Source organism: Paenibacillus glycinis, from assembly GCF_009909185.1.
Classification (GTDB): Bacteria; Bacillota; Bacilli; order Paenibacillales; family Paenibacillaceae; genus Paenibacillus_Z; species Paenibacillus_Z glycinis.
Genome location: NZ_JAAAMV010000010.1, coordinates 1 through 181,557, shown reverse-complemented (window position 1 = coordinate 181,557; position 181,557 = coordinate 1). Strand labels below are relative to the sequence as shown.

The 181,557-nt window shown below is 58.4% G+C and carries 154 protein-coding genes and 1 tRNA gene; 38 read left to right on the top strand and 117 right to left on the bottom strand.

Annotated features, from left to right (window positions below):
* Positions 1-132: 132 nt before the first annotated feature.
* From GT019_RS15015 to GT019_RS14960, 12 genes are all read right to left on the bottom strand, one after another.
* Positions 133-558: an organic hydroperoxide resistance protein gene (locus GT019_RS15015; protein ID WP_161743988.1), complete on the bottom strand. Its 426-nt coding sequence runs from the start codon at positions 556-558 to the stop codon at positions 133-135.
* A 217-nt stretch (positions 559-775) separates the two neighbouring features.
* Entirely contained in the window at positions 776-2,641 is a 1,866-nt protein-coding gene (locus tag GT019_RS15010) for a sensor histidine kinase (protein WP_161743987.1), read from the bottom strand.
* Positions 2,634-4,271, bottom strand: coding sequence for a response regulator transcription factor (locus GT019_RS15005; protein ID WP_161743986.1), 1,638 nt, complete (start codon positions 4,269-4,271; stop codon positions 2,634-2,636). The genes GT019_RS15010 and GT019_RS15005 overlap by 8 nt, the downstream gene beginning before the upstream one ends.
* A gap of 101 nt (positions 4,272-4,372) precedes the next feature.
* A complete protein-coding gene (locus GT019_RS15000; RefSeq protein WP_161743985.1) occupies positions 4,373-5,632 on the bottom strand; it encodes an FAD-dependent oxidoreductase in 1,260 nt (419 codons plus the stop codon).
* Positions 5,633-5,699: 67 nt separating this feature from the next.
* A complete protein-coding gene (locus GT019_RS14995) occupies positions 5,700-7,286 on the bottom strand; it encodes an extracellular solute-binding protein (RefSeq protein WP_161743984.1) in 1,587 nt (528 codons plus the stop codon).
* 80 nt (positions 7,287-7,366) lie between these two features.
* A complete protein-coding gene (locus GT019_RS14990; protein ID WP_161743983.1) occupies positions 7,367-8,236 on the bottom strand; it encodes a carbohydrate ABC transporter permease in 870 nt (289 codons plus the stop codon).
* A gap of 12 nt (positions 8,237-8,248) precedes the next feature.
* The gene (locus GT019_RS14985; RefSeq protein WP_161744007.1) at positions 8,249-9,193 is read right to left on the bottom strand and encodes an ABC transporter permease; all 945 of its coding nucleotides are present in this window, start codon (positions 9,191-9,193) and stop codon (positions 8,249-8,251) included.
* A gap of 444 nt (positions 9,194-9,637) precedes the next feature.
* Positions 9,638-10,408: an ATP-binding cassette domain-containing protein gene (locus tag GT019_RS14980; protein ID WP_407945083.1), complete on the bottom strand. Its 771-nt coding sequence runs from the start codon at positions 10,406-10,408 to the stop codon at positions 9,638-9,640.
* A gap of 35 nt (positions 10,409-10,443) precedes the next feature.
* Positions 10,444-11,241: an ABC transporter permease subunit gene (locus GT019_RS14975; RefSeq protein WP_161743981.1), complete on the bottom strand. Its 798-nt coding sequence runs from the start codon at positions 11,239-11,241 to the stop codon at positions 10,444-10,446.
* A 15-nt stretch (positions 11,242-11,256) separates the two neighbouring features.
* Complete coding sequence (ssuD, locus tag GT019_RS14970; protein WP_161743980.1) at positions 11,257-12,402, bottom strand: FMNH2-dependent alkanesulfonate monooxygenase; 1,146 nt, start codon at positions 12,400-12,402, stop codon at positions 11,257-11,259.
* Positions 12,403-12,429: 27 nt separating this feature from the next.
* On the bottom strand, positions 12,430-13,461 hold the full coding sequence (locus GT019_RS14965; protein WP_161743979.1) for a sulfonate ABC transporter substrate-binding protein: 1,032 nt from the start codon (positions 13,459-13,461) through the stop codon (positions 12,430-12,432).
* A 371-nt stretch (positions 13,462-13,832) separates the two neighbouring features.
* On the bottom strand, positions 13,833-14,861 hold the full coding sequence (locus GT019_RS14960) for a zinc-binding alcohol dehydrogenase family protein (RefSeq protein WP_161743978.1): 1,029 nt from the start codon (positions 14,859-14,861) through the stop codon (positions 13,833-13,835).
* 124 nt (positions 14,862-14,985) lie between these two features.
* On the opposite strand from GT019_RS14960, the gene GT019_RS14955 reads away from it, so the two are divergent.
* Complete coding sequence (locus tag GT019_RS14955) at positions 14,986-15,351, top strand: winged helix-turn-helix transcriptional regulator (RefSeq protein WP_161743977.1); 366 nt, start codon at positions 14,986-14,988, stop codon at positions 15,349-15,351.
* Between the two features lie 173 nt (positions 15,352-15,524).
* On the opposite strand, the gene GT019_RS14950 is transcribed toward GT019_RS14955, so the two are convergent.
* The 4 genes from GT019_RS14950 to GT019_RS14935 all read right to left on the bottom strand — a co-directional run bounded on the left by GT019_RS14950 (position 15,525) and on the right by GT019_RS14935 (position 18,694).
* Positions 15,525-15,998 (bottom strand): RNA 2'-phosphotransferase, encoded by a 474-nt coding sequence (locus tag GT019_RS14950; protein WP_201755389.1) that lies wholly within the window; start codon positions 15,996-15,998, stop codon positions 15,525-15,527.
* 146 nt (positions 15,999-16,144) lie between these two features.
* A complete protein-coding gene (locus GT019_RS14945) occupies positions 16,145-16,711 on the bottom strand; it encodes a GNAT family N-acetyltransferase (protein ID WP_161743976.1) in 567 nt (188 codons plus the stop codon).
* Between the two features lie 120 nt (positions 16,712-16,831).
* Positions 16,832-17,848 carry an SDR family oxidoreductase gene (locus tag GT019_RS14940; protein WP_161743975.1) on the bottom strand — a complete coding sequence of 339 codons (1,017 nt, stop codon included), beginning with the start codon at positions 17,846-17,848 and terminating at the stop codon, positions 16,832-16,834.
* Between the two features lie 138 nt (positions 17,849-17,986).
* A complete protein-coding gene (locus GT019_RS14935; protein ID WP_235948132.1) occupies positions 17,987-18,694 on the bottom strand; it encodes a DUF421 domain-containing protein in 708 nt (235 codons plus the stop codon).
* A gap of 209 nt (positions 18,695-18,903) precedes the next feature.
* Between GT019_RS14935 and GT019_RS14930 the strand changes: the two genes are divergently transcribed.
* The 4 genes from GT019_RS14930 to GT019_RS14915 are packed head-to-tail and all read left to right on the top strand — an operon-like array spanning position 18,904 to position 23,050.
* The gene (locus tag GT019_RS14930; protein WP_235948128.1) at positions 18,904-20,463 is read left to right on the top strand and encodes a spore germination protein; all 1,560 of its coding nucleotides are present in this window, start codon (positions 18,904-18,906) and stop codon (positions 20,461-20,463) included.
* Between the two features lie 37 nt (positions 20,464-20,500).
* Positions 20,501-21,703, top strand: a complete 1,203-nt coding sequence (locus GT019_RS14925) for a Ger(x)C family spore germination protein (RefSeq protein WP_161743974.1) — start codon at positions 20,501-20,503, stop codon at positions 21,701-21,703.
* Positions 21,704-21,705: 2 nt separating this feature from the next.
* Complete coding sequence (locus GT019_RS14920) at positions 21,706-21,933, top strand: hypothetical protein (RefSeq protein ID WP_161743973.1); 228 nt, start codon at positions 21,706-21,708, stop codon at positions 21,931-21,933.
* Positions 21,934-21,958: 25 nt separating this feature from the next.
* The gene (locus tag GT019_RS14915; RefSeq protein ID WP_161743972.1) at positions 21,959-23,050 is read left to right on the top strand and encodes a GerAB/ArcD/ProY family transporter; all 1,092 of its coding nucleotides are present in this window, start codon (positions 21,959-21,961) and stop codon (positions 23,048-23,050) included.
* A 24-nt stretch (positions 23,051-23,074) separates the two neighbouring features.
* Here the strand turns inward: GT019_RS14915 and GT019_RS14910 are convergent, their stop codons facing one another.
* A complete protein-coding gene (locus GT019_RS14910) occupies positions 23,075-24,619 on the bottom strand; it encodes a GGDEF domain-containing protein (RefSeq protein WP_161743971.1) in 1,545 nt (514 codons plus the stop codon).
* A 179-nt stretch (positions 24,620-24,798) separates the two neighbouring features.
* Here GT019_RS14910 and GT019_RS14905 point away from each other — a divergent pair, with 179 nt between their 5' ends.
* From GT019_RS14905 to GT019_RS14895, 3 genes are all read left to right on the top strand, one after another.
* Positions 24,799-25,242 (top strand): MarR family winged helix-turn-helix transcriptional regulator, encoded by a 444-nt coding sequence (locus GT019_RS14905; RefSeq protein WP_161744004.1) that lies wholly within the window; start codon positions 24,799-24,801, stop codon positions 25,240-25,242.
* Between the two features lie 100 nt (positions 25,243-25,342).
* The gene (locus GT019_RS14900) at positions 25,343-26,422 is read left to right on the top strand and encodes an LLM class flavin-dependent oxidoreductase (RefSeq protein ID WP_161744003.1); all 1,080 of its coding nucleotides are present in this window, start codon (positions 25,343-25,345) and stop codon (positions 26,420-26,422) included.
* Positions 26,419-26,985: an NADPH-dependent FMN reductase gene (locus GT019_RS14895; RefSeq protein ID WP_161743970.1), complete on the top strand. Its 567-nt coding sequence runs from the start codon at positions 26,419-26,421 to the stop codon at positions 26,983-26,985. Before GT019_RS14900 ends, GT019_RS14895 begins: the two co-directional genes overlap by 4 nt.
* Positions 26,986-27,256: 271 nt before the next feature.
* Here GT019_RS14895 and fsa read toward each other — a convergent pair whose 3' ends face one another.
* The 20 genes from fsa to GT019_RS14795 form a co-directional block, all read right to left on the bottom strand.
* A complete protein-coding gene (gene fsa / locus GT019_RS14890; protein WP_161743969.1) occupies positions 27,257-27,922 on the bottom strand; it encodes a fructose-6-phosphate aldolase in 666 nt (221 codons plus the stop codon).
* Positions 27,923-28,016: 94 nt separating this feature from the next.
* Entirely contained in the window at positions 28,017-28,910 is an 894-nt protein-coding gene (gene gnd, locus GT019_RS14885; RefSeq protein ID WP_161743968.1) for a phosphogluconate dehydrogenase (NAD(+)-dependent, decarboxylating), read from the bottom strand.
* A gap of 216 nt (positions 28,911-29,126) precedes the next feature.
* A complete protein-coding gene (locus GT019_RS14880) occupies positions 29,127-30,077 on the bottom strand; it encodes an ABC transporter substrate-binding protein (protein ID WP_161743967.1) in 951 nt (316 codons plus the stop codon).
* Positions 30,074-30,466 (bottom strand): holo-ACP synthase, encoded by a 393-nt coding sequence (gene acpS / locus GT019_RS14875; protein WP_161743966.1) that lies wholly within the window; start codon positions 30,464-30,466, stop codon positions 30,074-30,076. Before acpS ends, GT019_RS14880 begins: the two co-directional genes overlap by 4 nt.
* A gap of 52 nt (positions 30,467-30,518) precedes the next feature.
* Positions 30,519-31,259, bottom strand: coding sequence for an SDR family oxidoreductase (locus GT019_RS14870; protein WP_161743965.1), 741 nt, complete (start codon positions 31,257-31,259; stop codon positions 30,519-30,521).
* The gene (locus GT019_RS14865; protein WP_235948124.1) at positions 31,256-32,008 is read right to left on the bottom strand and encodes an SDR family oxidoreductase; all 753 of its coding nucleotides are present in this window, start codon (positions 32,006-32,008) and stop codon (positions 31,256-31,258) included. Before GT019_RS14865 ends, GT019_RS14870 begins: the two co-directional genes overlap by 4 nt.
* Positions 32,005-32,322, bottom strand: coding sequence for a phosphopantetheine-binding protein (locus GT019_RS14860; RefSeq protein ID WP_161743964.1), 318 nt, complete (start codon positions 32,320-32,322; stop codon positions 32,005-32,007). Before GT019_RS14860 ends, GT019_RS14865 begins: the two co-directional genes overlap by 4 nt.
* Positions 32,323-32,333: 11 nt before the next feature.
* Complete coding sequence (locus GT019_RS14855) at positions 32,334-34,658, bottom strand: beta-ketoacyl-[acyl-carrier-protein] synthase family protein (protein ID WP_161743963.1); 2,325 nt, start codon at positions 34,656-34,658, stop codon at positions 32,334-32,336.
* Positions 34,659-34,662: 4 nt separating this feature from the next.
* Positions 34,663-35,553, bottom strand: a complete 891-nt coding sequence (locus tag GT019_RS14850) for a GNAT family N-acetyltransferase (RefSeq protein WP_161743962.1) — start codon at positions 35,551-35,553, stop codon at positions 34,663-34,665.
* A gap of 16 nt (positions 35,554-35,569) precedes the next feature.
* Positions 35,570-36,886 (bottom strand): dicarboxylate/amino acid:cation symporter, encoded by a 1,317-nt coding sequence (locus GT019_RS14845; protein ID WP_161743961.1) that lies wholly within the window; start codon positions 36,884-36,886, stop codon positions 35,570-35,572.
* Positions 36,887-37,162: 276 nt separating this feature from the next.
* Positions 37,163-37,576, bottom strand: coding sequence for a hypothetical protein (locus tag GT019_RS14840; protein ID WP_161743960.1), 414 nt, complete (start codon positions 37,574-37,576; stop codon positions 37,163-37,165).
* Positions 37,577-37,688: 112 nt separating this feature from the next.
* Positions 37,689-38,069, bottom strand: coding sequence for a hypothetical protein (locus GT019_RS14835; RefSeq protein ID WP_161743959.1), 381 nt, complete (start codon positions 38,067-38,069; stop codon positions 37,689-37,691).
* Between the two features lie 148 nt (positions 38,070-38,217).
* Entirely contained in the window at positions 38,218-38,601 is a 384-nt protein-coding gene (locus tag GT019_RS14830; protein ID WP_161743958.1) for a hypothetical protein, read from the bottom strand.
* A gap of 236 nt (positions 38,602-38,837) precedes the next feature.
* Entirely contained in the window at positions 38,838-41,759 is a 2,922-nt protein-coding gene (locus GT019_RS14825; RefSeq protein WP_161743957.1) for an NHLP bacteriocin export ABC transporter permease/ATPase subunit, read from the bottom strand.
* Between the two features lie 25 nt (positions 41,760-41,784).
* The gene (locus tag GT019_RS14820; RefSeq protein WP_161743956.1) at positions 41,785-44,031 is read right to left on the bottom strand and encodes an NHLP family bacteriocin export ABC transporter peptidase/permease/ATPase subunit; all 2,247 of its coding nucleotides are present in this window, start codon (positions 44,029-44,031) and stop codon (positions 41,785-41,787) included.
* 18 nt (positions 44,032-44,049) lie between these two features.
* Positions 44,050-45,015 carry an NHLP bacteriocin system secretion protein gene (locus GT019_RS14815; RefSeq protein WP_161743955.1) on the bottom strand — a complete coding sequence of 322 codons (966 nt, stop codon included), beginning with the start codon at positions 45,013-45,015 and terminating at the stop codon, positions 44,050-44,052.
* A 14-nt stretch (positions 45,016-45,029) separates the two neighbouring features.
* Entirely contained in the window at positions 45,030-46,181 is a 1,152-nt protein-coding gene (locus GT019_RS14810; RefSeq protein WP_161743954.1) for an ABC transporter substrate-binding protein, read from the bottom strand.
* 319 nt (positions 46,182-46,500) lie between these two features.
* The gene (locus GT019_RS14805; RefSeq protein WP_161743953.1) at positions 46,501-50,394 is read right to left on the bottom strand and encodes an AAA family ATPase; all 3,894 of its coding nucleotides are present in this window, start codon (positions 50,392-50,394) and stop codon (positions 46,501-46,503) included.
* A gap of 139 nt (positions 50,395-50,533) precedes the next feature.
* Entirely contained in the window at positions 50,534-51,532 is a 999-nt protein-coding gene (locus tag GT019_RS14800; RefSeq protein ID WP_161743952.1) for an iron-hydroxamate ABC transporter substrate-binding protein, read from the bottom strand.
* Positions 51,533-51,761: 229 nt separating this feature from the next.
* Positions 51,762-52,052, bottom strand: a complete 291-nt coding sequence (locus GT019_RS14795) for a DUF5658 family protein (protein ID WP_161743951.1) — start codon at positions 52,050-52,052, stop codon at positions 51,762-51,764.
* A 284-nt stretch (positions 52,053-52,336) separates the two neighbouring features.
* Here GT019_RS14795 and GT019_RS14790 point away from each other — a divergent pair, with 284 nt between their 5' ends.
* Positions 52,337-53,539 carry an MFS transporter gene (locus GT019_RS14790; RefSeq protein ID WP_161743950.1) on the top strand — a complete coding sequence of 401 codons (1,203 nt, stop codon included), beginning with the start codon at positions 52,337-52,339 and terminating at the stop codon, positions 53,537-53,539.
* Positions 53,540-53,680: 141 nt separating this feature from the next.
* Here GT019_RS14790 and GT019_RS14785 read toward each other — a convergent pair whose 3' ends face one another.
* The 7 genes from GT019_RS14785 to GT019_RS14755 form a co-directional block, all read right to left on the bottom strand.
* Positions 53,681-55,534 carry a GDSL-type esterase/lipase family protein gene (locus GT019_RS14785; RefSeq protein WP_161743949.1) on the bottom strand — a complete coding sequence of 618 codons (1,854 nt, stop codon included), beginning with the start codon at positions 55,532-55,534 and terminating at the stop codon, positions 53,681-53,683.
* Between the two features lie 208 nt (positions 55,535-55,742).
* Entirely contained in the window at positions 55,743-57,704 is a 1,962-nt protein-coding gene (locus tag GT019_RS14780; RefSeq protein ID WP_161743948.1) for a GTP-binding protein, read from the bottom strand.
* Between the two features lie 335 nt (positions 57,705-58,039).
* The gene (locus GT019_RS14775) at positions 58,040-58,447 is read right to left on the bottom strand and encodes a hypothetical protein (protein ID WP_161743947.1); all 408 of its coding nucleotides are present in this window, start codon (positions 58,445-58,447) and stop codon (positions 58,040-58,042) included.
* Positions 58,448-58,494: 47 nt separating this feature from the next.
* On the bottom strand, positions 58,495-59,691 hold the full coding sequence (locus GT019_RS14770; RefSeq protein WP_161743946.1) for a ParM/StbA family protein: 1,197 nt from the start codon (positions 59,689-59,691) through the stop codon (positions 58,495-58,497).
* Between the two features lie 201 nt (positions 59,692-59,892).
* On the bottom strand, positions 59,893-60,363 hold the full coding sequence (locus tag GT019_RS14765; protein WP_161743945.1) for a hypothetical protein: 471 nt from the start codon (positions 60,361-60,363) through the stop codon (positions 59,893-59,895).
* Between the two features lie 279 nt (positions 60,364-60,642).
* Entirely contained in the window at positions 60,643-62,364 is a 1,722-nt protein-coding gene (cysI, locus tag GT019_RS14760) for an assimilatory sulfite reductase (NADPH) hemoprotein subunit (RefSeq protein ID WP_161743944.1), read from the bottom strand.
* A 35-nt stretch (positions 62,365-62,399) separates the two neighbouring features.
* The gene (locus tag GT019_RS14755) at positions 62,400-64,223 is read right to left on the bottom strand and encodes an assimilatory sulfite reductase (NADPH) flavoprotein subunit (protein WP_161744001.1); all 1,824 of its coding nucleotides are present in this window, start codon (positions 64,221-64,223) and stop codon (positions 62,400-62,402) included.
* Positions 64,224-64,557: 334 nt separating this feature from the next.
* On the opposite strand from GT019_RS14755, the gene GT019_RS14750 reads away from it, so the two are divergent.
* Both GT019_RS14750 and GT019_RS14745 read left to right on the top strand, forming a co-directional pair.
* On the top strand, positions 64,558-65,577 hold the full coding sequence (locus GT019_RS14750) for a glycosyltransferase family 4 protein (protein ID WP_161743943.1): 1,020 nt from the start codon (positions 64,558-64,560) through the stop codon (positions 65,575-65,577).
* 27 nt (positions 65,578-65,604) lie between these two features.
* Positions 65,605-66,618: a lysylphosphatidylglycerol synthase transmembrane domain-containing protein gene (locus GT019_RS14745; RefSeq protein WP_161743942.1), complete on the top strand. Its 1,014-nt coding sequence runs from the start codon at positions 65,605-65,607 to the stop codon at positions 66,616-66,618.
* A 163-nt stretch (positions 66,619-66,781) separates the two neighbouring features.
* On the opposite strand, the gene GT019_RS14740 is transcribed toward GT019_RS14745, so the two are convergent.
* The 4 genes from GT019_RS14740 to GT019_RS14725 form a co-directional block, all read right to left on the bottom strand.
* Entirely contained in the window at positions 66,782-68,008 is a 1,227-nt protein-coding gene (locus GT019_RS14740; protein WP_161743941.1) for a glycosyltransferase family 4 protein, read from the bottom strand.
* 340 nt (positions 68,009-68,348) lie between these two features.
* Positions 68,349-69,602 carry an MFS transporter gene (locus GT019_RS14735; RefSeq protein WP_328803970.1) on the bottom strand — a complete coding sequence of 418 codons (1,254 nt, stop codon included), beginning with the start codon at positions 69,600-69,602 and terminating at the stop codon, positions 68,349-68,351.
* Between the two features lie 25 nt (positions 69,603-69,627).
* Positions 69,628-71,652 carry an ABC transporter ATP-binding protein gene (locus tag GT019_RS14730; protein WP_161743999.1) on the bottom strand — a complete coding sequence of 675 codons (2,025 nt, stop codon included), beginning with the start codon at positions 71,650-71,652 and terminating at the stop codon, positions 69,628-69,630.
* Between the two features lie 69 nt (positions 71,653-71,721).
* Entirely contained in the window at positions 71,722-73,473 is a 1,752-nt protein-coding gene (locus tag GT019_RS14725; RefSeq protein WP_161743940.1) for an ABC transporter ATP-binding protein, read from the bottom strand.
* A 577-nt stretch (positions 73,474-74,050) separates the two neighbouring features.
* Between GT019_RS14725 and GT019_RS14720 the strand changes: the two genes are divergently transcribed.
* A complete protein-coding gene (locus GT019_RS14720) occupies positions 74,051-75,385 on the top strand; it encodes a catalase (protein WP_161743998.1) in 1,335 nt (444 codons plus the stop codon).
* A 130-nt stretch (positions 75,386-75,515) separates the two neighbouring features.
* On the opposite strand, the gene GT019_RS14715 is transcribed toward GT019_RS14720, so the two are convergent.
* Positions 75,516-75,968 (bottom strand): helix-turn-helix domain-containing protein, encoded by a 453-nt coding sequence (locus tag GT019_RS14715; protein WP_161743997.1) that lies wholly within the window; start codon positions 75,966-75,968, stop codon positions 75,516-75,518.
* Between the two features lie 259 nt (positions 75,969-76,227).
* The gene (locus tag GT019_RS14710; RefSeq protein WP_161743939.1) at positions 76,228-77,721 is read right to left on the bottom strand and encodes a DHA2 family efflux MFS transporter permease subunit; all 1,494 of its coding nucleotides are present in this window, start codon (positions 77,719-77,721) and stop codon (positions 76,228-76,230) included.
* A gap of 239 nt (positions 77,722-77,960) precedes the next feature.
* Here GT019_RS14710 and GT019_RS14705 point away from each other — a divergent pair, with 239 nt between their 5' ends.
* Entirely contained in the window at positions 77,961-78,560 is a 600-nt protein-coding gene (locus tag GT019_RS14705) for a TetR/AcrR family transcriptional regulator (protein WP_161743938.1), read from the top strand.
* 309 nt (positions 78,561-78,869) lie between these two features.
* On the opposite strand, the gene GT019_RS14700 is transcribed toward GT019_RS14705, so the two are convergent.
* On the bottom strand, positions 78,870-79,832 hold the full coding sequence (locus tag GT019_RS14700) for an L-lactate dehydrogenase (protein WP_161743937.1): 963 nt from the start codon (positions 79,830-79,832) through the stop codon (positions 78,870-78,872).
* Positions 79,833-80,365: 533 nt separating this feature from the next.
* Between GT019_RS14700 and GT019_RS14695 the strand changes: the two genes are divergently transcribed.
* From GT019_RS14695 to eutC, 4 genes are all read left to right on the top strand, one after another.
* Entirely contained in the window at positions 80,366-84,346 is a 3,981-nt protein-coding gene (locus GT019_RS14695; RefSeq protein WP_235948119.1) for a carbohydrate-binding protein, read from the top strand.
* Between the two features lie 251 nt (positions 84,347-84,597).
* The gene (locus tag GT019_RS14690) at positions 84,598-86,079 is read left to right on the top strand and encodes an ethanolamine ammonia-lyase reactivating factor EutA (protein WP_328803969.1); all 1,482 of its coding nucleotides are present in this window, start codon (positions 84,598-84,600) and stop codon (positions 86,077-86,079) included.
* Positions 86,080-86,201: 122 nt separating this feature from the next.
* A complete protein-coding gene (locus GT019_RS14685; protein WP_161743935.1) occupies positions 86,202-87,566 on the top strand; it encodes an ethanolamine ammonia-lyase subunit EutB in 1,365 nt (454 codons plus the stop codon).
* Between the two features lie 30 nt (positions 87,567-87,596).
* Positions 87,597-88,319 carry an ethanolamine ammonia-lyase subunit EutC gene (gene eutC, locus GT019_RS14680; protein ID WP_161743934.1) on the top strand — a complete coding sequence of 241 codons (723 nt, stop codon included), beginning with the start codon at positions 87,597-87,599 and terminating at the stop codon, positions 88,317-88,319.
* Positions 88,320-88,342: 23 nt separating this feature from the next.
* Here eutC and GT019_RS14675 read toward each other — a convergent pair whose 3' ends face one another.
* From GT019_RS14675 to GT019_RS14605, 15 genes are all read right to left on the bottom strand, one after another.
* Entirely contained in the window at positions 88,343-89,863 is a 1,521-nt protein-coding gene (locus GT019_RS14675) for an ABC transporter substrate-binding protein (protein WP_161743933.1), read from the bottom strand.
* A 7-nt stretch (positions 89,864-89,870) separates the two neighbouring features.
* Positions 89,871-90,632, bottom strand: coding sequence for a response regulator transcription factor (locus tag GT019_RS14670; protein ID WP_161743932.1), 762 nt, complete (start codon positions 90,630-90,632; stop codon positions 89,871-89,873).
* The gene (locus GT019_RS14665) at positions 90,607-92,367 is read right to left on the bottom strand and encodes a sensor histidine kinase (protein ID WP_161743931.1); all 1,761 of its coding nucleotides are present in this window, start codon (positions 92,365-92,367) and stop codon (positions 90,607-90,609) included. The genes GT019_RS14670 and GT019_RS14665 overlap by 26 nt, the downstream gene beginning before the upstream one ends.
* Before the next feature lie 306 nt (positions 92,368-92,673).
* Positions 92,674-94,206, bottom strand: coding sequence for an ABC transporter substrate-binding protein (locus tag GT019_RS14660; protein WP_235948102.1), 1,533 nt, complete (start codon positions 94,204-94,206; stop codon positions 92,674-92,676).
* A 132-nt stretch (positions 94,207-94,338) separates the two neighbouring features.
* A complete protein-coding gene (locus tag GT019_RS14655) occupies positions 94,339-95,268 on the bottom strand; it encodes a carbohydrate ABC transporter permease (protein ID WP_161743930.1) in 930 nt (309 codons plus the stop codon).
* Between the two features lie 15 nt (positions 95,269-95,283).
* A complete protein-coding gene (locus GT019_RS14650) occupies positions 95,284-96,228 on the bottom strand; it encodes an ABC transporter permease (RefSeq protein ID WP_161743929.1) in 945 nt (314 codons plus the stop codon).
* A 468-nt stretch (positions 96,229-96,696) separates the two neighbouring features.
* Positions 96,697-97,374, bottom strand: coding sequence for a FadR/GntR family transcriptional regulator (locus tag GT019_RS14645; RefSeq protein ID WP_161743928.1), 678 nt, complete (start codon positions 97,372-97,374; stop codon positions 96,697-96,699).
* Between the two features lie 35 nt (positions 97,375-97,409).
* Entirely contained in the window at positions 97,410-98,603 is a 1,194-nt protein-coding gene (locus GT019_RS14640) for a trans-sulfuration enzyme family protein (RefSeq protein ID WP_161743927.1), read from the bottom strand.
* 50 nt (positions 98,604-98,653) lie between these two features.
* Entirely contained in the window at positions 98,654-99,481 is an 828-nt protein-coding gene (locus GT019_RS14635) for a carbohydrate ABC transporter permease (protein WP_161743926.1), read from the bottom strand.
* 2 nt (positions 99,482-99,483) lie between these two features.
* On the bottom strand, positions 99,484-100,413 hold the full coding sequence (locus GT019_RS14630; protein WP_161743925.1) for a carbohydrate ABC transporter permease: 930 nt from the start codon (positions 100,411-100,413) through the stop codon (positions 99,484-99,486).
* An 80-nt stretch (positions 100,414-100,493) separates the two neighbouring features.
* The gene (locus GT019_RS14625; protein ID WP_161743924.1) at positions 100,494-101,813 is read right to left on the bottom strand and encodes an ABC transporter substrate-binding protein; all 1,320 of its coding nucleotides are present in this window, start codon (positions 101,811-101,813) and stop codon (positions 100,494-100,496) included.
* Positions 101,814-102,167: 354 nt separating this feature from the next.
* Complete coding sequence (locus GT019_RS14620; RefSeq protein ID WP_161743923.1) at positions 102,168-102,842, bottom strand: response regulator transcription factor; 675 nt, start codon at positions 102,840-102,842, stop codon at positions 102,168-102,170.
* A complete protein-coding gene (locus GT019_RS14615) occupies positions 102,832-104,100 on the bottom strand; it encodes a sensor histidine kinase (protein WP_161743922.1) in 1,269 nt (422 codons plus the stop codon). Before GT019_RS14615 ends, GT019_RS14620 begins: the two co-directional genes overlap by 11 nt.
* Before the next feature lie 61 nt (positions 104,101-104,161).
* Positions 104,162-104,566, bottom strand: coding sequence for a hypothetical protein (locus tag GT019_RS14610; RefSeq protein WP_161743921.1), 405 nt, complete (start codon positions 104,564-104,566; stop codon positions 104,162-104,164).
* A 285-nt stretch (positions 104,567-104,851) separates the two neighbouring features.
* Entirely contained in the window at positions 104,852-105,430 is a 579-nt protein-coding gene (locus GT019_RS14605) for a TMEM175 family protein (RefSeq protein ID WP_161743994.1), read from the bottom strand.
* Between the two features lie 218 nt (positions 105,431-105,648).
* Between GT019_RS14605 and GT019_RS14600 the strand changes: the two genes are divergently transcribed.
* Positions 105,649-106,722, top strand: coding sequence for an SMI1/KNR4 family protein (locus GT019_RS14600; RefSeq protein WP_161743920.1), 1,074 nt, complete (start codon positions 105,649-105,651; stop codon positions 106,720-106,722).
* Between the two features lie 241 nt (positions 106,723-106,963).
* Here GT019_RS14600 and GT019_RS14595 read toward each other — a convergent pair whose 3' ends face one another.
* The 6 genes from GT019_RS14595 to GT019_RS14570 all read right to left on the bottom strand — a co-directional run bounded on the left by GT019_RS14595 (position 106,964) and on the right by GT019_RS14570 (position 114,338).
* A complete protein-coding gene (locus GT019_RS14595; protein ID WP_161743919.1) occupies positions 106,964-108,286 on the bottom strand; it encodes an extracellular solute-binding protein in 1,323 nt (440 codons plus the stop codon).
* A 55-nt stretch (positions 108,287-108,341) separates the two neighbouring features.
* On the bottom strand, positions 108,342-109,196 hold the full coding sequence (locus GT019_RS14590; protein WP_161743918.1) for a carbohydrate ABC transporter permease: 855 nt from the start codon (positions 109,194-109,196) through the stop codon (positions 108,342-108,344).
* 3 nt (positions 109,197-109,199) lie between these two features.
* Complete coding sequence (locus tag GT019_RS14585; RefSeq protein WP_161743917.1) at positions 109,200-110,168, bottom strand: carbohydrate ABC transporter permease; 969 nt, start codon at positions 110,166-110,168, stop codon at positions 109,200-109,202.
* A 60-nt stretch (positions 110,169-110,228) separates the two neighbouring features.
* Complete coding sequence (locus GT019_RS14580) at positions 110,229-111,695, bottom strand: ABC transporter substrate-binding protein (RefSeq protein ID WP_161743916.1); 1,467 nt, start codon at positions 111,693-111,695, stop codon at positions 110,229-110,231.
* Positions 111,696-111,801: 106 nt separating this feature from the next.
* Positions 111,802-112,590 carry a response regulator transcription factor gene (locus GT019_RS14575; RefSeq protein ID WP_161743915.1) on the bottom strand — a complete coding sequence of 263 codons (789 nt, stop codon included), beginning with the start codon at positions 112,588-112,590 and terminating at the stop codon, positions 111,802-111,804.
* Entirely contained in the window at positions 112,587-114,338 is a 1,752-nt protein-coding gene (locus GT019_RS14570; protein WP_235948099.1) for a cache domain-containing sensor histidine kinase, read from the bottom strand. The genes GT019_RS14575 and GT019_RS14570 overlap by 4 nt, the downstream gene beginning before the upstream one ends.
* A gap of 237 nt (positions 114,339-114,575) precedes the next feature.
* Here GT019_RS14570 and GT019_RS14565 point away from each other — a divergent pair, with 237 nt between their 5' ends.
* Positions 114,576-115,550: a glycoside hydrolase family 43 protein gene (locus tag GT019_RS14565; RefSeq protein ID WP_235948096.1), complete on the top strand. Its 975-nt coding sequence runs from the start codon at positions 114,576-114,578 to the stop codon at positions 115,548-115,550.
* 580 nt (positions 115,551-116,130) lie between these two features.
* Here the strand turns inward: GT019_RS14565 and GT019_RS14560 are convergent.
* Entirely contained in the window at positions 116,131-117,681 is a 1,551-nt protein-coding gene (locus tag GT019_RS14560; RefSeq protein ID WP_161743913.1) for an SAM-dependent methyltransferase, read from the bottom strand.
* Between the two features lie 199 nt (positions 117,682-117,880).
* Complete coding sequence (locus GT019_RS14555; RefSeq protein ID WP_161743912.1) at positions 117,881-119,335, bottom strand: DHA2 family efflux MFS transporter permease subunit; 1,455 nt, start codon at positions 119,333-119,335, stop codon at positions 117,881-117,883.
* A 159-nt stretch (positions 119,336-119,494) separates the two neighbouring features.
* Between GT019_RS14555 and GT019_RS14550 the strand changes: the two genes are divergently transcribed.
* Complete coding sequence (locus tag GT019_RS14550; protein WP_161743911.1) at positions 119,495-120,199, top strand: TetR/AcrR family transcriptional regulator; 705 nt, start codon at positions 119,495-119,497, stop codon at positions 120,197-120,199.
* A gap of 69 nt (positions 120,200-120,268) precedes the next feature.
* On the opposite strand, the gene GT019_RS14545 is transcribed toward GT019_RS14550, so the two are convergent.
* Together GT019_RS14545 and GT019_RS14540 are read right to left on the bottom strand one after the other, a co-directional pair.
* Positions 120,269-122,008, bottom strand: coding sequence for an ABC-F family ATP-binding cassette domain-containing protein (locus GT019_RS14545; protein WP_161743910.1), 1,740 nt, complete (start codon positions 122,006-122,008; stop codon positions 120,269-120,271).
* 172 nt (positions 122,009-122,180) lie between these two features.
* Complete coding sequence (locus GT019_RS14540; RefSeq protein ID WP_161743909.1) at positions 122,181-122,537, bottom strand: MerR family transcriptional regulator; 357 nt, start codon at positions 122,535-122,537, stop codon at positions 122,181-122,183.
* A 127-nt stretch (positions 122,538-122,664) separates the two neighbouring features.
* Here GT019_RS14540 and GT019_RS14535 point away from each other — a divergent pair, with 127 nt between their 5' ends.
* Complete coding sequence (locus GT019_RS14535; protein ID WP_161743908.1) at positions 122,665-123,303, top strand: nitroreductase family protein; 639 nt, start codon at positions 122,665-122,667, stop codon at positions 123,301-123,303.
* 123 nt (positions 123,304-123,426) lie between these two features.
* On the opposite strand, the gene GT019_RS14530 is transcribed toward GT019_RS14535, so the two are convergent.
* From GT019_RS14530 to GT019_RS14520, 3 genes are all read right to left on the bottom strand, one after another.
* On the bottom strand, positions 123,427-125,019 hold the full coding sequence (locus GT019_RS14530) for an ATP-binding protein (RefSeq protein WP_235948094.1): 1,593 nt from the start codon (positions 125,017-125,019) through the stop codon (positions 123,427-123,429).
* 411 nt (positions 125,020-125,430) lie between these two features.
* On the bottom strand, positions 125,431-125,898 hold the full coding sequence (locus tag GT019_RS14525; RefSeq protein ID WP_161743907.1) for a phage tail protein: 468 nt from the start codon (positions 125,896-125,898) through the stop codon (positions 125,431-125,433).
* Positions 125,899-126,061: 163 nt separating this feature from the next.
* Positions 126,062-126,931, bottom strand: a complete 870-nt coding sequence (locus tag GT019_RS14520; protein WP_161743906.1) for an SDR family oxidoreductase — start codon at positions 126,929-126,931, stop codon at positions 126,062-126,064.
* 240 nt (positions 126,932-127,171) lie between these two features.
* Between GT019_RS14520 and GT019_RS14515 the strand changes: the two genes are divergently transcribed.
* Together GT019_RS14515 and GT019_RS14510 are read left to right on the top strand one after the other, a co-directional pair.
* Complete coding sequence (locus tag GT019_RS14515) at positions 127,172-127,714, top strand: TetR/AcrR family transcriptional regulator (protein ID WP_235948135.1); 543 nt, start codon at positions 127,172-127,174, stop codon at positions 127,712-127,714.
* Positions 127,715-127,961: 247 nt separating this feature from the next.
* Positions 127,962-128,201 (top strand): hypothetical protein, encoded by a 240-nt coding sequence (locus tag GT019_RS14510; RefSeq protein ID WP_161743904.1) that lies wholly within the window; start codon positions 127,962-127,964, stop codon positions 128,199-128,201.
* Positions 128,202-128,517: 316 nt separating this feature from the next.
* Here the strand turns inward: GT019_RS14510 and GT019_RS14505 are convergent, their stop codons facing one another.
* Both GT019_RS14505 and GT019_RS14500 read right to left on the bottom strand, forming a co-directional pair.
* Positions 128,518-129,801, bottom strand: a complete 1,284-nt coding sequence (locus GT019_RS14505) for a nucleotide disphospho-sugar-binding domain-containing protein (protein ID WP_161743903.1) — start codon at positions 129,799-129,801, stop codon at positions 128,518-128,520.
* A gap of 81 nt (positions 129,802-129,882) precedes the next feature.
* Entirely contained in the window at positions 129,883-130,998 is a 1,116-nt protein-coding gene (locus GT019_RS14500; protein WP_235948090.1) for an MFS transporter, read from the bottom strand.
* A gap of 261 nt (positions 130,999-131,259) precedes the next feature.
* Between GT019_RS14500 and GT019_RS14495 the strand changes: the two genes are divergently transcribed.
* From GT019_RS14495 to GT019_RS14485, 3 genes are all read left to right on the top strand, one after another.
* Positions 131,260-132,993: an ABC transporter substrate-binding protein gene (locus GT019_RS14495; protein ID WP_161743902.1), complete on the top strand. Its 1,734-nt coding sequence runs from the start codon at positions 131,260-131,262 to the stop codon at positions 132,991-132,993.
* A 69-nt stretch (positions 132,994-133,062) separates the two neighbouring features.
* Positions 133,063-133,629: a TetR/AcrR family transcriptional regulator gene (locus GT019_RS14490; protein WP_161743901.1), complete on the top strand. Its 567-nt coding sequence runs from the start codon at positions 133,063-133,065 to the stop codon at positions 133,627-133,629.
* Between the two features lie 106 nt (positions 133,630-133,735).
* The gene (locus tag GT019_RS14485; RefSeq protein ID WP_161743900.1) at positions 133,736-134,659 is read left to right on the top strand and encodes an SDR family NAD(P)-dependent oxidoreductase; all 924 of its coding nucleotides are present in this window, start codon (positions 133,736-133,738) and stop codon (positions 134,657-134,659) included.
* A 131-nt stretch (positions 134,660-134,790) separates the two neighbouring features.
* Here the strand turns inward: GT019_RS14485 and rlmH are convergent, their stop codons facing one another.
* The 3 genes from rlmH to GT019_RS14470 form a co-directional block, all read right to left on the bottom strand.
* Entirely contained in the window at positions 134,791-135,270 is a 480-nt protein-coding gene (gene rlmH, locus GT019_RS14480) for a 23S rRNA (pseudouridine(1915)-N(3))-methyltransferase RlmH (protein WP_161743899.1), read from the bottom strand.
* Positions 135,271-135,273: 3 nt separating this feature from the next.
* Positions 135,274-135,447: a CxxH/CxxC protein gene (locus GT019_RS14475; RefSeq protein WP_161743898.1), complete on the bottom strand. Its 174-nt coding sequence runs from the start codon at positions 135,445-135,447 to the stop codon at positions 135,274-135,276.
* Positions 135,448-135,581: 134 nt separating this feature from the next.
* Positions 135,582-137,042: a S1C family serine protease gene (locus tag GT019_RS14470; RefSeq protein WP_161743897.1), complete on the bottom strand. Its 1,461-nt coding sequence runs from the start codon at positions 137,040-137,042 to the stop codon at positions 135,582-135,584.
* 219 nt (positions 137,043-137,261) lie between these two features.
* On the opposite strand from GT019_RS14470, the gene GT019_RS14465 reads away from it, so the two are divergent.
* Complete coding sequence (locus GT019_RS14465) at positions 137,262-137,483, top strand: hypothetical protein (protein ID WP_161743896.1); 222 nt, start codon at positions 137,262-137,264, stop codon at positions 137,481-137,483.
* Here the strand turns inward: GT019_RS14465 and GT019_RS14460 are convergent.
* The 14 genes from GT019_RS14460 to GT019_RS14395 all read right to left on the bottom strand — a co-directional run bounded on the left by GT019_RS14460 (position 137,452) and on the right by GT019_RS14395 (position 154,248).
* A complete protein-coding gene (locus GT019_RS14460; RefSeq protein ID WP_161743895.1) occupies positions 137,452-138,258 on the bottom strand; it encodes an MBL fold metallo-hydrolase in 807 nt (268 codons plus the stop codon). The two genes, GT019_RS14465 and GT019_RS14460, sit on opposite strands and share 32 nt — an antisense overlap.
* A gap of 80 nt (positions 138,259-138,338) precedes the next feature.
* Entirely contained in the window at positions 138,339-139,055 is a 717-nt protein-coding gene (gene yycI, locus GT019_RS14455) for a two-component system regulatory protein YycI (protein WP_161743894.1), read from the bottom strand.
* Positions 139,056-139,299: 244 nt separating this feature from the next.
* Positions 139,300-140,751 carry a YycH family regulatory protein gene (locus GT019_RS14450; protein WP_161743893.1) on the bottom strand — a complete coding sequence of 484 codons (1,452 nt, stop codon included), beginning with the start codon at positions 140,749-140,751 and terminating at the stop codon, positions 139,300-139,302.
* Positions 140,748-142,583 (bottom strand): cell wall metabolism sensor histidine kinase WalK, encoded by a 1,836-nt coding sequence (walK, locus tag GT019_RS14445; RefSeq protein ID WP_161743892.1) that lies wholly within the window; start codon positions 142,581-142,583, stop codon positions 140,748-140,750. Before walK ends, GT019_RS14450 begins: the two co-directional genes overlap by 4 nt.
* Entirely contained in the window at positions 142,580-143,332 is a 753-nt protein-coding gene (gene yycF / locus GT019_RS14440) for a response regulator YycF (protein WP_161743891.1), read from the bottom strand. Before yycF ends, walK begins: the two co-directional genes overlap by 4 nt.
* 204 nt (positions 143,333-143,536) lie before the next feature.
* The gene (locus tag GT019_RS14435; RefSeq protein WP_161743890.1) at positions 143,537-145,063 is read right to left on the bottom strand and encodes a peptidoglycan DD-metalloendopeptidase family protein; all 1,527 of its coding nucleotides are present in this window, start codon (positions 145,061-145,063) and stop codon (positions 143,537-143,539) included.
* Between the two features lie 133 nt (positions 145,064-145,196).
* Positions 145,197-146,033 (bottom strand): hypothetical protein, encoded by an 837-nt coding sequence (locus tag GT019_RS14430; RefSeq protein ID WP_161743889.1) that lies wholly within the window; start codon positions 146,031-146,033, stop codon positions 145,197-145,199.
* Between the two features lie 197 nt (positions 146,034-146,230).
* Positions 146,231-147,517 carry an adenylosuccinate synthase gene (locus tag GT019_RS14425; RefSeq protein WP_161743888.1) on the bottom strand — a complete coding sequence of 429 codons (1,287 nt, stop codon included), beginning with the start codon at positions 147,515-147,517 and terminating at the stop codon, positions 146,231-146,233.
* A gap of 198 nt (positions 147,518-147,715) precedes the next feature.
* Complete coding sequence (gene dnaB, locus GT019_RS14420; protein WP_161743887.1) at positions 147,716-149,074, bottom strand: replicative DNA helicase; 1,359 nt, start codon at positions 149,072-149,074, stop codon at positions 147,716-147,718.
* A gap of 28 nt (positions 149,075-149,102) precedes the next feature.
* On the bottom strand, positions 149,103-149,546 hold the full coding sequence (gene rplI, locus GT019_RS14415) for a 50S ribosomal protein L9 (RefSeq protein WP_161743886.1): 444 nt from the start codon (positions 149,544-149,546) through the stop codon (positions 149,103-149,105).
* Positions 149,543-151,504, bottom strand: a complete 1,962-nt coding sequence (locus GT019_RS14410; RefSeq protein ID WP_161743885.1) for a DHH family phosphoesterase — start codon at positions 151,502-151,504, stop codon at positions 149,543-149,545. Before GT019_RS14410 ends, rplI begins: the two co-directional genes overlap by 4 nt.
* Before the next feature lie 19 nt (positions 151,505-151,523).
* Positions 151,524-152,435: a DUF2232 domain-containing protein gene (locus GT019_RS14405; RefSeq protein WP_328803966.1), complete on the bottom strand. Its 912-nt coding sequence runs from the start codon at positions 152,433-152,435 to the stop codon at positions 151,524-151,526.
* 208 nt (positions 152,436-152,643) lie between these two features.
* Entirely contained in the window at positions 152,644-153,081 is a 438-nt protein-coding gene (locus GT019_RS14400) for a CBS domain-containing protein (RefSeq protein WP_161743883.1), read from the bottom strand.
* A 66-nt stretch (positions 153,082-153,147) separates the two neighbouring features.
* Complete coding sequence (locus GT019_RS14395; protein WP_161743882.1) at positions 153,148-154,248, bottom strand: LCP family protein; 1,101 nt, start codon at positions 154,246-154,248, stop codon at positions 153,148-153,150.
* A gap of 203 nt (positions 154,249-154,451) precedes the next feature.
* Here GT019_RS14395 and GT019_RS14390 point away from each other — a divergent pair, with 203 nt between their 5' ends.
* On the top strand, positions 154,452-154,805 hold the full coding sequence (locus GT019_RS14390; protein ID WP_161743881.1) for a DUF4870 domain-containing protein: 354 nt from the start codon (positions 154,452-154,454) through the stop codon (positions 154,803-154,805).
* Between the two features lie 58 nt (positions 154,806-154,863).
* Here GT019_RS14390 and rpsR read toward each other — a convergent pair whose 3' ends face one another.
* From rpsR to rpsF, 3 genes are read right to left on the bottom strand one after another with little or no spacing between them, the layout of a single operon-like run.
* Positions 154,864-155,142, bottom strand: coding sequence for a 30S ribosomal protein S18 (rpsR, locus tag GT019_RS14385; protein ID WP_090649321.1), 279 nt, complete (start codon positions 155,140-155,142; stop codon positions 154,864-154,866).
* Positions 155,143-155,160: 18 nt separating this feature from the next.
* Positions 155,161-155,715, bottom strand: coding sequence for a single-stranded DNA-binding protein (ssb, locus tag GT019_RS14380; protein WP_161743880.1), 555 nt, complete (start codon positions 155,713-155,715; stop codon positions 155,161-155,163).
* 46 nt (positions 155,716-155,761) lie between these two features.
* Positions 155,762-156,046 (bottom strand): 30S ribosomal protein S6, encoded by a 285-nt coding sequence (gene rpsF / locus GT019_RS14375; RefSeq protein WP_161743879.1) that lies wholly within the window; start codon positions 156,044-156,046, stop codon positions 155,762-155,764.
* 228 nt (positions 156,047-156,274) lie between these two features.
* Here rpsF and GT019_RS14370 point away from each other — a divergent pair, with 228 nt between their 5' ends.
* Complete coding sequence (locus GT019_RS14370; protein WP_161743878.1) at positions 156,275-156,454, top strand: YjzC family protein; 180 nt, start codon at positions 156,275-156,277, stop codon at positions 156,452-156,454.
* Positions 156,455-157,130: 676 nt separating this feature from the next.
* Here the strand turns inward: GT019_RS14370 and GT019_RS14365 are convergent.
* The 3 genes from GT019_RS14365 to GT019_RS14355 form a co-directional block, all read right to left on the bottom strand.
* Positions 157,131-157,221, bottom strand: a tRNA-Ser gene (locus GT019_RS14365).
* Positions 157,222-157,281: 60 nt separating this feature from the next.
* Entirely contained in the window at positions 157,282-157,521 is a 240-nt protein-coding gene (locus tag GT019_RS14360) for a DUF951 domain-containing protein (RefSeq protein ID WP_161743877.1), read from the bottom strand.
* 82 nt (positions 157,522-157,603) lie between these two features.
* Positions 157,604-157,843, bottom strand: coding sequence for a DUF3343 domain-containing protein (locus GT019_RS14355; RefSeq protein ID WP_161743876.1), 240 nt, complete (start codon positions 157,841-157,843; stop codon positions 157,604-157,606).
* A gap of 175 nt (positions 157,844-158,018) precedes the next feature.
* Between GT019_RS14355 and yyaC the strand changes: the two genes are divergently transcribed.
* Positions 158,019-158,612 (top strand): spore protease YyaC, encoded by a 594-nt coding sequence (gene yyaC, locus GT019_RS14350; RefSeq protein WP_161743875.1) that lies wholly within the window; start codon positions 158,019-158,021, stop codon positions 158,610-158,612.
* Here the strand turns inward: yyaC and GT019_RS14345 are convergent.
* The 12 genes from GT019_RS14345 to rpmH form a co-directional block, all read right to left on the bottom strand.
* Positions 158,584-159,090, bottom strand: coding sequence for a DUF4446 family protein (locus GT019_RS14345; protein WP_235948085.1), 507 nt, complete (start codon positions 159,088-159,090; stop codon positions 158,584-158,586). The genes yyaC and GT019_RS14345 overlap by 29 nt on opposite strands.
* 29 nt (positions 159,091-159,119) lie before the next feature.
* Positions 159,120-160,295, bottom strand: a complete 1,176-nt coding sequence (locus GT019_RS14340) for an aminotransferase class V-fold PLP-dependent enzyme (protein WP_201755385.1) — start codon at positions 160,293-160,295, stop codon at positions 159,120-159,122.
* Positions 160,296-160,396: 101 nt separating this feature from the next.
* Complete coding sequence (locus tag GT019_RS14335) at positions 160,397-161,251, bottom strand: ParB/RepB/Spo0J family partition protein (protein ID WP_161743874.1); 855 nt, start codon at positions 161,249-161,251, stop codon at positions 160,397-160,399.
* Complete coding sequence (locus tag GT019_RS14330) at positions 161,232-162,005, bottom strand: ParA family protein (protein ID WP_161743873.1); 774 nt, start codon at positions 162,003-162,005, stop codon at positions 161,232-161,234. Before GT019_RS14330 ends, GT019_RS14335 begins: the two co-directional genes overlap by 20 nt.
* Positions 162,006-162,142: 137 nt before the next feature.
* The gene (noc, locus tag GT019_RS14325) at positions 162,143-162,970 is read right to left on the bottom strand and encodes a nucleoid occlusion protein (RefSeq protein WP_161743872.1); all 828 of its coding nucleotides are present in this window, start codon (positions 162,968-162,970) and stop codon (positions 162,143-162,145) included.
* Positions 162,971-163,128: 158 nt separating this feature from the next.
* Positions 163,129-163,851: a 16S rRNA (guanine(527)-N(7))-methyltransferase RsmG gene (gene rsmG, locus GT019_RS14320; protein WP_161743871.1), complete on the bottom strand. Its 723-nt coding sequence runs from the start codon at positions 163,849-163,851 to the stop codon at positions 163,129-163,131.
* A gap of 3 nt (positions 163,852-163,854) precedes the next feature.
* Positions 163,855-165,744, bottom strand: coding sequence for a tRNA uridine-5-carboxymethylaminomethyl(34) synthesis enzyme MnmG (gene mnmG, locus GT019_RS14315; RefSeq protein ID WP_161743870.1), 1,890 nt, complete (start codon positions 165,742-165,744; stop codon positions 163,855-163,857).
* Positions 165,745-165,773: 29 nt separating this feature from the next.
* Positions 165,774-167,153 (bottom strand): tRNA uridine-5-carboxymethylaminomethyl(34) synthesis GTPase MnmE, encoded by a 1,380-nt coding sequence (gene mnmE, locus GT019_RS14310; protein WP_161743989.1) that lies wholly within the window; start codon positions 167,151-167,153, stop codon positions 165,774-165,776.
* 88 nt (positions 167,154-167,241) lie between these two features.
* On the bottom strand, positions 167,242-167,946 hold the full coding sequence (gene jag / locus GT019_RS14305) for an RNA-binding cell elongation regulator Jag/EloR (RefSeq protein WP_161743869.1): 705 nt from the start codon (positions 167,944-167,946) through the stop codon (positions 167,242-167,244).
* Positions 167,943-168,719 carry a YidC/Oxa1 family membrane protein insertase gene (locus GT019_RS14300; protein ID WP_161743868.1) on the bottom strand — a complete coding sequence of 259 codons (777 nt, stop codon included), beginning with the start codon at positions 168,717-168,719 and terminating at the stop codon, positions 167,943-167,945. Before GT019_RS14300 ends, jag begins: the two co-directional genes overlap by 4 nt.
* A gap of 140 nt (positions 168,720-168,859) precedes the next feature.
* Positions 168,860-169,204 carry a ribonuclease P protein component gene (gene rnpA / locus GT019_RS14295; RefSeq protein WP_161743867.1) on the bottom strand — a complete coding sequence of 115 codons (345 nt, stop codon included), beginning with the start codon at positions 169,202-169,204 and terminating at the stop codon, positions 168,860-168,862.
* Between the two features lie 73 nt (positions 169,205-169,277).
* Entirely contained in the window at positions 169,278-169,412 is a 135-nt protein-coding gene (gene rpmH / locus GT019_RS14290; protein WP_161743866.1) for a 50S ribosomal protein L34, read from the bottom strand.
* A gap of 654 nt (positions 169,413-170,066) precedes the next feature.
* Between rpmH and dnaA the strand changes: the two genes are divergently transcribed.
* The 6 genes from dnaA to gyrB all read left to right on the top strand — a co-directional run bounded on the left by dnaA (position 170,067) and on the right by gyrB (position 176,495).
* Positions 170,067-171,419, top strand: a complete 1,353-nt coding sequence (gene dnaA, locus GT019_RS14285; protein ID WP_161743865.1) for a chromosomal replication initiator protein DnaA — start codon at positions 170,067-170,069, stop codon at positions 171,417-171,419.
* Positions 171,420-171,669: 250 nt separating this feature from the next.
* Positions 171,670-172,812: a DNA polymerase III subunit beta gene (gene dnaN, locus GT019_RS14280; protein WP_161743864.1), complete on the top strand. Its 1,143-nt coding sequence runs from the start codon at positions 171,670-171,672 to the stop codon at positions 172,810-172,812.
* A gap of 17 nt (positions 172,813-172,829) precedes the next feature.
* The gene (gene yaaA / locus GT019_RS14275) at positions 172,830-173,045 is read left to right on the top strand and encodes a S4 domain-containing protein YaaA (RefSeq protein WP_161743863.1); all 216 of its coding nucleotides are present in this window, start codon (positions 172,830-172,832) and stop codon (positions 173,043-173,045) included.
* A 46-nt stretch (positions 173,046-173,091) separates the two neighbouring features.
* Positions 173,092-174,201 (top strand): DNA replication/repair protein RecF, encoded by a 1,110-nt coding sequence (gene recF, locus GT019_RS14270; RefSeq protein WP_161743862.1) that lies wholly within the window; start codon positions 173,092-173,094, stop codon positions 174,199-174,201.
* A 31-nt stretch (positions 174,202-174,232) separates the two neighbouring features.
* Positions 174,233-174,481, top strand: a complete 249-nt coding sequence (gene remB / locus GT019_RS14265; protein ID WP_090649306.1) for an extracellular matrix regulator RemB — start codon at positions 174,233-174,235, stop codon at positions 174,479-174,481.
* A 103-nt stretch (positions 174,482-174,584) separates the two neighbouring features.
* Positions 174,585-176,495 carry a DNA topoisomerase (ATP-hydrolyzing) subunit B gene (gene gyrB / locus GT019_RS14260; RefSeq protein ID WP_161743861.1) on the top strand — a complete coding sequence of 637 codons (1,911 nt, stop codon included), beginning with the start codon at positions 174,585-174,587 and terminating at the stop codon, positions 176,493-176,495.
* A gap of 44 nt (positions 176,496-176,539) precedes the next feature.
* On the opposite strand, the gene GT019_RS14255 is transcribed toward gyrB, so the two are convergent.
* The gene (locus GT019_RS14255) at positions 176,540-177,292 is read right to left on the bottom strand and encodes a YheC/YheD family protein (protein WP_161743860.1); all 753 of its coding nucleotides are present in this window, start codon (positions 177,290-177,292) and stop codon (positions 176,540-176,542) included.
* Positions 177,293-177,682: 390 nt separating this feature from the next.
* Here GT019_RS14255 and gyrA point away from each other — a divergent pair, with 390 nt between their 5' ends.
* Entirely contained in the window at positions 177,683-180,172 is a 2,490-nt protein-coding gene (gene gyrA, locus GT019_RS14250) for a DNA gyrase subunit A (protein WP_161743859.1), read from the top strand.
* A gap of 44 nt (positions 180,173-180,216) precedes the next feature.
* Complete coding sequence (locus GT019_RS14245; protein WP_161743858.1) at positions 180,217-181,305, top strand: HD-GYP domain-containing protein; 1,089 nt, start codon at positions 180,217-180,219, stop codon at positions 181,303-181,305.
* The last annotated feature ends 252 nt before the right edge of the window (positions 181,306-181,557 follow it).

The following is a 181,557-nucleotide window of genomic DNA, read 5'->3' as shown; positions in this document are numbered from 1 at the left end:
CGCCGCGCTACGCGAAAGCGCCGCGCTACGCGAAAGCGCCGCGCTACGCGAAAGCGCCGCGCTACGCGAAAGCGCCGGCCGTCATCCTCTGCGGGATGCCGGCCGGCGCTTGTTCGTGCGGGAGAACCGCTATTATTGCTGGCCGTTTACGACCAGTTTCACTTCAATGTTGCCGCGGGTCGCTTTCGAATACGGGCAGACGCCGTGCGCCGCCTTCACCAGCTCTTCCGCCGTCTGTTGATCGACGCCGTCCACGTTCACGTGAAGCTGAGCCGCCAATTGGAAGCCGCCGTCGGCTCCTTTGCCGATGCTGATATGCGCCGTCACGTCCGTGCCTTCATGCTGCACCTTCTGCGTCCGCGCGACCAATTGAAGCGCGCTGTGGAAGCATGCGGCATAGCCGGCTGCGAACAGCTGCTCCGGATTCGTGCCTTCCGCGCCGTTGCCGCCCATCGATTTGGGCATCGTCAAGTTCAAGTCCAGGACGCCGTCCGAGGAGGTCACCCGTCCGTTTCTTCCGCCTTCAGCCGTTGCGATTGCCGTATACAATGTTTCCATGTCGATCTCTCCTTTTGGTTTGTTCATTTTATTTGTGCACAAATCAATTTTATATAATTTAATTTAGCACAGAAAATCCTGGGACGCAACCCTTTTTAACCAAAAACTTTTCCGGTTGACGCAGCGCCTCTTCTCCCGGGGCCGACGGACCGGCATGGCCGCGCATGGAAAAGCCGCCCCGTGAACCGAAGCGGCTGCTCTGGCGCGTACCGCGCCCCTATTCCCGCGCTCCCGCGCGCTCGGCCTTCAGCCGAACGAGCACGGTCGTGCCCGCGCCGAGCTCCGACACGACGCTAAGCCCGTAGTGGTCGCCGGCGTACAGCTTGATCCGCTCGTTGACGTTGTACAGCCCGTACGAGCTCCCGTTGCCGGCGCCGTCGTCCCGGGCCTCGCTCGGCGCTTCCGTCAGCAGCTGGCGCACCAGTCCCTCGTCCATGCCGATGCCGTTATCGGAGACGGCGAAGAGCAGATCTCCCTGCTCCTCCCGGGCGGAGATGCGAATGACGCCGGGCTTTCCTTTCGCCTTGCGGATGCCGTGCAGCAGCGCGTTCTCGACGATCGGCTGCAGGATCAGCTTCGGCATCGCGTACGCCTCGACGCCCGGCTCGCAGTCCAGCTCGAAGGCGAACGTATTCGGAAAGCGGCTCTGCTGAATCTCCAGGTACACCTGCGCCAGGCGCAGCTCGTCTTCCACGCTGACGATCGTCTTGCCTTTGTTCAAGCTGAGGCGGAAGTATTTGGCCAAGCTGTCGATCATCTGGCTGATGTCCGACGCCCCCTTGCCGATCGCGATCCAATTGATCGTATCGAGCGTGTTGTACAGAAAGTGCGGATTGATCTGCGCCTGCAGCGCTTGCAGCTGCGCCTCGCGCTCGTGGAGCTGGGCCTTGTACTTCTCCTCGACGAGCGTCCGCACCCGGAGGATCAGGTGGTCGACGCTCCGCTCCAGCAGGTGGAAATCCCCGTTGACGGGCGGCAGCTCGCTGAGGCTGCTTTCCGTTCCCTCCTTGCGGATCACGGTGATGACCTGCTTGACCCGCCGGTTCATGCCGCGCACGATGATGGCCAGCAGCACGAAGGGCAGGAGCAGGAAGAGCGCGATGTATTCCAGCAGCGAGGTCCATTCCGACTTCTGCGTCAGCTGCACCGCGCGGCGCGACAGCTGGGACTCGGTGCCCTGCGCCACCAGCTTCCAGCCGGTCGGATCGAGCGTCGCGAACATCACGTCGTTGACCTCGCCGTTCAGCTTCAACGAGCCGGCGCCCTCGCTGCCCCGGTTCAACACCGCCTGGACGGCGGGATCGATGCCGGCGCCGATCCGCGCCCGGTCGGGGTGATAGACGATCGTGCCGTTCGGATCGACGAGGTACACCTGCGTCCCCGGCGAGAACTGCAGCGCCGACAGGATATCGCCCACCATGCTTTCCTTCACGTCGATCATCAGCACGCCCGAGACTTTGTCGTAATGATTGGGGTCGCGCAGCATCCGGGCCAACGAGAAGATCCGCTGGTCTCCCGCATCCAGGAAGGTTTCGTTGTAATCGCCCGTCCAGACGATGCCGCCGTTGGCCGCGATGACCGAGGCGTATAACGGGTCGTCCTTCAAGCTGTCGAGCGAGAAGAAATTGATGCGTTCGGCCGCGTACAGCTTCGACTTGTCGACGAACAAGCGCACGTGGAAGACGTCGGAGTTCAGCTGCACGGTATCGACCAGATAACGCAGGTCCTTGACGACCTCCAATTGAATCGCGATCGACTGATCGTCCGCGCCGACGGACAGGTACGCGTGCAGGTTCGAATTCATGAACGCCGCGTTGCTGATGTCCTGCAAATGCTCCAGCCGGTACGACAGGTTGCTGCCCGCCTGCTTCAGCGTTTGCTGCATCGTGCGGACGACCTCGTCCTTCAGGATCTTGGCCGAGCGCTCGTAGTAGCCGTACAGGAATAGGCCCGCCGGCACGACGATGAGCAGCAGGTACGCGAGCAGCCACTGGCGCGGGATCGTAAAACGGCGCAGGAAGCGCACGCCTGCCCCCGCTCCCGAGACGAGCCTCCGCACGGCCGCGACGGCCCCGCTACGCATGGTTTTCCCGGTACACGCTCGGCGTGACGCCCGTCGCTTTCTTGAACAGCTTGGTGAAGTAGCTCGGGTCTGTGTACCCGATCGCGTAGCAGATGTCGTAGAACTTGTACTGCGGATCGCGCAGCAGCTCCTTCGCCCTCTCCACCCGGACCTGCGTCAAGTACTCGTTCACCGTCTGGCCGGTCTCCTGCTTGAACAGCAGGCTGACGTACGTCGGCGTCAGATAGACCTCCTTGCCGATCTCGGCCACGGTCAGGCCGCCATTGGCGTAATTCCGATCGATGATGGCGCGTACCCGTTCGACCAGGTTGGCCGTCTTGCCCGTCCGTTTCTCGCGGATGCGTTCGCACGCGTCCAGCAGATGCGATTCAATCAGCTGCCGCATCTCGCCGAGCGTCTCCTGCTCGAACAGCGCCTCCCACAGGCTCGTTTCCGAGGATTCCGGGTCGGCGGCCTGCGCGTTCAGCTCCAGCAGCAGCTGGTCGACCGCCAGGACGATCTGCAGGCAGGCATTGCGCCCGTACTTCAACCCGTCCCGCCGCTTGCGGTTCAAGTCCGCGAAGATCAGGTCGAGCACTTCCCGCAGCTTGTCCGAATCCGCCGCCTTGAGCGCCGAGACGAGCTCCTCGTTGTCCACGGGACCGCTCCGTCCGTAATCGCCGGCATGCGTCTCGGGGCTTCGCAGGCTGTCCATCGTGATGATCCGGTTCTTGCCGAGAAACCACTTGTGGTCGGCCGCCTCGCGCGCCTGCTTGTAAGCGAGGGCGAGGTCGGACAACGCGGATACCCGCTCGCTGATGCCGATCGTGACGCCGAGCTTAAGCCAGCGTTCCAGGTTCTCGCGCAGGTCGCCCGCGAGCGCGAACAGCGCTTCGACGGCATCCGGCGCGGCATCGCCCGCCGGGTCGGCCCGCAGGATGCCGACGAACTCCCCGGTGCGCCGCTCGAACGCCAGTCCGCCGAGATGGCGGTCGATCAGCTCCTGGGCGATGTTGAGCACGGAGTACCAGAGCAGTTGGCGGTCCGGCTCGGTCCGGCTGGCCGTCACGTCCGCCATATCGTCGACGGAGACGACCATGATCCAGTACGAGGCGTCGACGGGCAGGTCCAAGCCGAGGAAGTCCAGCCGCTCGCGCAGATTCTGCCTTGGCGCGGCGCGCTCGACCAGCGACAGCAGGAATTTCTCCCGCAGCAGGGGCATGCCTTCCTTCAGCTTGATCGCCAGCTCTTCCTTCAGCCGCTGCTCCGCCCGTTCCGCGTCGAGATCGGCCACGACGCGCCTAACGACCGCGCTCAGCTCCTCCAGGTTGACCGGCTTGAAGATGTAGTCGACCGCGCTGACCTTCAGCGCCGACTTCAAATAGTCCGCGTCGTCGTGCCCGCTGATGAAAACGATCTTCGTCTCGGGATGCCGCGCAGAGATATGCCGGGACAGCGTAATGCCGTCCATATTCGGCATGCGGACGTCCGTCAGAACCAAATCGGGCCGTTCCCGCCCGATGATCGCAAGCGCGACGTCCCCGTCGTCCGCCTCGTCCATCACCTCGATGCCGAACGACGACCAGTTGAAATACGCGCGCAAGCCCGCGCGCACCGTCGGCTCGTCGTCCACGATCAACAATTTGTACATTACGCCGTCTCCTTCCCTTATGGTTATCGGACGCTACGCTTCGCGCGGCGATACGCCAAAGCGGCGGCGCCCATCGAGGGACGCCGCCGCGGCCGGACCGATCAGCCCGTCACGACGCGGAACCGGACGCCTTGGCGCTCCAGGATCGCGTGCAGCTTCGGCATGGAGACGTCCTTCGCCGCGCTGCCGTCGTCCAGCGCGATCGCCGCGGCCGCGCCCGCCGCCTGGCCGAGCGCGTAGCAGGTCGCCTGCACGCGCATCGACGACATCGCGACATGCGTCGCGGAGATCGACCTGCCGGCCACGAGCAGGTTGTCGAACGCGGCCGGCACCATGCAGCGGTACGGAATATCGTAGCCGTCGACCTCGCGTTCGTCCGTCGTTTTCTGCGCGTCGGGGCTATGAATGTCGATCTCGTAGTTGGTCTGCGCCACGACGTCCGCGAACCGCCGCCCGCTCACCACGTCCTGCTCGGTCAGCGTATAGAGCCCCTCGATTTGATTGGATTCCCGAACGCCGGTCTGCGGGGCGATGTGCGCGATCGCGTACGTCTCGAACCCGGTGCGCTGCAAGTAGTTGGCGATGGAAAACACCTGCCGAAGCGCCTCCGTCTCCGCGTAGTTGACGTCCTCGATCTTCGCGCCGTTCGCCTTGACGCGCGACATGTTGACGAGCAGCGTGCCGTCGCCGTTTTGCTCCCAATACAATCTCCGGCCCTGCGGCAGATCCGCCACGTCGTTGTATTCGTAGCAGCCCTCCGGCAGGATCGGAACGACCGGCTTGCCGGTGTCCTGCATCGTGAACATGAGCGTCATCGGCTGCGTCAAGCCGTCCCCTTCCCGGCCGGCATGATACGGAACGCCCGCGTCGATCGCCACCCGGGCGTCGCCGGTACAGTCGATGAACGCGTCGCCCTCGAACGCCCGCAGCCCCTCGCGCGTCGAGACGACGACCGCCTTGATCCGGCGGTCCTCCCGCACCGCGCCGACGAATTCGCTGTGGAAGAACACCTGCACGTTCTCCTTCTTCATCTTCTCGTTGAAGTATTGGCGAAACAGGAACGGCGAATATTGCGGCGCGATGGACTGGTCGTGGTCGGCCGGCAGGTACTCCGCCAGCATCTCGGCGACGATCTCGCGGTAGATGCCCGTCACGTTGCCGACCGGCATGAAGATGCTGACGTTCGCGAGCGTGCCCATGCCGCCCAGCTGCGCGGATTTCTCCAGCAGCACCACCTGCTTCCCGCTTCTCGCCGCGGCGATCGCCGCCGCCGTGCCCGCCGGTCCGCCTCCGATCACGATGACGTCCGCATGCGCATGCGTTTCGACTTGCCGGGTAAACGAATACTGCTTGCTCTGCATGGTAGGTCTCCTCTCAAGTAAAGCAAGCGGCAAGCTCCCGTGGAACGAGCCGCCGCCGCTTTTGCGTTTATTTGGTCGTCGTCGCGTACCAGGCGTTGATTTCCTTCGCGCTTGCTTCTTCGCCCGCCGCCTTGTACTTCGCTTGGAACGCTTCCAGTCCGGACAGCGACTCCGCGCCCGCGATCAGCTTGATCGTATAATCGCCGACCATCGTCTCCAGCTGCTGGTTGTTCTTCGCGTATTCCGGCATGTACGGCGCAAGGCCGAGCTTGTTCTGGATCTTCACTTCGGCCGGCTGCTTGTTGTTCAGGAAGTCGAACGCTTCGAACATGACCGGGCTCTTATGCACGCGAGCCTGCCAGTAGATCGGATAATTGGTTTCGTCCGTGCCCGCCATGTAGTTGTTCGCCAGGTTGCGCTCGTCGTTGAAGATCGGCAGGATCGGCATGTAAGCGCCGTTCTCTTCCGTGTAATGCTTGCCTTCTTCGCCGATGGCCAGATCCTTGAACGTCTCGGGATCCAAGCTCGCGTTGATCCATTTGATGGCGTCCTCCGGGTGCTTGGAAGCTTTCGGAATGAACGTCAGGCGGTCGAAGCCCGCGTTGGCCGCGAAGCCCGCTTTGCCCGCAGGTCCTTTCAAAGCCGGCACGAACGCGAATTTCGCATCCGGCACGCTCTTCGTGATCGCGTCGGAGATCGTCGGGATATCCGCCCAGTGCACGATAATCGCGCCGGCTTTGCCGCTCGAGAATTTCTCTTTGGCCGTCGCGTCTTTGTTCACGACGAACTCCTTGTCGAGCAAGCCTTGCTTATACAAATCGGACATGTAGGTGATGTAATCCTTGTACGCCGGATCCAGCACGCGCGGCACCAACTGGCCGTCCACGTCGTTCCACGTATTCGGCATGCCGAACGCGCCGACGATATTGTCGAGCATCGGCAGGTCGCCGCGAATCGTGAGCGGTACGTCCTGGTCGCCGTTGCCGCCCGGATCCTTGTCTTTAAACGCTTTCAATACGGCGGTCAGTTCATCCGTCGTGGTCGGCATCTGCAGGCCCAGCTTATCCAGCCAATCCGTGCGGATCAGGATGCTGTTGTTGACTTCATACGTAACCGCTGTCGGGATCGCGTACAGCTTGCCGTCGACCTTAAGCGCATCCATGGATTGCTGCGAGATTGCCGTCTTGATGTTCGGGCCGTACTTGTCGATCAGCGGCAGCAGGTCGACCAGCGCGCCTTTCTGCGCGTAATCCGAGTAGATCGCCATGTCGCTGAACGTGGTCACGAGATCGTACGGTTCGCCGGACGACATGATCAGGTTCTGTTTCTCCGCGTATTTGTCTTGCGGCAGCATGTCGTATTTCACCTTGTAGCCCGTCTTCTCTTCCAGCATTTTGGCGACCGGGTACGTGTTGTAGTCCTCGTTCTGCCAAATGCCCAGCCGTTTCAGCTCCGGCTTGGGCTCGTCGGACGGCGCATTCGCCGCGTCTCCCGCATCGGCTTCGCCCCCCGCGTTCGCCGTATCCGCGGTGTCCGCGGAATTCGTTGCATTCGCGGCATTGTCGCTGCCGCCGTTGTTCGACGAGCAGGCCGTCAACGCCACGAGCATGACTGCCATTGCGGTAACCAAGAATAATTTAACATAGTTCTTCATTGCATGACCCTCCTGAATTTAGTATATATCATTAATCTCCCGGGCACCCCCGAAAGCGTTAATGCGGGACGGACGGCTTGTCAGCCTTTGACCGAGCCGATCAACACGCCTTTGATGAAATATTTCTGCAGGAACGGATAGACGAGCAGGATCGGAATCGTCGACGCGATGACCGTCGCCGACCGTACCCCCTCCGCCGGAACGTTCATCAGATCGTCGGCGCTCAAGGCCGAGGACGTGTCGGCGTTCATGACGATGTCCTGCAGGTACAGCTGCAGCGGCTTCAAGGACGAGCTGTTGATGTAGAGCATCGGGTTGAAATAATCGTTCCAGTAATACACGGCGTAGAACAGCCCGATCGTCGCGAGCACGGGACCGCTGAGCGGCAGGATGATCCGGAAAAGGATCGTGTAATTCCGCGCGCCCTCCAGCTTGGCGGATTCCTCCAGGCTCGGCGGCAGGCTCTCGAAGTAGCTCTTGACGACGAGCATATTGAACACGCTGACCAAGGCCGGCAGGATGAGCGAGCCCAGGTTATTGATCAGGTCCAGCTGGCGGATGAGCAGGTAATTCGGAATGATGCCGCCGTTGAACATCATCGTGAAGATGAAGAGCACGATCAGCGCGCCCGTGCCGGGCAGCTCCCGCTTCGAGAGCGGGTATGCCGTCATCGCCGTCACCAGCAGCGAAGCCAGCGTCCCGATCACGGCGACGAGCGCCGAGATGAACAAGGCGTGCAGGAACTGGCTCGACGTTACGACAAAGCGCATCGTATCGAGCTGGAACCCGACCGGGATAATCCCCACCTTGCCCGCCACGATCGCCCATTCCTCGCTGATCGACTTGGACAGCACGTTCGCGAAGGGCAGCAGGGTCGCCAGTCCCATGAGCGTCAAACAGATATAAATCACGCTATCCAGCGCGTAATCGCCGATTTTTTTTCCGCGCATTCCGATCCCCTCCTACCAAATGCTGCGCTGCAGAAATTTTCGGCTGAGCATGTTGCCGATGACGATGAGCAGGAAGCCGACCGCGGAATTGAACAGTCCGACGGCCGTGCTGAAGCTGTAATCCTGCTGTCCGAGCCCCATGCGGTAAACGAACGTGCCGATGACGTCCCCGCTGTCGTAGACGAGCGGATTGTACATCGTCAGGATCTGCTCCGTGCCCGCTTCCAGCAGACTGCCGATTCGCAGGATGAACATGAGCATGATCGTCGGCAGCATGCCCGGCAGCGAGATGGAGATCATCTGCCGGATCCGGCCCGCGCCGTCGATGGCGGCCGCCTCGTACTGCTCCTGGTCGATGCCCGCGATCGCGGCGATGAAGACGATGGCGTTCCAGCCGATCTCCTTCCAGCCTGCCGTGAACACGACCACGCTGCGGAACCAATCGTTCTCCGTCAGGAACGAGACCGGCTGCCCGCCGAGCGAGCGGATGACCTCGTTCACCAGCCCGCCGGACGGCGAGAGGATGTTGATGAACAAGCCCGAGATGATGACCCACGACAGGAAATGGGGCAAATAAATGATCGTCTGGATCGTGCGCTTGAAGAACATGCGCCGCACTTCGTTCAGGAACAGCGCGAGCACGATCGGGATCGGAAACAGGATGACGATCTTGTACAGGCTGATCAGCAGCGTGTTGAAGAGCACCTGCAGGAACTCGTCCGAATGGATCAGCTTGCGGAACTGCTCCAGACCGACCCACTCGCTGCCCTTGATCCCGGCGAAAATGTTGAAGTCCTGAAACGCGATCAAAATGCCGTACATCGGCGTGTATTTGAACAAGAGAAGAAAAACAAGCCCCGGCAGCAGCAGCGCGTACATGTCGAGATTGCCGCGGACCAGCTTCCACCGCCGTCCGCCCGTCTTCGCGGCCGCCGCGGGTCTCGCTTGGATCGTCATTTCGGCCTTGCTCACGTCGTTCACCTTCTTTGCGTCTGTTGTTATCTTCATTCTAGTGAACGGGCCGCGGACGCTGTAGCAGGCAATCCTTTGATTTCTGGTTGTTTTGTATAGAGTTTCGGATACGCCGAACAAGGGAGCCCGGGTCGGGGCACCCCTTTTCGCGCGTATTAGAGGAAGCGATTGGAGGCAACCATTTCTCCAACGATGCCATTTTCCTTTTTTGCATAATCTCAATCAATGAGGGGCTGTGTTAATATTGTCTAGAACAGGCCCGTGCCGGAAAAGCCTGATCAACCGTCGGACGGCATCGTATCAGATCCTGCAAACGAAAAACACAAACAGCCTCGGTCCGACGGGATTCGGGACCAAGGCTGTTTTATCGATCATTTTTGCAGGATTTAAACGAATCTCGCGGCTCGCGTCGGGACAATCGCGATCCGATTAGATCGAGAAACCGTTCCGGTCCTCGGCCGGCGGACGGCGAGCCAGCACGCGGTTCAGAATCGTGCTCTCGTAATGGGCGAAGCCGGTGTCTTTCTCGCGCGGCCTTGCCAGAGCGACCGCGACATCCTGCGCGATCGAACCGTTCTCCACCAATACGACCCGGTCGGCGAGGGCGACGGCTTCGCCGACGTCATGCGTGACGAGCACCGCCGTGAAACGCCGCTCCCGCCACAGCCGCTCGATCAGCTGCTGCATCTCGATGCGGGTAAGCGCGTCGAGCGCGCCGAGCGGCTCGTCGAGCAGCAGCAGTCTCGGATCGCCGGCGAGCGCCCGCGCGAGCGAGACCCGCTGGCGTTGGCCGCCGGACAGCACGGCCGGCCATTCCTTCGCGCGATCCGCAAGCCCTACCAGCTCGAGCGCATCGAGCGCTTGGGCCCTGTCTCCGCCGGGTACGCCGATCCGGACGTTGTCGAGGACCGATTTCCATGGCAGCAGCCGCGCATCCTGGAACATCACCCGCACATCCGTCCGCAAGCCCGGCGAACCGCCGGCGGCGCCGAAGGAAACCGTTCCCGCCGAAGCCGCTTCGAGGCCCGCGAGGAGCCGGAGCAGCGTGCTTTTTCCGCAGCCGCTTCGGCCTACCACCGCCAGAAACTGGCCGGACGGAATGGAAAGCGAGAGCTCCCGAAGAACCGCGAGCTCGCCGAATCGAACGACGGCGTCCTGGACGTCGACCTGCAGTCCGCGGGCAGCCGCCTCCGCTTGCAAGGATGGGCGGCTCTTCTCCTCTTCGTGCGGAGCGGTTAGTTGGGCGGACCGAAGTGTGGATGCCACTGAAGCCATCTCCTCTCCATGAGCTTTGCGACCCAATCCGACAATTTGCCGAGCAAGGCGTAGATGATGATGCTGAGCACGACGACGTCCATCTGGAAAAACTCCCTGGCGTTCATCGCCATATAGCCGATGCCGCTGTCCGAGGAGATGGTCTCGGATACGATGAGCGTAATCCACATGATCCCGAGCGCGAAGCGCAGGCCGACCAGAATGGAAGGCAGCGCCCCCGGAAAGACGATCGTCCGAAAGAGCGCGAAGCCGCGCAGGCCGTAGGTTCGCCCCATCTCGATCAAACCGCGGTCGACGGACCGGATGCCGTGCAGCGTATTCAAGTAAATCGGGAACGCGACGCCGAGCGCGACCAGAAAAATTTTGCCCTGCTCGCCGATGCCGAACCACGCGATAATGAGCGGGATGAGCGACAGATGCGGGATCGTGCGGATCATTTGAATGCTGGAGTCCGTCAGCTTCTCCGACAACGGCAGCAGGCCGTTCAAGATCGCCAGGACGAACCCGATGCCGCCGCCGATCGCGAAGCCGACGAGCGCCCGCCGCGTGCTGTCCCCGATGTAGACGAACAAGCTGCCGTCCTTCACGAGCTTCGCGCCCGCCTCGAGAACGGATGCCGGCGTCGGCAAAATACGCGCGGATATCCACCCCAAGCTGCCGAACCATTGCCACAGCGCGATCACCAAAATCGGAATCGCCCACTCGAGTCCCGCGGATTGCAATCGCTTCTTCCACTTGCCGGATGCGGAATGCTTCATGGCCGTCGCCCTCCCCTAACTGACCGGCGCGCGCTCGGACGGTTTAATCGAATTGGCGATCAGCTCTCCGAACGGACTGGTCGAGGTCGGCCCTTCGGCCTGCAGCGTCTGCCGAATGGGCAGCAGCGGGAACACGAGCTCGGCAAATTGGTAGGCTTCCTCCAGATGCGGATAGCCGGATAAAATAAACGTCTCGATGCCGAGGTTCGCGTACTCCCGCATCAGCGCGGACACTTCGGCAGGGTTGCCCACCAACGCCGTTCCCGCGCCGCCGCGGACAAGGCCGACGCCGGCCCACAGATTCGGATATATCTCCAGCTGGCTCCGGTCGCCGCCGTGGAGATTGGTCATCCGCTGTTGGCCCACGGAGTCGTACCGGGCGAACACCTTTTTGGCCGCGGCGATCGCCGAATCGTCCACCTTGCTGATCAAGCGATCCGCCTCGCGCCACGCTTCCTCGGACGTCTCGCGGACGATGACGTGCAGCCGGATGCCGAACCGCACCGTCCTTCCCCGCTCGGCCGCCAAACGGCGGACTTGGTCCAGCTTCTCGGCCACCTCTTGCGGAGGCTCTCCCCAAGTCAGATACACGTCGATGTGGTCAGCCGCCACTTCCTGCGCCGCCGGCGAAGAGCCGCCGAAATAGAGGGGCGGGTACGGCTTCTGCACCGGAGGGTACAGCACTTTGCCGCCTTCCACTTTCAAGTGCTTTCCATCGAAATCGACGGTCTCGCCCGCCAGCTCCCTGCGCCATATATCCAAAAACTCCGAGGTCAGATCATAACGCTCGTCATGCCCCAGGAACAACCCGTCCGACGCCAGCTCCACCGGATCTCCTCCCGTCACGACGTTGACGAGCAGCCTGCCGCCCGAGATGCGGTCGAACGTGGCGGCCATTCTGGCGGATAACGTCGGCGACATGAGGCCCGGCCGGAGCGCGACGAGGAACTTGAGCTTCTCCGTTACCGGGATGAGCGAGGATGCCGCCACCCACGCATCCTCGCACGAGCTTCCCGTCGGCAGCAGCACGCCGCTATAACCCAAGCGGTCCACAGCCTGCGCGATTTGTCTCATATACGCGGCATCGACGGCGCGCGCGCCCTCGGACGACCCCAAATAACGTCCGTCGCCGTGTGTCGGAATAAACCAGAATACTTCCATTCCCATCACCTCTGCTTGTAGTTTGGCTTACTTCAGCCTCGCGTCTTCGACGTTGATCTTCGCCGGAATGAGCTGCAGGTTCAGAAACGCGTCGGCGATCTGCTGCTGCGCCTCGATGATGGCATCGTCGATCGGCAGCACGCCGTAATCTCTTCGTGCCGACGCTATCTCCAGCGACGGGACATCGATGCCGAGCTGCGGCGAGAGCAGCGCCGCCACTTCCTTCTGATTGGCTTTGGACCATTCGTCTACTTTCCCCAGCTCGTCGAGGAACGCATCGATGACCGGTTGATTGGCTTCGGCATACGGGCGCGCCGCGAGATAGAATTCAATGTTCGACACGAGGCCTTGGCCGTCCGCGAGCAGCTTCGCGCCGGTCGCGGTTTGCGCCGCCGCCAGAAACGGATCCCAGATTACCCAGGCGTCGACGCTGCCGTTCTCGAAGGCGACCCTCGCATCGCCGGGCTTCAAGAAGACCGGCGTCACGTCCTTGTAATCCACGCCGGCCTTTTCCAGCGCCTTGACGAGCAGATAGTGAACGTTCGAGCCTTTGTTCAGCGCGATCTTCTTCCCTTTCAGGTCCCCCAGCGAAGCGATCTTGGAATCCTTCGGCACGAGGATGCCTTCGCTTTCCGGACTTACGGGCTCGTGGGACAGGTAGACCAGCGGAGCGCCCGCGGCCTGCGCGAAGATCGGCGGCGCTTCGCCGGTATGCCCGATGTCGATGCTGCCGACGTTAAGCGCCTCGAGCAGCTGCGGCCCGCCCGGGAACTCGGTCCAGGTTACCTTGTAGCCCTCGGATTCCAAGCGTTTTTCCAGGGTCCCCTTGGCTTTGAGAATATTGACCGTGCCGTATTTTTGGAATCCGATGCGGACCTCTTTGGCTCCTTTTGCCGGCTCGCTCGCAGCGTATGCGTTCGGCGCGGATGCGTTATCGTTAGCTGTATTCGCGGACTCTCCGGCGCTGTTCGCGCCGCACGCCGTCAGGATGAGAACCAGACTGAGCAGCGAGATGACGATGAACGGGAATGACCTTAAGGATTGCGTCGTTTTTGTCATTTACAAAACCCCTTTAGGTTTGAATGGCACGCGAAAAACCAGAGGTCTCCGAAAGTCCGATCTCCAGGCAAGGAGTATCGGCCTCGGAAACCTCCGGCTGTCCGGTAGGCTTCGTGATTCTGATTTCTCTATAGTATATAGATTATTCCGATAAGTCAACTATGAATTAAACAAAAATGGGCGGCCCGTCTCCTGTTCAAGCCCGTGCACGCATGGCTAAATTCTGCCTGAGACGCCGATTCTTCACCTTTGCGAACGGAAGAAACAGGAAGAAAAGCGAAAATCCCGCCGGGGGATTTTCGCTTTCAGGCTGTCTGGAGCTATGTCTATGGGCGGATGCCCATGATTCCGCACTATCGTCCGCGACCGCGTTACTCGAAGCGCTCCAGGACGATCTTGCCGATGGTGCTGCCGGACTCCACCTTCGCGTGCGCCTTGCGCAGGTTGGCCGCGTTGATCGGCGCCATGCGTTCGGTCAGCGTCGTCCGCAGCTCGCCGGACTCCAGCTTGTCCGCCACCTGATTCAGCAGCCGGTGCTGCTCGATCATGTCCGGCGTTTGGTACAACGCGCGGGTGAACATCAATTCCCATGCGAACGTGACGCTCTTATTCTTCAGCAGGGTAAGATCGAGCAGCTCGGCCGTCTCGACGATCGAGCAGATCTTCCCTTGGGGCGCGATCGCTTCGGCCATGTTCGCCCAGTGCTGCTCCGTCAGATTCAAGCAGAAGATATAATCGACATGCGCGAATCCCAACGCCTGCAGCTGCGCCGCGAACGGCTGGCGATGATCGATGATGTGGTCGGCCCCGTGGTCGCGGGCCCACTGCGCCGATTCCGGCCTGGACGCCGTCCCGATCACGGTCAGTCCCGCGTCCTTGGCGATCTGCGTCGCGATCGAGCCGACGCCGCCCGCCGCGCCGATGATCAGAATCGTCTTGCCCGCGTTCCGTTCCCGGTCCCGGGAGACGGCCAATCTGTCGAACAGGCCTTCCCATGCGGTGATCGCCGTCAACGGAAGCGCAGCGGCCTCCGCGAAGTCGAGGTTAAGCGGCTTCCGGCCGACGATCCGTTCGTCGACGAGCTGGAACTCGCTGTTGCTGCCTGCGCGCGCGATGCTGCCCGCGTAATACACTGCATCCCCCGGCTTGAACAGCGTGCAGTCGTCCCCAACCGCCTCGACTACGCCCGCGGCATCCCATCCGAGCACGCGCGGAGAGGCTTCCGTCCGATCCTTGGGCGCGCGCACCTTGGCGTCCACGGGGTTCACGGAGACGGCCTTGACGTTCACGAGCAGATCCCGGCCTTGCGGGACCGGCTTTTCCACGACGACATCTTGCAGGCTTTCGGGATCGTCGATCGGCAAATACCGGTAGATTCCGATGCCTTTCATTTGCGTCATATCCTCAGTCCTTTCGAATGACTATCCATGACATGATTATATGTGATAAGATCGCATTGCGTAAGTACGCACATTCTTGTTGTATAGTATCGATTTATATACTGTAAAGGCGGTGGACAGGCCCATGGATGCCCATACAAGGCGATTCGGGGAAGACGCCTGCGGGGAAGGCTGTCCCGTGGAGTTTACGCTCGAGATCATCGGCGGAAAATGGAAGGGCGTCTTGCTCTATCATCTCATCGATGGCCGCAAGCGTTTCAACGAGCTGCGCAAGATCTGCCCGGCCATAACGCAGCGCATGCTCACCCTGCAGCTCCGGGAGCTCGAGGAGGACGGGATCGTTCACCGGGAAGTGTACCAGCAGGTGCCGCCCAAAGTGGAGTATTCGCTGACCGCGTTCGGCATGACGCTGAAGCCGATCATTCTCGCGATGAAGCAATGGGGCGAGACGTATCGGCAGCAAAGCACGGCTGACCGCGCAAACCAGTAAAAGGACCTCGGGCGAGGTCCTTTTTGCTGCTTCGCCGAGGGTGCACGAAGGCTGGGCTGGTCCGGGCATTCCCGGTCTTATTCCGCTGGAAGCTGCCGCGATTCCCGCAGTTCTCGCGAAACGCTCCAGCAGGACTCGCCGAATCGCATGCAACCACGCATGAAATGGTCCGTCTACCGCCGCTCGCCTTGCTCCTGCCTGTCTTCATCCAGAACGGCGACATACTGCCACGGCACGACATCGCACAGCCATACGCCGTTCTCCGAGAGGTGGAACCGATGGCCGTCGCGATGCATCGCCGAAGCGTCTATCCTCAGCACGATCGCCTCGCCGCGGCGATCCCCGACGTTGACCGCGGTGCGGATATCCGCCGACAGATGCACGTGCTGGCGCGATCGCTTCCGAATGCCCTCCGCTTGAATGTTCTCGAGAAACCGCTGCACCGTGCCGTGATACAACGCTTCGGGCGGGACGGCTTCCTTCAGCTCCACGTCGACGGACAAGGAATGCCCTTGGTTCGCGCGGATCTTGCTTCGGTCCGCATTGAATCGATAACGCTGCTTGTCGTTCTCCCGAACGATCCGCTCCAGCGTCTCCAGGTCGAGTGCCTTGCCCGCCTGCTTGCACCCGGCAAGCAGTTCCCCCACGTCAGCCTAGCCGTTCGCGTCCAGCCGAATGCCGGCCGCGGCGGGGTTATGGCGCAGCACCAGGCTGAGGAACCGGCCCAAGGCTTCGTCCCGGTCATTTGATGTCGTCATGGTTCAACTCCTGTCCGCCCGTTCATGCGCTACCCCTAGCGGCGCTTGTACGTCGTCTTGATAAATCCCCCGAACACGTCATGGCTGAACGCAAACCCGCGGCCGAGGTAGAAGTCCAGCGCCGCCTCGTTGCCGTTCGACACGAATATAAAGATAACGTCCACGTCGGAGAAGCTATCCAGCCATTCCATCGCCATCCCGAACAGTTTGGAGCCGAGCCCCAGATGGCGGTAGCCGTCGCGGAGGTACAAATTGTTCAAGCAGCCGACCTTGTCCGGCAGATCGTCCCAATCCGGATAGAAGCCTTGGCTGCCTTCGGCGCGGGGCGCCCAGTCCGGATATGCATGCTTGCTGCGCGCGATGTTGTCGATCGTCGAGAAGGCGTATCCCACGGGAACGCCGTCGTCCTTCACGAGGATCACTTGGCTCTCCAGCGCGCTCGCGTAGCTTCGCTTCATTCGCGTGTCGAAGTTCATCGCGTCGAACAGCTCCGGCGCCAGCGTCGCCCGCGATTTCTGAAAAGCCATCAGCTCGTTGCACAGCTCCCGGCACGGTTCGATGTTCCCGTCCTGCACGATCTCGACGGTGATGGTATTCCGCATGTCTTCACCGCTCCTTTCGATTTTAGGATAGGGCTCCATTATAGGGCGGAGCGGCCGTCAAGGAAATCGGCAAAAAAGCCGTCTTCGGCCGAAGACGGCTTCTCCCGCAACCAACCCGGATTATCCCTTGACCGACGCGATCGCCCCGTTCAAGGCATCGATGACGCGATCGCACCACTGGTCGAACGCCGGATCTTCCTTCTGGTGCTCGGGATGCGCCAGAATGTAGTCCACCGTCTGCTTGATCCCCTGATCGAAGCGCGTCGTCGCGACGAAGCCGGGCACCAGCCGCTTCAGCTTGGCGTTGTCGAACACGACGGAATTCGCCTTGTCGCCGATCAACCCGCCGGTGTAGTCCTCCGTGCTGCATGCCGCCAGGAACGAAGAGGCGACGTGGACCGCCTGCAGCTTGACGCCGAGCGCGTCCGCGATCGCTTCGTAGATCTGGTTCCAGGTCAGCGTCTCGTCGGACGTGATCTGGACGGATTCCCCGATCGCGTGAAGGTTGCCCATGAGCCCGATGAAGCCTTTGGCAAAATCGGCGTTGTGCGTCATCGTCCAGAGGGACGTGCCGTCGCCGTGAATGATGACGGGCTTGTTCGCCAGCATCCGCTTGGCGACCTGCCAGGAGCCGTTCCGGCCATGCACGCCGAGCGGGATGGACCGTTCGTCATAGGTGTGGCTCGGCCGCACGATCGTAATCGGGAAGCGGTGCTCCCGGTACTGCTTCATCAGATAATCCTCGCATGCGATCTTGTTGCGGGAATACTCCCAGTACGGATTGGCCAGCGGCGTGCTTTCGGATACGCGGTAATCGGACAGCGGCTTCTGGTAGGCGGAAGCGGAGCTGATGAAGACGAACTGCTTCGTTTTGCCGTTGAACAGCCGGAAGTCCCGTTCCAGCTGCTCCGGACGGAAGGCGATAAAGTCCGCGACGACATCGAAGTCCAGCTCGCGAATCAGCTCCGCGACGCGCGCTTCGTCGTTGATATCCGCTTGCAGCAGCTTCACGTTGTCCGGCAGGTTTCCGTTTCGCGTGCCGCGATTGAGCAGATACAGCTCGCATCCGGCTTCCGCCAACTGCGTGGTGATGGCGGAACTGATGATGCCGGTTCCCCCGATAAATAGCGCTTTCATAAGACAAGACACCTCCGAAAAAGTTTTGGCTCGACAAGCTATATATTCGATCCGCGGCCGCAAAGTCCTCTATCTCGGCGGCGTCCGACTGCTTGCAAGGCTCTTCCGAAAGCGTCCGAAGCGCGGGGCGCCCGGCTCTTATTCCTTGTCGATCGGCTGTTGGATGCGATCCTCGTAATAGTCGAAGAACAGCTGCCGATGCGTGCCCCTTACCGCATAGAACACGTCGGACAGCCGTTTCCCCCTGCGGGCGAGCTCGCGCTCCAGCCATTCCTTCGTCAAGCCGTTCATCGCCAGGTTGCGCTCCAGCAGCAGACCGTCCATGACCAGCTCGACGGGAAACGACAGCTCTTTGACCTGCAGCTTCAGGTCTTTCTTGGTGGCGACCTGATAATCGTCCTTCTTCAGCACGGATAACATGCCGTTATCCTCGAACACGACGTATTCCGCCTCGTCGATGTTGAAGATTCCTTGCTCCCGCAGCGCCTGATCCAAGGAATCCAGCGTATATCTGACCTTCTTCATGTTGCCCTCGAGAATTTTCCCGCCCTCGACGAGCACGGTCGGAGAGCCGGAGATCCAGCTGCGCAGCTTGCGGTTCTTCAAGGCAACGACGGCCAGCAAGAGCGACGTCACGCCCGTTACGATGAGTGCCAGCACCATGTAAATCGCTTTGATCTTCAGATTAAACGCCAGGTTGCCCGCGATGGACCCCAGCGTGATGCCCGTGACAAAGTCCAGGAACGTCATGTTCGACACCGTTTGTTTGCCGAGCATTTTGGCGATCAGCAGGAGCAGCAAAATGGCTGCGACCGACCTGAGAAACACATCCGCGTAAGCGTTCAACCGCCGCGCCTCCCTTCAACTACACTATTGCCAATCCGCATCCGAGCCAACCGCTTCCCGCCCACCGCAGACCGGCGAGGCCGGCCCGGCCGAAATCGCGGTCCCCGCCCGCTCGACGGGGTTTTAAATACCCCGTATATGGAGATAGTGGTAAAAAGTACAACATCCGGGTGGTCAGCATGGTTTCCTTTTACGAGGCGATGAAAAAAATGCATAAAAGAGGTACCGGCCGCCACAAATCGCTGGAAAGCGACACGAACAAAACCGCGAATGCGTTAAAAGATACGCTGGAAGACAATTTGCGCTTCATCGATGCCGGCCTCGGCAACAGCACGGATCTGGTCATTCGGCAGTTTACGATCACCGCGAACCGCCGGCTCTGCCGGACCGCGATCGTGTATATCGACGGGCTGGCCAATCCGCAGGCGCTGCTGGATTCGCTGCTGAAGGACGACAACGAGACGCGGAAAGCCATCGAGCACCCCGAAGAGACCAATCCCCTGCAGCTCCTTCGGGACTACGTATTGACCATCGGCGACATGCACGGCGCGTCCGACTTCGATACGCTGCTGCATGCGGTTTTATCGGGCGATACCGCCATTCTGGTAGACGGATTCGCCGAAGGAATCGTCGCCGATACCCGCGATTTTACCGACCGGGGCGTGACCGAGCCTTCGTCGCAAACCGTCGTGCGGGGCCCTCGCGAGGGGTTCTCCGAGACCTTGCGCACGAATACCGCCCTCGTTCGCAGGAAGATCAAGGATCGCAACCTATGGATGGAAACGAGGCAGATCGGCGATGTAACCAAAACGGACGTTTCCCTCATGTTCATCAAAGGGACCGTGAACGACAAAGTCGTGGACGAGGTCCGCGCGCGGATGGACCGCATCGACATCGACGCCATCTTGGAAAGCGGCTATATCGAGGAGCTCATCCAAGACGATTCGTATTCGCCGTTTCCGACGATCTACCATTCGGAACGCCCGGATGCGATAGCGGGCGGCCTGCTGGAAGGGCGCGTCGCCATCTTCGTGGACGGGACGCCGTTTGTTCTCCTGGTGCCCGCCCTCTTCACGCATTTCATGCAAACGCCGGAGGACTACTATCAGCGCGCGGATATCGGATCGCTGCTCCGCATCCTGCGCTACGTGTGCCTGTTCATTGCCCTGTTCGGGCCTTCCGCGTACATCGCCATCACGACGTTCCATCAGGAGATGATTCCGACCCCGCTGCTCATCAGCATCATGGCGCAGCGGGAAGGCATTCCGTTCCCCGCCTTCATCGAAGCGATCATCATGGAAGTGACCTTCGAGATTCTGCGGGAAGCCGGGGTCCGCATGCCGCGGACGATCGGCCAGGCCGTGTCGATCGTCGGCGCGCTCGTCATCGGGCAGGCCGCGGTGGACGCCGGACTGGTCGGGCCGGCCATGGTCATCGTCGTATCGATCACGGCCATTTCCAACTTCGTCATTCCGTCGTACAACATGGGCATCTCCGTGCGGATGATCCGGTTCATCTATATGATGCTGGCCGCGTCGTTCGGCCTGTACGGCATACTCGTCGGCACGATCGTCATGGTGCTGCACCTCTGCAGCCTGCGTTCGTTCGGCGTCCCCTACTTGGCGCCGTTCGCGCCGTTTATCATCGAGGACCAGAAGGACAATATCTTCCGTCTTCCCCAATGGGCGCTGCTGACCCGTCCCCGTCTGGTCAGTCCCAATAACCGGAAACGGCAAAAAAACCACCCCCCGCATAAACCCGCGCCTTAGCGGCGGTTGATAGGCTTGAGAAGGGGATGATCCTGACATGAGCGTACACGGAGCAATTCGATTCGTCCTGCTTTGCATGGCCTTCCTGACGGTAACGGGCTGTTGGAACCGCAACGAGCTCAACGAGATTTCCATTGCCACCGCCTTCGGCTTCGACAAGAATGCCGGGCGGTACAACGTGTCCGCGCAGATCATCAACGCCACCGAGATCGCGACGAACAAAGGCAGCAGCGGACGGGCTCCGGTCATCACGGTGCAGATGCCCGGGCGTACCATCTTCGAAGCGGTGCGCGCGTTGACCACGACGACGCCGAGGAAGATCTATTCGTCGCATCTGCGCATTCTCGTCATCGGCGAGGATTTGGCGCGCGAGGGGATCGCCAAGGTCCTGGACGGGTTATCGCGGGATCATGAGCTGCGCACGGACTTCTACATCATCGTCGCCAGGAACACCACCGCGAATCAGGTGCTGCGGATTCTGACGCCGCTCGAGCGCATCCCGACGGACAAGATGTACTCCTCGCTGGAAGCGTCCCAGCGCAATTGGGGCGTAACGGCGAAGGTCGATCTGCATCAGCTGATTTACGATCTGGTCGATAAGGGAAAGGACCCCGTGCTCGCCGGCATCCGCATCGAGGGCAATGCGCGCCGCGGCGGGACCCGAATGAACCTGAGCAACGCAAGCCCGCAGGCCATTCTGACTTACGAGGGTCTGGCCGTTTTCCATAAGGACAAGCTCGTGGGGTGGCTGAACGACAAGCAGAGCAAGGGATATAACTACATCCGCGGCAATATCAAGAGCACGATCGTCCCGCTTCCTTGTCCGACGGGCGACGATCTCGATATCGAGCTGATCCACGCCAGCCACAAAATCAAAGGCAGGATCGTGGACGGCAAGCCCGAGATCAACGTCAGCATCCGGGCGGAGGGAAACATCGGGGAAGTCGAATGCGACATGAAAATCGCCACCAACGAGGCGATCGCGCTGCTCGAGCAAGAGCTGAACGAACAGATCAAGGACGCTATCGAAGCGGCGATCACGCGGGCCAAGTACTACAAATCCGATATCTTCGGCTTCGGATCGGCCATTCACCGGGCCAACTTCAAGGCATGGAACCGCATGGAGTCGGATTGGGAAGACGAGTTCGCCCGCGTGCCCGTCCATGTCACCGTCAACGCCAAGCTGCGCCGTACCGGCTCGGTGGTCGAATCCTTCCTGGAACGAATGGGGGGTTCCTAAAGGTGCTCTGGATCTCGCTGATCGCGGCAGCCTGCGTCGTACGCTATCAATATCCTAAGCTCAAGCGCCGCAAGCAGCTGAAAGAGCTGTGGCTGTCCGCGAGCATTCTCGTCTTCGCCTTAGGGCTGAGCGTCGCCCAGAGCTTTCATGCGCCCATTCCCAATCCGCTGGACTGGATCACCGCCATATACAAGCCCATGAGCAAGGTCGTCTTGTCCGCGCTCAGTTAGCAGGCAGAAAGGAAGCATGCAGCCGATGATCGAGAAAGGAAAAATAAACCGGCGGCAGTTCGCGATTCTGACGATGCTGTTCAGCCTGGGAAGCACGATTCTCATCGTGCCGTCGGCGCTGACCGCCGTCTCCAAGCAGGACGGCTGGATCTCGGCGATCGTCGGCGTCCTCCTGGGCATGCTGCTGATCGGGCTCTATACCGTGCTCGGATCCCGTTATCCCAAACAGTCCCTCGTGCAGTATTCGGAAACCATTCTCGGCGCATGGCTCGGCAAAATCGTCGCGCTGCTGTTCTTCTCGTTCTTCTTCTTGCTCTCTTCGCTCGTGCTGCGCAACGTGGGCGACTTCATTACCACGATCGTCATGCCCGAGACGCCGATCCAAATCGTCCACTGGATCTTCGTGTTCGCGGTCCTCATGGCCGTCAGCCTGGGCCTCGAGGTCATCGCGCGCTCGTCGGAGATCTTTCTGCCGTGGGTGGTCTTCCTGCTGCTCATCCTGATCGTGTTCCTGGTGCCGCAGATTCAATTCGACCGCATCCAGCCCGTCTTCGAATCCGGCACGAAAGCGATCCTGCACAGCAGCCTATCCATCATCAGCATTCCGTACCTGGAGCTCACCGTCTTCCTCATGCTCTATCCATACGTCAACCATCCGGAGAAGATCGGCTCGGCCTACTTGAAGGGCGGCGTGCTGGGCGGCCTCGTCATCATCATCGTGACGATGCTCTGCGTGTTCGTCCTCGGCTGGGACTTCACCTCCAGGCATACGTTCCCCAGCTATACCCTGGCGAAAAAGATCCAGGTCGGCGAATTCCTGCAGCGCATCGAGGTGCTGGTAGCCGTCATCTGGTTCTTGACCATCTTCTTCAAGCTGGCGCTGTGTTTCTACGCCGCGATGCTCGGACTCGCCCAGCTGTTCCGCCTGAGCTCCTACCGCCCGCTGATCGTGCCCTGCGGCATCCTGCTGGCCGTGCTGTCGATCATCGTCTATCCCAACATCGTCTACTTCCGCGTATTCGCGTCGGAGATCTGGCCCTTCTACTCGTTAACCTTCGGCTTCTTCTTCCCCGTGCTTCTGCTGGTCGTCTCGTTGTTCAGGGGAACCGCCAAATAGCGATTCATCCCTTGCCCGGCCGGATCAACGCAGCTGAAAATGGTTCCGTCCTGCGCGCTTCACCTGGTACATCGCGTCGTCCGCGCTGTTCAGCAGCGCATCGACGCCGTCGCCGTCTCTCGGGAACATGCTGACCCCCATGCTCATCCCGATCGGAATGACGAGCTGCCCGTAGTACAGCACATCGTCGACGAGCGATTGCTGCAGCCGGATCAAGAGATCGTGGACGAAATCGGCGGCGCTCTCGGCCGGGATTCCGCTCAGGTAGAAGACGAACTCGTCTCCGCCGAACCTGGCCGCCATCCCTTGGCCCGCGACGGCCTCGCCGATGAGCCGGGCCGCGTGCTTGAGCACTTCGTCGCCGGCTTTGTGGCCGTACGTATCGTTCGTTTCCTTGAACAGGTCCAGATCGACGAGCACGAGCGCCAGCTGCCGTCCCTCTGCCCCGGCCCGCCCGATCTCCGCCTCGAGCTTCTCGTAGAAGAACCGGCGGTTCGGCAGCTGCGTGAGCGGATCATGATAGGCCAGGAAGGTAATCACGTTCTGGTTCTCCTTCTGCGCCGTGATGTCGCGGATGATCAGGATGATATGCGGCTCGTTGTCCGCGAGCACGTAGTCGCCGTCCATCAGCACGTCGATCCGCCGTTCCCCCGCGATGATCGTCGTCTCGAATTCCTTGAGGTCCTGCCTGCCCTGGATGCGCGCCTTCACCTGCTCGCCCGCCAGCTCGTAGAACCCCGCCTTATCGAGCGCGATCGGACGAAACAGCAGCTGGGCGCTCGGATTGGCCTCCTTCACCCGCCCTTGCAGGTCGAGCAGCAGGATCGCCGCCGGGTTCAGGTTGAACAGCTTCTCGTACTTCTTGTCGCTGAAGTTCAAGAAGTCGAAGCGGATCATGGCCAGCCGCAGCGCGAAGCACCAGATCAAGCCCGCGTAGATGTAGGGATAAGGCGGGAGCCGGTCGCCGAACTGGAAATAACCCGTGATCACGGTCCAGACGAGGACGAGAATGGCGCCGAGGTTCAGCACGCCGTAGACCGCCTTATGCTCCGCGGTCGCCGCGTTCGACTTGCCTTTGGCGACCATGAACAGGAAGAAGGCGCTGACGATGAGGCTGGCGGTGATGGTAATGTAGTACGCCGCGTTATAGATCGGCATCTTCCAGACGCCCTGCTGCACGAACAGATCCGTGGAAATGATGCGCTTGGCGCTGACGAGATTGATTGCGACCGCGATCAGCGGCAGGTAGAACACGTACGGATAGAGATAACGGGGCATCCGCCGGTCGAAGCGGGCGAATTTCGTGAGGACGTGGGAGCCGATGCCGGGGATGAGGATCCCGACGTTGCCGAACCATTTGGCCGACAGCGCGCCGCTGTAAGCCATGGGGAGCTCGTAGCGGATGAATTCCTCCAGGAACAGCAGGAAGTAACAAGCGATCATGATGCTGACGAGCCGGTGCTCCGGGCTCTTCGTATCCCGCAAAAACACGTCGAGCCCCATGTACATGAAGAACAGAATCGGCAGCAAATAAAAAAACAAAGGCGCCAGCGCTTCGGATAAGCTCATTCGACCACATCGCTTCTAAAGAGTCTTCGTACCTATAATTTCGACGTTTTTCGCCAATAAATCAAGCCCTTCATGCAAATAATCCGGTTCGCGCCGCGCGTGGACCGTTCGATAAAGCTTGCAAGTTTATCAATTGAGTAGTAAAGTGATAATCAAGCAAACGGAAGGAGGGATGGCGCATTCGCGACACGACGCTGAGTTCCTTGATCTGGGTCCGCATCTCTCGTTTCACGAGCCACAGCAACCAGCTGTCGAACGAATTCCTGAACCGGTTCGAGCTGACGATCGCGCAGTTCGACGTGCTGATGCAGGTTCGGATCCATCAGCCGCTGAACCAGACGGAGCTGGCCGAGAAGGTGACCGTCACGCAGGGCGGCATCTCGCGCATGCTGGCGCGCCTGGAGAAAGAAGGCTATATCGTCCGCAAGCAGGATTGGAAGACGAAGTCGATCCGTCTCACGCCCAAGGCCGAAGCGATCCTGGAACGGGCATTCCCGGAGCAGTCCGCCTTTCAATCGTCGTTCTTCGACGAGGTGCTGAGCGAAGAAGAACAAAAGACCCTGTACGCGCTGATGACGCGCGTCCACAAACACAGCCTGCGGAAAGAACTGCCGCCCGAGTAGGTCCCCTGCTTGAGCAGCAATTTTTTTACCCTATCAATTGACTAATCAAGTGAAATAGAAAACATAATCAAAAGGAGCGATTCACGTGGCAAACCATCCAATGGAGCAGTACCGCATGCAACCGAATACCGGCATCGAGTTCGGCTTGTATTCGATCGGGGATCATTTCCCGGATCCGCATACGGGCACCCTCGTCAGCGCCGAACGGCGCATTCGCGAGATTATCGAGGCCGGCAAGCTGGCCGACGAAGCGGGTCTCGACGTCTTCGCGCTCGGCGAGAGCCATCAGGATCACTTCGCGACGCAGGCGCATTCGGTCATCCTCGCGGCCGTGGCGCAGGCGACGAAGCGCATCAAGATATCCAGCTCCGTCACGGTGCTGAGCACGGCTGATCCGGTCCGGGTGTACGAGGACTTCGCCACGCTCGACCTGATCTCGGGCGGGCGGGCGGAGATCGTCGCCGGCCGCGGCTCGCGCGTCGGCGTCTATCACCTGCTCGGTTATGACGTGCGGGATTACGAAGAATTATTCGAAGAGAAAATGGATCTGCTGCTGCAGCTGAACCGGGAGTCCGCGGTGACCTGGGAGGGTAAATTCCGCGCGCCGCTGACGGGCGCGAAGATCCTGCCGCAGCCGCTGAACGGGTCGCTGCCCATCTGGCGGGCGGTTGGCGGCACGCCGGCCAGCGCGATCAAGGCCGGCTACGCCGGCGTGCCGATCATGCTGGCGCAGCTGGGCGGTCCGGCCGTCAGCTCCAAGCGGACGATCGACGCCTATCGCGAGACCGCCAAGGAGCGCGGCTTCGATCCCGCGGCGCTGCCGGTCGCGGTCACGAGCCTTTTCTACGCGGCGCCTGACTCGCAGGACGCGATGCGCGAATATTACCCGCATCTGAATGCCGGCTTGCAGGCGCTTCACGGCACCGGCTATCCCAAGCAGCAATTCGCGCAGGCGGCGAGCGTCCGCGACGTCATGATGATGGGCAGCCCGCAGCAGATCGTCGAGAAGCTGCTTCACCAATACGAGCTGTTCGGCCATCAGCGCATCATGGCCCAGATCGATTTCGGCGGCATCCCGTTCGATAAAGTCGCCCGCAACATCGAGCTGATCGCGACCGAGATCATGCCCGCCGTCAAGAAATACACCGCGAAGCCTGCCGCGAAGGAGGAAGTACGATGAAGCTCGTTGTCCTCTCCGGCTCCAACGTCGGAACCAAGACCAGAACCGCCATGGATTACACGCTCGGAATCGTGCGGGAGAAGTATCCGGATGCGGACGTCGCCCTGCTCGATCTGGCGGAATACGAGATCGTCTTCAGCGACGGGCGCGACTATCGGGAATATGAAGGCGATACGAAGTTCGTGACCGAAACGATCATGAACGCCGATGCCGTCCTCATCGGCACGCCGACGTTCCAGGCTTCGATCCCGGCGACGCTCAAAAACATGTTCGATCTGCTGCCGGTGAACGCGTTCCGGGATAAAGTCGTCGGCATGCTCGTCACCGCCGGCACGGCCAAGCATTACCTCATGGCCGAGCAGCAGCTGAAGCCGATTCTCGCCTACATGAAGGCGCATGTCGTGCCGGCGTACGTCTTCGTCGAAGAGAAGGATTTCAACCGCAAGGCGATCGTCAACGACGACGTGCTGTTTCGCATGGAGCGGCTCGTCGAGGATACCTTCGCGTATGCGGAAGCCTTTGCCGCGATTCGGAAAGCGAAGGACGCGGCGTACGATTTCTGACCGGATGCGCGGGATAAGCCGCCTCGTGCGGAATAATTGTCGTGAGGGATGCCCGCATCGTGCTGAACGAACGCCGCGCGGGATGAGAATCGTTCGGAACGAACAAACGGGTTGAGGACCTCGTCCCCAACCCGCTTCTTCGTTTGCGATCCGCCGCGGTGCTTGCGCGAAGCAAGCGCTGCGGCTTTCGGCGCGACTGCGGCATGTCGCGTCTCATGCGTACGCAAGAGCGCGCACGCACGTATAATGGCCCGACGCCTGCCAGCCAGGCCTATTTCGCCGCCTTCGTCCAGTCCGCCGCGAATTTGGCCAAGCCCTGGTCGGTCAACGGATGCTTGGAGAGCTGCTCGATCACGCCGTAGGGCACGGTCGCGATGTGAGCGCCTGCCATCGCCACGCGGGTCACGTGATCCGGGTGGCGGACGGACGCCGCGATGATCTGCGCCGGCAGCCCGTGCACGCGGAACAGCTCGGCGATCTTGGCGACCAGCAGCACGCCGTCCTCCGAGATATCGTCCAGCCGGCCCAGGAACGGCGAGACGTAGGTAGCGCCCGCGCGGGCGGCGAGCAGCGCCTGGTTCACCGTGAAGATCAGCGTGACGTTCGTCTTGACGCCTTTCTTGGTCAGATAGCGGCAGGCTTCCAGCCCCTCCAGCGTCATCGGGAGCTTGATGGTGATGTTCTTGTCGCCGTTGTTGATCTTGATCAGCTCGTTCGCTTGGGCGATCATGTCCTCGGCCGTCAGCGCTTCGGGCGTCACCTCGGCGGACACCGATTCCACCTCGGGCACGAGCTGCAGAATCTCCGCGATGCGGTCCTCGAACTTCACGCCTTCCTTGGCGACCAGGGAAGGGTTCGTCGTCACGCCGGACAGGACGCCGACTTTGTAGGCTTTCTTAATATCCGCGATATTGGCGGTATCGATGAAAAATTTCATGGGAAACGGCCTCCGATTCGTATGGTTTGATCAGCTTGTCGCTTGTCGTTCGCTTGCCTTGCCGCATTCAGAGCTGCCGGCTGCACTTGGATCGTCAGGTCTTCTCCACGGCATGGCCGCCGAATTCGTTGCGCAGCGCGGCGACCACTTTGCCGGTAAACGTATCGCTGTCGAGGGAACGGTAGCGCATGAGCAGCGACATCGCGATGACCGGCGTGGCGGCCTGCAGGTCGAACGCCGTCTCGACCGTCCATCTGCCTTCGCCCGAGGAGTGCATGATGCCCCGGATATCCTCCAGCTTGCCGTCCTTGGAAAACGCCCGCTCCACCAGCTCGATCAGCCACGAACGGATGACCGAGCCGTTGTTCCAGACGCGCGCCACCCGCTCGTAGTCGAACTCGAAGCCGCTCTTCTCGAGCACCTCGAAGCCTTCGCCGATGGATGCCATCATGCCGTATTCGATCCCGTTATGGACCATTTTCAGAAAATGACCGCTGCCCGCCTTGCCCGCGTAGAGATACCCGTTCTCCACGGCCGTGTCGCGAAACAGCGGCTCCACGACGGCCCATGCCTCGGGATCTCCGCCCGCCATATAGCATGCGCCGTTCCGGGCGCCTTCCATACCGCCCGAAGTTCCGACGTCGATGAACTTGATTCCGTGGCCTTGCAATTGTTCGTACCGGCGGATGGACTCCTTGTAATGGGAATTCCCGCCTTCGATGACGATGTCTCCCGCGGACAGCAGCGGCGCGAGCTCCTTCAGGACAACGTCCACGACCTTATGCGGCACCATGATCCAGAGCACTCTGGGCGCGGCGAGCGCGGCGGCCAGCTCCTGCAACGTGCCGGCGCCCTTGGCGCCGTACGATTCCATTTCCCGAACGGCCTCGGCATTCAGGTCGAAGGCGACCACCTCGTGCCGGTGATCGATTAAATTTTGCCCAAGATTCAAGCCCATCTTCCCTAAGCCGATTAATCCCACTTTCATCTGATTGCCTCCCTGAGGTTCTTGTTCCGGCGCTGCCGCGCATTCCAATAAAACGAAACGGCAGCCAACCGATCGTTCAACTTCGCGCTCGATGTCCTTATTCTTCTCGATTGGCCGTGCCGTTATGAATCCCCGGGCAAATCATCCGAAAAAACGCAAAAAGCCGACATCAATGACCATTGACGTCGACTTGTTCGGCTGCCTATCCGCGCGGCATCACGGCGCGATCTTCGCCGGCAGGATGCCGTAGTTGATTAACAAGCTCTGGATCCGGGCCTGGTTGCTTCGCAAATACAGGTTCGTCCAGGCCAGCAACGGCGCGTTCTTGGGCGGGATCGCCATCGCGATCAGATCCACTTGCTCGGTCATGATATGCAGCTGCAGGTCGATGGAACGATCCGGATTGTCGGCAAGCAGCCCCTTGAGCTGCAGCTCGTCGTAATATATCGCCGCCACTTCGCCGTCGATCGCCGCGTCCATCGATTCCTGCGGCGTGGCGAACCGGACGATCTCGGCTTTGGCGAACATCAGGCTCGCATAGCCGACGTACGAGGTACCGGCGATCACGCCGATCTTCACCTTGGCCTGGCGCAGGAGCGCCAGCGGATCCTCGCTCGCGGAGCCGAGGCGCGCCATGGCCAACCGATTCAGCAGGATGCCCTGATGCAGCGTCAGGTACGGGTCGGAGAACAGCACCTTCTCCGCTCTGGGCAACGTCGCGCTGAGTTTGGAGACGGCGATGTCCGCCTGCCCCGACGCGACCTGATTCACGACCTCGTCGAAGGACTTGGCCGTGCGGACGAACTTCACGTCCACGCCCAACTGGGCCGCCATGTCCGCGGCCAGTTCCACGTCGCTGCCGGCCAGAACTCCGTCGGCATCGCGATAGAAGAACGGCTTGCGGTCCGCGGCAGGCATGGCCACCGTCAATGCGCCGCGCTCATAGATCGCGCGCATCTCCGGCGCGTAATACGCGAGGTCCCCTTCCGCGACGGCCCGCTTCGCCGGCGTCACGACGAAGCCGTTCGTCTCGTCCTTCGCTGGCTGCCCGCCGTCCGCCGATCCGCCCGCGCCGCAGGCGGTCAAGCAGAGCGCGCATAACAGGGATAACGCCGCTAGCCGGATTCCTCCCCACAAAGCCAGCCAAGGTCTGTTTCCGTCCGTCATGCGCCAACCTCCTGCTCGATCACGACGACCGCCCCCGCGGTCGCCGCCGTGTGCGTAATGCTGAGCTGGCAGCGATAGGAGAAGCCGAGCTGTCTTCGGACGGCATCCGATAACGAGATGCCCGGTTTCCCCCGATGGTCGGGCAGCACCTCGATATCGTGCATGCCGATGCCTTGTGGCAAATCGAGGCCGAGCGCCTTCATCAGCGCCTCCTTGGCCGCGAATCGCCCGGCGAGCCACTCGGCGCGGCGGCGGTCGCCGGTTAACGCCAGGAAAGCCGCCATCTCGCCATCCGAGAGCAGTCGCTTGACAAGCAGCTCGTTGTCCTTCTCCAGCATTTTATCGAAGCGCGCAATGTCGACCAGATCCATGCCTACGCCGATGATCAATGAATTCCCTCCGCTCGTCGTACATTCAATTCCTTCGCAAGTCGGGCCGCAATCAGATCCCCGTATCCATCCCCGCGCCGATATGGATATTCTGTCCGCTTACCAAGCGCTCGGGGGCTTGAAGCAGCCAGGAAAGCGACGCCTCGGCCAGCTCCCGGGGCTCCGGCAGGTAAGGCTTCAGCGTATGGATCTCCAGCTGCTGCTTGAGCTCCTTCCGGTCCCCTTGCTCCCCGGCATCGGCATAATAACCGTAGGTCACGGCGTTCACGGCGATGCGGAACGGCGAGAGCTCCTTCGCGAGCGATCGCATCATCGCGAGCGAGCCATGGTTCATGACCGGCGAAGCTGGATAGCCGGCATAGTACAGGCTGTCCGCGAGCAGCAGGAACAGAATATGCCCGGCCTTCTCTCGGGCCATATGGGCCGCGGCCGCGCGGCTGTACAGGAACCGCGACCGAAGCTCGGCCGCCGTCGCGATGCCGAATTCGGCGGGCGCGGCGACGAACGCGGCTTCCTCGTCCCGCGCCTGCAGGCCGTGGATCAGGACATGCAAGCCGCCCATGCGCAGCGCCGCCCGGTCCACCGCGTCCCGGATGCCGGCTTCGTCGGCCGAGACGCCCTCGATCGGAAAGAACCGTTCCCGGCAAGGCTCGGGCAGCTCCTGCCCGTATGCCTCGGCTTCGCCCGGCTCGTCCGCGACCATCGCGACCGAGCAGCCCTGCGCGAGCAGCGCGCCCAGCAGGTCCCGATTGAAGAGCCGGCCGGATTTGGTCATCAATACCGCTTTGTTCATCGCAGGAATCCCCCGTCCACTTTCAGCACTTGCCCGGATAGGTAGCCCATCTCGCCGGTTGCGAGCGGCAGAACGACCGACGCGACTTCGCCGGCCGTGCCCAGGCGCTTCAGATTCGTGTGCCGCAGGAAGTTCGCCATCTTGCCGGCGGGAACCGGCTCCGTCATCTCGGTCGCGATCATGCCCGGCGCCACCGCGTTGATTCGGATGCCATCCTGCGCGTAACGCCGGGCGAGCAGCTTGGTCAAGCCGATGATCGCGCCCTTGGCCGTGCCGTAATTCGACTGCGCCTCGCGCCCGTGCATCCCCGATACCGACACGACGTTGACGACGGAACCCCCGCCCTGTTCGCTCATGTACGGAATCGCTTCGGCGGTGCACAGCAGCGTGCCTAGGTAGTTCGTATGCAGCACGGCGTCCCATTCCTCGACCGTCATCCGCATGGCCAAGTTGTCCCGCGTAATGCCCGCGTTGTTTACCAGCATATCGATGCGCCCGAACTTCCGCTTCACCTGCCGCATGACGTCGTTCACGAAAGCCGGATCGTCCACCGAGCCCTGATAGAAGCCGCCGGGAATCGACCGGGACGCCATCTCCGCCTGCAGCTGCTCGGCGATATCCCCGCTCTTGGCATAGAGGCCGATAACGGTCGCGCCGGCTTCCGCGAAGCGCTCCCACACCGCTCTTCCGATGCCGCGCGTGGCCCCCGTGACGATCGCCACCCGGTTCTGGAGCGTCATGACATTCATGCCGTCTCCGAATGGCCGTCCGGCCGCGCCTTCACGCTCGACGCGATGAAGCGGGCGATCGACTCCACGTCCTGCAAATGCGCTTTCAGCTCGTCCGCGGGAATCCCTTCCACCATGACGCCGAACACGACTTCCAAGCCTACCATGATCTCGAACGCCTCGACCGAATCGAGTCCCAATCCTTCGCCGAAGAGGGGCAGGTTGTCGCCGATCTCCCCGGCCGTCACGTCCTCGAGCTCGAGCCGCTCGACGAGCAGCTTTTCTTTCACCGTTGCCTTCAATTCCGCGAGCGATGCCGATTGCCAGTCTTTCATCTGAACTCCTCCTATTCGCATGTTGTCTCGACGGCGCCGACGATGGCGGCGGCCGCATGACCGTTGACGGACACGCCGACGGCCAGCACGTGCTGCATGACGCCCGGCTCCACCCATTCGGCGGCGGCGGCGAGCAGGAGCATCGAGCTGATCGATTCCCCATATCCGTATTGCTCGTTCAAGCAGACCGCAAGCACGTTCCGGTCCGCGAATTGATCGAAAATCGCCTTCAAATACGCCGCCTCTTCGCCCGGACGACCCGCGGTCCCGAGCAGCACGCCGTCGATCTGATCCAGCCGCAGCCCCGCCTGCGACGCCGCTTCGCGGATGGACCGGCCCAATGCTTCGGCCGACCGCGCGGTGAACGGAAACTCGCCGCCGGCCATTCCGAAGCCCTTCAATTCCGCTTTTACCGGCGTTCCGTCGCGCAAGGCGGCCTCCATATCGGCCAAGGCCAGGCAAATGCCGCCCTCCAGCGGATGATGCGCGCTTGCCTTCAAGCCCTTCGCGCGGTCGATTCCCGCCGAGAGGCCGGACCACTCGTCGCCCGCCGCGATCAGAAACCGCTCGTGCACGCCGCTCCGGATGCTGCCGCATGCGTAGGCCGCGGCAACGATGCCTTCCGTGCCGCCGCTGCTCAGCGAGCTGCTGAACCCGCCGAGGCCGAGCTTCTCCGCGGTCTTCCCCGCAACGGAATTGATCACCGTATGCGGAAAATGAATGCTGCTGGCGAATTCCGGCCCGTTCTCGAACACGCTGTGCAGAAACTTGCCGATGCTGTCCGTGCTGCCGCGGGACGTGCCGTAGACGAACCCGGTCTCGCGCCCGGCTTCCCGGCCCTCCGGCCAGCCCGCATCCGCGATCGCCGTCTTCGCGGCCCCGATGCTGAATTGGCACAGCCGGTTCATCCGTCGCTCGTACAGCTCGGGAGCGAACGCCTTGAGCGAGAAGGCGCAGGCGCCCGGTTTCTCCTTCGCGCTAGCGGGAGCGGCGGCCTGCCTGTCGGAGATGGCCCCTTTGCCGACGCCGCCTCCCAGCACGGAACCGATGCCGACGATGCCGATCCTCCGCCGCGGCGCGTAGCGCGGCGCGGCGGGATTGGGATCCTGCGAGGCTTTCGCCGGATGCGTTCGCGCCACGATGGACGCGTTATGGCCGCCGAAGGCGGAATTGTTGTTGAGGATGTACTCCGGCCTCTTCTCCATCATCCGGTTCGCAATGATGCTTAACCCCTCGCAGCCGTCTCGCGGTTCGTCGAAATGCAGCGTGGCCGGCAGCAGTCCGTGACGGATCGCGTACAAGGAAGTCGTGAACTCGATCGCCGCCGCGGCCCCGAGCGTATGGCCGAAGTAGCCCTTGCTGGAGCTGAGCGGGAGCTCGTTCAGCCGTTCCCCGAACGCCAGCCGGAGTCCCTTGATCTCGGCCTGGTCGTTGGCCTGCGTGCCGGTGCCGTGCGCATTGACGTAGCCGATCCGATCCGCGGACGTGCCGGCGTGGCGCAAGGCCATGTTCACCGCCGTGCCGATGCCCCGCCCTTCCGGGTCGGGCGCCGTCTCGTGGTATGCGTCGTTGCTCAGGCCGTAGCCGCAAATCTCCGCGTAGATCGTCGCGCCGCGGCGCAGCGCCCGCTCGAGCGGCTCCAGGACGACGAACGCGGCGCCTTCGCCCAGGCTGAGCCCGAAACGGCTGGCGAACGGAGAGGCCGGCACGGCATTCAAAGCGCGCAGCACGTTAAAGCCGGCATACACGGAATGCGACAGCGGGTCGGATCCGCCCGCCAGCATGACGTCCGCATGGCCCCAGCGGATCATGTCGTACGCGTAGCCGATGGCATTGCCGCTTGCCGCGCAGGCCGTGTGGATCGTCGTCACGGGACCGTTCAGGCCGAGATGCGCCGCCAGGTCGTCGCCCTGCTGATAGAATGGATAGCGGGCCGTCCGGGTCTCGTCGAGCGCCGTCACCGTCCACTGCGCTTCAAGCGACAAGATGCCGCCGTTGCACGTGCCAAGCGCCGCGCCGATGCGCCGATCGTCGCCGATGTTCCCCTTCAAGCCGCTGTCGTGCAGCGCCTGATCCGCGGCGACGATCGCGTACTGCGCGCACAGATCGTACTTCTCCCGCTCCTCCGGCGTGAAATAAGCGCCGTCCGCGATGGCCCGGTTCAACTCCGCGCCGATCTCGCTGTGAAACCGAGCCGTCGGGAAGCGTCTCACCGGCCCGATTCCCGTCCGGCCCTTCCGCATATTGGCGAGCACTTCGTCGAACGTGTCGCCGAGCGCGCTGAGGATGCCCATCCCCGTAACGGCTACGCGCGCTCTGTCCTTGCTTGTTGCCATGCGATTACCCCCCGCTTGCGCTTAAATCCTTGTAAGCTATGTTTCGCTCCGATATGCCCGTCGCGTACGGCGCGAGCCAGCGGTCCAGCATCTTGCGCATGAACGGCGACTCGCGGTTGACGGCGAAGATCGCGTTCGGAATATTCCGCTCCAACTGAATGAGCACGGATTGCGCGACCAGCATGAACGCGACGCCGGACAAGCGGTATTCCGGCGCGATATAGACGCTGTCGTAGAGCAGCGTATCGCCCGCGATCCGGTACGTCATGCACCAGCCCACCGTTTTCCCGCGTATGCGCAGGCCGAGGCTGTTGCTCTCCTCGAGCGTCAGCCTGGTCTTGAACGGGGACAGGAACGCGGGATACAGGCTGCCCTCGAGCTTGGCCAGCCTGTCCTTCTCTTCGCCGCTGAGCTCATGCCAGTAGAAGGACCGCATGCCGGCCGGCATGGCCGTCTTGCGAATCCAGGACGCCTCGGCGATCCGGGCGTCCGTCTTGTAGACCTTCCCGTCCATGATCGGCTCCGACCAGCCGCCGCGATTCAGGAACGCCTCCAACGCGGGCGTAATGGCTTTGCCGGAATAATACACGAAGGACAGCTTCGCGATGCCCATGCCGCGCAATATCGCTTCAGCGCGATGAAACAGGGCGGAGCCAATACCGCGCCGGCGGAACTTGGCCGCGACGAAGACGGAGACCACCTCCGCCGCCGCTTCGCGGACGTTGATCACGAGCAGCCCGGCCGCCTCCTTCATGTTCCCTTCGGTCCATTCCGCGCCGACGGCGATCGTGCCGCCCGCCTGATCCAGCCCGCGGAGCAGGGGACGCGCGTATTGAAAGGTCAACGATTCGTACGGCGCGCTTCCCGCCGCATCCAGCCGATTTACGATGAACATGACAATCCCCCTCGGTTTAATCCGTCTGCAGCTTGCCGCCCCGCCGCGCTCCCGGCTCCGATCCCGGCGACGCTTCCTCGTCTGCCGTTCCGCCGGCGATCATGACGGTCGACGCGCAATTGAGCATCACGTTGGCCGCCGTCACGCCGGGATCGATGATGGGATTCACCGCCATCAGCAGAATGACTCCCGTCGCGTACGGCAGCTGCAGGGGACCGGCGATCAAAGCGATCATCGCGATGGACACGATGCCCGGCGAACCCGCGCCGGCAACGGCCGTCAAGATCGCGCCGGCCAAGGCGACGAGCAGGCCTTCCGGCCCGAGCGGCACCCCGTACAGCTGGGCGATGAACACGATGCCCGTCGTATACGTCAGCACCATGCTGTACCGGCATAAAACGATGCCGAGCGGCACGACCAGATTGACCGTGTTCGCGTTCAGCCTGAACCGGTCCCGCAGCGCCTCCAGCACGTAGGGCATCGTGGCGATGCTGTTCTGCGTGCCGAACGCGATCCAGAGCGGCTCCTTCAACCCGGACAGCGTCCGGAGGAAGCCCTGCCCGAGCTTGACCGAGACGACCATGACGCCCAGCAGGAGCAGCAGTAGGCTGACCGCATAGATGCAGGCGATGTACTTGACCATGGCCAGCAGCAGGTCCGCGCCGGCGCCGGCGATCTGTCCGGCCATCATGCAGAACATGCCGACGGGCAGCATGTACATCGCCCAGGCGATGATGCGCTGGAATGCCTTGAACAGCAGGTCCGTCATCAGCAGGAACTGGTCGCCCGCATGCACCGAGAGCAATCCGACGGCGATGCCCACCACGACGGAGAAGAACAAGATCTGCAGGCTGTCTCCCTGCCCGAGCGCGATGAATATATTCGACGGGATGAGATCGAACACGAATTGGAGCAGCCCGTTGCCGGACGCGGCGGGATCCGCGGATTCGGCGGCAGGCTCGCGATCCAGCACTTCCCGGCCGAGCACCGTTCGCTGATCGGCCGAGAAGCCCTCGCCGGGCTTGCCGAGCCAGCCCGCGCCGAGCCCGAGGATGCCGGCCAAGAGCAGTCCCGCCAGGAACACGAGGATCATCCGCCGCAGCACTTTCCCCGAATTCCTCGACATGAAGAGCCGACCCACGCTCGATACGATCGCCGTGACCATGATCGGGATGACGCACATCTTGAGAAAGGATAAATACAAGTTCCCGTAAGGAACGAGTTCCGTGGCGAAGCGCGGCTGATACAGGCCGACGACGACCCCGGCGCCGATCGCCCCGATGATCGCCCAGATCGACTTCAGCCACCGGGGAGAGAAGGGAATGCGTTTCATGGGATGCACCGCCTATTGTAAGAGGAATCGTGTATGATCGACTTGACGTTCCGCCTGTCGAGCGCACGGACCGCCAGATTTTTTTCGATGGCCGGTTGTTGCCTTGGAAGAACGGACGAAAGGTGAAAAAGGCGGCCTGCGGAGCCGATCGCCGCGGTCGGGATTCGCTCCGCCAGGCCATTGCGGATACAGGTAATCATTCGCATGGCCGATTCCGGGCGAGGTTATCGCCGGAACCGCATGCTTGCTCTAACGAATCGGATGATGACGAATGAATTATTGGCCCAATGCCGCAGGCAGCATCAGGATTGCTCCGATCGCCGCGCCCGCGTTCGCTTCCGAGCTATTGCCGCGGAAGCCGGTGTCTTCGCCGAACATGGCCAGCGCGCCGGATCCCACGCCGCTGAAGAAGTCGCTCGCGCCTTGCTTGCTGCCGCCCGCGACGCTTTCCAGCTCGCTTTCCATCAGTTCGTCCGCTTCCGCCGCGAAGGCCGGCAGGATCAGGTTCAGATGGTTCGCGGATTGATCCAGCACGCCGATCTTGAAGCTTGCCGGCACCTCCAGGCCGCTCTCTTGTTGGATGGCGGCATGGATGTCGCTCACGCACAGGTTTCTGAATTCCAGGTCCGTCGCCGCGCGCGCGCCTACTTTTCTTACCGCTTCTTCCACTGCCTCTTGCGTCCAATTCATGATTATTGCCTCCTTGGGTCATGGTTTGGTATCGTAACCCGGCGAATCGCCAGGATGAAGATCAAGCTAGCCGGCACCCCTGAAAGGGGCCTTGGTCTGAAAGGAGGTAGTACTACTCGGCCGTCGGCGGTTTCTCGGGTATAACAAAGCCGCCTCCGACGGGTTTAACGGGCATGATGCCGATGCCGCCGAAGATCGGGACGATCCCGATGCTGTTCTCCCAGCCTCCGCTGCTGCCGCCCGCGACGCCCTCGAGCTCGTTTTCCAGGAGCTCGCCATCTTCCTTGGCGATCGGGGGCAGGATCAGGTTCAGATGGTTCGCCGATGCATCCAGCACGCCGATCTTGAAGCTTGCCGGCACCTCGAGCCCGTCCTCCAGCCGAATCGCGGCGCGGATGTCGCTCGCGCACAGGCTTCTGAACTCCGCGTCCGTCGCCGCTCTTGCGCTTACCTTTTGAATCGCTGCTTCCAGTGCTTCTTTCGTCCAGCTCATGAATCGCGCCTCCTGCATAATCGCTTTGTCCTGCATGTTCTGCTGCTTCGAGCGCTGCCATCCCCGGCATTCAAGCAGCCGGGCTTTCCCGAAGAAACCCCGCGCCTGCGGGATGCCTCCGGGAACGCTCATGACCGGCGGCCGGGAATCAACCTTTGCCGAGCGAAATGACGGTGCCGATGACGTTTCCTGCGATGGCTTCCGCGCTTCCGTCGGTCGGAATGCCCACGCCTTCCGCGATGCCGTTGAAGAAATCGGTCGCGCCGGACTTGCTGCCGCCCGCCACGCTCTCCAGCTCGCTTTCGAGCAGCTCGTCTTCTTCCTTGGCAAACGGAGGAAGAATCAGGTTCAGATGGTTCGCGGATTGGTCCAGCACGCCGATCTTGAAGCTTGCCGGTACCTCCAGGCCGCTTTCCTGTTGAATCGCCGCATGGATGTCGCTCACGCACAGGCTTCTGAACTCCGCGTCGATCGCCGCTTTCGCGCCTACTTTCTTGACTGCTTCTTCTACTGCTTCTTTGGTCCAGCTCACAGATGGTTCCTCCTCGAAATGGTTAAATTTATCATCGACCCGGCCAGGTAGCCGGGAGAATGAACGAATGAAATGTCCGGGATTCGGGAGCCTGGCCGATTCGCCAGTTTCGTACGACCTCGAATCCCGGGCGGGCCTCAATTTCCGCACCGCGTACCCCCGGCTCTCGGCGCCATCGCGGCACGCGGCGTTCGAATACAACTCGGCGGTCAAACCTCGGGCGGCTCGCATGCCCGCTAGGCCAGCTGCCGTTTGGCCAGCTCCATGAACAAGCCGTCCTGCTCCATCAGTTCCGCGTAGGTTCCCGCCTGGACCAGCCGGCCTCTGTCCAGCACGAAGATGCGGTCCGCGTTCATGATCGTGCTGAGCCGGTGCGCGATGACGACGCGCGTCGCGCGAAGCTTCTCGAGGCTTTCGCTGACGATCGCCTGCGTGCGGTTGTCGAGCGCGCTGGTCGCCTCGTCGAAGAAGAGGATTTTCGGCCTCCTGGCGAGCGCCCGGGCAATGAGCAGCCGCTGGCGCTGACCGCCCGAGAGCGTGCCGCCCCCCTCGGAGATGACCGTGTGCATGCCCATCGGCATCTGCTGGATGTCCTGATCGAGCCCCGCCATGCGCGCCGCTTCCCATGCGTCCTCATGCGTCAGATTCGTGGAGCCGACGATGTTGGAATAGATATCGCCCGCCATGACTTTGCCGTGCTGCAGCACGACGCCGAGCTGGCTGCGGACGGAACGGATGTCCAGCGATTTCATGTCCTGTCCGTCGTAGAAGACGGAACCCGACTCCGCCTTCTCGAAGCCGAGCAGCAGCCGGAGCAGCGACGATTTGCCGCACCCGGAGGCGCCGACCAAGGCGACGAATTCCCCCGGGCGGATGGTCAAGGACAGGTCGTTCAGGATCAGCGGCTGCTCCGCGGCGTAACGGAAATTCACGTGCCGGACCTCGATGCCGCCGGCGAGCTCGCCCGGATCTTCGGCGGCCTCATGCGCCTCGGGCACCGTTTGCAGGATCGGCTTGGTGCGTTCGAACAGCGGCACGATGTTGATCATGGACACTACGGCGCCCGACATGTTGATCATCGCCTTCAGGAAGGCCGTGAACGCCGAGAAGAAGGCGATGAACTGGCCCGCGCTGAGCCCCTGCGCATTGGTCGCGACCAGGTAGAACAGCGCGATCGAGGTCACGATGGGGTAGAACGCATTGAACACGGCATGGATGTCGCTGACCCGCCTTGCCCGGAACGAGGTCTCCTTCATCTCTCCGAACAGCTTGGCCCACAGGAAGAACGCCCGCTTCTCCGCCCCCGCCATCCGGAATTTCGAGATGCCGTCGATGATCTGCAGCACGGTTCCCGTCAGCTTGCCCTGCGCCTGCAGCAGCACGCGCTGCTTGCGAACCTGCACGATGCCGATGACGACGGTCACGAGCATCGGGACGATGACCAGCACCGCCGCCGCGAGCGCCAGCTTCACGTCGTAATGGAACAAGAGGAAGAAGTTGAAGACGGAGAAGATCCCCGTGAACACCGCGGTGACCGCTACGCCGGACAGCATCTTGCGGATCGCGTTGATGCTGTTCGCCCGGCTGGCCAAGTCGCCCGCCGTGAACTGGCGGAAGAACGACGCCGGCATGTTCAGCAGCCGGTCCCAGACCGCCGCCTGGATGGAGCCGTCCATCTTCCCCTCGATGCGCAGCATCGCCAGCGAACGCGTTACTTCGAACAGCGCCGTCGCCAGCGCGATCGAGAGCAGGATCAGCCCCATCTGCAGCAGCGGGCCTTGATCCGATGCCGGAATGACGGAATCGAACAGAATGCCGTTCGCGATCGGAATGAACATCGCGAGCAGGCCGCTCGCGATGCCGAGCGCCAGCACCTTCGCGAAGTCCCGCCGGATCGACCGGTGCGACCCGAACTTCAAAATGTCCAGCACGGACAGCGCATGGGCGGGGAACGGGCGATAGAACATATGGGCGACCGTCTCCAGCTGCCCGGCGAGCTGCTCGGTGACGACGGTTCCCTCGCCGCCGCCGGCATCGATCAGCCGGTAGCCGGCCGCCCCCGAGGGAACGAGCGCGACCGGATGTCCGCCCTCTTCCAGAAAAGCCAGCAGCGGCCCGTTGTCCGTCCGCCACCAGTCGTCCTTCAGCATGACCTGGCGCGAGCGGAACCCGGACGCCTTGGCGATCTCGCTGACGGGGTCGCGCGACTTCCGCAGCCGCGCGGCCTTGGCCGGCAGGACGTTCAAGCCGGCCGCTTCGCCCACGCGCCGGGCCGCGACGTACAAATCGTCGCCGGTGCGCGCGTCCGCGGCCGTGCCCGCAGTCGGGCCGCCGGTAATGGAAGCGAGCCGGCGAAGCGCGCGTTCCATGACGGCGTGGTCCTGCTCCGTCTTCAGCTTCAGCCGCTCCCGCTCGAAGCGCTCCTCGAAGCGATACATGCGGCGCAAGCAATCCGCGATGCCGCGATGATAATCGGACAAGCCCTGCAGCTCCGGATCCAGCTCCAACCACTCGAGCGTCCCGTGGACGGACAGGTTCGACGGAACCGCAGCCGTCATCCAGTCGGCCGCCGTTAGCGGAAACAGCGCGCCCGGGCGATCGACCGCGAGCTCGGCGTCGCCCATCCAGTGCAGCTCGCCTTCGTTCAGGCGAACCCAAGCCGGCTGCGACGCGCGCAGAATCGCCTGCGCCGGCGCCTCGGCCGATTCGCCCGGCGTCAGCGCGACGAACGCTTCCGCGGGGTCCGCGCCCGCGAGGGCCGTCGACCACGCTTCGATCCAGGCGTCGATCGACCGGGCCGCGGCTTCGCGCAGCTGCCGCGATTCGGACAGCGCCGCGACGAACGCGGCCCGGTCCATGCGAAGCAGCCGGGTGCCCGTCAAGCCGGCGATCAGCATGCCGGCCGAGCCGTTCTTGCCGTCGCCGCCGGCATGGTAGCCGTATAAGAGCCGGCCCGGCTCCAGGCTGAACAGGAACCGCCGCTGGCGGACGACTTCTTCCTCGTGCAGCGATACGGCAAACACGTCCGCATGGCCGGCCTGCACCAGCCAGACCTCCGCTTCGTCGCGGATGATCAAGGGCCGGTTGCCTTCGGCGCCCGCCGCGGAGCCGCGTTCCTCGAACAGCCGCCGAAGCTCGGATATTTCCGTTTGTATCACCGTCTTCCGCTCCTTCCGATCTATATTAATGCTCCTGAATCAGCTTGGCGTACGCGCCGTTCTTCGCGAGCAGCTCATGATGGGTGCCCCGCTCCGACACCTTGCCCCGGTGCATGACGATGATCTCGTCCGCGTCGCGGATCGTGCTGAGCCGATGCGCCACGATCAGGCAGGTGCAGCCTCTTCGGCGGATGCTGGCATCCACGAGCTGTTCCGTCTTCGGATCGAGCGCGCTCGTCGCTTCGTCGAGCACCAGCACGGACGGATTGCCCGCCAATGCCCTGGCGATCTCCAGCCGCTGGCGCTGGCCGCCGCTGAAATTGCCGCCGCTCTCCTCGATCGCGTGATCGTAGCCGCCGCCGCGGGAGCTGATCTCGTCGTGAATGCAGGCGTCCTTGGCCGCCCGGACGATATCCGTCTCCGGGATGGTCGCGTCCCACAGCGACAAATTTTCCTTGATCGTGCCTTCGAAGAGATGGATATCCTGGTCCACGACCGCCACGGAGTTGCCGATCAGCTCCCGCGGGAGCTGTCCCCGCGCCGCGCCGTCGAAACGGATCTCGCCCGACCACGGCTCGTAGATGCCCGCGACCAGCTTCGCGACCGTCGATTTCCCGCTGCCGGATCCCCCGACGAGCGCGACGCGCGTGCCCGGCTTCAGCTTGAGGCTGAAGTTCTCGATCAGCGGACCTTCCAGCCGGTTGTAGCCGAAGGTGACCTCGCGAAGCTCCACGAAGCCCGACAGCTTGGCGCCGATCTCCGCATCATGCCCCGCTTCCGTCTCCTCGGCGCCGGCGGCCGACTCTTGACGGCCCGGCCCTTCGAGCGCCTCCCCCGGCGAAGCCGCCAGCTGCGCGTCGAGCTTGTAATTGAGCACGTCGTCCAGCCGCTTCAGGCCGCCCTGCGCTTCCTGCATCGAGCTGCCCAGCTGCACCATCTGATTGACCGGTTCGATGAAGCTGGCCATCAAGCTTTGGAACGCGACCAGCATCCCGACCGTCATGACGCCGTCCATGACCTGGAATCCGCCGACGGACACGATCACCGCCGTGCTGATGCCGGACAACAGGCCGGGCACGGCCGACAACAACGCCGACGAGACGCCCAGCTGCTGCTGCGATTGCAGCAGCTTGCTCTGGTAGCCGGACCATTTGGCGAAGAAGTCGGATTCCGAGCCGCTCGATTTCAAGGTCTCGATGAGCTGCAGGCCTCCCATGGATACGCCCTGCATCTTGCCCGTCTCTTGCAGCAGCCGCATGTTCTGGTCGACCCGTTTCTTGGAGACGAAGCGCAGGAAGAGCACGTTCACCAGCGCCACGGCTACGGCGATCGCCGTGAGCAGAAGGCTGTACTGCGTCATCAGCAGCAGATAGAAGACGATCATGATCGAATTCAGCACCGCCACGGCCAAGTCGCCCGACAGCAGCTGGGCCACGCGGTCGTTGATCATGACCCGCGAGCCGATCTCGCCGCTGTAGCGCTGCGAGAAAAATTCGATCGGCAGCCGCAGCACATGCCAGAAGAACCGCCCGGACGTGCTGAGCGAGAATTTCATCTCCAGCCGCAGCAGATAGCTGCGCTGGAGCCAAGTGAGCGCGGCGCGCATGAACGCCGTCGCGACCATCCCGAGCAGGAGCGGAATCAGCCAATTGCGCAGTCCGCCGAGCAGGATGTTGTCGATCAGCACTTTCGTGAAGACCGGTATGACCAAGCCCGGCACGACCAGGAACAGCCCCGCCAGGATAACGTACGCCAAGGCGGATTCGGAGCCTTTGAGCCGGCTGCCCAGCGCCTTCAGCATGCCGGTCTCCTGGCCGACGCGCCGATACTGCTCCGACGCCGCGAAGGTGAGCGCCACGCCCGTGAACGACATGTCGAACTCTTCCGCTGAGACGACCCGCGGACCGGCCGCCGGATCGTTCAAGTACACCCGGTCGCCTTTGAAGCCCTCCAGCACGAGGAAATGGTTGAAATTCCAATGAATGATCATCGGGAACGCCATGCTCCGCAGATCCTCGGGATTCTTCTTGTAACCCTTGGCGGTCAGGCCGTATTTGCGCGCCGCCTTCAGGATGTTGTTCGCTTTGCTCCCGTCGCGGGAGACGCCGCATTCCACGCGTAGCTCCTCCAGCGGGATATGGCTCCCGTGGTAGCCCATGATGATGGCCAGCGCGGCGGCGCCGCATTCCACGGCTTCCATTTGCAAAACGGTGGGCGTCTTGACCCGCTTCGGCGCGTGGGGCTTGTTCCCCGTGCTACCCTTCGTTTCCATCGGATGTCAGCTCCATTTTCACTTGATCTGCGGAATAACGGACGTGATCGGCTTCTGCTGCTTCACGATGATGGAAGCGGACATCAGCGTGCCGCTGTCGATCTCGACCGGCGGCCCTTCTCCGGTGGACCATTTGTACCCGCTGACCGTCCGGGGATCCAGGATCGGCTCGATGCGCACTTCCAGCAACGCCGCGGCCCTGCCCGACAATTCGCCCACCAAGGCCTCGTTGCCGAGCGTCACGAGCATCGCCTGCGCGGTCACCGGAAACTCGGACACGGAGGTCACGCGGCCCCGGATGAAGCCGAACTCCTCCCGGTTGACGGAGCTCGGCGCGATCTCCGCCTGCATGCCCGGCAAAATCGTCTTCCCTTCCTGCAGCGACAGATACAGCACCGCCTGCAGCGCCTTCGCCTGCTTGTCGCCCGACTCGATCGTCAGCAGGGGCATGCCCGCGCCGATCGTCGCGCCTAATTTGGAACGCACCTCGAGCACGCGCCCCGTATAGGGGCTGACGATCCGGGTCGCGTTCGCATAATCGGATCGGGCACTGTCGATGGCCGACCGTAGTCCTTCGATCTGGGCGGACAGCACGGCGGTCGGCTCCTGTTTATAGCCCGCCTCCGCCGCTTGCAGCGATTGCTCCAGCTGGCCGAGCTGACCCAGCAGCGCCGGCTGCTCGATTCGGGCCACGACGTCGCCCTTGTTCACGTAGTCGTTCTCGACCACCCGAATGTCGGTCAGCGTCCCGTTCGCCTCGGAGAAAATATTTTGCAGGCCGCCCGGACGGATCAATACGCCCTGCGAGCCGATCTTCGTGCTCATCGTGCCGCCGAACCCCCATGCGATCGCCGAGGCGAGCAGCACGCCGAGCGCGACGAGCGCCAGCCAGCCTTTCGGGGAAGTCACCTTCATCAGCGTGTCGAGTTGTTCCGGCGAAGACAATCGTTCCACGGAGACCTTGCGAAAAACGTCGGTTTTCATCCGATTGCGCTCCTTTAATTGAGATAGTCGAACTTGCCGCCCGCGACCTGCTTCAAAATGATCGGCATGTCGCGGACGTCCCCGTTGCCGTCGAAGGAATGGAGCCCCGAAGCGCCCTGCCAGGAGCTCGTCTCCTTCAGCGCCTGCGTCAGCTTCGACGGCTCGCGCGAGCCCGCCTTGTCCAGCGCGTACGCCAGCAATTTCAGCGCGTCGTAGCCCTGCGCCGCCAGCTTGCCCGGTTCTTCGCCGTACTTGGCCTTATAATGCTGCACGAATTGCCGAACCGTATCGTTGGCGGCCGACGGATTGAAGATCGAGGCGACGACCGTGCCCTCCGCCGCCGCGCCGGCCGTGCCCGCGAGCGCCGCCGAATCCAGCCCGTCCCCGCCGATCACGGGCACGTCGAGTCCCGCTTTCCGCAGATCCGCGATGAACGAGGCGCCGTCCGGCATGACCTCCGCCACGAAGATCGCATCGCAGCCGAGCAGCTTCCATTTGTCCGCGATCCGCCGCAGGTCGTTGAGATCCTTGTAGTCGGACAGCCGGTCGATCGTCTGCATCCCCAGCGATTTGGCCCCGTCCTCGAACGAGTTGGCCAATCCGCGCCCGTATTCGTCGTTCGTATAGAAAATCGCCACGTTGCGGTAGTTCTTGGAATGGGCGTATTCCGCCATGGTCGTGCCGATCTGCGTATCGTTCGGAATCGTCCGGAACACGCGGTCCAGCCCGGCGGACGTAAGGCCCGGCGCCGTGGAGGACGGCGCGATCAATGGCAAGCCTGCATGGTCGTACACCTGGGCGGCCGGCACGGTCACGACCGAGCTGCGATGGCCGATCACCGCCGTCAGCTTCGGATCGTTCGCGAAAGCTTGCGCGATCGTCAAGCCGTCGGTGACGGAAGAATGGTCGTCCTTCTCCAGCAGCCGGATCTTGCTGCCCAGCACGCCTGTCTCATTGATCTCGTCCAAGGCGAGCTCGAGCCCCTCGCGAAATCCTTCGTTGCGGTCCGCGAACGGCCATGCAACGCCCACGAGGATATCGCCGGACTGTTTGCCCAGCGTGCGTTCCCGTTCCTGCGGCATGCCGCCCGCGCTCGAGCAGGCGGTAAGGAATACGGTAAGGAATAGGATCATGGCGGCCGCGATCATCGTCGCTTTTGTTCTCATCGGTCGGTGTCTCCTTTAACTCGTTACATGTCTTGGTGCCACAAAGCTTACCGCGCATTCCCGCCTTTTGTCGTATAACTTAAGGTATATTTTTAAAGATTCGGCTCGAAAATGCTCAAAAAACCGCGAATAATGTCCTAGATGGACACTACTCGCGGCTATATCGGCTTCCTCTGGCAAGCGGAAGTTATAGATGCGAAAGTTACAGATCGTGCAGGTATGGAAGTTACTATGGATGTTGCTATGGAAGTTACGGAAGTTACGGAAGTTATCGATCACGCGGTTATAGAAGCTGCGGACGTTATACTTGCAACTTGCCTTACTCGGAATCGCCCAGCAGCTTCATGCGCTTGGCTTCGAGCACGGCCTTGGCGCGCCGGTTGACGTTCATCTTGCTGAAGATCCGATTGGTATGCTGCTTCACGGTGCCGATGGCGATATGCAGCCGCAGCGCGATCTCTTGGTTGGACAATCCGAGCGACATGAGCTGGAGGATCTCCAGCTCCCGGTTCGTCAGCGGATCCATCGGCAGGCCCGGCTCGCGGTCCGCCTGCGCGGCTTGCTCCTCGGCTGGCCCGCCACCCTGCCGCGCGGACTTCGCGGCCGCCTGCGCTTCCTCCGGCGGAAACAGCTTGAGCAGGAACACCGTCTGCGTGGCCAGCATGCGCAGCATGTCCAGCCGATCGGCCGCAAACGCGCCGGCTTGCTGATTGTGCTCCAGATACAGCACCGCCGTCAGCTGATTCTGGAACCGCAGCGGCAGGCACAGCATCGAGCGGACCCGGCAGCTCATCACGTACGGATCGCGCGCGAAGCGGCCGGCGGCCGCCGCGTTGTCCAGCAGCACCATCTCGCCCGTGTTCGCCGTGTACCGAACCGCCGGCAGGCAGACCTCGTCGTACCGCTCCAGCGGGATTCGGCCGCGCTGCATGCCGCCGCGGCCGTCGACCGACACTTCGACGAGCAGGCGCTTTCCCTGCTCCATGACGAAGCAGCCGCGCTGCGCGCCGGCCTCGCCCATGACCGCGCGCACCAGATGCTCGATCAGCCTCCGCTGGTCGGATTCCACGGCGATCGATTGAAACGCCTGCTGCACGACCGACAGGTCCGGCGCGGCCGGCGAAGCGCCCCTGTCCGCCGCGGCGGCCGCGACGGACAGCATGCCCGCCTCCCCTTCCGCGGCTTGCTGCCCGTCCAACCCCTTGTAATGATCCGCGTACAGCGCTTTGACCTGCTCGGCCTTGCGGGTCGCGCCCCAGTCCCGGTAAAGCGCGTACGCCTCGATCAGATAGCCCCGCGCCGTCATTTCCCTTGCTTGCGCGACATAGAACCGCCCCGCGCATTCGCAAGCCATCGCGGCATGGGCAGCATAACCGCCGCGCTTCGCCTCGCGGACGGCCGCGTCGTACAGATGACCCGCCCGGTCATGCTTGCCGCTAACGCGGGCGATTTCGGCTTCCAGCAGCAGCGCCTTGTGGCGGATATGCGCGGAGCACTTGCCGGCCGATCGCTTGAGGCCGGTTAAACAGTCCTCGGCCGCGCGCAAGTCCCCGGACTGGACGGGCGTCGAGCGGGACAGCAGCTCCAAGCCGTGATACAGCTCGTATTCGGACCGGTGCAGGTAATGCGTGGCATCCCGCGCATGCTCGCGGGCGATGGCCGCCCCGCGCAGCGCCAGCTCGCGGTCGCCGAAGTGGAAGCCCTCCTGCAGCAGGCAGAGGCCGTACTGGTACAGGAGGTTCGATTCCATGCCGGAGGCGGCGATTTGCCGGAGCAGCTCGCGATCGTCGGGACCCGGATCCGTGTCCGGAATTCTGCCGTTCATCGCCCGCACCCAGCGGCTCAAGATCGCGACGAACGGCAGCAGGTAATGATTTTGCGTATCGGACAGCAGCTTCCTGTATTCCGGTAGCGTGGCCTCCAGCCGCGCCAGCTTGCCCGTCAGATGCAAATTGACGAGCAGCATGACGATCGAATGGCCCGTAAAGAACAGATCGCCGGCCTCCAAGCCGAAGTCGATCGATTTCCGGAAGCTCGCCTCCAGGTCCCGATCCTCGTCCTCCATGATGAAGAACATGACGCCCATCGTCAGATGCGCCCGGCACAGAATGGAGGGCTGGTTGTAAGCGGCGGCGATCTTCATGCCTTCCTTCAGCGAAGTCCGCGCCAGCCGCAGATCGCCGAAGGCCTGGTTGATCACCCCGCCGAAGCTGCCGAAGGCCGCCGCGGCATGCGGGAAATTCCCGTAGCGCAGGGCAAGCCGGACGCATTTGTACGTCAGCGCGCGGAACAACGGCCTGTCGCAGATGAACGCCGCGCCGGAGAGCTGCGTCAACACCTGCAGGGCGAGGGTCACGACGGGATCCGCCGCCGCCGCCGGCCTTCCCAGCCTGCCGACTTTGCGGCGCAGCTGCTCCTTCGTGACGTACAGCTCGGCGAGCCGCTTGGCCTTGCCGGATTCGGCGGACACCCGGATGCCCAGATCCCGCAGGCATCCGAGGCCGAGCGCGATGCCTTCGGCCATTCGTTCCGTGTGCAGCAGGCGGTTGATCTCGATCTGCTGCACCCGCATGCGCTCGTAGGCGTTGCGGGCGCGGTCCAGCAGCGCGCGGTACGCCTCTTCGGCCGCGGGCTGCCAGCCGATCATGTACTCGCATTCCAGCAGGTCGACGAACATGTCGAAGCAGCCTTCGAAGCTGCGCGTCCAATGCTCCTCCCCGATGTAGGCGGCCGCCGCGCGGAAGTAAACCGCCGCGGCTTCGTAGGCGGTCGCGGACTTCGCTTTCCTCCCCGCCCCGGCGTTCGCTTGAACCAGGTATTCCCGGTCGGCGGGCAGCAGCGCCAGGCGGCTCCCTTTGTTCAGATGCCCCGCGGCGTCGAACAGATGCCGTTCGCGGGCGAGCGGATCGGGATGCGCCAGCCAGTACTTGCCGGCATGCCAGTGCACGCGCTCGCTCTCGGACGGATCGAGCAGCGCGTTCGCCGCCTCTTGCAGCCGGTCGTGCACGAACCGGATTCGGCCCGCTTCGGATTTGTCCTCGGCCGCCGCTTCCGCTCCGAATCCCGCATGCAGGATGAGCTGCCGTTCGATCGCCGGCCGCAGCACCTCCAGCGTCTGCCGCGGCGTCTCCCGGCGCCAAGAGGAAAGCTGCTTCAACGGGCTTTCTCCGCCCAGGCAGGACGCCTCGAGCAGCGCTTGGCGCGTATCCTGCGGCAGACGGTTGATGCTGTCGGTCATGTAATGCAGCAGCAGATCGGCCTGCCCGGGGCCGCCGGACGGATTGGCATCCTGCCAATTCCATACCCACCGGTCCTGGCGCTCGTCGTAGCGAAGCGTCCGCTCCTCCAGGCTCCGCTGCAGCCAGCGGCGGAACAGGAACGGATTCCCGTCCGACTTCAGGAACAGCGCATGCGCGATCTCGTCGGCGATGTCGTCGTTCGCCCGCAGCGTGTCCCCGACGATCCGCCGCAAGTCCGCGGGCGTGAGCGGCTGCAGCGCCAGCGACTGCACCGCGACCCCGGAGGAGGCGATCGCCTCCAGCTCTTCTTCGATCCGGCCGGTCGGCGCGTGGACCCGGTCGCGGAACGCGCCGATGAGCAGCAGGCTCTGGCTCTGCGGATCCGTCATGAACGAGCGGATCATGCGCCACGATGCCCCGTCCGCCCACTGCAGGTCGTCCATGAACAGCACGAGCGGATGCTTTTGATGGCAAAATACTTGAATGAACCGGCGGAACACGAATTGGAACCGTTCCATGGATTCCTCCAAGGACAGCTGCTCGACCGCCGCCTGCTTGCCGATGATCCGCTCCATCTCGGGGATGACGTCCGTAATGACGCCCGCATTGGAGCCGAGCGCCTGCGCGATGGCCTCCCGCCACTGATCCAGGCTTTGCTTGTCTTCGTTCAACAATTGCTCCGTCAGCTCGCGGAAAGCGGCGATGAGCGGAGACATCGGAGTATCCTGCTGCAAGGGCTCGAATTTGCCGGCGATCAGATACGCTTGTCCCAGGGCGATCCTGCGGGTCGCTTCTTGGATTAGCATCGTCTTCCCGATGCCCGAAGGGCCCGACACGCAGATCATCTGGGTCGATCCGAGCGTGGTCCAATGAAAGGCCTCTCCGATGCGCGCGACCTCGCGATCCCTCCCGTACAGCCCGTCCGGCAACCCGTATTCCTGCGCCACTTCCGTCGTTCGAACTCCCGTTTCCACCTGAACACCCGCCTGATTTTCATATCTTCTTTGCGTCTAGCATATCATTGTTCGTTCCGCCCCGGTTACAATATTCGACATTTTCCCGCGAAAAAGAGCCTCCGCATCTCGCGCAGGCTCTTCCGCTCGTTCTTCGATTCTATTTGCCCAGAAATCCTTCTTCGAAAATCTTCAGCAGGTACTCCAGCGTCGTCGGATCGCTGTAGGTGGCCGCTTCGGTATCGATCTCGATCACGTGCTTGTTCTTGACGGCGGGGATGTCGTTCCACGTCGCGGTCTTCATCATCGCGTTGTCGCCGGCCGAGCTTCTGCTGAGGACGATATAATCGCCGGCATACTGGGGGAGGACCTCCGGCGACAGCGTATAGTAGCCCGGACCGAGCGCATCCTGCTTCACTTTCTCCGGCATGGCGAGGCCCATCGCCTGGTACAGCAGCTCCGTGCCGCGCGCCCAATTGTTGCCGAAGACGTAAAAGTCCTTCGAATCCGTCTCGAATACGGATACCGTGGCGTTCTCGCCGATCTTCGCCTTGATTTCCTTGCCGGCCGCTTCCGCGCGCTGCTTGAAATCGTCGACCCACGCCTGCGCTTCCCGCTCCTTGTTCAGGAGCTTGCCGATCTCCAGCTGCTGCGCCAAATAATCCAGCTTGCCCCACGTGTACACGACGGTCGGCGCGATTTCATTGAGCTTATCGAGATTCTTCACACCGGTTCCGGCAATGATCAAGTCCGGCTCCAGCTCGATGATCTTCTCCAGATCTTCTTCCGATACGACCTCGACGCCCTTCAGCTTCTCGGTGAACAGCGGGTTCTTGTTCGTCCACTCGTCCACGCCGACGAGCTTGCCGCCAAGCGAGATCACGTTCGGCGCGTTCGTCAGGCCGACGATCCGCCGCGGGTTCGCCGGCACTTCGACGGGTCCGGTCTCCGATTGGTACGTGATCGTGCCGGCTGCCGCGTCTCCGGCGGAGGCATTCGCGGCGGCGTCGGCCGCCGGCTCGTTGGCGGCAGGCGCGCCGTCGTTGGCCGCGTTTCCGGATGAATCCGCCGCGCCGCTGCCCGTATTGGCGGCATTATTTCCGCATGCGCTGACGACAAGCGCCAGCATCAGAACGATGGGGATGAGAAACTTCTTCATGTTCGACTCTCCTTGTATGTAGGGCTTGATTCGAATTGATAATAGACGAGAATGATTATCAATATCAATACGTATTAACTATAATTGGCGTCCCCCCGCTTGTCAATCGCTTTTGCGTTCGTTCGCCGCATCCTGTTTGCAGACGCGAAAAGGAGCCTTCAGAAACATCCTGAAAGCCCCCGGCTTCGGCGCCCGTCCAAGAAACCCGCCATCCGGCTGCCTTTCTCCGTTACCCGGCCGACAGCACGTACGCGATCCAACAGACGTGATAAATCGCGATCAAGCCATAAAGCGCGGTCGCGAACGCAACCCCTTTACGCACCAGCACCCCGCTTCGCTGCCGCCGCAGCAGCGCTAACAGGACCACGGGCAGCAGGATCTTGAAGCCGTAGAAGAGAAAGCCGCTCGTCTCGTACAAGCTTCCCGCGACCGGATTCGCTTCCTGGATGGCCTGCATGCGAATTCCGATATCCGTTGCCAGCGCATCGAAGGCCGACAGCCCCAGCAGCAAGTATTCCAACCGCATCCGACTCCTCTGTACCGCCAAAATCCGCACGCCATCCACCTCCATTAATGATACAAATTGTATCACAAAATCGATGCCATGTCTTTCTTCCTGCTGCCCTTCCCTGCGCTTCAAGCTGCGCGCCCAACGCCAATCTATTAAGATTCCAAGAACTTTTGTCGAATAATCTTGCTTCGGCGCACGGAAACCAACACAATAGAGAGATGGCTGCACGCGACCGGTTCGTAACAGATCGCTTCAAGCTTCATGACATATCGTTGAAAGGTGAACCGAACCTCATGGATTTATCACACGCCGCCGGTACGAAGGCGGCCGTCAAGAAACCGTCCTCTCTCCCGCTGCTCTCGCTGACCGTCGGGGCGTTCGCGATCGGCATGACCGAATTCGTCATCATGGGCATTCTTCCGAACGTCGCCGAGGATCTGAACGTCAGCATCTCGGCCGCGGGCCAGCTCATTACGATGTATGCGCTCGGCGTCGCGGTAGGCGCGCCGATCTTGACGATGCTGACCCACCGCATCCCGCAAAAGCAGCTGCTCGGCTTCCTTATGGGGCTCTTCATTCTCGGCAATGCCATCTCCGTCATCGCGCCGAACTATGCCGTCCTGATGGGCGCCCGCATGCTGACCGCGCTGACGCACGGCACGTTCTTCGGCGTCGGGGCCGTCATCGCCTCCAGCCTCGTCCCGCCCGACAAGCGCGCCGGGGCCGTGTCCATGATGATGGCCGGCCTGACGATCGCGAATATCATCGGCGTGCCGCTCGGCACCTTCATCGGCCAGCATATGGGCTGGCGGGCTTCGTTCGCCACGATCGCCCTGATGGGCGTCGTCACGCTGGTCGGCATCCTGCTCTTCATTCCGAAGCTGAAGCAGGAGAAATCCGCCGGCATCCTGCAGCAGGTCGCCGCGCTCGCCAATCCGCGGCTGCAGCTGTTCCTGGTCATCGCCGTGCTGGGCAATGCCGGCCTGTTCGCCATCTTCACGTATATTACCCCGCTGCTGGTGGAAGTGACCGGATTCGCCGAGCATAGCGTCACTTGGATTCTCGTCCTGTTCGGCTGCGGCGTGACCCTTGGCAACATCCTCGGCGGCAAGCTCGCGGATTGGAAGCTCATGCCCACGATTCTCGGCCTTTATCTGCTCATCTGCGTCATTCTCGCGTTGTTTGCCTTTACCGTTCACAATCAAGTCGCCGCCGTCGCGACCATCTTCCTGTGGGGCGCCGCTTCCTTCGCCGTGTTCCCCGGGATGCAGGTACGGATCATGAGCCTGGCCAAATCGGCCCCCGCGCTCGCCTCGACCACGAGCCACTCGGCCGGGAACCTGGGCAATGCGACGGGCGCCTTCATCGGGGGCTCGGTGATCACGCATCTATCCTTGACGTCGCTCCCATGGGTGGGCGCCGTGCTGGTAGGCCTCGCGCTTACCGTAGGCGCGATCTGTCTCCTGCTGGACCGAAAGCCCTCCGCGGCCAAGTGATCGTAAAGCAAGCCGTGCGACAATCAATAATCGAAAATCTCCCTCATCACGCGCTTGAACGCCCATTCGGGGCTGAAGCGCTGCTGAGGGAGATTTTCTTATTCTTCGCTATTCCGATTGACCGAACACGCGGGAGGGCGACTAACGGTGCGCTTCCATGAACGCGACGATCGGCGCCGGATCGGCCAAGCTGTGCGGATGATGCCCGACGCCGGGCTTGACGATCAGCTCCAGCTGCCCGCCGAGCGCGCGGTAACGCTCCGCCAGAATGGCGGCGTTCTCCGCGAACGGGACGGCGGCATCCGCATCGCCGACGACGACGAGGATCGGCACGCCCGCTTCGGCCACGGGCGCGATCCGATCGAGCGGCGACGCCTTCGCCCAAGCCGCGTCGTCTTCCGGCAGGCCGTATACCGCCTTGCAATCTTCCCGTTCGCGAGGCGAGCGGGCGCCCGCCCCTTTGCCGCCCGGCCAGCTGCGGATGTCGAGGACCGGCGCATCCAGATACAGCGCCGACACCTCGCCCGGATAAGTCGCGGCATAATGGAAGGCATACAGCCCGCCCCGGCTGAAACCGAATAGCGCCGGCTTCGCCGAGAGCCCGAACCTCGCGGTCACGAAACGGCGAAACGCGTGCATGCGCGCCACCGCCCCGGGACAGCCGTACATATCGCTTAACCGGACATACGCAATGGCCCAGCCCCGTTCCAGCAGCGCGTCGTCCGCTTGGGCGAACGCGCCGAAAAATTCCGTCCGCCAGATCCACGGCCGGCCTTCCGCCGGCTTCCTCGGCAGGATGACGAAGCCCTCTCTTCCTTCCAGCATGAAGTCCGTCCGCTCGCCGCCCGGCCAGTCCGAGACGCGCCAAGCCAGCCGGAGCGCCGGATCCGAGGCGTGCTCGCGAATGCGCGCTTCCAGCGCGGCCGCCCGCTCCGAAGCTTCGGCCAGCGGAAGCGCGCCTGCCGTGCCGTTCGGGTTCGTATGGCCGACGTGCTCCTTCCAGGCCGCGCTCATCAGGCGATGCCGCTGCCAGATCAGCGAGAAATAGCGGGAACCCGCAGATGCTTCCTCCGTCCCATCCACGGATTCCGCCGATCTTTTCGGCAAATAATCGGGCGTCCGCTCCAGCGTCACGTTGAACAGTTCGCGCAGCAGCGCCTTGGCGATGATCCAATGCCCCGGCGCGAACGGATGGATGCCGTCTCCCGACGCATAAGCCGGATTAGCCTTCCGCGCCTCCGCGATTTGGGCCAGCATCGGCTCATGGATCGAGACGACCGCATCGGCCGCCGGTGTCTCGGAGGTCGCCGAAGTTGCCGGGATTGCGGAGGTCGCCGAAGTTGCCGAATGCGCGGCGGTCACCGAAGGCGCGGCATTTGCCGGAATCGCCGGGGTTGCCGGCGCGTGACCGGCAATCTCTTCGCCGTCCGCGTTGTCGACAGGGGGATCGCCTAGCGTCAGCACCCACTCCGCATAGCGGGCCAACACCTCGTCGTACCCCTCGTAAGGCCGCAGGTAGCTGTAATCCGGCTCGCCCGCCGGCAGCAAGCGATCCGCCGCCCCATCCAGCGACTGCGGATCGAACGGCGGCGGCGTCATGACGATCGCCTTGGCTCCGGCCGAGCGAATCTGCTCCAGCAGCCGCAGCATGCCGCCGCGATAAGCCGCGAACCGCGCCTCCGACAGCGGATGATAGATGCCGTCGTTCATGCCGTAGCAGACGACGACCCAATCCGGCTTCGTCTCCGCGAGCGCCCGTTCCAGCCGATCGTGCACGCAGGGACGGTGGAATCCATGCTCCGCCTCGCTGAGTCCGGAGGCAGTCTCGCTGCTGACGCCGAGATTGATCAGCGTCAGGTCGGTCTCCGGGGCGTGCAGCCGAAAATACGCGTCGATCAGCGCGATATAAGTGCCGTCCTCGGTGATGCTGTCGCCCAGAAACACGATCGTTTTCCGGGCGGGTAGTGCGGCGTCCTTGCCGAATAATGGTTTCATGGCAGCCCTCGATTAGAATGAAATTTTGTCGTCGTCGATTGATTATACGCGCGAACCCTGTCCGCATACAGACATGCTCGCGCCTCGCACGCAATGCGTTGTTGCGCGACATACGCCCTGCGACGATCGGCAGGATAATGGCGATCATATCACGCGCACGCAGTTTTTTAGCGGCATGTTCGAGCTCCGCCCCCCCTGCCTTGCGCCGCTATAACAAATGCATCTTCGCTTCCGCTTCGTCCCAGGCCACCGTATAGCCGTGCCCCTTGGCGCAGAAGATCGAGGAAGAGCTGTACAGCGGATCCGCGTCCTTGCGGTAGCCTTTGCGCTCGATGACCTCTTGCGCGTTATGGCAGGCGTCGTACCCGCCGAAGACCAGTTGAATGCTGCCCCGGCCATGCGTGAACGAAGCCAGCTCCGTGCTGTACGCCATGAAGGTCGCGACCGGGACCCTGCCCGTCACGACGGCATGGGCGGCCGCGGTGTGCGGCGGATCGAACTGCCCGGAGGCGCGCTGGATATCGGAGAGCACCTTGCCCAGGTGATCCGCTTCCACCTTGATCTTGAACGCGTAATACGGCTCGAGCAGCACGTTCGCCGCTTTCTCCAAGCCCTGCCTGAGCGCCCGGAAAGCGGCCTCGCGAAAATCGCCGCCGTGCGTGTGTTCGTTGTGCGCGGCGCCCGTGAGCAGGGTGATCCGGATATCGGTCACTGGCATGCCCGTCAACAAGCCGTGGTGATCCCGCTCGAAGAGATGGGTCTGGATCAGGTTCTGATTGCCCACGCTCAGATCGTTCGCATGGCATTCGTTCTCGAATGCGAGGCCGCTTCCCCGCTCGCCGGGCTCCAGCCGCAGATGCACCTCCGCATAATGCTTGAGCGGTTCGAAATGGCCGTATCCGTTCACGGCGGAGGCGATCGTTTCCCGATACAAAATTTCCGGGCTGCCGAACGAGACGTCCAGCTGGAAGCGTTCCTTCGCGAGGTGCTGCAGCACCTCGAGCTGAATGAGACCCATGACGTGGATGTGGATTTCCTGCAGGCTTTCCTCCCAGATCACGTTCAAGGAGGGGTCCTCCGCGTTCAGGATCCGGAAGGCCTTCAGCACGTCCTTCGCATGCAGGTCCTCATCGAAGATCACCTTCGACGTCAGCGTCGGCACCAAGTCGTAGGACCGTTTATCGGCGAAGCCGCCCAAGCCTTGTCCGGCCTCGGCGCCGGAAAGCCCGGTCGCGGCGAACAGATCGCCCGCCGACACCTGGTCGACCGCGTGCGATTTGCTCCCGTTGAAGACGAGCAGCCGCGTCACTTTCTCGTGCAGCGGCCCGTCCCCGCCGCCATAGGACAATTCGTCGCGAACCTTCAGCGTGCCGCGCAGCGCCTTGATGAACGTGAGCCGCACGCCGTTGGAGTCGTGTCGGATCTTGTACGCGCGTCCCCCGAACGGCGCCTCTTCGTCGTAGTCCGCCGTCGTTAACCGGTGCAGCTGGTCCAGAAATTCGATCACGCCGATATCCTGCAAGGCGGAGCCGTACGCGCAGGGGAACAGCTCGTGTCCGCGAACCTTTGCCTGCAGCTCCCGCAGCCAGAACGCCCCGTCCTCCGCGCCGGCAAGAAACGCGTCCAACAAGCGTTCGTCCCGCTCCGCCATGCTTTCGAGCAGCGCTTCTCCGACCTCGCCGTTCGCGAAGTTCCCGGTCAGCATGCATGCATCCGCCGTCAGATGCAGGCGAATTTCGCCGACGACCCTGTCCACCTCGGCGCCGACCCGATCGGTTTTGTTGATGAAGAATAATGTCGGAACGCGGTGTTTGCGAAGCAGCTGCCAGACCGTCTCCGTATGGCCCTGCACGCCTTCCACCGCGCTGACGACAACAATCGCGTAATCCATGACCTGAATGGCCCGCTCCATCTCCGGCGAGAAATCGACATGCCCGGGCGTGTCGATCAAATAATAGGTCGCGCCTTCGTACGACATGACCGCTTGGTCCGCGAACACGGTGATGCCTCTGGCCTTCTCGATGTCATGGCTGTCGAGATAGGCGTCCTTATGATCGACCCTGCCCCGCTCCCGAATGCTGCGCGTATGGTACAGCAGCTGCTCGGCGAACGTGGTTTTGCCCGCGTCCACGTGAGCGAACAAGCCGATGGTAGTGGTTTTCCGTTTCATCGTCGTCACCTTATCCTGCCTGTTTATACAACAGAAGCCACTCCGATAAGAGCGGCTTCCAGCTTATTATCGTTCCTAACTTGTCGACACGCCTACTGGCGTTTCTCCCAACGGCTATCCGCAGAACGCGGACTCGGCACCGTCAAGCGCCATAAAGCATGACCGAGTACTAGTATACCTCACTTCGCCGCACCTGGTAATACCTAGCGATTCGCAATGCCCGGCATGACTTCGGAGTACTCGGTATTACTTTGCATGACCCGGCATTGCATTATCGTTACTGCAGCCTCCATAGGCTTCCGATTTCATGCTCGGCCACTGAGCGTGCATACCGGTCAAAGCCAAGAATCGATGTCGTCCTCGTCGATCTCTTCATCCTCGGGCGGCTGGGCTTCGGATTCGGCGCGTTCGCCCGCCTCGGGCAGCAGCGCGTCCGCCTGCGGCACTTCCTCCGGAACCGACAAGCCCGCGGATACTTCTTCCCTTACCCGCAGCAGCTCCCGCGTTCCGGAGGCCGCGGCCTCCGCGTTCGCCTGCGATTCAAGACCCGTCAACGCTCGCCGCTCCGCCGGTATGCAGGTCTGCAAATTGCGCACCCCGTTGCGCTGCACCTCGTTCTCGATCAAGTACCGCAGCGAATCCATCAGATTCGACTGCGCGTTGATCCAGTCCATCACCGCGGGATCCTCGTTCTTCTTGGTTTTCAGGCTGATGTTCTCGCCGGGCTGCTTCGTCTTCTTCACGCGCGTCACCTTCCGCTATCCCTTCATTCGTCCCCGGGCGCCGCCATTCAGGCGGGCTGCACCGCTTTGTTCTTCAACGCCTCGTAGATCTTCCCGCGGACGAAGGCGTCCAATCCCATGGCGTTCATCTCGACCGCATAGTCGCTCGGAATGTACAGCAGCTTCATTTCCCGCTCGACGCAAAGCTCCTCCAGCTGCTTGTACAGGATCGGACGCATGAGAATGCTGCCTCCCCCGTAAACGCAGATGAGGTCGATCTCGTTGCGGGTTTTGGTGAGCTGCCGTTTGACGTTCTGCACGATTTGCCTGACCTGGCTTTCCAGCGGCCGCTTCAGCGTCTTGATGGCGCGGGCGTAGTACTTGTGCTTGGGATTCTTCACGACGTCGCTGAAGAACTGCCGCGGGCTGTCCGGCAGATGGATGAGCCGGTTGAACTCGTCCAGCGCTTCCTCGATGGCATAGCCGATGCCATGGTGGCTGCCGTACACGAATTGGCGCAGGAACTTATTCCCTTCCGTGACCGGATACTCGGTCGAGCCGTCGCCGATATCCACGTGGAGAATGCGCTTGTCCTTGAAGTAGCTGCCGTTGAATTTCTTGTCGATGTCGTAGGTTTCCGCGAACTCCTTGAAGATCTCCCCTTCGCGCCAATTGCCGTCGGCATCCTTCTGCAGCGTGAAGATGACGGGCGTCGCCTCCGGCACCACCTTCGCGAACGGAAACGCGATCTTCACCGCGACGCGGTGGATGCCGAGGTGCACGGTCACATGGTGGGTACCGGACGTGAAGCGCTTCTCGAACTTGGCCGACGTCTCGTCGGTATGCTGGGTCACCGGCAGCGCGGTGGCCATGTCTACTTCCACGTCGATGTGAACGGGGATCGTCTTCTCTTCCTCGTACGCCTTCTGCACGGCGACCGCCGCGATCTGGGCCAGCGTGTTCACGATGGGCAGGTCCATGTCGCTCTTCAAATCGATGCCGATCTGCAGATTATCCAGGATCTCGCCGCTTTCGAGCGCGAACGCGCCCACGTAATACATGCCCGGGCGGGCGGCCGGCGAATCGACGGTCACGACCAGCTGTTCCTGCAGGCTCTTGATAAAGCTCTCGGGCGCTTGCTCCTCGCTCCACGGCAGCTCGTCCACCGTGCAATTGACGTTGGGCTGCCGAATCAATTTACCGTCGATGATCAGATCGTGCTCGCTGTTTCCGTTATCGTTGCCTACGAAGAAATGGTAGTTCATGAGGGACTCCTCCTTTTATATACCACTTAAACTAAGACTTGGTAATACCTTGCCATACGGGGTGCCATTAAACAACCCGCTGATGGTACCAAATCGCGCTTGCTCTCCGCGGTCGCCGCCGTCGGAATTTGTTGCTTCGTGACGCGCGGCTTCGGGCGGTATGCGAAAAGGCACCCGGCGGTGCGGATGCCTCTCGCGAATTCAAGACTCGCCGCGGTTCGCCAGCTCCAGCCATTCCGGGTATTCGTCGAGGTACCCGTATTGGCTCAGCTCTTGCAGCGACGCGCGTATATTTTGTTCGTTCTCGCCCGATTGGCCCGCCAGCTCCAGCAGGTTCGGCAATTCGGTCCGCGGGTTCTCCTTGCAGAACATGAGCAGTCCTTTCGCCGACCAGGAGAGGCGGTCGTCCTGAAACACGCCGACCATCCGCCGGAACAGCTTCAGCGGCAGGATCTTCAGCTCGACCAGGGTCTGCAGGGCTTTCACCGTCTGCTTGTCATCCATGCGGCCCAGCTTGGCGATATCCGAGACCTTCGGAAAATTCGATTCCGTGGCAAAGCATTTCAAAATAATGTAGACCATCTGCGAGCAAATATCTAATCCCGGCTGATGAAACACTTCGTCCGACAGGGTAAAACTGCGCGTTCCCTCGTTTGCTTGTCCGCTGGACATCCGTTCGTCTCCCTTCTCGCCACGGCGCGTACCCCGACGGCTGCATAGCGTGCCGCGATCGGCCATCATGACGCTGCCATAAGCCTAGCTTGAGATAGTACATAGATTCGCAGCGCGAACCGGATTTGGGAGGAAGATGAGGAGTTTTTAACCTGCGGATTGTTTGGCGAGCCCTTGCGGGCCGCGCGCGGACGGCCAAGAAAACGCCAAAAAGAGGGGCTGCGGTCAGCCCCTCTTCTTCAGCGGCATCCCTGCGGATGCCCATGCTATGCACGACGATCAGTCGTGGAAATCCAGCCCCGAGCGCACTTCCTTCACGTAACCCGCGCGGATGCAGAAGTCGCCGAAATGCTCGCCGTCCTCACGCTCCCTCGCGTAACGGTTCAGGATCGGCCCCAGCTCGGCGAGAATCTCGGTCTCGCCGATGTTCTCGCGGTACAGCTTGTTCAGCCGCTGACCGGCGAAGCCGCCGCCGAGGTACAGGTTGTACTTGCCGGGCGCCTTGCCGATGAACGAGATTTCCGCCAGCGCCGGACGGGCGCATCCGTTCGGGCAGCCGGTCATGCGGATGACGATCTCGTCGTCGCGCAGGCCCGCTTCGTCCAGAACCGCTTCCAGCTTGTCGATCAGCGTCGGCAGATAGCGCTCGGACTCCGCCATCGCGAGGCCGCAGGTCGGGAAGGCGACGCAGGCCATGGAATTACGCCGCAGCGCGGAGTACGCGGCGCCGTCGGTCAGTCCGTACGTCTCGATCAGCTGCGCGATTTTCTTCTTCTTCTGGGCGGTGACGCCGCCGATAATCAGGTTCTGATTCGGCGTGAGGCGGAAATCGCCGGTGTGCGCCTTGGCGATCTCGCGCAGCCCGGACATGAGCAGGTAGCCCTCCTCGTCCTTCACGCGTCCGTTCTGGATAAACAGCGTGTAGTGCCATTTGTTGTTGCTTCCCTTCACCCAGCCGTAACGGTCGCCGTTATGCTCGAAATGATAGGAACGGGTCTCCTGCAGCTTCCAGCCCAGACGCTGCTGCAGTTCTTCGATGAACCATTCGATGCCGCGGTCGTCGATCGTGTACTTGAACCGGGCATGCTTCCGTACCGCGCGGTCGCCGTAATCCCGTTGGATCGTGACCGTCTTCTCGGCCACGTCGACGATCTGCTCGGGCGTGACGAAGCCGATCGTCCGCGCGACTTGCGGGTACGTCTTCGAATCGCCGTGCGTCATCCCCATGCCGCCGCCGACCGCGACGTTGAAGCCCAGCAGACGGCCTTCCTCGTGGATCGCGATAAAGCCCAGATCCTGCGAGAAAACATCGACTTCATTGGCGGGCGGCACCGCGATGCCGATCTTGAATTTGCGGGGCAAATAGACGGCGCCGTAGATCGGCTCCTGCTCTTCCCCGTCCCGGCTGTCCGCCACTTTCTCTTCGTCCAGCCAGATCTCGTGGTAGGCCCGGGTATGCGGCTCGAGGTGACGGCTCACCTTCTGCGCCCATTCGTTGACCTGCTCGTGCACTTCCGACTGGTACGGATTCGGATTGCACATGACGTTGCGGTTCACGTCGCCGCAGGCGGCGAGCGTGCTCAGCAGTTCCTCGTTGACTTCCTGGATCACGGTCTTCATGTTCCACTTGATGACCCCGTGCAGCTGAAAAGACTGCCGCGTCGTCAAGCGGATCGTGCCGTTGGCGTGGCGCTGCGCGATCCGGTCCATCATGAGCCATTGCTCCGGCGACACGACGCCTCCGGCCGCCCGTACCCGCACCATGAATTGATACGCCGGCTCGAGCTTCTGCTTGCTCCGTTCGTTGCGCACGTCGCGGTCGTCCTGCATGTAGCTGCCGTGGAACTTCATCAGCCGGTTGTCGTCTTCGGAGATCGAGCCGGTAATCCGGTCCTTCAGCGATTCCTCCAGCGTTCCCCGCAAGTAATCGCTTCGTTTCTTAATATCCTCCACGTCGCTGTGCGGCGCGCTATTGGGCGATAATAGGTTATTGTCGGACATGCTTCTGCCTCCTTGCTCTCATTTTGCCTCCGGAATCAATAGACGTCCCGCTGATACCGCTTCTCCTGCTGCATCTTCGCCAGGTACGCCGTCGCATCCGCTTCGCTCAGGCCGCCTTCCCGCTGCAGAATCGTCAGCAGCGCGGCCTGCACGTCATGCGCCATCTTCTTCTCGTCTCCGCAGACGTAGACGGCGGCGCCTTGCTCCAGCCACTGGTACAGCTCCTTGCTCTTCTCCAGCATCCGGTGCTGCACGTAGACCTTCTCGGCCGTGTCGCGCGAGAACGCGACGTCCATCTGCGTCAATACGCCGTCTTTCAGCCAGCGCTGCCACTCGACCTGATAAAGGAAATCCGTCGAGAAATGCTGGTCGCCGTAGAACAGCCAGGACTTGCCTTCCGCGCCAAGCTCTTCCCGTTCGCCGAGGAACGCGCGGAAAGGCGCGACGCCCGTGCCCGGCCCGATCATGATGATCGGCGTGCCCGGATCGGACGGCAGCTTGAAGTTCGGATTCTCTTGGACGAAGACCGGCAGGGTCTGTCCGGGCTCGAGACGCTCCGCCACGTAGGTCGAGCAGACGCCGTAGCGGACTCTGCCCAGCGCTTCGTAATCCACCTTGCGGATCGTGAGATGCACTTCGTCCGGATAAGCCGACGGGCTGCTCGCGATCGAATACAGTCTTGCCGGTATTTTCCGCAGCAAGGCTACGAACGCATTCGCCGAGACGCCCTGCCATTCGTAATCCCGCGCCAGATCAAGCAGATCCCGGTCCTTGACGTACGCGCGCAGCTCCTGCTCGCGGCCGGCGGCCAGCAGCTCGCCCAGCCCGTTGCCCGGGACCAGCGCCGCCAATTGCTCGATCAGCGGCTTCGTCAGCACCGTGATCTCGTAATGGCTCGTCAGCGCTTCGCGCAGCGGACATTGCTCCGCGCTCTTGGGCAGCGCGACAAGCTCATCCGCCTGCCAGCCCATCGCCTCGATCAGCTCGTCGACGAGCCGCGGGTGATTCTGCGGATAGACGCCCAGGCTGTCGCCCGGCTCGTAGCGAAGACCGGAATCCTCCAATGAGAGCTCCAGGTGGCGCGTCTCCCGATCCGAACCGCGTCCGTTCAAATTCAAATTTTCCAGCACGGCGGCTTGGAAAGGGCGGGATCTGGAGTAGTCCGAGGACGGTCCCGCCGGAGCGGCGGCCGTGACGGCTACCGGCGCCAGGGCCGCGGCCGAAGCCTGGCCGAGGGAAGCGAGCACGCTCGCCATCCAGCTCTCCGCCGCTTCCTCGTAATCCACGTCGCAGTCGACGCGCGGCGCGAGCCGCTTGCCGCCGAGCTCCGCCAGACGCTCGTCGAAGTCCTTGCCCGTCTTGCAGAAAAACTCGTAGGACGTGTCGCCTAACGCCAGCACCGAGAACGGCATGCCCTCCAATTGGGGCGCCCGCTTGCTATATAGGAATTCATAGAATGAAATCGCGTTGTCCGGCGGATCCCCTTCTCCGTGCGTGCTCACGAGAATGAGCAAATTTTGAACCTTCTTCAGCGTATTCGGCTTAAAATCGATCATCGACGAGAGCGTGACCTGGACGCCTTGATCCGTCAGCCTGCCGGCCAATTTCTTCGCCAGCTTCTGGCCGTTGCCGGTCTGCGATCCGAACAGCACGGTCGCTTCCCGGGCGGCCGCCGGCGCGATTGCGTCCGGCACGCTTGCGGCCGGAACGGCCGCGCCAGCCGGGGCACCCGCGGCCATATGAGCCGCCAGGTAACCGCTCAGCCAAATTTTCTGCCCTTCCGTCAGCGTGGGCAACAAGCGGTTCAGCAGATCCGCTTGATCCTGTTGAAACGGACTATTCGTTACTTGCAGCATGATTCCTACGCACCTCGCTCGCTTGACATGAGAGTTATCCCGATCATTCGGATATCATTTATTGACAATGCTCCATTAAAGGTAACATGCCACGATAAGAGTAACAAGACAGAGGAACTTATAGCATTCATAAGCGAATGCTATAAAAGCGCAAAAATCGGCCGAAAACAGCTCCGGAGCGTGCTTTTTTCCGCTTGCGTTTGGGGAAATCCGGGTTTTGGTGTAACATGGCTGTGGGACTGCCGCCCCGCTGCGCAATCTGCCTCCTGCCTTGACTCGACCCCAGACGCGGATGAACATAGCAAAAATCGGCAATTCTACATTCGGGGAGGACCGTATGCGCAGGATCAATATGCTTTCATCGGCCCACAAGGTAAAGGCGCAAGGCGTATTATCGGCTTATATCGAACAAGTCCAATTGGTAGAGCAAGGCCTGCGCGACACGTATAAAGTGAGCCTCAACCGGATGATTCCGGGCGACATCAACCACTATCACACGATCGATCTGAAATTCTTCCTGAGCCTCCCCTTCGCCAAGCTCAAGGGCACTACGGTCGCGTACGTGCATTTCGTGCCCGAGACGATCGAGGAAAGCTTGAAATTGCCCCTCTTCGTCAAAAAGGCATTTTACGCCTACATGCTTCGGTTCTACCGGTCCGTCGATCGCATCGTCGTCGTGAACCCCTACTTTATCGGCGTGCTCCGAACCTACGGCATCGACGACAAGAAAATCGCCTACATCCCGAACGTGGTGTCCGAGAAACGTTTCTATCGCCATTCCGAGGAGAAGATCCTGGCGATCAAGCAAAAATACGCGATTCCATCGGACAAGTTCGTCGTCCTCGGCGTCGGCCAGGTTCAAACCCGGAAGGGCATATCGGACTTCGTCGAGGTGGCCAGGCGACTTCCGGGCGTGCAGTTCGTCTGGGCCGGCGGATTCTCGTTCGGCTCCATCACGGAGGGCTATAAAGAGCTCAAGAAGATCGTCGACCACCCGCCCGAGAACGTAACGTTCATCGGCATCATACCGAGAGACGAGATGAACGACGTCTATAACGCCTGCGACCTCATGTTTCTGCCTTCCTATAACGAGCTGTTCCCGATGTCCATTGTCGAAGCGATCGCCCTGCCGGTCCCCGTGCTCTTGCGAGACCTGGAGCTGTACCGCGATATCCTGTTCGATCATTACCTGAAAGGCGACAGCGTCGGGGATTTCGTCCGAATCATCGCCGCGATGCAGCCTAAGGGAGAAGATTACGGCAAGTGGAGCGATCATGCCCGGCAATGCCATGCCTTCTATTCCGAACGCCATGTATTGGCTTTATGGAAGCAATTTTACGAGGGCATTTCCCCTTAAAACGCGCAACCGACGGGAGCACCGCCAATGAGAAACAAACTTTTCAACTTCGTCGTCGTTGTCGCGACCTTCGTGATCTTCTTGTCGTTCTTCCTCTTCACGAAGGGCCTGAAAGCCTTGATCGCGGAGCTCGAAACCTTGCATTTGGCATGGATCTTGGCGGCCGCGGCGCTCGTCCTCCTGTTTTGGTTCTTCGAGATGCTCGTCCTGTATACGATCGCCCGAAAGCTGCACGCGATCAAGAACTTGCTCGCGAAAGCCGTCAAATTCGAAATGATCGGCTTGTTCTTCGGCGCCGTATCGCCTTTCTCCGCCGGCAGCAATCCCGCGCAGCTCTATGCCATGACGGAAAACGGCATTCCCGCCGGCATCGCCGGTTCCATCCTGATGATCAAATTCATCCTCCATCAGTCGATCAATATCGCGATCCTGGTCGCGGCGGTTCTGTTTCGATTCGGCTATTTCAATGCCAGGGTCGACTACTTTCCGTACCTCTGCTTGCTGGGCCTTGCCATCCACGTGCTGATCATGGCGTTCGCGATCTTGTTCGCCATCAACGGCAAGCTGACGAAACGGCTGCTGACGTCGATCCTGCATGCCCTGCACCGGGTGAGGCTCGTCAAAAACACGGACGCCGCCTTAGGCAAGATCGAGATCGAACTGGCGCATTTCCACGAGAACGCGTCTTTCATCACGAAGCATGTCAAGATGTGCGCGTACGCCTCGCTATTCACCTTGCTGCAATACGCCGCTTTCTTCAGCATTCCCTACTGCATCTATAGAAGCTTCGGCTATCATGCCGCCGATCTCTGGACGCTGATGTGCGCGCAAATCTTCCTCGTCAACTTCATGGCCATTATCCCGCTTCCCGGCGCCGCGGGCGGAGCCGAAGGGGGGTTTTACTTGATCTACGGCATGTTTTTCGACGCCGGCACGATCATCACGGCCATCTTCGTCTGGCGGGTATTGACGTATTACGCCACGATTGCGGCAGGCAGCATCTTCACGCTGATCCTGCCGAACGCAAGGAAGCACCATTAAAGGCTCGCCGCGGCTTCCCGGGATTCGCCGAACAACGGCCGGAAGCCGCTCCGTTTCCATGCACTCGTCTCCATGAAAGCGCCTCCGATTTTCCCCATGGCAAATTCCCCTCCGGCAGCAACGCATGGCGTTGCCCGCCGCGAGAGGAGTGGCGAGACCGTCGCTAGGATCGGATCTTGTTTCGCTTGGACCTCAGGATCTTGGGAATCATGAACCGCGCGAGCGGAATCGCGACTTCCTTGCTGGCATGGATCGTGCTGCGGTATTTGTCCAGCACGCGACTCGCGAAGACGCCGCTGGAATATTCGTTCGCCTTCCTGAGCGCTTCTTTGCTCATGCTGTCCCGCAGATCGGCATCGCCGAGAATCTCGGCGATGAACGCCGCGCATTCTCCTCGATCCATGTAGGAGTACCCGTTCTTCCCTTGTTCGACGACGCCGTCTATGCAGGGGTCATAGCGGCATACGACGGGGCATCCGCTGCTCAAGGCTTCGATATACGTCAATCCCTGCGTCTCGGTCGTCGAAGCGTTCACGAACATCTCGGCCATTTTGTAATACTTGTATACCTCGTCCGAATGCACCATGCCGGAGAAGATCACGTGGCGTTCCAGCTTTTTATTTTCCACCTGTTCCTTCAAGCTGTTCAGGTACGGCCCGCCGCCTACGATCAGCATTTTCACGTTAGGGGCGATCTTGATCACGTCCGGCAGCGCCGTCAGAATCTCGCCGATGTTTTTCTCTTCCGCGATTCGTCCGACGTAAACGATGATGCGATCCTCCGGAGCGATCTGCAGGTCCCGCATGATTTGCCGCTTATCCTCCACGGATAGCGCTTGTTGGAATTTGCGCAGCTCGATGCCCGTCGGGATGACGAATATCGGCTTGCTGACGCCGTAGCTGAGCAGCTTGTTTTTGGTTTTGTCCGTTGCCGCGATCACGCCGTCCAGGCTGTTCAGCATGCGCTGCGTGATTTTGGCCGACAGGTTCTTGTTGATGATCCTGCCGCCCAGGAAATAGTCCAAATAATTCTCGTACATGGTGTGATAGGTATGCATATGCGGAATGTTCAATTTGTTGGCGATGTATTTGGATGCCAGCATCATCGAGAACTCGGTCTGGGAATGGATGATTTCGGGGCGCCAGTCCACGATGGCCTGGATGAGCTTGTTATAGAAGGGGAGCTTGACTCTGGCATCCGGATACACGCCGATCGGGATCGATTTGACGTAGTACACGTCGCCTTCCACCGTCTCGCGGCCGCAATGCGACAAGGTTAATATCCGAACGTCGTGTCCCCCGTTTTTCAATTCGTGGTACAAATTTTTCACCGACGTCACGACGCCGTTGATCATAGGGGAATAAGTATCCGTCGTTATTAAGATCTTCACTCGCTATTCCTCCTAATACATCTCTCTCAACCAGTCCCTGCGTTTTCTTGCGCGCGAATACGCCCTGCTCGTGGGATGTAAGGATTGCCGTCCGTATTAGTATTCCCCTTGATTAGTAACATGAAGTCATCGTACCACGCAACTATTAAATAATTGTGAATTATGGATGAAGCTCGAGCGATTTAATTGGGTTATCGACGTATCGACGAGCTTGACCGAATACGAGAGCCCGATGCCGAGCCGGTATAGCCGTTTCTATCGCCGACGCCGGACGAGACACGGCCGAACGTAAAAAGGGGCTCCCCGCATGACGGGAAACCCCCTTTCTCCAACAGCGCGTTTAAGCATCCGCATGGTGCGCGCGCACCTGTTCGTCCTTGGGCAGGAACACGGCCAGCATGCCGAGCAGCGGCAAGAAGGCGCAGAGCTTCATGATAAACGCGATGCTGGTCGCGTCGGCTACCCAGCCGAGAACGGCCGAGCCCAGGCCGCCGATGCCGAACGCCAGGCCGAAGAACAGCCCGGAGACGAGTCCGACCTTGCCGGGGAGCAGCTCCTGCGCGAACACGACGATGATCGAGAACGCCGAGGACAGGATGAATCCGGCGCAAATGCACATGACGCACGTCCATGCCAAGTTGCAATACGGCAGCAGAATGGAGAACGGCGCCGTGCCGAGGATCGAGAACCAAATGATGTTCCGCCGTCCGTAGCGGTCGGCCAGCGGGCCGCCGAAGAACGTTCCCGCCGCCGAAGCCGCAAGGAACGCGAACAGGAACAGCTGCGCGTGCGACACCGAAACCCCGTAATAATCGATCAAATAAAAGCTGTAGAAGCTGGAAATGCTGGACATGTAAATATGCTTCGTAAAGACCAGGAACACGAGCACCACGATCGCCCAGATCACTTGATTGCGCGTGAGTCCCCGTCCCGCGGCGCGTTCCTTCTTCTCGCCGGAAACCGCCCTGGCCTTCGCTTTGGGCGCCGCCGGACGCGGCTGAAGCGCGTTCTGGCCGTACCAGTGCGCAACGAAGCTCTGGATGACGATCGCGGCGATCGCGGCGATCGAGAACCAGAGCACGCTGATCTGGCCGAGCGGGACGAAGATCGCCGCGCTCATGATCGGTCCGAGCGCGCCTCCGATATTGCCGCCGACCTGGAATATCGACTGCGCCAGCCCCCTCTTTCCCCCTGCCGCCATGTAGGCGACCCGCGAGGATTCGGGATGGAAGATCGCCGACCCGATGCCGATCATCATCACCGCGAGCACCAAGTACGCGTACTCGGGCGCGAGCGCGAGCGCGACGACGCCCACGAGCGTGAAGCATACCCCGATCGGCAAAATTAACGGACGCGGACGGCGGTCCGCCACCATTCCGACGAGCGGCTGGATCACCGCCGCCGTCACGTTCATGGCGAAGGCGATAAACCCGATCTGTTTGTAGCTGAGATGCATCGAGTCGCGCAGGATCGGAAACAGCGCGGTTACGGTGGACTGCATCGTATCGTTCAACAGATGGACGATGCTGATCGCGAATAAGATCGGAAAGACGGTCGCGCTTATCGGAAGCGCCTTGGTTAATGCTTTGCTCACCTGGAAGTCCCCTTCGGTATCGGAATTATGCGCCGAGCTCGACCGCAGCGCCTTGCTGCAGCTGGTACATCGCGTAGTATTTGCCGCCGAACGCCATCAGCTTGTCGTGATCGCCCCGCTCCACGATCCGGCCGCGGTCGAGCACGAGAATTTGGTCCGCCGCGCGGATCGTCGACAGCCGGTGGGCGATGACGAACGTCGTGCGCCCCCGCTTCAGCACGTCCAGCGCCTGCTGGATGATGGCTTCGGTCTCGGTATCGATGCTGGCCGTCGCCTCGTCGAGGATCAGAATCGCCGGGTCGAACGCCAGCGCGCGCGCGAACGAGATGAGCTGGCGCTGCCCGGCGGACAGCGTGCTGCCCTTCTCGATCACGGGCTCATCCAGGCCGCCCGGCAGCTGCATGAACATCTCGTACGCGCCGACGTCGCGCAGCGCCTGCTCGACCTTCTCCCGCGTAATCGACGGATCGTCGAGGCTGACGTTCGAGGCGATCGTCCCCGTGAACAGGAACGGATCCTGCAGCACGATGCCCATATGCTCGCGCAGCTGCTGCTTCGTCAAATCGCGCGCATCGGTGCCGTCCACCGTGATCGAGCCGCGGTCGACGTCGTAGAACCGGAAGAGCAGGTTCAGGATCGAGCTTTTGCCCGAGCCGGTGTGGCCGACGAGCGCGACCGTCTCGCCTTGCTTGGCGTGGAAGCTGATATCCTTGAGCACGTCCTCGCCCGCCTTGTACCCGAAGGACACGTCCTTGAACTCGACGTTGCCCCGATACCGCGCCATCCGCTGCTCCGAGACCGCGATGCCCGGCTCGTCGAGCAGCGCGAACACGCGCTCCGCCGAGACCCGCGCGACCTCGAGATTGGACAGCTGGTTCACGATGCCGACGATCGGCTGCATCATCCGGTTCATGTAATCGATGAACGCGTACAGGATGCCGACCGATACCGCCGCTCCGAGCGTACCGCCGGCGAACATCCAGACGACGAGCAGGAAGATCACGTTGCGAAACACGTTCACCAGGTTGTGGCTCGTCACGGAATTCAGCGTCAACAGCTTGTTCTGGTACCGGAAGTATTCGTCGTTCATCTCGTGGAACTCCGCCATCGTCTCCTTCTCCCGGCGGAACGCCTGAATGATCGGCATCCCTTGGATCGACTCGTTGATCATGCCGTTGATGTCGCTCAGGCGCGAACGGATGACATGATTAAAGCGCGACGCGAACTTACGGTAGATGACGATCCACAGGTACAGGATCGGCAGCAGGGGCAGCGCGATGAGCGCCAGCGTCTCGTCCAGGATGAACAGCGCGCCGATGATGGCGACCATGTAAATGATGCCGGAGAAGAAATTCGCCAGCACGGATACGTACAGCTCGCGGATCGCCTCCGTGTCGTTCGTCACCCGCGCGACGACCTTGCCCGCCGGGAGATTATCGAAATACTGCACCGGCAGCTCCTGAATATGCCGGAAGACGTCGTTGCGCATCCTGCGCACGATCCGGTTCGCCGACACCTGCAGCAAGTATCGCTGCCCGTACGCCAGCCCTGCGCCTACCAGCAGCAGGCCGACGTAGATCGCCGCCAGCGTGAAGATGCTCCGGAATTCCGGCTTGAAGAACGCGTACGTCTCGCCTCGGCTCAAGCGGTCGGCGGGAAACTGCCGCGTGCCGCCGTCCGCCCCGGTAATCGTCACCTGCCCGTTCCCGAACGCCTGCGCCCCTTGATCCGGCACGTTCGCCGCGTCGACGAAATAATACGCGCGTCCGGACTGCAGCACGCGCACCTCGCGGCCCCGCTCCTCGCCTTTCTTCCAATGGTCGGTTCTCTTGTACCAGGCACCGTCGTAAGGAACGGCGTAGGCCTCTCCCGGTTTGGCTTCGTACCAGGGCTGCTGGATGCCCATGATATTCGTATCGATCATCCGCTTGGCGAGGAACGGCCCCACCAGCTCCGCGGCGATGGCCAGCGCGAGCAGCAGAAGCGCCAGGAGGATCGGCCGTTTGTACTGCCATGCGTATTGAAATAATCGTTTGCCGTTGTTGCCCACTTGGGTAGTCACCTTCTTTTCATCCAGATCTGCTTTTATCGAAAGCCCGTCAGCCGCGCAAGGCTTAGCTTACGCTTCCACGACGGAAGCGAGCTGCTGACGGTCATACTGTTCCTTGTACCAGCCGTTGTTCCTGACCAGCTGTTCGTGCACGCCTTCCTCCACGATCCGTCCCTCGTCCAGGACGATGATCCAATCCGCATGCTGCACCGCCGACAGCCGGTGCGTCGCGATGAGCGTCGTCTTGCCCGCGCGCTCCCTGCGAATGCCCTGCAGAATCTCCGTCTCCGTCTTGGCGTCCACGGCGGACAAAGCGTCGTCCAGCATCAAAATTTCCGGATTGGCGATGACCGCCCTGGCGATGCTGACCCGCTGCTTCTGTCCCCCGGAGAGCGCCACGCCTTTCTCGCCGACCAGCGTCTCGAGCCCTTCCGGCAGGAAGGTGACATCCTTGCGGAAAGCGGCCAGCTCCAGGGCCTTGGCCAGCAGCTCTTCGTCCATCCGGCCATCGGCCGTGCCGTACCCGATATTCTCGCGAATCGTCTTGCTGAACAGAATCGGCTGCTGCGGCACGTAGCCGATCCAGCTGCGGATCTGATTCAACTCGATGCTCGTGAGCGGCACGTCCCCGGCCGTCAAGCTGCCTTGGCCCATCGGGTATTCGCGAAGCAGCTGCTTCAGCAGCGTCGTCTTGCCGCTTCCCGTTCGTCCGACGATCCCGAGCGTCTGGCCCCTGACCAGCTTGAAGGAGATGTCGACCAAATTGTCGACCGACGAGGACGGGTAGCGGAACGTCAGGGCGTTGAATTCGATGGATTCCGGCACGGGCATCGGCACCGGAGCCGCCGCATCCTTGACGTCCGGCTTGATGCCGAGCGTCTCGTTGATGCGGTCGAGCGAGGCGTTCCCCCGCTGCATGATATTGATCAGTTCCCCGATGGCGAACATCGGCCAGATAAGCATCCCGAGGAACATGTTAAACGACACCATCTCGCCGAGCGAGATCTCGCTCCGGAAGACGAGCACGCCCCCGTAGCACAGGCCGATCAGATAACTGATCCCGACCAGGATCTTGACCGTCGGCTCGAAGACCGCGTCGATCTTGGCGACGGCGATGTTCTTGCCGAACACTTCGTCCGTCATCGCGCTGAACCGTTTGCGGTCCGCGTCCTCCTGCACGAACGCGCGGATGACCCGCACGCCGGACACGGACTCGAGCACCTGATCGTTCAGGTTGCCGAAGGCGTCCTGCTGCTCCGTGAAGCGCTCGTGGATCTTCTTGCCGAAATGCTGCATGATCAGCGCCATGACCGGCAGCGGCAGCATCGCCGCGAGCGTCAGCTTCCAGCTGATCACGCCGGCCATCATGACGAGAATCGTCAGCATGAAGAGCGTGGAGTCGATCAGCGTCAGAATCCCGAAGCCGGCCGTCTGCGACACCGCGCCGAGGTCGTTCGTGGCACGCGCCATCAGATCGCCGGTGCGGTTGCGCTCGTAGAAGGTGGGCGTCATTTTCAGAAAATGCCGCATCAGCCGCGAGCGCAGGGTGCGCTCGAGCATGAAGGACGATCCGAAAAGCAGCGACCACCAGACGCAGGTGATGAGATAGCCGGCGACCGTGAGCCCGCCCCAGAACAGCAGCAGCTCCATCAACCCGCGCGTCGTCATCGTGCCCTGCTGGATGCCGTCGATCGCCGAGCCGATGAGCTTGGGCGGAAGGACGTCCATGATCCCCACGATCGTCAGCAGCACGACCGCGAGCGTATAGCGTTTCCAGTGCAATTTGAAAAACCAGCTTAATTTCTTCAGTACGACGAACATGCGATATCAACAACCTTTCTAACTTTTGCCGAACAAAAAAAGACGTACCGCCGTAAGCGATACGCCCGGACCCGGTCGCAGCGCCGAGGCAGGTTCGAACCTGCCGCAGCCAACCGGGTGCGATAAAAAAGGCGCACGATTACGTCACCGTAACCATGCGCCTCACGACGATGCCAAGCGGGAATCCACGATTCTCCGCAGGCGCTTCGTCAGTCTTCGCGAGGGTTACGTCCATTGCGAGCATATGCTCCGCCGATTGGCAGAAATGCCGTTACCAGTTGTCGATTGCGCATGTACGTAACCCTCCTTTCCGTTCATCAAAGTATATGTGTCACTTTACCATCGGCTCTTGAACGCTGTCAACGGGGAATTTGAAAATTTGTTGAACTTTTACATTCGGCGCTTGCGGACGCGTCATATTGGCAGGCAAGCCAGGCATAACAGTAGTAGATCAGGGAGAATCGACTTGATCGACACGGGAGGTAGAAGGATGGAAGAAAACAACGGGGCGTTCCGGGAGCCCGCGGCGCCGCCGCAACAAGCCGGACAAGACGAACGCGCCGAGCGTCATGACCCCATGCCGCCGAAAGGGGATATCCCGGCCGTCTATCATTCGCAGACCGTCGGTGCGCGGGGACCCGTGCTGGAGCAGGACAGCGTGCTGCACGAGACGCTGGAGACGTTCGTGCATGCCAAGATCCTCGAACGTCCCGTGCACGTCAAAGGCTGCGGCGCGTTCGGCTACTTCCAAACCGCGCATTCCATGGCGGCGCATACGAAGCTGTGTTTCCTGCAGCAGCCCGGCCAGCAGGTTCCCGTCACGGTGAGGTTCTCCCTCGCCGTCAGCAACAAAGGCACGCCGGACACGGCGCGCAACATCCGCGGCTTCGCCTCCAAGTTCTATACGGACCAAGGCGTATTCGACTTGGTCTGCAACCACATCCCCGTGTTTCTCGTGCGGGACGCCATTCGCTTCCCGGAGTCCGTTCAAGCCTTGTCGCCTTCGCCAGTCAACAGCCTCATGGATCCCGAACGGTTCTGGCGCTTCATCGCCCGGGCGCCCGAAGCGACGCATTTACTGCTCTGGCTCTTCTCGGACGCGGGCACGGTCAAGAGCTTTCGCCACATCCCGGGTCACAGCGTGAACACGTATGTCTGGCGGAACGCGCAGGGCGTCCGCACGTACGTGAAATACCACTGGGTTCCGTTTGCCGGCTTGCAGTACATCGACAGCCGCGAATCGGCCACGCTGAGCGGCGAGAATCCGGATTATGCCGCTCAAGATCTATACGATACCTTGGCTGCGGGGAAAACCGCCGAGTACGGGCTATACGTCCAGCTGATGAACCCCGAAGACGCGGCCGTCCTTCCCTACGATCCTCTGGACGACACCAAGGTATGGGACGAACGGCAGTATCCGCTGGTGCCGGTCGGCCGGCTCGTATTGAACCGCAATCCGGACAATTACATGGAGCAGGTGGAGAAACTCGCGTTCTCGCCGTCCAATCTCCTCGAAGGCGCCGAATTGTCGGACGACAAGATGCTGCAGGGACGCGCCAACATTTACGCGGATTCGCAGCGCCGCCGCATCGGCCCCGATTTCCGCAAGCTGCCCGTCAACCATCAGGCGAACTGGTCGCCCGCTTCCCAAGTCACCAGCGGCGAAGGGCGCTACGTCGAAGGCACGCTCGTCCGGTCCGACCTGCCGAAGCCCGACGATTTCACGCAGGCCGGCCAGTATTATCGCGCGCTCGATCGCGTGCAGCAGGCACATCTGGTGGATAATCTCGCCGCCGGCCTTGCCGGGATTTCCCCCGAGACGCAGCGCGTCGTCACCGGCTATCTATGCGAAGCATCGGCCGAGCTGGCCGCACGCGTCGAGAAGCAAATTCAACCGCACGCGAAGGGATAGGGCGGTCCCGCGGCCGCAACTCATCTATCGCGCTGTCTCGTCATCAAAGGGCATCCGACGCGGGTGCCCTTCGTTCGGGAACGGCGTCCCTGAATGCCCGGCCGCAGCGCCGCATCAAGCGAACGAACCCTTACCCGTCCCGATATTTTTCCTTCACGACGCCGGAACCGATGCCGGCCACGACCATGAACAGCAGCGGAGCGAAATTCCAAAAGAACCCGCCCCCGACCAGCCCGATCTCCAAGGAAGTCAGTCTGTTCAGCATGAGCACGGCCAGCTTGATGACGAGCAGCGCCGAACCGAGCAGAAACAACACGTCGAACGCGAATTTCAGCTTCGGGTAGGCCAATCGTTTGCCGTCCTTGATCACCTTCTTCGTCAGCTCCTCGTCGCTCCTTAATAATTCGTCGATGGTGACGCCGAATAGATCGCTCACGTTAATAATGATTTCGATGCTGGGGTAATTCTGATTGTTCTCCCACTTGGACACGGACTGCCGGCTGACATGCAGCTTCTCGGCCAATTCTTCTTGAGACCAGCCTTTGCGCTTGCGCTCGCCCTTCAACTTCTCTCCGAAAATCACGGCGGCAATCACCTCTCCTCGATCTGTTCCCATTATGGTTAGACCCCGCGCGAAAAGTAAAGCGAACGTTGGTTGCACGCTCCGCAATCCCGGCGCAACCTCGGGTTGCCCCCGCGCATCCCGGGTTTTATCGGCGATTGCGCCATTGCACGCAAAAAGAGCCTCTCCGTCCGAACGACCGGAGAAGCTCTGGCAGATGCCGTGCCTGCGCGCAGGCATACTTACGCTCCGGCCTGCGGAAGCGCCGGGCGCTTCCGGCTCAGCCGGTCATTTGCTTGCGATCCATGGCGACGCGCGGAGCTTCGGTTTCTTCGGCAGGCGTTGCCCGCTTGATGAAGAAGGAGAGCAGCAGGCCGACGAGCCCGATGCCGATGATGACCAGGTACGCGTCGTTGATGCCCAGGATCGATGCCTCCATGGCCATATGCTCCTGCGTGTCCCCCGCGCCGCCGGAACCCATCATATCCGTCAGATGCGTCTTGGTGCGGCTCGTCATGACCGTGACGAGCAAGGAGGTGCCGATCGCGCCGGCCACCTGCTTGATCGTGTTGGAGATGGCCGTGCCGTGCGCGTTCAGCCTGGCGGGCAATTGGTTCAAGCCTGCCGTCGTGATCGGCATCAGGAACATCGCCATCCCGAAGCGCCGCCCCGTGGACATGAGCACCAGATACGTATAACTGGTGGAATCCGTCAGGTTCACGAAGCCGATCGTCGTCACGATCGTGATCGCCATGCCGATGACCGACAACCATTTCGCGCCGAACCGGTCGAACAGCCTTCCGGTCACCGGCATCATGACGCCCATCAAGAGCGCGCCCGGCAGCATGAGCAGGCCGGATTCAAGGGCGGTGTAGCCGCGCGCGTTTTGCAAATACAGCGGAAGCAGCATCATGTCCGCATACATGACCATCGTGACCGCAATATTAATAATGGTCGTCAGGGAGAACATGCCGTATTTGAAGGCCCGAAGATCCAGCAGCGGGCTCTTCGAGGCCAGCTGTCTTACGGTGAACAAGATCAGGGCGAGCAAGCCCGCGGCGAGCGATACGATCACTTCGGCGCTCGACCAGCCCTTGCTGCCGGCGCTGCTGAAGCCGTAGAGCAGCACCCCGAATCCGATCGTCGAGAGGACGACGCCCAGGATATCGATCTTGGGATACGTCCGTTCCGCGACGTTCTTCAGGTAAATAAAGGCGCAGGCGATAACGATGACCGCGAACGGAATCATGCCGTAGAACATCGTGCGCCAGGAGAAATGCTCCATGACGTAACCGGCGACCGTCGGCCCGATCGCGGGCGCGAAAATGATCGCGAACCCGACCATGCCCATGGCCGCTCCCCGCTTGTTCGGAGGAAACACCGTCAGGATGACGTTCATGAGCAGCGGCATGATAATGCCCGCTCCGGCGGCTTGAATCAGACGGCCGGCCAGCAGCATGTCGAAGTTCGGCGCCACGGCCGATACGACGGTCCCCCCGAGAAAGATCGACATGGCCGTCTGGAACAGCTCCCGCGTCGTAAATCGCTGCATGAGGAACGCGGTGATCGGAATCAGCACGCCGTTCACCAGCATGTAGCCGGTCGTCAGCCATTGCGCGGTGGACGCCGCAATCTCGAAGTCGACCATGAGCTCGGGCAGGGCGACGCTCATGATCGTCTGATTCAGCACGGCGATGAACGCCCCCAGAATCATGACGAATAGCAGCGGACCTTTCTTGATCGCGCCGCTGTCAAACGCTAATCGTTCACTCATTTTGCTCAATCCTTTCTAATCTATTGCTCGACTATTCCGCCCAACTAATTAACACAGTGTTGTATAATGAACTTAATGTTGAAAATTATAAGCAAGGCCCTGCCAATCCACAAGCAACAGCTTTTCGGAAAATGTTGATTAATTGACGTTTGCCGCGCTTCCGTCGCCTAAGGGAAACATCCTTTACACGGCGGCCGGAATTGTCGTGCAGCGCCTATCGGGGAAAGGAATGGAGAAACATGTCCACATCATCGCCGCGGACGGACCCGCGCGTCATCCGCACGCGCCAATTGATTCGCGATGCGTTTATCGATCTGCTCGAGGAGACGGAGCTCGAGAAAATCACCGTCAACCGGATTGCCGAGCGCGCGACCATCAATCGCGTCACCTTCTATCTGCATTACCGGGATATCCCGGATATGATGGAACGGATCGCGGACGACATGATCCAGGAAATTCGGGCGATCTTGCGGGATATCCCGAAGCAGTCCCGGTCCGGCGACGCCGATTGGTCCACCTTGATCAAAATCCTGGAGCATATCGCGGCCAACGCGAAATTTTACACGGTGCTGCTCGCTTCGAAAAGCATCCCGGTCTTCACCGATCGCCTGATGAAGCTGATGGTCGAGCTCATCACCAGCAGGGCCGAGAAACGCGATGCTGCTTTGGCCAATTCGGCAATCGCCGTGCCGACCGATATCGCCATCTGGTACGGCTCCTCCGCCTTCATCGGCACGATCGTCTGCTGGCTGCGCAGCGGCATGCCGTACACGCCGCATTATCTCGCCAAGCAGCTTTCGCTGCTGTTTCGTTTGCACCAAACGGGCGGTTCGGAATAAACCGTTCTCCGAACAAAGCGCGCGTCATGACGAACTTCCGCAAGTCCGGGGAAGACGCAGAGGACGCATGCGCGGCCGTTCCCCGAGGACCGGAGATTCATGCCGGAAAATAGGCGCTTGGAGCCTCGCATTCCGTTTCGGCTTAATGCAAAAAAGGCGCCATCGAGGAGCAATTGCTCCTCGATGGCGCCTGTCAAGGCCAGGTTAGTGCGGATAGAACGACCCTGTTATAGCTAACCGGTTAGTTATTGCAATTAGCAACCGCATGATGCCGCAAGTCGCGCGAAAATGCCGGGGCCGCTGCCGGCATTACCCCTTCGCTCCGATTGACAGGGCCGCCACCGCATCGCGAATGACCGCGCACGAATCGGCGAATTTGCGGCGCTCCTCCGGCGTCAAGTTCAGTTCCACGAGCTCGGAGATTCCCTCGCGCGTCAGAATGGCGGGAACGCCCGCGCAGACGCCGGTCTCGCCGTATTCCCCTTCGAGAAAGGCCGACACGGCGACGATCTTCTGGTCGTCGTTCAAAATCGAGCGAACGATCGCGGCCAGCGCGCTGGCGATGCCGAAGGTCGTCGCTCCTTTGGCCTGCAGAATCTCCCACCCGGCGTCGCGCGTCTGAAGGGCGATCTCGTCGAGGTTCAATTTCCCGAACCGGTCGCCGTGCTGGGCGAGAATATCGAGTATCGGTTTGCCGCCGATCGTCACGTGCGACCAAGCCGGAAATTGCGACTGTCCGTGTTCGCCAAGCACGTAGCCGTTAATGCTGCGCGGATCGACCGGCAAGTGCTCCGCCAGGAGCGTCTTGAGCCGCGCCGTGTCGATCGACGTGCCCGTCCCGATAACGCGCGATCGCGGAAATCCGGATCGCTCCAGCACGATGCTTGTCACGACGTCGACAGGGTTGGCCGCGACAAGAAACACGCCGCCGAAGCCAGCGTCGACGATGCGGGGGATCATTTTCGAGTAAATCTCGAACGAGCTGGCGGCCAGATCGAGGCGATTGCCGCCCGGCATCGTAAGCACGCCCGCGCATAAGATCACGATGTCGGCATCCCGGCAGTCCGCGTAGGTGCCGGCGCTGACTTTCGTTCGGCTATGCGTGAAGTCCATGCAGTGGGACAGATCCAGCGCATGGGCATGAATTTTCTTGGTCGAGCGGCCGATAAGAACAATCTCGTCGCAGACCGATTGGTTGACCAGCGCATACGCGCAGCTGGCTCCGACGGCTCCGATGCCGACGATGGCCACTTTTCTAGCTTTGCTTGGCAAGGTATCCCTCTTTTCTCGTTGTCATGACTGCTCATCTGCGAGGTGAACCCTCCGAATCACCGATACAATCGAAAGACAAACAAATTGTGTTAGCTAACATGTCATGTATATAACACATCGGATTATAGCATGGCTGATGCTTAAAGTCCTTACGCGTATGTAAAATTTTAATGAAGCCCGCGCCAATTCTTATTATGCGATGAGGGCACGAGGAATTATGCGGCTTTATTCAACCGATATCTTGTCTCCGTATAGCGATCTGCCGCGCACGTCATTCCCCCCGCCGCGTCTCCTGACGGCATATCATAATCCCGCACATGATATCCATAGAATTACTCCTTCAACCGAGGTTCGTTCTGCCATATGATCACAATGCATCCATAAATAACCTCTGCAAAGGAAGGAGGGGCGCCTCGCTCAATGTTTGCGCTTACATCGCCGTAAAACCCAGAAAAAGCCAGAAAGGAAGAAGTCACACGCCGCAATCGCTCGCCATTACCCTGCATTTTAAAATTGAAGGGAGCATGACATTCATGAACAACCGCCGGCGACTCGTCGCCTGGATCTGTCTCCTCACCTTGGCCGCGGGAACGTTTCTCGCTTCCGCGCAATGGCCCGCCGTCGCCTCCGCGGCCGGAGGGCCGAACCTGGCGGCGGGAAAACCCGTCACGGCGTCCGGCTACGCCGACGTCTACGTCGCCGCCAACGCAACGGACGGCAACCCAAGCACCTACTGGGAGAGCACGAACAACGCTTTCCCGCAATGGATTCAAGTCGATCTCGGCAGCGCCGTCCCGATCGACCAAGTCGTGCTCAAGCTGCCGGCCGGATGGGGCAGCCGTTCGCAGACGCTGTCCGTTCAAGGCAGCGCGAACGGCACGGCCTTCGCCGATCTGAAGGCATCGGCCAGCTACGCTTTCAATCCAAGCAGCGCGAATACGGCAACGATCAACTTCACCGCCGCCAGCGCGCGCTACGTGCGCGTCCAAGTAACCGCCAACACGGCATGGTCGGCGGCCCAGGTCTCCGAGCTTGAGGTTTACGGCGCCGCCCAAGCCGGGCCGCAAACCGTTCCGGGCAAGATCGAAGCGGAGAGCTACAGCGCGATGAACGGCATCCAGACCGAGACGACGAGCGACGCCGGGGGCGGCCTCAACGTCGGCTGGATCAATGTCGGCGACTGGATGGATTACAGCGTCAACGTGCAGACCGCGGGCGCTTACACGGTCGAATACCGGGTCGCGAGCAACGGCGCCTCGGGGCAGCTCCAGCTGCAATCCGGCTCGGCAACGCTGGCTACCACGGCGATCCCGAATACCGGCGGCTGGCAAACCTGGCAGACCGTCACGGCGAACGTGACGCTTGCCGCCGGCACGCAGACGCTGCGCCTTTATGCCAGCGGCTACGATTTCAACGTGAACTGGATCAACCTCGTCGCGGGCGGCTCCTCGGATACGCAGTCGCCCACGGCCCCGTCCAACCTGAGCTTCACCCAGCCCGCTTCCGGCACCATCCAGCTGGCCTGGAACGCCTCCGCCGATAACGTCGGCGTTGCCGGCTACGACGTTTACGCGAACAATCAGCTCCGCGGCAGCGTCGGCGGATCGACGCTCGTCTACGCGGACACCCAGCCCGCGAACGCGACGGTCGCCTACTACGTGGTTGCGAAGGACGCCGCCGGCAACGCATCAGTGCCGAGCAATACCGTGACGCGGACCGGCTCGGGCGGCGGCAACGACGCGAACCTGGCCGTCGGCAAACCGATCACGGCCTCCTCCTCGACCTTTACCTTCGTCGCGGCGAATGCCAACGACAACGATACGGGCACCTACTGGGAAGGCGGCGGCCAGCCGAGCACGCTCACCGTGGACTTGGGCGCGAATGCCGCCGTGACGTCGGTCGTGCTCAAGCTGAACCCGGCCAGCGCTTGGGCAACCCGTTCGCAGACGATCCAGGTGCTGGGACATGACCAGAACGCCACGTCCTTCGCGAACTTGGTCTCCGCCGCATCCTATACGTTCAACCCGGCCTCGCAGAACACGGTGACCATTCCGGTGAACGCGACGGCGAGCAGCGTGCAGCTTCGCTTCACCGCCAATACCGGCGCGCCGGGCGGGCAGGTCGCCGAATTCCAGCTCCTCGGCACCCCGTCGCCGAATCCGGATCTCACCATAACCGGTCTGACCTGGTCGCCGGCCTCGCCGATCGAGACCAGCGCCATTACGCTCAGCGCCACCGTGCAGAACGCCGGCTCCCTGGCTTCCCCGGCAACGAACGTGAATTTCTATCTGGGCAGTACCCTGGCCGGCACGGCTCCGGTCGGCGCGCTTGCCCCGGGCGCTTCGGCCGTCGTATCCGCGAACATCGGCGCGAAGGAAGCCGGCTCCTATGCCGTCACCGCCAAGGTGGACGAAAGCAACGCCGTCATCGAGACCGATAACGGCAACAACAGCTTCGGCGCGTCGTCCCCGCTCGCCGTCGGTCAGGTGCAAAGCGCCGACTTGATCGCCGCGACGTCGTGGACGCCCGGCAATCCAAGCGCCGGCAATGCCGTCTCCTTCGCCGTGAACCTCAAGAACCAAGGCAATGTCGCCACGTCCGCCGGTTCCCATGGGATCACGGTCGTACTGAAGAACGGTTCGGGCGCCACGATCCAGACCTTTACCGGCTCCTACAGCGGCGCCTTGGCCGCCGGAGCGTCGGCGAACGTCGCGCTCAGCGGCACGTGGACGGCCGTCAACGGCAGCTACGCGGTCACGACGACCGTAGCGGCGGATGCCAACGAAATCGCCGCCAAGCAAGCGAACAATGTCGGCACGGCCAGCCTGTATGCCGGCCGCGGCGCGAACATGCCGTTCACGATCCTGGAGGCCGAGTCTTCCGGGAACGCGACGAGCGGCACCAAGCTGGCGCCGAACTTTACGCCGGGCGACTTCGCCGGGGAAGCATCCGGACGTTCGGCCGTTTACCTGGACGCTGCCGGGGAATACGTCGAGTTCACGCTCACCTCGCCGGCCAACGCGTTCGTCCTGCGGAACGCCGTGGCGGAGAACACCAACGGGACGGTCAGCATCTATGCCAACGGCGTGGACAAAGGCAATTTCAACGTGACGTCGAAGTTCTCCTACCTGTACGCGACGCCGAGCACCTTGGGACGGCTCGGCTACGACAACTCCGGCTCCAAGGCTTACTGGCTCTACGAGGATGCCCAGCTGATGCTGGATCAGGTCTATCCGGCCGGCACCAAGATCAAAATCCAGAAGGACGCGGGAGACGTGTCCTGGATCTACGTGGACATGATCGAGACGGAGAACGTCGCCCCTCCTGCTTCCAATCCGGACCCGGGCAAGTACGTGCAGGTATCGAGCAGCAAGTCGATCGAGCAGGCTTTGACGGAATTCAGGCAGGATTCGTCCAAGAAAGGGATCTTCATCCCGGCGGGCGAGTGGGCGATCAACTCGAAGATCTTCCTGTACGGACGGGCGACCGAGATCATCGGCGCGGGTCCATGGTATACCAAGCTCACGGCGCCTCAGGATCAGGCCAATACCGACGTCGGGTTCAATATCAGCTCGGCCGCCAACGGCTCCACCATCAAGAATCTGTCCGCCTGGGGCAACTACGTCTACCGGGTCGACGGGCCCGGCAAGTTCATCGACGGCAACGGCATGCAGAACGTCACCGTCGAGAACGTCTGGGCCGAGCATTTCGTCTGCCTCTACTGGGGCGTGAACTCTTCCTATAATACGTTCCATAATAATCGCATCAAGAACATGTTCGCGGACGGCATCAACATGACGAACGGTTCGTCGTACAACGTCATCGACAACAACTACGCCCGCGCCACGGGCGACGATTCGTTCGCGTCGTTCAGCGCGATCGACGCCGGCGGCTCCTACAACGTGGGCAACCAGTACACGAATCTCACCGCGACCAACGTCCGGCGCGCGGCCGCCTTCGCCGTCTACGGCGGCCAAGGCAACCTGTTCCAGAACCTGTACGGCGCCGATACGCTCACCTATCCGGGCGTCACCATCAGCAGCTTGAGCTTCGGGTACAACACCCTCGGCTTCGGCGATCAGGATACCGTCATCGACGGGGTCACCCTGGACCGCACGGGCGGCGACTTCTGGACCAGCGTCGGCGCGGACGACAAGATCAACGACTACCAGAACTTCGGCGCGATCTGGTTCTTCGGCGGGGACCGGAGCTTCAAGAATATCCTCGTCAAGAACGTCGACATCAACAATCCGGTTTACTTCGGACTCATGTTCCAGTCCAAATCGCCGGAAAATCTGCCGATGCAGAACGTCCGCCTGGAGAACATCACCATCAATAACCCGTCCCGCTACGGCATCAAGCTCGTGGCCGAGGCCGAAGACGGGCAAGGACCGGTCGTCGGCGCGGCGAGCTTCACCAACGTCGTCGTGAACAATCCGGGCGTCGCGAAGATCTACGGGGAGAGCAAGAGCCCCGGCTTCAACGTCATCCGCGTATCGGGCAACAACTGGTAAGGTTGCACGGTTATTGCAGCGTCCCCTCCACCGTATAGGTGGAGGGTTTTTGCCATCCGGACTCCGACGACGCCAGGTCCCCTTGCCTTGATTGACGTTAGACGGATGAAGAACCTATAATTATGGATAGCTTTTCAGCGACGATGCTTGGAGCAGACAATGAACCGATTCTCACCACGATCGAGGCGGGCAACGGATTGTCTGCTCGAAGCATCTTTTGCTATGCAGCGGTTATAAAGGGGGCACGGATCGTGGAGCACTGGCTGACCAGCGTCGGCATCGATATCGGCACCAGCACGACCAAATGGATTCTGTCCCGGCTGAAGCTGACGCTCGTCTCCGACGGATCGGCCCTGCCGCGCTATGAAATCGCCGATAGAATCCTGGCGCACGTCAGCCCGATCTATCCGACTCCGCTCAGCGGCGACGAGGCCATCGACGTTCCCGCCGTCGTCGCGCTGCTGGACGAAGGCTATGCCGGCGCGGGAATCGTTGCGGAGCAGGTGCAGACGGGCGCCGTACTGATCACGGGGGAGACGGCCACGAAGCGCAACGCCGAGCAGCTGGCGCACGGGCTGGCCCGGCATGCCGGGCCATTCGTGGCGGCTGCCGCCGGCGCGGATCTGGAGGCGCTGCTCGCCGGCAAAGGCTCCGGCGCGCAGCGGCGATCGCTGGAGACGGACGGCATCGTCGCCAATGTGGACATCGGAGGCGGCACCGCCAATGCGGTTTACTTCCGCCGGGGACAGCCGGTGGCCACCGCGACGTTCCATGTCGGCGGACGCCTGGTCCGGCTGGAGCGGAGCGGCCGCGTGCGCTACGCGGCCCCGGCCCTGAAGGAATGGTCGGCCGGCTCGGGGGACGTCCCGCCGCTGCCTCCGGAAGGATCGGAAGCTTCGTTCGATGCGCTGCAGCGCGTATGCCGGGCCATGTCGGACACCTTGCTCCGCTGCGTATGCGGAGAGGCCGCGGCCCTCGCCGGGTCAAAGGCGCTGTTCGTCGGGCAGCCCGCCGCGCATCTGCCGTGTCCGGCGGAAATCTGGATCTCCGGCGGAGTCGGCGCTCTGATGGAAGGGCCTCCGCCCGCCAGCGCGGCCGAGACGGCAAGGTTCGGCGACATCGGCCCGCTGCTGGCCGCCGGCCTGGCCGAGCTCGCCGGGACCTTCGCCGTTCCGGTGCGGGCCGCGGAGCAATCGGCGCGGGCGACGGTGATCGGGGCGGGCACGCAGACCGCGGCGCTCAGCGGCGCCACGCTGTATTGCAGTCCGGGCGTGCTGCCGCTGCGCAACGTGCCGGTGGTCGTCTGCGAATGGCCGCCGGAAGCGGCCGATGCCGGGACGGATGCCGGGCTCTTGGCGCACGCCGCGGCCGAAGCCGTCGCCCGCGGATGCGCGCTGTACGGCCGGGAGCAAGGCGGCGATCCGCCATTCGCGCTCGGCCTTCGCGCGCCGGGCTACGTCTCCTACCGGCGATTATCGAGCATCGCCGACGCGCTGATCGCGGCCTATGCTTCGGCGAAGCTGCAGGAGTCGATCCTCCTGCTCGTCTGCAGCAACGACATGGCCAAGTCGCTCGGCAACCGATTGTTCGGCAAGCTTGGCGAGCCGTGGCGCCGGAAGCTGGTCTGCCTTGATCAGCTCGTCCCGCAGGAGGGCGATTATCTCGACGTGGGCGAGCCCCTCCGGGAGGACGTCGTGCCGGTCATCGTCAAAAGCCTTCTGTTCGGCGGGTAAACCGCGCCTTCCCTATGCGAAGGCGGTCGAGCTCAAACGACATGCGGGCAAGGAAACGATCAGAAGTCAAGCAAGGTATCCGAATCGGGTAAAGTACCCGAACCAAGAAAGGGGAATGACGCATGAAGCTCCGTACCACGCTCAGGGGCAAGGAATACCGCTTCCGCGATCTGACGGACCTGCTCGCCAAAGCGAACGAGGAGCGCTCCGGCGATGCGCTCGCCGGCATCGCCGCGGCGGACATGACGGAGCGCGTCGCGGCCAAATCGCTGCTCGCCGACTGCTTGCTGTCCGAGATCCGCCTGCATTCGCCGCTTCCGCCGGAGAACGACGAGGTCTCGCGCGCGATCGAAGAAGGCATCGACGAAGGGACGTATGCCTCCATTCGCGGCTGGTCGGTGGCCGAGCTGCGGGAATACGTCCTGCGCACGGAGACGGACGGCAGCGAGCTGCTGCGAATCGGCCGGGGGATGACGAGCGAGATGATCGCGGCCTTGTGCAAGCTGATGTCCAATCTCGATCTGATTCAGGCCGCGGCCAAGATCGAGGTGATCACGACCTGCCGCACCTCGATCGGCTACCGGGGCACGCTGTCCTCGCGGGCGCAGCCCAACCATCCGACCGACCACGCGACGGGCATGAAGGCTTCGTTGTTCGAAGCGCTGGCCTACGGCGTCGGCGATGCGGTCATCGGCATCAATCCCGTCGGCGACGCGGCGGAGACGATCAAATCGCTGCTGCACGCGACGCGGGAAGTCATCGCCCATTGGAACATTCCGACGCAGAACTGCGTGCTGGGGCATGTCACCACCCAGATGCGGGCGGTGCAGGGCGGCGCTCCGGCGGATCTGCTGTTCCAGAGCCTGGCCGGCACGGAGGAAGGAAACCGCGGCTTCGGCATCGACTTGGCGCTGCTGCGGGAAGCGGATGCCCTGATCCGGTCAGAGGGAACGGCGGACGGCCCGAACCGCTGGTATTTCGAGACGGGACAGGGCTCGGAGCTGTCCGCGAACGCGCATCACGGCATCGATCAAGTGACGCTGGAGGCGCGATGCTACGGACTGGCCCGCCGATTCGATCCGTTCATCGTGAACACGGTGGTCGGCTTTATCGGGCCCGAGTATCTCTACGACAGCAAGCAGGTGATCCGGGCCGGCTTGGAGGATCATTTTATGGGGAAGATGCACGGGCTGCCGATGGGCGTGGACGTGTGCTACACGAACCATATGAAGGCGGATCAGAACGACATGGAGGCACTCGGCGTGCTGCTCGCTACGGCGGGCGTGAATTTCGTGATCGGCGTTCCGATGGCGGACGACTGCATGCTGAACTATCAGTCCTTGAGCTATCACGATATCGCGACGATCCGCGAGACGCTGGGCAAACGTCCCGCTCCCGCTTTCGAGACCTGGCTGGAGGAAGCCGGCATACTCGCGGGCGGGCGGCTGACCGCGGCGGCCGGAGACGCCAGAAGATTCATCTATTAAGCCGAACGTACATCGGAGGAGGCGGAGCTCATGAAAGAGACCGGAGACGGCCAAGGAACGGATCGTTTTCGCGCGTGGATGTCGCACACGCCGGCCAGACTGGATGTCGGACGGGCCGGGACCCGGCCGCCGACAAAGGACATGCTGCGCTTCCGGCTGGATCACGCGGCGGCGGTGGATGCCGTCTATGGCGAGGTTAAGCCGGAGACGCTCGACGAATTCGGCCTGTTCTCGGCGGACACGCAGTACCGGGACAAGGAGCATTATCTGAAATACCCCGGAAGCGGCCGCTTGTTGACCGAGGAGAGCGCCCGGATGCTCGCCGACCGCTGCGTTTCCGCCCCTCAGGTGCAGATCGTCGTCTCCGACGGGCTGAGCGGCCGCGCGATCGACGACAATCTGGCGGACGTGCTGCCCGCCCTTCGCGATGCCTTGGCGGTGAACGGCCTGGCCGAAGGGACGGCCTTCTTCGTGCGGGGCGGGCGGGTCGGCGTCATGGACGACATCGGCCGCCTGCTGAAGCCCGAAGCGCTCGTCCTGCTCATCGGGGAACGGCCGGGCCTCGTCACCGCCGCGTCCATGAGCGCTTATATGTGCTATCGCCCGGGTCCGGGCCGAAGGGATTCCGACCGGATGGTCATCTCCAATATTCACCCCGGCGGCACGCCGCCCGTGGAAGCCGGCGCCCACATCGGCACGCTGCTGCGCAAGATGATCGAGCAGCAGGCGAGCGGCGTAAAGCTCGACGTCTAAGCGCCGCGGCCGCCGCTTCCGCGCTACGAATGGGTTGCGCGCCAGGCGTCCAGCTGCCGCTGCACTTCGGCCCGGACCTCGTCAATGCCCGCCTGCCGCAGCTCCCGGTTGAACTTCGGCAGCTCCTCGTCCACGTTCACGCTGCCGGTCATCAGGCTGGGATAGTATTTCTCCCAGACCATCTGGATGTTCTGCAGCTGGATCGGCATCCGGGATAAATCCGGCGTGAAGCCCAGCGTGCTCGATTTGACGGCCTCCTTGTTGCCGGCGCGGAACTGGTTCCATTTGTCCAAGGGATCCGGGAATTGCCCGCCCATGGTCTTCAGGATGAACCAATTGCCCTGCGTGTACTGCACGCCTCCGTAGCTGGGCGGCGCGTCAGGGATGGGATTGCCGTTGCTGTCTTTGGCGGGCTTGGGCACCACCTGGCCGCTGCGGTTCAGCGTGTAATGAACGCCCTCGATGCCGAAATTGAACAGGTTGCGCACCTCGGGATCCGTGTTCAGCAGATTGAGGAACTTGACGCTCTCGACGGGATGCTTCGTATCCGCGCTGACGGCCATGACCCCTCCCCGCACGGATTCCGTCGTGATGAGCGCGGGCGTCACGGGATACGCCACGAGCCGGTAGCCGCGATCCTTGCTCCAGCTGTTCTCCGACAGCGGGCCGCCGCCCGCGGCTTTCCAGAATACCCGCGCGCCCCGCTTCAGCCCTTGGCTCTCCCGCAGGGCCGCGTCCTCGTTGATGTAACCCTCCATGTAATAGCGCCGAAGGATGTCCAGCACGTTCCGGGCTTCTTCCGTTTCGAAGATATTCACCACCGGCGCGCTGCGATCCAAAGCCCGTATCATGAGCGGAAGCGTCTTTTCCGACACGTATTCGTAGCCGTCCAAGGCGAAGAAGTTCTGGGAATCCTTGTCGAGGTCCATGATCTGGTACGTCGGTTCCTTCTGCTTGATCAGCCGGAACAGCGGTTCCAGGGAAGCGAGCGTCGTGTACTTCGAGATGTCGATCCCGTACTTCTTGATCAGCGCTTCCGGGTACATCCATTGGTCGCGCACGGCCAGCTCCTTGTTGGTCGGCACCCCGTAGATGCCGCCGTCGTCCATCGTCACGCCCTGCCAGAAGATCGGGTCGATCGCCTCGTACATGTCCTTCCCCGCCGTGGACAGATAGTCGTTCAGCTTCAGCCATGCGCCGCGCTGCGCGTACGTGGTGTACTCCGGCGCGAACGCGATGTCGAAGGGCGTGCCCGCCGATACGAGGGTGTTCAGCCGATCCGCGTACTCCTGCCAGCCTACTTTGACGTACGTGACGGTCACGCCGATTTTCTTGGCCAGGACCTCGTTGATCCGGTCGTTGACCATCTGCAGGTCCGCGTCGGGATCCCCGATCGTGTAATAGATCAAATTCACCGTGTTGCCGGCCTTTGCGGCATGCTCCTCCCGATCGGCCCCGGAGAAGCAGCCGGCCAGCGGCAGCATCAGCATGGCGATCCACGCGAAGGATGCCGCGATACGAACCCGATTCCGTTGTTGTGGCATGGCGGCGCTATTCCTTTCTCCTCAGCTCCGAGGGCGATTTGCCGAAGTACGCATGGAAATGCGAATAAAAATAGTTCAGGTTGGGATAGCCGACGGAGAGCGCGATGCTGATGATCTTCTCGTCCGTGGCTTGGATGCGTTCCTGCGCGCGAAGCATCCGGTAGGCCATCAGGTATTCCGAAAATTTCATCTGCGTCTCCTTGAGAAACAGCTGCCCGAGATACGTGCCGTTCATGCGAAACCGCTCCGCGACCGATTTCAAATTCAAGTTCTGGGCATACTCCGCCTTGACGATCAGCAGGATGCGATTGGCCAGCTTGGACAGGCCGTCGTAGCGCACGCCGAGCACCGGGTCCGTGTCGAGGTCGCCGCGATCCGCGCCTTCGAGCGTGCCGTGCAAATCCTCCACGATAATCCGTTCGACCAGCTGCTGCAGCTTCGAACGGTCGACGGGCTTGAGCAGATAATCCTTGGCGCCGCAGCGAATGGCCTCCAGCGCGTATTGGAATTCGCCGTAGCCGCTCATGATGATGTATTTGGCGGGAAGCCGCAGCTCGTTCAGCTTATGGATGGCATCGTACCCGCGCTGCTTGCCGATGCATACGTCGAAGATCGCCAGATCCGGCATGAGATCCACCGCCTTCGAGATCGCGCCCTCGTACGTCTCGCTCGTCTCGATGCGGCCGAAGCCGTACTTCTCCCAATCCAGCGTCCGCTTCATTCCCTCCAGAATCTGCGGCTCGTCATCTACGATCAACAGCTTGTACATCGTCGGTAGCCTCCTTGGATAGAATGACGGATACTTTCACGCCCGCTTCCTCGTTATTGTCGATCGTCATGCCGAAGCCCGCTCCGTAGAAAAAGTGCAGCCGGGTATAGACGTTGCGCAGGCCGATGTTGTCCCCCGGCGCGTCGTCGCCCCGGGAAAGCTTGCCGCGAATCTCCGCCAAGCGCGCTTCGGGGATCCAGTTGCCGTTGTCCGCGATCTCCAGCACGAAGCGTTCCTCCTCCTCCCAGCCGTTCACGACGAGCAGGTTGAATTCGCTCTCCGGGTGGAAGCCGTGGATGAAGAAATTTTCCGCCAGCGGCTGCAGCCAGAATTTCACGGTCGGCAGGGACAATAACGCCTCGTCCACGTTGAACTGGTAATAGAACCGTTTCGGATATTTGAATTCCATGATCTTCAAGTATTTTTGGAGCAAATTCAGCTCGCTGCCGAGCGGAATGATATTTTCGTTCTTCACGATATCGCGGTACAGCGCGCCCAAGGTGGCGATGGCGTCGGACGTGTCGTCGGCGCGGTTCACCAGCGCGAAGGAGCGGATCACCTCAAGCGTATTATACAGAAAATGCGGATTGATCTGATGCTGAAGCGCTTTCATCTCGGTTTCCTGCTGCTTGAGCTTGAGCAAATAATTGGTGCGGATGTGCTTATCCAGCTGCAGGATCATATCGTCCAATTCCCGGGCGATCATGCCGTATTCGTTCTTCCGGTAGCGGGCGCGGTTCACCGGCGTGAAGTCGGCCGTCTTGGCGCGTCCGATGGCGTTGATGATCCGCCGCAGGAAGTTCGCGTCCTCGCGCAGGTTGTAGACGATCAGCAGGAGAACGCAGATCATGGCCGCGAGCACGATGAGGAACACGATGAGCAGGACGTTCGCCTTCTGGCGGATCAGCGGGGCCACGTCCACGATGCTGACGAACCGGTAGTCGAACTCCGTGGAAGCGAACGTCACGAAGTACGCGCGGTCCGCGAAGCCCGTCGACAGATAGCCGTGGGTACGCCCGTCCGCCACCGCCCGGCGAACCAGCTCCTCCGCTTTGCCGCCGCTGCCGGCTATGAGGTACACGTCCCCGGAAGCGCTGACCGCCGCCGCCTCGCTCAGATGGTCGTTCTGCACCGTCTTGAAGATCCGGTCGCTGCTGACCAGGAAGCGGAATTCGCCCAGCTGGCGGGAGATTTGGTTCGGATCCGACAGCTTTTTGCGATAAACGAAGCCCTTCTGGATCGTCTCGCTGAACGCGTCGTCCGTGTTGGGCAGACGGAACAAAAAGCTCGTGTTGCCGTTGTTGTCGAAGCGGACGACGTTGCCCTCCTGCGCGGTATGCAGGCTGACCTGCGTGATGTCGCCCTGCCCGCCGTTGCTCAGGAAGGACTTGATGTCGTCGGGAAAGGAGACGAGCGCCCGGTTATAATGGCTGTCCTGCAGCCGGCTCGTCAGATAGCCCTCCGCGCTGTTGCCCAAGAAACAGCGGATGTCGGTCACCAGCCCGCCGTTGGAATACACCCGCTGCATGAATGCCTCGATGCGGTCCGCATCGTACTGCAGGGTGTTTTCCACCCGCGAGAACGCGCCGGCGGCTTCGTTCCGCGAATTGCCGACCCATTGGTCCAGCAGCACCGCGCAGGTAAGCGCGCCGAGCGCCAGGCCGATGAACACCACGAATACCGCATATGCAATGAATTTGCCGCGATAGATCTTGATTTGCATGAATGAACGCATGCGGCGTCTCCTTTGCATTAGGCTGTTGTCGCGCACCTCGCTTGCTCAACCATATAACGCAGCCGCGGATAAAAGCAATGCCTAATAAAATGCAGCGCTCGGTCCATGGCAATCCGTTGGAGCCGCCGCTGCAGCCCGTCAGATTCGATGAGCGTTCCCGTGGTGCTCACCAAAGTCACTCTCATTCGAACTGCCGGCACTTTCGCTTCGTACCAAGGCTAAATACTAAGCAATCTTGCGTATCGTGCCAGAAAACCCGAACGGCAATCTCCGTTCGGGTTTTCCGATGACGCTCACCGGCGAAACTTATTTGAAATACGCGTCGATCTGTTCTTGCGCGGCCTTCATGATCGTATCCATGCCGGCGGCTTTCATCTCCGACACGATCTTCGGCACCGTCGTCGCCGGATCGGAAGCGCCCGTCATCAGCTCGTAGCGGTATTTATCCCACACCGCCTTCGTATTGGCGACCTCGGTGCTCAGCTTGCTGATATCGAGGGCGAAGCCCAGGTTGGTCGAGGAGGTCGCTTGGTCGTTCAGCTTGCGCACCTGATCCCACTGATCCTCCGGCGCGCCTTTCGTTACGGCCAGGTCGAAGAACGTCCCTTGCGTATAAGCGGCCAGCGGCCACGTATCCGTTTTGCGCTCGATGATCTTCTCGCCGTCCACGTTGTCGTAGTCGACGCCCAGCTCGCCGAACGCGAGCATGTTGCGCAGCTTCGGATCGGTGTTGACCAGCTGCAGGTATTTCAACGCTTCCTTCTTGTACTTGGAGTTGGCGGAGATCGCGTTCAAGGAGCCTTGGATCGTGCTCGTCGTGTAGATCGGCCCGAAGATTTGGAACATGTCGTACTTCGCGACGCCTTCGTTGATCTGCCAGCTGGCTTCCGCGCCCGGGAACGCCTGCGCCGCGAAGAACGGACGGGCTTTGTCCGCTTCCGTCTTGGTCGGCGCGTCCGGGTTGATGATGCCGTCTTTGTACCATTGGTGCAGCAGCTTCAGATCGTCCATGATCTCCGGCTGCTCGAGCACGGAGACGACCTTGCGGGAAGCGTCGTCCACCTTGACGCCGAGCGGCGCCAGGCCGAGCGTCATGTCGTCGTAGCCGTTGAAGAAGCCGTTGAACCCGTCGCCCTGCGTCAGCGACAGCGGGTAGAAGCTCTTGCCTTCGCCGGCCTTCATGTCGTGGAACGGCTTGTCGAGGTCCTTGAGCGACTTGATGGCCGTGGTGTCGATGCCGTATTTCTGCACGTACGTATCGTCGAACACCCAGTATTGGGTCAAGGACGAATCCTTGTACGTCGGCACGGCGTACACCTTGCCGCCGATCTTCGTTCCGTCCCACACCTTCTGCGGGATGAGCTTGTAGAGATCCGGCGTCTCGCCCTGCACGTCGTCGGTCAGATCCGCAAACGCGCCCAAGTTGACTTGCTGGTTGTATTTGCTGTTATTCGTGAACATGATGTCGAACGGCTCGCCGGTGTTCACGATCGTGTTGATCTTCGTATCCCAATCGCCCCAGCTGGCGACCTTGATGTCGACCTTCACGCCGATCTTCTCGGCCGTGTACGCGTTCATCGCGGCGATCGCCTTGTCGAAGTTGGCGGGCACGTTGCCGCCGATCGTCCACCAGACGAGCGTAGGCGCATTGGCCGCATCGACAGGCTTGTCGGCGTTCGCGTCAGCCGGCGCGTTCGTGTCCGTCTGCGCCGCCTGGTTGTCGGCAGGCTTGTTCGTCGCCGCGTCGTTCGTCGCGTTATTCGAACCGCAGCCCGCGAGGCCGGTCGTCAGGAGTGCCGCTGCGCCGATGGCCAGCAAATGCTTCTTTGTCTTTTTCATGTACATTTCCTCCCTTTCGTCTCTTCCGTTACTAGCTTCCGCCGCCAGCATCGCGCGGCGAATATCATAAACCCGGACGAGCCGGACTTATTTCGCTTCCACTTTTTGAAGCTTTGAACCAGCCTGTTCGAATCAGCCTTTAACGGCGCCCACCGTCAGACCGGAGATAAAATATTTCTGGAAGAACGGGTAGGCGGCGGCCACGGGCGCCACGATGATGATGGCCACGGCCATGCGGGCGGATTCCTTCGGCATGGTGGCGACAAGCTGCGCGTAGCTGATCCCCATGGTGGACGCGTTCTTCGCCAGCGCATCCACGTTGCTCATCAAGCTGTTCAGCAAGGCCTGCATCGAATACAGGTTCTGATTGTTGATGTACAGCATGGATTGGAACCAGTCGTTCCAGTACGCGAAGCAGAGAAACAGGCCGACCGTGGCCAATACCGGCAAGGAAATCGGCATCACGATCGAGAAGAAGATGCGCAGCTGGCTTGCGCCGTCGATCTCGGCGGATTCGATCAACCCGTCGGGAATGGTGCTTCGGAAGAAGGTTTTGCAAATAATGACGTTGAAGGAAGAGACGGCGAGCGGCAGGATCAGCGCCCAAACCGTATCCTTCAAGCCCAGCAGGTTCGAGTTGATATAGTAGCTCGACACCAAGCCGCCGTTGAACACCATCGGGATGAAGACGATCCAGGTGAGCAGTCCCTTCAGCTTGTAATTCGGCCGGGAGATCGCGTACCCCATCGAGGCGGTCAGCAGCACGCCCAGCACGGTACCGACGACGGTCACGAGCACGGAGACGCCGAGCGCCCGCGAGATCATCGTCCCCTGCTGCAAGATATAGTGATAGGCATCCCCGGAAATGGCCGTCGGGAAGAGGTGATACCCGGTGTGCCGAATCGAATCCTCGCTGGACAGCGATACGGACAGCACCACGAGGATCGGTATGAGGCAGACCAGCGCCAACAAGATAAACACCGCATGGAAAATCGCGTTCGTGACGTTGCCGATGCGGTTGAATTTGTCGAGACCGGTCCGTTCGTTCGTTCTTGCTGCCATGTCCAAGTCCCTCCTTTACATCATGGCGCTGTCCGGATCCACCTTGCGGACGATCCAGTTGGCGATCAGAATGGTTGCGCAGCCGAGCACGGATTGCACGAAAGCGGAAGCGGATGCCATCCCCACCGTAGCGGTCTTGAGCTGCTTGAAGACGAGAACGTCGATGGTGGTCGCCACGTTGAACAGCGAATTGGAATCCCGCGGCACCTGGAAGAACAAGCCGAAATCCGTGTAGAAGATGCGCCCGATCGCCAAGATGAACATCATCACGATCACGAGCTTCATGAGCGGCAGCGTAATGTATCGCGCTTGCTGCCACTTCGAAGCGCCGTCGATCACGGCCGCCTCGTAGTACGTGGAGTCGATGCCGGCGATGGTCGCCAGATAAACCACCATGCCGTAGCCCAAGCCTTTCCACATGTTCATGAAGATGAGGAAGTACGGCCAGTATTTCGCCTCCATGTACCAGTTGACGGGATCCTTGCCCAGGTCGGCGAGGAATTGATTGGCGATCCCCTTATCGAAGCTCAAGAACGCCCAGGCCACCGCGGACACCACCACCCAGGAGAGAAAGTAAGGCAGGAACATCATCGTTTGATACACTTTCCCCGCCTTGCGGCCGTGCAGCTGGCCGATCATCAGCGCCAAGGTGACGGGCACCGCGATGCCGAGGATGATGAACACCAGATTGTAGCCCAGCGTATTGCGGGTCACGACCCAAGCATCGTTGGACTTGAACAGGAATTCGAAGTTTTTGAATCCGGACCATTCGCTGTGGAAGACGTTGCTCAGGAAGCCCCCGAAGATCTTGAAGTTCTTGAACGCGATGATGACGCCGAACATCGGCAAGAAACAAAACAGGATATACCAGACGGTCGTCGGCAAAGCGAGCAGCGTCAGCTCGGTATCCTGCGTGCGCCAGCGCGTTCGCAAGCGTCCCCGCCTTTTCTTCTTGTCCATGTTAGCCACTCCTTCCGTCTGTTCGCGTTCCATGTGTGTACACGCTTTCAAATTCCGCTGCGAGCCTTGGCGCCGATCCGTGCCGCGCCTAAACCTGCCGCGAATCCCACTCCGCCGTTAACCGCGTTCAACCATGCGGATTCTCGCGGAACCTATCCATTAGATGGGTAATCTTCCATGTAAAGCGCAAACAATTCATCTAACTGATGTCAATTGTAAAGAATTCGGCAGCCCCCCTGCCAGACTAAAAACATGAGACCGCAGTCAACAAACGTTAGATTTTGATGGGAACGACTGCAAATTCGAAAGGCGCATGCCGGTCATCGCCGGGCATGCAGGTCAAAAAAAGAAGCTTTCCAACCGCCGTCATGCGGCAATTGGAAAACTTCTTGTCACGATCCGGGTGATTCGGGCTCCGAGCCGTCGGGGCTGATTGCATCGCCCTTCCATTGCCCCTCCCGTACCCGATCAATAGGTTCGGATGATGTTCTCGATGCAGTCCATCATCTTGTTGAATTCGTCCAGCGCCCGCGCGGGTTCGTGAACCGCGATCGCCGCAAACATCGTGTGATGATACTCGTACGTGTCGTCGAACAGCCGCTTGTCGCCGAGCGGTTCGTTGAAAAACTTCTCGTACATGGCGGCGATCGACTCCAGCACGCTGAACAATATCGGGTTGCCCGCCGCCTTCATGATGCCGCGATGGAACGCCAGGTCGATGTGGGCGGTGTGCTCGCCCGCGTCTTTCAGCCTGCTGTATTCCTTCATGCAAGCCGCCAGCTCCGCGGTCTGCGCCGGCGTGATCCGTTTGGCCGCCAGTTCGACCGCCTTGCCCTCCAGCGCCCGCCGCACGTCCAAGATCGCGAGCAGGAACCGCTTCTCTTTCTCGATCTTGATCTTGCCGGCGAACCGGTAAGTGCCGACGTCGCGCACGTAGATGCCTTTTCCGTTGTGGACGGAGATGACGTCGATCGCCTCCAGATAACGCAGCGCTTCGCGGAGCGAGGAACGGCCGACGCCGAACATATGCGTCATGGCTTCGACCGACGGCAGCTTGTCTCCTTCCTGCAACTCTTTCTCCTCGATGTAATTTTGAATTTCCTGCGAGACCAATTCAGGTATCGTTTGCCTCTGCACTTTTGCCATCTTGAGTCGCCCCCGCCTTCACGATATCGACGTCTTCACGCACCAGGTCCATCGTCGCCGCCCTCCGACGACACCGCCGCCCAGGTCTGATCCAGGTCCAGGATCAGATCGGCCGCGCTCTCCAATCCGATATGCAGGCGAATCAGGCTGCGGGCTCCCTCCGCGCAGCTTGCGCCGGCCGGATTGACGGTGACGAGCGACTCGAAGCCGCCCCAGCTGACGCCGATCTTGAACATCCTCAGCCGGCCCGCCCATTGCCGCATCTTCTCCACCGGCTCGGCGGACTCGAACGAGAACAGCCCGCTGGAGCCGCTCATCTGCCGCAGGCCAAGCTCGCGCTGCGGATGCGAATCGAGCGCGGGATGATTGACCCGCAGCACGTGCGATTGCTCAGCCAGATGCGCCGCGACCGTCAGCGCGCTGCGTTCGTGGCGCTCCATCCGCAGCGGCAGCGTGCGCAAGCTGCGGGTGATCTGGGCGGCCGTGTACGCCGTCATGATGCCGCCGAGCAGCATGTACTCGTCGTTCGCGATCCGGCCGACGAGCTGCCCGGAACCGAGCACGACGCCCGCGACGCTGTCGCTTTGCCCGGATATGTACTTCGTGATGGAGTGCACGACGAGATCGATCCCGAGCTCCAAGGGCCGCTGGAAGATCGGCGTCGCCCAGGAATTGTCGACGATGGTGACGATGCCGCGGCTGCGGGCAAGCGCGGCGCAGGCCGCCAAATCCTGCAGCTGGAACAGCATCGAGGTCGGGCTTTCCAGATAGATCAGCTTGGTCTCCGGACGAAGCGCATCGCGAATATGATCCGGCGAGCTGCCGTCGACCAGCGTCGATTCGATGCCGAAGCGCCGCAAGTATCGGGTCACGAAATCCCGCGTCGGACCGTACGCCTGGTCCACGCACACGATATGGTCGCCGGTCTTCACCGTGGACAAGATCGCGGCGCTGATGGCGGCCATGCCCGAAGCGAAGCATTTGGCCGTCTCCGCCCGCTCCAGCTCCGCCAGCTTATCCTCCAGGTACCGCACGGTGGGGTTGTTGCCCCGCGAATAGACGTGCTCCACCTGCGGATTCCGCGCCGCCTGCTGGAACTTGTCGTATGTCTCGAACGCGAACAAGCTCGTCTGATAGATCGGAATGTTGATCGCGCCGTGATGCCGCTCGTCGACGGCATCGTGGTTCACCGACGTGTACGGCCATTCCCGGTCGTTGTTATTGGTCATCCTCTTCGATTCCTTTCCGTTTCGCGATTTCGGCGTCCGTCATCCGGCAGTTACCCCTTGACGGCGCCCTGCGTCAGGCCGTCGACGATGAAGCGCTGCGCGACGGCGAACAACGCGATCGTCGGGACGACGGACAAGACGGTGCCGGCCGACATGGCCCCCCAATCGACGTCGAACTTCATCACGAACGAATTCATCGCCACGGGCAGCGTCTTCATCGACTCGTCGTCGATGAACATGACGGCCATGAACAATTCGTTCCAGTTCTGCACGAAGGCGAAGATGAACGTCGCCGAGATCCCGTTCAGCATGACCGGCATGATGACCCGGATCAGCGCCGACATGCGCGAACAGCCGTCGATCATCGCCGCTTCCTCGAGGCTCGACGGAATCCGTTCGAAGAAGCCTTTGAGCAGGATGGTCGAGAACGGAATCAAGCCGACGGTATACATGAGGACCAGCGAGATGCGGGAATTGATCAGCCCGAGCTTGCTCATGAGCAAATAGAGCGGGGCCAGCGCCACGAAGCCGGGCAGCATCTGCGTCAGGAAAAAGCCCAGCATCACGTGCCGGTGACTGCGGAATCTGAACCGGGCCAGCACGTAGGCGCTGAGAACCGCGATGCAGACGACGATCGCGGCGGCGCTGAGCGAGATCAGCAGGCTGTTCGCGATATAGATGTGGAACTTGGAGATCTTGATAATGTTGATGTAGTTCTGCAAGGTCAATTGACTCGGCCAGTAGTGCAGGGGGAAGGAGAAAATTTCTTTCTGCGGCTTGAGCGACGTGATGACGATCCAATAAAGCGGGAACGCCATTACCATCAGATAGAGGGTTAAGAAGACGACTTTCAACGCTTTTTGAAGCGGTCGTTTCATGATTAGAAATCCCCCAATTTCTCTGACCTGGTCACCGTTAAATAAAAGATCGTATAGAGCATCAGGATGCCGATCATCACGATGCCGATCGCGGAAGCCGCGCCGTAATCGCCGCCGTACATGATCTTGTCCAGCATGAGCGAGGATAATATGTGCGTCGAGCCGGCCGGCCCGCCGTTCGTCAGCCCGTAGATGATCGAGGGATCGTTGAAGATCCAGATCGCGCGCAGCAGCGTGGTCGTAATGACCGTCGGCATGATGTAGGGCATCGTGATGCTGAACAGCTTGCGCGTGCCGCTCGCGCCGTCCATGCTCCCCGCTTCGTACAGCTCGGACGGCACCGATTGCAGCGCGGCAAGCAGCATGATCGCGAAGAAAGCGATTCCATACCAGATGTTGGCGACGATGACCGAAGACAGCGCCCAGTTCGGATCGGATAAGAACCCGATCCGCTCGTGAATGATGCCGGTGCGGATCAGCAGGTCGTTGATGACCCCGATCTGCGAGTTGAACATCCATTTCCAGATCAGGCCGATCAGGAATCCGGACAACGCCCACGGATAGAACACGAAGCCCTGGAAGATCCCCCGCCCGCGAAAACGCTTGTTCAGCAGGAGCGCGACCGACAATCCGATCGTGAATTGCAAAATCAGCGAGATAAATACCCAATAGACGCTGTTGATCGAAGCATGCTTGAACTTCGCGTCGTTGAACATGGTCTTGAAATTATCCAAGCCGATGAAATGAACGTTGGTCAGATCGAACAGCTGATAGTTTTGAAACGCCATCACGATGCCCCGCAGAAACGGATAGTACGTAAATACCAGCACCAATACCAGCGTCGGCAGCAAACTGAAAAAGATGAATCCACGCGGCGAATTGCGGAATCCGGTCCGCAACCGCCTGATGACGGAAGGCTGCTCGTCGTTCATGAACCACACCACCCTTGGGAGCGTAATGGTCGCGGCGGGCGGCTGCCCGCCGCCCGCCCGCGCCTATAAGGCCCGTTGCCTTATTTCAGGTTTGCCCGCTGATCGGCCCAGAATTTATCCCATTGCTTCAACGTGTCTTCCACCGACACTTTGCCGAGCAGCAGCGATTGGCCGCTTTCCATCGCGACCTGGCCCCATTGGCTGGTGCCCGGGTACTTCGTGTTCGCTTTCAGGTTGACGAATTCATCCGGCTTGCTGGCCATCTCCAGCAGCGTTTTGTACATATCGGTTTGGAAGAACGGATCCTCGCTTGCGGATGAATGGATGGGAATAAGGGCGGTTTTGATCGCGAAGTACGTATTTTGTTCGGGGCTCGACAGGAACGCGATCAGCTTGAACGCCTCGTCCTTATGCTTCGAGTAGGAGGCGATCCCCCAACCGGCGCCGCCGGTGGCCGTGAATGCCTTGCCGCTCGGTCCTTTCGGCATTGGAGCCGTACCGATGGTGTTGACGTCCATCTTCTCCGTCAACGCCGGGATCGCGTCGGGATCCTGCAGCAGGATGCCGGTGACGCCGGACGTGAACGCTTGAACCTGCTCTTGGTAGCCCCAGTTGATCGAATCTTTCGGGGAGCCTTCCTTGTAGAGCTTGACGTAAAGCTCCAGCGCCTGCTTCGCTTCCGGCGTCGAGTACATCGATTTGCCGTCTTTCAAGAATGACGAGTCGTCGTGATCGATGTTATCGAAGTTGTAGTTTTGAATGATCGTATCCGGCACGCCGTTGGCGCCCGGTCCGCCTCTGAAGGAGAAGCCGTAACGGTTCTTGCTCGGATCCGTCAGCTTGATCGCGGCTGCCACCATCTCTTCGTAGTTCGTCGGCGGCTGAATGCCCTTCTCTTGGAACCAGTCCTTGCGATAGAACATCTGGCGCTGGTACATGCCGTTCGTGATAAAGTACAGCTTGTCGCCGAGCGATGCGACCGTCTTGGCTACGTCGACCTCGGTAGCATAGTCCGGCCAGTCTTTCACGTAATCATTCAGCGGCTCGAGATAGCCGTTGTTGGAGAATTCGGAGATCGTCTGATCGCGCACTTCCAATACGTCCAGATCCTCCTTGGCTCCGAGAATCGTTTTGATCTTGTTGTCGGCTTGGTCGAAAGGAGGCGAGATCAGCTCGACTTTGATGTCCGGGTTAGCCGTTTCGAACTTGGCGATCATTTCTTGCAATACCGCGGTTCGTGCCGGGCTCGTCAAGCTCTCGATCATTCGCAGCGTGACTTTCTTGCCCGAGCCGCCATTGCTTCCCCCGTCGCCGTTGTCGCCGCAGCCTGCCAAAACGCCTATAAGCAGAACTCCCGCGACTGTACCAAGCAACATTTTTTTCTCTTTCTTTGCCGCCATTGATAACGCCTCCTTTATTTTTTAAGCCTCTCACCTCGCTGGCAATCTCATCCTTTTCATCCAGGCATATACTCTGCCAGTCAGATAGGTTAATAGTAATTGAAAGCACTTTATTTTACAATTAGTTATCTTGCAATTTTTAATATTTTTTATTTTCTGACTACTAGAAGGCGACCGGTCCGTTATTCGAGCGAATTACGTCCGCTTTTCGGCCGGAAATCCCCCGCCCGGCTTCGGATCGGCCCTGGCGGGAATGCAAAAAAGCCTCCTGCGGTCAAAGGAGGCCTAAAAGATCGGCGTGATGGCGATTCCGTTCAGCAGCCTGCCTTCATCCGCGGCACGGCACGGCGATCGCTAGTTCACGATTCCGCAGCGCATGGCCAGAACCACGGCTTGCGTGCGGTCCTCGACATCCAGCTTCCGCAGAATGCGATGGACATGCGTCTTGACGGTGCCTTCGGAAACGTACAGCCGTTTGGCGATTTCCCAATTGCGCCGCCCGTAGGCCATTTCCTGCAGCACTTCCAGTTCTTTGTCCGTCAGCGGTTCGACGAGAACCTTGGCCTGCGCGTCCTCGCGGTCAAGCTCTTGTCGCTGCTCGACGACCTGGGCCAGCGCCTTGCCGGCCGTGGTACTGCTGTACACGGCGCCTCCGCGGTACGCCGAGCGAATGCCTTCCAGCAATTCCTTGGTATCCGCGTCTTTCAGCAAATAGCCGACGGCACCGGCCCTGATCCCTTCGAAGACGTATTCCTGCACGTCGAACGTGGTCAGCAGGACGACTTTCATGGCCGGCCGCGCTTGCAGGATCGATCTGGTGGCTTCAATGCCGGTCCTGTTAGGCATGCGAATGTCCATCAGCACCAGATCGGCGTTGGTATTGCACGCTGCTAGGACGGCTTCGTCGCCGTCGGCAGCCTCGCCGACGACGGTCATGTCCGCCTGGGCGTCGATGATATAGCGCAGTCCCTGCCGGATAATCGATTGGTCGTCGGCCAGTACGATGCGGATCATGGGCTTATCGTTCATGCGAGGTTCCTCCCGATACGATTGGGTTCGACTGACCGATCGATTGCCGGTCCGTTCGTTGATCTGTATCTTCGCCCGGTTCCAGGGGAACGACCGCCTCCATGACCAGTCCATGGGGGTGATTTTGCGAGAACGCGCACGTCCCGCCGACCGCGCGGCATCGTTCTTGCATGCCTCGAATCCCGAACCCCGGCGTCAACGGGGCGGCTTCCGTGTGGCGGCCGTTATCCGAGACGGTCAAGATAACCTGCCGCTCTCGCTCCTGCACGCTCACCAGTACGGCGGAAGCCCCCGAATGACGGATGACGTTCGTGATCGATTCCTGCAGGACGCGGTAAAGCACGACGCTCGTCCCGACCGTCCAATCCGACAACGCTTCGTCCTGCGCGAAGGTGAATTGGATCCGGGAATGGGCCTCGCTTTGCGACACGACCCCCTTCAAGGCAATCAACCCCAGCCCGCTTTCATCCTCGGACCAGTCTTTGACGGACATGCGGACCTCGGCCATGCCCTGCCGTGCGATGTCCAACATGACGGGAATGGATTGGCGCACGGCTTCCGGATTCTCGGGCAGCATGATTTCGAGTGCCTGGAGCTGGACGATCAGGGAGGTCAGACGATGGCCGATGCCGTCGTGAATCTCGCGGGCCAGGCGCGATCGTTCCGACAACGCGGCATAGCGCATGGCGTGCACGGAGGTTTCCTGAAGCTCCGCGTGCGCTTGCTGCAATTGGACATGCGCTTCGTTCAGCTCCTTCAAGTGGTCCCGGTTCGGATAATAAAGCTCTCTGAACAGATTGACGGCCTTGACGCCCATGTACAACCCCGCGGCCCCGGTGAGCTTCGTGCTGAGAAAAGCCGGATTCGCATAATCGATCGCCGCGATGATCAGGATGACGCCACTTGCGATAATCGACGACAACCGGAGCAATTGCCGCGAAAAGTTGGCCAGTATATACACCGCCGGGAATAGCAGCAGCGAGGCGTCCGCGTTGTCGTCCACGACATGAAGCGTCAGCGCGAGCGCGACCGCGAGGCTAGAAGCAAGAACCAGCCGGGTCAGATTCCACCACGTCTCATGGACCCAGATCATGAACAGATACATCAGCAAGAACAACGCAAGAATCGCGGTGCCGACGAAGTCGGAATGCGCGGGTATCCAGTATGCAGCGAAAAAGATCGCCGTAATCGCGGTCGCAAAGATCGGGACGAGTTTCATCAGTTTCTCCCTTGATCCGTCATCTTGGTTAATTTCCATCCTATATCCAATCCTCCCGGAAGGCAACGGGGCGGGTATCCCTGAATGAAGAAAGCCCCCGCTAGGAGGAGCGCTTTCTGCCCCGTTCGCCGGGGATGGGAGCAAGGCGCGAGTAAGCGCCGCGTCCGAGGAACAGTCCGCCCACGGCAAAGACGATCGACAAGTAGAGGCCGCTCTCTTCCGTAGCCAGATTCGACGGAATCAAGATGTTGATGGCGACCTTTACGACAATTAACGAGACGATCGTTCCGCTTACCCACAGCAGCATCTTGCCCGACCCGGTCGTTCCGCGCCGCTTGCGGGCAACCGCCCACCCTTGAATCGTTCCCGCCAGGACGCCCAGCGCGATGCCCGTCAGCAGCAGCGCCCACTCCAGCGTTCCCAAGCCATTCATCGTCAACGCCCACGCGAAACCGACTATCAGCAGTACCGCTCCGACGAGAAATGTACGACCCGCCCTTTTCATAGTTCTCCGCTCCTTCGTCAAATCGTCTGTTGAAGACAATTCCATCGTATAGGATTCGGGAGTGGACTTCGTCTATCGTCAAGGGGATCTTGCGGCTAAAGGGGTCTATCTACGGATAGACTCGGCGAGGGTAACCCCGTACTTACACGCTGAAAGGCATTGGTCGCCCCGTCGCGGTCTTCGCGGTTCTGGATAAGGCGATTTCTGTCGATCCCTGTCCGCTGCAGCTTCATTCAAAAAAAAGCTCTTCGCCCCCCGCTTCGCGCGGGAATCGAAGAGCTTCTCTTATTGGCCGTTCAATACATGCTCGATCCGCTTATCCGGCACGAACCACATCACCGCGACCAGCGCGAACAAAAAGCCGGCTATCCACGTGCTCACGTAGGCGCTCAACACCGCAACCAAGTAAATCACGGGAGACGACTTCCCCTTCCAGTCTTTGCCGATCGCCGAGATGACGGTGGAATTGCCGGCATGCTGGATGAAAATCGCGCGCTGCAGCACCCAATACGAGAATGCCGCGAGCAGCAGCACGATTCCGTACAACGCCGTCGGCGTGGCCGCGAAATGACTTTCGCCCATCCACGCGGTCGTGAACGGAATCAGGGAGAGCCAGAAGAGCAGCAGCAGGTTGAGCCACATGAGCCGCCCGTTGATCGTGCGAACCAGGTGCAGCAGATGATGATGATTGTTCCAATAGATGCCGACATAGACGAAGCTGAGAATGTAGCTCAGAATTTTCGGGCCAAGCCCAATGAGCGCAGGCCAGTCATGGCCTTCCGGCACTTTGAATTCCAGCACCATAATGGTAATGATTATCGCCAACACGCCGTCGCTGAAGGCTTCCATCCGATTCGATTTCAGAGCGTCTCACCTTTTCCCCGCTTCTCGCGAACATATTATCCGGTCACCACGAGTAGCTTCATATAAATAGCTGCGGGTTGTCAAGCGGAATTTGCAGGTATTCGCGGCCGCCAGGTGCCTTTTCATGCGCGCGCAACCAAGACCGATTTACATGCGCAGTCTTTACTCTGGTAAAATAGGGTAAAATCATCGTTTCACTGAGGAGGCAGACGGCAACGATGGATCAACGGCTACGCGCATCCGGCCGAAATCTCGGCAGACAAGAGAACGACCAGAGGACGCTCCCTTTCGAAGGCATGGATCTCGACAGCTTCTGGGCAGACAGCAGCTATGCCAGAGAACAATATGTCTTGGATCCGCCTTCGGATGAGCTGATTGCTTCCGTAGAGGCAGAACTCGGCTATAAACTGCCGGCGGCCTACATCGCCCTGATGAAGCATCGGAACGGCGGCATTCCCCGCCATGCCGCCTTCCCGACGGACGAAGCTACCTCTTGGGCCGAGGATCATATTGCGATAACGGGAATCATGGGGATCGGCCGCGACAAAAATTACGCGCTCTGCGGTAATCTCGGCAGTCCGTTCATGATTGAAGACTGGGGCTATCCGGATATTGGCGTCGTGATCTGCGACTGCCCTTCCGCAGGACACGATGTCGTGATGCTGGATTACCGTCGCTGCGGCAAGGACGGCGAACCCGAGGTCGTCCATGTCGACCAGGAAGCCGATTACGAGATTACTTTCCTGGCACCGGACTTCGAGACGTTCATCCGCGGGTTAGTGAGCGAGGAAGCATACGACACCTCCGAGGCGGACAAAGCGAACGATTTGCGCAAAGTGGCCGAAGGGAAATTCTCCCCGCTGCTCGCGAAGCTCTGCGACCGGGCCTCCGAGGTGGACGGGCTGGCGTCCAAAATACGCAGCGTCTGTACCCGCATCGTTGAGGAGAAAGGCCACTTCTCTTTTCATGCGGACGTGCGGTCATATCTCATGTACGATGTGCAGTTCTGGCTGTACGCCAACGCTTATCCGGCTACCGGCCGTCGGCAGTATCTGGATACCTATGATCAGATGATCGCCTTCGGCGGAGAATTCGGTCAAGGCGGGTATGCAGCCGGCTTCGTCAGCGATTGGCTGGATAAGCGGATCGCTGAAGGCCTGATCGTGCAGGAGAACGGCGTTCTCCGCTTCACGGACGAGGCGCGAAACAGCGTGATCGCAAAGCTGTCGGCGGAGGCGGAAGCCGTACGGACACCTGCGGCTGGAGGGGATGTAACCGGTGGTATTTCCTGATTTGTTGACACGCGCTGCGATGGACTGAGTTCGTCGTATCCGTATATAACCGCGTTGCGGCGAACCGCCGGTCTTCCCGGGGCTGCAATGCAAAACGAGGAGCATTCGATATCGAATGCTCCTCGTTCTTTCCATACATGCCTATCGGATTTGCTTCGAACCGGCTTGCTTCGAACCGGGCTTGCTCCGTTGGCAAGCATGCCGCGCAGCGCTACGACGAACGCCTTCGCGCTCGCGACGCTTAATTCCCCTTCTTGATGGCCGCATCATGCGCCTTGGCGAAGTGGACCGGATCGATCTCGTTGCCGAACAACGCTTGAACCTGGTTCAGATGGACCTCGGCGGCGTCGTTCGGCATCAGGACGTCGGCAAACAGCGTCATATTCGTCGCCTTGTTCACTTCCTTGAGCAGATCCACGTAGAGCTGCGGCAGCTGGATTTTCGACGTGTCCACCTTCGTGGCGGGGATGACGCCCGCGCCGTTCACGGATTCCTCGCCCCATCGCTTCACGAAATACCGCACGAACTTCTTCGCCTCTTCCTTGACCGGCGAATTCTCGGCCACGAACAAACCGACGCCGGGACCGCCCACCCAGCTGTCGACATTGCCTTTGCCCCCGGCAACGGCCGGAAACTTGAAGAATCCCATGCTGTCGCGGAAGGACTGCGGAACGGTCGCGCTTGTCGTATAGTTCGGCAGCTCCCACGTCCCCATCAGGTACATGGCCGCTTGGCTGTCCATGAACTGCGCTTTCGCTTCATCGTTGGACAGCCCGTTGAAGCCTTTGCTGAACGCGTTCATGCCCACCAAATCCTGAATTTTCTTTGCCGCTTGGATCAGACCCGGATCGGTGAACGAGACGGTGCCTTTGATGGCGTTCGCCAAATTCTCCGTGCCCGTGATGCGGTCCGCCAGGTACATATACCAGAGCGACCCCGTCCAGCGATCCTTGTCGCCCAGCGCGATCGGCACGACGCCGTGATCCGCGAGCTTCTTCACGATCTGCAGCAATTCCTCGTACGTCGCGGGAGGCTGCAGCCCGTATTTCGCGAAAATGCGTTTGTTGTAATATACGGGGGCGATGTTGAACTCCAGCGGGAGCGCGTAGGTCTTGCCGCCGACGTTGTAAGCCTCCGTCGCTCCCGGAAGGAACGCATCCTCGAGGTCGCCATGCAGGAGATCGTCGAGGGGCGTAAACAAATTGCCTTGGACGAAATCCTGCAAGTAGCCGGCCGGCCACGTCAATCCGACGTCCGGCAGGTCGTTGACGGCGGAGAGCACGCGGATCTTGGCTTTGTACCGTTCGTTGTCCAAGACTTCCTGCGTAATCGTGACGTTCGGGTTCTCCGCCTGATACTCGGCGATGATCTTGTTCACGATCTGGTACTGGCCGGGCGCGCCGCCTTCCGGCCACAGATGCATCATATGAATCGTCAGCTTGCCGGCCGTCTCTTCGCTCGCCCATCGCGGCTCCTCGTCCGAATCCTTGGCGCATCCGGCTTGCAGCAGCGTCAGACCGACGAGAAGCGCCGTCAGCGTCCGGCATGTCTTGCGCGCGTTCATCGCTCCACCCACCCATGCTCGCACGGCAAGGCGGGACGGGACGGAAGGGAGTTGCTTACTCCTTCACGCCGCCAAGCGCCACGCCGGCGATAATATATCTCGACAGCAGGAAGTATATCACAAACAAAGGCAGTACCGTCAGGGAGAGGCCCATATAGATGGAACCGAACTCGGTCTTATAAATATCCCCCTTGAGCAGGCTGACCATAATCGGCAGCGTATATTTGCTCTTTTCCGTCAGCAGGATGAGCGGCATGAACAGGTTGTTCCAGCTCGCCACGAAGGCGAATATCGCCTGCGTCGCGATCGCCGGCACCATGATCGGCATGACGATGCGGTTGAAGGTGTAAAACTCGCCGGCGCCGTCGATGCGCGATGCCTCCACCATCTCCATCGACAGCGTCGCGAGCAAGTATTGCCGCATGAAGAACACGATCGCCGGCGCCGCGATGGACGGCAGGATGAGCGGGAGGAAATTGTTCGTCCAGTGCAGCTGGTACATCATTTTGTAGAAGCCGATGGCGCTGGCCTGGGCCGGTATCATCATGACCAGCATGATTACGGTGAAGAAGGCCTGGCGCATCTTCCAGTTGTAAGCGACCAGCGCATAGGCGGTCAAGGACGAGAAGTATACCGCGCAGATCGTGGAGAGGCCCGAAATGATCAGGGAGTTGAAGAAACCCTTGAGAGGATCGAAGCTCTTGCTGAGCAGCACATCCAAATTAGTCTTCAAGTGCATAGACGGAATCAAGGACAGACCGCTTTGAATCTCCGCCGTCGAGCGGGTCGCATTGACGAACATGATCCAGAATGGCAGAATGCTGAGCAGCGCCAGCACGATGCACACCGCGTAGACGATTGTTTTGTTCAACGTCAGGGAGAACGTGTTGCCGGATTTGCTTTTGGCCATGATCTATATCCCCCTTGCCGCTGCTTTGGCAGCTTTGTTGCGATTTCTTAATGCCTTCTTGGCTCTTGCCGCGTCCCGGTCTCGCATCAGGTAGAACAGCAATCCCGCCAGCACCGCCGCGATAACGAACATGATCATGCTGGCCGCCGCAGCCCGGTTGAACATATAGCTGCCCTTGAACGCCTGCCCGTAGATAAACACCGAGGTCGTAAGCGTCGCGTCGTCCGGTCCGCCGTACAGGAACAGCTGCGGGATATCGAACAGCTGCAAGCCGCCGATCGTAGAGGTAATCAACGTGTAGAGCATGATCGTCCGTAGGCTCGGGAGCGTGACGCGGAAGAAGATCTGCCATCCGCTTGCGCCGTCGATGGACGCCGCCTCGAATAAGGCCGGATTGATGCCCATGACGCCCGCGATCAGGATAATCATCGTATTGCCGTACCACATCCACCACTGGATGAAGGCCACGATCCCCTGAGCCGTCGTCTTGTCCTGCAGGAAATTGACGGGCTCGTGAATCCATCCGAACGTCTCGAACAAGCTGTTTATCGGCCCCATCGGATAAGAGAACAGGGAGTTGAACAGCACGGCGATCGTGCTCGCCGTGATGATATTTGGCATATAGAGCAGCACTTTGAAGGCGCCTTGTCCCCGCACTTTCAAGCGCTGGTTGGTGAACCAAGCGGTGAGCAGCAGCGCGAACGCTATCTGGGGAATGAAGTTCAGGATCCAGATCAGCGCGGTATTGGAGAGCGACGTCCGGAAGGATACGTTGTCGAACAACAGGTACTTGAAATTGTCGAACGGATGGTCCAGGATATGGACCGGCTTAGGGATGACGCCCTTCATGTCGGTAAAGCCGATGACCGCGGTGTACAGAACGGGATAGAACGAGAACACCAGGAAAGCGAGCAGGAACGGAAGACTGAACAGATAGCCGAATTTTGAATAATTGATGCCCTTGCGGCGCATGGCGCTCACCTCGTCGATGATCAAAATAGGAGGGGCGGGAACTCCCGCCCCTCGGCACTATTACTCGCTGTCGATGCCGAGCTGGTCCTGAACCTTTTGCTTGAAGTCCTTCAGCGTCTGCTCCCGGCTCTTCTTGCCTTCGGCATACTGACGGACTTGGTCGCGCCAGATCAGATTGATCGACTCGTCGTATTGGGTGAGGTTCTTGCCCGTCGCGTTGGCGTTGGCCGGCACGAAGACTTCGAACATGTTCTGTCCGCCGAGCAGGTCGACCTTGCCGTCCGATTTGGACATGACCACGGACGAAGCCACGCTGTCCTTCGTGCCTTGCTCGCCCGCCTTCATCGTGCCGTTTGCCCAGAAATTCTGCAGACCCGTATCGGAAGTATCGAGCGTGACCCACTTAATGAAATCGGCCACGGCCGCTTTCTTGGCCTCGTCTTTCACGACGTCTTTGTTCGCGAGCAGCCACGTGCCGCCCCAGAAGAAGCCGGTCGGCGGTTCGGTGACGGCCCAGTCGCCCGTCGTGTCCTTGACTTGGCCGCTCATCACGTAGTTGATGAGCCACGCGGGTCCGAAGAAGCCGAAGATCGGCTGTTTGCCGGTGCCCGACATATCGGCGTACCACGCTTCGGTCCAGTCGGTCGTGCCATTGGAGTAGCCCTTGTCCTTCAGCTGCTTGGAGAAGTCCAGGAACTGCTCCCGCTTCGGATCGATATGCAGCTTGCCGTCCACGATCCAGCCCTTGTCGGAGCTGTTCTCGATCGGATGCCAGATGTCGCCGTCGCCGGATACGATGCCGTAGCCTTTCGCCTTGAGCTTCGCGGCCGCGTCGAAGAATTTATCCCAACCCGGTCCGATATTCGTCTTGATCGCGGCCGGATCGTCCGTGCCGAACACTTCCTTGGCGATCGAGCGGCGGTAGATGAAGGCGCCGCCGGTCGCTTGGTAAGCCAGGCCTTTCAGCTGGCCGTCCTTGCTGCCGATATCGACCGAATACTGGGCGATGCCGGCGTCCTTCACCTGCTGGTCGTCGAGGCCCAGATCGGAATAATTCGCCGCATAGTCGGACGCGTCGCCCTGCGTGTACTTGAGGACGAAGGCGGATTCGGCCGCGTACAGATCCGGAGCATCCTTGCCGCCGCCGGCCAGCGCCTGGTCGAGCGCCGGCTGGTAAGCGCCGTCCGTCGTCGCGATGACCGTCGTCTTGAAGTCCACGTTCGCGTCGGGATGGGTCTCGAGGTATTTCTTCGTCATGTTCGGAATCTCGTCCGTGAAGCTCCAGAGGTTGATCGTGATTTTCTCCCCGGTCTTGCCCCCGGCGTCGCCCGTATTGGCGTTCGCCGCGGCATTACCGGCGTCCGCGTTCGTATTCGCCTCGGTATTGTTGGCGCTTGCATTGCCGGCGTTCGCATTGCCTGCGTTTGCAGTGCCGCCATCGTTCGAAGCGTTCGAGTTCCCTCCGCACGCGGTAAGAACAGAAGACAATAAGACAATAGCCGTCGTCATCGATAAAGCGCGTTTCATGTTTTTTCCTCCCCTTTTTTAAGCTCGGTAAGTTGTAACCGCATACATTATTATAAAATCAGGAATGTAAGCGCAACAGTAACGGCGATTGGGAGAAATTCCACTTTTATCGGATGGATGCGTCATCCTCGAGCGCCTGCATGCGGTACTGCCTCGGGCTGGTTCCCTCGTTGTCCTTGAAGACCTTGATGAAATATTTGGCGGTGCCGTAGCCGACCTTCTCGGCGATATCCGAGATCGGCAGCCGCGTCGAGACAAGCAGCTCCTTGGCTTTCTGCAGTCGGATGCGGGTCAGATAATCGCTGAACGTGACGCCGGTCTGTTCCTTGAACAGCACGCTGAAATAGCTCGCGTTGAGATGGATAAGGTCGGCCACCTGCTTCATGCTGATGGGCTCCTCCAGATGGGCCTCGATATAGCCGATGGCTTCCTTGATCGGCGTGCCGAGCCGCGCTTCGATGCGACCCACCTCCAGCAGCTTCGCGTCGACCAGCTTCTCCATGGCCTGCATCCGCTCCCGGCCCTCTTCGAGCTGCAGCGCCCGCTGCACGGTCTCCATCAGAATGTCCTTGTCGAGCGGCTTCAAAATATAGTCGAACGCGCCCAGCTGAAGCGCCTTTCTCGCATAGTCGAATTCGGCATGGCCGGAGATGACGATGACGACGGGCAGCGTTCCGCGCCGAGCCAACGCCTCCAGCATCTGCAAGCCGTCGATTTCCGGCATGCGCACGTCCGTGATGATGACATGGGCTGTATTCGCTTTCAACCATTCCAACGCTTCGACCCCGCTCGCGGCCGTCTCGATCCTGTGCCGGCCTGCCGACCAAGCCGTGAGCGTCTTCTGGATGCCCAGACGCGTGCGCGGCTCGTCATCCACGATCAACAAGGTTCTCATAGGTGCGCCTCCCCCTTCAAAGTCGTCGTAATTTCGAAGCCTACCGTCGTGCCCGATCCGGGCTTGCTCTCGATATGCAATCCGCCGCCGCGTTCGGTCGCCCCCGGATAGTGGAGCTTTAGGCGGCGCTGCACGTTGAACATGGCCACGCCGGCCCCTTTCTTGGACGTCTGGGGCGCGGCGGCGTCCAAGCTTTGCACGAGCCTTGCCAGCGTCTCCGCGTCCATGCCCGCCCCGTCGTCGCTGACCGAGATGGCAGCCAGGCCGGGCTGCGACGACCGGACGCGAACCGTGACCGATCCCGGCCCGATACGGCTCTCCACGCCATGCAAGATCGCGTTCTCCACGAGCGGCTGCAGGATCAGCTTCGGAATCGGCACGTGCAGCAGCCCTTCATCCGCGTCGATCTCCCAGTGCAGCCGGTCGATCAAGCGCATCTTCATGATTTGCAGGTAGCGCCGCGTATGCTCGACTTCATCGCGAACGGTCACCCATTCTTCGTGGGCTTCGGCGCTGCCGATGACGTAACGGAACAAGCCCGACATGGCGAGAATCGTTTTGGCCAGCTCATCCTCTTCCTTCTCCTCCAGCGACCAATAGAACGCCTCCAGCGTGTTGAACAGGAAATGCGGGTTGATCTGCGCTTGCAGCGCCTTCAGCTCGGTGCGGCTCTGCGTAATCTCCTTCTCGTAGACGACTTGGATCAGCTCGTTCATATGGGTGACCATCCGGTTGTACGTGTGGTTCAGCTCGTTGATTTCCATCGTCCTTAAGGGGTTGCGCGTCGTCGGAAGCGGCTTGAGCCCGCCGAACCGCGCGCTGCGCATGCTTCTCATCAGCTGCTGGATCGGCCGGGTGATCATCGTCGACAGCAATAGCGCCAGCAGCAGGAAGGCCAAGGCCGCGATGCCGATCGACACGTAGATCGCCGTGCGCAGCACCGATATGCCCTCGGTCGCCGCCTCGACCGGCAGAAGCATGACGAGCTTCCAGTCGGTGACGTCGGAATGCTGCCGGACGGCGAGCATCCGCTCCCCGCCGACCGTGACCGTGCTGCCCGTCTGCGCGGCGACCGCCTGCGCCGTCTCGTCGTTCATGTCCGAGAGGATCGGATTGCCTTCGCTGTCGCTCAGCAGCATGGACTCGCGCGCTTCGGAGCGGTCGCCCGCGGAATCGGACGGGAACATGTTGAAATAATCCCGGTTGATATGGACGACCACGTAGCCTCCGGGCGAATAGGCATGATCGAGCAGGTTGATGCGGCGGACGGCCAGCACCGTGTCGGGCGAACGCGGATCGATGCCGATCCAGGCAAGCCGTCCCTTCTTCTCGTCCGCCGCGGCGAGCGCGTCCCCGGAGATGCGGTTCAGGCTGGAGTCGTCCAGCGGAAACAGGCGCTTGTTATCGATCGTGTAGAGCTCCAGGGAACTGATGCCGGAGGAGTACGCCATGTAATTATTGGCGATTTGCAGCAGCGACTGGCGCTCGTTGAAATTGGACCGGCTTCCCTCCGCCTCCCGGGAAAGAAGCTTCTGCACATAGGCATCCACGGCAACCTGGGTCGTAAGCGAATCGACCTGCTTCAGGAGCGCGTCAAGCCTTCCGTTGGCCTGGATCGCGGTCTGTTGAATATGCTTCTCCGCGCTTTTCTTGAGGAGCACGGACACTTCGCCGTAGATGAACGCTCCCGCGAAGGTAAGCACGAGAATGATCGTCAGCGTGAAGCTGATAAAAATTTGATTCCGCAAGTTGTTATGTTCCCGCAGCTGAATGAACCGTATTCCTCGTCTTCTCACAGGCAACCCTGCCTCGCTTATGAATGCTAGAAACAACGTAATGGATTCCCGAAGGAGTGTCAAGCAATGTCAGATGCCACAAAATCCAATTATTTTGGTATTTATAACAAGCGCAAGAGACGCCGCGAAGCGTAGAGGGTTTGCTAAACTAAAGCGTGAACATGACTTTGCGCGATGGGGATGATCAAATTGAAAACGCTTAAATTCAATGAGCCGCTCGTAACCCATATCTATACCGCCGATCCGTCGGCGCATGTCTTCGAGGGCAAGCTCTACATCTATCCGTCGCATGACCTGGACCATGAACAGACGTCCAACGACAACGGCGATCAATACGATATGGAAGATTATCGCGTCCTCTCGATGGACGGTTTGGACGCGGCTTGCGTCGATCACGGAGAGGCGCTGCATCTGCGCGATATTCCTTGGGCCAAGCAGCAGCTGTGGGCGCCGGACGCGGCGTACAAGAACGAGACCTACTACCTGTTCTTCCCTGCGCGCGACCACGATTCCGTCTTCCGCATCGGCGTCGCGACCAGCGCGTCGCCCGCCGGTCCGTTCGTGCCGCAGCCGAGCTATATTCCGGGCAGCTTCAGCATCGACCCGGCCGTATTCGTCGAAGGGGACGAGGCGTATATGTATTTCGGCGGCCTCTGGGGCGGGCAGCTCGAGAAATGGCAGACGGGCGCGTTCGCCCCGAATGCCGAAGGTCCCGCTTCCGATGCGCCCGCCCTCGGTCCGCGCGTCGCCCGGCTCGGCCGCGACATGCTGACGTTCCAGGAGGAGCCGCGCGAAGTCTCCATCGTCGACCAGGATGGTATGCCTATCTTGGCCGGCGACGAGGATCGTCGGTATTTCGAAGGTCCGTGGATGCATGCCTATAACGGCAAGTACTACCTCTCCTACTCGACCGGCACGACGCACAAGCTGGTCTACGCGATCGGCGATCATCCTTACGGTCCGTTCACGTTCCAAGGCACGATTCTGACCCCGGTGGTCGGCTGGACGACCCATCATTCCATCGTGGAGTACGAAGGCCGGTGGCTGCTGTTTTACCATGACAGCTCCCTCTCCGGGGGCGCCGACAACAAGCGCTGCGTGAAATTCACCGAGCTGCGGTATAACGAGGACGGCACGATACAGACGATCGATCCGTACGCGTGAAGCCTGGCGGCCGCAGCGTTCGCATGACGTACAAGCGTGCGAAGCAAAATGACCGGATGCGCTGGCAGCCTGGTCATTTTGCTTCTTGCGTGAATAATGGCAGTCTCAGAACCCATTCAAACAACGCTTGGCTCTCCCCGATTTACATGAATCTTCAGACACCGGTTATATTCGTGATGCAGCGAGAAGAATCCTTGTGGAACGCCTGGATCGCATCGTGCAAGCCGTTCAAATCACGGTCAGCGACGACGTGGTCTTTTCTCTATTCAAGAGGAACAAAAAGCCCCCGAAACGTATCGTCTCAGAGGCGAGGAATCTCATGACATGACCTACCTTGCCGCGCTCCGCATCCGCCGCAAGGTTATGTCGTCAAACTTGGGCCGTATGCCTCGAACTCGTAGATCCTTTCCGCAACGTTCGTGGTCTGCGTCGGCGTCGTAACGTTCAACTTGATATAGCGAGGGCGAGAGCGGCGGAATATGTTCCACCGACTTTCGCCCTTTTGGGGTTGTACTACAGGTGCGCTGCACTGGCGGCAAGGAGGCTTTTGATTTCCGTTAGTCAGCGACCCCGGACGTCGCTACTGAATCATGCTTAACAATGCCCTTGCCTCTTCATGGCCGGGATCGAGCGCCAATAACTCCCGCAAGTAATGCGATGCCTCCGGGACTGACTCCAGCTCGAAACAACAGATAGCTAAACAATAATAGACGGTCGAGACGACTTCATCTTGTTCTTCATGGATCGATAGTTCCAGATACCGCTTGGACTCCGCGTACATACTCATCTCGAACAGGACCAACCCCGCATCGAGCGCAAGGTCGTACCGCTGCTCCATGACGTAGTACGAGGACCACATCTGCTGTATGCCCGTCAATAGATCCTGCCGTTCTTCATCGTTCGCCTCCGGCAGCAGACCAGAGATTCGTTTCGCGCTCTGAATGAAAAATTCCGCATCGTAACCGCCCAGACGCCAAAAACTTAAAATTTGCTCCAGCTCCATGCTTTCTAGATGGCCGTCTACCCATACCTTCAAGCTATAAAATTCGTCCGGTCCGAAACGTTCGATAAACCGACGATACGCCAATCTCGTCTGAGGATAGTCCCTCGGCCGTTCCAAATGGAGCACGCAGCCGACATTAATATTTGTATAATGCTGCGGCGGAAATAACGCCTCGGCTCCTCTGCGTTCGTAGACGTATTGAATCGCATGGTAGTTGGCCGTTAAAGAAAAACTGCCGTGCAGGATCAACTCCGGCGGCGCCGCGAATTTCCAGCTGTCGAGCAAGTGATGTCCTTTATCGGCCGTGACTAACAGGAATCCATGCCGCGACAACGCGTTCAGCCGCTCTAAGCAATGCAATCCCGCGACGGGGAATAGAATGTGCGAACCTTCGAGCTGCTCCTTGTAGAGGGCAATGAGATCGCGGTATGGATAGGTGTCTTGTTCGTATTCAGGCGCTTGCCGATGCGCATAGCTTAAAGCGATCTGATTCAGCACTTCCGATGGTTTCAGCGAATCATGCCGTTCGGGATATTCGACGTACACGTCGGCTTCATACACCAGCCCACCGTCTATATAAAGCAGCTCTTGCGGGATGCTGTCAAAAAAGTAGTTGGCCACGATGACGACCGGTTGCTGCAAGTCCCCTTGACCGATCGTGTCGTCCGACAATACGAGCTGCAGGGATGTATCCTGGATCGCATCGAACCGCGCGAAGTCGAGGATCCCCTCGGCCATAAACGGCTGCAGCGCGGGATGCTCCTTCCACGCCCGAACATTGTCCAGCGCCAAGTCCGTCATCACATAACGAAACGCAGGCAATGCGATCCCCGCATAATCCCTCAACCGGCATAACTCGCGCAGCACATGGTAAGCCAAGCGCCCCGCTCCCGCTCCAAGCTCCACGATCGTCACGGGCTCCGAGCCGTATCCTTTATTCGCCCGATCTTGAAGAAAACCGAACATCATCTCCGCATACGCGGTCGCGATCATCGGATTGCTCGTTATGTATTGCGGCACTTGATCGTTGTTCCAAGCCTTCAATCCTTCTTCTTCGTAATATTGCCGCTGCAGGGCCCATATCGGCGCATCGCTGAAGCGATACCGCTGCTTTTGTTGGAATGTCATTCGGATTTATCCTGCTTTCTGCAAGTCGCTGAACCTTGCTTACTTCCATTATAACCAAAATGAAACGACCGTTCCCCGGCAAGTTGCCGGGAAGCGGTCGTTGCGTCAGTACCGTCGTATTCCGCGTTATGGTTCGTCGCTGCCGCTGCTCATCCTAACTCGTGCCGTTCAACGAGCTTTTCCGGCATCCTGCTAGTCTTCAATGCCCCGCGTCCATGACGATCGTCGGTTGGGCCGTCTGTTCCTTGGCCGGCCTTCTAAGCGTGATGGCCAGCAGCAAGCCCGCCGCCGCGAATATGGCGATCAAGATATAGGCATTATGAAAAGCATGCGCCATCGCATCCGGGACCGGCTTCTCGCCTTGGTTCGCATAATGATTCGTACGGCTGACGAGCAGCGTCGTCAATCCCGCGATCGCGAACGATCCGAAGACCTGCTGGGCGGCGCTCGTCAGCGAAGTCACCTTGCCTACCAGCTCCTTGGGAGCGGTTTGGATCAAGTGCGTGTTCAAGGCGATAAAGGACATGCCCATTCCGAACCCGATCAGCGCACGGGGAGCCAAGAACAACCACGGGCTGTCGCTCGGATCGATAAGCGAGAACAAGTAAGCGCCCGCCGTAATCAAGATCAATCCGCCGACGACTAACGGACGCGCGCCGATTCGGTCGAACAATCGCCCGCTGAGCGGCATCATGGTCGCGGAGGCCAACGCCTGCGGCAATGTCCATAATCCGGCCTCGAACGCGCTCATGCCCATCAGCCGCTGCATGAAATAAGGTATGGCGAAGATCAGCCCGAACATGGTGAACTGCATCACCCACTGCACGATAATCCCGCGCGTGAATTGCATGGATCGGAATACCCTCAGCTCCAGCAGCGGTTCTCTCTTCCGGAGCTCGAGGACGACGAACAAGACCATGGCGACGGCGCCGACGGCGAGGCCGACAATCGTCTTCGCGGAAGACCACCCCTCGCCCGCTTCGCTTAACCCGTACGACAATCCGCCGAAAGCGAAGGGCGCAAGCGCGATGCCCGCGTAATCGAGCGGCGCCGACGCTTTTTTCGGGAGATTCGGCAAGGACAGGACGCTCATGATGACGCCGGCGATTCCGACCGGAATATTGATGAGGAAGATCCATTGCCAATTGACGTAATCGACCAGATACCCGGATACGACCGGACCAAGCGCCGGCGCAAGCAGGACCGGCACGCCCATCATGCCCATGATTTTGCCCACCGACTCGGGAGGACTGATCCGGTAGGTCATCGCGAACGCGATCGGCATGACCATGCCGCCGCCCAGGCCTTGCACGATGCGGAAGGCGATCAACTGCTCCGCCGTGCCCGCGAACGCGCAAAGAATCGAACCGACCGTGAACAAGATAATGGACAGGACGAACGTCTGCTTCGCCCCGAAACGATCGGAGAACCATCCCGCCATCGGAATCACGACGGCTTGAGCCAACGAATACCCCGTGATCGTCCATTGAATGAGGCTTAATGAGCTGTGCAAATCATCGGCAAGCACCGGAATCGCGACATTGACCGCCGTCGTATCCAAGATGACCATGAACATCCCGACGACAATCGCGATCAGCGGAGCAAGCAGCGAACGGACGGACGCGGACTCGCTGGCATGAACTTCAGTAGACATGTTACACTCCCCCAAACCATCATTTTCTTGTCATTAAAATAGCACATCCTCACTAACAAAGTAAACTAATTTTATTAAATTAGTTAAATTAATAAATCTGTTTCTAATGCACGCGAGATGTTCTATACTAGGAGTTGGTCATCCTGGAGGTGTTGCGAAATGTCGGAAACCGATTGCGATCCGTTATTCGAGAAACGGGAGAAGCTTGTGATGCGCTTGATGCCCTACGTCCAAAAGCACGGCTTTAGTTCGCTGAAAATGGACGATGCGGCCAAATATATGGATATCAGCAAGCCGACGATGTATAAATATTTCGCGTCGAAAGCCGAGATCGCGGAAAGCATCATTGATAAGTTCGTCCTCTACGTGTCCAATCAAATGTTGGCGGAGGCTCCGCCTACGCTGGCGACGGAGCAGTCCTCGCTGCCCTCCGCCGAGGAACTGAAGCGCTACGGCGTGTCCTTCGCCAGCGCGTTCAAGCTCACGATCAAACTGTCGTTCTACTTAACCGACGTCCTGCTTCAGGATCTGAGCAATTCCTATCCCGATTTGTACGCCAAGCTTGCCGGGGCCGTGGAGCTGTGCAAGAACAAGCTCGCCGCCTACATCGACAGCGGCGTTGCGCTTGGCGTTTTCTATCCGATCAATGCGCGCATTTATTTGACCCAAGTGGAGCTCGTCTTCCGCAAGCTGCTCGATCCGAAGTGGCTGATGCTGCAGAACATGACGATGAAGCAGGCGTTGATGGACTTCTACAAGACGATGAGGCACCAGGTTTTCTACGAGAAGTGGTTGGACGAAGACGATTCCGCGATGGGCGCGTATTTCGATGCCTTGATCGCCGGCATGCGCGCGTATGAATGAGAAGAGCCTTCTTCGCTTGGCGAAGAAGGCTCTTTCGTGCATCGCTTTCGTTGTCGCGATCGGGATGATTTAAAGGAGCTTAATCAGCTCTTCCAGCTCGTCGACCAACGCTTTTGCACGCTCAAAATCAGTATCTTTTAAAGCCAATTCGATTTTCATTTCAACGGCTTTTTTGTTTTGTTCCGCTTCCAGATAGCCCCTGTCGAAGTGACGGGCATAAATCATCTGTCTGAATTTTCGCATGCTCATTTTTCTGATCGTCTTATCGTCGATGATTAAGACGTAATCCATCCCGTTTACAACCGAATAGAAATCATGCGAGATCATGAGAATCGCGCCTTTATAGGCTTCGATGGCTTTCTCCAGCGCGATTTGCGTGTAGGTGTCCAAATGGCTTGTCGGTTCATCAAGAAGCAGTACGTTTGCTCGGCCGGCCGAAACTTTAGCCAACTGAAGCATGTTTTTTTCTCCGCCGGATAGAGAGGCGATCTTCTGATTCACGATTTCTCCCTCGAAGCCGTAGTTCGACAGATACGATCTAACCTCGTCATAGGCGTTAAACCCGGCATCCATGAATTCCTCGAGGATGGTATTGGAATCCTTTAGCATTTCGCCTTGAAGCTGCGACAAATAGGCCACTTTAACATCGGGATTAATAGTAATGGCATCCTGATGATGGCTAAAGATATCTCGGAGCAAGGTCGTTTTCCCGGTACCGTTCGGACCGATAATGGCTACTTTGTCCGTGGATCGTATCTCGAAATTGACGTTTTCCAAAAGCAACTCGTCAAAAGCCGCACTATAATCACTGACCTTGATAACCGTGGCGTCTTCCACTTCATTATCCATATCGAAACGGATCGCCGGCTGCTTGATCGCAACGAACGGCGCTTTAATTCTGCGCGCTTCCAATCGCTCTTGGAACCTGACCCTCGCTTTTAACGCTTTCCCTCTGGAGGCTTCCGAGTTATACGTTGCGATTACGCGTAGGTTATTGATGATTTTTTCGTTTCGCTCGCTCTCTTCTTGCTCGGCGACCGCGAGTTCTTGCAACTCGACCTTCGTCTGAAGCAAGGAGAAATTATAATCGATGTAGCGCCCGTCAAATTCCTGGATCTCCGTGTTTTCAAGATGCAGGATTTTGTTGAAACAATGATTCAGCAAATATCGGTTGTGCGTAACGACGAGCAGCGTTCCTTTGTGCGCATGAATCAGATTTTTAAGCGCATTGAGGTTTTCAAAATCGAGAAACACGTCCGGTTCGTCCATGATCAAGAGGTCCGGGCGACGCAGCATTTCCTTCATGACTTGAATCAGTTTGAATTCCCCGCCGCTCAGGTCGGATACCCGATGATCTTTGAGCTTCATGAGATTGGCTAGATTCAGTTTCTTATTCAGGTTGCTTTCAAAATCATCCCCGCCGATCGCCTCTAAGGCGTCCAAGGCCAGTTGATACTTTTCCAACAACGGATCCAGATCGGACGAGGTTTCCATTTCCGTGCAAATGGCTGTGATCTCATCTTGCAGCTTCAAGAATTCTTCCCCGATATATTCAAAAACGGTGGTTTCTTTCGTGCTGTCGAGTTGCGGGAATTGACTGACATGCCCGATTTTGCAAGCCGGGTCTATTTCTAACGCGCCTTCGAACAAATATCTGTCCGGATCCATCAGGATCTCGATCAATGTGCTTTTCCCGCTGCCGCTTGTTCCTATAAAAGCGCAATGCTGTGCCTCTTCTAACGTAAAGGTAATGTTCTTATAGAGCTCCTTTTGCGGAAACGAGAAGGATAATTTATCAACTTTTATCATCGTAGACCTTTCTTGATAGCTAAACTAGCGACAATAAGGAGAAGTATCGCAGATCTGGATTTTCCGTTTACCGTTGTTAGCGTAACACTGTTTCCTGCCGACTACAATCGGATTCGCATCCCATTACGCGCTTGAAGCTCTCTTGGGAAGCAATTGCTTCAAACGATCCAGGCTAAGATTTGCAATGGGTCTGAAAATTCGCCTTGCCTTCTAACAAATCCTCCAGGAATTTTTTTGACGCTTCCAATTTTGCTTCCAGCGCTTGAATATAATTGATCTTTTCCATTACCATCGTTTTCTTCTCTATATGGGAACTTTCGTTTATAAGCAAAATTAATTCCTGAATCGAAAAACCTAACGTCAGCAGCATTCTCACATCCTGCAAATATTCAAGCACTTCCTTTTCATATACACGATAATTGTTTTCATCCCGCGATAGAAACTGCTCCGGAATCAACTGTTTGCGTTCATAGAAACGCAAGGTGGATATCGGCAGCCCCGTCAGCTTGGAAACTTCATTCGCTTTCATCGCCTGCTCCCTTCCGAACTTAAGTTGCATTTGCTGTAAACCAAGGTTCATAGTTCATACTTACACCATGATAACCAGAGACGTTACGGCCGTCAAAACAACTGGTCACATCAAAGGGAGAGATTGCATGCTCGAACATATCAAGAATAACGATTTTGCCAACATTATTACTGGCCGGCGTTCGGTAAAACTTTACGACGAGGACGTCAAAATTGCTAAGGAAGAATTGCAAATCATCATCCAAGAAGCAAGCTTAGCGCCTTCTTCTGCGAATTTGCAGCCATGGCGGGTTATCGTCGTTCATACCCCTGAAGGAAAAAGCAAACTTCGGCCTCTAGTACAATTCAATACGCGACAAAATGATACATCTGCGGCGATGCTCATTATTTTGGGCGATACTCAAAGTGAACTATATGCAGAAGAAATTTATGATACTGCCGCGGAACTCGGGAAGATGCCTCGCGATGTACGCGACAAGCAGGTCACGCAAATCATGAGCATGTTTCCGCAAATACCGAGAGAATTAAAGATTGAAATTGCCAAAGTCGATGCAAGTTTATTTGCCATGCAGCTCATGCTGGTAGCCCGCGCGCATGGCTATGACACCAATCCTATGGCCGGCTTTGAACGCGATCAGGTTGTTCGCGCATTCGATCTGGACGACGAACGGTATGTGCCTGTCATGATCGTCTCGATCGGGAAGGCAAAAGAAGCGGGTCATGAATCCGTGCGCTTGCCTAGCGAGAAAATCACCTTCTGGCGCTAGGAACCAAAGCCATTCGGCCAATAAATAATGCCCCGACTACGTTGGAGTTGGTCTTTCCCCGGTATACAGCAAACCCAGTACCGCCGCGGTACTGGGTTGTGTTTTATCATATATAGCGAATTTTTAAGTGCGCGGCAACCAAATGATAAAGGTTGTCCCTTTTCCCTTCTCGCTTTCTACTTCGATTCTTCCTTTATGCCATTCAACAATGCTATAGCTCATCGATAATCCTAGACCTAATCCGTATTTCTTCGTTGAATGAAACGGAGTAGATAGCTTGTCCAGCGTATCTTTATCCATTCCATATCCGTCATCCCTGATCACGATTTCAATCCCATTATCAAATTGGCTCTGCTGGACCGCAACGGATATGTTCCCATCAAAATCGATGGCATCCAGCGAATTTTGCAAAACATTGAGAATGACCTGTTTTATTTTGTCCTTGTCCAGATGAATCTGATCTTTATAAAAGGGTTGATATTGAAGCTTTATGTTTTTGCTATGGAAGTCACTTTGCATTAATGCCAACGTATCTTCAATAAGTGCATGTAGGCTTACGCTAGTTTTTAAGATTGCCTTCTGGTCAGGCTTAGCCATCATCACGAATTGCTGAACAAGGTGTTTTATTCTCTCCAATTCACTGAAGATGATTCTAAAATAGTCTTTTTGCTTAGGGTCGGCTGTTTTAAAATTTTCTTTCAGGAGCGCCAACAAGCCTATGATCGACGTCAGCGGATTTCTGATCTCGTGCGCAAGTCCGGCGCCGATTTTGCCGATGGCCGACAATTTCTCGCTGAGCATGAGTTGTCTTTCTAAGACTAGTCTTTCCGTAATATCTCTAAACTGGCCAAATGCACCGATGATTTGATTGGATTCGTCATAGATCGGAAACGAGTCAAATAAAAAGGTTTTATTGGATATCGATATTTCAATATCTTCGTACTTTTCGCTGCCGCTCAACACGCTGACCATGTATTCTCCGATAATGGCTACTTCCGTAATTTGACGATTGCATAGTTCGTCTTTCGTACTGGATAAAACTTTCTCGGCATAAGGATTGATTTCAACGATTTTGCCGTCTTCATTGGTCAAAATGACTCCGTTTCGACTGTTATCCATCAGCACTTGATTCAAGACTAATAATTTCTTGTTCTGCTTCTTGGTGATGACCTCTCGTTCTATAGAATCTACGGCAGACTGGAGCAGTCCTAGATGGTATGGACTTACATGACGAGCCGCCATCATCATCGTGATGGTCCCGCTTATCTTGCCTGAAGCATGAAACGGCACGGAGAAACAAGCACTCTCATGTAAACAACGAAAGAAATGGTCTGATCCGATGACTTTGGCTGATTGTTCCATTTTCAAGGCCATTTCAATGCTGTTTGTGCCTACTTTTTCTTCTTCTAATCGGATTCCGGTGGATAGACCCAACGATTCCACTTGATACTTAATCATTTCATCGCCGTACATTTCCAAAATGTACCCTTCGTGATCCGTGATACAGATCAAAACGGCTGTCCCATCCAAATCAGAGACTAACCTCGTCATGAATTTTCTTGCTACGGAGATGGTAACCTCCAGCATCCTCTTCTTTTGCTCCAACACGCTGGTCGGCAATTTTTCTTTAGGTACCGGTAAATCATTCGGATTTAATTTGTTATCAAAACACTTTTGGTGTGAATTGTAAATGTAGGTTTCTCTGGATTCCATCATGTTTATAGCCACCAACCGAATCATATTGTATCTTGATCTGCCTTGTTGAATTAACCGGCACGTTATGATAATCCCCAAATCGCATCTCGTCAAGAGATAATATGAGAATGATCGACAACGCGGGAAATCCCCCCGCATGCAGGGCGATATCGCTTTGTCCAATTCATCCGGCGTCACGTAAAATAGGCTTCAGATCGATGAGGAATAAAGAAAGGAAATCAGCATGAACCGCGTGGACAAAATCAAATTTTTGCTCTTAAACGGCGAAGCGCCCGAGGCAGCTTGTTACGGAGTAGGATAACCTGCGCGACAGCGGAGCCTATAAACAAAGGGCGGCCCTGCGGCCGCCCTTGTTTAGATTAACTTGTCCTTACGGCAAATGTAATGCTTTGTGCCGCTGGCTCGATGGCTTCAATATTCCCCTTTAATGACGAAGAACGTACCTCGAATGGTCCCTGCCAGCTTGGATTTCTGTCTTGCGAATTTGAACTTCTTCTCTTCCAGTTCCTTGGGGACGTCCATTCCCTCGGATAGCTTAAACCCTACGGCCCGCTTCTTGGGGTCATCCACCGTATACAGGACGTTGATCGCCAAACCGTCCTCATAGAAAACAAAGGCCCATTGGATATTTTCGACTTGAAAACGCGATGTTTCCAGCGGTCGGGCAGCAAACTCAAGTCCGCGTTCTTCCTTCAAAACCCGCTTCACGTAATCAAGCGTCTCCTGGCTTTCGCCGGCTGGTACGGTCGTAAATTCGTGCTTGTATTTGTTCATGAAATAACGGGCTTCATTCGCACGCATACCGGCTAGTGCTTCCGCTACCGGCGAAGATTCAAGACCAACCGTAGACACAGTTTTGAAATCAACGATATTGGACATTCTTCATTCCTCCAGCTTGTTTGTTTATTTGATAGGTTTATCATAGCTATAAAATATATCAAAATGTGATACTATTTAGTGAACGCCGAATGTGTAAAGGCAAGATTTAGGGCCACCCTATGCAGGATGGCCCTTTCATCACACGAATTTACCGGAAACAGCATCACAGCGCGTCTGATAGAGGTAATGACGCTTTCAAATCGTCTCTTAGCGTCAACGGAGATCGCCCGATCAGGTCAGCTAAAGCGCTACTCGTTTGCGCGAAGTCCCCGTTACGGCTGGCACGGAATATACCCAAGGTGATTGCAAGGCGCATTTCCGGAAAACCTTGGGCAGCCAGATGCGCCCGATACGCTTCGTCCGTTACGACCTTTCGATAGATCGGCCGGCCGACGATATCCGATACCATCGCCGCAACCCCCTCCATGTCGATTGCTTCAGAAGCCGTTAGATTCGGAGATGGACCGTCCCAGTTCTTCTCGGTTAAGATCACCGCAGTCGCTTGGGCCAAATCCGCGTGCGTTGTCCAGGCAATCGGACCGTCCTCGGGAGCAATCAATTCGCCCGTATGGACGGCATCGCCTATTAATCTAACCAAGGAAGAGGCGTAAAAACCGTTGCGAAGCGACGTGTGGCGCATACCCGACGCTTCTAGCAAATCTTCTGTCGCCGCATGGTGAACCATAGGCGGAAAATACGACGTCGAAGAAGAGCCCATGTGACTCGTGTATAGAACCCGTCCGGCGCCGGATTTCTTTGCTGCATTAATCGCGGTTTGGTGCTGACGGAGCCCCGCATCTCCCAACATACCGGTTGAAACAAGGAGAACCTGCGACGCGCCTTCGAAAGCATGCAGCAAGCTCTCCGCGCTAGCGAAATCGCCATGTCGAACACGTACGCCGCGCTCCGCTAGATCCTGCGCCTGGCTCACATCCCGAACGCTGACGCCAATCTGCTCGGCCGGGATGCGCTGAAGCAGCTGCTCGACCACGCCCCTGCCTAACTTCCCATTCGCTCCCGTAACGATAAGCATGTTACCCTCACCCTTTCTTCTCTGTAAAAAGTTTGCTAACGATACCGATTTGTGTAACCATATATCGCATAAGTAAAAGATAAAGGGTCGGAGCCCGGTCAACAATCAACAATAGGCCGATTTCGTTGCGTTCCCGACACAATCGCCGTTTTGATTGTTTTTTGAGATCCGAAGAAAGCGTGGTGCAGCATGCCGGTAAATCCAAGCGACCCCCGTGTAAAGAGAACCCGACAATTGTTTATGCAAGCCTTTAACGATCTGCTCGGCGAAAAAAGAAACATCTATTCCATTTCCGTTCACGACATTGCGAATCGAGCGGCCGTCAACCGCGCAACCTTCTATGCCCATTTTGAAGACAAATTCGCTTTTCTCGCTTATTGGATGACAGAGAAGTATCAACTTATTCTTCGAACGAGACTGCCGGAGGATGCTGCCTTCAGTCCGGACAATCTGCATGTCCTTGTTCAGACCGTCTTTCAATTTCTGGTGCGTTTTCGACAGTACCTCACGCCGGGAGACAAGCAATTCGAGCCGATGCTGGAGAACGCCATGCAAAAGGAATTGTATCGTCTCCTGCTCCAATGGCTACAATCCGGGCCTAAACAGCGCGGCCCGCAAGAAAAGCTGGAAGCCACGGCTCTTGTGGTCAGTTGGGGCATATTCGGGTCGGCCCTGCAGTGGAGCAGGGAGGTTCAAGCCCGCCCGCTGGAGTCGATGGTGGAAGAGGTTATCGAGGTTGTAACGGTTAATTTAGGCGCTTTCTGGGAGCAAGCAACCGGATGAGTTTGAACGTGACGGACCGTTTTTTATTGATTTACCTTGTTGAATTAACCGGCACGCTATCATAATGCCCAAATCGCATCCCGTCAAGGGATAATGTGCGAATGAGCGACATGGCGGAAAATCCCCCTTATGCGTTCTACATAAGAATGAATTTGCGAGTATGCAGCACGATAGCGCTTTTTCCAATTCAGCCGGTGTCACGTAAAATATTCTTCAGATCGATGCGTAATAAGGAAAGGGGATCTGCATGAACAGCGTGGACAAAATCAGATTTTCGCTCTTTTTCGGCGAAGCGCCCGAGGCAACTTGTTACGGGTATCTGGAGCTGGATCGGGATGGCAATATGCTCGCGCTCTACAATGGTTACGGCGAGGAAATCGACATGTTTGGCGGACATGAATTTATCAAGGTGCGGGCGCTTGGCAAATTCGATGATGAGGACCGCGATAATTTTTACTCCTTGTTGGAAAGTGATGGCGTAGGATAAGCCATTATGACATTACTGCCAAATAGTTGCTCGGGGGACTTCTGAAACTGAATTAAAGCAAAATACCCCGAGAGCCAAAGCTACGACTGCGCGAGGGTGACCTTATTATCTTATTTAGCTGTCCCGATATTACAAGTAAAAGAGACTGTCTCTTCGTCGTTCAGGACGACGGGGAGACAGTCTTCGTTTCGATCTAGGTTGCGCGTCGCCATAAGATCCCGCGGAGCTCGATTCGACGATCGAGGCAGGAGGCCCGTCGGAAGGAGCTCGCGGCAATAGACGCCCTTCCGGTCGAAACTACGCGCGCCGTTGTCGCTTACTTGGAAGCTGCAAGCTTCTCTAATTCCTTCACCGTATTTTCAATCGCGTCCATCGATTGGAACTCCTTGGACAAGCGCGTTACGTTCCGCTTGTATTGGGATTCGTTAAGCACTTGTTTTATTGCATGCAAGATTTTCTCTTTCGTCGGACGGTCGGTCTTTAAATTGATCCCTACGCCCGACCATTCGACGCGCGCGCACACCTCCGGCTTATCCTCGGTTTTACCGGCGGTGACGATCGGAACTCCATAATAGATCGCCTGCTGCACGCCCCCGTAACCTCCGTTCGTCACAATCGCGTCCACATGCGGCAACAATTCATGATGAGGAACGAAGCTCTCCAATCGAACATTATCCGGCAATGGAATCTCTACGTCCGATAGAGGCCTCCCCCCCGTCGTAGCCACAACCAGGACGTCTTCTCCGGCTAAGGCTTGTATGGTAGGAATAAGCAATTGACCGAAATCTTGATTTGCGATCGTCCCCTGCGTGACGTGTACCACAGTACGACCCTTCATCTCATCCCACCATGGGGGAGGGACGAATTCTGATGGCTTAGCTGGCAAGTACGGACCGACGAACCGAACGATGCTCGGCATATCGCTCCGAGGATATTCGAAGGACGGACTCGTCCCCTGCAGAACCAGATCGGTTGTAAGCGCGGGGGCTGACAGCGCGGAGTAAGGCAGCTTCGGCGCGTTCATTTCGGACAATAATTTGTTCGCATGTCTTTGCACATCCGCGAACATGACGTTTTCAACCAATACGTTTAACAATTTGTTGCGAAGTCGACCGATTGCGCTTGCGTTAGGCTGAATCCCAAGACCGAAAGGCGCCGTATCGCGGCTGCTTAAAGTCAAAGGGAAGACCCCATAAGCCGCTATCTTAGGGGCGTTGCCCGTCAGTTTCAACGGTAGCATCCCGGTAAATGCGGCATCTATGACCACTACATCCGCGGGAAACTCCTTTAATAGCTTGGAGATATCCGCGGCATAGGCGGGCATTTCTCCGAAGAAAATATGCTTTAAGTCGAATTTCATTTGGTTTACTCCCTGAAACCCGCTTCTTTCGGGAAACCAATCTTCATACCGACTATCGTTCAAATCTTTAGCCGACTGCACTTTCGCGAAACGCGCGCCGGTCGCTTCGATTGTTACCCTATACTTGGAAGTACTGTACCACATGACCTCATGCCCGGCTTCAACCAAGCGCTTCGCGATCGGGAGGCCCGGACTGATATGCCCTTGAATTGGCATTGCCGCGAATAAAAATCTAGACATTGTTCCACTCCTGTCTGCCATCTAAGAAATCAACTGCGGTACTTTTTCGCCGTAACGTTTGTCTCGCCGGTTGTTAGGTTATCATGACTTTATAATAGATGTAGGCATCTTCATTGCTTTTGTTTGGCGATTCCATTTGACGTAGCCCAGTCTTGATAAGCCGATCGCCATGATTGCAAAAAGCAAATAGAGCAAGCCCATTCCGATATCACCGACCAATCCTCCCACGAAGATGCCCAAGGCTCCGAACATTTTCCCGGCTTGTACGACAAGGCCGTTGAAAGCCATATAGGACCCGCGTTTCGATTCGTCCACCATGCTCGCCAGCATCGTTTGGCGTGTCGGAACGTACAACAGTTCTCCGATCGTCAGTACGATTACGGCAAGGAACAATCCCGCAATTTGATTGGAGAAGGCGAGATAGGAATAACCGAGGCCGAAGAGAGTGAATCGGACATACATGACAGGCTGTTCGGAACGATTGCGAATGAGCTTGGCCGCGAAGGATACGAACAAAACGATCAGCAGCGTATTTTCGACTGTTAGCAGGCTCAATAACTTTACGCCATCCAATGTAAACGGAGGAAAATCGAACAATCGGACGGTACGCGCGGCGATTTCATGCTCCATTCGGATGGAAATGAAATTGACGCGCTGAAACTCAAGTGCGTAAATCGCAATTCCTCCCAGCGTAAACCAGACAAACGGAATATCGCGAACAACCGTCCGATAGCTGCTCAGCACGGCATGCAATCCGTTAGAAGCGGGTACGGTGACGGGATGATGACGATCATACGTTTCCCTGATAAACAGCAGGGTGATTGTCAGCGTGATTAGGGACATACTAAAGAGGACGAACAGCAGCCCGAACAAATGGTTCTGAAAAAACCATCCGCCAACCATGAGTCCGAGCATGAGCGAGAAGTTGCGTGTCCAGTAGTTGATGGAATACATGTAGGTCCGTGTTTCCTTGGTACTCACGTCAATCAGCATTGCATCTGCGGCTGGATTTATCAGTCCCGTTGCGATGCCGATGAGCAAGAGCATGGCGAAAGTGACCCAAGCAGAAGACCACCAGAGGGAATTCGCCAAAAGCATCCCTAGAAAAGCAAAGGTGTTAAGACACTCACCGATGGCAAGTACGGGTTTTCTGCCGATCCGGTCTGCCCAATATCCTCCAACGAAGCTAGCAAGCAATTCGACAGTACTTGGGTCATCACTATACCTCCCGCAACAGACGTTCCCAACTCCCGGGAAAAATAAATCGCAATAAACGGGAATATCATCGAGCCGCTTAATCGGCTTAGAAACGTGACGCAAAGCCTTAATCGAATGTTCGGATGCAAAGATTTGAACACATGCAAGCCCCTCCTCTGCTCATGATTATACGCCAGTCAAAAGGGGGTAAAAACGGTATGATTCGCGAAAATTCGACCCCTTTTATGCGGAGGGATGGTAATGAGGGACTTCTCCTATTATGAAATGCGGGCTTTCTTGTACGAGCGAGAAGTAGAGAAACTGGTGGAATTCAAACTTCTCGAGCTCGAAAGCATCTGGTTTTGCGACCGAAAAAATGTGAAACGAAAACTAAAAAAGTATGAACAAGAAGGAAGATTTCGTTACGATCCAGGTATTGGAAGGGGGAATCTTTCGCGTCTTACATTCGCGCGAACTTTTCAGGATGAAGTGGAGCAAGCTGTGCTGGCATGCGTCGACAATGATCAACTGGAAGACATTATTCGATTTTTACAACTTCCGGTTCCGAAATCATGGATCGCTGAAGTGTCGAAAGAGGTGCAGCATTTATTCGGACTGCATTCTCCCGATCATGAGAAGGATATTTTGCGTACGGTTGTTATGAATAAAGTGTCGACGCTTGATCCATTAGTGGCATCCATCACGCTCGAACGTTATTGTATTCAACAGCTTGGAGATACATTGGCCGTATACGATCCAATAACAGAGGAAGTCCGTCCCCATCTGGCTTATCGCTGGATATCGGAAAACAACCATTCGTCATGGACCTTTTATCTGCGGAAAGGGGTCCGCTTCCATCATCATCGCACCTTAACCAGCGAAGATGTCGTTTATACCTTTCGGCGGTTCCAAGGCGAAAAAGCGCCGATGCGGTGGCTCGTTCAAGACATTCAGGAAATAGAGTGCATATCTCCGTATGTCGTGCACTTTCGCTTGAACCGACCGAATTTATTGTTTCCGAGGTATCTCTGTGCTTGCAACTTATCCATTCTTCCTAAGGACGAACCTTTTGCCGAACACAAATGGATCGGCACCGGCCCGTTTCGGCTGAAAAAGCGAACGGATACCCTGATTGTTCTGGAGGCGTTCGATCAGTATTTCCTGGAACGGCCTTTTCTCGACGAAGTGGAGCTTTATCTGGCTTCCGAAGAAGCTACAGAAGCAATGATCTATCAAAACAAAGATCATGCTCCGCATGACCCAGCTTCCCTGAAGAAGGACGTCTTGAATAAATATCGGTATCTCGCATTCAATTTCCGGAAATCACCAATCGTTCGCGAACTTAACTTCAGGGAAGCGCTCTATCATTTGTTGGATATGGATCAAATGCGGGTCGATCTGGGACGTGAATCTTTGGTGGGGGCTTCGAGTTTCGTCCCCTGGAAATCGAGCCTGCCGAGAAAGAGCAGAGACGAAGCGAAACGGCTGCTTGCGCAATCAGGTTACGAGGGCGAGCGACTGACGCTATATGCGAATAATGTTCCACAGGAAAGAGAGGAGGCCCGTTGGTTCGCCGGGATGGCTGCAGCCGAGGGAATTTCGGTCGATTGCGTTTATTTTCAAATGAAGGACTTCTACGACCGGTCGATGGATCAAGATGCTGATTTCATCTTTATGGGGGAAAGCGCATCCGCCGATCCGTACTTATCCATCTTGGACAGCTTCTATAATGACTCTCTCATCTATCGCAGGTTTCTGAGCGAGGAGCATCTTCGGACGATCGACAGGCTGTTAGAAGGATTCAAGATCGAACCGGATAAAACCAAACGCGAGCGATGGATCAATCGAATTGAAAGCTATGTGCGGAGCGAACATCTGATTCTTTTCCGGTATCATCCCGTGCTCAATCGAACCATTCCGGCGATCATTCATAATATCCGTTCCGCTGATCACGGATACGATGATTTTAGGAAGTCGTGGATCGAGCACCTGTAAATGAACGGTCGCCCATATATTGACTGACTAGTCACTTTTTAATATGATAACGCTATAAGGAGGTTGAACATGGCCAGACCGAAAAGCGAAGACAGACAAAACGCCATTATGTCGGCAGCGATTCGCGTTATTGCCTCCAAAGGATTGGGTGCTGCAACCGCAACAATCGCGAAAGAGGCAGGTGTCTCTAGCGGTTCACTGTTTACCTACTACGAAACGAAGGCACATTTGCTAAACGAACTCTTCTTAGAACTTAAGGCGGAGATGGCTAAAGTTGCCCTAGACGAGCTTCCAACCGAAAGTGAAATCCGTATGCAGGTACTCCACATGTGGTCTCGTTGGCTACGTTGGGCAACGTCTAGTCCGGAAAAACGCCGAGTGCTCGAGCTTCTGAGTGTAGCGGATGAAATTACACAAGAAAGCCACCAGGCAGCGAATCTGGCCCTCAGAGGCATGAGAGAACTTCTGCAGCGAAGCAGTGAAAATGGGCATATGCGCGATGCACCGTTGGGATTCATCGTTTCCATCATGTTCGGGTTAGCAGAAGCGACAATAAACTATATGCTATTTGACCCGGCCAACGCGGACAAACATTGTATGGCTGGATTCGAAGCATTTTGGCGGACGATATCTTAGTTCGCTAAATTTTTTAATTGTTTTATGACTGACTAGTCACGCATTAAACGGAGATTCTTTAGCAGAGAAATGAATTAAACCAAATTGTAAAGGAGTTCTTATTCTTATGAACAAATCTACTCCAACCACACCAGCATGGATCATCACTGGCCCTACATCCGGCATCGGCCGTCGTACTGCGCTCAAGCTAGCCAAGCACGGCACCGTCGTGTTGGTCGGACGCGACTCCAAAAAGCTCAGCGAAGTCCAAGCAGAAATCCTTGCTCTGTCCGGTGGCCACGCTTTGTCAATCGTCTGCGATTTCGCAGACATCCGATGCGTCCATCGAGCTGTAGCAGAGATCGTTTCGCTCAAACTTCCGATTGCCGGACTGGTGAACAATGCGGGCATTATGCCGATCAGTAGAAGTCGGAGCTCGCAAGGGTGGGATCTCGCTTTCGCTACCAATCATCTTGGGCCGTTCGCATTCACTGAGGGACTTATCCCACATTTGGTAGACGGCGCGAATGTCGTGTTCACCTGCTCTGGCGTTGAGGATCCCAAGCGAAAACCTGCGGTTGCCGCTGGGTTCCGCGGTGGTCGTTACATCTCAGCCGAGGCTAGCGCACGCGGCGAATGGAAACCCGGAGGTTCTTCAAAGCCGGGCTTTGATGCCTACGCAACCTCAAAACAGTGCAATCTCGCGACGGTTTTCGCATTCGCGCATGAGATGCCACGTCTTCGGTTCAACGCCGTCGAACCGGGTTTCAATCCCGGCACCCGTCTTGGCCGAGACGCGAATAGCATTCTCCAGTTTATCGGGAAGTTCGTGTTGTCACCGCTTGCTCCCTTAATCAAGTATTGGAGTACCCCAAAGCGAGCCGCTCGCGTTATTACCAAAGTACTCACAGACAAGTCCACTGGGACCGGCGTGTACTACGACGAGAATGGAAATCCCATGCACGCCTCCGAACAAGTAAGTACTCTCGAGTTCAGCAACCGAGTTGTGGCCGAGACCCGTAAATTACTCGCTTCAGCCCCCATGAACTGATATTCTATTAAACACTGGAGCTATGAAACAAGTCGTTGAGGAACCATCGAGCCGTGATCATACAATGGAACTCCTTTCCCGCACAAGGAAGTTTCTGTGCCTCTTGCTTACCATACACCAAAATCTTACCGTTATTTGTGATAGGGTTCCCCCCGATTAATCTTCACTGCCCGGTACACCTGCTCCAGCAGCACCAACCGCATCAGCTGATGCGGCAAGGTCATCCGCCCGAAGCTCAGCCGCTGCTGGGCGCGCTTCAAGACGGCGGGCGCGAGACCGGTGCTCCCGCCAATGACAAAAGCCACGTGGCTCCGCCCATACGTGGCTAACGAATCGAGCTGGGCGGCGAGGTCCTCGCTCGACCAGAGCTCCCCGTCCAGCGCCAGCGCGACGACATGCGCGTCCGGCTTGAGCTGCGCGAGCAGCCGCTCGCCCTCGCGCTCGCGTACCTGGGCTTCCTCGGCGGCGCTCATGGTCTCGGGCGCCCGCTCGTCCGCGACCTCCGTGAGCGTGAGCTTCACGTACGGGCCCAGACGCTTCGCGTATTCGGCGATCCCGAGCACGAGGTATTTCTCCTTCAGCTTCCCGACGGCGGCGATTTGAATGTGCATCCCCTACACCACCAGGTATTCCGCGATATTCGCGCAATCGCCCATCTCGCAGGTCGCCGGCGCTTCCCACTCCGCGAACTTCGTCGTCACGAGATCCACGATATCCGGCGCATCCTCGTACTCGTCCACGAATTTATCGATCGCCAGCTCCACATGCTCTTTGCATACACAATACATAACTTCCGTTTCCTCCAAGCGTTAGGTTCAATCGTCGTAGTTCCATTGTACGCAAAAGAAAATCAGCCCGTCAAACGCAGCTCCCGCTTCCGGGCGCCGCACGGGCTGATTCGTCATGCGCGGCCATTTGCCGCTTAGTCTTCCGTCTTCTCCGCCAGCTTAAACGCCGTCGTCTGCTTCTTCCCGTCGCGGTAGAAGGTCACTTCGATGCTGTCGCCGATGCGCTTCTTCCCGTACAGGTACTTGCGCAGCTCCAGCGTGCTGCTGATCGGCGTATTGTCCAGCTTCACGATCACGTCGTTGAGCGCGAGGCCCGCTTCCTGCGCCGGTCCGACCGCCTGCAGCACGATGACGCCCTCATGCACGTCATCCGGCAGCTTCAGATCGGTGCGCGGCACGATAATGTTATCCGCGTCGCCCCCGCCAGGCAATGCGCCTTCCGCGCCCGCTCCTGGGGCTTCCGCCTCCGGTCCACCGCCGTTATCCGTCGACCCGCCGTTATCGCTGCCCGATTGATCGCCGCTCCCGTCGCCGCCGCCATCGCTTGGCGCGCTGCCGACGCTGTCGTCCTCCGATGCCGCAGCCTGGGCCAAATACTGCCCCAGATCCATCGTGTACACGCCCAGATATGGCCGTTTCACTTTGCCGTACTTGAGCAAGCTCTCCACGATCGGCATCGCCTGATGGGAAGGAATCGCGAAGCCCACGCCTTCCACGCCGTAATCCGCGATCTTCATGCTGTTGATGCCGACGACGTTGCCGTCGAGATCGATCAGCGGACCGCCGCTGTTGCCCTGGTTGATCGACGCGTCGATCTGGATGACTTCCTGCTCCCAGTCGTAGTTGCCGTCCTGGCTGAGCGAGACCGGAATGATCCGTTTCGTCTTGCTGACGATGCCCATGGACAGCGAATCGCTGAGGCCGAGCGGATTGCCGATCGCCATCACCCATTGGCCCGCGCGCAGGTCGTCGGAATCCCCGAACTTCGCCACCGCGTCGATGCCCCGCGCATCCATCTCCACCACCGCCAGGTCCGTGATCTCGTCCGCGCCAATGACCTTCGCGTCCCGCGTGTCGCCGTTGCTCATGACCGCCTTCACGGCGGCCGCGTCCGCGATGACGTGGTTGTTGGTCAGAATATGCGCCTTGCCCTTCACGATCTCGAAGATGAACCCGGACCCCAGCGCCGCCTGCTCCAGCCCTGAGCCGCCATCGGCGCCCGGCGCATCCGAACCGGCCTTGCCGCTCCCCGCGGCGCCCTCCGGAATCGCCTGCTCGTTAATAATGCTCACGACGGCCGGCCGGACTTTCGCCGCGGCGGTGATCGTCTTCTCCAGCGGGTTATTGTCGCTCATGCCCACCTGGGTGACCCCGGCCACCGCGCTGACCGAGCGTTCGCTGCGGTCGAAGCCCGCAAAGATGCCAAACAGCAGCACGGCCGCCGCCGCGCCGACGACCGAGGAGGCCAGGGCGAGCTTCACCGGCGTCCAGCGAAGGCCCCGGCGCTTGAACGGCGCGTCCTTCCTCGCCTGGAACGTTACCCGCGCGCGCCGCGAGACCCGCGTCGAGTAAAAATCATCATCGAATAAGCTCATCTATAATCGCTCCTCTCGACGCCCGGGGACATCAAGATCATTATTTTACGAATCTAGGAATGATATCGGTAGATTAGACTACAATGGTAATAGAGAGGAAGAACCGTTAGCGGGCGCACTTCCCGCTCGGATCTTCCAAGGAAGAACCGTTAACGAACACTACTCTCGTTCGGTTCTGCCCGCGAACTGCCCGCACCTATTCCCTAAGGAGGAACGCCCATGCCGCACAAAGCTTCCGCAGCGCTCGAGCAGCTCAATCTCGCAGCCAAGCTCGCCGATCTCAAGGAAGACCATTACCGCACCCTGCTGACGATCGGCGCCGTGACCGAATTGCTCATCGACAAAGGCCTCATCGCCCCGGAAGAGCTGGAGCTCAAGATCCGCTCGCTCGATTCCGAGCTGGACGAGCTTATTTCCGCCTCACTTCATCCCATGCCGTAGGCCGGTCATGGTACGTCTCGCGCAGCGGATGCTCGTCGCGCTTGAAGAAGAAGCCGTTGCTCTCCAATACTTCATTCACCGTCATCCGCGCCAAATCAATCAGGTTATGATCGAGGCTTAAGTGCGCCAGATAGACCCGCTTCGTGCGGTCCGTCATCAGCTGGCACAGCGCTTCCCCCGCCGCTTCGTTCGACAAATGCCCGACATCGCTCAGAATCCGTCGCTTGATGTTCCACGGATACCGTCCCATGCGCAGCATGTTCACGTCATGATTCGACTCCAGCACCAGCACGTCGGAATCTTCGATCATCCGCCGGACCTTATCGCTCACGTACCCGAGATCGGTGGCGAGGCTCAGCTTCAGCCCGTCCTCTTCGAACACGTAGCCGACCGGCTCCGCCGCGTCGTGCGAGATCGCGTACGAAGTCGTGCGCAGCGTGCCGAAATTCACGGACTCGCCGGTCTCGATCACGACGCGCTGCTCGGTGCCGAGCTGCCCGACATGCCGCTCGAGCGCGCCCCACGTCGCCTCGTTGGCGTAGATGGGGACATTGAATTTGCGGGCGAACGCGCCCAGCCCTTTAATATGATCGGAATGCTCGTGCGTCACCACGACCGCGTCGATCTGATGCCCGGCAACGCCTTGTTCCCGCATCAGCTCCTCGATCCGCTTGACGCTCAAGCCCGCGTCGACCAGCACGGTGGCGTCCTGCCCCTGCACGATCGTCGCATTTCCCGTCGAACCGCTTCCCAATACCGTAAATCGAAGTCCCATAGCTTCCCCAAACCTGTCCTTTCCCCCGCCAACAGTCCGCCGGTCCCATGCCAGCCGAACTGTTTGCCCCGCAATGCCGCTTATTCCGTTACCACTTCTCCGCTGATGGCATTCATGTAATACTGTCCGCCATCCTCCAGCAGCACGCGCCACGTCGGCGCCGATACTTGGACATCCGAGTTGAAAATCTGCCCGTGATAGCCCAGCTTGATTTCCTTGATGACCGCACCGTTATGCAGCTGGTTCTCGATCAAGCTCGTGACCACCTTCGTGGCCGGCAGCACGGACTGCAGCGTCGGCTTCTCCGAAGGCAGGAGCTCGATGACGTCCTGCTTGTACGCGATGATTTTCAAATTGCTATAAAACAGCTCCAGCTTCACGTCGAACATCGGCCGGCCATCGGCCACGCGGTAGAACACGAATTCGCTGTCGCGGTCCTCGCCGAACGCATACTTGTCCAGGTCCGGAATGACGCCGCCCAGGCTTTTCTGCAGGTCCTTCTCGTTGAAGACGATTTTGCTGTCCACGGGCTGCTTCAGGTCCTGCCGTTCGCCGCCGCCCAGCTTCGTCTTCACGCGGAAGGTCAGATCCTTCAGCTCCGGCGTCTCCGAAGGGATGCTCGTATCGAGCTTGATGCCCTTGTCCTTCATGAGCTTCTGCGTCTCGGGACGCAAATCGCTGACCTCCGCGCTCGTGTCCCGCCCCTCCCGGATATTGGACCAGAGCTGGTACCCAAGCACGAGATTCAGCAGCAGGAACGCGATAATCAGCACACTCTTCGCTCTGCCCCAGTCCATTCCGACAACCCCTTCAGCTGAACGTCTACTCCGGCCAAACTCCTGCCCGTGCCGCTTGCAGCGCTTGCAATGTCACTGCGCATCGGTTGACAGCCAACTTGCGCCGTCACGCCTCGCAAGAGGCGCAAGAAATGCTGCGAGCTGCTTGCGGATTGTGCTGCCGTCCCGTCAAGATGCAGCGTCAACCTGCCGTGCCGGCAATGACCGCCCGCCCAAGCGCATGAGCGCCTGCGGCCGATCCGCTTCACTGCCGCTCGCCCGAACCCGTGCCGAACGCGTTGGTCATCGCGGCGCTTCCGCTATCGTTGCTTCTGTTGGCGCCGCTGTCATTTCCGCCGGTCTCGTCGCCGTCCTTCTTCGTAAGCGGCGCGCCGCCCGGCTCGCCCGGCAGCGGCTTGTAGCCGCCCGGGATCGCCTCCAGCAGCATCGCCTGCGTGTCGTCGCTCAGGCGCACCGCCCAGATCGGGTTCAGCGCGATCGACTTATCGTCCGCCGGCGTCGCGAGCAGCGCCGGATACACCGCGACGACGTCCGCCTTGCGCGCGTAATGCGAGAGCGTATCCGCCAGCATATCGCCGCCCGGCAGCCAGCGCACGCCGCGCTGATCCGGCTTCTTCTTGAGCGTCAGCATGGACCGCTCGTATTCCGAGACGAAGCCCTCCTGCAGGCGCAGCTTCATGCTGCCGAACAGGAACGGATCCATCGGCATGATCGGGAACGAGCCGTAATACTGCTGAAACTTCAATACCTGCGCATCCTCGGGCAAGCCGACATGCACGAACCGGTGCATCCCGTCCCAGCCGCCGTGTTGGTTGACGAACTGGACGGCCGCGTACACGTTCTGGCTTTCGTTGTCGCCCTGGCCTTGAACCGCAACCGGGTCGGTATAGCTGAGCCAGCGGCCGTTCTGCTCCACCTGCAGGCCGCGTTTGCCGTCGGTGTAGATCTGCGAGCCGTTGCGGTCGCTGATCGCCCGCGTCACGCCGGGATCGGAGAACAGATAGCTTTGCATCGTTTCCGGCGAATAGCTGTCGTAGCTCACGACGGAAGCCACGGACTCGATCGGCCCTTCCGGCAGATACAGATCGTCGCCGATCCGTTTATAATTGACCTGATACTCCCCGTACCCGACGTACATCTGCACGTCCTGCGCGGTCAGGTCGGCTTTCACCGACTCGTAGACCGTCGTATTGTCGGCGCTGAAGAAGTACGTCCGCACCTCTTCGCCGTCGGTGCCCGTGTAGATCCAGATCCGGTTCACCACGTCGTCCATGAACGGCGCATCGCCTTCGAGCTTCAGCACCTTGCTCAGAAGCTCCATCGGAACCCCGCGTCCGAACCGGAGCTCAAGCCCCTGATCGCCGTCGCGAATCTCGTCCCAGTCGACCGACGCCACGGTATTGCGCTGAAAGCCCTTGAACTCGCGGCTTTTGATTTTATCGAAAATCAAATTATAAAAATTCGAAGCCGGATACAGCACCGTATGCTTCGATTTGCCCAAGTGCAGCACCATGTCCTCGGGGAAGATGACATTCTCCACCTTCTCCTCGTCGCCCATCGGCTCCGCCTGCACGTAATCCTGCTGCGGCGACTTCGTCACGCCGAGACCCGGCATGCTGTACGCGAGCAGGTAGCTCTGAATGAGGCTCAGCATCACGAGCGCCGTCAGCAGCATCGTCTTCGTCCGATCCATCATGACGTCTCACCCCCGGCGATCAGAGGCAGCACGACCGTCACCGTCGTGCCTTCGTTGAGTTCGGAATCGAGCGCGATGGTACCGCCGTGCGCCTTCACGATTTCCCGGGCAATGGACAATCCGAGGCCCGTGCCGCCCATGTTCCGCGAGCGGGCTTTGTCTACCCGGTAGAAGCGATCGAAGATTCGTCCGAGGTCCCGCTTCGGTATGCCGATCCCGGTATCCTTCACGCTGATCGCGATCGAGGACGGTTCCTGCCGCCTCGCCGCGATCTCGATCCGTCCGCCGTCGAGCGTATACTTGATCGCGTTGGACACGAGATTGTCCAGCACCTGGTCGATCTGATCGCGGTCGAGCCATACCGTCGAGATCGCGTCCTCCACCCGGACGGACGCGCGGATCGATTTCTTCCGCATCTGGAACGAGAACCGGTCCGCCACTTCCTCCAGCATCTCGGGCACGTTGGTCTGCTGCCGGCGCAGCGGCGCCTGGTTGGAATCGAGCCGCGACAGATGCAGCAGATCCGTCACGAGCCGGATCATCCGTTCCGTCTCATTGCGGATGACGCCGACGAACCGCTGGCCCAGCTCCCGCTCGTCCATCGCGCCCTCGTCGAGCGCTTCCGCGTAGCTCTTGATCGTCGTGAGCGGGGTGCGCAGCTCATGCGAGACGTTCGCGACGAACTCCCGCCGCGACTGCTCGAGCCGCTCCTGCTCGGTAATATCCTGCAGCACCGCGATAGTGCCCGATATGCCGTGCTCCCGGCGATGGATCGGCGTCAGCGTCACGCGCATCAGCTCGTCCTCTTCGCCCTCGGCCTGAACATGATAGATCACCGCCGGGTGTTCGGTTCCCTGCGGCAGCGCCGTCAGCTGCGCTTCGTCCATCCCGAACAGCTCGCTCAGGCGAATGCCCTCGCAATCGTCCCGGCGCAGCATCTCCCGCGCCCTGCGGTTGCTGATAATGACGTACCCGCGCTCGTCCGCGGCCACGACGCCGTCGCTCATGTTGGCCAGGATGGAGGCGAGCTTCTCCTTCTCCTCTTCGTTGGCCGACAGCGCGTCGCGAAGACGGGACGTCATGTTATTGAACACTTCGGAGAGCCGCCCGATCTCGTCGTCGCCGAGCACCGGCACCTGCTGGTCGAAGCGCCCTTCCGCCACGCCGGCCGCCTGCCGCGTCAGCGCCTTGATCGGATTCGTGATCGTATGCGCGAGCAGGATACCGAGCAACCCCGTCAACCCCAGCGCGAACAGCATGCCGGACATGAAGATCCGATTGATGCGGTCGACCGTCCGGTACAGGTCCTTCATGGACGCGACGAGATAGACCGCGCCTACGACTTTATCGCTATAAACGACCGGCTGCGCGATGATTTTCTTGCGTTGCCCGTCCTCGTCGATGATTTCCTCTTCTATGTCGCGAATGCCCTGCAGCGCGCGGCTGACCGCCAGCGACGTATTCTTCTTCCCGATATACGACGCGTGGGACTGCGACGACGTCGCCAACACCTTGCCGCCCCCGTCCATCACCTGGATCTCCGCTTCGTTGATGCTGAACAGGTTGCTGACCAGCACGCCGAGGTACTCTTCCCGCGTCTGGTCGTCGGGATTGCCCGGCTTCTCCGGCTGATTGGACAGCGTCTGCGCCGCGATCTGCGCGAGCAGGTTCGCTTGTTCGTTCAAGTTGTTCGTGAACGTCGACGTCAGCGAAGTCTTCATCGTGCTGATGAAGTATACGCCGATCAGCTGCATCGCGATCAGGATCAGCAGCACGTAGATGATGATAAGCTTGACTTGAATCGTGCGGAAGAACCGTATGCCCCCGTTCATCCGAAGCCGAAACCGCCGGATTTCGGATTGCGCATGAGATACCCTAGTCCGCGCCGCGTCAAAATATATTCCGGCCGGCTCGGATCGTCCTCAATCTTCTCGCGCAGCCGCCGGATCGTGACGTCCACCGTGCGCACGTCGCCGAAATATTCAAATCCCCATACCGCCTGCAGCAGATGCTCGCGCGTCATGACCTTGCCGCTGTTGCGCGCCAAGTAATACACGAGCTCGTACTCGCGGTGGGTCAGGTCGAGCGGTTCGTTATCCTTATAGACTACATACATGTCGGTATCGATGAACAGGTTGAAGATCGCCAGCCCCTGCTTGTCCGCCGGATTCGGCGCATCCGAAGCGCCGCCGGGCACCGACGCGACGGCCGGCTCGCTCTTCGTCCGGCGCAAATGCGCTTTCACCCTGGCCAGCAGCTCGCGCGTGCCGAACGGCTTGGTCACGTAGTCGTCGGCGCCCAGCTCGAGGCCGAGCACCTTGTCCAGCTCCGTGTCTTTGGCCGTCAGCATGATGATCGGCGTCTGCAGCCGGGTGCGCACCTCGCGGCATACGTCCATCCCGTCCTTGACGGGCAGCATCAGATCGAGCAGGATCAGATCCGGCAATTCCTCGAATGCCAGCCGTACCGCTTCTCCCCCGTCGAAGGCGCAGATGACCTGGTAGCCTTCCTTCTCGAGGTTGAATTTTATGATATCCGCAATCGGTTGTTCGTCGTCGACCACTAATATTTTTCCGTGCATCGCTACACCGCCTGTCGCTTCAGCAATCTTCCTCTATTCTACCATAGGAGTATCCTTGGTTCACAATGAAACTTCCCTCATATCAGGGGAGATTTAGGCGAAAAACGGCGAATTTGCCCATATTCGGCGCTTTTATCCGGTTAGATGCAAAAACACCGCCGCAGCCTCGGGGCCGGACGATGTTTCATGTGGAACAATTCCAGATTATAGATACTTAAGCGGGTTTTGCAGATCGCCGTTCTTGTGCACCTCGAAGTGCAGATGCGTGCCGAAGGAGTGGCCGGTATTGCCCATGATGCCGATCTTGGATCCTTGGCTGACGGTCTCGCCTTTCTTGACCAGGATCTTGCTCAAGTGGCCGTACCACGTCTCGTAGCCGTTCTTATGGTCGATGATAATGCAGTTGCCGAGCCCCGGGCGCGTTCCAGTGAATGTCACGACCCCGTTGTCCGCTGCCATGATATTATGATTGCCGACCATGTCGACGCCGCGGTGCATCGCGCCCCAGCGCATGCCGTAGTAGCTGGTCAGGCGATGACCGGTGACCGGCCAGGCGAATTGACCGGTGCCTTCGCTCAGGTTCACCTTCGTGCCTTTCATGATGATCGCGGGAACGGAAGGCTCCAGCACGGCTTCGCTGATCAGCTCCTCGCTCATCAGGTAGCCGTTTTGCTTGATCAGCCGGTAGACGAGCTGCTTCTTGCCGCTCTTGCCCTCGCGGATGATCTTCTGCTCGCCCGATTTCATGTTGCTGTTCTTCTGGATCACCGTCTTCGGTTCGATCGATTCCGTCTCCGTCACGTTCTCGACCGTCTCCACCGTGACTTCCGGCTGCAGCACCGTCAGATCGATGACGTCCCCGACCTTGATCATGTCGTCCTTGATCCATTTGTTGCGCTCGTAGATGACCTGCGGCGAGATGCCGAATTCATGCGCGATGCAGCCGACGCAGTCGCCTTCCTTGACCGTGTAGGACTTCGGCTTGACCGTGCCCTTGATGAGCTGCAGGTACAGCTGCTCCGGATCGGCGATGTCCTGCGGCTCGACCTGCGCGTCGTCCGTCGCGATCTTCTCGACGAATTTCACCGATTTGAGCGCCGTCTTCGACTTCACGCTGCCGTCGGGCGAATATGCGAGCGCGGTGACTTCCGTTTTCTCCGACTTGGTCTTGGGGGCGTATTTGCCCTGCACCCGCGCCAGCAGCGCGTCCGCCGTCGCCTTGTCCTTCACGATGCCTACCCGCTTGCCGTCCACGACGAGTTCGACGCCCGTTGCGTGAGAGTCGAATAACCCGCCCAGCTTCTGCAGCGTGGCCGCCGAATCCGGCTGCGCCTTGTAAGCGCTTTTAACCCCATATGTGATCTTGCCCGTGTCAAGCACCATATGTACGCCGGCGTTGTCCGCTTCGAGCTTCTTCTGGGTTTGGCCGATAAAATCCGCGACCTGCTGCTTGGAGCCGACCTCGCCGATCAGGCTGCCGTTCTGGTACACTTCGACGAAATCCACGGTATGCGCCTTCACGTAATGCGAGCTGCTGAAACCGGCAACCGCGAGCACGACGAGCGCGCTCCCTGCAAGCAATATCGGTTTTCTGCGCAGCAGTCGCTGCACGGTACCGTTCTCTATATTGGAATGCTGCTGATTCTCCTGTTGGGGGCTTACGCGCCGAAAAGTCTGCCGGAATGAATCCCATGCTTTTCGGAATCGACCCTTGTCCGTAAAAAAGGTCATGATCGTCTCCTTTTCGCGTTATGGTACCTTGTTTTGAGCGGATCCGACAACGAAAATTCTACATTGTCAATCACGTTCTTTACTGTATCATAACGCTGCATGCGGGTTCAACCGAAGGGCCTTTTACGCCAGATTAATATTTGCTCAGAATCTCCGTCATTTCATCGTACTCCGATCGATCCAAATACCGCGCCATCAACTGGTTCACCTGCGTCATCTCATCGTCGGTCAGCCCGTCCTCCATCAGCGTGGAAATTTGCTGCCATGCATCCTGCGGGAGCTTCTTCATGACGTCGAATAATTTCGTTTTGTCCGCTTCGCTGATCTGCGATTTCGCCGCGTTGATCTCGTCCGTCGACATGGCGATCCCGTCCTTGGAGGCATCGCTCGCGTCGGTTCCGGCGCTGCCTTGTCCGGTGACCGCCCCGCTGTTGCCCTTCGGTCCCGTGCCCCCGCCGATATCGCTCAGCTCGCCTTCGGTCTTATCGCCGAAAGCATCCACCGATCCGTTGCTGTCGCCGCCCGACTGTCCGGAAGCGTCCGTATTCGGACTGCCTGCCGTTTCATCCGAGTTCGCAGCAGCTCCGTCGCCCGAGCCCGCGGCATCCCCGTTGTCCGAGACCGAGCCATTCCCCGTCGAATTGCCTTCCGCCGCGCCTTTATTCGAACCGTTCGCATCCTGGCTGCCGTTGTCCGCCGACGCATTGTCCGCACCCTTCGAGCCGGCCGTATCCGTATCGGCGCTCGCTTTCACTTCCGGATCGGCGCCCCACATCTCGCCCCACAATCCGCTGAGCGCGAACGGCTTCTCTTCCATCGGAATATGAAACTGCTTGAGCAGCGTTTCCACGTAGCTGTTCACGACGTAACCGGTCGTCCATATCGACAGAAAACTGATCAACAGCGCCGCTGCCACGAGCTTTCCGACGGCTGCCGCTACTTTCCCCGTAATCTTCCACATCACTATCACCCTTTGCCTCTTAGTAGCTGAATGCTGCACTTGCGTCTCGTAGGCGCAAACGCAAACCAATCAGCTTAGGCAGCTAGATTGGCAAGGGCATATCGCCCATACTTCCCAGTATGGGCACGGCACGGCGGAACCATTCAATTCCCGGGCAAAAAAGAAAGAGGACGGCGAACGCTCGCCATCCTCTCTATGTGCTGCTGCTAGATATAAATCGGGGCCACCGGATTCGTCTGCTCGCGGTTGCGGCCGACGGAGAAGATCGCGATCGGAATGCCCGTCAGTTCGGAGACGCGTTCCACGTAACGGCGCGTGTTCTCCGGCAGGTCCGCCAGCGTCTTCGCGTTCGAGATGTCCTCGCTCCAGCCCGGAAGCTCCTCGTACACCGCTTCGCACTCCGAGATCAGCTTCAGGCTGGCCGGATAGTGCTCGATGACTTCGCCGCGCAGCTTGTAGCCGGTGCAGATCTTGACCGTTTCCAGGCCGGACAGCACGTCGAGCGAGTTCAAGGACAGACCCGTGATGCCGCTGACGCGGCGCGCATGGCGGACGACGACGGTGTCGAACCAGCCGACGCGGCGCGGACGGCCGGTCACCGTGCCGTACTCATGGCCCTGCTCGCGGATCCAGTCGCCGGTCTCGTTGCTCAGCTCCGTCGGGAACGGACCGTCGCCGACGCGCGTCGTGTACGCTTTCGCCACGCCGATGACCTGCTGGATCTTGGACGGACCCACGCCGGAACCGATGCATACGCCGCCGGCCGTCGGATTGGACGAAGTGACGTACGGATACGTGCCTTGGTCGATATCGAGCATGACGCCCTGCGCGCCTTCGAACAGCACGCGCTGGTTGCTGTCGATCGCGTCGTTCAGCACGACGGACGTATCCGTCACGTACGGGCGAAGAATCTCGGCATAGCCGAGGTACAGGCCGAGGATTTCATCCGCGTCCAGCTTGTTTCCGCCGTAGACCTGCTCGATGACTTGGTTCTTCTCGATCACGAGGCGGCGAAGCTTCGTCTCGAATTCCTCGGCGTCCAGCAGATCCGCGACACGAATGCCGTTGCGCGCCGTTTTGTCCATGTAGCACGGGCCGATCCCCTTGCGGGTCGTGCCGATCTTGTTATCGCCCTTGCGCTCTTCTTCCAAGCAGTCCAGCTCGATGTGGTACGGCATGATCAGATGCGCGCGGTCGCTGATTTTCAGGTTGTCCGTGGAGAAACCGTTCTCATGTATATAATTGATTTCGTCGATAAGGGCGGATGGATTGATGACCATGCCGTTGCCGATGACGCACACTTTATTCTCGTTGAAAATGCCGGATGGGATCATGGTAAGCTTATATTTCTTATTCCCGATCATGATGGTGTGGCCTGCGTTGTTGCCGCCTTGATACCGGGCTACAACATCTGCGCCGTCCGCCAGAAAATCGGTGATTTTGCCTTTGCCTTCGTCTCCCCATTGGGTTCCGACTACGACTACCGTTGACATGGATATACCCCCATTACATGTTTTGAAGCGCAAACGAACACAACAAATGACTGCCTGTGGCCGGCAGCAGTATTAGTGTAGCAATTTAGTCCGCTAAAGTCAACGAAAAGCGAACAATTGCAGGGTTGCCCCTACAATTGTTCGGAAATAGAAATATGATGTCGAAGCAGGACGAACCGCCTGTCATCGCTCGCGGTTTTAAGAAGCCGATTCCTGATGGGAGCGATCCAGTCCGACGAATTTATTGAAGTTCTTGAGGAAGGCCAGCTCGACGGTGCCCACGGGCCCGTTCCGCTGTTTGGCGATGATGATCTCGATGATGTTCTTCTTCTCCGACTCCTTGTCGTAGTAATCGTCCCGGTACAGAAACGCGACGATATCGGCATCTTGCTCGATGGAGCCGGATTCCCGAAGGTCGGACATCATCGGACGCTTGTCCTGCCGCTGCTCGACGCCCCGGCTCAGCTGGGAAAGCGCGATGACCGGCACTTCCAGCTCCCGCGCGATCTGCTTGAGCGTACGCGAGATCTCGGATACTTCCTGCTGCCGGTTCTCGCCGGCCTTGCCCCGGCCTTGGATCAGCTGCAGGTAGTCGATCAGGATCATGCCGAGGCCGCGTTCTTTCTTCAGCCGGCGGCACTTCGCCCGAATGTCCGCGACGGTGATTCCCGGCGTATCGTCGATGTAGATCTGCGCTTCGGAGAGCGAACCGATCGCCATCGTTAGCTTTTCCCAATCGTCGCCTTCCAAATACCCCGTCCGCATCCGGCCGGCGTCGACGTTCGATTCCGCGCAGATCATCCGCTGCACCAGCTGGGCGGCGGACATCTCGAGACTGAAGATCGCGACCGTCTCGCGGGCGCGGACGCCGACGTTCTGGGCGATGTTCAGGGCGAATGCCGTCTTCCCTACGGACGGACGCGCCGCCACGATGATCAAGTCGTTCCGCTGGAAGCCGGACGTCATCTTGTCCAAGTCCGTGAAGCCGGACGGAATGCCCGTCGAGCCGCCCTTGTTGGAATACAGGTGTTCGACCCGCTCGAAGACTTCCATCAGCACGTCCCGGATCGAGATGAAGCCGCTGCTGGAACGGCGGTTGGACAGCTCCATGATGCGCGCTTCCGCGTCGCTCAGCATGAGGCCGATATCGTCCGCCGCCGCGTAGCCGTCGGACACGATATTGGTCGCCGTCCGGATGAGGCGGCGGAGCATGGACTTCTCTTCCACCATCTGCGCGTAGTAGTCCACGTTCGCCGCCGTCGGCACCGCGTTGCCGAGCTTCGCCAGGTAGCTGACGCCGCCGATCTCCTCCAGCTGCTGACGGTCCTGCAGGTACGAGGTCAGGGTAACGAGATCGATGGGCTGGTTGGCTTCGCCGAGCTCGACCATCGCGTTATAGATCAATTGATGCGACGGCAGATAGAAGTCCTCGCTCCGCAGCCGCTCCATCGCCGTGATGAGCGCTTCCGTCTGCAGCAGGACCGCCCCTAGGACCGCCTGTTCCGCTTCCATGTTCTGCGGCGGAACGCGGTCGAACATCGTCAGCTCGTCATTCATGCCTTCCCGCGCTCCCTCTCTCGCATTATTATTCTTCCGCTGCATGCACGCTCAGCTTCGCTTTCACTTCGGGATGCAGCTTCACCATTACCTGCGTGACGCCGAGCGTCCGGATCGGCTCCTCGAGTTCGATTTTGCGTTTATCGATCTTCACGCCAAGCCCTTCGAGCGATTCGGCGATTTGCTTGGTCGTGATGGCGCCGAACAGGCGTCCGCCTTCGCCGGCTTTCGTTTTCACGACGACCTTCATCGCTTCCAGACGCGCGGCGAGCGCTTGCGCGTCCGCCTTCTCTTGCTCCTTCTTCCGTTTCTCGGCGGCGTTCTGCGCGTCGAGCGTCTTCAGGTTGCCGTCCGATGCCGGCTTCGCCAGGTTCTTCGGAAACAGGAAATTGCGCACGTACCCTTCCGATACTTCTTTGACCTCGCCCTTCTTGCCTTGCCCCTTCACGTCTTGCAGGAAAATGACCTTCATTCGAATAACCCCTCTTCCTTATCGATTTCTTGCAGCACCTGCTTGAGGCGCTGCGCGACTTCCGCTACGGTGCCTTCGAGCTGGGCGGCCGCGTTGGTCAGATGACCGCCGCCGCCCATGCGCTCCATGACCACCTGCACGTTCATATGGCCGAGCGACCTTGCGCTGATGCCGATCAGGCCGTCCGGCCGTTCCCCGATGACGAAGGACGCCAGCACGTCCGTCATGTTGAGCAGCGTATCCGCCGTCTGCGCGATCAGCAGCTGCGAATACTGGCGTCCCTGCTCCGTGACCGCGATCGCGACGTGATCGTACACGATCTCGGCGAGCTTGATCATTTCCGCCTTCTTGATGTATTCCGCCAGATCCTCCTTCAGCATCCGCTGAATGAGCGTGGAGTCCGCGCCGTTGCGGCGCAGGAACGAGGCCGCTTCGAAGGTCCTGGAGCCGGTGCGCAGCGAGAAGCTTTTCGTATCCACCGTAATGCCCGCGAGCAGCGCCGTCGCTTCCTTCACGTCCAGCAGCACTCGGTCATGGATATATTGCAGCAGCTCCGTGACCAGTTCGCAGGTCGAGGACGCGTACGGCTCCATATACACGAGAATCGCATTCGTGATGAATTCCTCGCCGCGGCGGTGATGATCCACGACGACGATCTTGTCCGTCAGGGAGAGAATCCGCGGCTCCTTCACCATCGACGCCTTATGCGTATCGACGACGACCGCGAGCGTCTTGCCGTCCACGATGCCGAGCGCCTGTTCCGGCGTTATGAAGCGTTTGGCGATGCGCTCGTCTTCGCGCAGCATCTCCATCATTTTCTGAATGGCCGGATTGACGCCTTCCAGCACGATATACGCTTCCTTGTTGAACAGCAGCGCCGCTTTGAGCACCCCGATCGCCGCGCCGATCGAATCCATGTCCGGCATCTTATGCCCCATGATCACGACGCGGTCGCTGTCGCGCATCAGATCGCGCAGCGCGTGCGCCACGACGCGGGCCCGCACGCGGGTCCGTTTCTCCACGGCGTTGGATTTGCCGCCGTAGAACGATTGGCGCTGCCCGACCTTGACCGCCGCCTGGTCGCCGCCGCGGCCGAGCGCGTAATCCAGACTCGTCTGCGCCCAATGCCCGAGCTCGACGATGCTTTCCGCGCCGGCGGCGAAGCCGATGCTGAGCGTCATCGGAATCTTGTTCTCCGCGATGATCTCGCGCACCTCGTCCAGCAGCACGAACCTCGACAGCTCCAGCTGCTTGAGCGTGCGCTGATCGGTAATGACCAGGTAACGGTCCGAGGTCAGCCGCTTCAGATAGACGTGGAACTTGCTCGCCCACTCCGTGATCTCCGCCGTGGCCCTGGACATCAGCGTGCTTCGCTGCTGGTCGTCCATGCCCTGCGTGACTTCTTCGAGGTTATCCATCATGACGATTCCGATCGCCATTTTTTCTTCCTCGTATCGCTTGGCCAGCTGCCACTGCTTCGTGATGTCGCGAACGTAGAGCAGCCTCTCGTCGAAGCGGAACATCAGCTCGTAGATCGCGTTCCCGATCGACGCCTCCATCGTGCCTTCGCGTTCCTTCGCTTGGGACAGCGTCGGGAACAAATCGTTCAGCGACTCGCCGACGACGGATTCCCGCTCCAGCATGTTCGTGATGAACGCGTTATGCCATTCGATGGTTTTATCCTCGTTATACAGGATGATCCCGAACGGCAAATCGCTGATGACCTCGTGCCCCGCCTTCTTCACCCGGTAGGACAGCGTGCCGAGGTACATTTTCAAATCCCGGCGAAACGCCCGCTCGGCCATGACCGAATAGAAACCGATGGCGCCGGACAGCACGAGCCCCAGCACCCCAAACTTCCAATCGTACGTCGCCAGCGCGATCGTCATCAATAGCATCAGCACGAATGCCCATAAATGGTGCATGCCGTGCCATCGTTTAATCAAAAACTTCGGCATGTTCGATTCCGCCCCTGTGTCACGATTTCTTAAACGCTCTTCGGATCGGGAATGCCGCATCGAGCACGCCGATCAGGCTAAACGGCGGAAAAACCGCGACAATCACGGATAAAATCACCGGAATTGCCTTGTTCCATCTCCGTTCATGCGCAATAAAGAAGAAAAATCCCATCGCCTGAATGGAGAACGCCAGCTGCATCAGCGGGACCAGGTTGTGGAGCGTGACCGTCATGAACGAGGTTCCTTCATTCGGCGTCGCCAGATCCGCGAGAAGAACGATTAAATAGTACAGGACGAAAATGCGCGGCAGCATCCATTTGCGGGGCTGCTGCAGCTTGGAGACGGCGATGCCCGATCTGCGGAGAATCGGCGCCGCGATGGCATGCACGATGATCGTAAAGAGGAACGATACCGCAATGAGCGCCATCGGGATGGAATGGATCAAGTTCTGAATATACGACTCCGTCACCTCTGCCGTCCATGTGCCCGGCATCAGTCCCTCGCCGTCCAAGCTGTCGATCGTATCCGTAATCACGCTGCGGATTTCATGGATGAGCGAGAAGTCGAACCAAGCATCGGCGAGCACGAGCTCAAGCAGCGAGATGCCGAGCAGCGTCAATACGACGGCGGTCAGCGCTTTGCGCGCGGGGGCGCCCTTGCGGTACATATGTCCGAGGACCACGGACGGAATCAAGAAAAACAAGCCTACGATCAAAGCAGCCGGCCCCAGAACAACGGCGCCGATTGCGTATACGGCCGCCATGTGCAAGGAAAATGCCCGCCTTGACAACGTCGCATACAAGATGACCATCGGCACCATCATGACGGCCGAAACAAGCACGTTCACGAGCGGTACGGCGATGGCGAGCAGCAGCAGCAGCGCCGCGGCGCTCCAAAGAATCGATTTTACACCGGTTTTCAAACCGTTCACCTCTTGCTCCAGATACTAGTGCGCAGCCTAAGCTTTACTCCCCATTATATCATAAAACAAGTACGGGAAAACAGAACCGCCCGATCCGGGGCTACCGCGCCCGCACGGTTTTTCCGCCCGCGCGCCGCCGATGCAAAACGCCGCCCTCTTCCCGAGGGCGGCGTTTCCTGCGCATGCTGCGATTACCGGCAGGGCGAATGATGATTGCTTACCCTGCGGCCATTTCCTTGTTGGCATTCATTTTTTTTACGATGAGTGCTTCGCAATAATCGATGATGTCGCTGCGGCGTACGATGCCGATAAACCGGTTCATGTCGTCGACCACCGGCACGAAATTCTGTACCTTCGCCAGCGAGAGGAGATCCTCCATGTTGGCGTCGATCTGCACGGCTTTATTGGACAGGCGCATCTGCACGTCGGAGAGCTTCACTTTATGGGTTTGCTCGAAGTTCAGCTGCGGATTGTTCTTCATATGCCAGAGCAGATCGCCTTCGGTCAACGTCCCGGCGTAGCCTCCGGCGTGATCCAGGATCGGCACGGCCGTATAGCGGTGATGCTCCATCTTCTCCAGCGTCTGCCGGAGCGTCGCATCCATCGTCAACCAGACCACTTCTTGCTTCGGTAATAAGAAAAATGCGATATTCATGCGTGTGTGCCCACCTTCCTTCTTTTTTCCACGTGCAGAAAGAGCATTGGGCAATTCCGATTGCCGTTATTTCTTCGCGGTTCCTTTCGCCGGGTTCGCCGACAACGACTGCACCGGTTTCTGGATCTTGTGCTGGTACTCCTCCGGAAGCGGCAGCTGCGTTTTCGTTTTGGCCGGATTCAGCCAGGCCGCGATCAGAGCTTTGGTCTTCGTCACGTCTTGTTCGTCCGCAAAATAATACCAAGCGCCGCGCGGGACCTTGCGATGACCGCTTCCCTTCAACGTATGGCTGTAAATCGTGCGATCGCTGCCCTGCAGCATGCTCTTCGCAAGGTCGATCATATGTTCCGGCGTTAAGTCCGTGCTGAAGTTGTCGCCCATAATGTCCATCATTTGCGGAATTTTCGTCCACTGCCCGACGCTTGACGCTTTGTTCATGATCGCGTTCAGAAACACCTGGTGGCGTCCTGCGCGGCTTGTATCGCCGCCGGCATCCTCCCGGTAACGAACGTAATTCAGAGCCTCCGTGCCGTTGTAGACGTCCTTGCCGGCCTTGACGACGAACTTCTCGTGATCGGGGTCGTCGTTGACAAGATCCTTGGTAATGGGAAGCGAAATTCCGCCCATGGCGTCTATGACATCCCGAAAGCCCTTGAAGTTTATTGTAGCATAATGGTTTACCGGAGCGCCAAACAACTTCTCGACCGTTTCGACCGACATTTTGGCTCCGCCGAACGCAAACGCATGGGTAATTTTATCTTCCCATGGCCGGCCCGACTTCGTCGTCTTGCCCACGATATCGACATACGTATCGCGAGGAATGGAGAGCATCAGGATCGCGCCGTCGATCGGTCTGACGACCGTGTAGATCATCGTGTCGGAGCGGCCGATCTCCTTGCCCCGCTGATCGACGCCCAGCAGCAGCAAGGAGAATGGATGCTCCTTCTTGTACGACGTCGTCGTCGTCGTTGTCACGGGAGGCTTGCGGCCCTCCAGCGGCTTGTAGGAGTTTTCCAGCTTTTTCTCCACGCTGTCCTTCAGGAACGTATCGAATCCCCACATCGCCAGCGCTCCGCGGTTGTAATAGCCCAGCGCTCCGCCTGCGACGACGAGGATCAGCAAGGCGGCCAGCCATTTATAACGTCGAGTTCTTTTGGAATTCGCCATGATGATAATTAGCTCCTGTCTTTCCCGAACTATTTAAACGCGCCTTCATCATTTTAAACGATCCGTTTTGAGCGATGGTTACAATTCGTTAACGAAGGATATTGACAGAACTGGAAATCCTTATCGGGACAAATTGCCTCTTCCCTGCATAGTTCGGCCGCGCCGCGAATAAATACCTAACAAAAGGAAGGAGTGGCTGCCTGATGCAAGCGCCGCATTTTGCGCCGGACCGCTCGTCGACCGGCATGGATCCCAAGATCGTCGGGCTGCTCTGCTATTTGGGCGCTTTCGTGACGGGCTTGCTGTTCCTCGCGTTGGAGAAACGGAGCACGTTCGTGAAATTCCACGCGATGCAGTCCATACTGTTGTCGGTGGCTTGGTTCATTATCAATATTGTGCTCGGCTTCATCCCGTTTATCGGCTGGATTCTTGGCGTATTGCTAACTCCGCTGACATTTGTTCTATGGATTGCCTTAATGCTCCTCGCCCTGCAGGGCCGATGGTTCAAGCTGCCGATCGTCGGCGACATGGCCGAGCAGCAAGCCTCCAAGTTCTGATCGTTGCCGCAACGCAAAAAAGGCAGCCGGATTCGGCTGCCTTTTTGTCCGTCCGTTCCTATTCCGTTGTGTAAGGCAACAGCGCAACTTGACGCGAACGCTTGATTGCGATCGTCAGCAGGCGTTGGTACTTCGCGCTTGTTCCCGTTACCCGACGTGGCAGGATTTTGCCGCGTTCGCTGATAAATTTACGAAGCAGGTCCGTATCTTTATAGTCAATGTGCGTAATTTTGTTAGCGGTGAAGAAACATACTTTACGACGTTTGTTACGGCCTTTGCGACCGCCGAACTTGCGTTCTGGACGCTCGTCGCCACCATCTCTTTGCTTAAAGCTCATGTTCATCCGTCCTTTCGTTTAGAATGGCAAATCATCTTCCGATATATCGATCGGGCGCCCGTCATCCGAGAATGGATCACGGCCGTTGTTGTTCCGAGGTGTGCCTCCTGAACGTCCGCCGCCGCCTTGACCGCCGCTTCCGCCTTGGTTGCCTCCGCCACCGCCGTAGCCGCCTTGACCGCCACCGCCGTAGTTTCCGCCACCGCCGCCTTCTTCACGCGGGCCATTGCTCTCGCGGTTCGCGGATTCCAAGAAACGCACGTTATCGGCAATGACTTCCGTCACGTAGACGCGCTTGCCTTCGTTGTTCTCGTAATTCCGAACCTGCATGCGGCCTTCGACCGCCGCTAAACGGCCTTTGCGCAAATAGTTGGCACAGGTCTCGGCCAGCTGACGCCACGTGACGATCGGAATGAAATCCGCTTCACGTTCGCGCTCGCCGCCTTGTCCGCCGCCGCTTGAGAACGGTCGATCCACTGCAAGCGTAAATTGCGTTACCGCAACGCCTGCAGGCGTATAGCGCATTTCAGGATCCCTTGTTAGTCTGCCGATGAGAATAACGCGGTTCAACATCGTTTATCGCCTCCAATCAAAACATCGCTTGCGTCGTCCGATGAGACTAGGCTACATCTTTCGTGATCAAGAAACGGATAACTTCATCCGTAATTTTCATGACGCGGTCAAGTTCATTCACAACTTCTGGCGTTGCGTTGAAATGAACCAGCACGTAGATACCGTCACGAATCTTGTTGATCTCATACGCAAGACGGCGCTTGCCGATCACGTCATGCTTTGTGACCTCTCCGCCGTTTCCGATGATTGCTTGGAACTTTTCGGTCAGGGCTTGAACCGATTCTTGTTCCACTTCCGGACGAATGATGTACATCACTTCGTATTTGCGCATTTGTTTCACCTCCTCTTGGACTATGCGGCCCCCTTAAGGGAGCAAGGAGCGAGCTAGAGTACTTTCTCGCATACCTGAATACTATATCAAATTTGGTGCCCGCTTGACAAGTAAGGATTTAATGCTCGACCTCCCTCATTCTTCCGTTCATGCGGGTCGCGCTCGGAGCGCAAACTAGAAGCCGGGGTTCCCCTCCCCGGAAGGACTCATGACGGAGGTGCAGCAGCAATGGGCGAATGGACGGAATTTCGGCCGGGCGATCACGCGCCGAACGACGGCACGTACATCGAGATCGGCGAGGCCTCGTTTCACATGGGCGTAAACGATCCAAAGAAGGTGCATTTGAAGAAAGGCGAGCAGTTCCCTTCGACGTCGAACAAGGACCGCAAGTGGAAACGAATGCATTAAATTTTTCATCCGGGCCATTGCATAATTCGTTTGGCTTCGGCGCATCATAATTCATGACGGTGAACAAGTGAGAGGTGTGGTTCCATTGAACGTCAATGTGCTTGATCCTCAAGGAGATTCTGTCCACTCAGCATAGAAGCGGAGGGTTGTGCCAAAGACACTTGTCTGTAACACACGCGCACCGATTCGATCGGTGAACCAAGGTTTCGACGAAAGCTTTGTGACGACTGTTTTCTACAAAACTAAGCACCGTCGGGAAAAGGGCTCGCAAGAGCCCTTTTTTCCTGTGCTGCGATGATTGCAGCCTCTCGCGGGGGCACGGCATATGGCTGGCACATTCCCCACAGCGCATAGCTCAGCGCATGGCATCGCACATGGCGCATGGCCTCGCATTAATCGATCGGGCACTCTCCGCGCCACCTAGCTTCTCCTTCGTCTGCATCAACGCATCGCTTCGTTCGTCTAAGACGGCACTGACGGCATTGATCCTTATCCACTTGTCGCAATGCTGGCACTGACTCAGTTACTAGCCGTTACGGCATGCTCATGGCCCCGCACGCCAACTCAGCGCAACCGCACGACGATCGCCTGCCTTGCCATCTGCCTACTCGTTACCAGCACGAAAATAATGAAGCAAAAAAGCGATCCGTTAGGATCGCTTCGCGTTTAAGGGTTATGGCGGAGAGGGTGGGATTCGAACCCACGCACGCTGTGACACGCCTAGCTGATTTCGAGTCAGCCCCCTTGGGCCTCTTGGGTACCTCTCCATGTGTTTGTCAGTCAGCAAGGAATATCTTATCATGCGGCTCGTCCGATTGCAAGCCTTTTTATTCCGGCGCCGACAAATTGTTTTCCCCTTCGTTTTGCTGCGAATCCGCGGCGGATCGAAGCACTTTTTTTAAGTTTTTTTCGAACTTTGCCCGCGGGATGAGCACGCTGTGCTTGCAGCCCACGCATTTGATGCGAATGTCCATCCCCATGCGGATAATCTCCATCTCGTTCGTCCCGCACGGATGCTGTTTCTTCATTTGTACGATGTCCCCAAGCTCGAACTGTTTTCTCTCCATCCCGATCCGCTCCTCCTCTTTTTAAGGCTCTCCCTGCATCGGCGTCCTCATCGAGTTCTTATGGCTCCAATGCTTTTATTCTTCACATCGCGATCGCTTCGTAACGGTCCTCCACCTGTTTGAAAATCCCCCTGATTTCCACCTTTTCCTGAACGATGACCTCCTGAACGGCTAGCAAATCTTCTTCCGGAAATTGAATAGAAAGCGCGCAGCCGGCCGTAATCTGCTTTGGCGTCGGGTACATATCTATTTCGATCTCCGCGTATTCTAATAGCATTTCCGCCCGCAGCGCCTGCTGGGTGGAGTCGAACGCGATCAGCATGGCTCCTCGCCTCCTGACTGATTTGATTGAACATTTCTCCTTGCGGGCAAGTATAAAATGGTTGTCCCATCCATATACTAGTAACCAAGCGCAAGGCCGGCGGCTCTATCAATTTAGCAGCTAGAACCGCTGACAATCCGCGAATTTTCATAGCGTTTTTGCGGGAGGGGAATCTATGAGACTGCCAGGGATGAAAGAAACGCCGCTCAAGGTACCGTACACGGAGCCTAACATCACCGGACTTCTTATTAATCGTATGACCTATTTATTGGACAATGTGTCCCCTGATCGCAGAATTGTCGTCGTTTGCGTCGGCACCGACCGCTCTACGGGCGATTCGCTCGGCCCTCTCGTCGGCACCTCCCTCAGCAAATACAGGAGTCCGTTCTTCGACTTATACGGCACGTTGGAAGAACCGGTTCACGCCATGAATTTGGATGAGACGCTGATCGACATCAACAAGCATGTGCGCAAGCCGTTCGTGATCGGGATCGATGCCTGTCTAGGCCAAGCGGCGAGCGTCGGCTGCATTCAAGTCGGTACGGGACCGGTCAGACCCGGCGCTGGCGTGAACAAGGACCTGCCTCCCGTCGGCGATATTCATATCACCGGCATCGTGAACGTCGGCGGATTCATGGAATATTTCGTCTTGCAAAACACGCGTCTGCACCTGGTGATCCGCATGGCCGACATCATTGCGCACAGCTTATTCTCGTCCATTATGAAATGCACGCGTCCTGCTACTTATCCTGCAGCAACGCAAGATTGATCGCTTCGATTTCTTCGGGGGTCAACGTGTAGGCCGACTGCCCTTCTTTGACCGGCTTTGCGTAGACGAACGTATTGTCTCGGCCATGGATCCCGCTCATCACCATGCCGTCTTTATCGTCATTAATGAATGCAACGGAAAAGCTGAGATCGCTGCCTCGTTCCGCAAAAGCATTGTAGCGATGAATGCCGATATTGCCTTTCTTCTTCTTCATGGTTTCGCTCAATGAGACGACCGTTTTCTTCAAGCTGCGGTGCAGTTCTTCCTGCTCCTGCAGGCGCTCCTTCAACTCAATGATGATCGTTTCCAGCCCTTCGACTCCTGAACCGCTCATGAATTGCGTGTAGCTCTTCCTCAGCTTCTTCAATTTGCTGCCCAGCACGAAATTCCGGATCAGCAGCAGCAATACGATAATAATAAGTCCGGCAAGCATTCCGGCCATTGCCCAATCGAACGGCCTCTCAATCCATTGATCCATGATGCGATTCTCTCCCCATTCGGTGCTCTTTAGCTGTAATGTCGGCCAATTTCGTTCACTGCCCCAACGAAGGCGTCCACCTCTTCAGAAGTCGTAAAGCACCCCACGCTTGCACGTATCGCTCCCGTCTCCAACGTCCCTGCAGTTCCATGGGCCAGCGGCGTACAATGAAATCCTGTTCGTACGGCCATGTTGTAGTGCTGGTCCAATATAAACCCGATCTCCGACGGGTCCGCTCCTTCCATGACGAACGACACGATGCCTGTTCTCGGTCTCCCCAACCCCGGCCCCAAAAGTCGCACGCCTTTCACGGCAAGAAGCCCCTCCATCATCAGCTGCGTCAACGTCCATTCTTTAGTATGGATGTTTTGAACGGTCTCATGCAGGACATGCTCTACCCCTGCCCGCAGACCGCTGATGCCGGCGGTATTTTGCGTTCCCGCTTCATAGCGGTCCGGACGCACGGAAGGCTGTTCGATGGACTCCGATTGGCTGCCCGTACCGCCATGCAGGAGCGGCTCCAGGTCCACTTCGGGGTGAACATATAGCCCGCCGGTCCCTTGCGGCCCCAGCAGCCCTTTATGGCCCGGAAATGCGAGCATATCAACCCCCATGCCCTCCACGTCGATTTGCAGGAGCCCCGCCGTTTGCGCCGCATCCACGAGCAGCTTAACTCCTCTTCGTCTGGTTACTTCTCCAATATCCGCGATTGGCAAAATGGAGCCGAGCAGATTCGAACTATGATTCACGACCACCAGTTTCGTATTCGAACGAATTGCCAGCTGCACCTGTTTTGCGTCCAACTGTCCCCTGTCATCCGTTTCTACATAGGTCACGTCGATCATGCCTAATCGCTTCAAATACTCCAGCGGCCTGCGTACGGAGTTATGCTCCACCGCGGTAGCTATAACATGATCGCCAGGTTTAAGAGTCCCTTTGATCGCCGTATTGAGCGCCATCGTCGTATTCAGCCCGAACGAGATGTCGTTCGGATTTTTGACAACGAAGAGCTTCGCAAGCGATCTGCGAGCCTCAAACAATATCCGGCTCGCCCGAACCGCCATCGCATGAGATCCTCTGCCAGGATTGGCACTGTCCCGCTCCATCGCTTCTTTCACCGCATCGACGACGAGAGATGGTTTGGGCCATGATGTCGCGGCGTGATCCAAGTAAATGAATGGTTTGTCCACCGGCTGCTCTGCCATCACTCCGCCTCCCTCCGCTTAATCTTAACAATAGCATACTTGATTGGCGGCCCTGCTTCAAATCCCGCCAATCAAGTATGCTATTAATGGAAGCTTCCGTATTAGGATAATTGTTGAAGCAGTTCGAGCAAGCGCTCTAGGTCTTGTTTGTTATAATACATCAGTTCGATACGGCCTTTATCCTTCTGTTGTTTAATCTTGACGGTTGTTTTGAATTGTTCGCGCAGCGTTTCCTCGATCTGATCGATATAGGGATCCTTCTTCTTATTAGAAGCCGTTTCCTTCACCTTTTCCGGGTTTGGCTGATCCAAGTTCTTAATGGCTTCCTCCAACTGTCTGACGCTCCATTCATTTGCAATCGACAGTTCGGCCAGTTCCTTCTTCCGAGAATCCTCTTTCACGCCCACGATGGCCCTTGCATGACCCATGGACAATGTTCCACGTGAAACATTTTCCTTGATCTGTTCCGGGAGCGAAAGCAACCTCAGAAAATTGGCAATGTGCGATCTGGATTTGCCGACCTTCAATGAAAGCTCTTCTTGCGTCAGATTAAACTTGTCCATTAATGCTTGATACGCAATCGAAAGCTCAATCGCGTTCAAATCCTCGCGCTGTAAGTTTTCGATAAGCGCGATCTCCATCACTTGCATATCCGAGAAGTTGCGCACGACTGCAGGGATGGTAGGATTGCCACACAATTGCGAAGCGCGGAAGCGCCGCTCGCCCGCTATGATTTCATATCCTTTAAGGACCGTCCGGACGATAATCGGTTGAATCACGCCATGCTGTTTAATGGACTCCGCCAGTTCTTTGATGGCATCATCATCAAACGTTTTACGCGGTTGATAGGGATTCGGTCTTAGCTGCGTCAGCGAAACCTCAACCACTTTGTCGTCTTCGTTTACGGAAAGCGATGGAATAAGCGCATCAAGTCCTCTACCTAGCCGCTTGCTCATACATAATCACTTCCTTCGCGAGTTCAAGGTACACCTCTGCTCCTTTAGACCGTGGATCATACGTAATGATCGATTGGCCGTGCGAAGGCGCTTCGCTCAAGCGAACATTACGCGGGATGATGGTCTGATACACCTTTTGCTGAAAATACTTCTTCACTTCTTCGATAACTTGTATGCCAAGGTTCGTCCGCGCATCGAACATCGTGAGCAGCACGCCTTCGATTTGAAGGGAAGTGTTCAAATGTTTCTGTACCAAACGAACTGTATTCAAGAGCTGGCTTAAGCCTTCCAGCGCGTAATATTCGCATTGAATTGGAATAATGACGGAATCCGATGCCGTCAACGAATTGATGGTCAGAATGCCAAGCGAAGGCGGACAATCGATGAGGATATAATCGTACTGATTTTTCACAAGCGCAAGCGATTTTTTCAATCGTTGCTCACGCGAGATCGTAGGTACTAACTCGATCTCCGCACCGGCCAGCTGAATAGTCGCAGGAAGGATGTTCAAGCCTTCGATATTCGTCTGGCAGGTGGCCTCATTCGGATGCACATCATTAATAAGCACATCATAAATACAATGCGCTACATCCGCTTTATTGATTCCGATACCGCTCGTCGTATTTCCCTGAGGGTCAATATCGACTAGCAGCACCTTCTTGCCCAGCGAAGCCAGGCACGCACCCAGATTGACGGACGTGGTCGTTTTTCCGACACCGCCCTTCTGGTTCGTTATTGCAATCGTTTTAGACAAACCGTTCACCTCTATGCTGATAACTTATTGGAGCCGACAAACCCCTATCTATCTCTGCAGCTATGATTGCGTCTAGCAAATACCAATAGACAAAATGACGATGCCGTCCCATAACTGGACGGCTGTCAGCATAGCTATTAGCGTTTCGGAATCTTGATTACAATCTCGTAATGATCCTCGAAATCCTGTTCATCGGTTTTGATCTGAAGTCCAGAACCCGAAACCATGTCAATCGATTGTCGAATGGTATTCAAGGCCAGCCGAACATCCTTCGTAAACGAGACCCGTTTCGCTTTTTTAGCCGCGGTCTGCACCGTTTCTTTATAGAAAGCGACCCTTGCTTCGGTCTGTTTTACGTTCAATTCTTTCGTCAAAATATCGTCCAGCACTTTTAGTTGCAGCTCTTCGGAATCAAGCGATAACAGCGCCCTGGCATGCCGTTCCGTAATTTTCCGCTCCATCAGGGCGTTTTTAACGATTTCTCCGAGTCCCAACAGCCGAATCTTGTTTGCGATGGTGGATTGGCTCTTTCCAAGCCGCTGCGCCAAGCTCTCTTGCGTTAGATTGTGCAGATCAATCAGCTTTTGGTATGCGACCGCTTCTTCAATCGATGTAAGTCCTTCTCGCTGCAAGTTTTCGATCAAAGCTATGGAGGCTGCTTGCGAATCGTTGAATTCTCGAATAATGGCAGGAATCGTATCGAGACCAAGTTTCTTTACTGCACGGAATCGGCGCTCGCCCGCAATAATTTCGTACCGTCCATTGCGTGCCCGAACAACGATTGGCTGAATGACGCCATGTGTTCGAATGGTCTGGCTGAGCTCGTCGATTCGATCATCGTCGAATACCGTTCGCGGCTGATAAGGACTCGTGTCTACCTCAACGATCGGAAGATGTTTCACTTCATCAAGGTTCGTGCTCTTCTGATCGCTCAAACCGAATAAACGAGAGAATTGTTCTTTCATAGCGTCAACATACCACCCGATTTCAAAATGCCGAGTTTGTCGTTTCTATAACATTCGTCGGCTGCAAGTTGATTTCCTGCTTGACAACGCGATATCTCGAACAAAAATCAATGCTGTTATTGTTCCACGTGAAACATTTCGCCGCAAGTGCTTAACTTCTATAGAATTGGTTGTTTTAGCGGCAACCCGGCTTTTCTTGGATACTTTGCCGGAGTTGCGGCAAGTTTGTCAATGACGATGATATGGCGATCCGATTGCTCAAACGGCAGCTTCAGATGGTGGATATTCGAAAGCTTCCCTTTTAACTCGGATAAACTGCGTTTGGCCTCTTGCGTTTCCTCGGCAGGATCCGCGCCTTTCATGGCCGCGAACACGCCGCCCTTCCTTGCAAAAGGAAGACAGAGCTCGTTCAATCCGCTTAGACGAGCAACCGCCCTTGCCGTTACAAGGTCATAGGCATCTCGGTGAGCAGGTAATCGTCCGATATCCTCTGCCCTGCCGTGGACGCAAGTTACGTCCGAAAGACTAAGCGAAGTGACGACATGCTGAAGAAACTGAATCCGTTTATTCAGCGAGTCTACGATGGTCACTTTGAGATGCGGAAAACAAATTTTCAGCGGCAAGCTTGGAAATCCCGCGCCAGACCCAATGTCGGCCATAGCTGCGATCTCATCCATATTCATAAAGAAAGAAAGGGTGACGGAGTCATAGAAATGCTTCTCGTAGACGGCTTCCCTTTCCGTGATTCCCGTCAAATTCATTTTCTCGTTCCATTCGACGAGCAATTCATAATAGGTCTGGAACTGCTGCAGCTGGAGCGGCGTCAACGCCACCCCGTGCTGCCCAAGCAAATCCGCGAACCATGTTTCGGTCGAATTCATGGATTACCCCCGTGCTGCGACAACCTTATTGTAATGTTCCAAATACACGAGCAGGATAGAAATATCGGCAGGCGTAACGCCGCCGATGCGCGATGCTTGCCCAATCGAAAGCGGACGAATGTCGGACAAATTCTGCTTTGCTTCCTTGGACAAATTCGTGACGACCGCATAATCGATATCATCCGGAATGCGCTTTTTCTCCATTTTAGCCATGCGTTCGACTTGCAGCTGCTGTTTCTCGATGTAGCCGGCGTACTTGATCTGGATCTCCACTTGCTCCTTCATATCTTCCGTCAATGATTCGGATGAAGGCGACAAACGTTCCACATGCTCATAAGTGACCTCAGGCCGGCGCAGCAAGGAAAGCGCGTCGGTGACCTGTTGGAGCGGCGCAGTTCCGATCTCGTCCAGCAGCGCATGGACATTTTCTTCCGGACGAACCTTCACGCTTTTGAGCCGTTCGATTTCCTGTTCGACCATTGCCTTCTTCAGCGTGAACTTGTTGTATCGCGCTTCGGAGATCAATCCGATGTCATATCCCGTCGGCGTCAGACGTAAATCCGCATTGTCGTGACGAAGCAGCAGACGATACTCTGCACGCGAAGTAAGCAGGCGGTACGGTTCCGTTGTGCCTTTCGTGACGAGATCATCGATTAGCACGCCGATATAGCCCTGCGAGCGCTCGATGATGACCGGCGGCTTGCCCTGGACTTTCCGCGCGGCGTTAATCCCCGCCATGATGCCTTGACCGGCCGCTTCCTCATAACCGGAGGTGCCGTTGATTTGACCGGCCGTGAATAGGCCCGGTACGACTTTCGTTTCGAGTGATGGCCACAGCTGCGTCGGAACTACGGCATCGTATTCGATCGCATAGCCCGTACGCATCATTTCGACCTTCTCTAATCCTGGAATAGAACGAAGAATGCTCAATTGCACATCCTCCGGCATGCTCGTGGACAATCCTTGCACGTAATACTCCGACGTATTCTTGCCTTCCGGCTCCAAGAAGATTTGATGCTTCGGCTTATCCGCGAAGCGGACGATTTTATCTTCAATGGATGGGCAATATTTCGGCCCCGTTCCTTCAATCGCTCCGGAGAACATCGGGGCGCGGTGCAGATTGTCGCTGATAATCCGGTGCGTCTCTTCCGACGTATATGTCAGCCAACACGGCAGCTGCTCGTTATCCGAGTATTCCGTTTCGTACGAGAAAAATTTCGGCTTCTCGTCCCCGGGTTGAATCTCCGTCTTGGAAAAGTCGATCGTATCCCCATGCACCCGCGGCGGCGTGCCGGTTTTGAAGCGAACGAGCTGCAGCCCCAGATTACGCAAGCTCTCCGACAATTTGATGGACGGCTGCTGGTTGTTCGGACCGCTCTCATACATCAGTTCGCCCATAATCACCTTGCCGCGCAGATACGTGCCCGTTGTCACAACCACCGCTTTCGCCCGATATTCCGCGCCGGTCTTGGTCACGATGCCCACGCATTCGCCGTCCTCGATGATCAGATCCTCAGCCATCCCCTGGCGAAGCGTCAGATGCTCCGTTTCCTCGATCGTCTGCTTCATGAAGTGCTGATATAGAAACTTATCGGCTTGCGCGCGCAGCGCGTGAACAGCCGGACCTTTTCCCGTATTCAACATCCGCATTTGGATGAACGTCTTATCGATATTGCGTCCCATCTCGCCGCCGAGCGCGTCGATCTCCCTGACCACATGGCCTTTAGCCGGTCCGCCGATCGACGGATTGCATGGCATGAACGCTACCATATCCAGATTGATCGTCAGCAGCAGCGTCTCCGCTCCCATTCGCGCGGATGCAAGCGCCGCTTCGCACCCGGCATGTCCCGCACCTATAACTATGACATCGAAATTACCCGCATGATAACCCATTTCCTATCCCTCCTTGCCACTCGGACAATTTATTTACCTAAACAGAACTGAGAGAAAATTTGATCAATCAACGACTCGGCTACCGAATCGCCTATCATTTCGCCTAATTGCTCCCATGCCGTACGCACGTCAATTTGCACGATATCAATCGGAATGCCGATCTCCGTCGCTTCAATCGCATCCACCAATGACTGTCGGGCTTGATTGAGCAGCGCAATATGTCGAACATTGCTGACATAAGTCAGATCGGCGGACTCCAGCTCGCCGCCGAAGAACATTCGCTTAATGACCGATTCCAGCTCATCAAGCCCCTGCTCCTTCAGAACGGATAACCGCACGATCGCGTCCGAGGGGAACTGTTTCTCGACTTCCGCTATGTCCAGCACGACCGGCAGGTCCGTCTTATTCAACAAGACAACGACAGGCCGACCGCTCAGCTTCTGCATCAATTCAAGATCGTCCGGATGAAGCGACTCATTGGCATTCAGCACGAGCAGTATCAAATCGGCTTCCTCAAGCGCCGAGCGCGAACGCTCGACGCCGATTCGCTCCACCACGTCGGACGTCTCGCGAATACCGGCCGTATCCAGAAGCCGGAGCGGAATACCGCCCAGCGTAATATATTCCTCGATCACATCCCGCGTCGTGCCGGGAATGTCGGTTACGATCGCTTTATTTTCCTGCACGAGCGCATTCAACAGCGAGGATTTACCGACATTCGGCCGGCCGACGATAGCCGTAACTATGCCTTCCCGTAATATCTTGCCTTCCGCGGCCGTTTTTAGCAATCGATCGATTTCCGCGCAGGCTTCTCCGCAGCGATTCCGGATGTAGCTGCTTGTCATCGATTCGACATCATGTTCGGGATAATCGATATTGACCTCGATATGAGCCAACAGCTCAATCAATCCGTGGCGGAGTGCCTTCACCTTTTTGGACAGCATACCTTCCGATTGCTTCAGCGCGACGGAGAATGCCCGGTCCGACTTTGATCGGATCAGATCGATAACCGCCTCTGCCTGCGTCAGGTCGATTCTGCCGTTCAGAAAAGCGCGCTTCGTGAATTCACCCGGCTCCGCAAGCCGGATCTCGCCGGAACGCAGCAGCAGCTCCAGCACGCGCTTAACGGCTACTACGCCGCCGTGCGTACTCAGCTCGACGACGTCTTCCGCCGTGAACGACCTCGGCCCCCGCATGATCGTGAGCAATATCTCTTCCACCGTTTCCCCCGTAGCCGGATCGACGATGTGTCCATAATGAACCGTATGCGTATCCGCCTCGGCCATATTCGACTTGGATCGGAAGTAGCTCGCGCAGGCTTGCACGGCCTCCGGCCCGCTTACCCGAATAACGGCAATGCCGCCCTCTCCGACGGCTGTCGAAATGGCGGCAATCGTGTCTTGTATCATCATCGCGTATTCCCTCTTAACTTGAATCAAAATAAAAAACGAGCAATGACCGGTAAGAGCCATTGCTTGAATAGAGCGCTATGCATCGTTATTTCAGCGTAATGACCACGCGCCGATTGGGCTCATCGCCTTTGCTGAACGTCTTTACCCTGGCGTGGTTCTGAAGCTGCGAATGAATAATCTTGCGCTCGTGGGGTGCCATCGGCTCGAGCACGACTTCTTTTCGAGTTCGTATGACATGCCCCGCCAAGCGATCCGATAAATCTTCAAGCGTCTTGCGCCTACGATCGCGAAAATCTTCCGCATCGAGCACGATACGCAGATGGCTGTTGGAATAACGGTTGGCCACGATATTGACCAGGTATTGCAAAGCATCGAGCGTTTGACCGCGGCGTCCGATCAACATGCCGAGATCTCCGCCGCCGGATAAAGCGAGAGTCAATCCTTCTTTTGAATCGTTACGAGCAATCGTAATGTCAAGCCCCATGGTTCTTGCCACTTCAATAATGAATCGTTCCGTTTCAAGGATCGCATCTTTCGCTACCGCAGCAGGCTTGTCCGCTGTCGGAGCAGCTGCCGCCGATATGACCGGCGCGGGTTCCGCCGCAACCTCGGTTTGGGACAACAGCACGAGCTCGACCTTGGCGGAACGAGTCCCGATCAGTCCGAACAATCCTCTGCTTGGTTTCTCCAGCACGGTCACGTTAACGCGCTCCGCGGATACTTGCAATTCCGTTAAACCATTTCTTACAGCATCTTCGATCGTTTTACCCGATGCCACGATTTTCTTCATTTCGCAGGGACACTCTCCTTATCTTTCGGTGAGTTGCGCACATAAAGGAAATAATTTTGCACAATGGTATAGGTATTGCTGAAGATCCAGTACAGCGGCAGAGCGGACGGGAACGAAATCGCCATCACGAAGATCAATACCGGGAAGATCATCATGATCCCTTGCATCGCCGGCATCGTCTTTTGTTGGGACTGCATCATTTTGGACTGCACGAACGTCGTGATGGCAGCCAAAATCGGCAGGATATACGTATGGTCCTTCTCGCCGAGCTGCAGCCAGAGGAATGTATGCTCACGAATGTTCTCATTCATATAGATCGAGTTGTACAGCGCGATAAACACGGGCATCTGCACGATCAGCGGGAGACAGCCTGCCAGCGGATTGACTTTATGCTGCTGGAATAGCTTCATCGTTTCTTCCTGCTGCTTTTGCGGGTTGTCCTTGTGCTTCTCTTTCAATTTTGCCAGCTCCGGCTGCAGAGCCTGCATCGCCTTCGAACTGCGGTACTGCTTGATCGTAAGCGGGAGAATCAACGTACGAACGATAACCACCATCAGCAAGATCGCGATTCCGTACTCGCCGTTGAACCACTTCGCGAAGTTCTCCAACACGAGCGAGAAATAGTAGACGACATGCCGCTGCCAGAAGTTCCCGTGCGATAAGTCATCCATTGAAACCGGGTGAGTAGCCGAAGAACAGCCGCTCAAGAAAAACATCACGGCAATTAGCGCGAATGCCGTTATCCATGTTCGTTTCGAAATACGGGACAACATGTAAATCTCCTCTCTGCGTACCATAAGCGCCGCCCCTATTAAAGGCGCAAGCGATGCAAAATCATTCAGCTAAACTATATCATATTTTTTGGCACAAAGAAACAAGCCCGCTCCACGCGGTAAAGCGATTACAAGGCCCTTCATTTCTGCTTCAGAAGCCCTGCCCGCTTCAAGACGTGGAGCATGCTTTTCTCGAGTTCTTTCATGCCTAGGCCGACGGCCGGTTTGCGCACGATCACGATGAAATCGAGCTGGTCGGCGATGCGGTCCGTCTGATGGCGGACGATCTCCTTCACGAGCCTTCTCATTCGGTTGCGCACGACGGCATTGCCGATTTTCTTGCTGGCCGAGACGCCGAGCCGGAACGGTTCCGCTTTATGCTGGCGGGACCAGTACACGACGAATTGGCTGTTGGCGAACGATTTGCCGTTTCGATAGATCCGGCTGAAATCTTCGCGGTTACGCAAACGCAGCTTTCTTTGCACGGCGCATCTTCACCTTTATGACATAGTATGACCCGTATAAATGAAAAAAAGACCACGTAAAGTGGTCTTAAAGTTACGCGCTCAGTACTTTTCTTCCCCGTTTACGGCGGGCGCTCAGCACCTTGCGTCCATTAGCGGAAGCCATACGTTTACGGAAACCATGAACTTTTTTACGTTTGCTCACATTCGGTTTAAATGTAGGTCTCATTGATCTATGCACCTCCTAACCATACTCGATCGCCATGCTTCGGTCTTCATTCTATGCTGATCGTCTTCACGATTCGCGATCGTCGGTTTTCCTATTCGAGCATGCTGCAAGGTCGATAAGAAAAATCGAACGATGAGCATTCTCCGTAAAAAACGCCTTTTTCAATTAAACCACGCGCCCATGCAAAAGTCAACCTGCAAGCCAGGCGAAGAGGCAAAACGTTTTCCGTCGGATACGAACTGTGGATAAACAGTTCTCGGCATTGATAAGCGCGCCGAATTAATAACATGTGGATGAATTTATCGCACTTTCCCGTATTTTGTCGAAATGGTAACAAGATATTAACAATATCTAGTGTTGTCGATAAGTTTTGTACACAACCTATTGAATTTGTGGATAAAATGGCCGATATCGTTGAATATCAAGGCTTCTTTTGCTATGATAAATATGTTTTCTGTGTGGATGACTCCAACTTCCCCTCAACATTATTAACAGCCTGTGGATAAGAATGTGAACAACATTCATCCCCCTTGAATAAGTTTTCTTTTCCATCCCTTAATAATGTGGATTCATTTCCTGCCGAATACCCCCTATTTTCGACATCTTCAGCTGGATAGCGCCCTTTGCGGCGATTTTGATAAGGAGTGACCATTTGTGGATAGCCATACGCACGAAATGTGGCAACAGGTGCTGTCTATCATACAAACCAAGTTGAGCAAGCCCAGCTTCGATACTTGGTTTAAGGCGACGAAAGCTTCGTTCAGCGGAGAATCCGTCGTCATTGTAACAGCGCCGACGACTTTCGCGGCCGAATGGCTCGAAAGCCGGTATACCAAGCTTGTGCGGACGACGCTGCAGGAATTCATGGGGCGTCAATTCGACATTAAATTCGTGATTGAAGAAAATAAACCGCCAGAACCCGCGGAGTTCCAGCCGATCGTATTGCCCCCCGCCCAAGTCGGCCCGGAAGAGACTTATTCGCATATGCTTAATCCCAAATACATGTTCGATACGTTCGTCATCGGTGCCAACAACCGTTTTGCCCATGCCGCGTCGCTGGCCGTGGCCGAAGCGCCGGCGAAAGCCTATAATCCGCTCTTTCTCTACGGCGGAGTCGGACTCGGCAAAACGCATTTGATGCATGCGATCGGGCATTATATTTTGGAGCATAACCCCAATACGCGGGTACTTTATTTATCTTCCGAGAAATTCACCAACGAATTCATCAACGCGATCCGGGATAACCGCGGCGAAAGCTTCCGGAACAAATACCGCAACATCGACGTGCTGCTGATCGATGATATTCAATTTTTGGCGGGGAAAGAACAGACGCAGGAAGAATTCTTTCATACCTTCAACGCGCTGCACGAGGAACGCAAACAAATCGTCATCTCCAGCGACCGTCCGCCCAAAGAAATACCGACGCTGGAAGAACGGCTGCGTTCGCGTTTCGAATGGGGACTCATAACGGACATCCAGCCGCCTGACCTGGAGACGCGGATCGCGATCTTGCGGAAGAAGGCGAAAGCGGAGAATTTGGACATCCCGAACGAGGCCATGGTCTACATCGCCAGTCAAATCGATACGAACATTCGCGAGCTGGAAGGCGCTCTCATTCGGGTCGTGGCTTATTCATCCCTGATCAACGAGGATATTTCCTCGCATTTGGCGGCCGAGGCGCTGAAGGACATCATTCCTTCCAGCAGGCCCAAAATGATCACGATGCAGGATATTCAGCACAAGGTCGGGGAGCTGTACGGGTTGAAGCTCGAGGAGTTCAAGGCGCGCAAGCGTACGAAAGCGGTCGCGTTCCCGAGGCAAATCGCCATGTACCTCTCCAGGGAGCTGACCGATTACTCGCTGCCTAAGATCGGGGAAGCGTTCGGCGGACGCGATCATACGACCGTCATTCACGCCCATGAGAAGATCACGCAGCAGCTCAAAGTCGATTCCGAGCTGTTCAAAATCATTCAAACGTTAACGGAGAAGATCAAAAGCCATTCCTGAATATGAATAGAAGAACGGTGCATAACGCGCGCGAAAGTTATTCACTTCTTCAACATCGAACCGGCAAGCCTATGCACACGCTGTACACATGTGGATAGGCTTGCTTTATCCGTGTTAAATCCACTTATCCACATATTCAGCGCCCCTACTACGACTTCTACTATCTTTCTTTAATAAACATCATCAAAATATAGGTGAAAACGACTCCCTTTTTCGCAGCCGTGATCCCTTTCCTTTAGGAGTGACAATTATGAAATTAACGATCCGCAAAGATCAATTAAACGACGCGATTCAACAAGTCTCCAAAGCCTCTTCGACACGTCCCGCGATTCCGATTCTCGGCGGCATCAAAATCGACGTCAATCATCAAGGCGTCACATTGACGGCAAGCGACACGGACATCTCCATTCAAAGCTTCATTCCTGTCGAGAACGGCGAATTCGTCATCGCCAAGGTCGAGAAACCGGGAAGCGTCGTGCTGCCGGCGAAGTTCTTTGTCGAAATCGTCAAGAAATTGCCCTCGGACGAGCTTGAGATCGAAGTGAAAGACGGCTTTCAAACGATGATCCGTTCCGGCTCGACGGATATCCAAATGGTCGGACTGGACCCGGAGGAATTCCCGATACTGCCGACCATCGAACAAAGCGAGTCGATCGCCGTTCCGGGCGACCTGCTTAAATCGATGATCCGCCAAACGATATTCGCGGCTTCGACCAGCGAGCAAACGCCGATTTTGACCGGAGCGCTTTGGAATTTATCCGAAGGCCAGCTCAAATTCGTCGCGACGGACCGTCATCGCCTTGCCAGCCGCGCAGCCACGGTCGAAGCGCCGGAAGGCTATAAATTCTCCAATGTCGTCATCTCCGGCAAGACGCTGGGCGAGCTGTCGAAGATCGTTCCGGACGACCATACACATGTGGATATCGTCGTCGCCGACAATCAAGTGCTGTTCAAAGTCGGCCATGTATTGTTCTATTCGCGCATCCTGGACGGGACGTACCCCGACACTTCCAAGATTATTCCGCAGAATTTCAAAACAGAACTCGTCCTGCCAACAAAAAAATTGACGGACGCGATCGATCGCGCCTACCTGATGTCCCGCGAAGAGAAAACGAACATCGTTCGCCTCGTTACCCAAGAGGACGGCTCGATCGAGATTTCGTCCAGCTCCACGGAGCTTGGCCGCGTAACGGAACAGGTGGAAGTGAAAGAAATGACCGGCGAGCAGCTGCGCATCGCCTTCAACTCCAAATACATGCTCGATACGCTGAAAGTCATCGACAGCGAATTTATCTTCATCGGCTTTACCGGCGCCATGAGCCCGATCATCATCAAACCGACCGACCATCCGCACAGCCTGCATCTCATCCTTCCGTACCGGACGACAGGCTAAACGAGGAGACAATCAGCATGAAAGAAATCGGAATAGCCACGGAATATATCGCGCTTGGCCAGTTTTTGAAGCTGTCCGACTGCATCGACAGCGGCGGGGCGGCAAAATTCTTTTTGCAGGAGAACGAAGTCGTGATCAACGGAGAGCCGGACAACCGTCGCGGCCGCAAGCTGTATGTCGGGGATAAAATAGACGTAAAAGGCTTCGGCGCCTTTACGATCGTGAAACGGTAATGCGGCAAACAGCTGTTTACGCCGGCAATGACCGGGAGGCCTTACAGTGCGATTAAATGCTTTGCAGCTTCAGAATTACCGCAATTACGGCCAGATCGAGCTGGCGACCGCCAATCAGGTCAATCTGTTCGTCGGGCGCAACGCGCAGGGCAAGACGAATCTGCTCGAGGCCATCCTCGTGCTTGCCTTGACCAAGTCGCATCGGACCAGCAAGGACAAGGAATTGATCGGCTGGCAGTCCAGCGAGGCCCGCATAAGGGGAGAAGTCGAGAAACGCTACGGAACCGTGACGCTGGATCTCGCTTTGTCCCAACAAGGAAAGAAAGCGAAAATCAACGGTTTGGAGCAGCGCAAGCTGAGCGATTTCGTCGGTTCGCTGAACGTCGTCATGTTCGCCCCGGAGGATCTCGAGATCGTGAAGGGAACGCCGGGCGTGCGCCGACGGTTTCTCGACATGGAAATCGGCCAGGTGCAGCCCGGCTATTTGCATGCGCTCGGCCAGTACCATAAAGTGCTGCAGCAGCGCAATAATTACCTCAAATCGACTTTGCCCGGCAACGCCAATGCGGCCATGCTGGAAGTGTGGAACATGCAGCTTGCCGAGTACGGTGTTAAAATTGTGAAAAAAAGGCAAAGCTTCATAGAGAAGCTGCAGAAATGGGCGCAGACCATCCATGCCGGCATAACCGCCGGATCGGAAGAGCTGACGATCGCGTATCGCCCCTCCTTCGAAAGCGACGCCAAAGAAGAAGAATCTATATTATTTGAGCAATTTATGATAAAGTTAACACAAGTCAAGGATCAGGAGCTTCGTCGCGGGATGACGCTCGTTGGTCCTCATCGTGATGACATGGCTTTCTTTATCAACGGCAAAGAAGCGTCGGTTTACGGTTCCCAGGGACAGCAGCGAACGACCGCGCTATCGCTTAAATTAGCCGAGATCGAACTCATTCACGAAGAAATCGGCGAGTATCCCTTGCTGCTGCTCGACGATGTGTTATCGGAGCTGGATCAGCATCGGCAAACGCAGCTGATTGAAACATTTCAGAGCAAAGTACAAACGTTCATTACGACTACGGGGCTTGAGAGCGTCAATATCAGCAAGTTGCATGACACCCGAATCTATCATGTACAGGACGGGCATGTAGCGCTGTGATCGCGAAGATGAAGAAGCGGAGGGCGAAGCTATGTATATACATTTAGGCGGGGAGAAAATCATTCGTGCCGCGGAGCTCGTGGCGATTTTCGATATTTCGATCGAGCAGTCCTCCAAGCTATCCAAGCAATTCGTCGCGCAAGCCCGTAAGCGCAAAGACGTTGAAATCATAGGAGAAGAAGAAGCGAAATCCATTGTAGTGACCGAGCATAAGATCTACTACTCGCCCATCTCATCTTCAACGCTGAAGAAACGTTCGCACCATTTTGCGACAAGTTAGCGGGTTATCGGGCATTCAGGATGCAAATGGCAAGTAGGTTGCAGGCCCGAGCAGCGAACGAATATCGCGACCAGGGTAGTTGAGAGGAGCAGTGAAACCAAGCATGTCGTCGAATCAGCATACGTATGATGAAAGCCAGATTCAAGTACTTGAAGGGTTGGAGGCGGTACGCAAACGCCCGGGGATGTACATCGGCTCCACTAGCGGCAAAGGACTTCACCATCTGGTATGGGAAGTCGTTGACAATAGCATCGACGAGGCGCTGGCAGGCTACTGCACGCGCATCGAAATATCGATTCACGAAGACAACAGCATCACCGTTATCGATAACGGCCGCGGTATCCCTGTCGGGGAGAACGCGAAGCTGAAGAAATCGACGCTCGAAGTCGTCATGACCGTGCTTCATGCCGGCGGCAAGTTCGGCGGCGAAGGTTATAAAGTATCCGGCGGTCTTCACGGCGTCGGGATATCCGTCGTGAACGCCCTGTCCGAGTGGGTTGAAGTCACGGTTAAACGGGAAGGCAAGATTTATCGCCAAGAGTATCGCCGCGGCGTGCCGCAATATGAACTCAAGGTTATCGGCGATTCCGACGAAACCGGCACCACGACCCGTTTCAAGCCGGACGGCGAGATTTTCACCGAAACGCTCGTTTACGAATACGAAGTGCTGCAGTCGCGGATCCGCGAGCTGGCATTTTTGAATAAAGGCATTGAAATCGCGCTGAGCGACGAACGCACGGGTACGTCCAACACGTACAAATACGACGGCGGCATCATCGAGTTCGTCAAGTATTTGAACCGGAGCCGGGAAGCGCTGCACGAGGCGCCGATCTACGTCGAAGGCTCGAAGGATAATATTCAAGTCGAAGTGGCGCTGCAATACAACGACAGTTACACCGAGAATATCTATTCGTTCGCGAACAACATCAACACGCATGAAGGCGGTACGCATGAATCCGGCTTCAAGAGCGCGCTGACTCGGATCATCAACGAATACGCCCGCAAAATGAACGCCATCAAGGACAGCGACTCCAACCTGTCCGGCGATGACGTCCGCGAAGGATTGACGGCGATCATCTCCGTCAAAATCCCGGAACCGCAGTTCGAGGGCCAGACGAAGACAAAACTCGGCAACAGCGAAGTCCGCGGGATCGTGGAATCCTTCTTCGCAGAGAAATTCCAAGAGTTTCTCGACGAGAACCCGTCGGTATCGCGTAAAATCGTCGATAAAGGGCTATCGGCTTCCCGCGCCCGCGAAGCCGCGCGCAAAGCGCGCGAGCTGACGCGCCGCAAGAGCGCGCTGGAAGTCAGCGCGCTGCCGGGCAAGCTGGCGGACTGCTCGTCGCGCGATGCTTCGATCAGCGAGATCTACATCGTCGAAGGTGACTCCGCGGGCGGATCCGCTAAACAAGGCCGCGATCGGCATTTCCAGGCGATTTTGCCTCTACGGGGTAAAATCTTGAACGTCGAGCGTGCGCGTCTCGACCGGATCCTCTCCAACACGGAGATCCGGGCGATCATCACGGCGCTTGGCACGAGCATTGCGGATGATTTCGATCTCTCCAAAGCGCGTTACCATAAAGTCATCATCATGACGGATGCCGACGTCGACGGCGCGCATATTCGCACGCTGCTGCTCACGTTCTTCTTCCGCTACATGCGCAAGATCATCGAAGCCGGCTACGTGTACATCGCCCAGCCGCCGCTCTTCAAGATCGAACGGAACAAAGTCGTCCGTTACGCGCAAACCGAGAAAGAACGCGATACCATCATCGCCGAGTTCGGCGAAGGCGCGAAGGTCAACGTGCAGCGGTATAAGGGTCTCGGCGAGATGAACGCTTCCCAGCTTTGGGAGACGACCATGGATCCCGAGAGCCGGTCGATGCTGCAAGTCACGATCGAGGATGCCATCGAAGCCGACAATATCTTCGAGACGCTGATGGGCGACAACGTGGAACCGCGCCGCGAATTCATCCAAGAGTTCGCGAAATACGTCAAAAACCTCGACATTTAACGAGATAATCAAACAAGCCGTCCGAAGAATCGGGCGGCTTGTCGTTATTTCATGCGTCTGTCGTAAGCGAGACAATAGCGGTAAATGCGGCGGAACATCGTTTTGTCCCCAAGCTTGCGGAAGATATAGGGATCCGGCAGCGTATTGACTTCCAGGATCCAGGGGCGAAGCGACTCGTCGATCGCGATATCGATGCCGATTTCTTTTAACCGCGGATAACGGGTCTGCAGCTGCGCGGCGACAGACTTGCCGATATCGGCGAGCCACATTTTGTAGCTATCGATTTGCGGCTGGGTGACATGCGGCTGCATCAATTTGTCAAAGGCCATGGGGACGCCGCCGCTATGGTAGTTGGTCACGATTTTTTGAGGATGGCTGAGCCTTCCGATGATCCCGGTCGTTTCCCATACATGCTTGGGATTGTGCTGCACCATCACGCGAATGTCGAAGCGCAGTCCGTCGTACGTGAGAAGGGGAATTCCTTGTTGAATTAAGTAAGGGCGGCTTCCGATACGCTTCTGAAGCGATGCCGCCATCTTGTCGAAGGAGCCGAACCGCTGCGGAACGGTACCGGTTTGATACGTGTATGCGAGATCCGCGTTCTTTTCCACCCGAACGACGCCTAACCCGAAGGTACCTTGATCGGGTTTGACGTAAACCATGCCGTGTTCATCCAGCATGGCTTCCAGTTCCGGGATGTTCCAACGTTTCGTGACCGGTATCCGCTCACGCAGCTGCTCCGATAGCAGCAGTACTTTCGTTTTTGCCCATTTGCTTTTCACGCGCTGGATGGCCAACCTGGCTCCACCTTTCGTGTTCGTGGTAAGAGGTTCGGGAATACCGCGGCATGCAGGAGACAGAGGCGAAATTCAATGTTATAATAGAGATAATGCCTATTTTTAGGTTTATCTGCAGAACGGCTTGAAATAGCCTCATGATCATGTTAGTTTATGGCGGATATTCGGGTTTGGAGCGTGTATACACCTAGTGCGGAGAAGTTTTAGAGATGGGTGCGCGCGCAAGGCAAGTTTCATGTTTGCAAACGTTTAAGGATGGCAAGAATGAGCCGAAACTATAAATGAATGCTAGTATTCGTTCGACGATTATTCCTGCTCTTCGATGGCGCCGCATTCATCGTTCAACCGTCATTGAAAGCTTAAGCATACGCAAACTCTAGGAGGTTTACGATGGCAGAAGAGAAAAATCTGCAAGTACGGGATCGCGATATCGGCACCGAGATGCGCGAATCGTTTATGGATTATGCAATGAGTATCATCGTCAGCCGCGCGCTGCCGGACGTTCGCGACGGATTGAAGCCCGTGCATCGACGGATTTTGTTCGCGATGTCCGAGCTCGGCATGTCTCCGGACAAGCCGTATAAGAAGTCGGCCAGGATCGTCGGCGAAGTCATCGGCAAATACCATCCGCACGGCGACTCTGCCGTTTACGAGACGATGGTACGGATGGCGCAGGACTTCTCGCTCCGTTATATGCTGATCGACGGACACGGCAACTTCGGTTCCATCGATGGGGATATGGCTGCCGCGATGCGTTATACGGAGGCGCGTCTTTCCAAGATCGCCATGGAAATGCTGCGCGATATCAATAAAGAAACCATCGATTACGCGCCTAACTATGACGGCGAAGAGCACGAGCCGACGGTGCTGCCTGCCCGTTTCCCGAATCTGCTCGTCAATGGTTTGACCGGAATCGCGGTAGGGATGGCGACCAATATTCCGCCGCATAATTTGACCGAAGTCATCAATGGCGTCCAGGCGCTTATCCGCAATCCGGATATTACCCCGATCGAATTGATGGATTATATAAAAGGGCCCGACTTCCCGACGGCAGGCTTTGTCATGGGACGCGAAGGCATGCGCCAAGCGTACACCACGGGTCGCGGATCGGTGACGATGCGCGCGCGGGCGACCATCGAAGAGAACGGCGGCAAGGCGCGCATTATCGTGCACGAGCTGCCGTATCAGGTCGTCAAAGCGCGCCTCGTCGAGAAGATCGCCGAGCTCGTTCGCGAGAAGAAGATCGAAGGCATCACGGATCTCCGCGACGAGTCCGATCGCAACGGCATGCGCGTCGTCATCGAGCTGCGCCGGGACGTCACGCCGACGGTCGTGCTCAACAATTTGTACAAGCATACGCAAATGCAGATGAACTTCGGCTTCAACATGCTGGCACTCGTCAAGGGCGAACCGCGTACGCTCAACCTGCGGGATATTCTCTATTACTACCTCGAGCACCAGATCGAGGTTATCCGACGCCGGACCGAATTCGACCTGAAGAAGGCGGAAGCCCGCGCTCATATCCTGGAAGGCTTGCGCATCGCGCTGGATAATCTGGATGAAGTCATCCGGCTGATCCGCGCATCGCAGACGACCGACGAAGCGCGCGAAGGCTTGATTTCGCGATTCGGACTCAGCTACGATCAATCGCAGGCCATCCTCGATATGCGCCTGCAGCGCTTAACCGGACTGGAACGCGACAAGATCGAAGCTGAATATGCGGAATTGCTGCGCAAGATTTCCGAGTACAAAGCGATTTTGGCCGATGAGCAGCTGGTGCTCCAGATCATTAACGACGAACTGGAAGAAGTGAAGGAAAGGTTCGGCGACGAACGCCGCACGGAACTGATGGCTAGCGAAGACGAAATTCTCGACGAGGATTTGATCCCGCGTGAAGATGTCGTCATTTCGGTTACGCATTCCGGTTACGTGAAACGTTTGCCGGTCAAGACCTACCGCAGCCAGAAGCGCGGCGGCAAAGGCGTCATCGGCATGGACACGAAGGACACCGACTTCGTCGAGCATCTTTTCGTATCCAACACGCATCACTTCCTGCTCTTCTTCACGAATAAGGGCAAGGTGTACCGGTTGAAAGCGTACGAGATTCCGGATCTCAGCCGGACCGCGCGGGGAACGCCGATCATTAACTTGCTCCAGATCGAACAAGGCGAAACGGTCAATGCCGTTATCCCGGTGGAATCGTTCGAGCCGGACCGCTTCTTGTTCTTCGCGACCAAGAACGGCATCGTCAAGAAGACGCCGCTCGATGACTACGCCAATATCCGCAAAGTCGGGCTCATTGCCATCAATTTGCGCGATGACGACGATCTGATCGGCGTGAAGCTGACGGACGGCAACCAAGAGATCATCATGGGCACAAGCCAAGGGATGTCCATCCGGTTCCCGGAACAGGACGTTCGTCCGATGGGACGTTCGGCAACAGGCGTCAAGGGAATCAACTCCGATGATGACGATGAAGTCGTCGGCATGGACGTCGTAGCGCCGGGAAGCGAGATTCTCATCGTAACGGCCAACGGCTACGGGAAAAGGACGCCGGAAGGCGAGTACCGGTCCCAGAGCCGCGGCGGCAAGGGAATCAAGACGCTCAACGTACAGGAGAAGAAAGGACTCATCGTCAGCCTGCGCGTCGTGCAGAGCGACGAGGATCTGATGATCATGACGTCCTCCGGAACGCTGATTCGTATGAGCATGGCCGACATTTCGACCATGGGGCGGAATACGCAAGGCGTTAGATTGATCAATATTCGCGAAGATGATTCGGTTGCGACGGTAACCCGGGTTGCCCGCAGCGAGGAAACCGAGGACGGCGAAGAACTTGAAGGCGCCGAACCCGAAGATACGTCATCTGACGAACAATAGATTTCCAATGCAGTGTTGAGGCAAGCAACGTGGAGGAGAGACCTATGGGCACGGTATCAGTTTCGCAGGTAAAGCTCGGGGACAAAATCGCGCAAGACGTTCTGACGCCGCTCGGCAGCGTGCTTTTCCATAAGGGAAAGGTCATTACGCCCCGAGAGTACGAAATCTTGCAAGCTTTTCTCGTACCCCAAGTCATTATCGATGGGCCGCCGGAGAAGAAGGAAGCGGAAGAAACGTCGACTGACAAAAGTCAGGAGCAAGCGAAGGAAGCGGCATACGTTAAATCATCGCTCATGGAACAGTATGATCGCACGGTCGTACTGTTGAAAAGCGTATTTAATCAAATGATGAGCGGACAAACCTTGCCGATTCTCGATATCCGCAATCAGCTTGACTCGCTGCTGCAGCATAGCCACGACTACAAAATGCTGACGTTCTTTCCGAAAAACGTGCCGAACGAGGATTATCTCTACCACAAAAGCGTGATGTCCGCGCTTAGCTGCTATATGATGGCACAATGGAACGGGCTGCCCAAGAAGGATTGGATGCAGTCCGCGCTTGCCGGATTGCTCCACGATATCGGCAATGCCAAGATCGATCGGGGCATCCTGAACAAACCGACGAAGCTGACGCCCGAGGAAGCGGAAGACATGAAGCGCCATACGGTGCTCGGCTATCAACTGCTCAAAAACGTCGCCGCGGTTAATGAAGGCGTCAAATTAGCGGCTCTCCAGCATCATGAACGATTCGACGGCAGCGGCTACCCCCTCGGAATCGGATCGGAGAAGATTCATCCCTATGCGAAGTTCGTCGCGATCTCGGACATTTTCAATGCAATGACGATGAAACGGTCGTATCGCAATGCAACTTCTCCTTACCTGGTACTGGAGCAGCTGCATCAGGATTCTTTCGGCAAGCTGGATCCCGCGTACGTGCGTATCTTCATCGAGAAGGCTACGCAGTTCCATAACGGCACCGTCGTTCGTCTAAGCGACAACAGGCTTGGGGAGATCGTGTTCTCCGACCGCAACCACCCGACGCGGCCATGGGTGTCGGTGAACGGGACAATCGTGAATTTAGCGAATGAAAGACAGTTATATATAGAAGAAGTCATTACAAGAACGAACGCTTGAATTAATTGAATATCTGGGCTTGACCTGCTGAGACGAACTGTGATATATTACTTCTTGCCGCTTTTGAGGCAAACTAATGTATCACAGTTCTTTATTGAAATAAAATAAAAAAGCTTGCAATGGTGCAAGCATCTGTGATATATTAATCAAGTCGCCGCTGAGACATGGGCGATATGAGAAAAGAACTTGTTCCTTGAAAACTGAACAATGAGCGACCTGTCAAACAGGTTTAAATGTAAGTCAGCGATGAGC

Coding starts and splice junctions, on each gene's coding strand:
- GT019_RS14640 (WP_161743927.1), bottom strand. CDS start 98,603: ATGACCAATAACAACGACCGGGAATGGCCGTACACGTCGGTGAACCAC.
- GT019_RS14550 (WP_161743911.1), top strand. CDS start 119,495: ATGTCGGAAACCGATTGCGATCCGTTATTCGAGAAACGGGAGAAGCTT.
- mnmG (WP_161743870.1), bottom strand. CDS start 165,744: ATGGGTTATCATGCGGGTAATTTCGATGTCATAGTTATAGGTGCGGGA.
- GT019_RS15005 (WP_161743986.1), bottom strand. CDS start 4,271: ATGTACAAATTGTTGATCGTGGACGACGAGCCGACGGTGCGCGCGGGC.
- GT019_RS14860 (WP_161743964.1), bottom strand. CDS start 32,322: ATGAAAGACTGGCAATCGGCATCGCTCGCGGAATTGAAGGCAACGGTG.
- GT019_RS14400 (WP_161743883.1), bottom strand. CDS start 153,081: ATGAATATCGCATTTTTCTTATTACCGAAGCAAGAAGTGGTCTGGTTG.
- GT019_RS14995 (WP_161743984.1), bottom strand. CDS start 7,286: ATGAAGAACTATGTTAAATTATTCTTGGTTACCGCAATGGCAGTCATG.
- GT019_RS15010 (WP_161743987.1), bottom strand. CDS start 2,641: ATGCGTAGCGGGGCCGTCGCGGCCGTGCGGAGGCTCGTCTCGGGAGCG.
- GT019_RS14790 (WP_161743950.1), top strand. CDS start 52,337: ATGGATTTATCACACGCCGCCGGTACGAAGGCGGCCGTCAAGAAACCG.
- GT019_RS14395 (WP_161743882.1), bottom strand. CDS start 154,248: ATGGCGAATTCCAAAAGAACTCGACGTTATAAATGGCTGGCCGCCTTG.
- GT019_RS14425 (WP_161743888.1), bottom strand. CDS start 147,517: ATGTCAACGGTAGTCGTAGTCGGAACCCAATGGGGAGACGAAGGCAAA.
- gyrB (WP_161743861.1), top strand. CDS start 174,585: ATGTCGTCGAATCAGCATACGTATGATGAAAGCCAGATTCAAGTACTT.
- GT019_RS14985 (WP_161744007.1), bottom strand. CDS start 9,193: ATGACGATCCAAGCGAGACCCGCGGCGGCCGCGAAGACGGGCGGACGG.
- cysI (WP_161743944.1), bottom strand. CDS start 62,364: ATGTCCGACAATAACCTATTATCGCCCAATAGCGCGCCGCACAGCGAC.
- GT019_RS15015 (WP_161743988.1), bottom strand. CDS start 558: ATGGAAACATTGTATACGGCAATCGCAACGGCTGAAGGCGGAAGAAAC.
- GT019_RS14355 (WP_161743876.1), bottom strand. CDS start 157,843: ATGCTGATCGCGTTCGACTCCACCCAGCAGGCGCTGCGGGCGGAAATG.
- yycI (WP_161743894.1), bottom strand. CDS start 139,055: ATGGACTGGGGCAGAGCGAAGAGTGTGCTGATTATCGCGTTCCTGCTG.
- rpmH (WP_161743866.1), bottom strand. CDS start 169,412: ATGAGACCTACATTTAAACCGAATGTGAGCAAACGTAAAAAAGTTCAT.
- GT019_RS14975 (WP_161743981.1), bottom strand. CDS start 11,241: ATGAAGCATTCCGCATCCGGCAAGTGGAAGAAGCGATTGCAATCCGCG.
- GT019_RS14610 (WP_161743921.1), bottom strand. CDS start 104,566: ATGAAAAGGGCGGGTCGTACATTTCTCGTCGGAGCGGTACTGCTGATA.
- GT019_RS14620 (WP_161743923.1), bottom strand. CDS start 102,842: ATGAACGATAAGCCCATGATCCGCATCGTACTGGCCGACGACCAATCG.
- GT019_RS14810 (WP_161743954.1), bottom strand. CDS start 46,181: ATGAGAACAAAAGCGACGATGATCGCGGCCGCCATGATCCTATTCCTT.
- GT019_RS14695 (WP_235948119.1), top strand. CDS start 80,366: ATGAACAACCGCCGGCGACTCGTCGCCTGGATCTGTCTCCTCACCTTG.
- GT019_RS14780 (WP_161743948.1), bottom strand. CDS start 57,704: ATGAAACGGAAAACCACTACCATCGGCTTGTTCGCTCACGTGGACGCG.
- GT019_RS14880 (WP_161743967.1), bottom strand. CDS start 30,077: ATGACGGACGGAAACAGACCTTGGCTGGCTTTGTGGGGAGGAATCCGG.
- GT019_RS14390 (WP_161743881.1), top strand. CDS start 154,452: ATGCAAGCGCCGCATTTTGCGCCGGACCGCTCGTCGACCGGCATGGAT.
- GT019_RS15000 (WP_161743985.1), bottom strand. CDS start 5,632: ATGCAGAGCAAGCAGTATTCGTTTACCCGGCAAGTCGAAACGCATGCG.
- gnd (WP_161743968.1), bottom strand. CDS start 28,910: ATGAAAGTGGGATTAATCGGCTTAGGGAAGATGGGCTTGAATCTTGGG.
- GT019_RS14855 (WP_161743963.1), bottom strand. CDS start 34,658: ATGGCAACAAGCAAGGACAGAGCGCGCGTAGCCGTTACGGGGATGGGC.
- GT019_RS14585 (WP_161743917.1), bottom strand. CDS start 110,168: ATGCGCCGCAAGGGCATCAATTATTCAAAATTCGGCTATCTGTTCAGT.
- GT019_RS14470 (WP_161743897.1), bottom strand. CDS start 137,042: ATGAGCTTATTCGATGATGATTTTTACTCGACGCGGGTCTCGCGGCGC.
- walK (WP_161743892.1), bottom strand. CDS start 142,583: ATGAACGGGGGCATACGGTTCTTCCGCACGATTCAAGTCAAGCTTATC.
- GT019_RS14765 (WP_161743945.1), bottom strand. CDS start 60,363: ATGTCCAGCGGACAAGCAAACGAGGGAACGCGCAGTTTTACCCTGTCG.
- mnmE (WP_161743989.1), bottom strand. CDS start 167,153: ATGATACAAGACACGATTGCCGCCATTTCGACAGCCGTCGGAGAGGGC.
- GT019_RS14870 (WP_161743965.1), bottom strand. CDS start 31,259: ATGAACAAAGCGGTATTGATGACCAAATCCGGCCGGCTCTTCAATCGG.
- GT019_RS14335 (WP_161743874.1), bottom strand. CDS start 161,251: ATGAGCAAGCGGCTAGGTAGAGGACTTGATGCGCTTATTCCATCGCTT.
- ssuD (WP_161743980.1), bottom strand. CDS start 12,402: ATGGAAGTATTCTGGTTTATTCCGACACACGGCGACGGACGTTATTTG.
- dnaB (WP_161743887.1), bottom strand. CDS start 149,074: ATGAATGACGAGCTGACGATGTTCGACCGCGTTCCGCCGCAGAACATG.
- GT019_RS14840 (WP_161743960.1), bottom strand. CDS start 37,576: ATGAATTGGACGCAAGAGGCAGTGGAAGAAGCGGTAAGAAAAGTAGGC.
- GT019_RS14475 (WP_161743898.1), bottom strand. CDS start 135,447: ATGTATTGTGTATGCAAAGAGCATGTGGAGCTGGCGATCGATAAATTC.
- GT019_RS14520 (WP_161743906.1), bottom strand. CDS start 126,931: ATGCTTATCGTTACGGGAGCGAATGGGAAGTTAGGCAGGGGCGTGGTC.
- eutC (WP_161743934.1), top strand. CDS start 87,597: ATGAAAGAGACCGGAGACGGCCAAGGAACGGATCGTTTTCGCGCGTGG.
- GT019_RS14655 (WP_161743930.1), bottom strand. CDS start 95,268: ATGGCAGCAAGAACGAACGAACGGACCGGTCTCGACAAATTCAACCGC.
- GT019_RS14675 (WP_161743933.1), bottom strand. CDS start 89,863: ATGCCACAACAACGGAATCGGGTTCGTATCGCGGCATCCTTCGCGTGG.
- GT019_RS14485 (WP_161743900.1), top strand. CDS start 133,736: ATGAACAAATCTACTCCAACCACACCAGCATGGATCATCACTGGCCCT.
- GT019_RS14910 (WP_161743971.1), bottom strand. CDS start 24,619: ATGAGCTTATCCGAAGCGCTGGCGCCTTTGTTTTTTTATTTGCTGCCG.
- GT019_RS14615 (WP_161743922.1), bottom strand. CDS start 104,100: ATGGAAATTAACCAAGATGACGGATCAAGGGAGAAACTGATGAAACTC.
- GT019_RS14450 (WP_161743893.1), bottom strand. CDS start 140,751: ATGATGGATCGGACGAAGACGATGCTGCTGACGGCGCTCGTGATGCTG.
- GT019_RS14960 (WP_161743978.1), bottom strand. CDS start 14,861: ATGACGCAAATGAAAGGCATCGGAATCTACCGGTATTTGCCGATCGAC.
- yaaA (WP_161743863.1), top strand. CDS start 172,830: ATGAAAGAAATCGGAATAGCCACGGAATATATCGCGCTTGGCCAGTTT.
- GT019_RS14525 (WP_161743907.1), bottom strand. CDS start 125,898: ATGTCCAATATCGTTGATTTCAAAACTGTGTCTACGGTTGGTCTTGAA.
- GT019_RS14300 (WP_161743868.1), bottom strand. CDS start 168,719: ATGTTGTCCCGTATTTCGAAACGAACATGGATAACGGCATTCGCGCTA.
- yycF (WP_161743891.1), bottom strand. CDS start 143,332: ATGCACGGAAAAATATTAGTGGTCGACGACGAACAACCGATTGCGGAT.
- GT019_RS14505 (WP_161743903.1), bottom strand. CDS start 129,801: ATGTCTAGATTTTTATTCGCGGCAATGCCAATTCAAGGGCATATCAGT.
- GT019_RS14850 (WP_161743962.1), bottom strand. CDS start 35,553: ATGTTCATCGTAAATCGGCTGGATGCGGCGGGAAGCGCGCCGTACGAA.
- dnaN (WP_161743864.1), top strand. CDS start 171,670: ATGAAATTAACGATCCGCAAAGATCAATTAAACGACGCGATTCAACAA.
- GT019_RS14340 (WP_201755385.1), bottom strand. CDS start 160,295: ATGGCAGAGCAGCCGGTGGACAAACCATTCATTTACTTGGATCACGCC.
- GT019_RS14990 (WP_161743983.1), bottom strand. CDS start 8,236: ATGCGCGGAAAAAAAATCGGCGATTACGCGCTGGATAGCGTGATTTAT.
- GT019_RS14940 (WP_161743975.1), bottom strand. CDS start 17,848: ATGAAAGCGCTATTTATCGGGGGAACCGGCATCATCAGTTCCGCCATC.
- GT019_RS14720 (WP_161743998.1), top strand. CDS start 74,051: ATGCCGCCGAAAGGGGATATCCCGGCCGTCTATCATTCGCAGACCGTC.
- GT019_RS14495 (WP_161743902.1), top strand. CDS start 131,260: ATGAGGGACTTCTCCTATTATGAAATGCGGGCTTTCTTGTACGAGCGA.
- fsa (WP_161743969.1), bottom strand. CDS start 27,922: ATGAAATTTTTCATCGATACCGCCAATATCGCGGATATTAAGAAAGCC.
- GT019_RS14710 (WP_161743939.1), bottom strand. CDS start 77,721: ATGAGTGAACGATTAGCGTTTGACAGCGGCGCGATCAAGAAAGGTCCG.
- jag (WP_161743869.1), bottom strand. CDS start 167,946: ATGAAGAAAATCGTGGCATCGGGTAAAACGATCGAAGATGCTGTAAGA.
- GT019_RS14540 (WP_161743909.1), bottom strand. CDS start 122,537: ATGAAAGCGAATGAAGTTTCCAAGCTGACGGGGCTGCCGATATCCACC.
- noc (WP_161743872.1), bottom strand. CDS start 162,970: ATGAAAGAACAATTCTCTCGTTTATTCGGTTTGAGCGATCAGAAGAGC.
- GT019_RS14465 (WP_161743896.1), top strand. CDS start 137,262: ATGCCGCACAAAGCTTCCGCAGCGCTCGAGCAGCTCAATCTCGCAGCC.
- GT019_RS14750 (WP_161743943.1), top strand. CDS start 64,558: ATGCGCAGGATCAATATGCTTTCATCGGCCCACAAGGTAAAGGCGCAA.
- GT019_RS14770 (WP_161743946.1), bottom strand. CDS start 59,691: ATGAACTACCATTTCTTCGTAGGCAACGATAACGGAAACAGCGAGCAC.
- rpsF (WP_161743879.1), bottom strand. CDS start 156,046: ATGCGCAAATACGAAGTGATGTACATCATTCGTCCGGAAGTGGAACAA.
- rlmH (WP_161743899.1), bottom strand. CDS start 135,270: ATGCACATTCAAATCGCCGCCGTCGGGAAGCTGAAGGAGAAATACCTC.
- GT019_RS14530 (WP_235948094.1), bottom strand. CDS start 125,019: ATGATGGAATCCAGAGAAACCTACATTTACAATTCACACCAAAAGTGT.
- yyaC (WP_161743875.1), top strand. CDS start 158,019: ATGAGACTGCCAGGGATGAAAGAAACGCCGCTCAAGGTACCGTACACG.
- GT019_RS14625 (WP_161743924.1), bottom strand. CDS start 101,813: ATGGCGGCAAAGAAAGAGAAAAAAATGTTGCTTGGTACAGTCGCGGGA.
- GT019_RS14815 (WP_161743955.1), bottom strand. CDS start 45,015: ATGAAAACCGACGTTTTTCGCAAGGTCTCCGTGGAACGATTGTCTTCG.
- GT019_RS14360 (WP_161743877.1), bottom strand. CDS start 157,521: ATGGAGAGAAAACAGTTCGAGCTTGGGGACATCGTACAAATGAAGAAA.
- GT019_RS14670 (WP_161743932.1), bottom strand. CDS start 90,632: ATGTACAAGCTGTTGATCGTAGATGACGAGCCGCAGATTCTGGAGGGA.
- GT019_RS14650 (WP_161743929.1), bottom strand. CDS start 96,228: ATGGACAAGAAGAAAAGGCGGGGACGCTTGCGAACGCGCTGGCGCACG.
- GT019_RS14660 (WP_235948102.1), bottom strand. CDS start 94,206: ATGAAAAAGACAAAGAAGCATTTGCTGGCCATCGGCGCAGCGGCACTC.
- GT019_RS14370 (WP_161743878.1), top strand. CDS start 156,275: ATGGGCGAATGGACGGAATTTCGGCCGGGCGATCACGCGCCGAACGAC.
- GT019_RS14925 (WP_161743974.1), top strand. CDS start 20,501: ATGAGCGTACACGGAGCAATTCGATTCGTCCTGCTTTGCATGGCCTTC.
- rpsR (WP_090649321.1), bottom strand. CDS start 155,142: ATGAGCTTTAAGCAAAGAGATGGTGGCGACGAGCGTCCAGAACGCAAG.
- GT019_RS14345 (WP_235948085.1), bottom strand. CDS start 159,090: ATGGATCAATGGATTGAGAGGCCGTTCGATTGGGCAATGGCCGGAATG.
- GT019_RS14800 (WP_161743952.1), bottom strand. CDS start 51,532: ATGAAGAAGTTTCTCATCCCCATCGTTCTGATGCTGGCGCTTGTCGTC.
- GT019_RS14535 (WP_161743908.1), top strand. CDS start 122,665: ATGCTCGAACATATCAAGAATAACGATTTTGCCAACATTATTACTGGC.
- GT019_RS14245 (WP_161743858.1), top strand. CDS start 180,217: ATGGGCACGGTATCAGTTTCGCAGGTAAAGCTCGGGGACAAAATCGCG.
- GT019_RS14955 (WP_161743977.1), top strand. CDS start 14,986: ATGGATGCCCATACAAGGCGATTCGGGGAAGACGCCTGCGGGGAAGGC.
- GT019_RS14845 (WP_161743961.1), bottom strand. CDS start 36,886: ATGAAACGCATTCCCTTCTCTCCCCGGTGGCTGAAGTCGATCTGGGCG.
- GT019_RS14515 (WP_235948135.1), top strand. CDS start 127,172: ATGCAAGCCTTTAACGATCTGCTCGGCGAAAAAAGAAACATCTATTCC.
- GT019_RS14545 (WP_161743910.1), bottom strand. CDS start 122,008: ATGATAAAAGTTGATAAATTATCCTTCTCGTTTCCGCAAAAGGAGCTC.
- GT019_RS14555 (WP_161743912.1), bottom strand. CDS start 119,335: ATGTCTACTGAAGTTCATGCCAGCGAGTCCGCGTCCGTCCGTTCGCTG.
- GT019_RS14435 (WP_161743890.1), bottom strand. CDS start 145,063: ATGACCTTTTTTACGGACAAGGGTCGATTCCGAAAAGCATGGGATTCA.
- GT019_RS14915 (WP_161743972.1), top strand. CDS start 21,959: ATGATCGAGAAAGGAAAAATAAACCGGCGGCAGTTCGCGATTCTGACG.
- GT019_RS14820 (WP_161743956.1), bottom strand. CDS start 44,031: ATGGAAACGAAGGGTAGCACGGGGAACAAGCCCCACGCGCCGAAGCGG.
- GT019_RS14930 (WP_235948128.1), top strand. CDS start 18,904: ATGCATAAAAGAGGTACCGGCCGCCACAAATCGCTGGAAAGCGACACG.
- ssb (WP_161743880.1), bottom strand. CDS start 155,715: ATGTTGAACCGCGTTATTCTCATCGGCAGACTAACAAGGGATCCTGAA.
- GT019_RS14630 (WP_161743925.1), bottom strand. CDS start 100,413: ATGAACGACGAGCAGCCTTCCGTCATCAGGCGGTTGCGGACCGGATTC.
- GT019_RS14460 (WP_161743895.1), bottom strand. CDS start 138,258: ATGGGACTTCGATTTACGGTATTGGGAAGCGGTTCGACGGGAAATGCG.
- GT019_RS14560 (WP_161743913.1), bottom strand. CDS start 117,681: ATGACATTCCAACAAAAGCAGCGGTATCGCTTCAGCGATGCGCCGATA.
- GT019_RS14900 (WP_161744003.1), top strand. CDS start 25,343: ATGGAGCAGTACCGCATGCAACCGAATACCGGCATCGAGTTCGGCTTG.
- rsmG (WP_161743871.1), bottom strand. CDS start 163,851: ATGAATTCGACCGAAACATGGTTCGCGGATTTGCTTGGGCAGCACGGG.
- GT019_RS14635 (WP_161743926.1), bottom strand. CDS start 99,481: ATGAAACGACCGCTTCAAAAAGCGTTGAAAGTCGTCTTCTTAACCCTC.
- GT019_RS14965 (WP_161743979.1), bottom strand. CDS start 13,461: ATGACAAAAACGACGCAATCCTTAAGGTCATTCCCGTTCATCGTCATC.
- GT019_RS14645 (WP_161743928.1), bottom strand. CDS start 97,374: ATGGCAAAAGTGCAGAGGCAAACGATACCTGAATTGGTCTCGCAGGAA.
- GT019_RS14600 (WP_161743920.1), top strand. CDS start 105,649: ATGGATCAACGGCTACGCGCATCCGGCCGAAATCTCGGCAGACAAGAG.
- GT019_RS14785 (WP_161743949.1), bottom strand. CDS start 55,534: ATGAAACCATTATTCGGCAAGGACGCCGCACTACCCGCCCGGAAAACG.
- GT019_RS14590 (WP_161743918.1), bottom strand. CDS start 109,196: ATGGCCAAAAGCAAATCCGGCAACACGTTCTCCCTGACGTTGAACAAA.
- GT019_RS14595 (WP_161743919.1), bottom strand. CDS start 108,286: ATGAACGCGCGCAAGACATGCCGGACGCTGACGGCGCTTCTCGTCGGT.
- remB (WP_090649306.1), top strand. CDS start 174,233: ATGTATATACATTTAGGCGGGGAGAAAATCATTCGTGCCGCGGAGCTC.
- GT019_RS14895 (WP_161743970.1), top strand. CDS start 26,419: ATGAAGCTCGTTGTCCTCTCCGGCTCCAACGTCGGAACCAAGACCAGA.
- rplI (WP_161743886.1), bottom strand. CDS start 149,546: ATGAAGGTCATTTTCCTGCAAGACGTGAAGGGGCAAGGCAAGAAGGGC.
- GT019_RS14945 (WP_161743976.1), bottom strand. CDS start 16,711: ATGCGGAATACCATCACCGTCGAGATCGTGCAGGACGGGAACATCGAA.
- GT019_RS14835 (WP_161743959.1), bottom strand. CDS start 38,069: ATGAGCTGGACGAAAGAAGCACTGGAAGCAGCGATTCAAAAGGTAAGC.
- GT019_RS14665 (WP_161743931.1), bottom strand. CDS start 92,367: ATGCGTTCATTCATGCAAATCAAGATCTATCGCGGCAAATTCATTGCA.
- GT019_RS14410 (WP_161743885.1), bottom strand. CDS start 151,504: ATGCCGAAGTTTTTGATTAAACGATGGCACGGCATGCACCATTTATGG.
- GT019_RS14490 (WP_161743901.1), top strand. CDS start 133,063: ATGGCCAGACCGAAAAGCGAAGACAGACAAAACGCCATTATGTCGGCA.
- gyrA (WP_161743859.1), top strand. CDS start 177,683: ATGGCAGAAGAGAAAAATCTGCAAGTACGGGATCGCGATATCGGCACC.
- GT019_RS14510 (WP_161743904.1), top strand. CDS start 127,962: ATGAACAGCGTGGACAAAATCAGATTTTCGCTCTTTTTCGGCGAAGCG.
- GT019_RS14575 (WP_161743915.1), bottom strand. CDS start 112,590: ATGAGAACCTTGTTGATCGTGGATGACGAGCCGCGCACGCGTCTGGGC.
- GT019_RS14725 (WP_161743940.1), bottom strand. CDS start 73,473: ATGTTCGTCGTACTGAAGAAATTAAGCTGGTTTTTCAAATTGCACTGG.
- GT019_RS14580 (WP_161743916.1), bottom strand. CDS start 111,695: ATGAAACGCGCTTTATCGATGACGACGGCTATTGTCTTATTGTCTTCT.
- GT019_RS14705 (WP_161743938.1), top strand. CDS start 77,961: ATGTCCACATCATCGCCGCGGACGGACCCGCGCGTCATCCGCACGCGC.
- GT019_RS14685 (WP_161743935.1), top strand. CDS start 86,202: ATGAAGCTCCGTACCACGCTCAGGGGCAAGGAATACCGCTTCCGCGAT.
- GT019_RS14865 (WP_235948124.1), bottom strand. CDS start 32,008: ATGAATGTCATGACGCTCCAGAACCGGGTGGCGATCGTCACGGGGGCC.
- GT019_RS14745 (WP_161743942.1), top strand. CDS start 65,605: ATGAGAAACAAACTTTTCAACTTCGTCGTCGTTGTCGCGACCTTCGTG.